A 230,686-nucleotide genomic window follows, 5' to 3' on the forward strand; every position below is an offset into this window, starting at 1 on the left:
GTTCGTCATCGATCGGGTCGAGTTCCGCGAGAACATCCGCGTCGAGCTCCTCAACTGTTCCAAGGAGGATCTGCTCGCCGACTTCGAGGACAGCCCCGAGGTGGTGAAGAGCGGTCTGTACAAGACCGTGTACTCCGCCGAGTTCGGCGTCTTCGGTGGCAAGCCGTTCGGCGCGATCATCTCCAGCTACGAGTTCGGCCCCAGCCCGCAAGACATCGCGCTGCTCCAGAAGTGCGCCTCGGTCGCGGCGATGTCGCATGCGCCCTTCTTCGCCGCCGCGGGTCCGCTGTTCTTCGGGCAGAAGAACCACCTGAACCTCCCTCATCTCGGGGAGATCAAGGCGATGTTCGAGGGCCCTCAGTACATCAAGTACAACTCGTTCCGCGAGAGCGAGGACGCGCGCTACGTGGGGCTGCTCTTGCCGCGGTTCCTGCTCCGGCTGCCCTATGGGCCGAGCACGATGCGCGTGCGCGCCTTCGCGTACGAAGAAGACGTGGTCGGCAACCACGAGGCGTTTCTCTGGGGCAACCCGGCCGCGGCGTTCGCCACGCGGCTCGCCGAGAGCTTCGCGCGCAACCGGTGGTGCCTCAACATCGTCGGGCCGAACTCCGGGGGCACGGTGGAAGGCCTGGTCTTGCATCAGTACGAGGCCATGGGGGCCATCCAGACCAAGATCCCGGTCGAGGTCTTGCTGACCGAGCGCCGCGAGTTCGAGCTGGCAGAAGAGGGCTTCATCGGGCTGGCGTTCCGCAAGGACACCACGAACGCCTGCTTCTTCTCGGCCAACTCGGTGCAGAAGCCGAAGTACTACGGGATCAGCGAGGAGGGTCGCACGGCCGAGATGAACTTCCGGCTGGGCACCCAGCTCCCTTACATGTTCCTCATCAGCAGGCTGGCGCACTACATCAAGGTGCTGCAGCGAGAGAACATCGGGAGCTGGAAGGAGCGGCAGGATCTGGAGCAGGAGATCAACTCCTGGCTGAACCAGTACGTCTCCGACATGGACGTGGTGTCGCCTGCGGTGCGCTCCAAGCGCCCCCTCCGCAGGGCCCGCGTGCGTGTCACCGATGTGGCGGGCAACGCCGGCTGGTACCGGGTGGATCTCGAGGTTCGACCTCACCTCAAGTACATGGGCGCGATGTTCAACCTGAACATCGTCGGCAAGCTGGAAAAGGAGTGACCCCTCGTGGGGTGGAGCCTCCTCCAGGGGGGGCTCCGGGGGGCTCCGGGTCGGGCCTGGCGAGAGGCGGGACGACCCCTGCCGGAATGTGACCCTCCACGGCGACGGGCGGAATAAACACGCCCGTCCGGTTGTCCCGAGGGCACCAAGCCTGTAGAGCAGAGCCCTCCCATGCATGACGTCCGTGCCCTGAACGAGCTGGTGGCCAAGGAGAGCGCCTTCGTCGACAACCTCATCAACGAGGTCGGCAAGGTCATCGTCGGCCAGACTTACATGATCGAGCGGATCCTGATCGGGCTGCTCACGGGTGGCCACGTGCTGCTCGAAGGTGTCCCCGGTCTGGCCAAGACCCTCACGGTCAGGACCCTCTGTGACGCCATCGAGGCGAAGTTCTCGCGCATCCAGTTCACCCCCGACCTGCTCCCGGCGGACCTCGTCGGCACCGTCATCTACAACCACCAGAAGGGCGACTTCACGTCGAAGCTGGGCCCGATCTTCGCGAACCTCGTGCTCGCGGACGAGATCAACCGCGCCCCCGCCAAGGTGCAGAGCGCCCTGCTGGAGGCCATGCAGGAGCGGCAGGTCACCATCGGGGACACGACCTATCCTCTGCCCAAGCCCTTCGTGGTCATGGCCACCCAGAACCCCATCGAGCAGGAGGGGACCTACCGTCTCCCCGAAGCGCAGGTGGACCGCTTCATGATCATGGTGAAGGTGGGGTATCCCGCCCGCGCCGAGGAGCGGCAGATCATCGACCGCACCACGGCCCCGGTCGAGTCCAAGGCCAGCAAGGTCACCACCCCGGAGGAGCTCAGCCGGGCGGCGAGCGTGGTCCGGGACGTCTACATGGACGATCGGGTGAAGGACTACATCGTCGATGTGGTCTTCGCGACCCGGGAGCCCGCGCAGAAGGGCATGCGCGATCTCAGCAGCCTCATCGAGTACGGCGCCAGCCCGCGCGCCTCGATCGCGCTGGCCCTCGCCGCCAGAGCCCACGCCTTCCTCCGTCACCGCGGCTACGTCACCCCCGAAGACGTGAAGGCCATCGGGCCCGACGTGCTCCGGCACCGCATGGTGCTCACCTACGAAGCGGAGGCCGAGGAGGTCACGGCCGAGCAGATCGTTCGGCGCGTCTTCGAGGTGGTCGAGGTGCCGTGACCCGCCCCGCCGACGCGCGCAAAGCGGAAGAACCCCAGGAGAAGCGCTCGTCCAAGCCGCTTCCGACCGAGCTCCTCCGGCAGCTCCGGCGGATCTCGATCCGCACCCAGCGGCTGGCGACGCAGGAACTCTCGGGGTCTTACCACTCGGTCTTCAAGGGGCAGGGCCTCTCGTTCCGTGAGGTGCGCGCCTACGCGCCCGGCGACGATGTCCGCTGGATCGACTGGAACGTCTCCGCCCGCATGAGCGAGGCCTTCGTCAAGGTCTTCGTCGAAGAGCGCGAGATGACGGTCATGCTCGTCGTCGACGCCTCGCAGAGCGAGCAGTTCGGGACGCGCCGCGCGTCGAAGGCACAGATCGCTGCGGAGATCTGCGCCCTGTGTGCCTTCAGCGCGATCAAGAACAACGACCGGGTGGGGCTCGTGCTCGCCACCGAGGCCATCGAGCGGCTGGTCCCGCCGCTGAAGGGCGACAAGCACGTGCTGCGGGTGGTGCGCGAGATCCTCGGGCATGAACCCCAGTACACGGGCACGAACCTCAAGCTCGCGCTGGAGACCCTGGTCAAGGTGGCCAAGCGGCGCAGCGTGGCCTTCGTGGTCAGCGACTTCTTCGCCACCGGCTTCGAGCGCGCGCTCGCGCTGGCCGCCGCGAAGCACGACGTCATCCCGGTCATGATCGTCGACCCGCGTGACGAGGAGCTGCCCGACGTCGGGCTGGCCACCTTCGAGGACCTGGAGACGGGGGAAGAGGTGGTCGTCGACACCAGCGATCGCGCCGTCCGCGATCACTACAAGAAGGCCATGAGAAAGCTGCGCACCGATCGCGATCGCCTCTTCAAGAAGCTGGCGCTCGACGCGGTGATCGTGAAGGTGGGCGAGAACTACGTGAACCCGCTCCGCGATCTGTTCGCGCGGCGCGCCCGGAGGCTCCGGCGGTGAACCCGGTGCGCTGGACTCTCCGACGCGCCTGTCTCACGGCCACGTCGCTGCTCGTCGCCGTCGCGGTCCCCGCGCTCGTGTACGCGCAGCCCGACGTCCCCGCCGACGAGCCGGAGCCGCCTCCTCCTGCAATCAGCGACGACGCGCCCGCGCCTCCTCCCCCTCCAGGGAGCGCAGGCGCGAGCGATCCCGGCGCCCCACCCGCTCCAGCCGCGCCGTCACCCGCTGGCGCTGCCGCGGAGCGGACCTGGGTCTCCTGCACCGAGCACGTGCCCTCTGGCGCCACCCGGCCGGTCATCCAGGAGACGTTCCCGGCGACGGGCTTCAGCGGCTACGCGGCTCCACTCACCATCGTCGTCACGCACGGCAAGGGCGAGACGGTGTTGCCCGAGGGCTTCAAGCTCCAGCGGGCGAGCGATGCTGCCCGAGGGCTCACCGAGGCGGGCTTCGTCATCCCCGAGGCCGACGCCGGCGCAGGGCCGACCATCGCGCGGCCTGCACCAGGCAGCCCGGAGGAGCGGGTCACCACCACGGTGATCGTCCCCTTCGTGGCGCTGCCCCCGAAGCCAGGCCGCAACCTGATGGAGCTACCGCCAGTCCCCGTCGCCATCGCACGCGCGAGCGGGGAGGTCGTGACGGTGTGCACCCGGCCGCACCGCATCCTCATCGAGGATCCGATCGCCAACGAGGTGGATCCCAAGGTCAAGCCGAACCCCGAGCCTCGCCCTCAGCGCGAAGACTGGGCGTTCGCCAGGCACGCGGCGCTGGCTGCGCTGGCGGGAGCGGTCCTCGCCCTCCTCCTCGCCTGGCTCATCCGGCGCTGGCGTCAGCGGCCCAAGGTGGTGCACGTGCCGCCGCCCAAGCTCCCCTGGATCGCCGCCATGGAAGAGCTCTCCGCGCTGCGGCGCTCCAGCTTGCTCGCGGAAGGCCACACCGACGAGTTCTTCGATCGCGTCAGCGACTGCGTCCGGCGCTACCTGGGCGCGCGCTACGGCTTCGACGGCCTGGAGACCACCAGCGACGAGATGCGCTCCCTCCTGCGCCGTGTCCGTCCTCCCGTCCTGGTGCTGCCGGAGATCGGGGAGTTCCTTTCGGACTGCGACCTGGTGAAGTTCGCGCGCGTCCAGCCCACGGAGCAAGACTGCCGTGACGCCCTCGAGCGGGGCGAGCAGATCATCCGACGCACCATCCCGCAGCAGGCAGCGCCGAGCGCTGGCAACGCTGCCCCGCCCGCTGGTGCCTCTGGAGGCTCCTCCACCAGCGACGAGGTGTCCTCGTGAGCACCGCGAAGCGCGCGATCCTGGCCGTCCTCGCGACCGTGATCATCGCCGCGCTGGCCTTGATCTACCCGTGGCTCGTCCGGCGTGAAGCGTGGAGCGGAGCCACCTGGCAGCAGCCCTGGTTCTTGCTCGGCCTCATCCTGGTCCCCATCGTCTGGTACTGGGGCATCTTCCCTCAGGATGCGCGCAAGCCCAGGCTCCGCGTCGGGACGGTCAGCCCGCTGCTCACGGGCCCTCGTGGCATCCGCAGCTACCTGAGAGACCTTCCGGGCGTCCTGCGGGCGGTCTCGGTGGCCTTGCTGATCCTGGCCATGGGACGGCCGGTGAGCGTGCTGCGCGACCAGCGCTCCGACGACAAGGGGATCGACATCGTCGTGGCCCTCGATCTGTCGGGTTCGATGCGCGCGGTGCTCGACGCGAAGCCGGAGGATCTCCCGGGCAGCCCCCGGCTGGCCAAGAACAAGCGCCTCACCCGCCTCGACGTCGCCAAGCTCGTCCTCCAGGACTTCATCGGCCGGCGCAGGACCGACCGGATCGGCGTCATCGTCTTCGGCAAAGCAGCGTACGTACTCTCGCCGCCGACGATGGACTACCCGCTGCTGTCGCAGCTCGTCTCCAAGATGACGCTCAACGTCATCGATGGCAGCGGCACGGCGATCGGTGACGCCCTCGGCACGGCGTCGGCGCGGCTGCGGCGCAGCGACGCCCTCTCCAAGGTGATCATCCTCATCACCGACGGGGACTCGAACGCAGGTTCGATCTCGCCGGAGTACGCAGCCCAGCTCGCGGCTGGCCTCGGCGCCAAGATCCACACCATCCAGATTGGATCCGCCGACGAGGTGGATGTCGAGGATGGCGTCGATCTCTTCGGCCAGCCCCGCTACGCGCGGCACCGCTTCCCGGTCAACCCGGAGCTGCTCCGGGAGATTGCGCAGAAGACCGGCGGAGAGGCGTACGTGGCCACGGACGCCAAGGCCCTGAGCGCGAGCATGCACGACGTGCTCGACAAGCTCGAGAAGACACGCTTCGAGGCGTCGATCGCGTCCTACGAAGATCTGTTCCCCCTCCTTCTCCTGCCCGGCGTCGTGCTGGTGGCCCTCGATGCCCTGCTGCGCGCCTGGCTGCTCCGGAGGTTCCCGTGATCTTCGCGACGCCTTACTGGCTCATCGGCATCGCGCTCGCGCCGCTGGTCGGGCTCTTGCTCGTCCTGGGTGGGCTCGGCACGGAGCGTGCGGTGAAGCGCTTCGGGGATCCAGAGCGCGTGCGTGCGCTCACGACGAGCGATCCCGCCAAATTCCGGGCGTGGAAGGGGATCCTGCTCGTCCTCGCGATCATGACCGCCTTCTTCGCGGCAGCGCGACCGCAGTACGGCAAGGGCACCCGCCTCGTCCCGGCCACCAACGTCGATGTGGTGGTGGTCCTCGATTACTCGAAGAGCATGTACGCGCGTGACGTCGAGCCGTCGCGCACCTTCCGGGCGAAGGTGGAGGTGTCTCGGCTCATCAAGGACCTGGAAGGCGCCCGCTTCGCCGCCGTTGCCTTCGCCGGCGAGCCCATGAGCTTCCCGCTCACCGCCGATGGCGCCGCCATCGCCCAGTTCTTGCGTCAGCTCGATCCCAACGACATGCCCGTCGGCGGGACCGCCATCGCGCGCGCGCTCGAGTCGGCGCGCGAGCTTCTCAAGAACGACCCCAAGGCGAAGGATCACAAGCGCATCATCCTGCTCATCACGGACGGTGAAGACCTCGAAGGGACGCCGGGGGCCGTCGCGCAGTCGATCGGTGCGGAGGGAACCACCATCCACGTCGTCCAGATCGGCGGACGCACGCCCGAGCCCATCCCCGAGATCAGCGAAGATGGGCGCATCGTGGGGTGGCGCAAGGATCGTCGCGGGGAGCCGCTGACCACGGCGCTCACCGTCGAGGGGGAAGCGCAGCTCGCCTCGATCGCTCAGGCGACGCCGGGTGGGAAGCTCGTGCGTGCCGAGAAGGGCTCGACCGGCATCGAGGAGATCGCCGCCGAGCTGCGGCGGCAGATGGTCAGTGAGTACGCCGAGCGCGTGGAGACCGTGTACGCCGATGTCTATTTCTACCCGCTGGGCCTCACGATCGTGTTCCTGCTCGCCGAGCTTTACGTGACCGACGGGCCGCGGCGGCGCTTCACACCGAGGCGTCCTCCTCCGGCGAGACGCAAGCGAGACGCGCTCTTCGGTGACAAGCCCACCAAGGAGCGGCCTGTGGAGGTGGACCATGCCTCGGCGTGATCTCGCCAAGCGTGTCCTGCTCGCGGGGTTCGCGCTCGCGTGCCTCACTGGAGCGGCTTTCTCCGCCACGGTCGGCTGTAGCGGCTGGGATCCTTCGTCCCCGTTCGAGCGCAACGCGCCCGCCGTCGACCAGGCCATCCAGGATCTCGACGCGGGCCGCCTCGAATCCGCAGAGGATGCGCTCACCCGGTACCTGGGCACCGGCCAGTGCTCCGACGCCGGGATCGGGCTGCCGGACGCCGTGCGCCAGAAGCCGAACGGCTCGTTCGATCTCGGCCTCACGCTCTTCTACATGGCGGAGCGCTACGGCCGCCGTTTTGGCGACGAGGAGCAGACCGGCGGCGCCCAGGAGGGGGAGGACGATCCGCAAGCCGCACAGCGGAACGTGGAGATCGACTGCGCGCTGATCATCGTGCAGGCCATCGCGGCCGATCCCACCGTCCCTGCCGACCTGCGGGCGCGGGCGCGTTACCTGGTCGGCAACCTCGAGTTCTTGCGGCGCCGCTACAAGGAGGCCGTCGCATCTTACGACCAGGCGCTCGCCATCATCCCCGGGCTCTTCGAGGAGGCGGGAGGCGATGGCATCGGCCGGGACGCGGCCTGGAATCGCGCCATCGCGCTGCGCCGCATCGAGGATCAGGAGCGTGACGCCGCCCCGGACTCCCCGCCGGACGCCCCGCCCGATCCGCCCCCCGATGGCGGCGAGGATGGGGGTGACGATGGCGGCGACGACGCTGGCAACGACGGCGGTGACGACGGCGGCGACGACGCTGGCAACGACGGCGGGGGTGAGGACGCTGGTGACGACGGTGGCCAGCAGGATCAGCAGCCCGACGCCGGCGACACGGCCGATGGAGGTCCTCAGGACGACAAGCCGGATGCCGGGGGTCAACCGCCTCCGCAGCAGCCGCCTCCGCAGCAGCCGCAGGAGGCGCGACAGGACGAGCGTGTGCTCGATCAGTTCGAAGAAGCGCCGACGTACCAGGAAGAAGAGGCGAAGAACCGAGGGCTCCGGCGCGGCCGGGTCATGGAGGACAAGTAGCGATGCCCTGCGAGCACGGTAGCCACGGCGGCGCTGCTCCGTGGGGCCGCGACGCCAGCGTCGCCACGACAGCCCGGCCCACGCCCTGGCGTCGCCTCGCGGGCGCCGTCGCGCTGGTCGGCGTGTTCCTTCCGAGGACTGCGCTCGCCCAGCTCGACCTCACCGCGCGCGCCAGCGCCCGGCAAGTCGAGGTCGGCGAGCCCTTCACCGTCGAGATCAGCACCACGGTGGATCAGAGCACCTCGATGCCCGGCAGCCCCGATCTGCGACCCCCGGCGGGCATCGAGATCGTGGGTGGCCCGAGCATCTCCACCGGGACCTCGGCGCACTTCCGCTCCGGAGGCGCCATCGTCCGGCGCACCTTCGGCGCCACCTGGCAGCTCATCGCGGGCAAGCAGGGGAGCTTCACCATCCCGGCCCCCACCGTGCTCTGGGAAGGTCGTCGCGTCAGCGCCACCCCCATCCCCATCAAGGTCACCGCGTCCACTGGACGCCGGAGGCCCCAGCAGCCCGGGTTCCCACCTCTCCTCCCCGGCGGCCCTTCGTCGCAGTTCCCCTGGCCCTTCCGCGGGTTCGATCCCTTCGGCTCCCAGCAGGAAGAACAGGCCGAAGAGGATCCCGGCTCGACGGAGCTCAGCATGCGCTCTGCTCCGGACCCCACGGTGTTCTTGCGCGCCATCGCGGACAAGACGCGCGCCGTCGTGGGCGAGCAGATCACCGTCTCTTTCTACCTGTACTACCGCGAGAGCCTCGAGATGACGGAGCGGCACGACGCTCCCATGCCCGATTTCATGCGTGTGCCGCTGCTCAAGAACCCGGGCACCGACACGCCAACGCACACCCTCGTCGGTGGACGTCGCTACGAGGTCCGACTCCTGGACAAGCTCGCGCTCTTCCCGCTCAAGGCGGGCGACCTGCGCACCGGCGTCACGAGCGCGCGCATCACGGGCCGCCGCATCGGCTCTCGTGTGCTCCGGCAGTCGAACGACATCGCCATCCAGATCACCGAGCCTCCCCAGGAGGATCGCCCGCCGGGCTACCGTCTCGGTGACGTCGGCAAGTTCACGCTGAGCGCCACGGTGCAGCCGCGCAAGACCACCCAGGGCGGCTCCGTCTCGGCGACCGTCAAGATCACCGGCACCGGCAACTTCCCGCAGAACCTGCGGGTGCCCGCGCGCACCGGCATCGACTGGCTGGACCCGGAGAAGCGCGAATCCATCGAGCCTCGCGGCGGCGTCATCGGCGGCTACCGCACCTTCGGGTATGTCGTCCGCATCGAGGAGAGCGGGTCCGTCGACCTGGGCACCCTCGAGCTGCCGTACTGGGATCCGGAGCAGCGCCGTTACGTCGTCGAGCGAGCCCAGCTCGGCGTCGTGGAGGTCACCCCGACGATGCCGGCGACCCCAGCGGCTTCCGGCTCGGGCTCCGCGGCGATCGCGCCTCCCTCCCCCGCCAACCGCGATCCTTTCGCGGCGCTCCCTGGGCCTCGCGCCACGCTCAGCGCCTTCACGCCAGCCCCCCCGCCTCGCCTCGAGGGCCCGACCCTCTGGGGACTGCTCGCCACCCCACCCCTCCTGGCAGGGCTCCTCGGCGTGGGTGAGCGCCTGGCCCGTCGCGCCCGGGCACGACGCGCCGCCGGGGATCCCCCGGAGAAGCTCGCAGCGGACGCCATCCGCGAGGCCGCCGAGGCTGCCGAACGCGGGGACGCCAAGGAGACCGCAGCGGCCGCCGAGCGCGCCATTCATCGAGCCATCGAGGCCGCCACCGGCCTGCTCTCGCGTGGCGTCCTGCTCGACGCGCTCGTCGACGAGCTCACCCGCAAGGGCCTGGAGCGCGGCATCGCGGCGCGCGCCCGTGACGTGCTGGCCGACTGCGACGCCATTCGCTTCGATCCGAGCGCCACCGCCGCCGCTGCCACCGAGCTGGTGGAGCGTGCCCGCGCCGTCACCACGGAGCTTGCGCGATGGAAGCGCGCCTGAGCCTCCCCCCGCCGCACGGGATGCCTCTCGCGAAGCGCCGCTGGGTCGCCGGCGCAGCGCTCTTCCTCGCGCTGATCCTCCCGGTGACCACGCTGGCTCAGACGGCTACCCCGCCCACCGCTGCGCCCTCGGCAGACGCCTCCTCGCCGACGCCGCCTTCCTCTGCGACTGCTCCCGCTCAGGCCCCCGAGGCCCTGTTCGCCGAAGGGGCGAACGCCCTCGCGAGCGGAGATTACGCGGCCGCCATCGACCTCTTCGAGGCGCTCGCCGACCGCGGCTTCGTCCACCCCGACGCGAGCTACGACCGCGGGCTCGCCTACGCTCTCCGCGCCCGCGCCAAGGCCGATCGCCCTGGTGATCTGGGCCGCGCCGCCGCCGCCTTCGAGGAGACCCTCCACCTTCGCCCCGGCGACATCGAAGCCGAACGCGCGCTCGACACCGTCCGCGCCGAGATCACCCGACGCCGCTCTCGCCGTGCCAAGGACGCCGTCGATGTGCGCCCGACCCTCGACCGCGTCGTCGTCGGCCTCGCCTCCGAGCAGACCTGGGGACTCGCCGCTCTCCTCGCCTCGGTCTTCCTTGCCGTCGGCATCCGCTTGCGTCGCCAACCCACGGGTCACGCCCACGTCGCTGGCAGTGTGCTCACCCCCGCCGCCCTCGTCGCGCTCCTCATCCTCACGCCGCTCGCGCTGTTCGCACGTCACCTCCGCCTCGACACGCGACCTGGCGTGATCGTCGTGCAGGAGGCCTACCTCACCGACGCGAGCGGACGCACCCTCGGCCGCGATCCCGTCCCTGAAGGAGCCTCCGTCGAGGTCGGCCGTCGTGAAGGCAGCCTCATCGAGGTGCGCTGGGGCGCGAGCGAAGGCTGGATCCCTGCGTCGAGCGTGCGCATCATCTCTCCGTGAACGCATCCTCTGCGTTCACCGACCACAGAGTTGGCTACCCGCCGCCAGCCGTGTGCTAGCTTGGGCTGCGTGTGGGTCCGTCGTGCCGCCATTCGTCCCGTCCCCTCCTATGCCCTCGTCCCCACGCGGGTCCTGGAGCAGATCGAGGAGCAACTCGCGGAGGACGACGACGACTCCCGCCAGCAGCTCGATGACGCGTTCACCCGCTTCGAGCGCACCCAGCCAGCCCTCGCCGAGCGCATCTCCGCTGTCTTGTCGCGCCCCCTGGACGAGACGGCGCTCGCCCTCGGCTACTTCCTGACCCTCGCCATCTGGCTCGCCTTCGACGAGACCTTCGACAAGGACCTCCAGGAGGTCAACGAGACCGGCCTGACCAGCGTCGAAGAGGCGCTCGCCCTCGACGAGCAGATCCGCCTCGCGGACCCGGCCGAAGCCGTCGACTCCGACGACGTCATCGCCATGGAGCAGCCCGATGTCCTCGCCTTCGTGCAGGAGCACCTCGACGCGGCGCTCGAGGCCAATGCCAACGACGTGAACGTCGACGACGTCCACGAGATCTACCGCGTGGTCCTCATCGAGGTCCTGGCCCTGAGCTATGCCGTGCGGCCTCCCTCCAACTGGGCCGCGCTCCCCAGCGAATTCACCGCGTAAAGTCTCGCGTTCATCGTGCGGCGCCTCGACGCCCCCGGCTCGCTCCAGCCGGCGGGCATCGCGCGGCGCGTCCTGCGGTGTGCGTCAGGAGGCCTTCCTCTGTAGCTCCTCTGGCGCCTCCGGCTCCTGGTCCTCGTCACCCGCCCCTGGCTCCCGCACCTCTTCGAGCGGCTCGAAGGCCGGCCCTTGCAGCACCTCGCCGGTCGGCGAGAACCGTGACCCGTGGCACGGACAATCCCAGCTCTTCTCCTCGCTGTTCCAGTGCACCACGCCCCCGAGGTGAGAGCACACCGCCGACACCTCGTGGAGCGACCCCTCCTCGTCCCGGTACACCGCGACCTTGTGGATCCCCCGCTGCACGACGGAGCCACCACCGCGCGGGATGTCGTCGGGCGTCGAGAGCGGCGCCCGCCCCAGCCATTCGGCGTAGTGACGCGCCACCTTCAGGTTCTCGCGCGCGTACTCTCCCACCGCCCGCAGCGTCCTGCGCCGTGGGTTGTAGAGGGACGTCCAGGGGTTCTCGCGCCCCGAGATCAAGTCGCTCAGCAGCATCCCGGCGATCGTCCCGTGGGTCATCCCCTGCCCCGAGTCGCCCGTCGCGATGTACACGTTCTTGCTGTGTCCCGGGTCGGCGCCGATGAACCCGAGCCCGTCCACCGGCTCCATCACCTGCCCCGACCACCGCGCGATCATCTCCCCGCTCACCGGGAACCGCGCCCTCGCCCACGCCTCCAGCCGCGCATAGCGCTCCTCGGCGTCATCGGCTTCCCCGGTCTTGTGATCCTCGCCGCCCACGATCACCATCTCGGTGAACCCCCCGTCCTCCCGCTGCACCCGGTGCAGACGCGCGTAGTGGTACGGATCCTCGGTGTCCCAGTAGAGACCCCGCGGCACGCCCAGCTCCGGCACGGGCAGCGCCACCGCGTACGAGCGGTAAGGCGCCTGCTTCGTGTGGATCGCGAACCTGTCGTTGATCGGCGTGTTCGTCGCCACGATCACGGCCTTCGCACGCACGTGCAGCCCGTCCCGCGTCCACACGGTGGGGGACTCGCCTCCGTCGACGTGGGTCACCGGCGTCCCCTCGAACACCCGCCCTCCATCGCGCAGCACCGCCGCCACGAGCCCCGCCAGGTAGCGGAGCGGGTGAAACATCCCCTGCTGGGGGAACCGCAGGCAAGGTCCCGTATCGAATGCCGCGAGCGGCGCCCGCTCCAGCCGCTCCACCCCGGGGAACCCCAGCCGCGTCGCCGCCTCCAGCTCCCGATCGAGCAGGTCCGGCGCCTGCCCTGCGCCCAGGAAGAGGTAGCCGTCCACCCGCGCGAACTCGCACTCGATCCCTTCACCTCGGGTGATCGCCTCGATCGTATCGATCGCCGACGCGTGGCTCTCGTAGGCGAGCTGAGCCCCCTCGTGGCCGAACAGCCGGATGAGCTGCTCGAACCCCTCGTCCATCGCGCTCGCCAGGTGCGCGGTCGTCTGCGCCGTCTCCCCGCCACCGATCGGCCCTCGATCCAGCACCACCACGCTCACGCCGCTGCGCTGGAGCAGATAGGCTGCGGTGAGTCCCGCGATCCCGGCCCCCACGATGCATACGTCCGCTGTCGTACTCTCTTCCAGAGAGGGTGCCGTGATGGGCATCACTTCTTCTTTCCAGACTGACACCGTTCGCTCTGACGCCTCCATAGCGGGGACTCCTCTCTCCAGCCTGTCTGCCGGTCGCACACCCGACCGACCTCTCCAGCGCAAGAAGCAGGATCAGGGCCTCCCCCGATGCACCGTGGACATGGCAGGTCGTGCACGCCTCGTGCATGCCCCGCTCGGTTCGAGCGTGCTCATCGCGCGCGCTCGACCGTCGTCCAGCCCCTGAGCACGCCGCTCTCCTCCCCGGGGGATGCCGGCGCCCCGCCTTGACCACCCTTTGTGCCTCGACGACACTCGGCCCCCATGCGCGACCGGACGCCCTCTCTCGTCGACGCGTCCTCGCTGCTCTCGATCCTGGAGGTCTCCCGTCGCCTCGCGGTCCAGCACGAGCTCGACGACGTCCTCGAGCTCATCCTTCACACGGGGCGCGAGGTCCTCGGCGCCGAGCGCGGCACGGTGTTCCTCTACGACACGGCCCGACGGGAGCTTTACGCGCGCGTCGCCACGGGGGGCACCGCGATCCGCTTCCCCGCCGATCGCGGCATCGCCGGCGAATGTGTGCGTTCTCGCAAGACCGTCGTCGTCAATGACTGCTACGCCGATCCGCGCTTCAACCCGGAAGTCGACCGGCAGACCGGCTTCCGCACCCGCTGCCTCATCGCCGTGCCGCTCGTCGGCATCGATCAGGAGCTGGTCGGCGTTCTCCAGATGCTGAACACGAGCGGCGACCAGTTCACCTGGGACGACCAGACGGTCGCCGAACTCCTCGCGGCCCAGGCCGCGGTGGCCATCCAGCGCACGCTCCTTCTCGAGGAGCGCCTGATCAAGCTGAAGCTGCAGCACGACATGGCCATCGCGCGCGACATCCAGCAGAACGTCCTCGTCCGCCGCCTGCCCCCCTGCCCTGGCTACACCCTCTCGGCCTACAACCAGCCTGCCGACGCCACGGGCGGCGACATCTACGACATCATCCCGCTGGATCAGCACGCCGAGGCCTCCCCCCTGCTGCTCCTCGTGGCCGACGCCACCGGCCACGGGATCGGCCCGGCGCTGAACATCACCCAGCTCCGCGCCATGCTCCGGCTCGGGCTCCGCCTCTCCGCCGACCTCCCCTTGCTGCTCAACCACATCAACCAGCAGCTCGTGCAGGACCTCCCGGGCGACCGCTTCATCACCGCTTTCCTCGGCGTCCTCGACCCGATCCAGCACCAGGTCCGGTTCCACGCCGCCGGCCAGGGCCCCGTCCTCCACTACCGGGCCACCACGGGCGAGATCGTCTGGCGAGAGACCTCCACCACGCCCCTCGGCATGTTCCCCGAGATCGACGTCGAGCCGCCGCCGCCCATCCACATGGACCCCGGCGACCTGCTCGTCCTGCTCACCGACGGCTTCTACGAGTACCAGAACGCGGCCGGCGAAGAGCTGGGCCCCGAGCGCGTCGGCGAGCTCATCGCCCGCATCCACGAGAACCCCGTCGACCAGATCCTCGCCACCCTGCTCTCGATGCTGCGCGAGTTCGCCGGCTCCTCCCGTCAGAACGACGACCTCACCGCCCTCCTCGTCAAGCGCGAGGTCTGAGGTGACGTCGACGCGTATTTCGACGCCGCGCAGCCTCTCTCCGACCGACCTCGGCGTCACCGCCTCATGCGGGCGTGTGCACGGCGACCCCCCACCTCCGCGGATCTGATACCGTCGCCCTCGTGTCCGGGCAGCGCTCAGCCGAGCGAATCGTGGGTCGTTACGCGCTCCACGGCGCCATCGCCTCCGGCGGCATGGCCACCGTCCATTTCGGGCGCCTCGTCAGCGAAGCGGGCTTCTCTCGCACCGTCGCCATCAAGCGGCTCCACCCGCAGCACGCCCAGGACCCCGAGTTCACCGCGATGTTCCTCGACGAAGCGAGGGTCGCGGCCCGTATCCAGCACCCCAACGTGGTGCCCACCCTGGATGTCGTCGCGCTCGACGCCGAGCTGCTCCTCGTCATGGAGTACGTGCAGGGAGAGAGCCTCGCCCGCCTCATCCGCGCCCACCGCGAGCGCGACGCCGGCGCCCCACCGACCATCGCCGCCAGCATCGTCGGCGGCGCCTTGCACGGCCTCCACGCCGCCCACATCGCCACGAACGAGCAGGGGGAACCCCTCGGCATCGTCCACCGAGACGTCTCTCCCGAGAACATCCTCGTGGGCATCGACGGCGTCCCCCGCGTGCTCGACTTCGGCGTCGCCAAGGCCCGCGGTCGCCTCCACACCACCCGTGAGGGCCAGATCAAAGGCAAGATCGCCTACATGGCGCCTGAACAGCTCCGCGCCCAGCCCGTCGATCCGAGGACGGACGTCTACGGCGCCGCCATCGTCCTCTGGGAGCTGCTCACCGGGCGCAGGCTCTTCACCGGCGACAACGAGGGCGCGATCATCGTGAAGATCCTCGGCGGCAACATCACGCCGCCTTCCCAGCTCGTCCCGGACCTGCCCCCTGCGCTCGACGACATCGTCATGCGCGGCCTCGCCCAGGACCCAGAGGACCGCTTCACCTCGGCCTGGGACATGGCTGTCGCCCTCGAGGACGCCACCGGCATCGCGTCTCCCCGCCAGATCGGTGCCTGGGTCGAGCAGCTCGCCAGCGCCGCCATCTCCCGTCGCGCCCGACAGATCCAGGACATCGAGAGCGTCTCCCGCCCGATCGCCTTCCCCCTCGTCCCTTCCTCGGCCCCCCCTTCGTCGACGTCTCCTGCGGAGGTCTCCTCGTCGACGGCGCCTGCGGCGGGCCCCTCGTCGGCATCGCCAGCAGCGCCCTCCTCGTCGGCATTTCCCGCGGTGATCCCTGCGCTGCCCATCCCGACCCATCCCTCTCAGGGGCCCCAGTCCACCACCGCGCCCTCCGCCACCGCGCCTTCCACCACCGTCCCCTCGGGTCCCCCCACGCCGCCCCCGAGCTGGAGCGCCACCCGCGTCTCCGCGGCGCCACCACCTCCTCAGCCTCAGCCTCAGCCCTCGCCTTCGGGTCCGACGGCCATCCCCTCGTCGCCTGCCGGTCCCCTCCGCCCGGCCTTGCTCGTGGTCGTCGCAGCCGCCCTCGGGGGACTCGCCGCGACCCTCACCCTCACCCTCGGCGGCGCCCCGCAACCTGCATCCACCACGGACCTCGCCAGCGCCTCGGCCGCCCCCCGCGCGAGTTCCCCCAGCACCGCCGTCGACGCCGAGACCCCGGCGCCTGCCCTTGCTGCGTCGCTCGCCTCTGCCCCTTCGGCGCCCACCGTCGCTCCCGCCGCACCCCCTCCCGATCCCACCGCCGCGGCCCTCACCGCCCCGACCCCCGCTGCCGCCCCCTCTGGCACCACAGCCCCGACCCCCCACGGCGCCACCCCACGGAGCACCACCGGCACCACGAAGCCACCGCGCACCTCCTGCAACCCCCCCTATACTGTCGACGCTCGCGGTATCCGCCGCATCAAGCCGGAGTGCATGTGACCCACGCGAAGCCGAAGCCTCCCCCCCTCGCGCTCGCGGTCGCGCTCACCCCCCTTCTCCTCGCTGCCGCGCCGCTCGAAGCGAGCGCCGCCCCCACCAAGCGCCAGTGCGCTGCGGCCTACGAAGACGCCCAGTCCTTGCGCCAGGAGAGCAAGCTCCAGGCGGCCCGCGAGAAGGCCCTCCTCTGCGCCTCCGACGCCTGCCCCGCCGTCGTCCGCGGCGACTGCGCCCGCTGGCACCAGGAGATCGAAGCCAGCCAGCCCACCGTCGTCTTCCATGTCAAGGACACCGCTGGGAAAGAGACCGCCAGCGTCCGCCTCCACATCGACGGCCAGCTCGTCCGCGAGCGCCTCGAAGGCACGGCCATCCCGGTCGATCCGGGCGAACACCTGCTCCGCTTCGAGATCGACGGCGCCGACCCCATCGAGCAGCGCCAGGTCATCCGTGAAGGCGAGAAGCTTCGCGCGATCAGCGTCTCCTTCGCGCCCGAACCCACGGCGTCCCCTCCTTCTCCGAGCGCCTCCGAGTCCCCGCCGCCCGATCACCGCGGCCCGCCCGCACTCGCCTGGATCCTCGGTGGCGTCGGCGTCGCCGGCCTCGGCGTCGGTGCCACCTTCGGCCTGCTCGGCCTGAGCCAGAAGGGCGACCTCGAAGACACCTGCGCCCCCCGCTGCTCCAGCAGCGACATCGGCGCAGTCCGCAGCAAGCTCATCGTCTCCGACATCGGCTTCGGCGTCGGCATCGTCTCGCTCGGCGTCGCCACCATCCTCTTTCTCACCTCTGGCTCCAGCAGCGAGCCCTCCGCCGACGCCCGACGCCCCCCCAGCCTCGACATCGCCTTCACCCCGCTCACGGGTGGCGGCTTCGCGGGCCTCTCGGGTACCTTCTGAGCGCTCACCGCCGCTCGCACCAACCGCTCACCGTCGCTCGCATCGACCGCTCACCGTCGCTCACGCGCCGCTGCGACGAGCGCCGGAATGAACCGCGCAGCGAACTCCCCGTCCGACGCTGGCTGCTGCGCCGTATAGAGCTCCCGGTCGACGACGACGTGACTCTGCCAGGCCTCGCCCACCACCACGTCTGCCCCGGCGCCGCGCAGCGCAGCTTCCGGATAGAACCGCACCCGCCCCCCGAGCATCGCCGCGGGCCCTCCCTCCTCCACGGCCGCCTCTTCGGCCGTGCTGAAGACCGTGAGCTGGTAGCCCGCGTAGGGCCATCCTGACGGCACCTCCGCTGGCGGCGCCCCCTCGCGGCTCACCAGCGCATTCACGAACCCGTTCGCATCCTCCAGCGCCGCGAGCAGCGCGATCGGCCCATGGCAAAGGAGCCCGGTGGGACGACCCGCTTCGTGGAAAAACCGCAGCGTACGCCCCACATCCTGGTCGACGAGCAGATCCCCCATCGGTGCGTGCCCGCCGGGAAAGAACACCCCCGCGTACCTGTCGAGCCCCTCGGACACCACCTCCGCGAGGCGCCGGGGCTGCCGCAGCCCATCGAGGCTGTCCCGCAGGGCGAGCGCCTTTCCGAGTTCCTCCTCGTCGTTCCCGAAGTAGGCCGCGCTGACCGAGTGGGGATCCACGACGGCAGGATTCCCGGCCGGGTTGGCGAACACCGGCTCCAGGCCTGCGTCGATCATCGCGCGCACCGGCACGATCAGCTCGTTGAGGTAGTAACCGGTCGCGAACACCCGCCCATCGCGCAGCTCCAGCTCGTTCCGGCTCGAGAGCACCACCAGCACGGCGGGCTTCTCCTCCGGCGCAGCAGAGTCACCGCGACCTCCTGGCGTCGTCTCCGCGCCTCCGCAACCGACCGACGACACCACGGCCCCGAGCGAGCCCGCGAGCAGCAGGGAGAGGAGCGCGCGCCGGGAGCGGTGCGCCGACGGCGCCTCGGGGTCACGGCTGGAGAGGACGGCACAGGTGGTGGAATGACGCATGGGAATGCCTTTCGTTGGCTCCTTGCTGGAGCGTTCGGTGGCCTCAGATTGCTTCGCGCATCGCCCCCTGGGTACGCTCTGTGGGAACGAAAGAGTTGTTCTGTGAATGAACGAACGAGGCCTGCCTTCCCCGAGATCTCCCTCCCGCTCCTCGTCGCGTTCTGTCGGACCTTCGAGGAGGGCTCGTTCACCCGTGCCGCGCGGCTGCTGCACCTCCGACCGGCAGCGGTCAGCCGCGCCATCGCCAAGCTCGAAGCCTCCCTGGGCGTGGTGCTGTTCCGGCGCACGACACGCCAGCTTCGCGCCACACCGGCCGCGGCCCGGTACTACGAGGAGGTTCGACCGGCGCTGGAGAAGCTCGCCTCGGCCGAGCAGCTCGTCCACGAGCGAGGCGTCGTCCGAGGCCGGGTGCGCATCAGCATCCCGACCACCTGGGGCCTCCACCGCCTGGTCCCTCACCTCGAAGGCTTCACCGACGTACACCCCGCCGTCGAGCTGGATCTCCAGGTGAGCAACATGGTCGTGGATTTCGTGCGAGAAGGCTGCGACCTCGCGGTGCGGCTCGGCCGCATCGAGGACGAGAGCCTCGTCTCCAGGAAGCTCGGCGAGGCGACCCTGGGCCTCTTCGCGAGCCCCCGCTACCTCGAACGACGTGGCACCCCGCGCTCTGTCGAAGAGCTCGCAGAGCACACACTCCTCCCCTTCGTCCTCCCTCGCGCCGGCCGGACCTTGCCGTGGATCTTCACGAACCCGGACGAAGAGCTCCTCCCCTCCGGCTCGATTCGCTCCTTCGACGACCCCCACGCCGCAATCTTCCTGGCCCGAGGCGGCGTGGGGATCTGCCAGATCTACCACTTCATGGTGGAATCGGAGTGCAAGGCAGGTGACCTCGTCGAGGTGCTCCCCTCTCGCAATGGTCGCAAGCGGACCTTCTCGCTCGTCTACCCGAAGCAAGCACTCAATCCCGCAGTGCGCGCCGTGATCGAGTTCATCCTCTCCCGGAGCAAGCGCCTCACCGACAGGTAGCCCCGCACCGGCGCAGCTCAGCCTTCGGTCACCCTCGTCCTCTGGCCGCATCACCTCCCAGCAGGTACCCTGCCCCGCATGTCGAGCGCCGCACCTGGCCCGAACCTCGCCACGGCCATCGATCTCCTCGCCCTGCCTGCGGACGAGCGCTTTCACGAGATCATCGACGGCGCCCTCGTCCCCAAGGCGCTGCCCAGCCTTCGGCACGGTGCTGCCCAGGCCGAGCTCACGGCCGAGATCACGGGTGCCTACGGTCCTCGCGCTGGCGGCAGAGGCCCGGGTGGCTGGCTCATCGCCACCGAGGTGGAGATCGCCTTCGAGCGGCACCAGATCCTCCGACCGGACATCGTCGGCTGGCGGCGCGAGCGCCTACCTCGCTTGCCTGAAGAGACGCCCGTCTCGCTTCGGCCCGACTGGGCCTGCGAGATCCTGTCCCCCTCCAGCAAGCAGAACGATCTCTTCAGGAAACTGCGCGTCTATGCCCGCAACCGGGTCCCGCACTACTGGATCCTCGATCCCGACATCGCGGTCCTCTGGGTCTACCGATGGACCCACGACGGCTACCTGCTCGCGCTGACCGCCGAGAACCACGAGCGCATCCGCGCCGAGCCCTTCGACGCCTTCGAGTTCTCCGTCCACAGCCTCCTCGCACGCGACGACATCCCGCCATCTCCTTCGACGCCCCCTGCCTCCACGACCTGAGCCCCCAGATCCCTCCGACCCCCACGCCAGGACCCGCTACCCTCCTCTGGCCCCGTGACGCCTCCCTGCCACCCGCGAAACCTCGTCCTCGCAGCCCTCGTGCTGCTCGGCGGCGCCTCGCTCCTCGTGCTGCTCGGCGGCGCCTCGCTCCTCGTGCTGCTCGGCGGCGCCTCGCTCACGGCCTGCAAGCCCTCCACGCCGTCCCCTCCCCCGCCCGAGGCCAGTGACGCCTCCGCGTCGCCCCTCACGCCCGCACCGCCACCCCCTGCACAGCCGCTCCAGCCTCCCTCGGCCTTCTCCACGATCACCGACCCTGCCGCCCGCTCCATCGCCCTCTTCACGGAAGCCGGCCGCGTCCTCACCCATCCCCGGTGCACCAACTGCCACCCTGCCGACGGTGTCCCCCGGCAAGGCATGCATCACCAGCCGCACACCCCTGCCGTCATTGGCGGCCCTGACGGCCACGGTCCCCCTGGCCTCCCGTGCGCCTCGTGCCACCAGGCCACCAACATCGCCCTTCAGGGTGCCACCCTCCGCAGCATCCCTGGCGACCCCCACTGGGCGCTCGCCCCTGCTGCGATGGCCTGGCTCGACCGATCCCTCACCCAGATCTGCGAGCAGCTCAAAGACCCCCAGCGCAACGGCGGCAAGACCCTCACCGCGCTTCACCACCACATGGCCGAAGACACCCTCGTCGGCTGGGCCTGGGCCCCTGGACCGGATCGCGAACCGGCCCCGGGAACGCAGCGAGCCTTCGGTGAGCTGATCGCCGCCTGGATCGAGACGGGCGCCCATTGCCCATCCCCTGCTCCCGAGCGTCGCGACACCACCACCCCATGAGCGTCGACGACGGCGCCGACACCGCCCCCCCCGGTGTTCACTTCACCGAGAACGCCTTCTCGATCAGGTAGTGACCCGGCTCGCCGCTGTTGCCCTCGGTGAAGCCCATCTCTTCGAGCAGCGTGCTCGTCTCGGTCAGCATCTCGGGGCTCCCGCAGAGCATCACCCGATCGCGCTCGGGGTGCATCGGAGGCAGATCGAGATCGTGGAAGATCTTCCCCGTCTTGAGCAGGTGCGTGATCCGCCCCGGTGTCTTGAAGTTCTCGCGCGTCACCGTCGGGTAGTAGACGAGCTTCTTCTTCACCATCTCGCCGAAGAACTCGTTCTGCGGCAGCTCCTCACGGATGAACTTCGCGTACGCGAGATCCGCCACGTTGCGGCACGTGTGCGTCAGGATCACCCGGTCGAACTTCTCGTAGACCTCGTAGTCCTTGATGATGCTGAGGAACGGCGCGAGTCCCGTGCCCGTCGCCAGGAGCCACAGGTGCTTGCCGGGGACCAGGTTGCCGGTGACCAGCGTGCCGGTCGGCTTCGTCCCCACCAGCAGCGAATCGCCGACCTTGATGTGCTGCAGCCTCGACGTCAGCGGCCCGTTCGGGACCTTGATCGAGTAGAACTCCAGCGTCTCCTCGTAGCTCGCGCTCGCCATCGAGTACGCCCGCAACAGCGGCCTGCCTTCGACGCTCATGCCGAGCATCACGAACTGTCCGTTCACGAAGCGGAACCCGGCGCTGCGGGTGGCCTTGATGGTGAACAGACTGTCGGTCCAGTGGTGGACGTCGAGCACCTTCTCCTCGGTGAACTTCAGCATACGCGCCGCGTATTTAGCATTCTCTGCTGCGCAGCGTCAGTTCGAATGTAATGTCCGGGACGCGCAATTCCTGCGGACCCGTCACTGCGTGATCTCGTGCGCGCCTCGACCAGACTCAACCGTGATGTCCCTGACCGCGCCGTGACACGCGCATGAACTCCGGCTGACGCCATCTGCAGCGGAAGGCGCCCCACGCCACGCCAATCCACGGCGTTTCCAGGGGTCCCCTGAATTGCCATGGCTGACCCACCATGATGTGCTCGCCATCATGCAGGAGTCTCCGCGACGACCCTCGCCCTTGCCCTGGCGAGCCTCGCACCTGCTGTGGCCAGCCCTCACCACGGGCATCGCCTGCGCCGCGCTCGGCGCCCACGCCCAGGCTCTGCCACCTCCGCGCGCGCTCGACACCTCCCGCCCGGCGGCCTCGGCCCCGCCGACCGACCCGCGTGCCCTCCCAGGCTCCTGCCTCCACAAGAAGTGCTTCGACGACGCCGAGGAGCACACCGAGCCTCCCCTCGCGAAGGCCCCCTCCTCGCCGCACGAGGCCATCGTCGCGCTCGCCAACGCCCGCGGCCTTGCCTGTACCGGCACCCTCATCGCCCCCTCGGTGGTCCTCACCGCGCGCCATTGCCTCCCGCTCATCCATGCCCGTCTCGGCCGTGACGCCACCGCCCCCGCCGAGGTCATCCCCGTCGTGGCCTCGCGCGTCCCTCCCTTGCGCCTCGTCGACCTCGCCCTGCTCAAGCTCAGCCGCCCGACCACCGTCTCACCGCTCCCCCTCCGCACGGCCACCGACACCATGGCCCCGACCGATCCCCTCCGCCTCATCGGGTACGGCGCCATCGACCCCTCCGGCGAGCGCTCCCTCGGCCGCCGCCACTTCGCGGACGTCCATCCCCGCGGCTGGGGCTGCGACGCCCAGACCAGCGCCACCAGCGGCTGCATCCCCGACCTCGAGATGCTGATCGGCCGCGGCGCGCGCAACGACACCTGCTCCGGCGACAGCGGCGGACCCGTCCTCGAAACCACGGACCAGGGCCTGCGCATCGTGGCCGTCACCTCCCGCGCGGTCCGCGACGCCCTCCTCCGGTGCGGCGACGGCGGCATCTACACCCGCACCGACCGCCTCTCGACCTGGATCCACACCACGGCCCGACAGCTGGAGACCCCCCCGTGAAGCCCCTTCTCCTCGGTGCAGCGTGCCTCCTCGCCACCGCCTGCACGCCCACGCTCGGCGCCCCCCTGGGCTCCACCCCGGCGGGCTCCGGCACCACCGCCACCGAGACCCCCGAAGCCCAGCGACCGCCCCAGCAGCGAAGCGTCGCCATCACCCCTGCCCCAGCCGCCCGGTTCGACACCGGCGCGCCCTACCGCCTCAACCGCAGGGTCTACCAGGTCAAGGCCACCCGCGTTCCCCTCGCCCGCACCCGCTGCTCCATCTCCCACAAAGCCGGCACGGCACAGGGCGCACAGGCCGACATCGCCCTCGTCGAGTGGGACCCGTCGGTCAACCTCTCCCCGGTCCGCCGCATCTCCCTCCACGCCTTGCCGGGCGCCTCGCTCACCCAGCCCCAGGACCTCCGGGATCTCGACGTCCTCTGCAGCGCCGAGGTCGCCACCTACAGCCACGAGAAAGACACCGCCCACAACCTCACCTACCTCTTCGGCACCACCGCCACCGACCGCACCGTCACCGTCACCGGCAAGCCCGTCGACCTCGAACAGCTCGCCTCCACGGACGCCCTTCCCGCCTCCCGTGGCGACCTCACCATCGAACTCACCGAGATCCTCGGCGGCGACCCCGACTTCCTCACCACCTCGTTCTCGCGCAGCCGCTCCCTCGACCCCCTCACCCCCTTCGCCGAAGACCTCCTCCGCGTCCTCGCCGAGGTCGCCTTCGAGCGCGCGAAGTCGAACGCCGAGCGCCTCACCAAGAACCTCGTCCGCGACACGGTCTGCGAGCTCCAGTACGCCCAGGAGATCACCGGCGGCCAGCCCCTCTTCGCCAACATCGGCAAGGCCTCCGACAAGACCGGCGGCGCCCGCGTCTTCGACAAGACCTGCCAGGTCGTCGAGGCCCTCCCCATCGAGTCCCTCGCCTCGGGCTCCACCCTCCTCACCCGCGCCCTCGCCAGCGACCTCGCCCGCCTCGCCTACCGCGCCCTCGAACGCACCGGCCTCCCCGAGGACGTGCTCCCCATCCTCCGCAACGTCGAGCGCCTCACCGAGGGCCTCACCAGCGGCCAGTCCCTCGGCACCGAGCGCGACGTCCAGGCCTTGCTCCTCGACCTCGGCGCCCTCCCCATGCCTGCCACGACCCCGCCGTCAGCCTCCGGCCAGGCCAGCCTCAAGCAACGCCAGGTCGACCCCCCCACCGAGCTGCGCGACGCCCAGTGGCGCTGCGCCATCGGCGCCGGCATCGCCGTCGTCCGCGAGTGCCTCCGCAAGGGCGAGTGCGCCGCCGAGCAGCTCAAGGCCGAGCTGGACCTCGAATTCGAGAACCCCAGCCCCGTTTGCAAGACCGCCCTCCAGAGCATCGACAAAGCCTGGCCCGAGCTGCGCCCCATGCTCGCCCGCGCCATCGACGTCTTCCGCCCCGCGCCCGGCACCACCGTCCGCCAGACCGCGAAGGCCTCCGCCAACATCCTGCTCGACGTCATCGAGAAGTACCCCGCCGAGCGCGCCCAGGCCCTCCAGCAGTTCGTGCCGCCCTCGCGCGCCCTCATCAACTCCGTGCTGAACCGCGACGTCTCCGAGGGCGCCGCCGCCGCCACCGGCCTCGTCACCGTGCTCTACCAGCAGCAGTGCGAAGGCCAGCGCGTGTGCCCCGTCTCCGTCAGCGAAGACCAGCTCACCAAGGGCATGGCCCTCCTCAGCAGCTTCGCCGCCTACGCCGCCACCTACAGCGCAACCTCCCGCGAAGGCGAACCCGAGCGCACCGAGGCCGAACTCGAAGCCCTCCGCCACGAGGAGCGCAAGAAGGCCATCCAGTCCCTCATCGACGTCGGCACCGACCGCGCCAACCGCGGCGGCACCACCGTCCTCTCCCTCGGTGCTTCCGTCGGCTTCGCCGGCGCCCAGCGCTGGCAGCGCACCCCGACAGGCCCCGTCGGCTCCGACACCCTCTTCGCCCCCCAGCTCTCCCTCCCCGTGGGCTTCGCGCTCCAGGTGCTCCCCCGCCACGTCATCGGCGCGCACCTCCAGCTCTCGCTCCTCGACCTCGGCCAGTACATCACCGTCAGCGGCAAGGACGGCTCCCTCGCCAAGCCCAACGCCGCCTCCGCCTTCGTCTTCGGCGCCCAGGCCGGTGTCCTCCTCGGCAGCTCGAAGTATTCCGTGCTCCTCGCCGTCACGGGCGGCTACGCCCCTGGCCTCGAATTCGAGCAAGGCGGCGTCGGCGGCGCCTACCTCGGCGGCTTCGCTGGCACGTACGTCCCCTTCTTCGACTTCAACTGAGCCACGCAGCGCAATGCCAGGAGCACCAGCACGCTCTTGCCACGACCCCGCAGAGACGGCCGGAGTCGCGCCCACCTACCGGAACCGCGCTCCCCTCAGCGCCCCGGGTTCTTCCACGCCGCCCGCTGCTTCTTCCGCGCCTTCTCGTCGGGCTCAGCGTCCATCAGCGCCCCGGCGTGCTTCTCGATTTCCCCCGCGTCGCCCACGGCATCCGCCAGGAAGCGCAAGCTCTTGATCACATCCGTGCGCACCAGCGACGCGTTCTTCTCCCCCTCGCCCCCGCGGAACCGCGCCGAGAGCGCCGCCAGCACCAGCGCCACCTGCGCAGGCCCCCCCAGCCCCACGCGCCAGATCGACTGCATCGTGTGTCGCGCCACGACGAAGCTCTCGTCCTGCATCACCGCCGCCACCGCCGGGAAGTCCTTCAGCATCCGCCCCTCGGGGTCGCTCTGCGAGAGCCGTGACAGCATCTGCGCCGAGAATGACCGCTTGTGCATGTCCGCGTGACTCAGGTCGTCGACCAGCGTCCCCCAGACCTCGTAGGCCCAGTCCACCGGCTGCTCCGCGAGCGCGAAGAGCTTCACCAGCGCCTCGTACGACGACTCCTTGTCCCCGCTGTCCCGAGCCGCGAACAGGTCCTTCACGCTCTGATCCATCACCCTCTCCTCACGGCGACCCTCTTGCGCCGCGGCGCGCCCGCTGCCCTCTCCACGCCTGACGCAACCGCCGCCCCCTTCGCGCCTGGCGCGCTCACCGCCCCCTTCGCGCCTGACCCCACCCCGAACCGCAGCCCGTCCACCAGCAACCCGATCACCCCCCGCGCCCCCTCCTCCCACCCTGGCTGCCCGCGCGCCGTGCACAGCCCGCCCAGCGCCATCAGCACCGTCTCCGGCTTCACGTCGGCCCGGATCTGCCCCGCAGCGGCGGCGGCATCCATCAGCAGCGCCACCGCCTCCAGCAGCTTCTGGTTCCCGTGCGCGAACGCTGGCGAAGCGGACGCCATCACCGCCGCGAGCGCTGCGGCCAGCCCCAGGTGCTTCACCACGTGGTCCACCAGCCGCTCCAGGAACGCCGTCAGCGCCTCGTCCGGGGGCAACGCCTCCAGCAGCGCGGCCGCCGACCCGCACAGCAGCTCGATCTCCTGCCGGTAGACCGCCTCGATCATCGCCTCCCGCGTCTCGAAGTGCCGGTACAGCGTCCCGACCCCCACCCCGGCGCGCCGCGCGATCTCCTCGATCCGCACATCCAGCTCGCCCGCCGCGAACGCCTCGCGCGCCGTGGCCAGCAGCGCGTCACGGTTGCGCCGCGCGTCCGCTCTCAAAGGTCGGTCGGAGGGAGGGGCGCTGGACTTCACGAGGGCATGCACCTTGACAAATGGAATACGATTCCGCTTAATCAAACGGAAGCTCATTCCGTTTACCGCACACCCGACCACGCTCAGCCGTGGAGGCACCGGCGGCGAGAAGGATAACACCATGAAGGCAGTCACGATCCGCGACTTCGGCGGCCCGGAGAAGCTCGTCCTGCAGGACGTACCCGCGCCCACGCCCACCGCTGGCAAGGCCCTCGTCACCATCGACGCTGCGGGCGTCGGGCTGGCCGACGTCCTGCTCCGCTCCGGCGCGTACCGCGGCGCGTTCGGCGCCCCCAGCGAAGGCGGCTTCGTCCCTGGCCTGGAGATCGCTGGCACCGTCACCGCGCTGGGCGAAGGCACCGACCCCACCTGGCTGGGCCGCCGCGTGTTCGCGCTCGTGCAGCTGGGCGGCTACGCCGAGCAAGCCGTCGTCGCCCCCGAGGCCTTGATCGCCTTGCCCGACGACATCACCGCCGTCGACGCCGTGGCCCTCGGCGTGAACGCGATGGTCGCCAAGATCGCCCTCGACCGCGCCCACCTCGGCCCTGGCGAGCGCGTCCTCGTCCGCGGTGCCGCCGGCGGCATCGGCACCCTGGCGACCCAGCTCGCCGCCCACGCGGGCGCCACCGTGGCCGTCACGACCTCCACCCCCGAGCGCGGCGACCGCTTGAAGCCCCTGGGCGCCGTGGAGCTGCTCGACCGCGCCGCCACGAACACCGAGGCCTTCGACGTCATCATCGACAACGTGGCCGGCCCCGACTTCGCCACCTTCATCGGCAAGCTCCGAGACAACGGGCGCCTCGTGGTGTGCGGCGCTGCTGGCGGCTTCCCTCCCCCTGATTTCGGGACCGGCCTGCTGGCGGGATTCCAGCGGTCGTTGACCGTCTCGACCCTCAGCCTCAACTCCATCGACGTCGCCGCCCTCGCCACGGCCCTCCACGAGATCTTCGACCTGGTGCGCACCGGCCGACTGAAGCCCGTGATCGAGGCGACCCTGCCCCTCGGCGAGGCATCCACCGCGCACGCACGGCTGGAGGCTGGCCAGGTGTTCGGAAAGCTGGTGCTGGTCCCGCGATAGCGCCGCCCGGCAGCACGGAGCGACGACGCTCGGCCCCGCATGGGCAGCGTGCAGCAGCGTGGATCGACAAAGCAAAAGGCCGGCGAGGCTCTCCCTCGCCGACCTTTGCACTGGCCACAGGGCCATTCATCCGGCATTCAGCCGGTCAATGACGACCGAATGAGCGTGAATTCAGCGCGCGACCGCCGGCCCGGGGACCGGTTCAGCCTTCGCCATCAGCCCACCTCCCCACACGGCTCGGCCTCCAGCGCCTCGTCCAGCAGCTCCGCATCCGGGTCTGCTTCGAGTGCCCTGGCCTCCGCCTCCTGCTCCTGGGCATTCCGCTGCCGCGTCTTCGCAGCCTTCTTGCCCGCAGCCGAGCGATAAGCGCGGGTCTTCTGGTATCTCGCCAGAAGCTCCGGCATCTCCTTGCCGCGGCGCTCCACGGACGCCCCGATGTTCAGGACGATGTGCTGACGTCGGTCTTCGAGGACGTAGCGCGTCTCGCTGAGCATCTCGGCGAACTTCTGCACCGGCGCCAGGTACTCATCGAGCCGTGCAATGCGCTGGTTCAGGAGCGCGAGATGGGTCATGTCGGCAGCAGTGACGCCCGCCTTCTCTGCCCACTCGACCTCGTTCCCGACGATCTCGCCGAGAACCCTCGCGAAGCCCCGTTGCGCCGTCTTCAGACCCATCAACGCGCTCGGTTCGAGGTCGATCAGGTAGTCGAACTCCGCGCCATTGAATTCACGCTCGCCCACGATGGGGTTTAACGGTCCAGCCATGGTCTCCTCCTGGCTCTCACCTCGGCAGCAGTCGTCGCGAGCGAATCCCGCTCGGACCCTGCCAGGCAGTGCCGGTTCGATTGCGCAATGCAACGCAATCGTGGCAAGGATGTTAATGGCGGAGAATCAACCGTCAAGGGCGGGTCTGACGATTTTGATTCATTCCAATTTCACGGAAACCAGGTCCAGGCTTCGTGACGGCGCGACTGGCGGGTGCGAGCGAATCGCACAGAGACCTCATTCAATGGTTTCAGAGAGATAGGGCGACGTGAGGGGCTGGGTTCCTTCTGGAGAGGCACTGCGAGCACCTTCAGGCAGGAAGGTCGACACCTTCCTCCAGGAGCTTCGACACCTTCCTCCAGGAACCTCGACACCCTCCTTCAGGAACCTCGACACCCTCCTCCAGGAGGGTCGAGACCTTCCTCCTGGAACCTCGACACCCTCCTTCAGGAACCTCGACACCTTCCTCCTGGAGCCTCGACACCCTCCTTCAGGAACCTCGACACCTTCCTCCTGGAGCCTCGACACCCTCCTCCAGGAGGGTCGAGACCTTCCTCCAGGAACCTCGACACCCTCCTTCAGGAAGGTCGACACCTTCCTCCTGGAGCTTCGACCCCTTCCTCCAGGAACCTCGACACCCTCCTCCAGGAACCTCGACACCCTCCTCCAGGAACCTCGACACCCTCCTCCAGGAACCTCGTCACCCTCCTCCAGGAGGGTCGACAAGCGGTTGGTCACTTTCACCACTCTGGCGGGAACTGTAGCCACGAGGGGGTGTCCGTCCTTCAGTCACCGTTCAGCAGGGTTGTGGGGTCGGCTTTCCGGGGTCACTCAAAGACGAAGAGGAGGCGGAGATGTCCAAGTATCTGCTCAGCGTCGTGGTCGCCATCTCACTCCTCGGCACCGCCAGCCCAGTCGCTGCGAAGCCGAAGTTCCTCAAGAAGGCGCTTTCCGCCCTGACCGCTCCCGTCACGGTCCCCATCAAAACGACGAAAACCGTTATCGGAACCATCAAGGGCGAACAGTCTCCGGGGAAGGCCATCAGCGCAATCGTCGTTCAGCCCATCCAGCCGTACACAGCGGTGACGTCGGAGGGTGCCCGCGTCATCAACAAGGTCAACCACAAGGTATCGAACCTGCTCGTATCTGGCGCGGGGACCATCAGCGGCAAAACGGGCGGGTTCATCGCGGAGATGGCGCTTGCTCCCCTGCGATTCACGACAGAGCAGTCCGCGACTGCCACGACCCTTATCGATGATGTGGTCCATGGAGATGCATCTCTCGTCGATGTCTTGGCCACACCGCTGGCGACAGCCATCAACTCGGCCAAGCATCAGTACGCAGAGCAAGCAAATCCACTACCTGACCATGTGAAGCTCATGCTGAAAGAGCATTTCCCCTCCGAGTTGCTGGACTCCGCACGCTTTCTCATTGGCCAAGCGACCATCTCGCTGCCCGCAGCCATCAACGGCAGCAAGAAGCTCTTCGGGACTGCAAACCACGCCGTGACCATCGACAACATCATTGTCTTTTCGAGCGACCCTGGGGCCGACTATGCGTGGTGGACCCACGAGCTTCACCACGTCGCTCAGTACCGCGCGTGGGGTGTGTCCAAATTCGCTCGGCGATACATGTTTCACTGGAAGGATGTTGAAGCCGATGCGGAAATGAAAACGGCTGCTATCCGTCGGACTCTGGCCTGGCCTGAGTGAGGCTGCCGCCCGCGCTACGGATGACACCGAATGGGGGTTGTCGAGATGTCTTGCGACAATCGAGCGCTGAGAGCACGACCAGGCGCCGGTCTCAGGATTCCGCCCCTTCGCATGACTCTCGACCGAAGGAGAGATCCCGTCAGGGAACCAGCTCCCGCACCCGCGCCTCGGTGCTCGTCATGCCCGCGGCGCGACCGAGCTCCAGCGCGCGCTCCTTCTCCATCCCCTTGCGTGAAGCCATCAAGGCCACCAGCGCGCCGGACCGGTTGCTGGAAGCGCAGTGCAGCAGCACCTTCCCGCTCGCCGCATCCAGCCAGGACTGCACCAGCGCCGCGTTCTCGAAGGTGATGTCCCGGGCCCCGGCGATCGGGAGCGGGTGGTAGCGCAGGCCCGCGGCGGCGACCTCCGCAGCCACGTCGCGGCCTGGCAGCTCGTCGGTGGGACGCAGGTTGATCACCGTGGTCACGCCGCGGTCCCGGAGCGACGCCCACTGCGCGGCGGAGGGCTGGCCCGAGGTCAGCAGGTCGGGCAGCGGCGCGTGCAGGTCGAGGCCCTCGATGCTGATTGCCGTGGAGGGTGCCCCGGTTGGCTCCGGTGCAGGCGCCTCGGCCTTGCAGGCAGCCAGCAGGAGCGGCAACGCGATGATGCAGAGGAGGGAGGAGGCGTCGACTTTCGCGCGCATCCGGGGAAGTAAAGTCGACTCGCTCGTCGGCGCAAGAACCTGCGGCTGCCGGCAGGTGGACGCAGCACACGCCACCGCGCCGCGCAGGTCGCCAAGCCTCGAAATCCTTGGGTTTCTGGGCGTCCCCCCGTAGCCTGCGCGCATGATGGCTCCGTCCCTTCGTCTGCAGATCGCAGGCGCCCTTCTCCTCGCCTGTGCCGGCTGCGAAAAGCCGAGTGTCTGCGGTCCTTATGCAACCATGAACCTGCCCGGCGTGACCCAGGTCGACCGCTGCGACGCCGACCCGAGCAGCGACTACGGCATCAGCGGCGAGACGACGGCGGACGGGAGCGCGCTCGTGAAGGCGATCGCACAGAGCGGCTTCGAGCTCGGCCGCGACGGGAAAACCCCCTTCGAGCATGCCGCCAAGCGGCAGCACATGCGCAAAGACGGCACCACGTACGCGATGTTCACCGACCTGGGCAAGCGCCCGAGCGGCGCCAATTATTTCTCGATCCAGCAGGACAAGGTGAGGTCCTGGGTTCCCGAGGAGAGCTGGCAGAAGGTGCAGACGAGCGACGCGGCGCGACAGACGCTCATCGACAAGCTGCGGGGCACCAGCGCACTGCTCGATGCGACGCCGAGCGCTCCGGAGAAGTGCGCTGGGTCGCTCGATGCGCTCGACCCGACGCTCGCCAGTGAGCCCAGGAAGCTGCTCGTCAACCTCGACGCCCGCGACTTCCGCGAGGCGGGTGCGCACGGGCCGAGCATCTTCCTGGCGCGCGTCGAAAAGGAACGGCGATCCTACGAGCAGCTCGACCAACTGGTCGCGGAGCGAGAGGAGATCGATCGGCTGGCCGCGCGGCGCGTGGTCGCCATCGTGAAGGCGACGGAGTACCAGCCGGTGAAGGACTCGTCGAAGAGCACACTCCCGTCGTCCAGAGATCAGGTCCGGTTCGTCACCGGAGGCGACGCGAAGTTCGTCGTGGCCGTGGTCGACCTGAAGGAGAACCGGATCCTCTGTCGCTCGAAGGGCGAGGCCAGCGTCGTGGACCGGTCGAAGACCGCGAAGAACGCGCCGGTCATCACGCAGCCCGATGGAAAGCAGGTCGCTTTCAACGTGCAGGATGTCACGAACGTCAACCTCGACACGAAGATCGCAGAGGCGGCCCGCGCCGAGCTGGCCAGGATGAGTCCCGCCTTCGCACGCTGATCCCTCCCCCCTCTGCAACGCGCGACGCGTCACCGAGCAGGACGTCCATCGGGCGCTCGCGCCCCGGCTCGCCTTTGGCCCTCACGATGGCTTCAACCTCGACGCACTCTGGGACCAGTTGTCGACGGACGTGGAGCGGCCCGTGCGAATCGTCTGGCTCCACGCGGAGGCGTCCAGGAGACATCTCGGGGAGGGATTCGACCGGCTCGTCGCCATCCTGCGAAAGGCCGAGGAGCAGGATGTCAGGTTTGGCTGGCGCGATCGGCTCACGTTCGAGCTGAGGTGACCGCTGCTCGGCGCACAGGCGCAACGGAGGGGAACGCGATGGTCAAAACCCAACTTGCAGCAATCCGGAGGCTATGCGCGGACCTCGGACTTCCAGAAGGGGGCCCTTACACCCAGGACTGGGCCTATGAGCTGCCGGAGGAGTTCCGGAGCGAGGCCCACTTCTACAGGTACGTCGACGCCTACCAGAATGCCGCGTACGGGGATCTGGAGCGACAGGTCCTCGTGGAGCTGACGCTGGACGTGGTCAATGACCTGATGCAACGCGACGGCGGCACGGGCGAAGCCGCATGGAGCACTCTGGCGACGGTCATCCGTCGGCATCCGGGTCTCCACCGAGATCAAGTCGAATACTGGGCGTCATTCGACGCAGATCTGGAGGATGCCTTCACATTGACCCCTCTCGTGCGTGAACTCTGGAATGAACTCTATGGCGCATGAGACATTCGCCACCGGCTCCACATCGCTCATCAGGGCGCGCGGAGCTCGACGGGTGAGCCCATCGCAGCGCAGAGCGCCATGCTCATTGGCCACAGCCACCGGAGCGTCCGGTCCTCGTGGGGCTCGCGCGTGCCAGCTCCCTCGACCCGTGATGGCGCCTCGGCGACGCGCTACTTCCCCTTCCGCATGGAGCAGCTCGAGCCAGGGCAATCGCCCACGCGCTGGGGTGCAATGGAGTCAGAGTCCTTCGGCCCGTTCTTCTTGCTGTTGCAGCCCTTGTGCGCCGGGGCCAGGTTGCTCGCATCCTGCAGCACGGCGCGAACGTCTTTCGTCAAGGTGACGCTCCAGTGGGTGCCATTGCAGCACACGTCGACCGTGCGGATCTCGGTCTTCAAGCGGGCCCAGGGGACCTTGTGCTCGATGGAGGGTCCGTCAGCGCCCGCGGCGCCTTTGACGATGGGCTTCTTGCAGAGGTAGCACGTCCATGGTTTCGGCTGACGGTCCCACCACTGGCTCGCAAAGGTGTTCTCGAATCCTCGCCATGAGCCCGAATAGATGTTCTCGCCATTGACGCTCTTGGGAGCAATCTTCTTCTTGCTGGCCTCCAGCAGCTTCTGAACCGCTCCTGGCTGTTTCTCCTCCAGCCCCTTCAGCGTCTCGGCGACCTTGGCGCCTCCCCGCGTCCGGCCACGCTTGTCGACGCCCTTGAGAGCTTGCTCGGTATGGCGCTGAACCTGTCGCTCCTCACGCGAAGGTCTGGGCATTACGCTGTGCTCCTTTCTTCATCGCAGCTCGCGTCCATGGCCGTCGGATCGAGATGGAGAAGGCCATCGCCCATCAGGGCCCACCACGGATGTTCTCGATCAGCTTCTCGATGCTTTTGACATCCTTGACGATCTCCCTGACCACGGAGAGCATCTCGCCAGGGTGCTTCAGGCTGGCCATTTTCTGGGTGAAGGTCGCGTCGTCCACCTTCACGCCGGCCTCGGTGAGCAGCATGGCCATGTCGTCGGCGAATCTCTCGCAGTTCTGGTAGACGTCATTCGCCGCCCTCCCTCTGCGCTTCACGACCATCAGCTTGGCGCCGATCTGGACGCCCTCTTTGAGGCTCCCGGCCTTCTTCACCTTGGTCTCCAGCGCAGCGATGTTCGTGAACATGCTGTCGACCGACTGGCGAATGCTGGTGACCTCATTGCGGTATTTCTTCCGGGCCTTCTCGGCGGCATCGGCTTTCGATTTCACCTTGCCGTAGATCGTCTTGGCGAAGCGCGTGACGTTCTGCTTGGCGGTCCTGTCCGCCTTTTCTTCCCCGATCACCTGCCGCTGCTTGTCGGTGAAGTAAGCGCCCATCTTCTTCAGCAGCGCGGCGCGGAGCTGCTCCTCGCCCTTGGAGGCTTCGTAGATGGTATTGACGAGGCTGTAGATCTTCTTGACCAGCTTGATCCAGGCGAGGATGTCGGTGCCGCCAGTCGCGATGAGGTCGAATACCTTGTTGGCAATGCCGACGGCTTTGAATGCCGTCCTCACGACCGTCGCGGCGCGGGCTTCGAGCAGGTTCCTGTCGCCCTGGGCTTCCTTGCGGAGGCGCTCCTGCACCGCCGTATTGACCCGGCCTTGTAATGCCTTGATGGCGTTCTGCACGCTCGCCGACGTAGCGGAGGCCATCTTCTGGGCGCCTTCGCTGTCGTTCTTCTTGGCGAGCTCGCGCACCTTGCCTTCCAGGACCTTGATCTCCTGCGAGATCGTCTGCGCGCAGCGGGTGACTTCCTGGTTCCCGGCGGCGACGCAGCGGTCCACCTTGCTGGAAGGTAAGGGGCTCTTGCTGTCGATGGTCACGGTGACGGTGACCTTGGTGTCACCGAGGTCGAGAACCTTCGGGTCGGGCTTGCTGGGGCAGAGATCGGCGGTGATCGTCTTGGTCACGGTCGGCATGGGGGCGGACTCCTTCCGGCGGTAACGGGATCGTCGGTCGCACGAGGTGGCTCATGACCCGGGCTTGGCGGCGGAGCCGGCGCTGCTCACGTCGGCGAGGCGGCTGAGGACGCGGTCGAGGAGGAACAGGCGGTCGGGGGTGGGGAGCGAGGCGGCCAGGTAGACGGTGAGCGAGCGGGTCTCCGCGCACTGGACGAGGGCGTGCCAGACTTGGCGGAGCCAGTCCATCCAGACGGGAGACCGGGGAGGGAGGCCGCCGGCCATGGCGGCGGTGGTGACGCCCTCGGCGAGCTTCTCCTCGAAGCGCTCCAGGCGCTCCTCGGCTTCCACGACGATCTGGCGCATCACCGCCTCGGCGCGCTCCAGGGCCTCGGTGGCGGCGGCGTTCTGGGCGCGGCGCAGGACGGCGCGGGTGCGGTCCTCGCCGCCAGGGAGGGCGTCCGACACGCGGAGGATGCGGCTGCGGAGGGCGGACATCTCCGAGCCCTGCGGGAGGCGCAGCTCGGACATCACCTTCTCGCCGGTGGTCAGCCAGGCGAGGGAGTCGGTGATGAAGCGCGGGTCGCCGCGCTGGTAGTTGTCCATCAGCGCCTTCAAGGTCGAGAGGTGCGCGCCGAGGCGCTCGATCCGCATGAAGAGGAACACGCGTCACTCCTGCGTGAGCTTCCAGACCCGGGAGCCGTCGCGCTGCTCCTCGCCCACCCACTCCAGGCCTTCTTCGAGGAGGGTGAGGTGGAGCTGCGTGACCGTGGCCGGACCTCCGCCCGCGTTCTTGATGGTGTCGGTGTCCACGAGGACGTCGAGGTCCGGCAGCGCGGTGGGGCGCACGACGGCGGCGCGCTGGGCGGCCTCGGCGACCTGCTGCAGGAGCGTGGTGGTGGGCTTGATCGCGAGCACGGCCTCGGCACGCTGACGGGCGTCCTCCGGGTCGAAGCTGCGCCCCGCGGTGGGGTCCAGCAGCTGCGCTTGCATGAGCGTGCGGCGGAGGAGGCGCCGGAGCACCTTGGTGCTGGTCTCGCGGGCCGCTTCCCGGAAGAGGGAGTCGGAGATGGCCACGCCGCCGCTCCTCTGGTGCAGGTCGAGCAGCTCGTCGGCGAGCTCGCGCCCGAGGTCGGCCTGGTAGGTGGCGAGGAAGCCCTGGACGAGGGAGACGGCATCGAGGAGCCGCTTGCTGGCGTCGGCGGTGGCGCGGGTCTCCTCGTCGTCGAGGCCCTGAAGCGCGGAGGAGCCTGCGCTGGCGCTCTTCGCCGCGAGCTGGTCGACCGGGGCGAGCGCGTCGAGGGCCGCGCCGAGCGCCTTCGTGGTCGCCTCGGCGACGCTCCCGGGCACGGCGGCCTCGGCCTGCACGGCAGGGACGACGCCGGTGATCATGATCGGGAGGGTGACCGCGATGCGGCTGAAGCGGAGCCTCGGGACGGGCAGCCCGCGGAGCATCTCGTTCTGGCGGTAGCGGTCGGCGATGCGGAGGGCCTCGACGTCGGCCACGTTGCGGGCCGAGGCGATGCTGGAGACGAGGGCGCCGAGCACGTCGGAGAGCTTGAGCTTGGGTTTCTGGGGGTCCATGCGCGCGGGAGGGGAGATGGAGCCGCCGGGCGCTCCCAGGTCCGGCGGCTCCGAGGGTCAGCCTCGACTGAGGAGGAGCTTGTTGTGCGCGGGGTCGAGCCCCACGATCGTGTAGTTGATCCCGCCGACCGAGAGACGGGCGCCGGTGGTGAACTTGGAGATGTCGCCGTCGATCACCATCTCCGTGACGACGGTGGTGGCGGCCGTCCGGGGATCCGGCATGGCGGGCACGGACGGCTGCGGCCCGGGAGGCAGCGGGGCAGGAGCGCGCCTGGTCCCCATCGAGGCCACCTTGGGGGGGTTCTTGACCGTGACCGGAGTGCCTACCTTGACCACGTTGGCGAGCGCAGGCGCGAATGTCAGCTCGCTGGTCGACGTGTCGATCGAGCTGACGGTGCGAGGAGCGCCGTCGAGCATGAACGTGCCACCCTGGACCACGGCGGCGAGATTGCCAGCAACCTCGATCTTGGTGTCGGTGGCGGTGGTATCCGTCGTGACGGTCAGCGAGATCGTTCCTCCGGTGACCTGCTTCTCCTCGATGACGTTCTCGAGGAGGGTCAGCAGGCGCTCGGTGCCGGAGGGCATGTCCTGGTTCCTGACCTGCACCATCACGTGCATGTCGAAGGTCCGCTCCTCCTTGTCGGAGTTCGAGCTCTTCTTCTGGTAGGAGGTCTTCGACTGGACCGAGGCGTTCACGAACCACGCCCGGGTCGAGGCCGACGCATCGACCACCTGCTCGAAGTTCTGCTCCGAGTGCGACTCGGTGATCGAGGTGATCTTGGCGTTGAACTCGATGGTCCCGCTCTCCACCGTGACGTATGGGATCGGGAGCATCGTGATGAAGGGGACCGTCAGGGTGAAGTCCTGATCCTGCCCCTGGTCATCCTTGCGGGTGTAGCTGAAGTCGACGTTGATGACCTTGCCATCCTGGTCGAAGCCCACCTCGCGGATGAAGTTGGCGGTGGTGATGGCCGACCTGGCCTGCGCCTCGACGATGGCGTTGAGCGGGCCGCCGATCAGGTTGCCGAAGTCCAGTGTGGCTAATTCTCGTCCTGAAACAGGCATGGATGTCTCCTTGGTTCTACCGCAGGCAGGCGGCCCGCCCCGTGGCAGCGACGAGCGTAGCATGACCGGCTGACCGGGTGGTAAGGGCGACCACGCGGGGGTGTACGGAAGGAAGACCCCTGTCTTCGTCGGATCCGGCTGGATTCATGCATCCCCTCCGCGCAGAGCGCTGCCCTACCAGCCCCTCGGGCATCGCGCCGGACTGACCGATCGCCGGCGCCGAGCTTCGTCGTGTGACGCGTCTGCCGCGACTCCGTTCTTCACGGCCATGTCGTTGGTGGTCGGACGAAGGGGCAGCAGTCCACGATTCCCGAACAGATCATGCCAGCTGCAGCCAGCGAGATACGGCGCCCACGCCAGATGGCTGCGCGACGGGGTCCGCGCATTCCACGGTCGAAAACGGAGAGAGTGAGCAAGCCCGACAGATGATTTCGAGCAAACAATCGCACCTTGGGACGACGCTGCTCCAGAATCCCCTCGAATGAGTCACGTCGGAGCGCCGTTCCTCGATGCTCTCGTCAGCTGAATACGGCGACTCGCCATCCAGCGGCGGAGGGATTGGCCCGCCGAAGAGGCGCGGCCACGCACCAGCACGCGCTTTCTTCCCGCGTCGGCGCGGGGGTCGGACCCTGCCAGACAGTCGAATGACATCGACATCATCGGTTCCAGCCATTGCGGTGCTGGCGTGGAAGATCCTGCCCTCAGGTCTCACCTCACGAGTCGTGTATAGGCCCTCACGGTTACGGGTTGACCAGGGGCGAAAACATAAGACAGACTGCATCCCGTCGCGCGGCTCCGCTCGTCGGTGAACGCGTTCGATCCAGGGTATTCGTCCATCGTCTCCCTTCGCGCCGTCCCTCATTGCAAGGATGGCTCGCGCGGGCCTGCCGACAGCAGCCCCGTGCCATTCATCGCCCTGCGCACGCGATTCTAGCCAATCGAATGCGCACGTCATCTTGCCGGCGCTCCTCATGGCCGGTTCGGTCCACGGGTGCGCCCGCAGCTCGTGAACCATCCATGCGACCTCCCGAGCCCACTCCCCAGGAAGGCCCCTCATGAACAGCGAATTCAATGACGAGACATTCATTCTCCACGCGCGCGTGATCGATGTCCGTGATTCGACAGGTATCAGCGGCCTCACGGTGGAGGGCTGGAGCCGGAGGTCGCAAGGCCACGAACTTCTGGCCGTGGCCACCACGGAGCAAGGCGGCTATTTCGTCTTCGAGATCGATCGGGCGACGCTCGTGTCGCTCGTGGGCGTGAAGCCAGTCATGCTCTCGTTCCGGATCTTCGATGACAGTCTGCTGCTGCTCGACACGGGCACGACACTTCAATGGCGCGTGGGGGATCCAGAAACCTCGCTGACCATCGAGGTCAACCCGGCCGCCACGCCGAGCATCGGCGCGCGCTCGAACTGGAGCGTGCGAGGGAAACTGGCCGATTCAGACGGCAATCCGCTGCAGGGCAAACGTGTCACCGCGGTGGATCGCAACGTCGGTCTTCCGGACAAGTCACTCGGCGAGAGCACGACCGACATCCGGGGGCGCTTCAGGATCACGTACGACGGGACGGACCTCGGCCGGCCACACAAAGCGCGTGCCGATCTCGCCGTGCGCGCGCTGGAAGCGGTCACGTCAGAGGAGCTGGCGAAAGCGTTCGTCTGTCGGGCGCCGCCGAACGCCGTCGTCGATTTGACCGCAACCGAGCCCCCCCAGAAAACCTCGGAGTTCGAGCGGCTCGCTGCCGCGGTGACGCCCGTCATCGGGTCCGTCGAGCCCCACGAACTGGGCGACGGCGATGTGGATCTGGCGGCCTGCAGCGCCGAGGTCGATCGAGACCACCTCCATCTTTTTGTGCTCGCTCATCGAATGGCCGAGGGGACCACGATCGACCCGGAGGTCTTCTATGGGCTGCTTCGCTGGGGCTTGCCGACGGAGCGTCCACAGCTCGTCCTGGCGGGGCGCACCGTCCATGAGGAAGCGCTTCGCTGGGCCGTGGACGAGAACATCATCCCTGCCATGACGGAGGGCGACATCAATGACGCCCTCGAGGAGCTCACCAATCTTGCCGCGACGGTGGCCCTGGAAGAGGAGCGGACCCCGGGGGCCGGGATGCTCAGCGACCTGCTGGCCACCGCGCTGCCCGATCCGAATCGGCAGGTCAATCTCTTGAAGCGCTACGTGGACCACGACGGGCCAGCTTCGGCGTTCTGGGAGGAGCTGCGGAACGATCCCGGGTACACAGGCTCCGAGGTCGACAAGGTGCAGCTCGCCCTTCAGCTCGGCGTGCTCGTACGTTATCACTTGCCGCTCTTCCATCATCTGGAGGATGGCTTCGCGACGAGCACGTTCCAGTCCTTGCGAGAGCTGGCAATGCTGCAAGAGGACGACTGGATCGATCTACTCAAGGACGATACCAATGGTCCCATCATTGGCGCACCTGCGGATATTCCGGGGGATACGACCGACGAGCGCATCCATCATTATGCTTCCGTACTCACGCAGAGCCTCGAGGCCGCATTCCCAGGGGCAGCTCTGGCAGGGCGCTTGCCGGCAGCCCCCGCGGTCCTGACGGACGCGCTCGAAGTCCTGAGCCGGGTCAAGGATTTCGAGCTGGGCCAGGTACGCATCGACGATTTCCTCGCGGCAAATCCGGACACGCTCTCGGGCGTCAGCCAGCCCGCCGTCACGAAGGCGCAGCTCAAAGGGATCGACCGGCTCTACCGGCTGACCACATCGACTGCGGAGATCTCCGCGCTGATGGAGACAGGGCTCGACTCGGCCCAGAGCGTGGTCCGGCTGGGGCGCGCGCGCATGGGCCAGCTCCTCGAAAACAAGCTCACGGTGGGACGCATCGACGCGATCTTCAGCGCGGCACGACAGGTGACCGCCTCGTCGCACACACTCGCGACCCGTTATCACGCGGCGTTCAACGGGCTCTCGGCGCACGTCCTGCCCACCCCTTCGGCGCCGGACATGTCCGAGATCGCGAGCTGGCCCGCCCTCTTCGGCTCCCTCGATTTCTGCGTCTGCGGCCATTGCCGCTCCGTCTATGGGCCGGCGGCGTACCTGGTCGATCTGCTCCAGTTCCTCCACCGCCAGCTCGCAGGTCAGGGCTCGGCAACATGGTCCCATTACAGCATCTTCACGCAGCAGACGGTGCAGTTCACGTCGAACGACTCGGCGCGTGACATTCTCCTCGCCCGGCGGCCCGACATCGCCAGCATCGAACTCACCTGCAAGAACACCGACACGCAGCTCCCCTACGTCGATCTGGTGAACGAGATCCTCGAGTACGCCGTCGCGAACACCGAGCTGTCGCCGACGGTCGCGTTCCCCGAGCACATCGCCACGGTGGGCACCCCCGCGCAGCTCGCGGCGCTGCCTCAGCCGCCGCCAAGCGACAAGGAGGAGGTGCAGGAGATGGCCTATCAGCTCCTCGCCGAGGCACCCTATCCCTGGGGGCTGCCCTTCAACATCGGCCTGGAGGAGAGCCGCATCCACCTCGACCACCTGGGCGTCTCGCGCGCTCGGCTGATGGAGGTGCTCGACCGCAGCGAGGAGTCCCGCCCCCATGCTCCGCCATCGGAGGCGCTGACGCTCGAACGGCTCCGGCTGTCGCCCGCCGGGTGGCAGCTCCTCCTGGGCACATTCACAGAGAGACCCTGGAAACTGTACGGGCTCCTCGAGACAGGCAACTCGCTCCAGGATCCCACGGGCACAAGCACGAGCCCCATCCAGGGCACCTGGGTCGGTGTCCTCCGGCACGTCTCCATCCTCCTGAATCGGACGGGGCTGACCTACGAGGCGCTGCGAGAGGTGCTCGCTACGGACTTCGTCGATCCCGAACCGAAGTCGCTCGCCATCGAAGCGGCCTCGGGGGCGGATCCGCTCACCTGCAAGATCGCGGAGCTGCGCGTCCCGGCGCTCGATGCCGCCGCGCTGGACCGAATTCATCGCTTCACCCGCCTGCAGCGGGCGCTCGGCTGGACGGTCGCCGAGGTCGACCAGGCGCTCAGCACGTTCGGCGGCGAACTCGATGAAGACATGCTCGTTCACCTCGCCGATGTCGTCATGCTCCAGTCCGAGGTGAAGATCCCCATCCTGGAGATGCTCACCTGGTGGGGGAACATCCAGACGCGTACCCCGCTTTCCGAGACGCCTTCGCTCTACGAAAAGCTGTTCCTCAACCAGGCCGTCACCAATCCAGTCGATGCCGCGCTGCAGCTGAACAGCAACGGGACCGACCTCGCGACGCCGCTCGATCTCGCCACCCACCATGCCGCGCTTCTCTCTGCCCTGCGATGTTCTCAAGCGGAGCTAGATCTCCTCACGAACATTGACGCAGCCAACGCGGAGCAGACCTTCCTCCTCGCAGATGGCTGGCTCGGACTCACTGAACTATCACGCATCTTCCGCGCCATCTCCATGGCACGAGCGCTGTCGTTGCCGGTGCGCGAACTGCTGATTCTGAGCGACATATCCGACATCCACATTCTGAAGACGCCCATCCCCTGGGATACGCGCCAATTCGTCCAAATAGCAAAGGAGGTCGTGGCGTCACGCTGGGGGATCACCGCGCTGCGTGGTCTCCTCCGCCATCTCCCATCATTGGTGCCAGCGCCCACCCCTGAACCTGTGGAGGTGTTCCTCGATGATCTCAAAGCGCGTCGCCACCAACTCGTGGCGAACTTCGTATCTTCCGAGGCTCAGGAATCACCTGCACCACTCGTGCGCGCGATGGTCCTCAGCCGACTCGGCGAGGTGGTCAGGCTCGACGCTGCGATCATCGAGGAGCTGACGACACGGATCCTGCATTCTCCGGATGACGACTCTCGCTCTGCACTCTCCGTCTTTCTCGATTGGCAAGACGAGGAATCCGGAGCACTGATTCCTACTCGGACTGACGCTCGTGTCACATTTCTTCGCCTGGAGAAGGTGGCAGGGCTGCTCAATCGACTCAAGATCACGCGGGACGAGCTGCGCTGGATGGTCGCGCCCGAGGAGGGAGAACCAGTGATTCAGCTCGATGCGATTCCCGTCCTTCCGGGAGTACCGAATCTAGCGCTCCTCAATGGGTGGCTGACCCTGGTTCGACTGACCCGCTTGCGGGATTCGCTCCCGACGGGCAAAGAGGCCCTGGCCGAACTCTTCCGGGTATACTGGCAGCACCCGGATGGTCCCTCGATAGACCCCCTTCCATCAGAAACCTTCCTGGCCGCGCTGGCTCACCACACAAAATGGTTGTATCCCGACGTGGAAACGCTGGCCACGCGTTTCAAAAATCTCCATCCGGGAACGCGCCTCCTGCGGATGGCGACAGCGCTCTCCTCGCTCCGTCGGCTGGGCATCAACGCCGCCAAGGGTATCGCCTGGGCCGACGCAGCCACCACCCCCTCGGCGGCCAGGGCGACGGCGCTCGACATCCGCAACACCGTCAAGGCGAAGTACGACGAGGCCCAGTGGAACACCGTCGCGAAGCCGCTGCGCGACGTCCTGCGCGAGCGTCAACGTGACGCGCTCGTGGGGTATCTCCTCTGGCAGGGTGACCACGCGGACAAGAACCGCCTCTATGCCGAGCTGCTCGTGGACGTCGAGATGAGCGCCTGCCAGCTCACCTCCCGCATCGCTCAGGCGATCAGCTCCGTCCAGCTCTTCGTGCAGCGATGCTTCCTCCACCTGGAGGCGGGCGTGAAGCTCGACGAGGAGGCGGCACGCGAATGGAAATGGATGCGCAACTACCGGGTGTGGGAGGCCAATCGCAAGGTCTTCCTCTATCCGGAGAACTGGATCGAGCCTGACCTCCGCGATAACAAGACGCCTTTCTTCAAGGACTTCGAGAATGAACTCCTCCAGAGCGATCTCGACAAGTCCAGCGCCGAGAAAGCGTACTCCACGTACCTGGTGAAGCTCGATCAGGTGGCGCGGCTCGAGGTGATGGGCATGGTCCGCCAGAAGGAGGGGAGCGGCAAGAATGCGCTGAGCGTGCTCCACGTGTTCGCGCGGACCCGCGACACGCCGCACAGCCATTTTTATCGCCGCCGCGAGGGGGACGATACGTGGTCGCCGTGGGAGAAGCTCGACATCGACATCCAGAGCGATCACCTCATCCCCGTCGTCTTCGAGCGCCGTCTGCTCCTCTTCTGGGCGATCTTCGAGACGAAGCCGTCAGCGGATCAGAGCGCGAGCATGGGGACTGCGACGGACCCCGGAAAGCCGCCGACGCAGGAGCGACACATCAAGCTCGCGTGGTCCGAATATCAGAATGGGAAATGGACGTCACAGCGAAGCGTGAATGCGCCCGCAATCGTCCAGCCGCTCACTGAGTACGAGGACTTTTACCCGATCACCGACTTCTACTTCCGTGCGTTCAACCGCTATCCCCTGTTCGGCACCAACAATGCTCCTGCGCTCGTCGTGGAGGCTCTGCTTGGCCGTGGTCAACACGCCTCCGAGCCTACCAGGGCCAAGAGCAGGCGGCTGGGAGAGTTCGTCCTCTCGGATTGCCGAGGAAGGTGGACATCCGAGGACGTCACGGCAACCGCGCTCTCGTTCAACATTCGGCAGCCTGGCCGAGCCCGCCGGAACCGGATGGCCCTTCTCCAGAGCGCCTCATCGTCCGACCAGCGACTTCATGTACTCAGCGGGACGCTCGCATCAGGATCGTCGAAGAACCTTTCCAGCACGGGTGAGCAGCTGGTCGTCCTGAAGGCCACGCCCGGCGAGTTCAGGATTCTCTTTCCGAACAGCTACGAGGACTTCCTGTCTCAGGATGCCTTCTTCTACGAAGACACGACCCGCAGCTTCATCGTCACGCCCCGAAAAGACCCCGTCAATCGGTGGGTCGTCAAAGAGGACATTCGCTTCGACGCAGTGCCGATCGTCTGGAACGACGACACACTCAAGCTCGAACTCCCCGATGACCTCTCCCCCTTCAACCTGCAGCAGGAGAGCGGGTTCGTCGCGCTCGAGGGAGGCTCGCGCAAAGACGAACTGCTCGAGCGATGGTCGAAGTCCACGCCAGAGGTGATCAACATCCCGCTGACCACGCTGAAGCAGCGGTATCTGTTCGAGCCATTTCACCATCCGTACGTCTGTCGCTTCATCAAGGAGGTCAATCGGTACGGGCTCGACGGCCTGCTCGAGTGGTCGCGGCATTCCACGCCACTCCAGCTCTTGCGGCAGGACAACTTCGCTTCACGCTATCTCCCCACCCAGGTCGTCGCGCTGCCCTACCCGGTCGAGGACGTGGACTTCTCTCCGCGCGGTGCCATGAGCACCTACAACTGGGAGCTGTTCTTCCACGCGCCCTTGCTCATTGCGGATCGGCTGAGCAAGAACCTGCGCTTCGAGGAGGCGCAGCGGTGGTTCCACGCCATCTTCGACCCGACCACGGGCTCCACGGCGCCGATCCCCCAGCGCTTCTGGAAGGTCCGGCCCTTCTTCGAGAACGCGGATCTGACGGCCATCGACGAGCTGCTCGCCGGCCAGGTGGAGTCGCTGTCGCTCCAGATCGAGGCGTGGCGACGGGATCCCTTCAATCCCCACCACATCGCGCGATTGCGGCCTCTTGCCTACCAGAAGACGGTGGTCATGAAGTACATCGACAACCTGATCCGGTGGGCCGATCACCTGTTCCGGCAGGACACCGTCGAGTCGACGACGCAAGCGACGCAGCTCTACGTGCTGGCCGCGGAGATCCTGGGGCCACGCCCCCGGTCGATGCCGAAGCGGGGCGACACGGGAGCGAAGACGTACCGAGAGCTGGAGCCGCTGCTCGACGACATGTCGAACGCGCTCGTCGAGATCGAGTCATGGACTCCCTCGGGGACGGGCGGCACCAACATCGGAAGCGACGCGCTCGCCGAGCCGCTGGTCATGCCCAGCATGCTCTACTTCTGCGTTCCGCCGAACGACATCCTGCTCGGCTACTGGGACACGGTGGCGGATCGGCTGTTCAAGCTCCGCCACTGCATGAGCATCGACGGTGTCGTGCGGCAGCTCCCCCTCTTCGAGCCGCCCATCGATCCGGCGCTGCTCGTCCGGGCAGCGGCGGCAGGGGTCGACCTGTCGACGGTGCTCCAGGATCTCAGCGCGCCCGCGCCGCACCAGCGGTTCCCGCTGCTGCTCCAGAAGGCGAACGAGATGGTCGCGGAGGTCAAGTCGCTGGGTCAGGCGTTCCTGTCGGCGCGCGAGAAGCGTGATGCCGAGGAGCTGTCGCTCCTTCGGTCGAACCACGAGCTTCGGCTGCTCGACGCGATCCGGCAGATCAAGCAACAGCAGGTACACGAGTCGCGAGAGTCCCTGGCAGCGCTGCGCAAGACGTATGAGGCGACGTCGATCCGTAACCAGTTCTACCGCGACGTCGCGCGCTTCAGCGCTTGGGAGGTGGCGCACCTGACCATGCACGGTACAGCCTCCATCGCTCAGGCGATCATTCAGGGAATGATGTCGGCAGCCGCAGTGTCCCATTCGCTCCCGAGCTTCACCACGGGCGGCGCCGGTGCCATGGGATCTCCCGTCGCGGTCTCGACAGTCATGGACGGCACCAAGACCGGAAACTCCATGTCTTCTGGAGCCTCGGCGGCCAACATCGCCGTCAGCCTGCTGCGCGACGGTGCCACGGCAAGCGCCACCGTCGGCGGCTACGAGCGGCGCTGGGACGACTGGAAGCTCCAGGAGCGCGTCACGGCCCGGGAGCTTCAGCAGATCGAGAAGCAGATCGTGGCGGCGGAGATCCGGCTGGCGATCGTGGAGAAGGAACTCAGCAACCACGAGCTGCAGATGGAGCAGGCCCGTGAGGTCGCCGAGTACCTCCGCGACAAGTTCTCCAGCCAGGCGCTCTACGACTGGATGTCGTCCCAGCTCGCGACGCTGTACTTCCAGTCCTTCCAGCTCGCTTACGATCTCGCGAAGCGGGCCGAGCTGGGTTTCCGCTTCGAACGGGGACTCACGACATCGTCCTTCATTCGCTTCGGCCACTGGAACAGCCTGCGCAAGGGCCTCCTCGCGGGTGAGGCGCTCAGCCTGGATCTCAAGCGGCTCGAGCTCGCCTACCTGGAGCACGACAAGCGTGAGCTGGAGCTGACCAAGCAGATCTCGCTGCTCCAGCACGCGCCCGGTGCGCTCCTGGCGCTCAAGACGACGGGATCCTGCACCATCGATCTGCCAGAGCAGCTCTTCGACAGGGACTTCCCTGGGCATTACCTGCGCCGCTTGAAGAACGTCAGCCTGACGTTGCCCTGCGTCGTTGGGCCTTATGACGGGATCAACTGCACGCTCACCTTGACCGAGAGCAAGGTGCGACACAGCAACGTCTCGGCCGATGCGACCGATTACTTGAACGAGACGGAGATGCGGGTGGCCCATACCCCCGTCAGCTCGATCTCCACAAGCCATGCGCAGAACGACAGTGGGCTCTTCGAGGTCAACTTCCGGGACGAGCGCTATCTGCCCTTCGAGGGAGCGGGAGCGATTTCCTCCTGGAAGCTGGACCTACCGCATGAGTGCCAGGCATTCGATGTCGGATCGCTCTCCGACGTCATCCTCCACGTGCGCTACACGGCGCGTGATGGCGGGGAGATACTCCGACAGCACGCGAGCGCGGCACTCGCGACCTGGCTTGCCGACGACGAGGGCCCTCTCCCGCCGCTCGCCAAGCTGGTCAGCCTGCGGCACGACTTTCCGGTCGCCTGGCAGGCCTTGCTCGACCCGTCGGGCACCCAGGAGCTCACGTTCGCGCTCGAGCACGAGCTGTTCCCGGTGCCGCTTCGAGGCAAGAAGCTGACGATCCTTCGGGTCGATCTGGTCCGGGTTCTCACCCCCGGGAAGACGGCCTCGTTCAGCCTGTCGCTGCCTCTGGCGGGCGCCCCCGGCGGCACCCCGCTGGTCCTTCCCGACGAGGAAACAGGGACCACATCGGACTTCAAGACGTGCGAGTTCGATGCTCCCGCTTCGTTGACGCTCTCGGCGATCCTCACGCCTCCCAGCACCGCGACAGCGCTCGCTGAGGAGCTGCAGGACATCCTCGTCATCGCCCACTACACGGCCAGCACGGTCAGCTGAGAGGTAGCCACCATGAATCCTCGTCGCACCAGGGATGACGTGCAGGACCAGGCTGCGCCCAGTGCAGCGGCCAGCAGTGGAAGCAAGGAGGGGGGCGAGCGCGCCGAGGCGTCGCCGCCGCGCGGGCTGACGCCCGTCGCAGCGCCGTCCCCTTCCCTTCCCAAGGGCGGCGGGGCCATTCGCGGGATCGGTGAGAAGTTCTCGGTCAGCCCGGCGACGGGCACTGGTTCGCTCACCGTTCCCATCGCGGTCAGCCCGGGTCGGGCGGGCGCACAGCCAGACCTCGGGCTGTCGTACGATTCGAGCACGGGGAACGGGCTGTTCGGCGCAGGCTGGCAGCTGTCGGCGCCGCGGATCACGCGCAAGACCGACAAGGGATTGCCACGCTACGAAGATGCGCTGGAGTCCGACACCTTCGTGCTGTCGGGCGCGGAAGACCTCGTCCCCGTGCCGGACGAGCATGGCGCGCTGACGCCCGAGATCGACGGGGAGGAGTCGGTGCTGCGCTACCGGCCTCGGACCGAGGGGCTGTTCGCGCGCATCGAGCGGCGGACGAATACCACCACGGGTCGCACGTACTGGACGGTGACGACGCGCGACAATATAACCAGCCTCTATGGCAAGGCGGACGAGGGCCGCATTGCAGACCCGAAGAATGCCCGGCGGGTCTTCGCGTGGCTCCTGGAGGAGACGCGCGACGACCGGGGCCATGTGACGACCTATGAGTACAAGGCCGAAGACCTGGCGGGAGCGTCGCAGGCAGCGACGTACGAGGCGCACCGTCATGCGGGGCTCTCGCCGGAGGCCAACCGGCACCTGAAGCGCATTCGCTACGGGAATGTGACGCCAGGGGATGACGAGACGATGCTGTTCGAGGTCGTCTTCGATTATGGCGAGCACGACGAGGCGGTGCCGACGCCGGAGGAGGTCCAGCCGTGGTCGCGGCGGCAGGATCCCTTCTCGACGTACCGCGCCGGGTTCGAGGTGCGCACCGCGCGGCTGTGCCGGCGGGTGCTGGTGTTCCACCACATGGCGGAGCTGGACCCCGAGGCCACCTCCAGCGCCCCGGGGGACTTTGCGCCCACGCTCGTGCGCTCGACGGACTTCGTTTACGACGACAATCCGGTCCTCACCAAGCTCACGGCGGTGACGCACTCGGGTTATGTCCGGGAGTCGAACGGCAGCGGCTACCAGAAGAAATCGTTCCCGCCGGTGGAGTTCGGGTATTCGGAGCCGGAGCTCGATACCACCGTTCGCTTCCTCGACAAGGAGAGCGTGCGCGACCTCGCGGGTGCTCTTCAGGGGTCGACGCAGTGGGTCGATCTGGATGGCGAGGGGCTCCCGGGGTTGCTGGTGCGGCAAGGGAGCGCACTGCTGTACAAGCGAAACCTGGGCGCGGGACAGCTCGGGCCGGCGCGCGCCTTGCCGTCGAGGCCTTCGCTCGCCGCGAGCGGCTTGCAGGTGCTGGATCTCGACGCCGATGGACAGAAGGAGATGGTCTTCTTCGAGCGGCCCGTGGCGGGGTATTTCGATCGGACCGAGGAGGAGGCGTGGGCGCCGTTTCGAGCGTTTCCGGCGCAGCCCGTCATCGACTGGTCGGACCCGAACCTTCAATTCGTCGACCTGAATGGCGATGGGTCGGATGACGTGCTCATTGCACGGGGGACGACGCTGGTCTGGTATCCGTCGCGGGCCAAGGGCGGTTTCGAGCCGCCGGTGACGCTGGCAGCACCACGTGATGGGGAGCGAGGGGCGGCGCTCTTGTTCACCGACGGGCACCACACGGTGTTCCTGGCCGACATGAGCGGGGATGGGCTCAGCGATCTGGTCCGGGTCACGAATGGCAATGTTTGCTACTGGCCGAACCTGGGGCACGGGCGCTTCGGCGCGAAGGTGATCTTGCACGGCGCGCCGTGGTTCGATCATGCGGACAAGTTCGATCCTCGGCGGGTGCGGCTGGCGGACGTGGACGGGTCGGGGACGACCGATGTGCTGTACGTGCGCGGGGACGGGATCTGGTGGTACCCGAACCAGGCGGGGAATGGCTTGGGCACGGGGGTGAAGTTCCCGAGCATGCCGGACCATAGCCTTCACTCGACCCTTGCCGTGCTCGACCTGCTCGGCACGGGGACGGGGTGCCTCGTCTGGTCGAGTCCTCTGCCCGGGTTTGCTGCAGCGCCGCTGCGCTACATGGATCTGCTGGCGGGCAAGAAGCCGCACCTGATGACGTCGGTGAAGAACAACCTGGGGCTGGAAACGAGGCTCCAGTATGCGCCGTCGACGAAGTTCTTCTTGCAGGATCGCGCGGCGGGGACGCCGTGGGTGACGAAGCTGCCGTTCCCCGTGCACGTGGTCGAGCGGGTGGAGAGCTACGATCACGTGAGCCGGGTGCGGTTCGCGTCGGAGTACCGCTATCACCACGGCTATTTCGACGGGGAGGAGCGAGAGTTTCGCGGGTTCGGGCTCGTGGAGCAGGTGGACACCGAGGCATTCTCGGCGGCGCGCGGGGTTGGGTTGTTTCCGGAGGTGACGCCGGTCAATGGCGAGCTGCCGCAGCCGCCGGTGCTGACGAAGACGTGGCTGCACACGGGAGCCTGGCGGAAAGGGGCGGAGATCAGCCAGCAGTACGAGAAAGAGTACTATCAGGGCGAGAGTGGTGGCGGCGGTGGGGGGCTTGTGGAGGAGCCACGCCTACCGGATACGATCTTGCCGGCCGGATTGACGCCGGACGAGATGCGGCAGGCCTGTCGGGCGCTGCGAGGGCAGACGCTGCGGCAGGAGGTGTACGCGCTGGATGGGTCGGAGGCGGAGACGCGGCCCTATTCGGTGGTGGAGAGCAGCCACGCGGTGCGGCGGGAGCAAGCGATGCGCGGAGAGACGCCGGGGGTCTTCCTGGTGTCGCCGCGGGAAGCGATCTCGCTGTACTACGAGCGGCACGAGGATGCAGAGGGGAGGCTCGATCCCCGGGTGACGCACGCTTTCACGCTCGAGGTCGATGCGTTCGGCGTCGCGCGGGCGAGTGTCGCGGTGGCGTACCCGCGGCGCCATGGACCGAGCACGGTGGCAGCGCAGAACGAGCTGCATGTGACGCTGACGGAGATGGAGGTGGTGCATCTGGCGAATGCGTCGGATGGCTATCGCCTGGGCATCCCGATCGCCACGCGCACCTACGAGCTGCACGGCCTCACCACGCCCACCGGGGTGTACGCCTTCGAGGACGTCGTCACGGCGGTCGCCGAGGCACGTGGGAAAGCTGCACGCGCTTACGAAGACTGGCCTCCGTCTGGTGGCTCGCCGATGCCTTCGCTGCCCGAGCGGCGGCTCATCGAGGACATGCGCGTGCGCTATCAGGACAGCGACAACCTGCCGGCGCCCCTCGCATTGGGCGTGGTGGACGTGCACGCGCTCCCCTACGAGAGTTATCAGCTCGCGCTCACCCAGGGGCAGATCGACACGACCTACAATGACGGCTCGACGCGGGTCACTTCGGGGATCCTGCTCGAAGGTGGCTATGTGCAGCTCCCCGATGAAGCGGGATGGTGGATCCCCTCCGGGCGGCAGATCTTCGATGCGGCGAAGTTCTTCCTGCCGACCTCGGTGCTCAATCCCTGGGGGACTGTCAGCACGGTCGAGTACGACGATTACCACCTGCTCGTGGAGCGCACCGAAGACGCGCTCGGCAATGAAGTGGTCGTCACCAACGATTACCGCGTCCTGTCACCCGTGATGATCACGGAACCCAATGGCAACCGTGGCGCCGTGCAGCTCGACGCCCTTGGGATGGTCGTCGCCACGGCGGTGATGGGCAAGCTCGGGAGCCTCGACGGCGACACGCTCGACGATCCCACCACCACGCTGGAGATCGACCTGTTCCGGTACATGAACACCGGCAAACCCAGCGTCATCCACGCGCGCGCCCGCGAGACCCACGGAGACCCGAACACCCGCTGGCAGGAGATCTACACGTACTCCGACGGGTCGGGCCGCGAGATCATGCGCAAACTGCAGGCCGCCCCGGGCCTGGCGCCTTTGCTCGACGAGCATGGTCACCCCGTGCTCGGCCTCGACGGCAAGCCCGAGATGGCGACGGCGGATCCACGGTGGGTCGGCAACGGCCGCACCGTCGTCGACAACAAGGGCAACCCCATCAAGCAGTACGAGCCCTACTTCAGCAGCACCTTCGAGTTCGAGGACGACGAGGTGCTCATGCACTGGGGGGTGACGCCGGTCCTTCGCTACGACCCTCTGGGGCGGCTCGTGCGGACCGACTTCCCCGACGGCACCTGCGCGCGGGTGGAGTTCTCGCCCTGGTCGCAGACGTCGTGGGACGCCAACGACACCGTGCTCGACCCGGGCAATCTCTGGTTTGCTGCCCGCCAGCCCGGCGCCACCCCGACGCCAAGCGCCGCCGACCAGCGCGCCGCCACCCTGGCCGCGGCGCATGCCGGCACGCCCGCCGTGGTGCATGTCGACCCGCTCGGGCGCGCCGTGGTGGGCGTTGCCGACCTGGGAGGCGGCACCAAGCTCCTCACCACCACCACGCTCGACCTCGAGGGCAACCCGCGCATCATCACCGATGCCCGCGGCAACGACTGCATGGTCTACACCTTCGACGTGGCCGGTCGCAAGGTCCACCAGCACAGCATCGACGCTGGCACCCGCTGGATGCTCTCGGATGTGCTCGGGAGCCCCCTGCGCGGATGGGATAGCCGCGGCCACACCCTCCGGACCACCTACGACGTGCTCCGCCGGCCCACCGGCCTGTGGGTGCAGCAGGGCATCGACCCCGAGGTGCTCGCCGAGCGCACCGTCTATGGCGAAGGCGTCCCCAGCGCGGCCACCCTCAACCTGCGCGGAAAGGTCTACCAGCAGTACGACGGCGCCGGCCTCGTCACCAGCGACGGCTTCGACTTCAAGGGAAACCTGCTCGGTAGTACCCGCACCCTGGCCGTCGACTACCAGAACCAGCTCGACTGGGACGCGACTCCGGCCCCCGCACTGGAGGTCGAGACCTTCACCAGCACCACCGCTTACGACGCCCTCAACCGGCCCGTCAGCACCACCACGCCCGACCAGAGCGAGACTCGGCCGACGTACAACGAAGCCGGCCAGCTCGAAGCCGTCGACGTCCGGCTGCGTGACGCCCCCACCCCGACCTCCTTCGTCGACGACATCGCCTACAGCGCCAAGGGCCAGCGCGAGCGCATCACCTACGGCAACGGGATCATCACCGAGTACACCCACGATCCCCTCACCTTCCGCCTCACCCGCCTCAAGTCCACACGCGTCGCTGACAGCGTGGTCCTGCAGGACTTGCACTACACCCACGATCCTGTCGGCAACATCATCCTTATCGACGACAAGGCGCAGCAGAGCCTCTACCACAACAGCCAGCTCGTCGAGCCTGTCTCCAGATACGAATACGACGCCCTCTATCGCCTCATCCACGCCGAGGGCCGCGAGCACGCCGGTCAGAACGCGAACATCCAGCAGGACGCCGAAGGCTTCCCACTCGTCCAGTCCGCACATCCCAACGACCCCCAAGCACTCCGCGCCTACACGGAATCGTACGACTACGACGAGGTTGGCAACCTCCTCACCATGGCGCACCAGGCCGTCGGCGGCGGGTGGTCCCGCCATTACGAGATCGACGACGACAGCAACCGGCTGCTCTCCACCAGCCTCCCGGGTGACCTGTCTTCAGGCCCTTACTCGGCCCATTATTCGTACGACCCCCACGGCAACATGACTTCGATGCCGCACCTGGTGAGCATCGTCTGGGACTTCGAGAACCAGCAGCGCGAGGTCGACCTCGGCGGCGGCGGGATCGCGTACTATGTATACGACGCAACCGGGAAGCGCGTCCGCAAAGCCTGGGAACACAACGGCATCATCGAGGAGAGGATCTACCTCGGTGGATACGAACTCTACCGCCGGAGAGAAGGCGTGAATGCGAACCTTGTCCTTGAGCGAGAGACGCTTCACGTGAGGGACGACGACCGCCGTATCGCCATGGTGGAGACGGAGACGGTAGAGGCTTCAGCTGCAGTACCATTGCCACAGAGTCGCATACGCTGTCAGCTCGAGAACCATCTTGGCTCCGCAGCGTTGGAACTCGATGAGACAGGAATGGTCATCTCTTACGAGGAGTACCATCCGTATGGGACGACGGCGTATTGGTCGGCACCTAGCGGGATAGAGGTAAGTCTCAAAAGGTATCGCTACACGAGGAAGGAGCGCGACAAGGAGACTGGGCTTTACTATCACGGCGCGAGGTTCTACGCCTGCTGGCTCGGAAGGTGGATATCAACGGATCCAGCAGGTGTGGAGTATGGTCCGAATCTATATGAGTATGTAAAGGCGAATCCCGTCAGGTTTCATGATCCGAGTGGAATGTCGCCGGAGGACGATGTACCTGATTACGGGCTCGAGTTCATGCAGCGTCTGGTCGTCGCGCAAGCAGTGGAGTCGGGGATCAAGCCTCCAACAGCCGAGGAGCAAAAGGCGCAGCAGGCAGCCCAGAGTCAAGCGCGTGCACAGAAAGCGGTGACGTCACGCACCACGGCGCCCGTGGGGCTCCGTGCGCTCCAGCAGATGGCACCAAGCACCCAGAACAGCGTTTTCGTTCAGGGATCGCACCTGTCGGGCGCCCTCAACGCAGGCACTGCAGTAGGGCTTGCTGGGGCGGTGGCTGGTGCTACCGGGGCTGGCGCGGTGGTGGCATTCGGTCCGAGTACGGTCACTGCAATCGGCCTTGGTGTAGCGCGGGTCAGTCCTATCGTAGGGCGGGTCGGTGCTGGCATCATGCGGGCCAGAAGTGCGGTGGCGCAGGGCGGCACCAAGGTAGGTCAGCTAGGTGCGAGGTACCGGCAGCAGATTGAGCAGGCTCTTGATGGGATGTTGGAAGCAGCTCAGCAAGGCGCGGGCCCGCTGGAAGCGCTAGCCGGAGCAGGCATCGGGGGGGGCGCAGGGGTCGTGGGCGGGGGGCTGAAGGGACAGGGGGGCCGCCTTCTGGACGAGATCGGGGACGTGCTGTCCCTGATGGTCGGACGAGGATCTGGTGGCACTTCAAAACCTGCTGCTATCGGAGCATCAGCAAGAACGGTCATTGATGATGTCATCGAGGAGACAATGCGTGGTAAAGGCAATATCACAAGTCGCTACACGCTGACTGTGAATGAGGCCCTCGAAGCTGGCGAACGCTGGGTCGGTAAGGGTTATAAAGAGATCGGAGTCCCTGGCAGCGGTGTCTTCCGCAGCGCTGACGGGACCCGCCAGTTCCGAATAGACCCAACCTCGGTGGCTGGCACTCATGACCCATGGGTCAAGCACATTCATCTCGAGGTCCTTGACAAAAACGGTCGAAAAGCAGCTACTAACAACCACATAGAGTTCAAGGAGTAGATTTGTGCGGCGATTCTCAATAGTCCCAAACGCCTCTACCGATGTTCGTAGAGTTATTCTCTATCAGTCGGATTACGGCGTGTACCTGTTCCTTTCCAGGAGCGAAAAGGACGAAGGAACGTTCGCTGATGAATGGTATGAGTACGTGAGCGATGCCGAAGCAGAGGCCGAGGAACGCTTCGGTATCACCAAAGACATGTGGATCGAGGTTCCAGAACCGCAAGCTGGCTGCCAGCCTGACTGGATCGAGCCGGTGCGGGTTCGCGGCCGCAAGTACGGAGAACCGGAGTATGGTGTCTTGGAGAGACTAGTAAACGGCGAATGGGTAGTCATCCCGCAGAAGCGACCAAAATGAACTCCAGAGTTTAAAATTGGCCTACGACTCCTCGGCCTCGGTCGCCATCACAAATTCCCAGGACACCACGAGCGCATGTCCTCACCCGGCCCCGTCCTGACAAGGCGTTCAAGGCCGAAGCCGCGTGCACCTCTTCTGGGCACTGTTCACAGCAAAACCGCTCGAAGGACAGCCTCTTTCGGACTCGAACAAAGGTCCTAAGGTCCTCTGGGAGGTCAGGCTCGCATGGAGTAAGCGCCGCGAGGGCAAATGGCTTCCCAAGCAAGTCTCCACATCTGCTTGGCGGGCGGGCAGCGCACACAAGCAGCCACTCAGCAAGGCTCGACCCCGTTGGAAGCGGTAGCCGGAGGAGCCATCGGGTGGGCCGCGGGAGCCGCGGGCGGGGCGCTGAAGGGAAAGGGGGGCGGCCTTGTGAACGACATCTGGGACACGCTGTCCCTAACGGTCGGACGAGGATCCGGTGGTGCTTCAGGACCCGCTTCTAAGGGAACATCAGCAAGTGCGGTTATTGGTGATGTCGCATAGGAGATATACCCTGCGATCGAAGCAAAGCCCGTGGCAGCACGTGTGCTTCTGAAGGAGGCGAACGAACTCTCTCGCGCTGCTGGAGAGCCAGTCGAAGCGGTCCAGCGGTGAGATGCTGCCGAGTGTGGCCATCTTGGTCCTGCGCGCCAGGTTTCTGGCGTCGCGTTCCCGCTGCTCGAGGTCGACGAGCGCTTCGAGTAGCTGGGCTGGAGACAGCTTGCTCTTCTGAGCATGGGTGAGCAGCGGCTCGATGGCTTCGCGGCCTGCACGGATACCGAGTCGCTCGAGGGCGGCGAAGAGCTCAGTCATCGTAGCCTCCGAGATCGTGGGGGATGACGTCGCACTCGCGCACGTGCGGAGCGAAGGGCACGGCAATGGGGACAGGGCGCTGGCAGCGCTGCCGCTCTTGCTCGCACAGCATGGCGAGGGCGCCTGGGTCGTGAGAGCCGCGCTCGAGCATCTGCGCGACCGCGACACGCACGATGGCGGGCCCGTACAGGTCCAGCAACTTCAGGGTCCCAGCGACCATGCTGCCGAGGTTGCGTCCGTGCTCGGCCCAGCGCTCGATGAGCTTGTCGGTGCCTGGCAGCTCGGCTTCGAGCCGCTCACGGCCTTTGAGGTCCCGAGCGGCGCGCTTGAGAGCGAGCAGCTCGGCGCGGTGCTCGGGCAGCTCGAGCCACTGGTCTTTACCCCAGCATCGCTCGTGCCGGGCCACCTCGCGCGTCCCGTCGAGAAGGCGCAGCTCGGTGACGCTGGCGACGAGCGTCAGCGAGCTGCGCGCGTGCGCCGAAGGGACTGAGTACCGGTTGGTCCCGACACGGATGAAGGCCGTTTTGTCGACGGCGACGGGGGTCACCAGGTCGGTCTCCGGGAGCGGCTCTGGCAAGGGCAAAAGGTGCGTACGCTCCTCCTCGAACAGGTCGACTACCGAGCGCTCTGGGTAGCGTGGGTGAGGTCGCTGGTGCGCGACGGAATGGACGAAGTCGAGCAGCAGTGCGTTGCCGTGAGCGACCGAGTGAAGGGTGCGACCGGCGAAGAAGCGGTCCTTGAAGAAGCGGATGGCGCGCTCGACACGCCCTTTTTCATGTGGCTTTCGCGGAGCGCACAGCCGGGGCTGGACATGCATGCGCGCGGCCAGGTCGAGGAGCTGGGAGTGGAAGCGGATGGCGTCACCGTGGCGCTCGACCACCACGGTCTTGGCATTGTCGAACAGCCATTGCCGCGGCAATCCTCCGAAGAACGAGGCGGCGCGTACCAGCGAGCGGCGCAACGAATGAATGTCCATCTCCAGCACCAGCTCGACGAAGCTGGCACGGGAGTGGGCGAGCACCATCACGAAGGCCCACAGCGGCCGTTGTCCACCTGGAACACAGAGCTGACCGACGTGCGCCCAATCGACCTGAGACTGCTCTCCGGGCAAGGTCTCGACACTCAGGAAGGCTTCCTTTTTCGGCGTCGGCCGCGCCGTGCGCACGTACCTGCGCAGGATGCACAAGCTGCCCTCGTAGCCTCGCTCGCGGAGCATGTCGTAGATGCGCGTGGCGCACAGGCGGGGGTAACGCTCGAGCGTCTCGTCGATGAAGCCATGGTAAGGCTCCAGGCGACGTGCCTTGGGTCTCGGTGAGCCTGGCTTGGGACCAAGCCGGCCCAGCACCCGCTCGACGACGTCCGCGTGGACTCCGAGCTGGGCGCAGATGGTCCCGCGCTTCCAGTGCTCGGCGAAGAACAAGCGCCGGATCTCGGCTTCGACCTCGGCCGAGATGGTCATCGGAGCACCTCCGTCACGCCGAGCTGGCGAAGGTCGCGGAAGTCACCGAGGCCGCGCAAGAGGGCATGACGACGTGACAGGCGGGGATGAAAGGCAATCCCCACCTCGTAATGAAGCGTGCGCTCGCCGTACCCGAGCGCGTCGGTCAGCGCGAGCGCGGAAGGTGGCTGCTGCTCGTCCACACACAGCACAACGGAGAGGGGCCGCTGATGCCAGAGCGCGAGTCCCTCCAGCAGCGTCGCTGCTGCGCGTGGGTGGCACCGTCGCGCCGGCCCCAGAACCGCTTTGAGCAGGTCCTTGCCTTCGCTCGTGACCAGCATCCGGACGCGCTCCGGCTCGGGCGCGAGCATGACCTGTATTCGATCCATCGATGTGGCTCTCCCTCGGCACCTGCGACCGCTTCACCTCGAAGCAGGGCACGGCACCGGCGAGCCGCACCGTGCACCACGGGGCCAACTCCCTGGCAGGCTGCTCCATCACGCGGCGTCGCCACGATCGCCTCGTGCGGTAGGCGCGCTGTCTGTCCCGGTGATCCAGCCGGCCCTCCTCGCTGCAACGATGACGCGCGTTGGAGAGGCGATTCGATTCTTGCCTGGCAAAACGACGACAATCGTCGGTGCAGTAGAGCCGTCCCCGGTCGCACCGCGCGCAGACCCAGAACAGGTGCTTGCACCTGCCGCACCGCATGAATCGCAGCCCGTCCACGTACCCGCCTGGAGGGCGTCACTTTGTTGGCCCTCGTCACCCAGGTGCGCGAGGGTCCACGCCGTCGCGTACCCGCGCGTCACTGAAGGTCAGGAGGTCGTGCTCCTGGCCTTCTCTCTTTTGTCCGCTTCTCAGCGCCGTCCTACCGGCTCATCGCCGACCGGCGAACTTCTCCGCGAACTCGATCGCCGATTCTTCGGATCGAAGCGTGTGGTCACAGCCTGGAGGCATCTGCGCAACAGAGCAGGAGATTTACTCTGGAGGTGGGCATCCACCTGACTGATGATTTCGAGCGTGCGCTGGTCGGATACGGAAGAGGCGGGGTCATCGTCAGAACAGAGGTGCCGACTTCATTTGCAAACTCAGTCCATCGAAAACATCCAATCACCAGGCAACCTAAATTTTTATCAACACCCCAGAAGGCATCGAAGTACTCAACCAGAATATCCGCATCAGGCATACATGGAATGCGTTGAATCGTGGAATCAAGGCAAATTTTAGGAGACACCCATGCCCTCATCTCCAATGGCCTCTCAATCATTCATTGGTCGAGATATTTTTGCACGCATCTGGTCTCTTGTGCTTCTGAGCGCTGCGGCAGCGGAGATCGATAATTTGCAAATCCCATTTGATCCTCAGCTCCGACAGTTCACCGCAAAGCACGATGAGGATCTGACCATGCTGTGGAAATCGATACAGCAGTGCACATGCCTCAGAGACGACCTCATGGCTAGCGCCATTGAAGACTCGATCTGGGCTGGGACCAGAACTCTCTATGCAGATCCTGACATGCTGAAAGCCGAGCTGGCACTAGCAAGCCTGAATCCTGAAGAATTCAAGAGGCTAGGGTTTGAGGGCACCACATTCGATGGCGAGAGCATTCGTCAAGCTTGTAGCGATCTTCTCGCCAAGCTTTTCGGCTCCCTCCTCGCCGCCCAGTTTGGATACTGTTACAATGCTCGAACGGACACCGAGACGTTGACGGATGCCACTCGGGCTCTTCAGGACGTCTTCTCGAAACTGTCCTCGATCGTCGAGAGCGTTCAACTGCCCTTGAACTCGCTCTCACTCTTCGAGTTCGCCTTTTCAAACTGGCTGCCCGTCTGGAGCTGGACGTGCGCCCATCAAAGCCCCTCCGAGGACTTTCAAAACCACGTGGACAGCTGGATCGAGTACATGCGCACATCCAGTCCATGAGTACCGCTCGTCGGCCCGTCGCAGCAGTCGTCGACGCCGGGCCGAGCTCAGGTCGTGGGTTCCTGCCTTCCCCCGAAGCTCCAGCAGGGGATTCTCCCCGCACGAACACCATGCGATGGTGAGAGGTGACCAGCGCGGCACAAGAAAGGTCGGCCGCGGAGGTCGTGAAGGCCGGAGAAGTCGCGGGCGCGGCGGAGGAGGGCTCGGCTGGAGACGAGGAGGCCACGCAGGTCGCCGAGGGGGGCCCGGACGCTGGCGCGCATCCAGGCGGGCTTCGAGGAGGGGGACCGGCCTCCTTCGAGCATGCCCGGGTGCTGGACGTGGCCGGGGAGGAAGCGATGGCGATCCCCGCGCTGGAGCTGTGGTCATATCGAGATAAGCAGCGAGCTGAAATTCAAGACCTGGAATCTCCTCGTCGACATTGCCTCTTCGAGCGCAGCAAAACCTCTACCACCATAGCCAGATCGTCGAGCCCATCCCCCGGTACGACGACTACGCCCTCTATCGCCTCATCCATGCCGAAGGCCGCGAGCATGCGGGCTAGAACGCCGACATCCAGCAGGACGCCGAGGGTTCCCCCTCGTCCAGGCCGCCCATCCCAATGATCCTCAGGCGCTCCGCAGCTACACGGAAACGTATGACTACGACGAGCGCAAGGGAGCTGCGAAGTCGGCGACCAAGGCCAGGAGACGGATCGTCGGAGAGCTCGCCGAGGAGGGCGCGAAGGGCGTCGCGGAGAGTGCTGGCGCCGCCAAGGCGGGGAGCAGAAGATCGCTCGCGAAGCCAAAGCTCGAAGGAGATCCGTGGAGTCCAGCCGAGGTCGCAAAGCGGCAGGGGACCGTGGTGGAACCAGCGGGACCGCTGGTGGCCCGAGCGCTGAGATACACCCGGAGGATCCCTCCCCACAAGGGCCCCATCAAGACCCACGGCAGGCGGCATATCGCAATGGGAAGAACTACATCACCAAGGATGTCGATTCACATGACGGCGGCATCTGGAGGATTCTTGACAGAAGATGGCAGCGGGAGAGAACATTCGACACTCACCTCAATCAGATCAAAGACGAGCGATGGCGTTTTTCGACATCTACTTCCTGGACGATTTTTACGTTGCCGGCATGGAAGGCAGTTACTTCGGCGAAATTTGCATTGGATCATTTCGTGAGAAGTTTGCTCTGGACAGTCTCTTCTGGTCCAGAGATCGGTATGAACAACAATGGATCGAGGCCGCGCGGCGGATCATGACCCACGACCGTGCCGTCATGATGGCTTCGATCTCCGACCCGGCGACTGCGAATTTTTTCCGGTGGTGGGCTCTTTATCGTGATCGTGATTTGATCGCCGTGCAGGAGCACTACTGCCCCCTCGCAGAACTCGACCGACCGTTCTCGCTGGATAGGCCTGAAGAGTCGATGCAGCCCAGATCGACGAGGTCGGAAGACGGCGTTTTCATCTCGGAGTGGTTCACCACCGTCAGGGCAATGCAAGCATTTCTGGAGCGAAGGACTGCTTAGACTAAATTCACCATGACGAGGCAAATCAAAAGATGATTCTGACCACCGAACACTTCCTACCAGGGACAGCTTCCAATCTACACATTTTCAGAGAAACACTGAATAGCAACGCCGTCGAGGATCGCCTTCGCCAAATATGTTCAGAAATCAACTACGATCTCATCGTGTTCCGTGGCGAACATTTTCGCAATGAACACGAGGCTATACTGGAGCTCGCGACAGCACTAGAGATGCCAAAAAACTACGGCCTGGACTATCGAAACGCGAGCTGGAACAGCATCGATCATTTCGTCACGGAATTGCAAGTTCAGCCGGACACATGGCGCACCAGAAAATCTGCATCGGGATACCTTTTGCTATACCGCGACCCTCAGCATCTCATCAAATCAGACGCGCTTGTATTCGCCACACTGCTGAACATTCTTGGAACGTCTTCTCTCAAAACAGCAAATGGTGTCTTGCCTATTCATCTCATCGTAGGGCCCATGATATTCAGGCATGAGTACTTTTCAGGCTTGCTCAGAGTGTCAGACCAATTCTGCGAAGATTGCCAGAATGTCGACTGAGCAGCTCGATCAATAATGGTTCGTCGGGGTGGATGGGCCTTCAGTGCACAGACATCCCCTCCTTCCTATACGCTTCGATCGCTTTATCACCAAGATCCCCTCGGTCGATGTACGACGCCTGCACTTCAGCACCCCAGCGCGCGATATCGTGAATAGCTCGGCTGCTGTCAGGTGCTCGAGCTTGTTCACGATGACGATCGCAATGCCACAGGCACAACGCAGGGTATCGAGATCGACCTCGATGTGGCGCTTGTCGCCGTCGATGCGTTGCTCTCGAGAGCATTAGGACATGTCCGCGTCGGTGAGCATTTCCGAGACGAGGGCGACGCCATACGGGAGTTTGCGACAGTACTGGAGTTGCCGAAAGATTACGGACCAGACTACCAGAACGCCAGCTGGCATAGCATCGACTTCTATGTCGGCGAACTGCAGGTTCGCCCAGAAACATGGCGTACTAGAAAATCTGCATCAGGATATATTTTGCTCTATCGGGAGCCTGGTCATCTCATCAGCTCCGATGCGCCTGGGTTCGCAAATCTGCTAACCGCTCTTGGAAGCGGCTGTGAGAGGATGGCGCCAGACAGCCTCCCGACTCATCTCGTCGTAGGACCAATGACAAGCCGGCACGAATTCTTTGCGGGCCTGCTCAGAGTGGCAAAGCAATTTTGCGCAGAATGTCTGTGTGTCAACTGAGCTCAGGGTTCAGGTTGGATTCCTCGCGAAGGACATTCACTCGGCAGGCATACAACACGAATACAGCTGTACAGCGGCTTGTATCAAGAACTGCCAGTTGGGTATCTTCCTCGCTCATGCCCCTCAGCACATGGTCATACCTTCATCGATCACGCTCCCCATCTGCCGTGTCGTAACTCACGAGGGTGGCCGACACGAGCGCGCCGGATTTCCTACGGATTCGACCGTCGCGACCAGACCCAACTGACCTGCGGGGTACTCGAACAAGCGCTGGACACCAGGGTAGAAAGGACGCCGCGTTCAGCCAGTTACTTTGGTCCGTGTGTCTCCGTTCGAGACCTTTTGGCGTAGGCTCGACGACGTCATCGTCCCCCCACCGTGAGCTTCTGGCCCTCTGACTCGTCCTCCACGCAAGGTCAAGTCGCACAACGGCCACGCCGTACCTGATCGCCCGCCTATCCGGCGAGAATGGTAGCCTCGAGGGGTAGACTCGGCGCTCTGCTCTCCTGGGCGACGCCAGCGTTCGACGAGGGGACGACGGAAGGAGCGATGGTGAGATGAGCCCGAAAAAGGTGGTCTATGTCGGGCCGGGTTTTTCGGGTCGCCGCACGTCGGTCGTGTCGGTCGTGCGCGCGACAGGCCTTCGAATCAACCCGGGCGTGATGAATCCCGACGACGTGTACCTCGTCGAGGTCGGGGCCGGAGAGCGCCTTCACCTACGCATTTCATTCGCAAGATCCGTCAGGCACTACAACGATGCCGCCTCTCTTCCTGCGGACCACCCAGTGCAACAGGAGCTGGATTGGATATGCGAGGCCGATGGCCTCGTCTTCATCATCGACGCTCAGCGAGAGCGGGAGGGGGCGAACCTCGAGCAGTTCGAGCACCTGACGCGAGACCTCCGGCATCGGGGGCTCGACCTGAACGACAAGCCAGTCGTCTTTCAGGTCAACAAGCGAGACCTCGACAGCACCTCGCCCCTCGATGAATTTCGCAGCGTGTTTGGCACGCGACGATGTGCGTTCGTCGAGAGCGTCGCATCAGCCGGCGTGGGGACGAGAGAGGCCATCCTCACCCTCGCCGCGTTGATGCATGCCGGATGACGCCTCTCACCCGCGCGGCCGACCCACGGCAGACAGAGAGACCCCCTGCCGACGGACAACGCAGGACGAGACGTGGGTGCTCATCGCCGCTCCCCGCCCTGAAGCCGAACCACACCGAGGTCACTGCGGCAGGAGGTGTAGATGCTGGAAGCTGGATGGGTCGGAGGCGGAGACGCTGCCCTCTCCTCTCGGTGGTGAGAACAGCCATGACGCATTTCAGTGAAGCGTCATGCTTCCTCTGGACCGAGACGTGACCTGCTGAAATACTGACCTGGACACGTACCGACAATTCCAGGGAGCAGCTCATGGTGCTGATGAGTGGGAAATCGAAATGCCGCATCTGCGGCGAGCTGCTCGGTTCGGAGGCCAAGGCTGGCCTTCAACATTTCGTACGGAACAAGAAAGATCCTCTCTTCTTGATCTCCGGGGTGCCCCTCCATCGGAGATGTCTTTATGAGTGGCCACTTCGAGAGAAAGCCTTTGCACGATTCGAAGAGAGAAAGCAGCGAATCAGAGACAAGATCTGTGTCGTATGTGGAGAACGAATTACACACGACTGGTACACGACAGACTTTCTCACCGACGATCCGAGTCACCCTCTCTACGAATTCAACTATCTTCATTTCCATCGTTCACATCTCATTCAGTGGGCTCACTTCAGCCGGTTCAAGAAGCTCGTCGAAGAGTTCATCACCTCAGGCGAATACGAAGGGATGCCTATCTTGCCAGACGATCTGGGTACCTGACGTCGGTCTCATCTGAGAGAGCCGGACGCGAGGCGCACCATCAGCTTGGGCTGGAGTCGTCGAGCACTGAATGGCGGTTTCACCGGGGCATAAGTACGCGCGGTGCGTGACCTGCGGATCGACCGTTCGCGAAACCTTCGAGGGCGCTGATGAACGGTACATTGCTCGTACAGGCCTACCTGCTGGCGACCCTGCGCGTGTCCGATCTCGTGGAGGCGTCGTGTCGGCGGCTGACCTCGATTCGTTCACGCTGGAGGAATACAAATCCGAGGCAGTCAGGCGGAGCTTCGACCAGCCCGGTCACCCCATGAGCAACGACATCGACCTTCTGGGAGAGCCGCTGTCTCGGGAGCACGTGGAGGATAAGGATCGCTACCGTCGATGCAGGTTCACCTACGCGCTGCCGCTGTGGCCCGAACTCGTCCTCGTCGTTCACGGCTCGAAGGAAGGCCAATCGGCTGGAGTCGACTTTGCAGGGCGCCACTCGTCAAAGTTTCCCCCGACAGTATCCGTGGTCCATCCCTGGCACCTCGTGGACGAACAGGTGGTCGATTGGCCTGGCTTGCACGTCGTCGACGAGTGGTATCCGATGAAGGAGGATGAGGTGCTCATCCAGGTCGATGATGGCTCATGCGCGCGTCACGTTCTTCAGTTCGACGATGGCCTCCTCCAGGAAGTGAGTCGCGGATGAGGGACACCTTCTCGACCCTGAGCCCAGGAGCAGCAAGTCTCGAAAGCACGAATCAACACCACACGACAACCTGATCGCAGCGACAAGATGATGCGTTTTTCTTCAACAGATCGAGAGAAAATCGATCGCCTCGACCACGACCCCTCCTCCAGACCGATGTATGAACATCTAAGAAACTGTCTGGTATGGCCAGATGAAGAGCCTCCGCTTATTTCAAAAGATGGCTTCCTGTTGCTCGGTCTGTTGTGGGGCATTCGCGGATTCATTCATCGTGGCATCTCGCCAGACAACTGGAACCCTAAACCAGTGGCGTACCAAAAAGTCTGGCAGGACGCACTCAACGATGTTCCTCGATGGCCTGGCTTTAAGAGGTTGGAAATCTCTGATGTCGATCGAGAGTTCATGCGGCAAGCTGAACTCAATGACTTCTAGGACGAGGATCGCGAGCAGGTGCTGTGACCGTCACGGCTCGGCGACAACATCAACGATTCCCGCCAACCAACAATAGATGCCTGAAAAGATTCGCGCTGACCTGATTGTGCCAAAGGAACAAGACCTGCTGGTCCTGTTGTTCGAAGTGCTGTCTGTCGAACTTACGGAGTGTGGTGGCACCTGGGAGGGGGCGGCGTTCGGCGGCACCACGTTTACGGTCATCCCGGATCTGAAAATCGACGGTCATTACGAGATGATTGTCTCGACGGATCGCTCTCATCCATATTTCAGCGAACAACAGAGGTCATTTGTACCCGTCGAGAGGCTCCCCGATTGGCTAGGCAGTATTTTCGCAGCAGAGGGTGTGGACTGCAAATGGGGCTCCTCAGAAGAGGAGGCCGTGGACTGATCCCAAGATCCTGCTCTGACTCAGACGACTGGCAAACTTCGCCTGGCGGCGAGGTGACATGACGAGGGACAGGATGCACCGCGGCAGCCTCTGGCAGCAGGTGGGACATCCGTGAAGAGCGTGAGCCATCTGCGCCAGGTGCTGGAACAGACGACTGTGGGTCGCTCGCCACCGGATATCCCCATGTTCAGGAAACCATGAGTATGACCACGCTGAGCATCAATGAACTGTCTGTAGCTATCCCCGAAGACGTTCAGGTGGTCGCAGCAACCACCGTGGACTGGATACCCGTGTATCGTCTCGATGGCTCATCCATCAGCATGATTGGCGCAACAATCAGGAATGACGCCGTGAGCATCGGGTATGTTGCGACGGAAAATTACTCAGCTGTCTGTGTGCTCAAACGAGGAGAGCGAACCATCATCCTCAATTACAATAGTCCGACCCAGCTCAGCATCGTCTTTGAAGACGGAGAAGCGCTTCCCCGTGCACAGTTCGCCTCGCAGAGCATCCGTCTGGCAAGCCTTGAACTCACACTACCTGCCGGCGTGGAGATCCGCGCAGGGCGGGAACGCCGAGGTCCTGGCCCCGACTGGGTGAAAGCCATCTGGTATCTCTACGGGGTCAAAGCCGTCGAAATTGCCACGCACATCCATCATGAGCTCAACAAGAAAGGGCTCACATCCAAGGCCGTCTGGCCACCCGGCAAAGGAGACGTGCCGCCGCACTGGAAGGTCGAAGGTGAGCGAGGCGAACTGTTCGTGCAAGCCCACCTGACCGAACACGAGAGTCACACGGAGCTGGAAGTGGATGTGCTCGGGGCTCTCAAATCTGCTGAATTCTGCTCCTGAAGCTCGGCTGCCACCGTGCCCAGAACCACCTCCGGTCACACGAGCTCTCGCCCAGCGCAGCCGCCCGCAATGGCCCGTTTCGCTGGTGATTCCACGTCGTCTGGCTCGACCCTGCCTCGGCAATCCCATCGCGCAGTGCCAGCCGGCGCCGCAGCCGGCATTCACGAGGGTTCCGGGCATCGAACGACGCCTCTCCACCATCAGCATGTCCCCCGAGCAGGGGCGCGGTTCCCAGCAACTCCTGCTGGACTGAGGAGCGACCTCGCCGCAACTCCTGTCCGGTCCAAACCAAGATCAAGCTAGCGAGGAACTCGACATGAACTCGTCTGTGGAGCTGGCCATTGAAGCTGTTCGTTGGTGGTGTGGTGAGTGGGAGGAAAAGCGAGGACTCGAACTCTTCGCTGTCGACATGGTTCATGACTCGGGCGTCTTGCTGGAAGATCGAGAATCATTCCTGAAGAGCGCGCAGTGTCGGTTGCCCTGGCCCAGTTACGAGATTGTGCATACATCAATCGACAACCTCACCGTCGCCATCGCCTTCGAAGGCGTGGATCCGATCATCAATTTGAAATCCCGTTTCATCTGGCTGGTCTCTGTCAAAGATGGATCAATCACGAAGATTCTGAGCAATCACGCGAACGTGACGCACTCACGCGACGCAACGCACACGTGACGTGCCACGGAGCCCCATGAAACTGGCTCGTCATCATCGTCTCGACTGGCGCATACACATTCGCCCTCGGTTCGAGAAGGAGTGACCTCGTCGCATACCCTGTCCAGACCGAAGGCAATTCGAGGAACTCATGATGGATTCTCCTGTGACTCTGGCCATTGAAGCTGTTCGTTGGTGGTGTGGTGAGCGGGACGAACAGCGAGGACGCGAACTCTTCGCCGTCGAGATGGTTCATGACTCCGGCAATTTGATGGAAGACAGAGAGTCGTTCCTGAAGAGTGTGCAGCGTCGATTGCCTTGGCCCAGTTACGAGATCTTGCATACGTCAGTCGACAACCTCACCGTCGTCATCGCTTTCGAAGGCGTGGATCCGATGAAAGACAACATGAAGTCCCGTTTCATGTGGCTGGTCTCTGTCAAAGACGGAGCAATCACGAAGGTCTCGAGCACGCTGACCTACTTGTGGCGAACACGCACGTGACGCGCGTCATGGGGACACGCCTGCTGGGGTGGGACGAAACGGTTGCTCAGATCGGCAAATGAGGTTGCGCCCTGCTCATCGTTCTATGGATCGTTCGTGGCTATATTCACCAAAGCTTGCCACCTGAGCGATGGAAACGCCTCGGTGCTGAGAACAGCCATGACGCATTTCAGCGGAGCCTCATGCCTCCTCTGGACCGAGACGTCTTCTGCTGAAATACTGACCCGAATCCGTACCGACAATTCCTGGGAGCAGCGCATGGTGCTGATGAGTGAAAGATCGAAATGCCGCATCTGCGGCGAGCTGCTTGGTTATGAGGCCAAGTCTGGCTTTCGACATTTCGTACGGAACAAGAGAGATCCTCTCTTCTTGATCTCCGGGGTGGCCCTCCATCGGAGATGTTTTCATGCGTGGCCACTTCGAGAGAAAGCCTTGGCTCGATTCGAAGAGCGAAAGTTGCGACTCAGAGACGCGTTCTGTGTCATATGTGGAGATATGTGGAGAAGAGATTACACAGGACTGGTACACGACAGATTTTCTCACTGACGATCCGAGTCACCCTCTCTACGAATTCAATTACCGTATCCGTCCGGTCACCGCCATCGTGATCAGCCGAGTGCGGGCGGGTAACTCCAGAGGCCATCGAAGGCACTGGAGGTTGAGATGGCGACGCGAGCGGAGTGGAGCGAGAGGGTAGAGCGGTGGAAGCAGAGCGGCTTGAGCGCGAAGGCGTTTGCCGGGTTGGAGGGCTTGAAGGTCCAGTCGTTGTACTGGTGGACGTCGAGACTCCGTACGTCCTCTGGAGCGGCGCTTCAGAGTACTCCGCCGAGGTTTCTTCCGGTCCGAGTCGTCAAGTCCCCGCAGGCTCATCCGGCGCGCGTAGGGGTGGCGCCGTCGCCTGCCATCGCAGCCGGCATCGAGCTGGCGCTCCCCAATGGGTGCATCGTGCGGGTGCAGGAGGACTTCGATGCGACGACGCTTGCGCGGCTGCTCCGCGTGGCTGGAGGGACTGGCGCATGCTGATGCTGCCGCCGTCGGTGCGAGTCTACGTCGCGGCGGAGCCTACGGATCTTCGCAAAGGCTTTGATGGCCTGTCGGCGCAGGTGATGCAGCGATTCGGCACCGACCCCCTGAGTGGCCATCTGTTCGTCTTCCTCAACCGCAGGGCGGACCAGGTGCGCATCCTGTTCTGGGATCGCACCGGCTACTGCATCGTGTCCAAGCGGCTCGCTCAAGGGCGATTCCACCTCACCCACGCCGTGAGCGCAGGGCGGACGCATGTCGAGATGGATGCCGCCGAGCTTGCGCTGATGCTCGAAGGCCTCGACCTGTCGGGTGCGACGAGGAAAAAGCGCTGGAGGTTGCCTTCGCCCGGCAAACTCGCGGCGTAAATTGAATGCCTTGTGCTGTGGCGCGCGGTGAATACACCGCTCGATACGTGGCCCGCTCTTCTTCTGCTGTCGTCAAGGCTCCCGTCGACCTCGTGCAGGTTCGGCGCCAGCTGACCCAGCTCGCGGACCGAGGATGCGTCACGGAGCTCATCGAGCACGTGCTCGGATGGCTCACGCAGCTGACCGACGCACACCATGCTCTCACGCTGCGCCTCCAGACCGCACTGCGAGCCTTGTACGGTCGCAAGAGCCAGAAGGTCAGCTCGCAGCAGCTCTCGCTCTGGCTGACCACGCTGCTCGACGCCGACGAGGCCCCTGCTTCTCAGCTCCCTGAAGCTCCGCCCGATGATGCTCCGCCCGAGAAGGGGGAGCAGGCAGCTCCCCCTGCCGACCCACCGAAGCCACCGAAGCGTGCAGAGCGTGCGCCGCTGCCAGCGCATCTCGAGCGCCATCGGGAGCGCTTGACGGTGCCCGCCTCGGAGCGCGTCTGCGGTCAATGCGGTCGAGACAAGGCCTGCATTGGCTACCGGACCAGCGAGGTGCTCGACTTCATTCCTGCGCGTTTCATCGTCGTCGAGCAGCAACGAGAGAAGCTCGCTTGCCCACGCTGTCCCGAGCAGGGCGTCTCCACCGCTCCGCCCGACAAGGTCATGGACCGCGGTCGTCCCGGTCCTGGCCTGCTCGCCAAGCTCGTCGTCGACAAGTTCGAGGACTCGATGCCCCTGTATCGGCAGGCCCAGGCGTGTGCGCGCTCGGGCGTCGTCCTGTCGTCCTCCACGCTCGGAGACTGGACCGCGTTCACCCTCGACCTGCTCGCGCCCATCGCGGCGCGCATCACCGAGCGGGTCCTCGCCGAGCCTTATCTGCGCACCGACGATACCGGCATTCCCGTCCAGGACCGCAAGCATCCTCGGCGCCTCAAACGCGGTCACCTGTGGGTCTTCGTCGGCGACCACCTCGCTTCCTTTCTCTATGCGCCCGACTGGAAGGCCAAGCACCCAGCGGCCCTGCTTCAGCCCTTTCAGGGCTTTCTTCAGGGCGATGGCTACGCTGGCTACAATGCCATGCTGCGCCAATCCACTCACTCCGCGCCGAGTCTGTCCGAGGAGCGTCGGCTCGGATGCGGCATGCACATCCGCGCCAAATTCGAGAAGGCTGCCAAGCTCGGCGATCTCAGCGCCGCCATCGCTCTCGGCTACTTCAAGGGCATCTATCTTGTCGAGGCCGAGTGCAAGGCGCGCGGTTTCTCTCCAGAGCAGCGGCACGCTTATCGACAAGCCCACGCGATGCCCCTGGTCGATGCACTCTTTCAGTGGGTGCGCGAGACCCACAAGACGCTCGTGCCGAAGACGCCTCTGTATGAGGCGACCTTCTATGCGAAAGGTCAGGAGGCCGCCTGGCGACGGTGCTTCTCCGACGGGCGCTTCGAAATCGACAATGGCGAGGCGGAGCGGCAGCTGCGCAAGATCGCTGTCGGTCGCAAGAACTTCCTTTTCGCCGGCTCCGACAAGGGCGCTGAACGTCTCGCCATCGGCTTCACGCTTTTCCGCTCGTGCAGCCTGCAAGGGGTCAACCCTCTCCTCTGGGCCACCGATGTCATCACCAAGCTGCAACGCGGCTGGCCACGCTCGAGGCTCGACGAGCTACTCCCCGACGCTTGGTCCAAGGCGCACACCAGCGACGCAACGGCTGTAGGCGTCGCCGCCTCGTAGCCGCATCCGCATTCCTGCTCGACGTCGGATGAAGGCTCCCGAGGTTGGCTTGCGGGCGTTCCACGCTCCCGTCTGCCTTGCGCCAGCATGCGCCCAGGAGAGCTTGCACCTCGCTCTTCCCACGCCTCAACCCTCTTCTGGGCATGCCCTGGGCCGGACGCTTACCAATTACCTTCATTTTCATCGTTCGCATCTCATTCAGTGGGCGCACTTCAACCGGTTCAAGAAGCTCGTCGAAGACTTCATCACCTCAGGCGAATACGAAGGGATGCCTATCTTGCCAGACGATCTGGGCACCTGACGTCGGTCTCACCTGAGGGAGCCGGACGCGAGGCGCTCCATCCGCTTGGACTGGAGTCGTCGAGCATGGAATGGCAGTTTCACCGGGGCATGGGTACACGCAGCGCGTAGATCTGCGGATCGACCGTTCGTGAAACATTCGAGGGCGCTGATGAACGGTACATTGCTCGTACAGGCCTACCTGCTGGCGACCCTGCGCGCGTCCGACCTCGTGGAGGCGGCATGTAGGCGGCTGGGGCTCGATTCGTTCACGCTGAAGGAATACAAGGCCGAGGCAGCCAGGCGGGGCTTCGACCAGCCCGGTCACCCCATGAGCAACTACATCGACCTTCTGGGAGAGCCGCTGTCTCGGGAGCACGTGGAGGATAAGGATCGCTACCGTCGATGCAGGTTCACCTATGCGCTGCCGCTGTGGCCCGAGCTCGTCCTCGTCGTTTACGGCTCGAAGGAAGGCCAATCGGCTGGAGTCGACTTCGCAGGGCGTCGCTCGGTCAAAGTTCCCCCGACGATCTCCATGGTCCATCCCTGGCACCTCGTGGACGAACAGATGGTCGATTGGCCTGGCTTGCGCGTCGTCGACGAGTGGTATCCGATGAAGGATTATGAGGTGCTCATCCAGGTCGACGATGGCTCATGGGCACGGCACTTTCTTCTCTTCGACCATGGCCTCCTTCAAGAAGTGAGTCGCGGATGAGGGAGACCTGCTCGGCCCTGGGCCCAGGAGCAGCAAGTCTCGAAGGCAACGAACCAACACCACCCGACAATCTAGCCGCAGCAACAAGATGATGCGTTTTTCTTCAACAGATCGAGAGAAAATCAATCGCCTCGAGCACGACCCCTCCTCCACACCATTGTATGAACATCTAAGAGACTGCCTGGTATGGCCAGATGAAGAACCTCCGTTTATTTCAAAAGATGGCTTCCTGTTGCTCGGGTCTTTGTGGGCCATTCGCGGGTTCATTCATCGTGGCCTCTCGCCAGACAATTGGGACCACAAACCATTGGTGTATCAAAAGATCTGGCAGGACGCGCTAGACGATGTTCCTCAATGGCCGGGCTTCAAGAGATTGGAAATCTCTGATGTCGATCGAGAGTTCATGCGGCAAGCTGAAATCGATGAGTTTTAGGATGGTACTTCAAGCAGATGCAACCATTACAGAGCAGCAATGACCTCATCGATTCTCGCATCTACCTTTCTCCCTTCTCGCAAAGCCTTCTCTGCGCACCGGCGATCAGGGCTCACGTTCCGAACCCGCCATCATCTTCGGCGCCCTCGGTCCCCCCATCACGACGGCGCTGGCCTCGTCACCCCTGCAGCCCCGAAAGACTCAATCAGAGTATCCGCGCCCGGCAGTGCGTGAGAACGTCGAGGCCGAGGATGAAAGGTACTTTCAGGGACTGACTCATGGTTTCGCAGTCGTTCATTGGTCGAGACATTTTTGCAGAGATCTGGGGCCTGGTGGTCCTGAGCGCTGCGGCGGCGGAGATCGAGGATCTACGAATCCCCTACGGCTGGATCGAGCACATGCGCACATCCAGTCCATGAGCGCCGCGCGTCTGCCCGTCGCAGCAGCCGTCGACGCTGGGCCGCGTGATGAGCGTTGAGAATGCCTGACGGACCCCATGGCGCGCTGGCGGAGCGGGGCTGCGGTTGGGGCCATGGGCAAGCAATGGGTGCCTGACGATCGCTGGCAACGAATTGCGCCTCTCATCCCGCCCGGGCCTTCCAGGACTCGTGGCGGGCCCTCTCGTGTGCCAGCTCAGAGCGAAGAGCGCACTCGCCGGAGCCGTCTTCATGTTGACGACGAACACTCTGAGGGACAATGATCATCCGTGATCAGTGAAAAGAAGAAGAAACTGATTCTTGATTACCTCACTGGAAGGGTCGAACTCGATCAGTTTTTTCATGACTATCCTCTCGAGCCCGAGAATGCCAGCACGCTTGCGCGAGAGATGTTCGTGAGGGCCATCGAAGAGCGCGATTCCGATGCTGTGGAGTACGGCTTTTACCTGGACAGCCAGTTTGGACCCCCATCAGATTACCTGGAGATACTGCTCGTGCTGGTGGAAGCAGACTGGCATCAGTCTCACGAGGCCGCCGTCGACACGCTCGTGAGCATGAAGTCACCACGGAGCGTGGACGTCCTCTTTCGTGCCGCCACGAAGCCCTATGAGTACCGCGACTATGACGATATCCCCGTCATTGGTGCAAAGTGCGTTCGTGGAATGGGACAGATTCGCACCTTGGAAGCCGTGAAGAGAATCGGCGAGCTGCTGAACTGTGGGGATGGGTACCTGGAGCGCCTGGCCGTGTCGGAGCTCGGCAGAGTCATTGCCTCGGATGTCCCGGAATCCCTTCGCACGGCGGCGCTGGACATCCTGAACGAGTATCAGCCCTCCTGATCGAGGTCTCGACACGGAGAGTTTTTCCCTCACGACCATCGGGGTCATCCGGAAGGCACGTCAGCGTCCGGAAGACTGCCCCAGAAAAGGGTCATCGCTACTCGTGTCAGGCCCGCAGAAGGATGCCACGACGCTCGGCTCCCGCAACGTGGCCAGCCTCGTCGCTCCACCCATCGGGGCGCCGTCGTTCGCTGCAGAGCACAAGCCCGGTAGCCTGAGCTGGCGGAGGCGCTGGTCCCTCCTCCGCCTGGACCCCTCCGCTCCGCGCGCATCAATCGCTCCCCGCGCACCAGTCCCCTCCCCCCACTGCGACCCCACCGCTCCCCGCGCATCAGTCCCTTCCCCCCACTGCGACCCCACCGCTCCCCGCGCATCAGTCCCCTCCCCCCACTGCGACCCCACCGCTCCCCGCGCACCAGTCCCCTCCCCCCACTGCGACCCCACCGCTCCCCGCGCCTCAGCCTCCTCCCCCTGCTCGGACCCCGCTGCTTCCACCGCTTCCTGGCGCCTCCTCCCCTGTCAGCACCTTGCTCACGTACAGCCACCCACCTCACCCCTGACAGTGGGCTGCCAGTTCACTCAAAACCTCCAGCCCTTACGGATTTCTCTGGTTTCAGCCTGAGCGGCGGTTCACGTTTGCGAAGGAACCCACTTCGCCTCGCAGGGGGACAGAGGCACCAGCCCAACCGATCCGGGAGGAGCAGCCGATGAGCGGTCTGTCGAGATTAAGCCGGCCGGAGATGCGGACCATTGCGCGGCAGCTCCTCGAAGGGCTGCAAGAGCGCGCCGCGTCGGGACCGCCGGAGCCTTCGCTGGATGCGTTCATTCCGCAGCTCGCGGTGGTGAACGCCAGGTTGAGCGGCCATCTCGCGGGGGGCGCGGTCGCGGATGCCAGGCGGCGCACGCAGCTCGTGCGGCTCGACGAGGCGGATGACGACGTGGATACGTGGCTCCGGCATGTCGCGAGCTTCCTGGAGGTGGAGGCGCGCCGCCGGACGGGCAACCTGCAAGAGGCGGTGAAGGCGCTGCGAGCGCAGGCGTTCCCCGCGGGGCTCTCGCCGATCCGGGCGTATGTGTCGGAGGAGAATCGCTACTGCCGCACGGCGATCGCGGTGCTCCAGAGTGCGGCGCATGCGCCGACGGTAGCGGCGATCCGGCTGCCTCTGGACTGGGTGACGGCGTGGGCTGCGGCCATCGAGGCGAGCGAGGCGGCCTTCATCGAGGCGTCGAAGGCACGGCAGGCGCAGTCGCACCACGTGAGCCACGGGATGGATGCGAAGGGCGAGTTCGTCGAGGTGGCGCGGCGGCTGCGGCACTATGTGCAGAGCCGGGCGTCACGGCGCGACAAGAGCCGGGTCGACGAGGGGGAGCGGTTGCTGGCGCCGCTGACGCTGCCGCTGAAGAAGCTGCGGATGGAGGACAAGGCGCGGGCGACGCGGCGCGGGAAGGCTGCGGTGGAGGGGTCGGCCGCGCAGGAGGCGCAAGCTGGTGAGGTCGCGAGCGCGGCACAGGTCACGAGCGCGGCACAGGTCACGAGCGCGGCGCAGGTCACGAGCGCGGCACAGGTCGCGAGTGCGGCACAGGTCGCGAGCGCGGCACAGGTCGCGAGTGCGGCACAGGTCGCGAAGGATGGGTCGGCGGCGCAGGAGAGGAAGGCTGGAGAGGCTGCCAGCGCGGTGCAGGAGACCTCGGCTGCGGGGGTCGCGAACGCTGGCGAGGTTGCCAGCGCGGCGCAGGAAGTCTCGGCCGCGGGGGTCGCGAACGCTGGCGAGGTTGCCAGCGCGGCGCAGGAAGTCTCGGCCGCGGGGGTCGCGAACGCTGGCGAGGTTGCCAGCGCGGTGCAGGAAGTCTCGGCCGCGGGGGTCGCGAAGGCTGGTGAGGTCACGGGTGCCGCGGAGGAGGGCTCGGCTGGAGACGAGGAGGCCGCGCAGCGCGCCAAGGCTGGCTCGGGCGAGCAGGAGGCGAGGCCGGCTGCCGGGGAAAGCGACGCCAGAGATGCCCGTGGAGGCGGTGATGCTGGGAAGCGGTCTGATGGCGGAGAAGAAGCTGGCGCGCGTCCAGGTGGGCTTCGAGGAGGGGGCGCGATCTCCTTCGAGTATGCCCGGGTGCTGGACGTGGCGGGGGAGGAAGCGATGGCGATCCCCGCGCTGGAGATCATCACGAGTGGCGGGGAGTCGGTCACTCTCGTCCTCTCGCAACATCCGGAGTGCCGCGCCGTGCTCGAAGCGCTCCCCCACCTCGGGCGGCATCGCCACACGGGCTGGATCGCGCCCGAGGTGGTCCGAGTTTAGCCAGATCAACGAATGGTCAGAACGACACGTGGAGAATCCTCGATGAGCCATTCGACGGATGATCGAGAGTTCTTTTCCTGCTCAATCCTCCTGGACAGAAGCGTTCGCTTTCTTCTGTGATTCTGTGGAGAGAAGGAGGCCTTCTGGGCCGACGGGGGCGAGTCTTCAGCTGGTCATCCGACGCGGATGTTCGCAGGTACGCCGAGACGCAAGGGATTCCGATACCTGGTGGGCATCGCGTGGAATTTCGCGGACCAGCAGCGCCAGGTCGACCTCGGTGGTGGTGGCACTGCGCACTATGTTTACGATACGGCCGGAGAGCGCGGCAGAGGATTTCGCCGACGACGTTGAAGAGAGCCGAAAGGCGATGGAAAGATATTACGGGCGGGAGAATAGGAAATGACGAGGAAGAAAAGTCGCATGGACGATGATATAGCCATAGCTTTTGCAGCTGAGGAGTTTGAGAGACTTCATCCCCGTGAAACGTGGCCCAAATGGTTCAGAAAGAGCACATGTATCTCAACCAGCAGCGACAACCAAAGGAGGTGGATTGTCTCATTCTCTGTCGCATACAAAGAACCCCTTCTCGAAGGTGAGCAATGGGAGCAACTGGCCAATAGATGGCGTATTGTAAAAACCGATCCAAAAACTATGGAAAAAATGGTTGTGTATAAAACACCCCGACGTACAGAGAGGTTTTTTGAGGTTGCGATTGATCCTGAGACGGCGGTGGTATCGGTCCTAGTCGATAAGGATCTCTCCGGCTTTGACGGTGACGATCTGGAAGGTGAACCGGGGCCATCGGACTAGTATTGCAGCTCTACACACGAAGGCCGAGCTGCTCGGCGGAGATAACAACTCCAGGGGATCTCCTCCGTTGATCTAGGGCGTGTCCTTGAATTCGTAGCCAGCAGAGAACGCAGGCCAGCGTTCCTATCGTAGCGTAGTTGCGAACCGTATTGGGTGCGGATCTCAAACTGAGCGGCAGGCAAAGCAGAGTCAGTGGTCGTAAGGGGCGACGCGGTGACACGTTTTCGATAGCCGGGGAGAAACTGTCACGGCTGGCCGGAATTATTATCGGTATGAGAATCCGGCTGCCTGCCAACGACGTGACGCCCGCTCACCGGACTGAGATTCCCTCGGAAGCGAAGGCACTCTTCGAGCAGCTGCTCGTCGAGCAGAGCCGGTGTGGTGCGCCATTCGACAACTTCGGTGAGTTCGAACGACAGCTTCACGCTCGGATGGCCGAGATCGAACGGAAGCTCCTCGCCGAGGAACTCCAGCAGCAGGACGTCGACGTGACGGTGGTGCAGATCGAAGGGGTGCCGTACCGGCGCGTGCTGCGCTGCACCGAGACGTACATGTCGACACGCCGCAGGAGAGTGCGCAGCTCTGCGCGAAGCTGGGGCGCATGCAACCCAGCAAGAGCAGCTTGGATCGACTGCCGAAGCGGCTGAGCGAACGATGGGAAGAGCAACGGCAGGACTTCGAGTCGCAGCTTCGTGACCAGGCCATCGTGCCTGAGGAAGCGGTGGCCGTAGCGGTCTCGCTGGATGGCATTCTCGTGCCGATGCGCGATGGCGAAGGGGTGACCAAGCGGGCGCGTACACGAGAGCAAGGGAGACAGACCAATGACTATCGCCGCTGATAAGGCGTCAGTTCCAGAGCTGCACCCAACGTTGATGCCACGATGTTCGCAGATCTGGAGGCAGGAGTTTATGGCCGCTGGTCTGGACATACGCCCCCTCCGGGTTACAGAATCGAGCCAAGTGCCGTCGATCGAGCCTTGTTGCTTCCGGGACAAACTCAAAGCGCGGTATGGGGGGATCCGGCGCTACCTCGGATTCTTACTGGAACACCTGGAGAAGATGCGATCCTTGAGGTTGAAAGAAGACGAAGGGCGTCGGCGAGACTTTACGGAGAGTAGTCCAAGAAACGATGAGCAAAAAAAGTCGCATGGATCTTGAAATCGCTTCGGCTTTTGCAGCTGAGGAGTTCGAGAGACTTCATCCCCGCGGAACATGGCCTAAATGGATTGGGAAAAGCACCACTATTTCAGGCTGCAGAGACAAGCAGAAGGGGTGGATTGTCTCGTTCTCCGTTGCATATAAAGAGCCTCTTCTCGAAGGAGAGCAGTGGGAGCAAATTAACGGCAATTGGCAGGTTGTAACAACCGATCCCAAAACTCTGAAAAAAATGGTTGTGTTTAGATCACCCCGGCGCACAGAGGTATATTTTAAGGTTTTGGTTCATCATGAGACGGGGGCGGTAACAGTCATAGTCGATAGGGATCTCTCCGATTTTGACGGTGACGATCTGGAAGGTGAACGAGGGCCATCAGGATAGTATTACAGCTCTACCCACGAAGGCCGAGCTGCTCCTTGGCGACCCATAGTATCGACGGAGAATCGCTCGATGCAGGCGGCCCCACCACGAGCATCACAGGACGACGTGTGGTTCTGATCAGAGCGGCGGCGTAAACCGTCTGGTACAGCGCCGCGCCGCGACACGCATTCCCGAGGCGCGACGGGAGGCTCTTCGCGGTGCGCCTGCGAGCTTGACCGCCGCGTTATATAGTTCCCGTCCCGAAACGTAGGAAGCCGCGATCCCTCGGCTGGAGTGGACTCTCACGCCAGACCTGTCGCCCATAGCGGATGACTTCGTGCGATTGAGAAGATCTAGACACTGATCGCAAGGCGACCGTGGCGCGGGGGCCTCCTCCAAGACGCAGAGGCAAGAAGAGAAAAGCGGCGAGCTATCCGCAATTTTGTTTGTCGGAGGGATCGCGTTCACGGCGGTCCTCTGCACGGTCAGGAAGGACGGCGCTCCGTTGCGGCTCGCCGGTGCCCAAAGTTGCACTTGGGTGTTTCAAGACGAGTTAGAGCGGCGGCCCAGATGGTTTGGTACGAGGATAGGCGTACGCCGCGCGATGCCCGAACCATCCAGCCGCATCCGTTGAAGAGATGCTGCCCAGCGCTTGGCCGAGGGCCTCGTAGACATCAGCCGTCGTACGAGGACCTTCCGCTCGGATGAAGTGTTTGATCTTAGAGCCTGCCTCCTCGACGGGACTGAGATCCGGTGAGTAGGGCGGCAAGATCCAGTAGTGAGCGCCGCAGTCATGAACGGCTTGGCGCACGCTGCGCATTCGGTGGGAACCAAGACCATCGGCGATGACGACATCGCCTGGGTGCAGTTGCGGAGCGAGCTGGGTACGAACGTACGTTTCGAAGGTCACGCCGTTCGTCGCACCTTCAAAGGCCAAGGGAGCCACGATGCCTTGCAGCGACAATCCGATGGTCAGCGTGATGTTGGGATCGGTTTTGGCCGGAGCATGTCCGCAAGCCCGTTGCCCCTGCTGCGCTCGACCATAGCGTCGTGTTTGCCCTAGGTTCAGCCCAAACTCGTCGATGAAAATCAGTTTGGTGGGGCCATGCCGACGCGCACGGCGCCGAAACGCTTGCCTCGCTCGTTGCATCCTCCGGCCAGAAGCATCACCCGTACCAGGCCATCCGGGATGCCGCTCTAAAGAGGAATGTATGATTGAAGAGGTTCGCGCTCGACTGGTTGTACCAAATGGACAGGACCTGCTGGTCCTACTGTTTGAAATACTGTCTGTCGAGCTCACGGAGTGCGGTGGCACTTGGACGGGGGCGGCATTCGGTGGCACCTCGTTTACGGTCATCCCGGATCCAAAAACCGACGGTCATTACGAGTTGATTGTCTCGACGGATCGCTCTCATCCAAAGTTCGGCGAACAGCAGAAGATATTTGTGCGCATCGAGAGGCTCCCCGATTGGCTGAGCCGTATGCTCGCAAGAGAAGGTGTGGACTGCAAATGGGGCTCCTCAAAAGAAGAAGCCATAGGCTAATCCCATGATATCTCTCTGACTCAGACGGTCGGTAATTTCGCCCGGCAGCGAGGTGCCACATCCGCACCGTTCGCATCGACGTACCCCAACGGATATCCTGTTCAGTATCCGTCCGGCCCCTGCCATCGTGACCAGCCGAGCGTGGAAGGGGAACTCCAGAAGCCATCAAAGGCACTGGAGGTTGGGATGGCGACGCGAGCGGAGTGGAGCGAACGGGTAGAGTGCTGAACGCAGAGCGGCTTGCTGGCCATCATCGGTCGCAGAGATTCGTCGCTCCTGAGCGTCGAGGAGCAGCTTAGCGGCGATCGGCCTGGGCGGCGCGTCCGGGGACGGCGAGGGCCGAAAGCTTCGGGTGGCCTTCTCCCATGCCGCCCTGGAGGGGTTGCTCCCAGAGGAGGGCGCCGTCTTCGAGGGCACAGGCGAAGAGGCGGTCGCCGTGGGTGAGCAGCACCTGGCCGCCTTCGACGAGGAGCGTGGCGCTGTAGACGTTGATGTTCTCGTGGGTGGTGACGTCGCGGGTCCAGAGGAGTCGTCCGGTCAGGTAGTCGAGGCAGTTGATCTCGGACGCGGCGTTCGGGGATTTCCACTTCGTATGGGGGAGCTTGCAGCTCACGCTGACCACGCGGGGGCCTTCGACGATGCACAGGGTCGGTGAGGTGTGGGCGCTCGTGCGGGTGGCCTCGAAGCGCCAGGCGGGTCGGCCGGTCATGCGGTCGTGGGCGACGAGGACGCCGTTGAGGGCGGTGATGACCAGGGGGGATTGCGCAGGAGGCTCGCGGTACATGCGGGCCATCCTAGGGCGTCACGAGGGGTCACACCCGGCGAAGGAGGGCCGGAGACGCGCCGCAGACGCGAGGCGGGGACGGGCGCTTCGTTTGATGGTTGAATCAGGCAAGGCCTCGGTCGGAAGATCAGGGGGATGGCACAGGCACGTGATCCCCTGCTCCGGTGCAGTCTCCCGCTCTCCTGGTTCCATGGGTCTCGTCCGATGGCGCCCCATGCGTTGCCGCCGATCGAGCTGCTTCGCCCGGTGCAGGAGGAGTTGCTGGAGGTGGCGCGGTCGGTGGTCGAGGGGGATGAAGAGGTGAGTCCGTCGCTCCTGTCGAGCCTGGCAGGAGAGCACGCGGAGGCCGGGGTGTACCTGCGCAGGGGAAGTCGCGAAGGTGCAGTCATCTATGTGCGGTGGTCGGACCTCACGCCGGAGGAGGTCGAGATCAAGGTGGCCCCGCTCAGCCACGCGCAGGTGGTGTTGACGTGGGTAGCGCTGGGGGGGTCGCTGGCGCTCGGGTTGGTGGTGGCGAGTCAGCTTTCGGTCGAAGATGGTCGGCTCGCGCTGGTGGTTGGGCTGGTGATCGGGGTGACGCTCGGCGTTGGACTCATCCTGGCCCTCGCGAAGAGCGGGGTCGGTAGCTCTGCAGCGTCCAGGAGCATGGCCGCGCGGCTGAGCCGGGGGGTCGAGGCGTGGCGCGTGAGGCGGATGGAGGGGCTTCCGGCTGGGAAGAAGGAGCGGAGAGCGCGCGCGAGGTCAGCGGCCGCAGGGTCGTGATGAGGTGCCGAGAGGCGCAGGTGGCGACAGGCCAGGTCGCGATGGAAGCACGGGGGGCGGCGGGTCAGGTCGCGGCGGGGTGGGTCGGGTCGAAGGTCACGGCGGTGAGGCGTTCGGAGATGCGCCAGAGGTGCTCGGCGGCGGCGCGGTCTCGGGCCTGGGGGGCGAGGCGCGCTTCACCGACGGGACCTTTCAGCTCCAGGAGGCCAGCGGGGCCGTAGTAGGCGGCGCCGCGGGCTTCGGGGGCGGTGGCGGCGAAGAGGGTGGGCAAGGTGCCGGCGGCTGCGCTGTGGCCGAGGACGAGGTTGAGGTAGGCGCTGAGTTTGACGAGGGGCTGGAGCCAGCCTTCGCTGCCAGGGCCGTTGGTGAGGAGGTCGGTGTGGGCGTAGCCAGGGTGGGCTGCGCTGGCGTGGAGGCCCCAGCCGTGGGCGTCGCTGCGGCGCTGGAGTTCGAAGGTGAAGAGGAGCAGGGCGAGCTTGGACTGGCCGTAGGCGCGCCAGGCGTCGTAGGGGCGCTCGGACTGGAGGTCGTGGAAGTGGATCGCGCCTCGGTGGTGGGCGAGGCTGCTGAGGTTGACGACGCGCGGGCCAGGGGCGCGGCGCAAGAGGGGGAGGAGGCGCGCGGTCAGGGCGAAGTGGGCGAGGTAGTTGGTGCCGAACTGGAGCTCGAAGCCGTCGGCGGTGGTGCGGCGGCGCGGGGGGGTCATGACGCCGGCGTTGTTGATCAGGATGTCGATGGCCTCGAACTCCCGGGTGATGCGCTCGGCGAAGGTGGCGACGGAGGCGAGGCTTCCGCAGTCGAGGGGGTGGAAGTGGACCTGGGCGGTGGGGTGGGCGGTGTGGATGCGGTCGATGGCGGCGCGCGCCTTGGCTTCGTTGCGGCCGGCGAGGAGGACGCAGGCGCCGGCTGCGGCGAGGGCGAGGGCGGTCTCGTAGCCGAGGCCGCCGGTGGCGCCGGTGACGATGGTGGTCTTGCCGGTCTGGGAGGGGATGTGGTGGGTGGTCCAGGGGGTCATCGCCGGGCTCGCGCTTCATCCGGTCGCAGGTGGATGGCCATCAGCGTTCGCATCGTCTCGGCGTTCGCCTCGGTGATGGCGAAGTCTCTGCGGCCACGGCAGAGGTAGTCGATGAACGCGGCGAGCGTGCTGGCCGCACGCGGCGCGACGTGGGGGCCGATGGTGCAGCGCCAGAACGATTCCAGGCCGAGGCAGGTGAGGAGGTGGGCGCGGGGGATCAGATCCACGAAAATGCCCAGCGTGCGTTGGTCTTGGGCGCCCTGGAGGAAGGACAGGAGAAAGGGGCCCAGGTAGGCCGCTGCCGCCTCGGGACGCAAATCGAGCAGCGGTGTGCAGCCCTGGAAGGCGTTCGAGGTCGTTTTGACGTCGATGGGAGCGACCCCCGCGAAGGCCTCCAGGAGGCCAGGGTGCGCCCACGCGATCTGCTGGAGGTGGTCCGGGTGAGGTGTCGGGAAGTCGCTCCAGGCATCACGGATGCGTGCGTGGAGGATCTCTTCTTCGCTGGGGTCGGTCATCAGGGTCATTCTCGGCTCCTGGTCGGCTGATGTGTATGCGGATTTGCGGGCCGATGGGCGCGGGAGATGGGCGGGCCGATGGGGGCGCGTCCGTCGCGAGGACCTCTCGGGGAGCCATCGATGATGCACGTGTCTTCTACGGTCACGTCGACGCGCCATGGCTGGACGTCTGCAATCGATGCTCAAGGGGCAGGCTTTTCTCGCGAGGCAGCGAGGGCGCGGAGGCGCTCGGGGGTGAGGGGGAGGTCGCGGGCGCGAAGGCCCGTCGCGTCGAAGAGGGCGTTGGCGAGGGCTGCAGCGGTAGGACCCTGAGCGGCTTCGCCGGCGCCGAGGAAGGGCTCTCCGGGGCGGTCGAGGAGGGCGACGGTGATGGGAGGGACCTCGGAGAAGGTGAGGATGGGGTAGCTGTTCCAGTCGCGGGAGAGGATGCGCTGGGTGTCGTGGCGGACGGCTTCTTTGAGAGTCCAGCTCAAGGACTGGATCAGGCCGCCTTCGATCTGGTTGGTGAGGCCGTCGGGGTTGACGATCTCGCCGGCATCGACGGCGGTGACGGCGCGGAGGACGCGCAGGGTGTGGGTGGTCGGGTCGAGCTGGACGTCGAGGCAGACGGCGCAGTGGCTGCCGACGTTCTTGTACTGGGCGAAGGCGATGCCGCGGCCGCGGCCAGGGGTGCGGGTGAAGGTCTTCCAGCCGAAGGCCGCGGCGGCCTTGTCGAGGACGGCGCGGGCACGCTCGTTCTTCAGGTGGCGGAGGCGGAAGTCGAGGGGGTCGAGGTCGGCGGCGTGGGCCAGCTCGTCCATGAAGGATTCGAGGGCGAAGACGTTGGCGTAGGCGCCAAGGCTGCGGTGCGCGGAGGCGCGGAGGGGCATGGCCTTGACGAAGTGGGTGGTGATCTTCTGGCCAGGGAACGCATAGAGGGGAATGGCGTTGCGGTCGGCGGAGAAGTTGGGGGGGCGGCTCGTGCGCGGGGTGGGCTGGGGGAAGGGGGTGGCGAGGGTGCGGGCGGGGAGGAGGTTGCCCGGGTGGCCGCCAGGGCGGGTGTTGTGGGGGGTGGACCAGAGGTCGTAGGTCCAGTCGAGGACATTGCCCTGAGGGTCGAGGGTGGCACGGACCCGGGCGAGCATGGCGGAGCCGTAGGGCTCGTGGGTGTGCTCGTCTTCGCGGGACCACTGGACGCGGATGGCGCGGCCAGGGAGGGCGCGGGCGAGGAGGGCGGCGTCGGCGGCGGCGTCGTCTGCGCCGTTGTGGCCGTAGCAGCCGGCGCCCTGCATGTGGCGGCCCCAGACCTTGGCCCTGGGGAGGCCGAGGACCTTGGCGATGGCTTCGGCGGTGGCGAAGACGCTCTGGCTGTGGGTGTGGACGGTCATGACGTCGCCGTCCCACGCGGCAACGGCGCAGGAGGGGCCGATGGAGGCGTGCATCTGGTACGGCCTGCGGTAGGTGGCCTCCAGGGTGCGGCTGGGGGTGGGGCCGGCGTTGCGCTCGAGGTGCTGGATGACGGTCTCGTCGGCGGGTTGAGCGAGGAGCCAGGCGTAGGGGTCGATGGGGAGCACGGCGGTCTCGCGCCACCGGGCGGAGCGCGCGAGGGCCGCCGCGGCCTTGATGGCTTGCCACTCCTTCGCGGCGATCACGCCGAGGAAGTCGCCGTCTCGGTGAACCTTCAGGACGCCGGGCAGGCTGGCGACGAGGGCTTCGTCGGCGCCGAGGAGGGTCGCTCCGTGGGAGGGGGCGCGGACGATGCGGCCATGCGCCAGGGTGTCGGGGCGCAGGTCGTGGAGGAAGATGGGCTCGCCGGTGATCTTGGCGGGGAGGTCACGACGGTGGACGGGGCGGCCGATGTAGCGGCGGGCTGCGATCGGCTTGAACGAGGCGCCCTGGGTGGCTTCGCGGTCGAGCGCGTGCTCCTGCACGAGGCGCCCGTACGTCACCGATTTGCCGCTCCGTGGGTCGGTGATGGTGCCGTCCTCGACGCGGAGGCGCGCTGCTGGAGCGCCGAGGCGTTCGGCGGCCCTGGCGAGCAGGAGGGCGCGCGCCTCGGCCGCGACGTGGCGCACGGTGGTGCCGCCCTCGGACATGGACTGGCTGCCGGTGGTGGTGCCCTGGTCGGGGCAAGCGCGGGTGTCGCCGGAGAGGATGGCGAGGCGCGCGAGGTCGATGTCCAGCTCGTCGGCGCAGATCTGGCCCAGCGCGGTCAGTGCGCCCTGCCCCAGCTCCACCTTGCCCACCTGGAGCGTCACGCTGCCGTCTGCCGCGATCCGCAGCCAGGCGTCGAGGCGTGGGTTCCTGGCGAGATCGCCCAGCGTTCTCCGGGGCGAGGAGGGCGCCGGTTTCTGCGCGCGGGTGTCGATGCCGGTCAGCGAGAAGCCGAGGACCAGGGCCCCACGGAGCAAGGCACGTCGCGTGGGTCGGAGGGTCACGGGAGCCTCCCCTGGGCGCCCGGCGACGGACCCGGCGATGCGCCCGGCGAGCCCTGGGCGCCCGGCGAGGTGGGTGACCCCGTGGTTCCCTGGAGACCGGAGGAGCCAGGGAGGCGCTGTGCCGCCCGTTCGATGGCCTGGACGATGCGGTTGTGGGAGCCGCACCGGCACAGGTTGGCGTCCAGCGCGGTGCGAATCTCTGCGGAGGTGGGGCGCGGCTTCGCATTCAGCAGGGCCGCGGCGGCCATGATCATGCCGGGGATGCAGTAGCCACACTGGCCGGCTTGCACCTCCAGGAAGGCCTCCTGGAGTGGATGCAGCTTGCCATCGGGGGCCCGCAGTCCCTCCAGGGAGGTGATCGACCGCGCCGTCAGCGCCGCGGCGGGCACGAAGCACGAGCGCAGCGGCACGCCGTCGCTCAGCACGGTGCAGGCGCCGCACTGCCCGACACCGCAGCCGTACTTGGCGCCGTTCAGGTGGAGCTCGTCGCGGAGTACGTACAGGAGCGGGGTGTCCTCATCGACGTCGATGAGGTGGGGTTTGCCGTTGATCTGCAGCGTAAGAGGCACGGTCCCACCTTCCCGGGAAGCCATCGCGTCAGGGCGCTGAGAAAGAGGTTACCCCGCAGGCAGGCCAGAGGTTACCCCGCAGATAAGTTGGAGGTTACCCCGCAGGGGGGCTGTCCGAAAGTGGGAGGCCCGGTGGTGACGTCGTGGGCACGACCGCTGATGCGCGACATGACCACGGCGCCCGCGCGTGGGCGCAGGGGGAAAGATTCACCGGGGAGCCAGCAGCACCATTACGCCTGCACGGGAGGTCGAAAATCACCTCGACGACCCGAGGAGTGCGCAATGGTCACCGGGAGGGTGAGGCGTCGGGAGCGCTTCGGCGGCGCGGGGTGCGACCGGCTTCCGACAGGCTCGAGGGTGGGTACGATTTGTGGGGGTCGCTGCTCGGTGAGCCACTCGCAGCGCGGAGGCCAGCGCTCCCTCCCCACCGAGGGAAGCGGGGCGACGCTCGCATGACACGGAGCGCCTTGCTTGGGGGGCGTGGACGCTTGCCTCCGGCGGGGAGCCGCTCACCTACCGTAATAATTCCTGTCGATGCTCGGCGGCACGACGTTCGTGCTGGGAGATCATCGGGGAGACGTCGAGGCATGGCCATGTCGCGCCTCGTAATAAATCCAGCGCGCCGACCGGCGCTTCGTCGAGCACCCGTCGGCGGGGAATGGACGTGGGACGGTATTTCTGAGCCACGTGAATGCCTCCATCAGGGCAATGAAGCCGGTGTTCCGATCTGGAGCACGTCCCCAGCAAACGGCGCCGGCGGTTTCGATGTTGTATGGTTAGACACTGCCAGAGGACGGGCAAGGGCAGGCACCTCAAATAAATGGAGTGCAGCAGCTAACTCCTCGGAATGACGGGACTATAAAATGTGTCGCTGGACGTCGCAGGTGTGCTCTTGGCCCACCGGGGCGCGCCGGGGGAGTGGCACTTCGATGAGACTGCAATGCCCTCCTGGTTGGTTCGCGGGAAATGAACACGATTCATCGGTCGGCGGCGTGACCATGGCTCAGCGCGTCACGAACGACGGCGTGCGAAAGGGATGTCGCACCGCGAGCCGCCCTGTGTCAGACGCTGGCGCTGCCTTTACGCACCTCGCGCGATGAACGCGGGCAGCCTCGCTCGCGGAGCAGCCTCGCTCGCGGAGAGGGTTCATGCCCCATTGCCACGCCAGCGGTGGTGAGAGTCGTCCATTTCGTGCAGCAGCTCACCCCGGTGCGCTGCCGCGAGGTGCAGAAGCCGCGCAGAATGCAAAGTTGCGCGATCGAACGCTGTAGTTATCCCAGCCGAGCGAAATGAAGGACGATCGTTCACAGCTCAAACAAGTATCGATATGGTGGCGAGACTCGGAGCAATGTGCGCGAGTCGAGTCACGAGCTGTTCGTGAAGGAGATTGCAACTATGCGGATGCTGCGCTCGGTGCTGGCGGTGGCGACGCTGGCGGTAGCAGGTGGCCTGGCGGTGGGGTGTGCGCTGGGCAGCCCCGAGGAGGACGCCGGGGACGAGCCGATCTTCGGTGAGGTCCACCAGGATCCGGGCCTCCGGCTGGAGAGGACGCCGGAGAAGGTGTCCGGCGCGATCGTGGATGAGGGTGTGGACATCCGCTTCTCCAGCGTCGAGCACGAGGATGGTGCGCTCGAGGTGCGGGTGGAGCTGAACGGGATGGTGCTCAGCGCACGCTACGACGAGTCGGGCACGGTGCTCGACGGGGTGAACGCGGGTGACGGGTCGCCCACGGCGTTCTCGGAGGTGGATCGGGCGGCAGTGCGGCGGCTCCTGGCGGCCCTGGAGGCGGAGTTCTTCCCTTCGATCGAGCACGTGACGACCAAGGAGGAGTACGACGCAGCGCGCCGGCTGACGGCCGCGGAGGAGCGGCTGTTCCGCGCCGTGGACGTGCAATGGTCGCAGTGGCCGACGGCAATGCCGCTGCGGCGAGAGATCCTCGGCGAGGCGGCCCGCGCCTGGACGAGCTGGCGGCGCTATGCAGCCACGAACACGACGGTGACGGGGTGTCACGATTGCAACAAGTGCTCGTTCTCGGGTGATTGCTGCGATACGGGGAAGAAGCTCGGTGAGAACTTCAGCGGGGCCAATTACGGCAACTGCGGGACGAGCAGCAATGGGTCGCAGTTCACGAAGGACTGCACGAACCACGATCAGTGCGTGCGGACGAGCAAGCACGGTGGTCACGCGATGGCGAGCCCGTACTGCAATGACCAGTTCGCGGCCTGCGTGGACGACGAGGCGAAGGCGCCGTCGTGCAAGTACGACTGGCGCGGGACGAGCAGGAAGGGCAACTGCCCGGCGTCCTACAAGGGCGACGGGGCGTGCGATTGTTTCTGCCAGTTCCAGGACACGGACTGCTGAGGTCGATGCGCGCACACGCCGGGGCCGCGCTGGTGGCGCTCGCGCTCGCGGGTGCCACCGGCTGCGGTGAAGAGGACGCCCGGCCAGCGCCGGGGTCCGGTGGGGGGGGGTCGGGCGCTGGAGGCGCTGGAGCCGGAACCTGCGCGCAGGAGGTCGATGAGGGGGCGCTCGAGGATCACGCCGGCGGGCGGGTCGGGGGGCTCGGGGAAGCGGCGCAGGGGATCCTCGGTGGGGTGCTCGCAGGTGGAGATCCGGCGGTGGTGGCGATCAACACGCTGGATGTGGACTGCCAGCGCGCTGGCGTTCCTGCCTGCACGGGGTCACTGATCGGGCCGGATCGGGTGCTGACGGCAGCGCACTGCGTGGGGAAGCTGCCCGCGGCGTCGTTCGTGGTGCTGTTCGGTGACGTGTCGGACCCGGGGCGAGGAGAGCTGGGCGCCGGTCTCGAGGGGCTCCTGTTCCGGGTGCGCGAGATCCGGGTGCACCCCGAGTTCAATGCGCTGACGCTGGCGCACGATGCCGCGGTGCTGCGGCTGGAGGGCGTTGCCCCTGTGGCGCCGGTGGTGCTGGGGGACCAGCTGGATGCGGCGCCCGAGAGAGGGATGGCCGCTCGGGTGGTGGGCTTCGGGCGCGCGGAGGCGCCGCCACCTTTCGCCAAGCGGGAGGGGACCGTGGCAGTGACGGAGGTGTCCGCCGTCGAGCTGGTCTACGAGAGCGCTCCAGCGATGACGTGCGATGGCGACTCCGGGGGGCCTGTATTCATGACGGTGGGGGACGAAGAGCGGCTCTGGGGGGTGACGAGCCGCGGAGATGCGGACTGCGCGAAGCACGGGGTGGCGGTCCGGGTGGATGCGCTGCCGGCGTCGCTGTTGACGGAGGCGTGGTGAACAGGATGATGAAGGATCGAGCGAGGTGCTGGGCTGCTGGATTGCTGGCGGTGAGCCTGGGCGTCTCGGGATGTCGCGGTGACGGGGGCGCGAGGGGTGGGTCCGGGCCAGGGGCGAGCAGCGCAGCCGCCGAGGCGACGGCAGCGCCGGGTGCCGCTGGATCATCGGGGACCACGGGGCAGCCTGGAGGAGAAGCCCGCCAGAGGATCGCGGCGTCGATGATCACGATCACCCATGTGAACGTGCATCAGCAAGGCGGTGCATCGTTCGATCTGCGCGAGCACGAGGGGGCGCTCGGGGGGCTCGCTGCCGAGAAGCCCGCGGGGGAAGCTGCCGGAAAGCGCGAGGACCACGCGCACGGGGATCACGCACACGGAGATCACGCGCACGGAGATCACGCGCACGGGGATCACGCCCACGGAGATCACGCCCGAGCGGTGGCGAAGCCGAGCGCGGAGCCTTCGCAGGGAAAGGCGCGGGCAGGTTCGGAGGCCACGGGTCCCGGGAACGCCGCGCAGGGGACGAACGTTCCAGGCCAGCGTGCCGGCGCCACGGCGGGTGGACCGCTGAAATCCACGCGCTCCGAGGCGGAAGCGATGACGCTGGCACAGAGCCTGGTGGCCGAGCTGCGCAAGGACCCGGGGCGGTTCGCGGAGCTGGCGCGGGCGCGTTCGGAAGATCCGATGGCTGCCTCCGGAGGGGATCTGGGGACGTGGACACCGGGACAGCAGAAAGAGCTGGACGAGGCAATCCTGGGGCTCACGGTGGGCGCGATCTCGGAGCCTTTCGCGACGGATTTCGGGATCCGGATCTACCGGCGGGAGGCGCCGGTCGTCGATACGCGGGTGGCAGCGCGACAGCTGGTGGTGGCGTGGTCGGGCGCCACGCGCGCGCCGACCTCGCTCACGCGGACGCGCGCGGAAGCGCTGGCGCGTGCCGAGGCGCTGACGACGGCGGCGCAGCGGGATCCGGCCGGGTTCGAGGCGCAGATCCGGAAGGAGTCCGACGGCTACGATCGGGAAAAAGGGGGCTACCTCGGCGCGTGGACGACCAACACCGGCCGGTATCCGCCAGGCTACGATCGGGCCGTGAGTGCGTTGCCTGAGGGGGGGATCTCCGCGCCCGTGGCGTCGGACTTCGGTTACCTCGTCTTCCAGCGCGTGGCCGCGCCACCCGCGCAGGTGCTGCTCGCGGGCGCCCATGTGCTGGTCAGCTTTCAGGGGGCGCAGAAAGCGAAGGCGGGGGTGAAGCGCTCCGAGGCGGAGGCGCTGGCGGAGGCCACGCGCATCGTGGAAGAGGCGCGGCAGGATCCGGTCCGCTTCGGGCTCATCGCGGCAGAGCGCTCCGATGACGCGAGCGGGAAGCGCGGTGGGGAGCTGGGCGTCTTCCGGAAGGGGACGCTCCCCGCAGCGCTCGAAGAGGCGCTGGAGGGGCTGCGCATCGGCGAAGTCGGTGGCCCCGTGCGGACGCCGTATGGCTACCATGTCGTCGTCCGACGAGAGGCTCCGACCGACAGGGAATACGTGGCGCAATGAGCAACGGAACGGAGGAGACACGGCGGTGGGTGGTCCCGGCCATCGTGGCCGCAGCGCTGCTGGGGGGTGTGCTGGTCTGGCAGGCGACGCGACCTGCCGCAGCCCCTCTGGCGGAGGGCCATGCAGGAACGCCAGGAGGGAAGGGTGACGAGGAGCCCAGGAGGCCAGCGTCCGGGGCCACCGGGGCCGCCTCGGGGCGACAGCCGTCAGCGCCCGGGAAAAAGCCTCCGCCTCGCGAGGACGAGGGGCCGGCGCCCGCGGAGCCGATGATCGACATGCCTGCCGGAGAGCCACCGGAGGAAGGCGCTGGCGACGACTTCAAGGAGTCGGGGCTGCCTCGCGCGCTGTTCGACGCGAAGGTGGGGATGGAGGAGTACATGCCCTCGGCCATGCGCCTGGAGGGTGCCGAGGCGAAGCTGGGGCGGAAGCTGTCTCCGGAGAAGCGCGACGCGCTGAAGGCGGCGTTCGAGAAGGCCGACGAGGAAGCGGCGCAAGCGCTCGCAGCGTTCCGCTTGAAGGAGCTGAGCGAGGAGGAAGCGAGGCGCACGATCTTGGACGCCGAGGGGCGTTACCTGAAGGTCGTCGCGGAGGCGTTCGGGAGCCCGGTGGAGGCGGTGAAGCGCGCCTTCGAGACGTCGCTGGAGCGCTGAGCGACGCCCCGGTTGGGCGTCAGTCCGTGGCCGGCTTGCGCTTCCGCGTGCGGGCCGCGGGCTTCTGGCGCGCAGAGGGGGCGCCGGTGGACGAGGTCACGGGAGGCCAGGCATCGAGGGCTCTGCGTGCGACCTCCTCCAGCTCGGCGCGGGAGGCGCCATCCCGGGCCTGGATGGACATTCCCTGAATGATGGCCCCGTAGAACTTGGCGAGCGCGGCGGCGTCGGTCCCGGCGGGGAGCTCGCCCTCACGGATGCCGCGGACGATGCGCTCACGCAGCAGCTTCTCGTTGGCGATGCGTCGATCCCGCAGCGCAGCGACGATGTCGGCCGAGGCAGGGACGCAGTTGGTGGCGCCGAGGACGATGAAGCATCCGGTCGGGTGCGCGGGGTCGCTGAACACGGCCGCCATCTCCAAGAGCATGCGGCGGATGGTGGCGTGCGCGGTCGGTTCCTCGGTGAAGGCGCGGGCAGTGCTGGCGCCATGGGTGGAGGCATAGAGATCCACGGCTTCGAGGAAGAGGCCCTTCTTGCTGCCAAAGGCTGCGTAAAGGCTGGGTGGAGAGATCCCCATCGCGGCCGTGAGATCGGCCAGGGAGGTAGCGTCGTAGCCGTGCTGCCAGAACAGGTGGAGGGCCGCCTCCAGGGCCGCCTGGCGATCGAAGCCGCGCGGGCGGCCGCGGGGGCTGGGCTCAGGATCAGGAGGCTGGAGGTGCTTCATAGTGGTCACTACAGAATGGCGTTGACCGACCTCGCTGTCGACCATATGTATCGATCACTATGGAAATACGACGCGCATCTTGGAGCGCGGCTGGCGCCGCTTTGTTCGCTGTCCTGTTGCCGCTGCTCCAAGGGGGATGCGCTGCGGGAGCCGCGGGGGCCGCGGGGGCCGCGGGGGTTCAGGGAACGCAGCCCCCCGAGGCCGAGGCACCTCGGGTGGGGTCGCGACAACCAGGGAGGCATGGCGGCTCTCCACGCGCGCATGTGGCGGGAGGCTTCGAGGAGGCGCTGAAGCGTCGGCTGGATGCCGCGGTGGATGCGGCGCTCGCCGAGGAGCGCATCGTGGGTATGGTGGTCGTGGTGGCCCGAGAGGGGGCGGTGGTGTACCGACGCGCCGCAGGGTTCGCAGATCGGGAAGCTGGACAGCCCGTCCGGGAGGACACGCCCTTTCGCCTGGCCTCGATGACCAAGCCGGTGGTCTCGGCGGCGGCGCTGGCGCTGGTCGATCGAGGCTTGCTGAAGCTCGACGATCCGGTCACGACGTGGCTACCGAGCTTTCGGCCGCGGCTCGCCGACGGGCGCGCGCCGACCATCACGGTGAGGCAGCTGCTCACGCACACGTCGGGCCTCGGCTACGGGCTGGACGCGGTGGGACGTGAAGCGTTCCTGCGGCTGCGGGTGTCCGGTGGGCTCGATCAACCAGGGTTGTCTCTCGAGGAGAACTTGCGGCGCCTTCAGCAGGTGCCCTTGAGCTTCGAGCCCGGCACACGCTGGCAATACTCGCTGGCCACGGACGTGCTCGGAGCCGTGGTGGCCCGCGCTGGAGGGGGAACGCTCGGCGAGGTCGTGCAGCGCTGGATCACGGGGCCGCTCGGGATCGACCTGGCCTTCCCTTCGGGAGACCCACGCCGGGTCGCGATGCCGTATGTCGACGCCTCGCCCCGGCCCGCGCGCATGACGGAGCCGCAGGAGGTGCCGTTCATGCAGGGGGCGCTCGTCTTCTCGCCGTCCCGGGATTTCGACGGGCGCTCGTATCCGTCGGGTGGAGCGAGCATGGTCGGGACGGCGGACGCGTACGTGACGTTCCTCGAGGCGCTGCGCACCGGTGGAGGCAAGATCCTGCGCCCGGCCACGGCGGCGGCGATGACGTCGAACCAGATCGGCTCCCTGGAGGTGGAGCAAGAGGGCGGGCGCTGGGGGTTCGGCTACGGGTTCGCCGTGCTGAAGCAGGCAGAGGGGGGCGGGATGCCGTCCGGTGCGGGGACGGTCCAGTGGGGTGGGGTCTACGGAAACCACTTCTGGGTGGATCCAGCGGCCTCGCTCACGGTCGTGGTGCTGACGAACACGGCGCTGGCCGGGATGGCCGGGCCGTTCCCGGCGTCGATCCGGCACGCCGTGTACGAGGCCTTGCAGGCGGCGGAATGAGCTGATGCCCACCAGGTCGCGCCGCGAGACAGGTCGGGAGCGCGCCAAGACGGTTACCCGTGGGCAGCGTCTGGGGTAGTAGACGGCGACCTTGCTCCCTCGCCTCCCTGTCCAGGCCATCTGGCCTCACTGGCGCTCCGCGTGGATCCTTCACGAGGATGCCGATCTCCTCGTGGTGGCCAAGCCGGCCGGCATCTCGACGCACGCGCCCGAGCCGGACCGGACCGACGATGCCTGGAGCCGCCTGCGCGCCTACCTCACGGAGACCCGAGGTGAGACGGATCCGTATCTGGGGATCCACCAGCGGCTCGATCGGGACACGTCCGGCGTGTTGTCGTTCACACGGCGTCGCGAGGCGAACGCTTCGCTCGCGCGGCAGTTCGAGGGACGCGAGGTCGAGAAGACGTACATCGCTGCGGTGACGTGGGCGGAGGGGCGTCAGCTCCCCTCGGTGCTTCGCCACCTGCTCGTGCCGGGCGAGGACGGCGCCATGCGCGCGCTGCCGCTGGCCGGGGCGCACGACAAGGGCGGCGCGCGACGGGATCCGCGGGGGCAAGAGGCGGTGACGCGCTGCCGGGTGCTATCGCGTCGAGGAGACCGGGCGCTGCTCGAGCTGCGGCCGGAGACGGGGCGCACGCACCAGCTCCGGGTGCAGCTCGCGGCGGAAGGGCTGCCCATCGCAGGCGACAAACTCTACGGGGGAGCGGCGGCGCCACGCTTGCTGCTCCATGCGGCGGCGCTTTCGCTGCGCCATCCGGAGGGAGGCGCCCCGATCACCTTCCGTGCCCCCGCGCCGCCCGAACTCGCAGGCTGGCTGGAGCCCTCGCAGAGCGTGGCGCTCACGGACCCGGCGGTCGTCGCGCGCGCCCTCTCGGAGGCGTCCGATCGGCGGTACGGGCTCGCCCATGACGAGGGGTTGACGGCATTTCGCCTGGTGAACGGGGGTGGGGACGGGCTGCCCGGGGTGGCGGTGGACGTGTATGGCGAGCACCTCGTGGTGTCGCTGTCCTCGGAGGAAGCGGAGAGCGCGCGGGACGTGATCCTGGACGCGGTCTACCGCCTCGGGGTCGAGGAAGGGGACCTGCCGCGGGTGCGGGGGGTGTACGTGAAGAGCCGCCCGAAGCATGCGAGCGTGATCGTGGACACGCGGCGGGACGAGTTCGCGCCTCGGCAGGCAGTCCGCGGCGAGAGCGCGCCAGAAGCGTTCACGGTGCTCGAGGGCGGGCTGCCCTACGAGGTGCGCCTCGGCGACGGGCTGTCGACGGGGATCTTCCTCGATCAACGGGAGAACCGGCGGAGGGTGCAGGCGCTCTCGGGCGGCGCGCGGGTGCTGAATCTGTTCGCCTACACCGGGGCCTTCACGGTGGCAGCGGTGGCTGGCGGCGCACGCGAGAGCGTGACGGTGGATGTCTCGCGCGGAGCGATGGCGTGGGCGCGGCGGAACCTGGACGCGGCCGGCGCCGACCCCGGGGCGCACGTGGTGGTGGAAGCCGACGTCTTCCCCTGGTTGAAGGCCGCAGCGAAAGCTGGCGAGCACTATGACCTGGTGCTGCTCGATCCGCCGAGCTATGCGACGACGAAGAAGAGCCGTTTCAGCGCCGAGAGCGACTACGGAAAGCTCGCTGCGCTGGCCCTCTCGGTACTCTCGCCGGGTGGCAGGCTGCTCTCGTGCACGAACCACCGCGGGATCGCGCGAGGCACCTTCCGACGACGCCTGCGCAACGCCGCACACGAGGCAGGGTGCGCGCTGGAGCAGCTCAAGGATCTGCCCGATCCCAGCGATTTCCCGCCTGAACCCGGCGCGGAGCCTCACCTGAAGAGCGTGCTCGCGACCCTCGCTCGACGCCCCGCACGCGACGCCGCTCCCGCACGCGATGCCGCACCCGCGCGCGACGCTGCGCCCACACGCGACGCTGCCCCTGCGCGCTCGGCCCCGACGCCTGGAGGTCCTGCTCGCACCGAGAAGAGAGCGCCAGGGACGGCACCCGGAAGCCGACGTCCGCCTCGTCAGAAGCATCGAGATCAGAAGCATCGAGGTCGATCATGAAGCGCCTGCTCTTCACCATTCAAAGCTACACCTACCTCGTCCCCGCCTTCCTGGCGGCCGGTGATTTCGAGCCCGGCGACGTCGAACACAAGGTGTTCCCCGACGGCGAGCGGTATTTGCGTGTCGCCACCGACTGCTGGGGTCGCGACGTGACCTTGCTCGGCGGCACCCCCAACGATCTCGACTGGCTCGAGCTCTACGATCTCGGGTATGCCATCTCGCGGGCTGGAGCGCGGTCCCTGTCGATCATCATTCCGTACTTCGGGTACGCCACGATGGAGCGCGCCGTGAAGCCCGGAGAGGTCGTCACGGCGAAGACGCGAGCCCACCTCGTGTCCGCCATTCCATCCTGCGAGGGCGGCAACCGCGTCTTCCTGTTCGACCTGCACACGGACGGCATCGCGTATTATTTCGACGATAGCCACGTGACACGGCACGTTTATGGTGCGCCGCTCATCTGCGAGGCCGTGAAGGCGCTGATGGGCGACCGCCCGTACGTGCTCGCTGCCACCGATGCAGGACGCGCCAAGTGGGTGCAGAGCCTCGCGCGGGACCTGGGGGTCGAGCCTGCGTTCGTCTACAAGGAACGCCGGGAGGGCGGCCTGGGGGTCACGGGCGTGAACGCCGACGTGGCGGGACGCGAGGTGGTCATCTACGACGACATGATCCGCACCGGGGGTTCACTGGTGCAGGCCGCGCGGGCCTATCGCGCTGCTGGCGCGACGAAGGTGCACGCCGTGACGAGCCACCTGGTGCTGCCGGGGGAGTCCCTGGAGAAGATCAGGGCAAGCGGAGAGATCACGACATTGATCGGCACCGACTCCCACCCTGGCAGCCAGAAGCTCGCGTCCACACCGGGTGCCCTGTGCTCCGTCGCGCCCTTGCTGGCCCGTGCCCTGGAGCCTGCCTGAGAAATACCGAGCGCGTCTACGGGCAGGCGACCCGCCAGGCATCGAGATCGATACGCTTGATGATCGTGCTCAACCCGAGCGGCTGCGTCACCGCGCACACGGTCGCGGTCTCGCTCTCGTCGACATATTCGGCGTGGAGCACCGCTTTGCCCGCTGCAATGAAGTTTCCCTCGTAAGCATCGCATTCACTGTACGCAAAGCACTCCTCATTGAGGGCCCAGTCGAAATACGGCTCGAGCGCGTCGAGCTGGTCCACGTCATTCTTGAGCCCCACCGAGAGGCCACGGGCGTGGGCCTCCTCGGCAATGAAGCGGTTGTAGTCGAGCTGGTCCGTCGCCGTGAGTCCAAGACCATTGTCGTTCGTATAGCCGTCGACGTTGTCGGGCTCGACGGCATCACATCCGCGCTGGACAGCGAGATCGAGCCGAGCGCGCATGATCTGGCGGACCTCCGCGCTCCGGACATCCACCCAGAGTTCGTCCTGGAATGGGGGATCGAGTGGGCTCCCCTTCACGGAATCGGGAAAGTCGCTGGAGTCCGGACGGTAGCTCTCGTAGCTGCCCGCGCTGAAGTAACAGAGGATGCTGCGACCCGCGGCGCGGAGGGTCGCGAACTCCGCGTCCGTGGTGGTGACCAGGTCGACGTCATAGACAGGGACGTCGATCGACGTATCGAGGGGTAGGCCCGAGAGTTGCCACTGCCACGCGATCCCCGTGGCGAGCTGAAGCACGCCATCGCCGCCAGCGCCACCGCCGCCACCAGCGCCGCCCCCGCCCGTCGCGTCGTTGCCCCCTGCGCCATCGCCACCACCACCAGCGGCCCCGGCACCTCCCCCACCCGCACCGTCCGTGCTCCGACCGCCATCGTCATCCCCGCACGCAATGGGGGCGCTTGCAGCCATCAGAGCAGCGACGACGAGCGGAAAACGGCTCCGGAGCGTGGATTGCATGAGGCTCATCTTATGCACGCCAACCCACCGCAGAAGAAGCGCCACCTCACGAAAGGGGCGCGCCCTCGGTGGCCGACAGCGCAGATAATGCTATTGACAATGGGTGCCATTTCGTGCCTTGGCGCCGGATGTCGAGGGATACGCTGTCCAGACCGTAAGGTGCGCACTGTACGCAGTGCTCCTTCTGGTCACAGTCGGTTGTGCGAGGACGGTTCCCCCACGTTACGCCGAGGTGCTCTCCAGATCACCGGTTGAGCCACCAGGGAACGTCGAGGACAAGCTGGTGCCGCCGGTGGGCGCCTGCCGCAGCCGGGCGTGGGAATACCTCGCCAATCGCGGTGAGCTGCTTCCGGAGCTCTCGCCGTCGCTACGCGACGAGACGGCGGCGGTGCTGCGGGGTCTCCACCCCGTCGCGCGGCGTGTGCTCGATCGGGTCCATGGCGTCTGGTACGCGGAGAACCTGAGCGACGCCGCCGCCGTGTTTCTGACGTGTTCGGTCGACGAAGAGACTGCCACGGGAGGCTTCATCCTCCTCGACGCTGCGCAGTTTCCCTTCGATAGACCCTTGAAAGACGTCGAGGTCCCCGCGCTCTACTGGCGCGCCCTCGCGCTGGATCCTGGGGCCATCGTTGGTGACGACGATCCTCTCCGCCGCCCACGCGGCTCGGATCGCATCAGCGCGCTGCATCACGCGGCCCGCTACCTGCTCCTCCACGAGCTGGGCCACGCGCTGTCTCTGCTGGCTGGCGAGTTCATCCTCGATGGGGAGCGGCGCATGCAGATCCGGGGCGAGACCGGGTTCACAGGGTTCTCGTGGCGGCTGATGACCACCGACGCGACCACGCTGCCTGGCACGCGTGATGGCGCGACGGTGCGGGCCGTCGTGCCTCGCTACGGGCTGGATCCCATGACCTGGGGGACCTTGCTGGACACGATCGGCGCCGACCCCGACCCGCTGGTACCGGGGTATGCGCTGACACGGCCCAGACGCACGCCGGCGACGCTGGCACGCGACGTCTGTGCAGGTGGGCTCGCGCTGGTCGGAGCAGGCTTCGTGACCCCCACCGCGGCGCGCTATCCCACGGAGGACTTCGCCGAGATGTTCGCGCACGCGATCCTCGCCGACGAGGGCAAGCTCCTGCCCGAAGATCGCATCCTCGTGGATCTGCCCGGCTGCGGGCGCCGACGGCTCCCGTCCCCCTACCACGCGGCCTCGGTCGCACCCAAGCGAGCCTATCTGGAGCACGCGCTGGGCCTCGATGGTGGAAGGTGGCGGTCCGCGCGCCGTTGAGGGCGCTGCGCGTTTGACGCGAGGCGCGAGCACGGCGACCCTGGGCCCCATGAGGCTCTCTGGCTCCCTGCTCGTCCTGGCCCTGCTCGCCCTCACAGGTCTCTCGGCCTGCGTACGCCAGGCCGCGCCAGCGCAACGCCCCTCCGGCTGTAGCTGCAGCGCTCGGCCAGCGCGCTAGCAGCTCAGCCTCCAGCGCACGCTCTAGCGGCTCTTGCTCTTGGCCCGCCCCCGGCTGGGCGCCGTACCTGCCGGGCCCGCCGTGCTGCGACGACGACCCGACCCGCTCGATGCTGGCCGTCGCTCCTTGGTGGGCTTCGCGACGCTCGCCTCGACGACGTCCTCGACGCCTTGCTGTGCCTTGAGGTTCCGGAGCTGATCGCGCAAGCGCGCGGCCTTCTCGAACTCCAGGTTCTCGGCGGCCGTGAACATCTCCTGCCGCAGCGCCTCGATCTGGTCCGCAATGTCGAGCTTGTCGCGCGCAGCCTGCGGCGAAGCGGTGCGGGCCGGCCCCTTGGACACGGCGTAGTAGTCGCGCCCGCCGGAGGTGGGTGACAGGTCCAGGATGGCCTTCTTCACCGTGGCCGGGGTGATGTTGTGCTCGATGTTGTACGCCTCCTGGATGGCTCGGCGGCGGTCGGTCTCCCCGATCGCGTGCTTCATCGCGTCCGTGATGCGGTCGGCATACATCAACACATGGCCGCGCACGTTACGGGCAGCGCGGCCGATGGTCTGGATCAGCGAACGCGGGCTGCGCAGGAACCCCTCCTTGTCCGCGTCGAGGATGGCCACCAGCGAGACCTCGGGGAGATCGAGACCTTCACGCAAGAGGTTGATGCCCACCAGCACGTCGAACTCACCCCGGCGTAGATCGCGCAGGATCTCCACCCGCTCCAGGGTGTCGATGTCGGAATGGAGGTACCGCACCCGCACGCCCAGCTCGGTGTAGTACTCGGTCAGATCCTCGGCCATGCGCTTGGTCAAGGTGGTGACCAGCACACGTTCGCCAGCGCTCACCGTCTCGCGGACGCGCGCGAGCAGCTCGTCCACCTGACCCGCCACCGGGCGCACCGTGATCTGCGGATCGGTGAGCCCCGTGGGCCGGATGATCTGCTCGACGACGGTTCCCCCGACGCGCGTCAGCTCGTACTCGCCCGGCGTGGCGCTGACGAAGAGCACCTGGTTGTAGTGCTCCTCGAACTCCTCGAACTTGAGGGGGCGATTGTCCAGCGCGCTCGGCATGCGGAAGCCATGCTCGACGAGCGTCTCCTTGCGCGCCCGATCACCACGGTACATCGCCGCCACCTGGGGGATGGTCTGGTGGGACTCGTCGACGATGAGCAGGAAGTCCTTGGGGAAGTAGTCGATCAGGGTCGGCGGAGGCTCGCCGGGGTTCCGGCCCGAAAGGTGCCGGGAGTAGTTCTCGATGCCGTTGCAGAAGCCCATCTGCTCGAGCATCTCCAGGTCGTACATCGTCCTCTGCTCGATGCGCTGCTTCTCCAGGAACCGGCCCGCTTTGTCATAAAACTCGATCCGGGTCTGGAGCTCTTCGCGGATGGAGGCGATGGAGCGGCGGAGCTGCTGCTGCTCGGTGACGTAGTGGGACCCTGGATAGACCGCGTAGCGGTCGAGCTGACCGACGACCTTCCCGCGGACCGGGTCGACCTCCTTGATGGCCTCGATCTCGTCACCGAAGAACTCGACGCGGATGGCGAGCGACTCCTCGTAGGCCGGGAAGATCTCCACCACGTCACCGCGCACCCGGAACGTGCCGCGGTGAAAGTCGACGTCATTGCGCAAGTACTGGATGTCGACCAGCCGCCGCAGGAGCTCGTCTCGCCGGAACTCCTCGCCCTTCTCCAGCTTGATGAGGAGCCCGTGGTAGCTCTCCGCCGAGCCGATGCCGTAGATGCAGCTCACCGAAGCGACGATGATCACGTCCGGCCGCGAGAGGAGCGCGTGCGTGGCCGCGTGGCGCATCCGGTCGATCGCGTCGTTGATGATCGCGTCCTTCTCGATGTACGTGTCGCTGGCCGGGACGTAGGCCTCGGGCTGGTAGTAGTCGTAGTAGCTGACGAAATACTGAACCGCGTTGTTCGGGAAGAGCTCACGCATCTCCCCGTAGAGCTGCGCCGCCAGCGTCTTGTTCGGCGCCAGGATGAGGGTCGGCTTCTGGAGGTGCTCGATGACCTTGGCAGCCGTGAACGTCTTTCCGCTGCCGGTGACGCCGAGCAGCACCTGGGACTGTTCGCCTCGATCGAACGCTGAACTGATCTCTTGAAGGGCGCGCGGCTGATCACCGCAGGGCTTGAATTCCGAGACCAGCTCGAAGGAAGTGGGCATGAAGGGCGGGACCATATCGGGCGCCTGACCGCCCTGCAACCCCGCAGAATTCCGTCCTAAAGGCAGATTCATTGCATTGCTGTGCGGGTCTCCGTGTTCCAGCCTGCGCTCTCTGGACCCGCTCGCGCGGCCTCACGACTGCGGTGGATGTGCCGCGCAGCAGCTCACCGTGCTAGGTGCCGGGAGCCCAACATGGACAACCTCCCTCTCCTGCCCGACCATCCGTACGCCGCGTTCCTCGATCAGGTCGACAAACCCGCGCGCTACACGGGTGGCGAGGTCGGCTCGATCGTCAAGGACTGGTCGAGCGTCGAGGCGCGTGTGTGCCTGGCCTTCCCGGATGTCTACGACATCGGGATGAGCCATCTCGGCTTCAAGATCCTCTACAAGATCCTCAACGACGACCCCCGCACGCTCGCCGAGCGCTGCTACGCGCCGTGGGTGGACATGGAGGCGCAGCTCGTCCGGAGGGGTCTCCCGCTGGTCGCGCTGGAGTCGGCCAGACCCCTGCGTGACTTCGACGTGGTCGGCTTCTCGCTCCAGTTCGAGCTGACGTACTCGAACATCCTGACGATGCTGAAGCTCGGCGGCATCCCGCTGCGCGCCGCCGACCGCGAAGAGGACGATCCGCTGGTCATCGCGGGTGGCCCGGTCGCCACCCACCCGGAGCCCATCGCTCCCTTCCTCGATCTGCTGGTCATCGGCGACGGTGAGGAGAAGGCGACCGAGGTCTCGCTCACATGGGCCCGACTGAAGAAGGCCGGCGTCCCCAGGAAGGAGCGCCTCGTGGCGCTCGCGAAGCTGGGGGCGGTGTACGTCCCTTCGCTCTACGAGACGCGGCTCGACCCGGACACCGGCTTGCACGTGGTGGATCGCCCGGTGGTGCCTGACGCGCCACTCCCTGTCGGGCGCGCGCTGGTGGATCTGAACCAGTATCCCTTCCCTGACGACGCGCCGACGGGCGGCCCCGAGGCGATCTTCGACCGCATGTCGATCGAGATCGCGCGCGGCTGCACCGAGGGCTGCCGTTTCTGCCAGGCGGGGATGATCTACCGGCCCGTACGCGAGCGCGATCCCGAGCAGATCGTCGACACGGTGATGCGCGCCATCAAGCGCTCGGGCCAGGACGAGGTCTCCCTGACGGCGCTCTCCACGGCCGACGTGTCCTGCATCTCGCCGCTCATCAAGAAGATCGGCGAGCGCCTCGCGGCCGAGCGCGTCACCCTCGGCGTCTCCTCGCTGCGCGCGTACGGGCTCGAGCCGGAGCTGCTCGATGAGCTCAAGCGGGTCCGAGCGGCCGGGCTGACGTTCGCCCCCGAGGCGGGCTCGCAGCGGATGCGCGACGTCGTGAACAAGAACGTGACGGAGGAGCAGCTCCTCGAGACGGCCGAGCGGGTGTTCTCCCGCGGGTTCGGGAAGATGAAGCTGTACTTCATGATCGGCCTGCCCACCGAGACCGACGAGGATGTGCGGGGGATCGTCGAGACCGGGGCGCGGACGGCCGCGACCGGCCGAAGGGCGGCCGGGAAAGGCAAGCCGGCCGATGTGACGGTCAGCGTCTCGACACACGTCCCCAAGCCCCATACTCCCTTCCAGTGGGCCGCGATGGACAGCCTGTCCGAGGTGTCCCGCAAGCAACAGCTCCTCAGGTCGACCGTGCGCCCCTACCGCGCGGTGACCCTGCGCACCCACGAGGCTCACGCCAGCGTGCTGGAGGGCATCTTCGCGCGAGGCGATCGCCCCCTCGCCGATGTCCTCGAGCGCGCATTCCACAACGGCGCCCGGTTCGACTCCTGGGACGACCAGCTCAAGCTCGAGGTCTGGGAGGAGGCATTCACCCACTTCGGCATCGACCGGAGCCGCTACCTCGGCACCCTGCCCCTGACCGCGCGCCTCCCCTGGGACCACATCGATGTGGGGCTGGAGGAGGGGTTCCTCGCCAAGGAGTACCGCAAAGCGATCCAGAGCCGGCTCAGCCCGCCGTGCGGCAAGGTCGCCGGCATGTTCGTGCATCACACGAACCTGGAAGATGCCCGCGCCGACGAGCGGCGGCTGGTCTGTTACGACTGCGGCGTCGCCTGCGACCTGTCGCTGATGCGCGAAGAGCGGTTCAGCTTCCTGCAGAAGCTCGGCGCTGAACGGCGCGCTCTCCCGGTGATCCAGCCCGAGGCCCCGCCCCCCGCAGAAGGCGCCGTCGACGCGAGAGGGGCGACCCCCTCGGTCACGCAAGCTGCAGAAGCAGACCCCTCCGTCACGCAGGCGGCAGGAGCAGATCCCTCGGTCACGCAAGCTGCAGAAGCAGACCCCTCGGTCACGCAGGCGGCCGGAACCCAAGCGAACGGCGGGGCCACGGATGGGAGCCTCGATCCCACGCTCGGAGCTCTCCCTGCGGCGACCTCGCCAGCAACGACGGCCGCCTCACCGGCCAAGAAGCGCCCCCCTCAGCGCCAGGGACGCGGCGGCATCGCCTACCGGCTCCGCTACGAAAAGGTCGGCCCCATGGCGCTGCTCGGTCATCTCGACGTGGTGCGGGAACTCCCCCGCGTCCTGCGCCGCGTCGGCGTCCCGATGACGTACACCACCGGCTTCCACCCCAAGCCGGACATGACCTTCGGCCCAGCGCTCTCGCTCGGCGTCATCACCCTCGACGAGTACGTCGACGTGCGGCTCGAGCAGGAACTCGACCCGGAAGCCCTCGATGCACTCGTCCAGGCGATGTCCGCGTCGAGCCCGCGCGGCCTCGTCTTCCGTGCAGCCGCGCGGCTCGGCGCAGACGACCCGGCTCTCGGCAAGGTGATCAGCGGTGCACGCTACCTGCTGATCATGGCCCGAGCGGCCGCTGGCGGAGCGGACGCCGAGCGGATCCTGGAGGCCCGCTGCCGCGCCGCCATGGAAGCCACCACCCTGCCTCACCGGCGGGAGATCAGCGGCCTCGCGAAGATGATGGACGTCCGCACCTACCTGAAGCGCGCCGAGGTCGCGTCCCCTGAGTCGCTCCTCGCCCTGGAGCGCGCTGGACTGACCGGAGACGTGGTGGCCCTCGACGTCGAGGTCGACATCCTGGGCTCGGGCTCCGTCAAATCCTCGGAGGTCGCCGCGGCCATCGTCGGCGAGGGCGGCGTCGCGCCAGCCCACCGCGCCATCCGGCTGGAACTCATCGCGCGCAGCGAAGGAGGTCAGCAGGTCTCCCCCCTCGACCTCGCCGCGCTCCGACGTCCACGCCCTCCCGTGCGAGAGCGCCCGCCCGCCCCGCCGCCTGCGCTCACGGCCGACGCCGAATAGCTGGGCCTGCCTGTGCCACGCCCCAGACCCATGTCCGTCCTCCGTGGCGTCGGCTTCACTCCATGACACCGTTGTCAGGGGTCGCGTACGCGACCCCCCACCAAAACACGCTGAAACTGCGCTTTCCAGCCAACGAAAGCCGAGGAGTTCGAGGTCGGCACCACTCTTGCTCCTAGTGGGTGTCGTCGCGGACGGCGGTTGCCAACTCTCGCGAGCTTCTTCGCTTTCCTTGCACGCTGGCGCGCCGCCGGTGGCCTGATCCGCAAGACGGATTGTGCCACCGGCGGCGCGCCGCCTTCCTTCGCTTCTTCTTCGCTTGCTTCCCTTCCAGTATGCTCGGAAGGCATGTCCGACGCTGAAACCTCCGACCTGGAGTGGCGTGCGGCGCGTCTCGCAGCAGCCGGCGCCGTGGGCGCGAGTGTGGCGCATGAACTCCGCAACGCCCTCGCCATCGCGGAGTCATCGCTCTATCTCGCCCAGCGAGACCTCGACGATCGAGCCCGCGTTTCAGGTCACCTGACCAAGGTGGCCGCCGAGATCCGGAAAGCGCACCAGGTCATCGGCAGCGTGCTCGGGCTCGCACGCGGAGAGCCTTTGCGATGCGAGCCCGTCCCGCTGCTCCAGTTCCTCGAAGCTGCACGTCACGGCCTCGTGACCCCCGGGCACATACGCTTCGTCACCGCAGTGGAGCCCGCGGATCTCAGCGTCTGCTGCGATCCCATCCTGCTCGAGCGGGTGTTCTCCAATCTCTACCTCAATGCGGTCGACGCGCTGAGCGAGCGCCCCGAAGGGACCATCGCCACCCGCGCCTGGCGCACCGGCGACCAGACCTGGCTGGAAGTCGAGGACGACGGCGAGGGGCTGCACCCGACCATCCAGGAGCGCATCTTCGAGCCGCTCGCCACCACCAAGGCCGCCGGCACGGGGCTCGGACTGGTCCTGAGTCGCGTGATCGTCGAAGCGCACGGAGGCACGATCAGCGCCCTGACGAGCGAGCGAGGGGGCACCGTGTTCAGGTTGTGGTTGCCCGTGGTGAGCGACTCGGCCTGCTACGGGAGCGTGTAGGAGGTCCACGCCTCGAATCTCTGGCGCAATCACGAGGAGCGGATGTTCGCTCTCGCTGTGCATCACCTTCACTCGTCTGCGAAGCCCTGGTCATCCCGACTACCTGGTCCGCCCCATGCTTGACCTGGGGGGACGCCGCCCTGCTGGAGCGCCCGTCGCGCCCACGAGGACGGCGCCACGGGAGCCGGGCCATGAGATCTGCTTGGGTACGGAGAGGCGTCTGGACATTGTTCGCAGCAATGCTCTCGGGTTGTGCCGTCGACACCGCGAATGAAACGAGCGGGGTAATGCTCCATGAGCCCGTCCGAACACCAGCCCGAGCACCGATTGGAGCGCCTGGCGAAGAAGATCTGTGGAGCGGGACCTCCTGCCTTTTCAGCAGCGCGCTGGGAGGACCCGAGTTCGTTGGAGGGAATGGCAATCCGGGAGCCTCGCTCGCGCTCGATCATGCCGGGAATGCCTTCCTGGGGGGTGATTTCCAGGTTGAGATGAAGATCGGGGGTGAGGCCTTCTCGAGCGTCGAAGGGAGCGTCGACATCTTCGTGACGAAGGCACGTGAGACTGGCGGCATCGCCTGGAGCAGACACTTCGGCGACCGGGAGAAACAGCACCTCTCGGACGTGGCGGCAGCCCCCGATGGCGGCGTCGTCTTCACGGGCGTCTTCAGCGGAACCATCGACTTCGGTGGTGGCCCACTGACGGCGACCGTGCCCGCCATCTACCTGGTGAAGCTCGACGCAGAAGGACAGCATGTCTGGAGCCGCAGCTTCCACGACGAAGAGACGATGACCTGGGCCTACGCCGTCACCGTCGACCCTGCAGGCGACGTCGTTCTGTACGGGAACCTCGAAGGGTCTCTGGACTTCGGCGGGCTCGAACTCGAGACGGGGGGGCTCTTCCCGTTCCTCGTCAAGTTCGACGATCAGGGCCGCCCGCTCTGGGGCAAATCATTCAGAGGATCGACCGATCAGACACCGCTCGCGATCGCGACGGATCAGACGGGGAACATCTACGTCACGGAGGAGGCGAAATACGCCACGATCGACGGCAAGCACCTCATGGGCGACGCCTTCTCCAACGCGCTGACGGCCAGCTTTGCCCCCGACGGGACGCTCCGCTGGGCCCGCATCTTCAGGGAGCGCCAGGGCGCGACGTCCAGCGGCGCACCGGACACCATCCCGGTCTCGATGGCGGTCGATCCCTCCGGCAACGTTGCCCTGACGGGGGTCTTCGGCGGGACGATCGACTTCGGGAGCGGCGCGCTCACGGCGGCCGATCCCCATGGCTACGCATCCTACGTGGTGAAGCTGAACACGCACGGCGACGCCCTCTGGAGCGTCGCCCTCGACACGGACACGGTGAAGTCGGTCGGCTTCGATGGGGTGGGTGATGTGCTGGTCGGTGGCTCGTTCGCGGAGCGGCTCCTCCTCGGCGATACCCTCCACGTCACGGATGGCGACGCCGACATCTTCGCCGCGCGGCTGAACGGCACCAACGGGACACCCAGCTGGAGCCACAGCCTCGGCGACGGGGCCGACCAGCGGGCGACCCGCATCGCCATGGATCAGGGGGGGCGGCTGGTCCTCACGGGCGTCTTCGACGGCAGCCTGGATCTCGGCTGCGGCGCGCTGTCCAGCGGAAGCGGCAACGACCTCTTCCTCGCTGGCCTGTGCCCCTGAACCTCACTGCACGAGAGAAAGCTCCCCCGCCAGCACAGCGCCCCTCATTCACACGCCAGCGGCGCGCGCCCCCGCTGCCCCTCCGGCGGTGGGCATCATGCTTCTGCGGCCGTCGAGCCATCCCCCTCCTGCTCGACGACCACCTCTTGCCCGGCCGTGGACCAGTGCATCTGCACGAACACCCACGCCTCGTCCCGATGCTCTGCAACCGCCGTGACGCGGATGTTCCGATGATCGAGCACCTTCTCGCCGGCCCTGGCCTGGAAGCGCAGCGAGGGCGAGCCGACGCAAGCAGCTCGCCCTCCGGCCAGCTCCAGGACGACCAGCGTGTCGGGGTCGATGGACACGCGCAGCTCGGCGAGGGCATCGAACTGCCGCATGAATGCGGATTCGAGAGCGGGCCAGCCCCGGAGGTGCAGGTTGGCCTGCGTCCCGTAGAACAGCAGATCGGCGTCCCGCGCGAAGAGCGCGCGCAGACCCTCCATGTCGTAATCGGTGAGCGCTCCCGTGAAACGCGCCACGAGCTCACAAACGTCGGCGATCGCTGCCATGCTGCTGAGACCTCTCCTGTCGTGTCTGCCCCGTGTAACGGCTGACGAAGGCCGGAAGTCAGGGCGTCTCGTCGGCGTCCGATCCCGGCACCGCGGGACGAACGCGGACACTCTTGTACCGCGCGAGGGAGACGAGGCCGGCTGGCGCGCCGCGCGGCTTCGAGACGTCGGCCGCCCTGCACACGTGGACCTCCACCTTCGCTGCGGCGCGGGCTTTCGAGTACCAGGCCGCCGCTGCCGCTGCGATCTCGACGACCGCGCGAGGCACCTCACCCCGCTCGGGGTTGCGGACGACGACATGGCTCCCCGGGGTGCCTCCCGCCACGTGGAGCCAGAGATCCTGGGGCTCTGCCACGTCGAAGGTGAGATGATCGTTGTCCTCGTCGCCGCGGCCGATGAGGATCTCGAAGCCCTCCACGTTCACGGTGCGGTAAGGTCGTCCCTTGCTGCCCACCGCGGCAGCATGCGGCGCGACGAAAAGGAACACAAGCCGCTGTCGCCAGCTCGACCGGCGGCTCACTCGCCCCAGACCAGCACGGCACGCCCGCGTTGCGCCGCAGCTCACGGACGCAGGCCCCACCCCAGCGCGACCACCGCTAGGATACCGTCGTGCGCGCCTCCCCACCGGAACGTCTCTCTCTCGCCGCGGCCCGACGCATCGCCCTGCATGCCCAAGGCTTCGCCGACCCGCGCCCCACCGGCCGCGTCGATCGCCGCCACGTCCGCCGCGTCGTGGAGCGCCTGGGCGTCATCCAGCTCGACTCCGTCAACGTGCTGACGCGCTCTCACTTCCTGCCCTTCTTCTCTCGCCTCGGCCCGTACCCGAGCCACGCCATCGCCGAGCTCGCCGAGGACCGCCGCGAGCTCTTCGAGTACTGGGCCCACGAAGCGTCGCTGCTGCCGGTCGACCTGTACCCCTTGTTCCGCTGGCGCATGGAGCGCGCTGGCCAGGAAGCCTGGGGGCGAATGAAGACCCTCGGGCGCGAGCGCCCCGACTTCGTCCGCGCCGTGCTCGACGAGGTCACCACCCGCGGCCCCCTCCCCGCGAGCGAACTCTCCGACGCAGGCCACCGACCGAAGGCCGGCATGTGGAGCTGGAGCGACGGCAAGACCGCGCTCGAGTGGCTGTTCTGGAGCGGCCAGATCACCGCTGCCGGCCGCAGGCCGAGCTTCGAGCGGCTCTACGACCTCCCCGAACGCGTCCTGCCTCCTCTCGTGCTCACCACCCCGGTTCCCGACCCCCACGCGGCCCAGCGCAGCCTGCTCCTGCGCGCCGCGCGTGCCCTCGGCGTGGCGACCGCACGCGACCTCGCCGACTACTTTCGCATCCGACCGCCCGAGGCCCGCCCCCGCCTTGCCGAACTCGTCGAGCTGGGCTCCCTCCACGAGGTCGACGTCGAAGGCTTCGGCGAGACCGCATACCTTCACCCCGAGGCGCGCGCCCCACGGCGGGTCGAGGCCAGCGCGCTGCTCTCGCCCTTCGACTCGCTCGTCTGGGAGCGCAACCGCACCGAGCGCCTCTTCGGCATGCGCCTCCGCCTGGAGATCTACACGCCCGCCGAGAAGCGCGTCCACGGCTACTACGTCCTGCCGTTCCTGCTCGGTGAAACCCTGGTGGCGCGCGTCGATCTCAAAGCGGACCGCACCGCGTCGACCCTCCGCGTTCAGGGCGCGTTCGCCGAGGCTGGCCACGCACGCCCGGAGGTCGCCGCCGCCCTCGCCCGCGAGCTGCGCGCCATGGCCGACTGGCTGACGCTCGAACGGATCATCATCGCCTCGCGCGGAGATCTCGCCCGACTCCTCGCCCGCTCCGTACGCTCTGTCTGAACAACATCGCCACGGGCGTCCGCCCCCCTCTCCGCATGCATCCAGCCCCGCCTGATCCCGGCGTGAGGACCCGTCCAACCAGCTGCCAACCCCTCGCCCCCCCGGTATCCTCATCGCCGTGCCCGAGCGACCCGACCTCGTCGTCCCCTTCATCGCGCAAGACCTCGCGAGCCCGACGCTCGTGTCCCCCTGCGTGGTGAGTCCTGCGGACATCTTCGCCGCCATCGAGGTGGAAGCGCGCCGCTTCGCCGAAGAACGCCACGCAGCCCAGCGCTACGGCGAGCACCCGTACACCTTCCACCTCGAGAAGGTCCGCGCCGTTCTCACGGAGCTCGACTACCACGGCCACCTCGGCATCGCCGCCTGGCTGCACGACGTCGTCGAGGACACCACCACCACCTGCGATGAGATCGCCACGCGCTTCGGCGCCGAGGTCGCAGGCCTGGTCTGGGCCGTCACTGGCGTCGGTCCCACCAGGAAAGCCCGCAACGCCGCGATGTACGAGAAGATCCGGCGCACCCCCGACGCCGCCATCCTCAAGCTCGCCGACCGCATCGCCAACGTCGAGGCCTCCCGCACCCGCCCCGACAAGCGCCGCATGTACCGCGACGAGGCCCCCGACTTCGAGCGCGCGCTCGTGGGCCTGGGCGACCCGCGCCAGTGGACCCGCCTGCGGCTCGCCCTGGAGAGCCCCACCGTGCCCACCGAGGGGTGATATCGTCGCAAGCCGATGACGATCCCCTCCAAGGGAAAGCGCCCCCTCGCCCCGCTCGACGCAATCATCACCAAACTGGCCGAGAACGGCCACCTGGAGATCACCTTCGAAGACGCTCAGGCCTCCCCCGCCGAGTACGCCCTGCTCGTCGACCACATCGAGGACGCCGCCCCCCGCACCCTCACCGTCGTCTGTGACCCCACGAGCCCCGGGAGCGCCTTCAGCGACGCCTTCGCTGGACGCACCCTGCCCTCGGTCACCGCCTTCATCTTCGACACCGACTTCCAGACCCTCACCCGGCAAGGCCGAAACACCTGCGGCGACCTCGCAGACCTCCTCACCGCCTTCCCCAGCCTCGAGCGCGCCTTCGTCACCGGCCGCAACGCACTCCACGGCGTCCGTCACGAGCGCCTGCGCGCCCTCTACCTCCTCGGCGATCCCCTCCATCCCGAGACCATCGACGCGCTCGGCACCTGCACCTTCCCCGCCCTGGAAACCCTCGGCCTCTGCCTCTGCTCCGACCACGAACCAGGACCTTCCGACCTCACCGCCCGCGCCCTCCGCGCCCTCTCTGCCCCTGCCCTGCAGAGCGTCACCCTCAGCGGCCTCGACGAGACCACCCGCTTCCTCGACGCGCTCACGAGGACCCCCTTGCCCTCCTCCTGGTCGCACCTTCACCTCGACGGCACCGTCGACGACGAAGACACCCTGCTCGACCTGCTTCGAGCACGCGCGCCCCACCTGCGCTCGCTCACCCAGCTCAGTCTGCCCCTCGGCGACTACCTCTCCCTCGACGGCATCGACGAAGCGAAGCGCATCCTCCTCCCCCTGGAGGTGGACGACGAGAGCGACCACGGCGACACCTTCCTCCCGGCCACCTACAGCGCCTGGTGAAGCTGGCCCTCCTGGCTGGCCTCCTGCTGGCCCTCCTCCCCCGCCCTGCCCACGCCGACGCCCCCTCCTGCGCCGCCTCCGTGCACGGTTGGATCGCGCGCGCAGGCACCGAGATCGGCACCCCGGCCACCGCCGTCGCCTGCCACGGCGAACGCGTCCGCCTCCGCCTCACCCCCGAAGGCGCCCCGCCCCTCGACATCGATCTCGCCCCCCACGCTGCTCGCGCCTTCCGCACCGTCGGCCCCTGGGGCCTCTCCCCCCTCCTCGAAGTCAGCGACTTCAAGACCGTCCCCGAGCCCCAGCAGCGCGCCTTCGACGCCCTCTGCACCTGGATCGCCCAGCACCCCGACGACCTCTCCACCGGCGCCCAGGCCACCCCTGCCGTCCTCCGCACCACCCTCCCCCCGGCCAGCGCACGCCCCTGGCGCGCCCCCTGGGCCCTCCTCGCCGCCCTCCTGGCCCTCCTCGCCCTCGCCGCCTCCCCTCACCTCACCGCCCCGCCCCTCGCCTCACCGCGCCTCTCCCCGGCCCGCCCCGCCCCCACGCGCCCCTTGCTCGCCCTCTTCGCCCTGGCGCTCACCTTCCGCCTCGCCCTCGGCCTCTGGGGCCCCCTTCACGTCAACGGCCAGGGCGGCCTCTGGATCCTCGCCGCCACCCTCGACCCCACCGAGCTCGAACACTACGGCCCGGGCTACGCCGAACTCTTCTCCCTCATCCCGGCCTTCGGCCTCGCCGGCGACCGCGCCCTCTTCGCCCTCAACGCCACCCTCGGCGCCCTCGCCCCGCCCCTCCTCGCCCTCCTCGGCCTCCGCCTCGGCCTCACGCGCCCGCGAGCCCTCCTCGCTGGCGCCCTCCTCGCCATCGACCCCATCTCCACGCTCATCGGCGCCACCGAATCCTATTTCCCCCCCATCCTCACCGGCACCCTCCTCGGCGCTTGGGCCTGGCTCTCCACCGCGCACGCCCTCGAACGCCACCGCCACCGCGAAGCCTTCCTCCGCGCCCTCGTCGGCGCGGGCACCGCCATCACCCTCGTCCGCCTCCACCCTGGCGCCTGGCTCCCCGCGGCCCTGAGCATGCTCTGGCTCCTCCCGGGCCTCTCCTTCCAGCGCCCCGTGCGACGCCTCGCGCTCGCCGCCGCCCTCGCCACCACCGTCGCCCTGCTCATCGCCCTCACCAGCGGCCGCCTTCTTCTCGCCACCCTCGAAGCCATCCGCGCCGGCGAACTCGCCCGCGTGAACCTTCACCCCGCCACCCTCGTGCGCGCCCTTCCCGCGCCCGCGTGGCTCCTCTTGCCCCTCCTCCCCCTCCTGCTCCGACCGCGCGCCCTCGCCCCCTTCGTCGTCCTCTACGGCGCCGCCGACCTGCTCCTTCGCCCCATCTACACCCAGAGCGACCTCTGGCAGCGCAGCTTCGACCGCGTCTACCTCTGGCCCCTCGTCCTCGGCCTCTTCGCCCTGCGCCCCCTCCCCGTGCGCACCCTGCGCGCCTGGGCCCTCCCCGCGCTCCTCGCCACGGCCCTCGCCGCCGCCTGCACCCTGCACCTCCGCAGCGACCCCACCACCGACGCGCAGGAGTACCACTGGACCCGCGACGTCCTCGCCCGCACCCCACCCGACTGCCGCGTGCTCTACATCGGCTTCGCTGGCCGCCGAAACGCCTTCCTCCCCACCTTCGCCGCGCCGAACCGCGCCCCTGGAGCTGCCATCCGCCTCGACACCCGCAGACCCCAGTCCCTCCGCGACATCCTCGGTGAACCCCTCGGCTGCGTGCGCTACGTACGCGTCGCCATGTGCGGCAGCACCGAAGCCGCCCCGGGCTGCACCGCCATCGAACGCCAGCTCCAGCTACGACCGCTCGACCACAGCGACCACCGCGGCGTCGAGAGCTACCGCGGCTTCGACTTCGGCCCCCGTCCCCAAACCGCCCTCTTCGAGGTCACCGGCCTCCAGCCCTCCCTCGAAGACCAGCCCCCCGCAACCCCCCGCACAGACGCCCTTGCCGAGTGACCCTCCGTCCCGCTACGCCGCGTGCCCCCCCGTCCCCCCACCGTGTGACTCGATCTGCACCGCCTGACCTCCGTCGCGCTGCACCGTGGTCGACGTCCCACGAACGCCTCTGGACGAGCGCTCCCCCGACGCTCAGCGCGACCCGCTGGAAGGCAGCGCCTTCCGCAGCAGCTCGAACACGTCCTGCCGCATCTCCTGGCTGATCGAGTGGCCCACCCCTGGATAGCCCTTCAGCTCCACCTTGATCCCCCGGGCCGCGAGCGCCGCGACCGCCTCGCGCGTCGGCCCGATCGGCACCCGCGCGTCGTCCTCCCCGTGCAGCGCCACGATCGGCGGCACCCCCTTCGCATCGGCGCTCGCGGCGAGGATCGCGGGAGGCACCCACCCCCCGATCGGAAACGCCGCAGCCACCAGGTCCGGATGCCGCAGCGCCAGCGCGAACGACAGCGCTCCGCCTTGCGAGAACCCCGTCACCACCGGCTTCCCCACCGTCGGCCTCGTCGTCTCGAGGTGCCGCAGCGTGGACGCCAGCGCATCCGCGGCCTCCAGGATCCCTTGTGCCGTCTCGTCCGTCGCGAGCCCCGACTGCAGCGCGAACCACGAGAACCCATCGCCCAGTGGTGACAGCCCACGCGGCACGATGACGCGCGCAGGCCGATCGAAGCCCGCGAGCGCTCCCGCGAACGTCTCCGGCCGGTCACCTCGCCCGTGAATCGCCACCAGCATCGGCAACGGCGCGCTCGCCTCCGCGCCCCCGGTCACCACCTCCAGGTACTCGACCCTCCGGGGAGCCGCCGACGCCGCGGGCGCCGCTGACGCCCCTGCCGACGACGGCGCCGCTGCCGACGACCCCACCGACGCCACGCCCGAAGGCGCCTCCCGAGGAGCGCTCGCCCCCTCCTGCCGAGACCCGGCATCGCAACCGAGACCGACCAGCACCCCCACGATCACTGGAAGCAGGGAAGCCAGCCTCCCTCGCCCTCCAGCCCGACGCACCCTCGACACACCCTTCATCCGGGGAGGATGCCCTCCGCGTGCCCCCTCGGCCAGCCCTGTGCGCTCACCCCTCCGCGCCCACCTTGACCGACCGCCCCCGCTTTCGCTCCGCCGTGTGCCGCTTGTTGGAGAGCCTCGCCTCCACCGCACCCCGCGGAACACGCGCCTTCTTGCGCCGCACCGGCTCCACCATCGCCGCGCGCACCATCGCCCGCACCTTGTCGAAGGCGTCCTCCAGGTTGCGAGGCTGATCGCGCGTTTTCTGGCTCGTCACCTGCAGAAGCCCCTCGGCATCCAGCCGCCCCTCGGCCGCCACGCGCAGCCGCGCTCGTGCGCTTTCCGTGAGCCCCACGACGGCCTCCAGATCCACCCGCAGGTCGACCTTCGAGGACACCTTGTTGACGTTCTGGCCCCCGGGTCCCGACGCGCGCACTGCCGTCATGCGCCACGCAGTCGGAGGGATGAATACATGCTCGGAGATCTCGATGGGGCCAGTCATGGGATTCGCTCGACGGTTCTCGATGTGAAGGAAGAAAGTACCGCCGCAATGGTCCGATGACGGGCAAACGCGACGACACTCTTCTCTAGAGCATGGCGCTCGCGCCGTCGAGCCACGGAAAGCCACGGGCGCCCCGAGCGGAAGCCGTTCTCCCCCTCATCACCCCCTCTTTCCGTCATCACCCCTCAGTACGTTGCACCACGCCCCTTCGGCACGCTGGCTCACACCTGCCAGGCCTTCACGGAAGTCGTTGAAAAAGTGAAGGAATGAGGTCGATGACGGTCGGAGCGCGACCGCGCGTGTGCTCCGCCGTGCGCTGTTCACGACGTGCGCAGGGGGCGGATGTGTTCTGTCACCGCGAGAGACGACCTCATCTCCACGAAACCAGGCGAAATCCAGCGCGACCCCCTGTCTTCCCTTCTCGTGGGAATCCAGCCCCTCCAGATGGCCTCCCAGATCAGGCCGCAACGGATCGACCGTGCAGCCCAGGGCGTTCGCGTGTCGGCACGGCAATAGCAATACGAAGAAATCACTGCCGATTGACGCATCAATCACGATGCGATGGCAAAGAGGATAGCGACAATGAAGACCACGATGAAGACGGCCATGTTCGCGATGGGTGCAGCAGCCATGATGATGAGCGCCCCGGCGATGGCCGGCGGGAGCTCGGGCGGGAGCTCGGGAGGGAGTTCAGGTGGGAATTGCAGCGCATGTGATCGCGACGGCCTGATCTCGGCCCTCAACAACCTGGACGCGGAGATCTCCCAGCTCGACCTGCTCGAGAACATCAGCGACATCTACATCGTGGATACCGCCGACGTGCTCCGCGGCGGACTCCTCAACAACCTGATCTTCAACAACCTCCTGAACCTCAACATCCTGAAGATCAACCTGCTCCAGTCGGTCCTCAGCGATTTCACCCTGATCGATTTCGACGGGACCCTCATCGATGTCGGCGACATCCTGAGCAACAACGACGTGGATGTTTCCGATGTGGTGGCCGTCGACGTGCAAGACGACGATTCCGTCATCATCTGGCACAAGTGACGGTGACGCGGGACGATTGAACCCGCAATGAGCATGGCCCGGGCCCTCGCCTCCTCGGCGACGGGCCCGCACGCGTCCGGTATCGCCCGTGTCGCCAGCATCGGCACGTCGATGCCGTCGTCGAGGTCGACCCCCGTGGTCGCTGCGAGGGAAGGCTGCACGCGATCACGGTGCCCCGCGGGCACTTCTCAGCGGTGCGCACCTGTGGTGGGATCCGGGTCGCTCAGGGGGCCTGTTCCAGCACGATGAAGTACACGCCCCGCGACTACCAGAAGAGAGCCATCGAGATGGCGCGCCGGGCCATCCGGAGCGGCAAGAAGCGGCCCCTCATCGTGGCCCCGACGGGCGCCGGCAAGACGGTCATCGCGTGCGCGATCGTCGAGAGCGCCATGGAGAAAGGGAGCCGCACGCTGTTCATGGCGCACCGGCGCGAGCTCATCGAGCAGACGTCGCGCAAGCTCGACGAGATGGAGATCGATCACGGGGTCATCAAGGCCGGACACCCGCGCGTCCGGCCCGAGCTGCCCATCCAGGTGGGCTCGGTGCAGACGCTGGCGAGGCGGCTCGGCAAGGGCAAAGACCCGTTTCGTCTGGTGATCGTGGACGAGGCGCACCACGCGCCGGCGAAGTCCTACAAGGCGGTGCTGGAGGCATCCCCCGACGCGGTGGTGCTGGGGCTGACGGCGACGCCGTACCGCGCCGATGGCGTGGCGCTCGGAGACGTGTTCGATGCGCTCGTGGAGGTGACGACGATCGAGGCGCTCATCGACGCAGGGCACCTCGTCGAGCCTCGCGTGTTCGGACGGCGGGTGCCGGACCTGAGCCGGGTGCGGAAGGTGGGCCCTGATTACAACCTCGGCCAGCTCGCGGAGGTGATGGACCAGGGTGAGCTGGTCGAAGACATCGTCGGGACGTGGCGCGAGAAGGCGGAGGGGCGCACGACCGTGGTCTTCGCGGTGAACATCGCGCACAGCCAGCACATCGCACGCGCGTTCGCGAAGGCTGGTATCGCCGCGGGGCACGTGGATGGGGAGATGGGGGAGGACGAGCGGGCAGCGGTGCTGGGAAGGCTCGCGCGCGGCGAGATCCAGGTCCTCTCGAACTGCAACATCCTCACGGAAGGGTGGGACCTGCCGCAGTGCTCGTGCGTCGTGCTGGCGAGGCCGACGCGGTCACGATCGCTCTGGAAGCAGATGTGCGGACGGGCCCTGCGACCCGCGCCGGAGCTGAAGAAGGTCGACTGCTTGATCCTCGACCACGCCGGCTGCTGGAAGCGGTTCGGGTTCCTCACGGATCCCGAGAAGAACTCGCTGGAGGAAAAGGAGCGGGAGAGCGGTGGTGTGCATTTCGAGTGTCCCTTCTGTGGGGAAGGGCTGCTCGGGTGGCCGCGGCATTGTCCGGCTTGTGGGAGCGAGCTGCCTCGCCATGCCCCGCCGGGTGAACCCCGCGCGAAGTCGGCCGCGCGTGCCGAGGGGGTGATGGTCGAGCTGCGCTCGCTGGAGGAGCGCATCACCCTGTACGAGGGATGGGCGAAGCTGGCGCGGGCGCGCGGACGCGCACCTGGCTGGGTCGCCATCGAGTTCAAGAACTTCTTCGGCCGGTATCCGAAGCGCCTGGAGATGGGTGAGGACCGGTCGTTGTGGACGCGATACGACGAAGCGCTCAGGCGTGGGGTATGGGTGGAGGAATGAGGCGAGCGAGGGCGTAACGCTGGAAGGCTGTCCACGGCACTTCGTTCCTGCACCGTCTCAGGTGATGTCCAACGCGCCCCTGCGGACCGGGCGTTTCGGAGGGCGGCTGTCGTAGAGACAGGGGTTCGCCAGGACGAGGCGTCCTGCGGGTGAGTGGGGCGCTGGCAGAGCATCGTGCGCGAGCGTCGGGGTGGGCAGGGCGTCGTGCGCGCGCGCCGGGACGGTCTCGGGACGTCGTGGGGTCCGCGCGTTGGGCGGGCCGAGCGCCGCGCTGGCGAGCGGTAGGGAGAGCTGAAGCGTGACCTCGGCGAGGATGGCCCGAACGCCGAGGGGACGATGAGGACACGCAGTGCGTGCGGAGAGGACCTCGGTCGAGCCCGTTTCCTTCCGGGATGATCCTGTGCATTCGCGCGCCGCCTGCCCTCGACACCCGAGGCCGCCCGACGTCTTCCCACCGCCAGAATCGCCGTCCCGAGCGCGCAGGATTGCTTCGGGAACGCAACGGAAAGCCACCCCAGGCCCCGGTGTGCGCAGCGTGACTTGGTGATGTCACTCACCCGCACGTGCGCCGGACCAACGATGAACCCGCTTCCAGCCTGGCCATGCTTCTGACGGCTCTCGAAGCTCTCCAAAAATTCCAGAGGTCGAAACCATCAACCCACGACGCAATCACCAGTGCTCACGACGCAATCACCAGCGCTCGCGACGCAATACGGCGAGAACCTGGAGAGCAGCCTCACCTCGGCACGGCGCTCGCAAAAGCGATAGTCACACACCGCAGAGCGCATCACTGGAGATGCCGCGGTGATGAGAGGGAATCACCATGAACCTGTCGAAGAAGCTCGCCATTCTCGCGATTGCAGCCGCCCCGATGACGATGAGCGGCACCGCGGCGGCCCATGACCTCCACGGCTGCGGGATCCACAATCACGGCGCGGTGATCTCGGCGATTGCCGGCGTGGCCCTGGAGACGGCGGAGCTGATGGTCCTCGGCGACATCCAGGCCGACCAGATCTGCCTGGTGAACATCGCCGACTCGCTCAACGGGAGCCTCCTCGAGCTCATCGGGCTCCGTCAGGTCGTCGCGGGTCATAACGTGCAAATTGGCGCCTTGCAGTCGGTCCTCAGTGAGGTATTGATCATCGGCAGCGGCGGCAGCGCGGTCAGCGTCGCAGAGATTCTCAGCGAGAATCACATCTCGGTCCACGACGTGCTGTCCGTCAAGGTGGCGCCCCAGACCCTGGTCCTGTTCTACCTCCCGCAAGCGCAAGCCCAGGGGTGCGGTCTGTGAGCGACGAGAGCGCGACGCGGCCGGGACGGGGATTCGCCCTTCTTCCGGGACGCGCGAATGCCCGACCCGGCCGCGAAGCGGCGCGCCCACGAGAAGCAGGGCGCTGAGACGTGGACACGAGAGCGTGATGGTCTTCCTCGCCGCGTCCGGCGTGGAGACCGCGTGAGTCGAATGAAGGATGTGTGGACCTCCTCGTCGCGGTTGGCGCGGGGGTCGGTGAATGAAATCGTGATTGGTTGGCCTCCTCGTCGCGGTTGGCGCGGGGGTCAGTGAATGAAGTTTCAATCGGTGGCCCAGCGCCACCTCTCCACCTGGTGGCCCAGCGCCACCCCATGAAAGAGGGTACGACCATGAACAGCACCAAGAAGTTCTTCCTCGCCGCCGCCACCGCCATCGTCACCGCCGCCGTCCCCGCAGTCGCCAGCGCAGGTGCCCCCCTCCAGTCGTGCAACAGCAGCCCCTGCGACTCCGCCGGCCTGCTCTCCGCCATCGGCGGCCTCGCGACCGAGGTGACGAAGCTGAAGTTCGCGGGAGCGGTCGAGGACGTCCAGCTCGCGAGCGTGGACGACATGGTGGAGGCCAACGATGTGGACGCGCACGTCCTCGGCCACCTGATGCTCCTCAACTCGCTCAACGCGCTCGCCCTGCAGTCGGTGCTCAGTGACCTCATCGTGATCGCCAGCAACGAGGAGCTGTTGACGGTGGCCGAGCTGCTGAGCGAGAACGCGGTGGGCCTCAGCGACGTGCTGGCGGTGAAGCTCCTCGAGGACACGCTCATCGTGTTCTACCAGGGCGACGGGCCGAAGGGGCAGAGCCAGGGGCAGTGCCAGGTCCAGGGGCAGTGCCAGAGCCCTTGCCAGGCCCAGGGGCAGAACCAGGCGAACTGCATGGGAGGGGGGCAGTAATCGATGGGCATCCTGGCACGGCGTCTCCGGCCGAAGCGGCTGAGGCGCATGTCCTGGGACATCACCCGCGGATCCCCTCCTGGCCGAGCGAAGGACTTCCTTCGCCAGCAAGAACCAAGACCAGCGCAGCCTCACGAGGAGGCGCGATCGAGTCTCGAAGGTCTGTCACGGGCGCTCGCCCTCGCCAAAGCGACGGGGCCACCGCACTTGACAGAGCGGCAACGGCGGGTCGACGATGCAGCACCAGGTGGCGCATCGTCGAACCCTGACCTTATCCGCCGTACCTCCCGCACCGCCTGCGCCTCCTGCCTCCCTGTCCCCTGCACCGCTCCCCGAGGTCTCATGACCGAACCGGCGACTGCGACCCTTCGCTTCCGGGCAGCACGTGACTTCCTGCTGCACCACCGGACCGATCACGAGGCAGCCAGCGCCGGCTTCCAGAAACCCAGCCTGCAACAGTTCAACTGGGCGCTCGACTGGTTCGACGTCATCGCCCGAAGCAACGACCGGACCGCGCTCTGGATCGTCGAGGAAGACGGCTCCGAGCAGCGCTTCTCCTTCGAGGTGCTGTCGCGGCGGTCGAACCAGGTCGCGCGGTGGCTGAAGGAGCAAGGCGTCGCCCGTGGCGATCGCATCGTGCTCATGCTCGGCAACCGGGTGGAGCTGTGGGAGGTGCTGCTTGCGGCGATGAAGCTCGGCGCCGTGGTCATCCCCGCGACGACGTTGCTCTCTCCCACCGATCTGAAGGACCGCATCGAGCGGGGCGGCGCGAAGCACGTGGTGACGTCGCCCGAGGTGGCGTCGAAGCTCGACGGCGCGACGGGAGAGGCCACGCGCATCAGCGTGGGGGACGCGCCCGAGGGGTGGCGACGCTACGCGGACGCGGCGCGAAGCCCCGAGGCGTTCACGCCGGATGGGCCCACGAACGGGAACGACACGCTTCTGCTCTACTTCACCTCGGGCACGACGGCGAAGCCCAAGCTGGTCGAGCACACGCACCTCTCGTACCCCGTGGGGCACCTGTCGACGATGTACTGGATCGGGATCCAGCCCGGCGACGTGCACCTGAACATCTCCTCGCCAGGCTGGGCGAAGCACGCCTGGAGCAACGTGTTCGCGCCGTGGAACGCGGAGGCCACCGTGCTCGTGTACAACTACGCCCGGTTCGACGCGCGCGCCTTGCTCGCGCAGATGGTCCGCTGCGGGGTGACCACGTTCTGCGCCCCGCCGACGGTGTGGCGCATGCTGATCCAGTCGGAGCTCTCGGGGTCGCGCGGGGCACTGCGCGAGGTGGTCGGCGCGGGCGAGCCGCTGAACCCGGAGGTGATCGAGCAGGTGAAGCGGGCCTGGGGGCTGACGATCCGGGACGGCTACGGGCAGACGGAGACCACGGCGCAGATCGGCAACCCGCCCGGTCAGGTGGTGAAGCCCGGGTCGATGGGGCGACCACTGCCGGGCTACCGCGTGTCGCTGCTCGATCCGCTGACGAGCAAGCCAGGGAATGAGGGCGAGATCTGCCTCGATCTGGGCGAGCCACAGCTCGGGCTGATGGTGGGCTACCGCGATGACGAGGCGCTGAACGCCGAGGTGATGCGCGAGGGGCACTACCACACCGGCGATGTCGCGAGCCGGGACGACGAGGGGTACATCACCTACGTCGGCCGCTCGGACGATGTGTTCAAGGCGTCGGATTACCGCATCTCCCCCTTCGAGCTGGAGAGCGTGCTGATCGAGCACCCCGCCGTTGCAGAGGCTGCGGTGGTGCCTTCGCCCGATCCCTTGCGCCTCGCCGTGCCGAAAGCGTTCGTCACGCTGGCCAGCGGGTACGAGCCGACGGCGGAGACCGCACTCGCGCTCTTCACGTACGCACGGGACCACCTGTCGCCCTACAAGCGGATCCGGCGCCTCGCCTTCAGCGCGCTGCCGAAGACGATCTCCGGGAAGATCCGGCGCGTCGACCTGCGCAAGCAAGAGGCCGAGGCACGGGCAGAGGACCCGGAGGCGCGGCCGACAGGGGAGCATCGTTACGATGATTTCCCCGAGCTGAAGCAATGATGTTCACGATGCAGTGATTCTCGTGATGCAGTGATTCTCGTGATTCGATGACTCTGATGATGCAGTGATTCTCGTAATGCGATGACTCTGATGATGCAGTGATTCTCACGACGCAGTGACGCTGACGACGAGGGAACCGAGAAACGCAACCCGAACCGCTCCCGGTGACGACCTCCGGGGGCACTGAACCGAAGGGGGCATCATGGCGAGCAATCGTGGCGTGGTCTATCTGGGGCCGGGCAAGGTGGAGGTGCAGTCCATCGAATACCCGAAGTTCGTGGACCCGCGGGGGAAGGCCATCGAGCACGGGGTCATCCTGAAGGTGGTCTCCACGAACATCTGCGGATCGGATCAGCACATGGTCCGGGGACGGACGACGGCGCCGACAGGGCTCGTGCTGGGGCACGAGATCACGGGCGAGGTCGTGGAGATGGGCAAGGACGTGGAGTACCTGTCGAAGGGCGATCTGGTGACGGTGCCGTTCAACGTGGCCTGCGGCCGCTGTCGCACCTGCCGGGAACAGCAGACGGGCGTGTGCCTGAACGTGAACGACGCGCGCGCCGGCGGTGCGTACGGCTATGTCGACATGGGGGGCTGGGTCGGCGGACAGGCCGAGTACGTGATGGTCCCCTATGCCGACTTCAACCTGATCAAGTTCCCCGACAAGGCGCGGGCGATGGAGAAGATCCGGGACCTGACGATGCTGTCGGACATCCTGCCCACGGGCTTTCACGGGGCGGTGACGGCAGGGGTCGGCGTGGGGTCGACGGTGTACGTGGCCGGCGCGGGGCCGGTGGGGCTCGCGGCGGCGGCGTCGGCGCAGATCCTGGGGGCCGCGGTCGTGCTGGTCGGGGACATGAACCAGGAGCGGCTGAAGCACGCGAAGTCGGTGGGCTTCGAGCCGATCGACCTGACGAAGAGCGACAAGCTGGAGGAGCTGATCGAGGCCGTGCTCGGAGAGCCCGAGGTGGATGCATCGATCGATGCCGTGGGGTTCGAAGCGCGCGGGCACGGGTCCCAGGCGGGCACGGAGGCGCCAGCGACGGTGCTGAATGCGCTGATGACGGTGACGCGCGCGAGCGGTGGGATCGGGATCCCGGGGCTCTACGTGACGGAGGATCCGGGCTCGAAGGACGAGGCGGCGCAGCACGGAAACCTGCGCATGCGGCTGGGACTCGGCTGGGCGAAGTCGCACCGCTTCTACACGGGGCAGACGCCGGTGCTTCAGTACAACCGGCAGCTCATGCAGGCGATTCTCTATGACCGGCTGCCGATTGCAAAGGTGGTGAATGCAACGGTGATTCCGCTGTCGGAGGCAGCGAAGGGGTACAAGGACTTCGACGCGGGGGTGGCGAAGAAGTTCGTGCTCGACCCGCACGGGATGCTGACTGGATAGATGCCTGGATGGCCAGTAGACCAGCAGCCTGCGCATGCAGGTGACGGGAGCGCGTGTCCCAAAGCCTCCAGGGCGTCGCTCCAGGTTGTGCCAGGGCAGGCGCTGTCTGTGTCGAGGCAGACGTTGCTTGTGCCAAGGCAGACGCGGTTCACACCAAGGCAGACGTCGCTCACGCCAAGGCAGACGCGGTTCACACCAAGGCAGACGTCGCTCACGCCAAGGCAGACGCGGTTCACACCAAGGCAGACGTTGCTTGTGCCAAGGCAGACGTTGCTTGTGCCAAGGCAGACGTTGACTGTGCCAAGGCAGACGTTGACTGTGCCAAGGCAGACGTTGCTCACGCCAAGGCAAGCGCGGCTCATGCCAAGGCAGACGTCGTTCACGCCAGAAGTAGCGCGGTTCCCCGGAGGTAGACGTTGTGGTGGCCCGGACCTCCAAGGCTGACCGGAGGATGTCCGGGCAACATGATAACCTGAACCTCAGGATGCCCTCGCGAGAGCCGCCCGAGAAACGTCCCCTGGCCTCAGCACGCCCTCCGAGTGCTGCACCGCTCGCAGCCCCCGTACGCGACCGCGAGATGGAGACGGCGGCGGTGCTGGTGAAGTGGCTCGACCGGCGCTTTCTGGATCCGCTCATCGGGCTCGCGGTGCCCGCGGTCGGAGACATTCTCACCTCGGTCGCGGGGCTCTACCTGGTGGTGCTCGGCGTCCGGCGAAAGGTGCCGGCGGTCATCGTGGCGCGGATGCTGGTGAACCTGGGGCTCGATGCGCTGCTCGGAGCGGTGCCGGTGCTGGGGGACGTGTTCGATTTCGCGTTCCGCGCCAACGTGCGCAACCTGGCGCTGCTGGAGATGCACCACGAGGGGCGGCCGCCCCGCGCGAAGGACTGGCTGGTCGTCGGGGGGGCAGCGCTGTTCCTGCTGGTCGCACTGGCAGTGCCGATCGCGCTGGCGGGGTGGCTGATCGCGTGGCTCTTCGGGGGACACGGCGGCGGCTGAAGCGACGGGCGTCCTTGGAAGTCGCGGCTGCCCTGCGTCGAGTGCCCTGGAAGGAAATGGGGTGGGGTGTGCGACACAGCCGTCTGGCGAGGGGGCACGGTGGTCGCGTGGAGAGCCGGTGACGGAGGCGATTGTCACCGCGGTGGGGTTGCTCGTGCCGGGATCGTTCTTACGGTGGACCGCACTTCCAAGGAGCCATCCGATGAGCGAGCCTGCCCTGTTTCAGCCTCTCACCCTGCGCGGTCTCACGTTGAAGAACCGCGTGGTGGTGTCGCCCATGTGCCAGTACTCCGCGGTCGATGGCGTCGCCAACGACTGGCACTTCGTGCATCTCGGCCGGTTCGCCATCGGGGGCGCCGGGACGGTGTTCGTCGAGGCGACGGGGGTCGAGGCGCGCGGGCGCATCTCCCACGGGGACATGGGGCTCTACAACGACGAGCAGCAGGCGGCGCTGGCGCGCATCGCGGCGTTCGTGAAGTCGCAGGGTGCAGTGCCGGCCATCCAGCTCGCGCACGCAGGGCGCAAGGCGAGCACCCACCGGCCCTGGCAGGGGGGCGCGTCGATCACGCCGGAGAATGCGCTGCCGGGGGAGCCGCCGTGGACCACGGTCGCGCCGAGCGCGCTTCCCTTCGACGAGGGGTGGCACACGCCGCACGCGCTCACGCTGGAGGAGATCGCGGAGCTGAAGGAGGCGTGGGCGAGCTCGACGCGCCGAGCACTGGCGGCGGGGTTCGAGATCGTCGAGGTCCACGCGGCGCATGGCTACTTGCTGACGGAATTCCTGTCGCCGATCTCGAACCAGCGGACGGATGCGTACGGCGGGGATCTGGCGGGGCGGATGCGCTTGCTGCTGGAGGTGGTGGAGGTGGTGCGCGCCGTGTGGCCGGAGGACCGGCCGGTGTTCGTGCGGATCTCGGCGGTGGACGGGACGGAGGGGGGCTGGTCGCTGGAAGACAGCCTGGTGCTGGCGCGGGAGCTGAAGGCGCGCGGGGTGGATGTCGTCGATTGCTCGTCGGGTGGGCTCAGCCCGTCGATGGCGACGCTGAACCGGCCGGCGCCGGGGTATCAGGTGCCGTACGCCGAGGCGCTGCGGAAGGAGGTGAAGCTCGCGACGATGGCCGTGGGGTTGATCCTCGATGCAGCGCAGGCCGAGGCGATCTTGCAGTCGGGGCAGGCGGATCTGGTGGCGCTGGGGCGGGCGTTGCTGGTCGACCCGAACTGGACGCAGACCGCGAAGGCAGCGCTCGCGCCCGAGCAGGCGGGTGATGCGACGTGGCCGCCCGCGGTGGGCTACGCGGTGAAGCGGCTGTACGACCTGCGGAAGAGGGCGCAGGGGGAGAAGAAGTAGGGACCGGAGGCAACAGGGCGCGGCTTTCCGGCAAGCCCATCGGAGTGGGCGCCGCGTTGAGGACTCCGAGGGGCACCGCTCACGACACGCTCGGACCAGGAGGCGCTGCTCACTCGAGCTTGAAGCGGAACGAGAAGGTGTACCGCACGGTCACCGGCTCTCCGGCGAAGGTGCTGGGCTTGTAGCGGTGCGTGGCGATCGCGCGGAGGACGGCGTCTTCGAGGTGCGGCAAGCCCTTGAGGATGCGGCAGTTGCGGGCGGCGCCGTCGACGGTGACCACGCACTGCACGAGGACCATGCCCTCGACGCGGGCGGCGCGGGCTTCGCGGGTGTAGGTGGGGGGGACGCCGGAGAGCAGGACGGGGCGGGTCATTCCCTGGCCGAAGGGGCGCTCCTGGGTGGCCGGGGGTGGTGGCGGCGGGGGTGCAGGTCGCGCAGGAGGGGCGGTGCCGGTGCCGCCGATGACGCCGCCGATGTGGCCGCCGATGGTGCCGCCCGGGGTGCCACCCGGGATGCCGCCGGGCTGGCCACCGGGCTCGGGGTAGGTGTCGTCGTCCGCGCTGTCCGAGGGCGGTGGGGTCTCGGGAGGCGTGGGCTGGGGTCGCTCCGGAGGGAGGGTCACGCGGTCGGGACGAACGGCCGGGCGGGGTCGCTTCGTGGGCTGGGTCGTCTTCGCGATGCCGCCGGCTGGAGGCGGCGGAGGCGGCGGGGGTGGAGGCATGACCAGGGTGACCTGCGGGGCCTCGGGCGGCGCGGTGGTCTCGGCGTGGTGAGAGAGCAGGAAAACGAGGGCGAAGGCGGCACCGTGGGCAGCGAGGGCGATGAGGGTGCCCGTGCCGAGGCGACCTTGCGGGACGGCGGAGCGGTTCAGGACGGCATCGAACATGGGCGTGGCCTCTCCTTCACGGTCCGAGGGCGGACCGCGTCCTTGCCGCGCGCGATGGGCGCGCGGGGTCATGGGTGTGCGAGCGTGATCAGCGCGGCAGGGTGAGCCGCACGGTGAAGATCTGTTCGACGGCGATGGGGCGGCCGTTGCGGGTGGCGGGCGTGAAGCGCCAGGTGGCGAGGGTGTCGAGCACGGCCTGGTCCATGAAAGGGAGCGATTGCTGCACCACGCAGCCGGTCAAGGTGCCCTGCTCGGTGATGAGGCAGCTCACCACGACGAGGCCTTCGACGCGGGCGGCGCGGGCTTCCGGGGTGTACTCGGGGTCGCGGCCGGAGAGGAGCACGGGGGGCGCGTCCTGAGTGCGCGGCGCGACCGTGCTCGCGGTGCGGAGGTCGACTTCGACGGGCGCGGAGCGCGAGGTCATCGGGCGCAGGCCGGGGACGAGCAGCGCCATCATGGCCGCAGCGGCGAGGAGGACGGAGGTCACCTGGACGAGGCCGCGGGCGCGCGAGGGGCGCGGCTCGGCGTGGAGGACGCCGCTGAAGAGAGGGATGGCGGCGGGGGAGGCGGTGCTCCGGGGGGGCGGAAGCGCGGGGCGTGTCGTGGTCCCGGAGGCGTGCAAGGGCGAGCCGGGAAGCACGGGGCTTCGTGCGGGGCGATGCGCCGGGTCGGAGGGTGTCGGGTGCGCCGAGGTGGCCTGCTTCGAGGCGGCCTGCTCCGAGGCGGCCTGCTCCGAGAGGGTTCGCTCCGAGATGGCTTGCGCGGAGGTCGAAGAGGGGGCGACGTCGGCGAGGCCGAGGGCGGCGAGGGCGCGCGCGCGGGCGTCGGCAGGCGGCTGGTCGGCGCGGGCGGCGCGGAACAGCGCGGCTTCGAGCGAGGTGTCGTCTTGCTCGGACCAGCGTCGGGGCGCGCTCATGAGCGACCTCCAGGGGTGCGGGCAGCATGGCGAGCCGCGGCGCGCGCGAAGGCTTCGCGGGCCCGGCGGAGGCGGGAGGCGACGGTGCCCATGGGGACCTTGAGGACGACGGCGATCTCCTGGGTGGAGAGTTCTTCCAGCTCGAAGAGGACGAGCACGGTGCGGAGGTCGTCGGGGAGTGTGGCGAGGAGTTCGTCGAGGAGGGCGAGGTTGCGTTTCTGCTCGACGATCTCGTCGGGGCGAGGGGCGGGATCCATCTGGAGGGGGAGGTCGTGGTCCTCGCTCTCGGGGACCTCGCGGCGCCTGCGTCGGGCGCGGGCGGCGTGCGCAGCGATGTGGACGGCGGAGCGGAGGAGGAAGGCGCGTTCACTGCCCTCCTGGATGGTGTCGAGGCGGCGCGAGGCGACCAGGAAGACTTGCTGGGTGCAGTCGTCGAGATCGGTGGGTGGGGTGCCGAGGCGGCGGAGGGCGCGCCACACGGTGTCGAAGTGGGCGTCGACCATGGCGCGGAGTCGCGCGGCGGCGAGGGCCGGGGCAATCCAGGCGCCGTCGGTCTCGGGCGCCGGGTCGACGGCGGCGCAGACGCGCTCGTCGGGGTCATCCATGAGGGCGAGGGCGAACTCTGCCCTGGGGAGCGGGAGCACGCTCATGGGCTGGTGCTCCCGTCGTCGGGGGCCTCGGCGTCGGCCAGGACGTGACGCTGGCCCGGGCGGGGGACGCGCAAGGTCTGGCCGATGTCGAGGTCCACGAGGGGTAATTCCCGCTCGCGGGTCTCTTGATCACGAAAAGTGAACGGGCAGTCGAAGGGGACGCAAAGTTCACGGGGTCGCTCGCCAGGCCGTCGGTCGGTGTCAGCCCCTGGAGGGGCGGGAGAGCGCTCCGGTCGGCGCGCAGGTCAGCCGGGGAAGGCGCGGCAAGCGGCGTCGTACTCGGCCCAGAAGCCGCCCCTGAAGGGCTGCGCGCCGGTCTCGGGGGGAGGCGCGTCGCCGGCGTAGCGGAGGTAGTCGCGGAGCAAGGGGCGGAAGTAGGGATGGGCGCAGGACTCGATGATGTCCTCGGCGCGGCGGTAGGGGCTGCGTATCTCGGTGTTCCGGGCGTAGCCCTGCTCGGTCACGATGCACTTGATGTCGTGCTCGGTGTGGTCGACGTGGCGGACCATGGGGAGGATGGTGCTGACGGTGCGGCCGTCCCGGAGCTTCCGGACCGAGGGGGTGTGCAGGAGGCTGAGGTAGGCGTTGCGCAGGAAGTCGCCGCTGCCGCCGAGGCCGTTGACGACGCGGCCGCCGTCGAGGTGCGTGGAGTTGGCGTGGCCGTAGATGTCCACCTCGATGGGGGTGTTCATGGCGATGACGAAGAGGCGGGTGATCAGCTCGGCGGAGTTCGAGAGCCACATGGGGCGGAGCACGAGGCGCTCGCGGGTGCGCTGGAAGAGGCGCGCGAGATCTTTCTGGCCGGCGGTGGAGAGGGAGATGGCGGTGGAGGAGGCACACTCGAATTTCGCGTCGTCCTCCATGAAACGCATCATGCCGTCCTGGAAGACCTCGGTGAAGAAGCGGAGGCGCTCGAAGGGGGAGTCGTACAGTTCGCCGATGACGGCGTTGGCGATGTTGCCGACGCCGGACTGAAGGGGGGGGATGCGCTTGCCCCAGCCGAGTTCTTCGCGGCAGCGCGCGAGGTAAGCGACGACGTGGCGCGCGATCTGGCGCTCGGCCTCGGAGGTCTCTTTGAAGTCGACGGGGTAGTCGGGGACGTTGGACTCGACGACGGCGACCACCTTCGAGCGGTCGATGGGGATGTAGGGGGTGCCGACGCGATCACCGACGTTGGTGATGGGGACGGGCCAGCCGACGTGGGGTGGGACGGGGGGGAGGACGATGTCGTGGAAGCCGGTGTAGTCGGGGGCGCTGGTGTTCACCTCGAGGACGATGCGCTGGGCCTTGGCGAGGCCCTCGGCGGAGACGCCGACGGAAGAGGTGAGGACGACGCTGCCGTCGGGTCGGATGCGCGAGACCTCGACGACGGCGACGTCGACGCCGCCATAGAGGCCGACCATGAGGTTGCGCGCGAACTGCGAGAGGTGGATGTCGGCATAGTCCATCTTGCGCTCGTGGATGAGCTTCCGCGAGGCGCGCGAGGACATGTAGGGGCCGCGTTTGCGAAGAAAGGGAGCGAGGGGGGCTTCGACCTCTTCGGAGAGAGAGGCGCCGCTCAGGAGGGAGAGGTCGGCGCCGCGTCCTTCTGCAGCGAGGCGCGCGGCGAGCGCAGGCAGGAAGCGTTTGGGTTCGCCGGCCTTGGTGAACCCGCTGATGACGAGCGTGTTGCCCGGCTCGACGAAGCGCACGGCCTCCTCGACCGGCATGGCTTTGGCGAACAGCTCGGGACACTCGACACGATCGGCCAGGGATGACATGGGCGCGAGTATGGCACGGTTCGCCGTGTCGACTGCGTGAGGCGCAGGAGAGGCGAGCGAGCGTCAGAGGCGAGGGGTGTCAGGGGACGGCGAGGCGCAGGACGGCAGGGGAGCGCACGAGATGGGCGTGCACGGCCTCGGCAGCACGGCGTCCTTCGGCGATGGCCCACACGACGAGCGAGGCGCCGCGTGAGGCGTCGCCTGCGACGAAGACGCCGGGGACGCTGGTCGCGCCGTCGCGGGAGACGACATTGCCGCGCGGGTCGAGGGCGACGCCGAGGGTGTCGAGCAAGGGGGAGCGCTCGGGGCCGATGAAGCCCATCGCGAGGAGGACGAGCTCGCAGGGGATCTCGAAGGCGCTGCCGGGGATCTCCTCGATGCGGCCGCCTTCGAGGCGGATGCGCACGGCCTCGAGGGCGCGGACGTGGCCGTGGTCGTCGCCGAGGAGGCGCTTGGTGAGGACGGCGAAATCCCGCTCGCCGCCCTCTTCGTGCGAGGAGGAGGTGCGGAGGACGAGCGGCCACTCGGGCCAGGGGTTGTGAGGGAGCCGCTCGACGGGGGGACGGGGCATCAGCTCGATCTGGGTGACCTGCGCTGCGCCCTGGCGGTGGGAGGTGCCGAGGCAGTCGGCGCCGGTGTCGCCGCCCCCGAGGATGACGACGCGCTTGCCGGTCGCGACGATGGCACCGGTGTCGGGGAGGTCGTCGCCGGCGACACGGCGGTTCTGCTGGGTGAGGAACGCCATGGCGCGGTGGACGCCGCCGAGTTCGCGGCCCGGGACGGGGAGTTCACGGGGCTGGAGGGCGCCGATGCAGAGGACTGCGGCGTCGAAGTCGCGCTGGAGGGCGTCGGCAGGGAGGTCGGTGCCGACGTCCACGCCCGTGCGGAAGACGACGCCTTCGCGCCGGAGCTGGTCGGTGCGGCGATCGAGGAGATTCTTCTCCAGCTTGAAGTCGGGGATGCCGTAGCGGAGGAGGCCGCCGATGCGGTCGTCGCGCTCGAAGACGGTGACGTCGTAGCCCTTGCGCGCGAGCTGCTGGGCGGCGGCGAGGCCGGCGGGGCCGGAGCCGACGACGGCGACGCGGCGGCCGAGGCGCGCTGGCGCTGGCCGGGCGGCGAGGGGCAGCTCGGGGTCGAGGCGGGCAGCGATGGAGCGCTCGACCTCTTTGATGGTGACCGGGATGCCTTGCAGGTTGAGCACGCAGGAGGCCTCGCACGGGGCGGGGCAGACGCGGCCGGTGACCTCGGGGAAGTTGTTCGTGGCCTCCAGGGCGTGCACGGCGTCGTCCCAGCGGGCGCGGGTGACGTGGTCGTTCCACTCGGGGATGAGGTTCCCGAGGGGGCAGCCGCGGTGGCAGAAGGGGACGCCGCAGTCCATGCAGCGGGAGGCCTGGTCCCGCAGCGAAGCCTCGTCCGGCAAGGGGTCGAGTTCGCGGTAGTCGAGGAGGCGCTCGTCGACGGGGCGAAGCGCTGTCTTGGCCCGCTGGATCTTCAGGAAGCCATGCGGATCACCCATGGGCGGTCACCATTCCCTTGCTCCTCGACGAGATCGCTCCGGTGGGCCGGGAGACGAGGCTCGGCTCGGAGGCGTTGTGGCGCGCGAAGCGCTCGGCCAGCGAGTGGTCGCCGAAGGGGCCGGTGCCCTGGGCACGACGGACCTCGAGGGCGCGGCGGTACTCGCGCGGGACGAGCTTGACGAGGTGGGGGGCGTACTCGTCCCAGGCTTCGAGCATGCGCTTGGCCCGGGGGCTGCCAGTCCGCGCGACGTGCTCGCGGAGCACCCCGAGCACGAGCTCGGTGTCCTCGGTGGCGAGCGGCTCGATGGCGTCACGCGCTTCGGGGTGGCAGCGGGCGGGAAAGCTGCCGTCGCGGTCGAAGACCACGGCCACGCCGCCGCTCATGCCAGCGCCGAAGTTGCGGCCGGTGGTCCCGAGGATGACCACGACACCGCCGGTCATGTACTCGCAGCCATGGTCGCCGACGCCCTCGACGACGGCGAGCGCGCCGCTGTTGCGGACGCCGAAGCGCTCGCCGCCGCGGCCGTTGAAGAACGCGCTGCCGCTCGTGGCGCCGTAGAGCACGGTGTTGCCGACGATGACCTGGTCTTCGGGGACGAAGGTGCTGCCCGGCGGGGGCCGGACGGCGATGATGCCGCCGGAGAGGCCCTTGCCCACGTAGTCGTTGGCGTCGCCATCGAGAACGAGGGAGATGCCGCGCGCGAGGAAGGCGCCGAGGCTCTGGCCTGCGCTGCCATGGGCCGCGATGCCGATGGTGTCGTCGGGCAGGCCTTCGGCGCCGTGTCTGCGGGCGACGACGCCGCTGAGCATCGTGCCGAAGGCGCGGTCGCGGTTGCGGATGCGCCGGGTGATGCGGACCTCGGCGCCCTGGTCCAGGGCTGGCGCGGCCTCCTCGATGAGTCCGTGATCGAGGACGTCGCGGAGGTTGTGCTCCTGCGCGGCGACGCACCGGGTCGGCTCGACGCGGGTCTCTCTCGGCAGGTAAAGGACCTCGGAGAAGTCGAGGCTGCGCAGGCGGGGCGTGGGCAGATCGCGGCGCGGGGCGATGCAGTCGGCGCGACCGACCATCTCGTCGACGGTGCGGAAGCCGAGGCTGGCCATGAGCTGCCGGGCCTCCTCGGCGACGAAGAAGAGGTAGTTGATGACGTGTTCGGGGGCCCCGGTGAAGCGGCGGCGCAGCTCGGGATCCTGGGTGGCCACGCCCACGGGGCAGGTGTTGAGGTGGCACTTGCGCATCATCACGCAGCCGAGGGCGACGAGTGGGGCCGTGGCGAAACCGAACTCCTCGGCGCCGAGCAGCGCGGCGATGACCACGTCGCGGCCGGTCTTGAGCTGGCCGTCGGCCTGGAGGCGAACCCGGCCGCGCAGGCGGTTCATCACGAGCACCTGCTGCGCCTCGGCCAGACCCAGCTCCCAGGGCAGGCCCGCGTGGTGGATGGAGGTGAGCGGCGAGGCGCCCGTGCCGCCGTCGTGGCCGCTGATCAGGATCACGTCGGCGTAGGCCTTGGCGACGCCAGCGGCGACCGTGCCCACGCCCGCCTCGGCGACGAGCTTGACGCTGATCCGCGCGGCCGGGTTGATGTTCTTGAGGTCGAAGATGAGCTGGGCCAGGTCCTCGATGGAGTAGATGTCGTGGTGCGGCGGGGGCGAGACGAGCGTCACGCCGGGGGTCGAGTGGCGCACCCGCGCGATCACCTCGTCGACCTTGTGGCCCGGGAGCTGCCCGCCTTCGCCGGGCTTCGCGCCCTGAGCGATCTTGATCTGGATCTCGTCGGCGTTGATCAGGTAGTGCGCGGTGACCCCGAAGCGGCCCGAGGCGACCTGCTTGATCGCGCTGCGGCGCGAGTCGCCCCCCAGGTCGGGGTGGTAGCGCGCCGGATCCTCTCCGCCCTCGCCGGTGTTCGAGCGGCCGCCGATCCGGTTCATGGCGACGGCAAGCGTCTCGTGGGCCTCGCTGGAGATGCTCCCGAACGACATCGCGCCCGTGGCGAAGCGCTTGACGATCTGCCGCGCCGGCTCGACCTCGTCGAGGGGCACGGACGCTCCCGCGGGAACGAGATCCCACAGGCCACGCAGCGTGATCGGGCGCTCCCGCTGGTCGTTGATCAGGCGCGCATACTCCTCGTACGTCCTGGCGTCGGACAGGCGCGTGGCCTTCTGGAGGGCAGCGATGCTCTCCGGGCTCCAGAGGTGACGCTCGCCGCTGACGCGGTAGCCGTGGTGCCCCCCCTCCATGAGGCGACGAGCGCCCAGCGGGTCGAAGGCCATCACGTGCCGGGCGCGCGCATCCTCGGCGATCTCGCGGAGCCCGACGCCGCGGACGCGCGAGGCCGTTCCCGAGAAGTACTCGTCGATGACCACCTGATCGACGCCGATCGCCTCGAAGATCTGCGCCCCCTGGTAGCTCGCGAGGGTGCTGATGCCCATCTTGGACATCACCTTGAGCACGCCCTTCTTCAGCGCCTTGATGTAGCGCTTCATCGCATCCTGGGGGGTCACGCCGACGAGCGTGCCGTCGGCGGCCAGCTCGGCGATGGTGGAGAGCGCGAGGTACGGGTTCACCGCGCCGGCGCCGTAGCCGAGGAGCAAAGCCATGTGCGCGACCTCGCGCGCCTCGCCGGTCTCCAGGATGATGCCCGCGCGCGCCCGCAAGCCCTGCCGCATGAGGTGGTGATGCACGGCGCCGAGGCCGAGCAGCGCCGGGATGGGCGCGTGACGCTCGTCCAGCTCGCGGTCGCTGAGGATGATCACGCTCGCGCCCTCCGCGATGGCGCGCTCGGCCAGGATGCAGGCCTGCTTGAGCGCAGCGCGCATCGCCTGGTCCGGGTCTCCGTCCACCGGGAAGCTCAGCGGGATGGTCTCGGCGCGGAAGTCGGCGACAGGGTTCTGCTTGAGCTGCGCCAGCTCGTCGTTCGTCAGGAAGGGATGCGGTAGCTCCAGCTGCCGACAGTGCCGGGGCGTCTCCTCGAGGAGGTTCGCCTCGCACCCCAGACAGCTCACCAGCGACATCACGATCTCCTCCCGGATCGGATCGATCGGGGGGTTCGTCACCTGGGCGAAGTGCTGCTTGAAGTAGCGGTAGAGGAGCTGCGGCAGGTCGGAGAGCACGGCCAGCGGGATGTCGATCCCCATCGAGCCGATCGGCTCCTCGCCGGTGGCCGCCATCGGCGTGAGCATGCTCCGCACGTCCTCCTGGGTGTAGCCGAACGCGAGCCGCAGCCGCTCGGCGTCGGCGGCGCTCAGTACCGGAGGCTCGTCTGCGGGCGGGAGCTGATCGAGGTCGATCTTGTTTGCCTCGAGCCAGCGGCGGTAAGGGCGCTGCGCCGCGACGCTGTTCTTGATCTCCTCGTCAGAGACGATGCGCCCCTCCTCGACGTCGACGAGGAACATCTTGCCTGGCTTGATGCGCCCCTTCTCCTTCACGCGCGTGGGGTCGATGTCGAGCACCCCGAGCTCGCTGGCGAGGACGACCATGTCGTCGGTGACCACGTACTTGGCAGGGCGCAGGCCATTGCGGTCGAGCGTGGCGCCGATGAGACGTCCGTCGGTGAAGCCGATCGCCGCCGGGCCATCCCACGGCTCGACGAGGGCGCCGTGGTATTCGTAGAAGGCCTTCTTGAGGTCGCTCATCGCCGGGTCGTCCACCCACGCTTCGGGGATGAGCATCATCATCACGTGCGGAAGTGAGCGCCCCGAGGCGACGAGGAAGTCGGCCACGTTGTCGAGCGCCGCGGAGTCGGAGCCGCCCGAGCGGACGATGGGCCGGAAGTCGTCGAGGTGGTCGCGCCAGTACTGGCTGCGGAGGAGCCACTCTCTCGCGCTCATCCAGGTGCGGTTGCCACGCAGCGTGTTGATCTCGCCGTTGTGCGCGAGGAGCCGGAACGGATGGGCGCGATCCCAGGTCGGGAAGGTGTTGGTGGAGAAGCGGGAGTGGACGAGGGCGAGGCGCGAGACGGTGCGCGGGTCGGAGAGGTCGAGGTAGAAGTCCGCGATCTGCTCCGGGAGCATGAGGCCTTTGTAGACGACGGTGCGTGACGAGCAGGAGACGATGTAGAAGTCGTCGGCCCAGGCGATCTTCCCGGCACGCTTGCGGATGAGGTACAGCGTGCGCTCGAAGAGTTCGGGCGCGCAGGTGCGGCCGATGAAGAGCTGCCGGATGTGAGGGCACGTGTCGCGCGCGATCACGCCGAGCGCCTGGGACGCGATGGGAACGTCACGCCACCCCAGCACGCGCTGCCCATGGTGGACGACGGTCGCCTCGAGGATGGCCTCGTGCCGGCGTCTCCGGGCGGGATCCGTCGGAAAGAAGCACATGGCGACGGCATAGTCGCCAGGCTGCGGGAGCGTGCCTCCCTGCACCTGCACCGGGGGCGTCTCCGCGTAGAGCTGGTGCGGGATCTGCAAGAGGATGCCCGCCCCGTCCCCCGTACACGGGTCACACCCCGCGGCACCGCGGTGGGTGAGGTTACTCAGGATCTCGAGCCCCTGAGCGACCACCTCATGGCTCGCCGCGCGCCGAAGCGAGGCCACGAACCCAAGACCGCAGGCGTCATGCTCGAAATCGGGGTCGTACAGCCCCTGGCGGGCGGGAAGCGGCATGGTGTTTCTCTGCTGTGGCTCGACGTTGACAGGGACCAAGGCGTCTCCAAATGACGCTCTGGACGCACAAGCGAAAGTAAACGCAGTAACGCGGCGCGTCGAGTGGATCCGGGGGTCTCCCGCCGTGAGACCGGAAGAGGTTGCACAGGCCGTTCGGACCGACGCGATCCGACCGTCGACATCGAGACTCGGCCGGGCTCACACGATCCCTGCCCCGGAGCGACACGCTCCCGGCTCCAGGTCTGGCCCATGAAACGATGGTGTTCAAGAGTCGCGCCACTGGAACGCGGTGGGCTTCCTGACCAGGGCGTCGCCCATGCCCGTTTCCGTGCCTCACGTTCGGGGGCTCTCACCCTGGAGGTGTGAATCCCGGGAACTCACGGTGGCCCGCGCTATCCTCCCGCGCTCGCTCATGGAAGCTGCGCGCGTGATCCTGCACGTCGACATGGACGCCTTCTTCGCGTCGGTCGAGATGCGGGACGATCCACGCCTGCAGGGGCGGCCGGTGCTGGTGGGGGGAGCAGGGCGCCGGGGGGTGGTCGCGGCGGCCAGCTACGAGGCACGAAAATTCGGGTGCCGGTCCGCGCAGCCGATGGTCCATGCGCTGCGGCTGTGTCCGGAGGCGGTGGTGGTCGCGCCACGGCACGCGACGTACGTGGAGGTGTCACGCCAGGTCTTCGACATCTTCGAGCGGTTCTCACCGCTGGTGGAGGGTCTCTCGATCGACGAGGCGTTCCTCGATGTCTCGGGAAGCGAGCGGCTGCTGGGGACGCCGCGGCAGATCGCCGACGCGGTGCGCAAGGCGGTGCGTGAAGAGACCGCACTGACCTGCTCGGTGGGCATCGCGAGCGTGAAGTTCCTGGCGAAGATCGCCAGCGGGATGAACAAGCCCGACGGTGTGACGGAGATTCCCGCCGGGAAGGAGCTGGAGTTCCTGACGCCACTGCCCGTGGGGGCGCTGTGGGGCGCCGGTCCGAAGACCGAGGAGCGGCTGGCGCAGCGGGGGATCCGCACCGTTGGGGATCTGCGGCGGCTCGGCCCGTCGACGCTGACGTCGTGGTTCGGGGCCCAGGGGGCTCACCTGTACCGGCTGAGCGAGGGGATCGACGAGCGCGCGGTGATCCCCGACCGGGAGGCGAAGTCGATCAGCAACGAGGACACCTACGCGCACGACGTGGTCGGGGTGGAGGCGCTGAAGCGGTGCCTGCTCTCCCAGGCGACCCGGGTGGCCGACCGGCTGGTCGCCGAGGGGCTCCGGGCACGCTGTGTCCACCTGAAGATCCGCGATGGGCGCTTCGTGACGGAGACGCGCCAGTGCACGCTGCCCGAGGCGGTGGACGATCACCGCGCCATCTACGGGGCGGCGTGCCGGCTGCTGGAGTCGGTGGAGACCGAGGGGCGCAGCTTCCGGCTGACCGGCGTGGGGGTGGCCGCTCTGGAGGAGGCGTCCGCTCCCGTGCAGCTCGGGCTCTTCGATGCCGTGGGAAGCCGTGGTCGAGCCCCCGGCGGCGCGGCGGCGGCTCCCCTGCGGAAGGACTCCCTCCAGGCCGTGCTGTCGGCCGTGCGGGAACGGTTCGGGCATCAGGCGCTGTTTCCAGGCGCTGCGGGGAGCGAACGACGGGGAGGCGCGACGGGTGCGATCAGCCACACACGGGGAGCGCCCCCCGCCGAACAGGCCGAAAACCCGGGTCCGGATGGGCCCAGGAAGCCCGGAAGGCGGGGAGACGGCGGCGAAGGACACCGGTGAGCGGTAGGCTTGGCAGCATGGCTGGGTTGGTCATCGCCTGTACGGCGACATTCGGTGACGAGGCGGAGGGGCTGCTGACGGAGGGGGTCGCGCCGCACACGCTGTCGCTGTCGCGGCAAAGGTCCGCGAGCAACCTCTCGGCAGCCGAGCGCGACGAGGCCGTGCTGAAGGCCGAGGTGGTGTTCGGTCAACCGAACCCCGAGGACCTGCTGGCAGCGCCGCGCTTGCGCTGGGTCCACCTGAGCAGCGCCGGGTACACGCGCTACGAGACCCCGGAAGTGCGCGAGGCCTTCCAGAAGCGAGGCATCGCGCTGACCACCAGCAGCGGTGTCTACGACGAGCCCTGCGCGGAGCACGCCCTGGCCCTCGTCCTCGCGGCCTCGCGTCGTCTCCCCGAGTGCGTGCAGGAACAGCTCGGCGCGCGGGGATGGCCCTCCCGGGAGGTCCGGCGCCGGAGCGGCCTTCTCCGCGGCCGCAGCGTTCTGGTGCTCGGCTTCGGCGCCATCGGCCGCCGCCTCGCGGAGCTGCTGGCCCCCTTCGAGGTGGAGCTGACCATCTTCCGGGCCCATCCCCGCGGCGACGAGCCGGGGCGCGTCGTGGTGCGAGACGGCCTGGAGGAGGCATTCGCCGAGGCCGAGTTCGTGATCTCGACGTTGCCCGAGAACGAGACCACGCGGGCCCTGGTCTCGCGCCCGTTGATCGACCGGATGCAGCCTACCGCGTGGTTCATCAACGTCGGCCGAGGGACGACGGTGGATCAAGCCGCGCTGCATACTGCCCTCACGGCACGACGGCTGGGTGGGGCCTACCTCGACGTCACCGATCCCGAGCCTCTCCCGGCCGATCACCCGCTCTGGCAAGCACCTGGTTGCTGGATCACCCCCCACGCCGCAGGGGGTCAGCGTGAAGAGATGGTGGCGCTGGTGCAGCACTTCCTCGACAACCTGCGCCGCTTCGAGCGCGGAACCGCGCTCGTCGATCGGGTGATTTGAGTCTCCTGCGGGCGGGCCTCGCGATATCGCCGTGCTGCGGACTCACCGCAGCGCTGAACGCCGCGCGATGGTGCAATGCGTTATCGGCGATGCAGCGCGATAGCCTGCACCGGTGTGCGCTTGACATCGAACTTGGCGTTTGGTCATGTGCGCTGGAGGCTAGGTCCCCTGCGCTCGACGCATTCGTGCATTTCAGCGTGATGCGTGCAACACGATTAGAAGAATCCAGGAGACTGCGCCCGTCCCATTGCGAGGTCGATCGGGACGATTGCGACCAGTCTTCCTGAGTTCGAAGGAACGTCGCAGGGAAATGATTCGTCTCGTCCCCCCGTGAACGGGAGGGGCCAGCAGTCGTCGTCGCCGGGAGCGACGCAAGCGGAGCAAGGAGATCGTGAAGATGCGCGTCAAGTCCATCTCGAGTCGAGTACTGCCGAGGCACGTCATGCGCCTCGTGCTGATGATCGGAATCTTGCTGGTCGGCGGGAATGCCTTCGCCAATACGTTGACCCAGAACACCTCGTGGACGATCGATCGGAGCAACACGACCACGAAGTACCGGGTCGTTGCCTACGGCGACTCCATCTTCGCCGGCTACTACGGCAGCATCTCGCGCGCGGCGAAGCGCGCAGCCCCCATGGTGCAGGGTGAGTACCTCTCGAACTCGTGGGGCACCGACATCGAGGTGGTCCGCCGCTGCAAGTCGGGCGCGAAGGCCGACGACATCTACAACAACAAGATCGTCGCCGAGCGGTCCTACATGCAGGACCCGAGCACCCGCGTCGTCACCTTCGAGATGTGCGGCAACGACTTCCTCCAGGCGCGCACCGCCTTCGCCGACCAGAAGGGCACGTGTAACCTCGGCGTGATCGACAGCGCCCTGGCCGCGTGCACGACGTACCAGGAGCGCGCGATGCAGTACATCAACGCGAACGCGCACTCCGCGGTGAAGAAGAAGCAGATCATGAACATCTACTACCCCGGCTACGACGCCGACAACGGCCTGTCGCAGTGCACGGACGCGCAGACGGGGCAGAAGCTGAACAAGCAGGAGGTCTTCATCACCCGCCTCGCGCGGAGCAACTGGCGCGCGTGCAACTTCGCCCGGCAGTACGGCTTCGATTGTGTCGACTCGTTCGCCCATTACATGGGCGCCGACTACGACACGAACGGCGACGGCAAGGTCGACTCCGAGGCGCTCCGCTGGGTGGCCGGCGAGTCGGAGGCGGCCTACGTGACCCGGATCAGCCAGACGCTCCGTGGGACGGTCCGCGACGCGAACAACCACTACGCGAGCAGCGGCACGAGCTACGACTACATCCAGTCGGACAACACCCACCCGACCTACTACAGCAGCGCGACGATGTACCTCGGGCTCATCGGCGGCTCGGCCTCCGGTAGCGGCGCAGCAGAGTTCGCGCAGGGCTCGGGCGGCAAGAATGCGGTGTGGAATCAGTTCGGGCACGAGCGGGCCGGCTGGCTCCACGCGCTCCTGAACCCCGCATCGCCGTGATGCACGCTCGCCCCTCGCGCCGGGCGCCGTGCTCGCGCGCGAGGGGCTGATAGGCTGTCGAGGAATGAAGTCGAAGCGCTCTGCGAGCCAGCTCAGCGGTGCCCCCCGGCGCTCGGTCGACGAGGACGGGGTGGTGCGGATCGAGCTGTCGCAGGGCGCGCGACGTTTTCTCGGCCCCAGGGCGGCGCTCGTCGCGCTGGGAGCCGTGATCGTGCTGGGGGTAGGGCTCTGGTTCGGTGTGCGACCCAGGAGCGGGGTGGAGAATGGCGGTGGTCCGGGGGATGGAGCGCGCGAGGCGCGGCTCTCCTCACGAGGCCGGGCAGGCCATTCGACGCGCGGTGGGGTCGAGTCAGGGCGGTCGTCGCGAGGCGCTGACGCGCTGGCGAGGTGGGGGATGCCGTCGGGTCGGGGAAGCTCGGGGGACGCCGAGGAAGCTGCGCGAGGCGCTGGGCTGGCAGGCGAGCCGGGAGACGACGAAGGCGAAGGCGAAGCCGGGGAGGATGAGCTGGGGTTCGAGGCGCCCGACAAAGCGTCGGGAGAGCGGACCGGGCTCGCGGCCTTTCCGCCGCACGGGACCAAGAAGATCAAAGAGGGCCTCGTGGTGCCCGACGATTTTCCTCTGCCACCCGGCTACGTCCGCCACTACCAGGCGACGGACAAAGGGCAGATGCTCGAAGCCATTTTGATGTTCCATCCCGATTACCAACCCGTCGATGCGCAGGGGAATCCCATCGCGCTGCCAGCCGATCGGGTGGTGCCCCCGGACATGATGCCCGAGGGGCTGCCTGGCGAGCGGCTACAGGTCCCTGAGGACGCCTACGGCAGCCAGAACGAGCCGGAAGGTCCTCCGGGCGAGGGGGACACCGGGGATCACGAGGCGGACCCGACTCCATGAGTTCCCTGAAAGCGGGCGTGGAGCGCTGGCTACCACGCCACACGGCGCGAGGCCGCTGGGCGAGGTGCGTGGTGGGCGCCGCCGCGACGGCGTGCCTCCTCGCGGTCTGCGGTCGCATGGAGGCCCCCTGGTTCGCGCTGCTGTTCGTCGCGCTCGTGCCGTGGCTCTGGGCGCTCGACAGCGCAGACTCGACGGCCGAGGCGACGGCTGCAGGCGCGATGCTGAGCGTCGCCTTTGCTGGCCTGGTCTTCCCGTGGTTTCCCTCCACGGTCGAGCGCTACTCGGGCGCGGGTTCGCTTCCCGTGTGGCTGCTGTTCCTCGTGGCCGCACCGCTGCTGGAGCCGCAGTTCATCGCCTTCGCGCTGGTGCGGCATCTGGCGCGGAAGCGGGTCCCCTTCCTCGGCGCGAGCGCGGCCGCGGCGATGGTGTACGTGGGGACCGAGCTGGTGCTCCCGAAGCTGTTCTTCGACACGCTCGGTCTCGGGCTGTACCCCTCCGTGTACCTGCGCCAGGGCGCAGATCTGCTCGGTGTTCACGGTCTCACGCTGCTGGTGCTCGCCACCAACGAGCTCGTCCGCACCTCCCTGCGTCGAGCCGCCGACGCCCCGGGTGCCGCGCCGAGCGCAGGGCGAGCCCCCACGCCCATGTCCACACGCACGGTCCGCGCGCTGGTCTGCGCGCTCGGCCTCGTCGCCCTCGCCACCGGCTACGGCGCGCTGCGGGTCGCTCAGCTTCGAGAAAGCACTGACGGGAGCGGGCACGTCGTCGGGATCGTCCAGGCGAACATCACCAGCTACGACAAGCTCCGGGCCGAGAAGGGCGCCTTCGAGACGGTGCGCCTGATCCTGGAGACGCACATGGCGCTGTCCGAGCAGATCCGTGAGCGCAGCCAGCCCGACCTCATCGTGTGGCCAGAGACGGTCTACCCGACGACCTTCGGTAACCCGAAGAGCGAGGCGGGTGCCGCCTTCGACGACGAGATCCGAGGCCTGGTGGGGGAGACGGGGATCCCGCTCGTCTTCGGGGCTTACGACGCCGAAGCCGGGCGCGAGTTCAACGCTGCCTTCTTCCTCGGCGCACCCGGGCGTGAGCGCCCTCCGACGAGCTACCGCAAGCGCATGCTGTTCCCGCTCACGGAGTGGGTCCCCGCCGCGATCGACTCCGACTGGCTGCGCCGTGAGCTGCCCTGGTTGGGGCACTGGGAGCGAGGCCCGGGGGCTCGGGTGGTGGAGCTTCCGCTCCGCGGCGACAGGTCGCTCTCGGTGGTGCCGCTCATCTGCTACGATGTCCTGTTCCCGGGCTTCGTGGCGGAGGCGGCGCGAGGTGGCGCGGATCTGATCGTCACGCTCTCCAACGACTCGTGGTTCCCGGACGAGCGCGCGCCGCGATTGCACCTGATCTCGGCGGCTTTCCGGAGCGTGGAGACGCGGCTGCCCCAGGTGCGGGCCACGAACTCCGGAATCTCGGCGATGATCGCCCCCACGGGCGAGCTGCTCGCGACGACGGCGTGGGATCGGCGTGAGACCCTGGTCGGCCGCCTCGGGAGCACAGGACGCAGCGTGACCCTGGCCATGGTGCTCGGACCCTGGCTGGGTCCGCTGCTGCTGGGCGGCGCGCTCGTGCTGCTCTTCGCCTTGCGGCGTCGGCCGGGCTTGCGGGAGCCAGGGGAACCGCTGCCTCAGAGCAAGAGGCGGAAGAGGACGAAGCCAGGCACCAGGACGAAGTAGGCCACGAAGCAGATCCCCTCGACTCCGCGGCGAATCCCGCTCGCCCAGCGCGGGACGGCGACGGTGATGGGGAGCGCGAGCGCCTCCGTGAGGACACGCCAGACGCTGGCGTAGACGAGGAGGCCTCCAGCGGTGCCCATCCAGAAGTCCGCAAATGTCTTCAGGTACGAGGCCAGCCCGAACAGGCGGTACTGTCCGAACGGCGACCCGAAGACGATCATCTGGTGCAGCCGGAAGGTGATCACCGTCAGCACGAGCGGGGCGAGCCCGTGTTTGATCCCCAGGAAGACCCACCCGCGACGACCGAGCTGTGACCGCGCGGTGACGTAAGCGAGGGCCCCCGAGCGCGGCGGCGCAGCCTCCACCGGAAGTACCGACGTCAGCGCCGCGAGCAGCGCGCTCGGCTTCGACGCTTCGAGATGATGGCGAAAGGTGCGCCCCGAGCTCATCCGGAGGCTGACGCCACCTCCGGGGAAAGGAAGCCGCCAGGGTTGCACCGTCTTGATCGACGTCAGCGGGATCTCGAAGCGGGTCCCTCCGCGCACCAGCGCCAGGGTCTCGGGCAAGACCTCCAGGGTGGCACGCCCGAGGTGGCGGAGAGCGCCGACCAGCAGCAACGGCACGCCCGAGAACAGGGTGAGACCGAGCGCCACCGTGCGGGGTGGCGCCGTCTCCGTTCCCTCGAGGATGTCGTAGACGAGGTGAGCCGCGACATAGAGGACGTTGAGCACCGCGATGGCTTGCAGCACCACCGCGCCGACGCGAGCAGGGGTCGACCAGGCGCGGAGCGCGAGCGGCGCGGGGGAAGGCGTGCTCTCCACAGGCTCAGGATCCTGCCGCCGCCTCGGCCTCGGGGGAGGCGGTCACCGGCGCCGCACCCTGCCGCCGCGAGGCAGGATCGTCCTGGAAGAAGACCATCGTGAACAGGACGAACACCGCCCACAGCGCGCCGAGGTGGTAGAGCATCATCTCCCCGCCATAGCGCTTGAAGATGATCCCCACGATCGGCGGCCCCATCAGCATGCCGCTCGCGTAGAACACGTTGTAGATCGAGTTGGCGCGGCTGTAGTCGCGCGGGTGCGTGACCACCCCGGTCAGCGCGAGGGCCACAGGCGACATCGAAGCCAAGGTCGCGCCGGCGCCGACGACGATTCCGCACATCAGCCAGTACGAGTCGAGGAACACGAAGCCCAGCGTGCAAAGCATCCCGCCGAAGGAGAGCAGCCGCACGATGCGCAGGTGGCCGACCCGGTCGGCGACGCGGCCAGCGAGGTTCGAGAAGGTCAGCATGCCCAGGCAGAAGAGGCCGGGCAGGATGATCGTGTCCTCGCGGGGGATTCCCTTCGACTCGATCAGGAACAGCGGCAGGAACAGCACCAGCGAGGCCTGGAAGTACCCGTAAGCGTAGGCGCCGAAGCAGGAGGTCTTGATGCGCCAGAGGAGCGTGAGGCTGCTGGGCCGCTCGCTCTCCGACACCTCGCCCAGCGTCTTCTCGCCCTCCTCGATGTCGTCGCTGCCGTGGACGGCACCGGGGAGCGGCGCGTCCTTGGGCAGGCGCAGCCCGAGGTAGAGGGTGGACGCGAGGGCGAAGGCGCCCGCGATGAGGAACGCCGACTGGACGGAGAGGACCTGGGTGATGCCCTTGGCGAGGATCGGCCCGATGACGTAACCGCTGGAGAGCCAGATCGCATACAGCGACGTCAGGTGGGCCTTGTGCTTCTTGTCGGTGCGGAAGAGGAGCAGGGTCTCGGAGCTGACCCAGACGCCGACCGAGAAGAGACCATCGAAGAAGCGCAGGGCCGCGATGGAGCCGTAGCTCGGCATGAACGGGAACGCGGCGACGCACAGGGCGTAGCCGAGCATCACCGTGGTGAGCGTGCGCTTGCCGGTGAACTTCCGGATGAAGAACCCGACGGGGATGGCGAAGAGGACGAGCCCCGAGGCGAAGAAGATCGCCAGCGTCCCGATGTCCTGCTTCGAGTAGCCCTGCGCGTCGAGGTGGAGAGAGGTCAGCGCGATCGAGATGCCGCAGGCCAGTCCAAAGAGGAAAGTGCCTCGAAAAAGGCGACTCAGGTGAAGGTCGGGACGCACCGGCGCATCCTACACGAGCGGCCAGGTCGGCCGAGAGTTCCCGGCGAAACGCCCCCGGGGGGAACATTGCCGGCCCCGAGGTGTCGGGATACGGTCCCTCGTGGCGCGTAGCGCGCGTGGCACATCGAGCGCCGTGGCTCGTCGCTCCGCGCCTCGGGCTGGCGATCCCCCGTACCTCCATGACCCAGCCACCCGCCGCAACACGGCCCATCCCCGATCTCCTCTCCCCGCGGGCCTCGATCCGGCTCGATCTCGTCGAGCTGCGCCAGGACCTGGTGTTCGCGTTCGCCACCCGGGGCGAGCAAGACACCTTCGAGCGGGTGCTCGGAGACACCAAGCTGCCAGCCTCGCGCTGGGACCGTGCTTGCTTCGGACGTGACCTCTTCCTCGAAGAGCTCGTCCAGCGGGCGCTGCCCGTGCGCATCGACGGACGCACCTACGCCCCCAACCTGACCTACCTGCTGCGGGTGATCACCTCGCCCCCGGAGGACCTCGAGGTCGTGGGCTTCCGCCGCGCCATCTTCGAGGAGCTGGTCGAACGCGAGCCCCTGCGACGCGAGCTGGAGCAGACCTACCTCGCCATCACCAAGCTGCGGCAGATGCTCTGCGCCGGCCGCCTGGCCACGGCGCGGGGTCGCCGGCTGGAGATCCTCCGCGCAGCGCACGGCGCGTTCACCACCCTGGCCAACGCCTTCGAGGGAGCCAGCTCCGGCCTCGCGCGCCTGCGCGCCTTCGGGGAGGCCGTGCGCGCCTCCCCTGTTTTCGAGCGCCTGGACGCCCTGCTCGACCACGAGCAGCACCTCGGTACCCTGGACGTGCGGGTACGCGTCGGCGCGGATGGTGAGCTGCGCAGCTTCCACATCGTCGCGATCCGCGAGAACCGCGACAACCCCTTCTACACATCGCCCATCGCGCGCTTCTTCAGCCGCCTCCGGCTGTTCTTCCGCGGCTTCCGGCTCAATGGCGACGAGGTCGCCGAGGGACTGCTCGACGATGTGTTCACCGGCCTGGAAGAGCCGCTGGCACTCCTTTTCCAGGTACACGGGGACATCGAGTTCTACCTGGCTGGCCTCGGCCTCCGGGATCTCGCCCGCAGCAAGAACCTCGACGTGTGCTTGCCGGAGCTCGTGCCCTCTGGCGAGGGTGGCATGGACATCGAGGGGCTCTTCAACCCCCTGCTCCTCCGAGGCCGCTCGAGTCCAGTGCCGTGCACGCTGCGCACGGTCGCCTTCGGCTCGGTGGTCATCGTCACGGGCCCGAACTCGGGCGGCAAGACGAGGCTGCTCCAGGCCATCGCCCTCACGCAGCTCCTCGGGCAAGCCGGCATGTTCGTGCCCGCACGGCGAGCACGGCTCCCGCTCGTTTCGGGGCTCTTCGTCTCCCTCATCGAGGAAGCGCGCGCCGACCAGCCAGAGGGCCAGCTCGGGATGGAGCTGCTCAGGATCCGGCGCATGTTCGAGGAGATCTCCATGGGCGCCCTCGTCCTGCTCGACGAGCTGTGCTCCGGGACCAACCCTTCCGAAGGCGAGGAGATCGCACGCCTCGTGATCTCCCTCCTGCCGGAAGTCGAAGCGCAGACGTTCATCACCACCCACCTCCTCCAGCTCGCCGAGCACCTGGCCGCCGAGCGACCCATCGCGCAGATGGAGTTCTTGCAGGTGGAACTCGACGCGCGCGAGCAGCCCACCTACGGCTTCGTCCCTGGCGTCGCCCGCAGCTCCCTCGCCCACAAGACGGCAGCTCGGCTCGGCGTCACGCGCGACGAGCTGCTCGCGCTGATCGCCACCAAGCGGTATACCGGCACACACCGTGTCGACGTCCCCGTCCCCCACGAGCCCCGCTGATCTCGTCGTCGTGGGCGCCGGTGCAGCGGGCGCCGTCATCGCCTCACGGGTGACCGAGCGCGCGGACCGTGAGGTCCTGCTCCTCGAAGCCGGCCCCGACTACATCGATACCGGCGAGCCAGGACGGCTTCCCCCGGATCTCGTCGATGGCGGTCGGAACTCGTGGCGCCAGCACGACTGGGGCTACCGCCACCGGCCCACGCCGAGCCAGATACTGTTCGTCTTCCCCCGCGGCCGGGTGGTCGGCGGCAGCTCGGCGGTCAACACCTGCATCGCCCTCCGACCCAAGCCCTACGACCTCGACGAGTGGGCGGCGCTCGGTCTCTCCGACTGGAGCTGGGAACGCTGCCTCCCGTACTTCCGTCGCCTGGAGGACGATCGCGATTTCGACACGCCCTGGCATGGCCGCGGAGGCCCGGTCCCCATCCGCCGCCACCCGCCGGAGGAGCTGGTGACCTTCCAGGCCGCCTTCGTGGAGGCCGCCCGCGCCCTCGGCTACCCCGCCCTCACCGACACCAACGACCCGGCCCTCGACGGCGGCGTGGGCCCGCACGCGATGAACAAGATCGACGGCGTCCGCATGAGCGCCGCGCGCTGCTACCTGACCCCCGCCGTGCGCGAGCGCCCTGGCCTGCACCTCTCGGCCCGCACCGTGGTGCGGCGCGTGGTCTTCCACAACCAGCGCGTCGAGGCCGTGGAGATCGAGCGCGACGGCCGCATCGAGCGCATCGCCACCCGGAAGGTCGTCCTCTCGGCGGGCGCGATCGCGACACCAGGCATCCTGCTCCGCAGCGGCGTGGGGCCGCGCGACGAGGTGGCGCGCCTCGGCGTCGAGCTGGTGGCGGACGTACCGGCGGTGGGTGCGAAGCTCCTCGACCACCCGGGTGCCGCGCTCTTCCTGCTCCCCCGCGGTCGATTCTGCCGGACCACCGACCCTTTGATCCAGACGGTCCTTCGCTACACCTCGATGGACAGCCCCCACCCGCTCGACATGCTGGTGCAGCCCGGCTCGTACGTCCCGATCCACCCTCGCCTCAACCTGCCGCTCTTCAGCATCATGTGCTGCGTCGGCAAGCCGCGAGGCCACGGCACGCTGCGCTTCCTCAGCGCCGACGCCAAGGCTGGCCCCCACATCGACTCGAAGCTGCTCGTGAACCGCGACGACCACGCGAAGGCCGTCGAGGCGATGATGCTCGCCCGCGAACTCGCCGGCACCGCCCCCATCCGCCGCCTCGCGCGCCCCCTCTGGCCTGGCGCACGCACGCTCGCCGATCGCGCCCGCATTGGTGCCTGGATCCACCGGAGCTGCGACTCCGGCTACCACCCTTGCGGAACCGTCCCGATGGGCCCTGAAGGCGATCTCGCAGCGGCCGTCGACGGCCGAGGGCGGGTCCGCGGCGTCGACGGCCTGATCGTGGCCGACGCCAGCTTGATGCCCACCATCCCCAGCGTGAACACCCACCTCACCACGCTGATGATCGGCGAGCGCTTCGGCGAGTGGCTGCGCGACGGAGCGCTTTAGCCTCGTCGCGCGCTCCTCTTGCAGCCCCGGTGGGCGCTCCCGCCACGCCGCCGCGCAGCGCCCACCGCGCGCGGCGACCGTGCCTCGGCCTCGTCAGCCGGCGCAGCCCTCGAGCGCGGCGACCATGACCCAGAAGGCCCGCGCCTTGTTCTCGCAGCTCTCCTGCGTCGTGTGCGAGTACTCGTAGCCGTTCGAGCCGTCGTCGACGACGTACCGCGGGTGCTCCATCGGGATCTCCACCCCGCCCACCGTCCTCGTGCTGTGATCATCGCCGTACCAGGCGTCGAGATCCTCGAAGTCGTAGAGGATCTTGCCGTACGTCTGCGCGTACTCGCGGATCTGCTGGTTACGCTGAGTCCGGTTCACCCCCTCGTACTCCTCCTCCGCCGTGCCGGTCATGTAGACGAACGTCACGTCCGGGAATTCCTCTTCGAGCTGCGACATGACCGTGAGGTACTGGTCGACGGTCTGCTCCGTCTGCGCCGAGATCTCGTAGGACCATGCCCACATCGAGTACTTGATCGACGGGTTCTCGCTCAGGATGGCGCGCACCCCCTCGATGCCCGCCGGGGTGGACCAGTAGCCCTCGTCCCGGTTCGAGTCCTCGTAGGTCCTCATGCCGTCCCATACCTTGAGCACGTCGGTCTCGTCGGGGATGCCCAGGACCTCGGCCTCGAAGCCGTAAAGTGGGTTCTTCGCCTCCAGGCTCTCGGCGCCCGAGGTGATCTGACCGCCGTGCGAACGGTGCACGTAGTGGAACACGAAGTCCGACGACTTGATCTGGTTGATGCAGCTCTCGGGGATCTGCTCCAGGCCAGTGAGCGTGTGATCGAACGTGCGGGCGTCCGCGGGGTTGCCTGTCGGGGTGTAGGTGGTGGTGCTGGTGGAGCTGGTGGTCCCGCCGCTCGTCGACTCACCGTCGTCGCCCCCGCAGGCAACGGTCGTGAGAGGAAGAATCAAGCCGAAGACCAGGGGGCTGAGAGAACGCTGAAGTCGGATCATGGTGCCTCACCGTCGCTGATAGCATCGATCCTGCCAGCGTCGAACCGCGCGCGCAGGCCGAGACCCCCGCGGCCTCACCGTGATCAGGGTGTCACGGGGGAGGCGAACTTTGCGGGACGGTCGACAGCCACGGGCCTGCCGCAGCGCACTGCCGCGTGGCGCTCTACTTGCGTCGCTTGACCCGGGGTCGGAGGGCGACCACCTGCGCCGCTCTGCCGTCCGGGCCGCCTGGCGAAGGAGGCGCCGGGGGCAACGAAAGCACCAGCCGCTCGATGCGCGGCAGGGCGTGGAGCGTGGCCGCCTCGGCGTGCAGCTCCGAGAAGGGACCGTCGAACGCGATCACGAGAAGGTAGATGTTCGCGAACGCTCGCGTGAGCAGGCCGAACCCGTCCTCGTGCACCGACTCCCGCAGGTGCGCCGGGTGGGACGACTCGGCCACCAGCCGACGCGCCACCGTCATCGACCGCGCCACCAGCACGTAGCGACGCCAGCCCGCCGCCGTGCGCACCGTCTGACCCGCGCGGCGCCGGATCGCCCGGATCTCGCGCCCGAACTCCGCGGCCATGCCCTCGCTGATCGGCGCCTTCGCCAGTGCTGGGCCCAGCGACCCCTCCCCGGCAACGAGCAGCGCCGCCAGATCCAGCCCGGCCGCGCGCGCCCGCTCCTCGACCACCGCGGCCTTCAGCGCAGCCGCCACGTCCTCTTCCGGATCACGGCTCGCGTCGGAGCTACCCCAGAGCACCGGCGACGTCATGTCGATGACCACCGCGTCTCCGCCGCCCGCGCGGGCCGCCAGGTCGGCGAGCGACGCCGCGAGCGCCTGCGCCACCGGGATACGTCCGCTCGGCTGATCCACGTGCGCGACTCCGGTCGCCAGACCGGCGAACGACTCGACCAGCGTCTCCAGCCGAGCGCGATGTTCCTCCACATCGGACGGAGGGCCATCGAAGAGCGCGACGATGCGCCAGCCGCTCCCCAGCTCGCGCCAGAGCACATCGGGAGCATCGGGTGGATCGCCCCCGATCTCGATGCGGGCGTTCTTGGCGCCGAGCTCGCGCCGCACGAGCTCCACAAGGCGAATCAGCGGGCCTTCAGGCACAGGGTGAGCCTAGTCTCGGCCGCCCCCAATCGCAACGAGCCGCCCCCCCTTCCCCAGCCGACCCGAGGCCTGATCCGTACCCGTCGCGGACAGCAGGCCCCGCGCCCTGCCCACACGCCGTGGAGGCCTGCCCCACCTGGGGCGACTTGGGGCAGCGCCTCGACCTCGGTAGGCTCGCGCGCATGCAGACCGAAGCGATCGTGATCAACCGTCACGGCGGCCCCGAGGTGCTGGAGAGGCAGACGATCGAGCTGCCCGAGCCCGGCCCGCGTGAGGTCCGCGTCCGGGTCCACGCGGTGTCCATCAACCACCTCGACCTGTGGACCCGACGCGGAGGCCCCGCCTTCAAGCTCCAGTTCCCGCACCGCCTCGGCTCCGACATCGCCGGGGTCGTGGATGCCCTCGGCCCCGGGGCGCGGGGCGCGACCGTCGGCCAGCGGGTCATGGTCTCTCCAGGCCTCTCCTGCGGCGTCTGCCGCGCTTGCACCGCCGGCCGCGACAACCTCTGCCGCAGCTACCGCATCCTCGGCGAGAACACCCAGGGGGGCTACGCCCGCCACGTCAACGTCCCCGACCAGAACCTCCTCCCCATCGGCGACACCCTCGGCTTCCCCGAGGCCGCCGCGGCGCCGCTCGTCACCCTGACCGCCTGGCAGATGGCCTTCCACAAGGCCCAGCTACGGCCCGGGCAGACCGTGGTGGTCCATGCCGCCGGCAGCGGCGTCTCCACCATCCTCATCCAGCTCGCCAAGCTCATCGGCGCCCGGGTCATCGCCACCACCGGCTCACCCGAGAAGGTCGAGCGCGCGCGGGCCCTCGGCGCCGACGAGGTCATCGACACGTCGAAGAGCGCTTACGTCCCCGAGATCAAGCGCCTCACGGGCAAGGCGGGCGCCGACGTCATCTTCGACCACCTCGGCGGCACCTTCCTGGAGCAGGCCGTCGCCGCCGCCGCCTGGGGGGGACGCATCGTCACCTGCGGCGCCACCGCGGGCTTCGACGTGAAGCTCGACATGCGGCAGATCTTCTTCCGCCAGGTCGAGATCCTCGGATCGACCATGGGCAGCAAGGGCGACCTCGCCGAGGCCCTCCCACTCCTCCTCTCGGGCCGCCTCCGCGCCCCCGTCGACCGCGTCGTCCCCCTCTGGGAAGCCCGCGCCGCCCACGAGGCGCTGGAAGCCCGCCAGGTGTTCGGGAAGGTCATCCTCGCCGTGGACTGACCCTCGGCGCGCCATGCGCTCGGCAGCAGCCACGGCTCACACCGCGACCGCCGCACGCGCCGACTCACGCCTTCCGGCCGCCCCGGATCAGCTCCGCCACCGCGTCGCCGAGCCCCTCCAGCGTCATCGCGAACATCGGGAACACCGTCCGGATCGCGTCCACCGTCGGGTGCGCGATCGGCCCCACTCCATCCGGATTCAGCCACACCGCCCGGTCGAAGTGCTCGCGCAGCATCCCCAGCCAGGCGATCCCCGGCATCCGCCCCTCGTCGCCCCAGCCCGAGCTGCCGAGCAGCTCGTAAGGCGCCATCGACGCGTCCCCCACCAGCACCAGCTTGTAGTGCGGTCCGCACTCGCGCAGCAGGTCGCGCACCGAGACGGGGTCGAGCATCCCCTCCGTCCGGTAGACCTTTCCGTAGATGCAGTTGTGGAAGTAGTAGGTGCGCAGCTCCTTCCAGTGCGTCGCCCGTTTCGCCGCGCTGAAGACCTGCGACATCAGCGCCGCGTACGGATCCATCGACCCGCCCACGTCCATCATCAGGATCACCCGCGTGTTCGGGCGCCGCGGCGGCCGGGTCACCACCTCCAGCTCGCCTGCGTTGCGCGCCGTCGCGTCGATGGTGCCCTCGATGTCCAGCTCGTGTTCGCCGCCTTCGCGCACGAACGCCCGCAGCTTGCGCAGCGCCACCTCGATCTGCCGCACGTCGAGCACCAGATCGCTCCGGTAAGGCCGGTATTTCCGCGCGTCCGCGGTGCGCATCGCGCCACCCCGGCCGCCCTTGCCCTGACCGCCCACCGAGATCCCATCCGGGTGGTAGCCGTTGTTGCCGAACGGCGACGTCCCGCCCGTCCCGATCCAGCGGTTGCCTCCGTCGTGCCGCTCCTTCTGCTCGCGCAGCCGCTCCTCGAAGCGGCGCAGCACCTCTTCCAGATCGAGCCGCTCGATGTTCGCCTTCTCCTCCTCGGACAGCTCCCGCATCGTGTACGGGTTCTTCAGCCAGGAGAGCAGCTCCTCGGTGAGCTGCTTGGCCTCCACCGCCACCCCCTTGAAGGTCTTGGCGAAGGCCAGATCGAAGTCGTCCAGGTGCGCCTCCGAGTGCACCAGCATCGCCCTGGCCACGTGGTAGAAGCCGTCGAGCGACGACTCGTGCACCCCCGCCACGAGCGCCCGCGCCAGCGCCACCGCCTCCTGCGCTCCCACGGGCACCTTGCGGGCCCGCAGCTCGTAGAGCAGCTCGACGAACATGGCTTACGACCGGTAGCGCCGCCCGCCGGCGAGCTGATCGGCGAGTGCCACGAGGTCCTGCTCCTTCTTCAGCAGCGCCCCCAGGAACGGCATCGACTTGTCGAGCTTCACCTCGGCGATCCCTGCCTTTCGCAGCACCGAGATCCAGTCGATCAGCTCGCTCGTCGACGGTCGCTTGCGCAGCTTCGTGTTCGCCCGCAGCTCGTAGAACGCCCGCATCGCCTGGTCCGCAAGCGATGCCTCCAGATCCGGGTGATGGACCCGCACGATCTGCCGCATGAACTCCGGCTCCGGGAAGTCGATGAAGTGGAACACGCACCGCCGCAGGAAGGCGTCCGGCAGCTCCTTCTCGTTGTTGCTGGTGATCACCACCACCGGCCGCTGCTGCGCGACGACCTCCTCCCCCGTCTCCACCACCCGGAACCGCATCCGATCCAGCTCGTGGAGCAGATCGTTCGGGAACTCCAGGTCGGCCTTGTCCACCTCGTCGATGAGCAGCACCACCCGCTTCGGCGAGGCGAACGCGCGCCCCAGCGGCCCGAGCTTGATGTACCGCTTGATGTCGCGCACATCCCCGTCGCCGAAGCGCGAGTCGTAGAGGCGCTGCACCGTGTCGTACACGTAGAGCCCGTCCTGCGCCCGCGTGGTGCTCTTCACGTGCCAGGGCAGAAGCTCCAGCCCCAGCCCTTCGGCGATGGACTCGGCGAGCAACGTCTTGCCCGTGCCGGGCTCCCCCTTGACCAGCAGCGGACGCTCGAGGACGAGCGCACAGTTGACGGCAGCCTCGAGCGATTCGTTGGTGAGATAGCGTTCGGTGCCGCGGAAGCGGCGGAAGTCCGTCATGAGGGCGGACTTTAGCACCTCATAGCCACTCTCGCGCCAGGTAGGCCGTCCAGGAGGCCGCTCGCTCCAGCAACGATCGCTTCCGCCACTGCTTCTCGGTGATCTCCTCGCACGACCCCAGATCCTCGAGGAACATGCGCTCCACCGCCGCCGCGAAGCGCTCGTCCTCCACGATGGCGTTCACCTCGAGGTTCTTGCGGAGCGACTGCGCATCGAGGTTCGACGACCCCACCGTGGACCAGCGCCCATCGATGACCGCCGTCTTCGCGTGCAGCACCCGCCCCCGCCACTCGTAGAGCTTCACCCCCGCCTTCAGCATGCGCCCGTAGATCCCCCGCGACGCGAACAGCACCGCGGGCACGTCGGTGGTCCCCGCGACCATCACCCGCACGTCCACCCCCCGGCGGGCCGCCTCGTTGATCGCGTGGATCATCCTGAGCGGCGGCAGAAAGTACGCGTTGGTGATCCACAGCCGGCGCGTCGACCGATCGATCGCGTGCCGGTACTCGTCGCGCACCCACCGCCTCCGTCGCGGCAGCCCCGTCCCCACGATCCGCACCTGGGGATCCGCCCGGCGCCCCTCGACGCCGTACCGCCGATCATCGAGCGGCGGCCCTCCGGATCGGCGCCATGTCCGCAGGAACAGGTACTGAAGCTCCGCCGCCGCTGGCCCCTCCAGGAGGAGCTGTGTGTCCCGCCACCCGGCGCCCCCATCCTCCGGCGAAGCGTAATCGTCGGCGATGTTCATCCCGCCGGTGACGCCCACGTAGCTGTCCACCACCAGGATCTTGCGGTGGTTCCGCCGGGCGAACTTCTCGAACGGCGTGTTCACCGCGAAGGGCCGGAACGCCACCGTCCGCACCCCGGCAGCCCGCAGATCCGCGATGTACGCCGCGGACACCGACGAGCCCCACGCATCGTAGAGCAGGTTCACCTCGACCCCGGCAGCTGCCCGCTCCGCCAGCGCCTCGGCAAAGCGTTCCCCCGTGCGATCGCTCCGCAGGATGTACGTCTCCAGGCAGACCGTGCGCTCCGCGCGTGCGATCGCGCGCAGCATCGCCGGAAACGCCTGTTCCCCATCGCGGAGCAGCGCCAGACGATGTGCGCCGACCTGGAGATCGGCGAACGGTGCGGAGATCGGAGTGGTGGACGTGAGATTCCTATAGCGCGGCCCGTCCTGCCGACCGGTGAAAAAGTGCAGCCCGGAACGAAGCGGCGCCTCCGTCATTTTCTCCGGAACTTCCCCTGAGCCCGGGCCTCCCTCCCCTCGCGACCGCGTGAAGGGCGCAGCACGCCCCTGGCTCCGGACGATCTTCGTCCGGCCCTCACGCGTGCGAGGAGGCAACGATGGGTGGCGTCGACGTGGGCGGCAGCTCCGAGAAGCGGCCGACGAATACAGACATCAACATGATCCCCTTCATCGACCTCTTGATGGTGACCATCACCTTCCTGCTCCTCACCGCCGTGTGGGTCACCAACTCCCGCATGGAGGTCAACGCGCAGGTCCCGGCACTGGAAGGGTGCGGCGAGAGCTGCCCCAAGGAGAACCCTGCCACGCTCCACGTCCACCTCGACGACGACACCTTCACCCTCGCGTGGAAGGAAGGCGCCGTCCTGGTGAGCGAGAACAAGCTTCCGAAGCAATCCATCCAGGTCGGCAAGGACGGCATGACCGCCATCCGCTATCCCGGGCTGGCCGACGCCATCCGGAGCGAGTGGCAGCGCGCTGGCGCGCACCGCGACGCCACCGACCGCAAGCTCGATCAAGCCGTCCTCCACACCGCCAACGGCACCCCGTTCAGCGAGGTCGTCGCAGCGCTCGACGCCATCAATGCCGCCCGCCGCGAGATGGCTCTCGCCGACGGCAGCCGCATCGAGGTCGCGGCGTTCAGCACCACCTTCGCAGCGCGTTGACCGTCGCTCAAGCGCTCAGTGCCGGGGTGAGCGGCTCACCGAGGCGCTCGGGGCAGGAGTAGATGCGAAGCGAGCCGTCGCGGCCCAGCGTGACGAGCGTGACGCGCAAGGCGACGGCGAGACCCACGGTGAGGGCACTGCCGGGCGAGTCGCTCACGATCACCGGGATGCGCGCGGCGGCCGTCTTCTGGACCAGCTCGAAGCTCGGCGACCCGTTCACCGCCAGCACCGCGGGGCGCTCGCTGTCGGACAGGGCGCGGGCGCCGCTGCCGAGGCGGCGCTGACGCAGCAGCTCACCGATCACTTTGTCGGCGGCATTGGGGCGGCCGATGTCGGCGTGCGCCGAGAGGAACTCGCCGTCGACGCTGAAGGCGGCCACGACCTCGAGGCCCCGGAACCGCGGCTCGCCCGTGAAGATGTGGCCGAAGCGGACGGCGCACCCGGCGATCGTCGCGGTCGACAGCGTGGGCCCCTGGACGAGCGCACCGGTCGGGATCGCCCGCGGGCTGGGAGGATGTCGGCCACAGACCGCGTGCAGGACCGTGAAGCGCCGGCTGTCGAGGGCACGCTCGATGTCGAGATCGACGTTGGGCGCCGAGGTGACGTCGATCATGTCCCGCTCGCCGTCCGGACCGGCAACGCGGCCCGGCGTGGTGCCCATCACGTCGTCGAGCGAGCGGATGACCCCCTCGCAGCAGAGAAACCCGAGCGCCAGCTCCTCGTCGGCTCCTGGCGTCCGCAGCGTCAAGGCGACCGGCTCGCCATCCACGCGGATCTCGAGCGGCTCCTCCCGGGTCGGGACATCACGCTGGGCGTGCGACGGCTCCTGCACCCGCTCTCTCAGAAACACGTCCGAGCGCTCCAGGGTGTTGCTCGTGTTTTCCCGCGACACCATCTGTCCCATCTTCCCTCCACTCCAGCGCGTGCAGCCTCGCAGCCGTCTGCAACCTCGTGGCCAGCCCGTGATCCGCGGTGCGGACGGACCTCCTGGAGGCAACGCCCGACAGCGCGTGCAGCGCTCTCCCGCGCGCCGCCCCACAAACGAAGCCCCGGTGTACAAGGGATTCGCATTCATCACGTAGGACCACACGTCGCACGAGCACGCACCACCCGCGGATGCCGGAGGCGTCAGGGCGAGCGCACTGGGCACAAAGGGAACGCCTCCCCTGCAGGCGACACGGGCCAGGTGGTCAGATCGGACAGAGGCCCACCGAGCAGTTCGGGCACGCTGGAGAGGCGGAGGAGGGCCGCCGCGACATGGGACTGCACCCTGGGCCGCACCCTCGGATCCGGGTCGGGCCGCTCCGTGAGCGTGCGCAGGAGCTGACGGGCCTCCGCCTCCGCGGCGTTCTCCTCTCGGCTCTCCACCTCGCGCAGCGGCCGCGCGGCGAGCAGCAGCGCCCCCGCGGCGAGCACCACCCGGTAGCCCGCGGACTGGAGCATGTCCTCGGCCAGGTCGAGCGCCCGCCCGAGATCGCCGAGCGTTTCGGCGGGAAGCTCCCCCGTGAGCTCGACGGCGAACTCGACGCAGATCCCTGCCGCCAGACCATCGTGGACACCCGCCTCCACGGGCGCGCGCCCCCCTGCCGCCTCGCACAGCGCGGCGAGGAACGCCCGCACCGACTCGAACCGCCGCTCGGGCGACTTCTCCAGACAGCGCAGCACCACCGCGTCGACGGCAGACGATACCCGCACCCGAGCGCTCGGCCGCGGCGGCGGCGTCTCCACGTGACGCCACGCGAGCTCGACCTGATCGTCGGACCAGAAAGGGTGCTGCCCGGTGAGCATCTGGAACAGCAAGAGCCCCACGGCATACACATCGGTGCGCGCATCGACCCGGCCCCCCAGAATCTGCTCCGGCGCCATCGCCGACAGCGTGCCCACGTGGCGACCGAGGGTGGTGAAGCCCGAGCCACCGTCCGGCCCCTGGGAGAGCTTGGCGATCCCGAAGTCGATCAGCTTCACCCGCTGATCCGGCCCCACCAGCACGTTGCTGGCCTTCACGTCCCGGTGGACGATCCCCGCATCGTGCGCGGCGGCGAGCGCGGCGCAGACCGGCTGGAGCAGCGAGAGCGTCTCGTCCAGCGGCAAACGCCCTCGCGCGCGCAGGAGCGCCGAGAGTGGCTTTCCGGGCAGATGCTCCATCACATAATAGGGACGGCCGTCGGAGAGCTGACCCAGGTCATAGATGTCGACGATGCCCGGGTGGTGAATCAGGCGGACCACGCTGACCTCGCGCACGAACCGCTCGACCGCCTTGCGCGACGACGAGAGAAACGCGTGCATCACCTTGATCGCGGCCGTCCCCTGCCCGTCCAGGCGGCGCGCCGCATACACCACACCGCAGCCGCCCTGGCCGATGACGTGCTCGATGCGGTAATCCCCCAGCGCATACCCCGCCGGCAGCTCGGCACCGAAATCGCTGACCGAATGGACCGGGTGGCTGTCGAACACCGAGCCCGTGGGGGCCGTCGCCCCGAGCAACGTGCAGTCGTCTTCCGCAGACATCGATCGCATCCCGCAGCGTAAGTGAAAACCCTCACCGCCGCCGCCCCGCTCGACGTGCCCCTGTGGCGAAGTGCCCATTCCGCCTTGGCCGACAGCATGGCCCAGCTGCCATCCAGCGGCGTCCGCCGTGCATCACGACCGAGCACGGGGGCGCCCGTGAACGAGCACGACATACGCACGAGCACCGCAATGAATCCGCCGCGAGACGAGCGCCGACAGATGCTGTAAGAAGATCACCCGAGGTCGAGGCACTGCAACGGAGCACGAGGGATCACGGGGGGATCCGTCCGCGCCCATGGATGAACGAACGCTCTGCCCCAGCGAGGGACCAGCCCGCGCCTTCTTCTCGGTCGTGAGGTGGTTCAATCCGCGCCGATCCTCCGTGTCGACGCGCTGCTTTCGGGGGGATGAACTTGTCGACGAACACATGGACACTGGGCACCTGCGCGGCGGTCGCCGCCGCCCTCTCTGCTGGCTGTGCCACGCCTCTCGTCGAAGAAGGCGATGCCGATCCAGCGGAAGAGATCGCGACCGACGAGAGCGCACTCCTCAGCGAGAATGCGCTCAACTGGAATGCCATCAACTGGAACGCCCTCAACTGGAACGCCCTCAACTGGAACGCCCTCAACTGGAATGGCCTGACGATCGAGGCCAGGAATCGCCTCCTGGACTCCGGCAACGTCGGCGACCTCGCCCGGCAGGCGCTGCGCTATGTCGTGAGCTGCGCGTTGCCCGCGTCGTCCTCGTTCGACTTTTCCTGGAGGGACGACCAGGGGGGCGTCCACGCCGAGTCGTACCCGGGGCTCATGGCGCTCGCACCGCAATGGCAAAGCTCTCCCATCACCGATGACGAAGCCCGGTGGGTCTCCGCCTGCCTGCTGTCCCGGGTCAATTACTATGGCGCCTCGGTGCTCCTCTCGTCGCGTTCGTGGCACCAGCAGTTCTGGGTGCTCGGCGGCGACGAACTCGCCACCTTCACCCACGAAGAAGGAGCTTTCTGGGGGAACCTGTTCACCGATCCGCCGTCGGCGTATGCCTGCTACAACACCAATCACGTCGATTATGCGCGTCAGAAGCAGCGCGCCTGCGCCGCTGGACACGTCAATGCCCAGGGCGGGGTGGAGTCGTGCGGCATGATCAAGATCGTCGGCGCCTGCTCCGACTACTGCGTTCCGGCGCAGACGCCGTCGAATTTCTGGATGGGATGCACGCCCTTCTATTCCAGGCCAAGCTTCAACTTCAACGTGATCACGGTGTTCCTCGACTGAATCAGCAAAACGAACCGGTATGATGGGCACGAGCAGGACGAGCGAGAGGCCGACGGAGGCCTCCGGGGGAGGGCGCTGTCCGCAATGCGGAAAGCGCATCGTCAGGGTGTCCGGCTGCTTCGAGCACGGGCTCCCCGCCACCACCCACCGGGAGCCACGACCCCCTCCCGCGGGGCGCAGCGGCAGGCCCACCTTCCCGGGCTTCCGCGTCACGCGGGTGCTCGGCTGGGGCGGCTTCGGCGTCGTCTACGCCGTCGAGCGCCTCACGGACGGCGCGCGCCTCGCGCTCAAGCTCGCCCGGGCCGACATCCCGGGTGCCGCCTGCAGGCTGCGCCGCGAGGCCGACGTACTCCGCGCCGTCGGCTCCCCGCACGTACCCACGGTGCATGGAGAGGGCGTCAACGAGAGCGGCGCCCCCTACATCCTCATGGATCGCATCGAGGCGCCCACGCTCGCGGAGCTGGGCGGCGTCTCGTCCTGGTCCATTCCTTTGCGCACCGTCGTCACCCTGGCCAACGCCACGCTCTTGCCCCTCGAGGTCGTCCACGCCCGCGGCCGCGCCCACGGCGACCTCAAGCCGGAGAACATCCTGGTCCACGGCGGCCTGCGGGCCACCTTGCTCGACTTCGGCTCCGCCACGGCCGAGGGAGGCGATCCCTGGAGCGGTGTCCCCGTCGGCACCCCGGAGTACATGACCCCGGAGCAGTGCGATGGCAGCGCCCGGCTCGACGCGCGCACCGACATCTACGCGATGGGCGTGATCCTCTACGAGCTGCTCACCGGCAAGACCCCGTTCTGGGGCCCCGCCGCGGCCGTGCGCGAGGCCCACCGCACCCGCAGGCCCCCGCCCCCTTCGCTGCTCACCCCCGTGCCCGACGACCTCGAAGAGGTCGTCCTGCGCTGCCTCGCCAAGCGCCCCGAGCACCGCTACCCGCACGCCCGCGCACTCCGCGCCGCGCTCCACGAAGCGAGCCTGTCCGTCGAAGAGGCCCGCCCCCCGAGCAGCGCTTTCCGCGCGCTCGAATCCTCGCCACCGCCCCCCTCCTCGCTCGTCGGCCGCCGTCGCGTCGGCCTCGTCTACCTGGAGGCCGCGGTCAGCCCCCTGGCCCTCCAGCGCCGCCTCCACCAGCTCGGCGGCGAACTCGCGCACATCGCCGGCCGGCGCGCCGTGGCCCTCTACAGCCATGAAGTCGGCGAGAACCCCGCCCGCAGAGCGCTCCGCGCCGCGCAGACCCTCGTCCAGGAAGGCCTGTGCGACCGCGCCCGCGTCGACCTCGCCCCCGTCCACGTCCAGCGCCGCCGCGACGGCACCCCGCGCTACCTCAGCGCCGTCTTCCAGCAGAGCGCCCGCTACCCCGGCCCCAAGGATCCCGCCGGCGTCCAGCTCGGCCCCGCCGCCGCGGCCGTGCTCTCCGAGCATGCCGAGCCCGCCACCTTACCCCCGCAAGGCTGGATGGCGCCCGGCCCCCGCCTGCCGGACGCCGCGCTCTCCGCCACCACCGAGGTCTCGGTCCTCCCCCTCATCGGCCGACGCCCCCTCCTCCAGACCTTGCTCCGCAGCGCGCGCGACGCCCTCGACGGCGGCCCGCCCACGCTCACCACCCTCATCGGCGACGTCGGCACCGGCAAGACCCGCCTCTACCAGGCGCTCAAGGCGCAGCTCGCCCTCGTCCTCCCGGGCGTCATCGTGCTCGGCATCGAGCCACGCGACCATGGCGACGGCGGCGGCGCCCTCGCCGACCTCCTCCGCCTCGCCCTCGACCTCCCGCGCTTCGCCCCGAAGGACGCTGGCGAAGAGTTGCTCACCTCCCGCCTCGGCGGCGCGCTCCCCCCGGCGACCCTCTGGCCCGCCGTCGCCCTGGCCCTCGGCTGGCTCGCCTCCGACGCCCCTGCCCTCGCCGCCCTCTCCGCCGCCCCGGGTGCCCTCCGCGCCATGCCCATCGTCGTCGCTGGCGAGGCCCTGCGCGCCCGCGCCGCACGCGGCGGCTGCGCCGTGGTGATCGACGACGCCCACCTCTGCGACGAGGCCGCCATGGCCGCCCTCGAACACGCAGCCCGCGAAGGCACCGTCACCCGCCTCTGGGTCTGCGCCCTCGGAAGGCCTGCCCTCGCCACCGTGCACCCCGGCTGGGGCGAGCGCGCCGCCCACCGCGAAAAGCACCACCTCGACCCCCTCGACGCCGAGAGCGCCGAAGCCCTCTGCCGCCAGCTCCTCTTGCCCGTGCTCGACGTCCCCGCCGCCGCCGTGCGCCGCCTCGTCGAGCGCTCCTGCGCCGTCCCGCTCCTCCTCACCGAGCTGATCCGCGGCCTCAAGCGCGAGGGCCTCGTCCGCCGCGACCCGCGCAACGGCACCCTGCGCCTCGCGAGCGAAGAGCTGGAGCGCCTTCCCGACCTCCCCATCCTCGAGTGGCTCGCCGAGCGCGAACTCGACGCCCTCCCCCCTGCCCTGCAAGCCCACGCCCGCCTCGTCGCGCTCCTCGGGGACGACATCGAGATCGTCGACGTCAGCGCCGTCCTCCGCGCCATGGAGCGCCAGGGCGGCGCCGACCAGCTCCCCCTCGACGCCCTCGCCGGCACCGAGCGCCTGGTCGACGTCGGCCTGCTCGTCCGCAGCGCCGACGAGCGCCGCGTCGCCTTCCGCCACCCCTTGCTCAAGGACGCCATCGCCCGCGGCGCCCCCTCCGACCTCAAGCACCACACCCACCTCGCCGCCGTCGATCACTACCGCCGCGCCGACAGCCAGCAGGCCAGGGCCCGCCTCGCCATGCACGCCGCCGCCGCCGGCCTCGACGAAGAGGCGGCGACCGCCTACCTCGCCCTCGGCGAAGAAGCCTGCGTCCGCCACGCCTACCTCGACGCCGAGATCGCCTTCAGCCGCGCCATCGAGCGCGGCGCCCCCCTCGCCCAGGCCGCGCGCGGTCGCGGCCAGATGCGCTCCCGCCTCGGCCGCCACGCCGAGGCCCTCGAGGACCTGCGCACCGCCCGCGCCCAGGCCACCGCCGCGGGCGACGTCTTCGCCGAGGTCGAGATCCTCCTCGAAGAGGCCACGGTGCTCGACTGGATCGGCAAGTACCAGAGCGCCCGCGAGCGCGTCCGTGCCGCCCAGGCCCTCCACGCCGCCCGCCCCCTCCGCGGCAGCGCGCTCGACGCCCCGCCCACCTCGCGCACCACGGCGACCCACGCCCGCGTCGAAGCGCAGCTCCTGCTCGGCGAGGGCCGCTCCCTCCACCGCGACGACCTCGAAAAAGAAGCCGCCGCCACCCTGGAGCGCGCCGCCACCGCCGCCGGCGCCCTGGGTGCCCTCGGCCACGAGACCCAGATGGTCGCCTTGCTGCTCCTGAGCTTCATCCTCCCGAACCTCGGCCGCCTCGAAGAAGGCGCCCGCGCCCTCGACGAGGTGGTCCGGCGCTGCGAAGAGCGCGGCGACTGGATGCACCTCGGCCCGGCCATGAGCAACCGCGGCCTCCTGCGCAGCTACCGCGGCGATCGCGCCGGCCTCGTCTCCGACTTCGAGCGCACCATCGCCATCGGCTGGGACCTCGGCCAGCCCATGCTGGAGCTGGGCGGCCACTTCAACCTCGCCGAGGTCCTCTACCAGATGGACGACCTCCGCGCGGCCGAGCCCCACCTCCGCGCCGCCGCCCTCACCGCCGAGCGCCACTGCGGCGGCGCCCGCCCCGCCGTGATCCCGCTCCTGGAGGCGCGCATGCGTCTCTACCAGGGCGACGAAGCGGGCGCCGCCACCGTCGCCACCGACGTCCGCGCCCGGAGCGAAGAGTCCCGCCGCCGCGGCGCCGTCGACGCCGCCCTCACCCCTTCCGAGGACGTCCTCTGCACCATGATCGCCCTCGCCGGCAGCGACGCCGAAGACGCCGCCTGGGATGCCCTCGAGACCCGCTCCCAGACCGCATCGGTCGGGCAAGAGCGGCTGGAGGTCCTCGAAGTCCGCGCCCTCGCCGCACTGCGCCGTGGCCGACGCGACGACGCCGCGCGCCACCTCCTCCGCGCGCTGACGCTGGCCGAACGCATCCCCAACGCCATGCGTGCGCGCCTCGAGCGACGACTGGCGGAGGCACGGGCAACGGGGTAGTCATCGACCGGTGCGCGTTCTCGCCATCGGCGACATCCACGGTTGCAGCCTGGCCCTCGACACCCTCCTGGAGGCCGTCGACCTCAGGCCCGACGACCGCCTGGTCACCCTGGGCGACTACGTGGACCGCGGCCCCGACTCCCGGGGCGTCATCGACCGCCTCATCGCGCTCTCCGACGCTGGACTCCTCATCCCCCTGCGCGGCAACCACGAGCAAATGATGCTCCGCGCCCGGTCGAGCACCGACCTCGCCGCCCTCTGGCTCCGCGCCGGCGGCCACCAGACCCTCACCTCCTACGCTCCCTCGGACCGGGACGGCACCTTCGACGACGTCCCTGGAGCCCACTGGGACTTCTTCGAGCACACCTGCGCCATCTTCCACGAGACCGACACCCATTTCTTCGTCCACGCCGGCGCCGCCCCCGACGAGCCCCTCGCCCGCCAGCGCCCCGCGGTGCTGCTCTGGGAGCCCTTCCACAACGCCTTGCCCCACTGCTCGGGCAAGATCATGGTCTGTGGCCACACCGCCCAGCGCGACGGCCGCCCCATGAACATCGGCCACGCCATCTGCATCGACACCTGGGCCTGCGGCGGCGCCTGGCTCACCTGCCTCGACGTGACCAGCGGCCGCCTCTGGCAAGCCAGCCAGCGAGGCAAGGTGCAGCAAGGCTGGCTCGCCCCACCGCGCAGACCCCGCTGACGACCAGCGCCCTGGTGCGACGAGCGCGCCGTTGCGACGGGCGCCCCGTCGTGACGAGCGTCTCGTTGCGACGAGCCCCCCCGGTGCGATGAGCATCTCATTGCGACGAGCGCCCCGTCGTGACGAGCCCCCACCCCCGCGACGAAAATCATTCGTCCGTCGACGCGCGCGGGAGCCACCCCTCCTGCAACGCGTGCAATCCCTCCTTCATCGCATGCCGGTTCGGTCCTTTCTGGGGGACCTACGAGGGTGCATCACCCGATGCATTGGTGACGTCGTCCTCCCGATGCATTCGAGTGAACTCATGTCCGCTGACGGATTCGAGCTGAAACTCGGACGCCCGCGAACTCTGATCGTCGATGAAGCGCAGACGACCTGCGCGTCATTCAATGCGACGGTCCAGTTCGACGACGCAGAGGCAGAGTGCCTCTCGGTCCCCCGATCCAGGAATGCGTGTCGAACCGATTTCACCCCTCCGGATGAGTGCGAGCGGGTCCGGATGACGGAGACCCATGCGCCCTCTCGCTCAGGAGGCGCGCAGCCCCAGCGGCCCAAGCCGTTGAACTGGCGACGTCTTCCAATGCATTCGCGATGTCGTCTCACCGATGCATTTTGCGACACCGCCCCTGTCTCATGAGTGCGTCATTGCTCGCACCCCGTGGCGCGCCATCCCTCGTGTGGCCCATCGCGTGACGTCATCGCCGAGTCTCTCCGCCAATGCGGCAACCACCCCCTGCTCCGCAGGCGCTCCCACACCACAGCGCCAAACTGGGGAAATTACCGCCTCATGGCAGCACACGCGACGCTCGCCCTGCAGCGCTTCGAATCCCGTGTCGAAGCTACACACTGTCATCCCGATGCAGAAAAGATGAATGCCGCGGTAACGACCCACGGTGCGCATCGAGCCGCGTCGTGCGATACGCAACTGCCGCGATCCATCCGGTGCTGCGCAATACCACGAGGCCCGGCATCCACGCCTCTGCCCCCCTGCACTTCAGCGGTTACACGCCAGCGCGTCACCGCATGTCAGCGCGTCACCGCACGTCAGCGCGTCACCGCACGTCAGCGCGTCACCGCACGTCAGCACGCTCCACTGCTTGCAAACGCCCACCTTTGCGGTCCTCTACCAGCCGCTTCCAGCGTGTAAAAGAATGCACGCCCCACAGCGCCCGTACGCAGCAGCACAAGGCATTGCGCCCTCTGCATCGCGTTTCCCCGTCCGCATCGCGTCTACATCGCGTCTACATCGCGTCCGCATCGCGTTTCCGCGCACGTACGCGACGCGCATCGAAAGTGCGACCTGGTCACCTACCGGCCGTCATGTCTCTTCATGTACGGCCGGGCAATTCACCGGACGACATAACGCCATAACACTGGACATACCAATACACGACAACGTGTCGCCGTAATCTTCCCTCTTGACATTGGAATCGCTTTCAGGCTCATTAACATCGGCATTTCTATCAGGCCCGCCCCATTTTGGCGCAGACGCGGATCATGATCTTCATGTACCGCTCGCTCTGGAGGGGGTCCGGAGTCATACCAACTCATTTCTCCGGAGGACCCGCAATGAAAACCGCGAAGCACTACGCCACCCTCTGCGCCGCTGCCGCCCTGTCCATTCCTGCGTGTATGAGCGCGTCGGAACCCGACGACGCCATCCACGATGCCGTCGCCGAGGCCGAGCAAGCCCTGTCCTCCGAGGGCTCCGTCTGCATCACCCGGCCTGCATCGCAGGATGCCGTCATTCGCGCGGACGCCGCGGCGTTCAACGACGGCGCGACCGAACAGCTCAGCACCGGCATCTCCTCGTCGAGCGGCCGACGGCGCACCCTGCTCCAGTTCGACCTCTCCAGCGTCCCCGCTGGCGCCACGGTGGTCAATTCGACCATGGGCATCTACCAGGTGTACCGGGACGGCGCGGCCGCCACGGTCAACGTCCACCAGGTGACGGCGGCCTGGGCCGAGAACTCGGTCACCTGGAACAGCCTGGGCAGCAGCTTCGATCCCGCCGCCTCGGCGTCGTTCACCGCATCGAGCGCCATCGATTACCGCCGCTTCGCCGTCGACGAGCTGGTGCAGGGGTGGGTCGACGGAACCCCGAACCACGGCGTCCTGCTCGACGAGCCGGGCTCCACCCACACCAACTACCGCAGCCGCGAGAACGTGAAGGTCGATCAGCGCCCGTACCTCGAGGTCTGCTACGTCACCTGTGGCGACGGCATCCAGAACGGCGACGAGACCGGCGTCGACTGCGGCGGCAGCTGCGCCACGGCGTGCGCCTCGTGCAACGACGGCATCCAGAACGGCAGCGAGACCGGCGTCGACTGCGGCGGCAGCTGCGCTCCCTGCGCCACCTGCAACGACGGCATCCGCAATGGCAGCGAGACCGGCGTCGACTGCGGCGGTAGCTGCGCCCCCTGCGCCACCTGCAACGACGGCATCAAGAACGGCGGCGAGACCGGCGTCGACTGCGGCGGCCCCATCTGCGGCGCTTGCGCTACCTGCAACGATGGCATCCACAACGGCAACGAGACCGGCATCGACTGCGGCGGCAGCTGCGCCCCCTGCGCCACGTGCAACGACGGCATCCGCAACGGCGGCGAGACTGGCGTCGACTGCGGCGGCCCCATCTGCGGCGCTTGCGCCACCTGCAACGACGGCATCCGCAACGGCAACGAGACCGGCGTCGACTGCGGCGGCAGCTGCGGCCCCTGCGCCCCCACCTCCGTCTGCGGCAACGGCGTGCGCGAGCCCGGCGAGGAGTGCGACGGCCGCGACATGGGTGACGGCGTCTGCGGCGTCCTCCACATCCTCCCGCTCTGCAACGCGCAGTGCAAATACACCTTCCCCTGGCTGTGCCACACGCTGTGACCCTCACGGCGTGACCGCAGCGTCGACCGCGCGACCCCTCCCCTGAAGAGCCCGCGGGAGACGCCCCCTCCCGCGCCGGAGCCGCCCTCCCCTCCGGCGCGGGAAACCCTCTCCCTCGCACGCCCCCCATGCCAGTTTCGGCGCGAGACCGCTGGTGACGCGACGCCGCCCACCCGAGTCTCCGGCCTCGGACCGCCTCCCTCCACCGCTGCTCGCCGGGGTTTCACCGCGCGCACCACGTGCGTGCCGCCAGCGCACCGGGTTCGCCCGAGAAACCCGGAGCGTCGCGCCGCCGCCCTCCCTCTTCCGTCGTTCACTGCGTGCATCGGCGGCCGACGCACCCAGTTTCGCGCGAAACTCCCACCGGAAGGCACCGCCGACGCACCCAGTTTCGCGGCGGAACTGCGGACGTCGGCCGCCGACGCACCCAGTTTCGCAGCGGAAGCCCCACCCTCACCGCCGACGTACCCAGTTTCGCGGCGAAACTCCCCCCGCGCCGCCGACGCACCCAGTTTCACGCGAACACCGCCCCTGGAGGTGCGCCGACACACCCAGTTCACGCGCCCAGATCCCCTCTTCGAGCCCACGCCTCCGGGACGAGCGGCGCACCCCATGGCGAGCCATCGAGGATCGCTGGGCGGCGCTGGGCGGCGCAGCGCCAGCCGGCGGGTTTCCGAGGACGACGGATCTCGCGCTTTCCAGCAGCCGCGGCCCGGATCCTTCGTGAAGACCCTCACATTGACAGAGGGGAATCCATCCGCCTTGCTATGTGCATGACGATCAAACTGATGCGGACACTGGGGGTGCTGGGTTTCCTCAGCGTCACCTGCCTGGCTGCAATCGCCTGTGACGACGGTGATGACGGCGGAACAGGAGCCTCCACGGGAAGCGCGGGCGGTGGTGCGACCACCGGCTCGGGCGGAAGCGGCGGCGAAGGTCCAGGCAGTGGCGGCAACGGCCCAGGGTCCGGCGGTGACACCGCCGCGGGCGGCGCGGGTGGCGACGGCGGCGGCGCGATGGCCTGCGCGGACGATGAGTACGAGGACAACGACGTGGCCATGACGGCGACGCAGGTCCCCGTGCCGCCACCGCCCGACGACGAGGAGTACTGGATCGTTTACGGCCAGCTCTCCGCGTACAAGTGCAGCGGCGACGACGACTGGTATTTCATCAAGACGTCGTTCAGCAACATGATCAACGACCCTCCGGAGTACCGTTACTGGACGCTGGTGCTCCGCGCGGCGGGCGCGGGATCGTGCGGCGCGAGCTGTGAGGACTACGTGCCCCCTGCGGGGCCCGAGCACACGGTCACCGTCGAGGCGTTCGACGCGACGACGATGGCACCGCTCGCCATGCGCACGTCGACCGAGGGCCTGATCCGGATGGCCGGCTACGGCGAGGAGTTCGCCAATGACGTGCTGATCCGGGTCTCGGGCCCGCCGGAAGCGGTCTACCCGTACACCTTCCTCACCACCGTCCGGAGCGACGCCTTCGAGGACGAGTGCGAGTGTTGAGCCTCCCCCTCGGGTGACGCAGGCGCTGCACTTCCTTGCCGGAGGAGACGGGCGCCGTCCCTCCGGCGCAGGGGAGGCAGGCGCCGATCTCCCGCTGCGCGTCCCAGCGTCCCACGGCCTGCCGGTCGTTCCAGCGTCACGCTGCGCGCCCCCGTGGCTCCCTGGCGCCCGCCCGCAGACCTCGGCACCGCCGCTGCCTCGACGAGAGCCGCTGCCAGCAGAGAAGGGTTCGCCGGACGCCTCAATCCTTGGATCCTGCACGCCCTCTCGCGTTGACAGGGGACGCGTGACTGGCATCGCATGAAGGCATGACAATCAACCTGATGCGAACGCTGGGCGTGGTGGCTTTCCTGAGCACCTCCTGCCTGGTCGCAATCGCCTGTGATGATGGTGACGATGGGGGTGGCGCCGGTGGGAGCGGTGCGACGGGAGGCGTCGGAGCGGCAGGCGGGACCAGCGGCGAAGGGGGTGGAACCGGCGGCGCTGGAGGCGGGGCGGGCGGTGCTGGAGGCGGGGCGGGCGGCGCGACGGCCTGCGTGGACGACGAGTACGAGGACAATGACGTGGCCATGACGGCGACGCAGGTCCCGATGGAGCTGCCGGTCGAGGGCGATCCGGACTGGTACGGCGAGGATCTCTGGTACGTGTGGAACGAGATCTCGGCGTACAAGTGCAGCGGTGACGACGACTGGTACTTCATCAAGACGTCGTTCGACACGCCAGCCGACGATCCGCCGGAGACCCGCTACTGGTCGCTGGTGCTCCGGGTTGCCGGGGCGGGATCGTGTGGCGCGAGCTGCGAGGACTACGTGCCTCCCGCCGGGCCCGAGCACACGGTCACCGTCGACGTGTTCAATGCGACGACGATGGCACCACTCACCACGAGGACCTCGGACGAGGGCCTGATCCGCCTGTGGGGCTACGGCGCGGACTTCGCGAACGACGTGCTGATCCGGGTCTCGGGTCCGCCGGAGGCAGTCTACCCCTACGACTTCACGACCACCGCCCGGAGCGATGCCTTCGAGGACGAGTGCGAGTGCTGAGCTGAGCGCCGGGCTGGAGGCGGCGCGCGTCGGGCTTCACTTCGGGGCGAGGCAGGTGCCCAGCCACCGCTTCGCGTTCTCTTCGAGGATGGGGCGGAGCACGTCGGGAGGGAGGGTGAGGCCGCGGTACTGACCCGGGACGAGCGCTTTCGAGGGGGGCTCCTTGCGCCAGAACTCGAAGCGCTCTTCGCGCAGCACGCCGAGGTTGGCGCGCAGGTGGAAGTCCCACTCGGTGGACCACTCGGGGCCGCTCTGGGTGGGGACGAGGTCGGAGCCGAAGAGGAAGCGGTGAGGGGCGCGGGCGATGAGGCTGCGGATGCGGTCGCGCTCGCGCTCGAAGTGCGCGTAGCCGTCGGCGGCGAAGGATGCCGAGCCGTTGCTGGTGTCGAAGAGCAGCGCGGGGTGGGCGTTCATGATCGATTCGAGGCGGTCGAGGTCGGTGCGGGCGCCGCAGAAGTGGGCGCAGGTGACGTTGAGGCCCGGGTGCGCGCGGAGGACGGCGTCGAGCTCGGCGCGGTAGCGGACGGTGTTCACGTGCAAGAGGACGGGGACGCGGCGCGCGGCCATGGCCTTCCAGAGGGGTTCGTGGGCCGGGTCGTCGAGGGGGCGCTCGTGCAGCTCGTGGTTGCCCTGGTAGAGCTTCACGCCGCAAGCGCCGCGGCGAAGGAGGGCGTCGAGGTCCTCGGGGCGCTGGGCGGCGAGGTCGAGGGCGATGAAGGGGATGAGGCGTCCGGGGTGCTCGGCGGCGACCTCCAGGACGAGATCGTTGGCAGGGCCCAGCTCGGCGAAGGGGCCCTGGGTGCGGGCGGAGGGGCGGAGGGGGGAGCTGGAGAGGATGACGGCGCGGGCGATGCCGTGCTGCTGCAAGCGTTCCAGGAGGGCGGGGACGACGGCGCGCGAGGGCAGGTGGACGTGGAGGTCGAGGATGCCCCCAGCCGGGGCCGGCGACGAGGAGGGCGTCGCATCGCCGGGCGCGGCCGTGGCGCCGCCGGACGACGTCACACTGCTGGGCGCCGTCACCGACCCCGCCGGAGCGTCAGCAGAAGGCGCCGTGGCGGCCGGCGCTGGTGCGTCCCGACAGGCAGCAGCGAAGAGCGGCAACACCCCCAGCAGACCGCGGGCGCGCCAGATCCAGGAGGGCGCCAGGCGCATTACGGGAGCGCGGTTTTCCTTACCGTTCTGCATCGTCGCGGAGTCTACTTTCCTCCAGGGCGCTTGGCTCGGCACCTGGCACGATCCCTTCGCCGCGGCGTGCAGGGCTCCGGCGCACGTTCCTCCAGCGTCGCCGTTCGATCCACCCCTCGCCCTTGCCGCGCCGAGGGCGCATCCTGAGAGCACGCCGCGTCCTCCCCGCAGCGTCCGCCCACCATGCCCCAACCGCAGCGCGCCGCCGGACACCAGGCCCACTTCCTCACGCGCCTCGATCGCCTCTCGTTACCGCAGGTCGAGCTGGCCTTACAGCTCTACCGCGACCCCGAGGTCGTGCGCGCGCTCCTCGATCACCTCACGCTCCCCGACGCCATCCGCGTCGCCCTCTCCCTCGACGATCCGACCGCGGGTCCCTTCTTGCTCGTCACCCGCGACGGCCGCTTCGTCACCTGCCTCGCCCAGGGCATGCACCCCGGAAGATGCCCGGTCGTCACGCGGGTCCAGCTCGACGCCGCCATCGCCCGCCACGGCATCCTGCAGCAGCGCCTCGACGAGTACCGCCGCCTCGAAGGCGGCACGCTCCGACGCATCCTCCACCGCATCTTCGAGGGCGGCAGCGCCGTCTCGCGCGAGGACATCGCCGCGGTCTCCAGCCTCGCCCCCCTCTGCGTGAGCACCCTGGTCCAGCTCCAGCTCGACGCGACCGGTGACCTCATCGACACCTTGCCGACGCTGGTGTCGCTCTTCAGCCGCACCGACCGGCCCCGGCCCACCACCCACGAGCTGCTGCGCAGCTACTGGAGCACCGCCTGGATGTCCGCTCACCTCGCCGTCCTGCTCGGCGTCAGCGCGCGCCCCTTCCTCGAGCGCATCCCGCCCGAGGAGCTGCTCCGCTTCGGTACGGCGTTCTCGTCCGGCCCCTTTCTCACCACGACCATGGCCAGCACCACGCGCGGCGTCTGGTCCGTCGCGCGCATCGGCAAGGTGCTGCTGCCCAGCTACAAGCGCGCGCACCACGCGAGCGACACCACCACCGGCTACCTGGAGACGACCGTCGCCCTCGCCCTGCTCGGCTTCCGCCACGCGCGGCTGCACAACGAGACCCGGAAGGCCATCCACGCCTTACCCCCGTTCTACGCGCAGTTCCCTCCCGGGGCACCGCAGCGGCGCTGGGCCCAGGGCATCATCAACGCCTGCGCCCTGCTCGACGAGAACCCCGACGGCTCGAGCGAACGCCACCTGAAGTTCGGTCGCGAGCACGCCGTCCGGATCACCTCTCACCTGCCCCCCGGCTCCCCCCACCGCTTCGAGCGGCCCGAGGACGTCCCCGCCGACATCGCCCTCGCGGTCATCACGAACACCGGCAACGATCTCCTGCAGGAGCACGCGGCGATGGTGGTGTTCTTCGCGCTCCTGCCCTGGCTGTCGCGCGCCACCGCCACCGATCTCTACCTCCCCCGCGCCTTCCTCGACGCCATCGTCGATCCGTGGACGCCAGCACAGACGCTGCACCTCCTTTTGCCTCACCTGAAAGCGCGCCGCGAACAGGCGAAGATCGACGCCGCGCGACCTTCGCGCAGCGGCCCGTGCCCCTGCGGGAGCGGCAAGAAGCACAAGCGCTGCTGCCTCATCGAGGCGTGACTCCGCGGCCCCTGGAGGCCTCACGCGCCAGGTCGGCAGGATTTACAGGACGAGAGCGTGCGTGCGAGCCTCCCTCCACGAGGGGGTGTTCGGTGCGCGCATTCGTGACCGTCCGGAGATACCTGGATTCCACCGAGGCGGAGCTGGCCCGCGCGCACCTGGAGGTGCACGGGATCGAGGCGCGGGTCTCCGAGCCGACGCCATTCAACCCGCTGCTCGCGCTGCCAGCGGGAGGCGTGCGGCTGGACGTGCCGTCGCTTCAGGTCGAGCAGGCCGAGCGGCTGCTGCAGGAGCTGAGGAGCGCGCACATCGACCTCGACGAGGCAGAGGCCGACGACGCCGACACAGCGAACGGGGCGAGTGCGGCGCCGACCGTGCGCTGCCCTCGCTGCGAGCTGGAGTATTGCTTCTTCGAGCGGGGGCTTCCCCGGCGGCTCGGGTTCGCCGCGGCACCGATCGGGGCGCTCCTCGCCCTGCCCTTCTTGCTGTTCGGTCCGAAGCGGTGGGTCTGTCACAAGTGCGAGCACGTGTGGAGCGATCCGGCCGAGGGGCCGAAGAAGCCGACGCGCCTGGAACCCGGGGACCCCGAGCCGGTGTTCCGACTCCATCGTGCGCCGACGATGCGCGGGCTGCTGCTCGGGTTCGTGGCGGGGTTCCTGCTCTGGGTCGGGGTCGCGCACGAGTACTCGGGGCTCCTGCCCATGCTCTTCCCGATCGCGGGGTACGGGATCGGCAAGGCGCTCGGCGCCGACGTCTGCTCGGGGCCGAAATGCCGCGAGCCGTTGCCGCCAGGGATGGAGACGTGCAGCGCGTGCAAGGGAGCGGTGGTCGGGCGGGTCGCGTCGGCAGCCGAGCACTACGCCGCTGCCGCCGATGTTCGCCGCGAGCTCTCGGCATGCCGCGCGGAGGAGCCGGTCGAGACGCCGAGGAAACCGAAACGACGCGCAAAGGCCATGGCGGCGTAGCGGCGTAGTCGAGGCGCGCGCGTCTTCCGGCGGTCCGGCGGTCCGGATCCGGGCGATGCGTCCGTCGCTCGTGGACGGCCGACGGCCTCTCCATGGGGCGGCTTCCCGCGGCAGGCGCCATGCGCTAGCACGAGGGCGCGATGAGCACCGACGCCGACGCCGTGGTCCCGTCCCCTGCCCCGTTTCCCGGTGATCCTGCGGTGGATCTCGCGCAAGCGCGGGCGCACAAACTGAGCGAAGAGGAGTGGTCGCGGGCGTGCGAGCGCCTCGGGCGAGCGCCGCGGTTCGCAGAGCTGGGCGTCCTCAGCGTGATGTGGAGCGAGCACTGCTCGTACAAGAGCTCGCGCGTGCACCTGGCGCGACTGCCGACGACGGGGCCGCGGGTCATCCAGGGCCCTGGCGAGAACGCGGGTGTGGTGGACATCGGCGACGGGTTCGCGGCGGTGTTCAAGATGGAGTCGCACAACCACCCGTCGTTCATCGAGCCGTACCAGGGCGCGGCGACCGGCGTCGGCGGCATCCTGCGTGACGTGTTCACCATGGGGGCGCGTCCGATCGCGAACCTGGACTCGCTGCGGTTCGGGCGGCCGGACCATCCGCGGACGGCGGCGCTGCTGCGCGGCGTGGTGGCCGGGGTGGGCGGCTACGGGAACTGCATCGGGGTGCCGACGGTCGGCGGGGAGCTGTTCTTCGACAAGGCCTACGACGGGAACATCCTGGTGAACGCGTTCACCTGCGGCGTGGTGCGCGCAGACCGGATCTTCTACGGGCGCGCGAGCGGCGTCGGGAACCCGGTGATCTACGTGGGCGCGCGGACGGGGCGCGACGGGATCCACGGGGCGACGATGGCGTCGGACGAGTTCTCGGCAGGGGGGCCGAGCAAGCGGCCGACGGTGCAGGTGGGCGACCCGTTCATGGAGAAGCTGCTCCTGGAGGCGTGCCTGGAGATCTTCGCCGAGGATCTGCTGGTGGGGATCCAGGACATGGGGGCGGCGGGGCTCACGTCGTCGTCGGTGGAGATGGCCGGCCGCTCGGGGAGCGGGCTGGAGCTGGACCTGGATCAGGTGCCGCGGCGGGCGAAGGGGCTGACGCCGTACGAGATGCTGCTGAGCGAGTCGCAGGAGCGGATGCTGCTCGTGGCAAAGCCGGGGTGCGAGGCGCGGGTCGCAGCGATCTGCGAGAAGTGGGAGCTGGAGGCGGCGATCATCGGGCGGGTGACGGACACGGGGCGCTGGGTGATCAAGGCGACGCCGGGCTACGATCCGCTGGCGGAGGCGCCGATCGCACGGGCGCCGGTGACGGTGTGCGATCTGCCGGTGGACTTCCTGACGGACGCTGCGCCGAAGTACGATCGGCCGCAGCGGGACGACGCGACGTTGCCAGCGCGCCGGGCGTTCGACTGCGGGCTGATCGCGCTCCCGGTCTCGTGGAGCGACGAGCTCCTGGCGATGGTGGGGTCGCCGAACCTGGGCTCACGGCAGTGGGTGTGGCGGCAGTACGATCACCTGGTGCGGGGCGGGACGGAGGTGCGGCCCGGAAGCGACGCCGCCGTGGTGCGGGTGCCCTGCGAGCGGGACGGGGAGCGGGTGGAGAAGATCCTGGCGTTCGCGCTCGACTGCAACGGGCGGCTCTGCGAGCTGGATGCGTTCCACGGCGCGGCGATGGCGGTGGCCGAGGTGTGCCGGAACGTGGTGTGCGGCGGTGGGGAGCCGGTGGGGCTCACCGACTGCCTGAACTTCGGCAACCCCGAGCGGCCGGAGATCATGCGGCAGTTCGCGCTGGCGATCGACGGGATGGCGGCGGCCTGCAGGGCGCTGGGCGTGCCGATCGTGAGCGGGAACGTGTCGCTGTACAACGAGACGGACGGGCGGGCGATCCTGCCGACGCCGACGATGGGCGCCGTGGGGCTGGTGCACGACGCGGGGGACGTGACGCGGGCGCGGTTCGAGGAGGCGGGGCTCTCCGTGCTGCTCCTCGGTGGGACGCGCGGCGGTCCGCTGGGCGGGTCGGAGTACGTGGTGCGTCACTCGGGCGCGGTGCAAGGGGCGCCCCCCGGAATCGATCTGGACCTGGAGCGGCGGCTGCAAGGGTTTCTGCTGTCGCTCTTGCGGCGGCGTCCGCGGCACGTGCTGAGCGCGCACGATGTGTCGGAGGGCGGGCTCGCCGTGGCGCTCGCGGAGTGCTGCACCGCGGCGGACGAGGCGCGGCACATGGTCGGCGCGACGATCGCACTGCCCGAGGCGGGTGAGGACCTGGCAGCGGCGCTGTTCGGGGAGGCGCCGAGCCGGGTGGTGGTGACGGTGCGGCCCGGAGACGAGGCAGAGGTGGTGCGCGCCGCCGGCGCCGCCGGCGTCGGGGTGACGATGCTGGGCGTGACCGGGGGCTCGCGGCTCTCGATCGCGCGGGGCGGGGAGCTGCTGCTCGACGTGGGGCTGGACGCGCTCCGAGCGGCGCGAGAGCGGTGCCTGGAGGGGATCGTGGGGGCGTGAGGCCTTCTCCGCGCTGTCATGCGGGCGACGCGCGTCGAGGGCTGCGCCCCGCTGTCCCCGAGGGCAGCAGCGCAGTCGCCTTCCGAGGAGCTGGAGGGTCGATGGTTGGACTGGGGCCAGGAGCCGAGCGGCGGCTCGGGGTGGTGCTGGGCGCGATGCTCGGGGAGCCAGAACCGATCGCGCGGGACGTGGCGGCGTTCTTCCGGGACTACCTGGCGAGGGCGCCGCTGCTCGCCGCGGTGGGGCTGCGGTTCATGGTGTGGGCGCTCCTGTGGCTGCCCATCGTGTTCGTGGGGCGGCCGGTGCCTGCGAGCGCGCTGTCCCCCGCGCTGCGGGCCCGGTACCTCGAGCGGTGGGCGGGCGCGCGGAGCTACCTGGTGCGCGAGGGGTTCTTCCTGGTGAAGACGGTGGCGCTGTTCGGGTGGGGGGCGCATCCGGTGGTGCGGGCGCGGTTCGGGATGCCCGATGTGGCGGTGTCGCATGGGCCCGAGGGAGCCGTGTCGCGGGGGCTCGAAGGGAGCGAGGGCGCGTGAAGACGGCCGACGGGGTGTGCGATTTCGTGGTCGTGGGGAGCGGGGCCGGTGGGGCGACGGCTGCGCTCGTGCTCGCCGAGGCGGGGCGCGAGGTGGTGCTGCTCGAAGAGGGGCCCGAGGTGCGGGACGAGGACCGGGGGCTCGGAACGAACGAGGCGTTCTTCCGGATGTTCCGCGCCAAGGGGACGCAGGTGGCGACGGGGCGGAGCGTGATCCCGGTGCTGCAAGGGCGGTGCGTGGGCGGGACGACGGTGGTGAACGGGGCGATCATCTGGCGGATGCCGGACGACGTGCACGCACGCTGCTTCGGGCCGATCGGGGCGGAGGAGGCGATCCCGCTGCGGGAGCTTTCGCGGTGCTTCGACCGCATCGAGCGGGACCACGCGGTGGGGGTGACGCCGGAGGCGCTGCTCGGGAACAACGGGCGGCTGATGCGGACGGCGGCAGAGAAGCTGGGGCTCGAAGGGCACGTGATCCAGCGGAACGTGCGTGGCTGTCAGGGATCGAGCCGCTGCCTGGAGGGGTGCCCGACGCGGCGGAAGCAGAGCGTGGAGCAGACGTACATCCCGGCGGCCGTGGCGCGAGGGGCGCGGCTCTTCGCAGGGCACGAGGTGCGCGAGGTGGAGGTGTGCGGGGGGCGGGCGACGGCGGTGCGAGGGCGGGACGCAGCGGGGCGGGCGTTCCGGCTGGCGGCGCGGCGGGGGGTGATCCTGGCCGCGAGCGCGGTGCAGTCGGCGCTGATCCTGCGGCGTTCGGGGGTGGGGCCGAAGGAGCACGTGGGGAACCATTTCCGGGCACACCCGGCAGCGGCGGTGTCGGGGGTATACCGGGATCCGGTGCGGCTCTGGCAGGGCGGGACGCAGACCTACGAGGTGGACCACTTCCGGAAGGAGGGGTTCAAGATGGAGACGGCATCGCTGCCGCTGGAGTTGGCCGGGGTGCGGATGGCCGGGTTCGGGGCGGCGTTCCAGGAGAAGATCGGCGATTACGATCGGACGGCGGTGTGGGGGGTGCAGGTGCGGGGAGAGGCGGAAGGGCGGGTGCGCTCGGGGCTCCTGGGGCCCGCCATCCGCTACACGCCGGCGCCAGAGGACATGGAGCGCATCCGTCGGGGGGCGCGAATCCTGTGCGAGATGCACCTCGAGGCCGGGGCGGAGCGGGTGTACCCGGGGGTGCACGGGGGGCCAGAGGTGGTGACGTCGGCGCGCGAGCTGGTGAAGCTCGACGACTTGCCGGTGGATCCGCGGGCGTGGAGCTTGATCATCAGCCACGTCTTCGGGACGTGCCGCATGAGCCGGGACGAGCGCGGTGGGGTGGTGGGACACGATTTCGGGGTGCACGGGCTGAAGGGGCTGTGGGTGGTGGATGCGTCGATCTTCCCGACGACGCCGGGGGTGAACCCGCAGCACTCGATCATGGCGCTGGCCATGCTGGCGGCAGAGCGCATTGCAGAGACACGGGCGGCCTAGCGGGCGCGGGGCGCGCGTGTCGGGGCGCCGCGCGCACGTCGAATGAAGCGTGGAATGGCTTCATGGTGATTGAGGAGTCGCATGGACACGGGAGTGATTGATTTTCTGGCGAATCATGCCCACCTCGTCGAGCCGCTGGCGCAGCTCCATCACGCGGAATGGTCGGGGATGCTGCCGTGGTTCACGCACGACGACGCGCTCGCCGAGTTCCGCGACCATGCGCAGTCGCGGTCGTTCCCGACGACCTTCGTGGCGGTCGCGGGGACGCAGCTTCTGGGCTCGGCGAGCTTGATCGCGCGGGATCTGCCGGAGGAGGACCTGCCGGGGTTCGGCGCGGTGACGCCCTGGCTGGCGAGTGTGCTGGTGCTGCCGGGATGGCGTGGTCAGGGGATCGGGGGCGCGCTGGTGGAGGCGGTGGTGGCGCACGCGCGAGGGCTCGGCGTGCCGCGGCTCCACCTCTTCACGGAGGGTCAGGAGGCGTTCTATCTCCGTTCGGGGTGGTCCGAACTCCACCGCTTCACGCTGCGAGGTGCGCCGGCGACGGTGATGGTACGGGAGCTTCTGCCGGTGTCGGAGGCGTCCTGAAGGTCGGGAGGCGTACCGAGCGTCCTGGAGCAGGAGCGGGCACGACGCCCGGATCCCTGTAGACGCCCTGGCGGATGGAGTAATCTCGGGAGATGCTGTCGTGTCGCCGTTCGGCGACCGCAGCCCGGCTTGCAACGCTTCCCTTCCTCGTTCTCCGTTCGCCGACAGGAGTCGACCCATGGACCGCACGCTTCGCTTCCGTCAGCTGCTCACGTCCCGCCTCTTTCAGGTCGCGGGGGCTGCGGCCTTCGCCACGCCGGCCGGCGTGGCCTTGAGCTGCGGGGGGAACGTGGTGGTCGATCCGGTGGACGGGGCTGGAGGCGCCGGCAGCGTCACGTCGACCACATCGCTCACGACGGCGATCACGACGGGCGTGACGACCTCGGTGGGTCCGACGGTCAGCGTGACGACGACGACGACGAGTTCGGGAGGAGACCCCACGTACGCATGCTTCCCGTGGCTCGGTGACGCGGAGTGCCCCTCGGGCGGCAACGCCCTGTCCTACGTCTCGCAGTTCGATTGCGCAGCGCCTCACTACGCCTTCACGACTGCCGTCCTCGATGGGCCTTTCCCCGAGCTGGACCAGTGCTGCTACGTGGTGCAGCAGGACATCTGCGGGGTCGGGAGGCCGTTCCTCGTGAACGGCGCACCGATGGCCGCGACGGCGCGAGGTCGCGCCGAAGGAGGAGGAGCGGGGAGCTGGAGCGCCGGGGGCCTGTCGCCAGAGGTGGAAGGGCTCGACGCCGAGGAACGCGAGATCCTGGCGCGAGCGTGGGCGCAGGACGGGCTCCTGGAGCACGCATCGGTGGCAGCGTTCGCGCGCTTCGCGCTGGAGCTGCTCGCGGCAGGAGCGCCAGCAGCCCTCGTGGAGGCGGCGCACCGCGCGGCGCTGGACGAGGTGCGGCACGCTCGCCTGTGTCTGTCGATGGCAGCGACGTACCGGGGAGGCCCGGTGGAGCCAGGGCCGCTGCCGTGTGGTGGGTCGGTGTCGATCGGTCCAGACCTGGCCGCGTTCGCAGCCGACACGGCGCGAGAAGGGTGCGTGGGGGAGACGGTCGCCGCCATCCTGGCCGCCGAGCAGCTCTCGCGCGCGACCGATCCGGCGGTGCGCAAGGCGCTGTTCGGGATCGCAGAGGATGAAGCGCGGCACGCGGAGCTGGCATTCAGGGCCGTGGCCTGGGCCCTGCGGGTGGGTGGAGACGACGTCCGCGCCGCGGTGGCCGAGGTGTTCGACCAGGCGGCTCGGGACGGCGTCAAGGCGGGCGGCGTGAACGAAGACCCTCGTGGGGTGCTCGAATCCCACGGGCGTCTCACCGTCGGCGCGGCACGAGAGGCCGCAGCGCGGGCGCTGCACGAGGTGGTGCTTCCCTCGGCGCGCGCCTTGCTCGCCTGACCGATCGCTCGAACGTGTGCTGGCGCTCGGAGCAGCTCCGCTGACAGAGAGAGAGCGTGGCTGCTACACCTGAGGTGTGAAGGCGATCGACACCCGTGAAGCACGCCTCCGCCTCGACACGTACATCGAGGAGCTTGCGCGCCGGCCTCATCCCGTACGGATCGTGCGCAAAGGTGGATGCTGGCATCAGCGCTGCGCCGCGGCGGGACTCAAGCTGGTCACATTCGGAGGGCAGCGGACGTACCTCACGCACTACGTGACCACGCTCGGACGCACCATTTACGTACCCGACGACTTCGACACGTGGTCGCCGACCAGGGCGTGGCAGATCCTGCGGCACGAGCTGGTTCACGTGGCACAATTCGAGCGGTACGGGTGGGGGTTGATGATCCTGCTCTACGGGGTGCTGCCACTGCCCCTGGGGCTCTCCTGGTTTCGCGCACGCTTCGAGATGGAGGCCTACGCGGAGACGCTGCGCGCCGTCGCAGAAAGCGAGGGGATGGATGTCGCGAGGAGCATCGAGCTGCGAGAGGAAATCGTGCGCCGCTTCACCGGGCCGGATTACGCGTGGATGTGGCCCTTTCCCGGGATGGTGCGGCGCTGGATTGCAGAAGCGCTCGCACGTATCGAGCGAGAAGGCGTGGCCGTGAAGGCGGAACCCTCCGCGTGACGTGGCTCCGCGTCAGCGTGGAAGACTCACCAAGCTGGCGCAGGTAACGCATGGGACAGGGTATATCGGCAGAGGATCCGGGGGATGTGCCGGGCGTGATAAGGTCCGAGGCACGAATGCATCGATCCGACGCGCGACGCCCCTCGACGGACGACGCTCCGGCGAGGCTCGGGCCGTACCGGCTGATCGCGCCGCTCGGTCGCGGAGGCATGGGCGTCGTCTATCGCGCGGAGCACGAGGAGACGAAAGAGCAGGTCGCGCTGAAGACGGTCGGCGTCACCGATCCGAACCTGCTGTCGAGCATCCGGCGCGAGATCCACGCGCTGCGGCGGGTGGATCATCCCGGCGTGGTGCGCGTCGTGGGCGAAGGCGTGGAGGCAGGGCTGCCGTGGTACGCGATGGAGCTGCTCGAGGGGCGCACGCTGCGCGATCACAACCTCGAGCGCTGGCGCAACCACACGACCATCGAAGCGCTCCCCTCGGGCGCGCTGCGCAGGTTCCCCGACGAGGAGACGCAGGTCGCGCTGACGGGGGAGGCGGCGCCCGAGGGAGGACCTCCCGTGGAGGGTCAGCCCGCGCACGTGGACAGCGGAGGACACGATGAGGGGCGCCCCGTCGAGGGAGGGCGGCGCCTCGATGACGGTGGGCTCGACGACGCGACACGGACGGGGCCGATGCTCGGGCCGACGCGCGGCAACCTGCCAGCGCCACGAGGGATCCCGCTCCCGCGGGTGCCCTCGGAGAGGGTGGAACGATCGCCAGGGCCGACGCCCCCCACGCGGGTGCTCCCGGCGGCGCCCTCCACCGCAGCGTCCGGCGGGGTGCGGCCCGAGACCACGGGTGGCGGTGAAGGGATGCCTCCGCGGACGTTCCGGTACGCCGGTGGCGGCGAGCTGCCCCGCGCGCTTTCGCTGTTCCGGGCCATGTGCCGACCCCTGGCGTACATCCACGGGCTCGGGCTGGTACACCGTGACCTGAAGCCGGAGAACGTGTTCATTCGCGGCGACGGTACGCCGGTGCTGGTGGACTTCGGGCTGGCGGTGAAGCTCGAAGGGAGCAAAGGCCGCGGGGAGCTGGAGCTCCAGTTCGGGGGCAAGCCGATGGGGAGCCCCTCCTACATGGCGCCCGAGCAGATCCGCGGCGACCTGGTGGACGCGCGCGCCGATCTCTACGCCGTGGGGTGCATGCTCTACGAGGCGGTGACGGGGACCGTCCCGTTCACCGCGGCGAACAGCGCGCTCGTCCTGTCGATGCACCTCTACGCCGCGCCGCTCGCGGCTTCGAGCCTGGTGGAGGGTGTGCCTCCAGCACTCGACGCGCTGCTCCAGCGCTTGCTGCAGAAGCGGGCCGAAGACCGGATCGGGTACGCCGACGATCTGGCGATGGCGCTGGCCGAGCTCGGCGCCGTCGACATGAGCCCCGCCGTGTGCCCGGCGTGGTATCGCGCGCCGAAGCCTCAGCCCTACCTCTATCGCCCAGGGCTCGCTGGTCGTGGAGACGCGCTGCGCCAGCTCTATACCCGGCTCGCGCGGCTGCAGGAGGGCCAGGGAGGGCTCGTCTTCCTGGCCGGAGAGAGCGGGATCGGCAAGACGCGCCTGGCCATGGAGACCGCGACGGAGGCGGCGCGTCTCGGGGTCAGCGTGGTGACCGGGGAATGCATGGCGGTGTCGGCGGGCGAGGGTGGAGAGCGTGGGGTGAAGGCCGCGCCGCTGCATCCGCTCCGTCATCTGCTGCTCGCGGTGGCCGATCGGTGCAGGGCAGCTGGGTTCGAGGCAACGAGCAACGGCGCGGTCGCGGAGCGGGACCAGGCGAAGGCGGACGCGACGTACGACGCGCTGCTGGGTCCGCGCGGGAGGTTGCTCGCATCCTACGAGCCCGCGCTGGCCCAGCTCGAAGGGCACGAGCGGTATCCAGAGCCGCCCCCCTTGCCCGCAGACGCGGCGAGCTTCCGTCTCCGGAGCGCGGTCGCAGAGACCCTCGCCGCGCTCGCCGCGGAGGGGCCGCTGCTCCTGATCCTGGACGATCTGCAGTGGGCCGACGACAGCTCGCTCGGCGTGCTGGAGCTGCTCGACGCCGCCTTCTTCGCGGAGCACCGCGTGCTGATCCTTTGCACGTACCGCTCCGAGGAAGCCTCCGCCGCGGTGGAGGCGCTGAGCCGCGTCCCCTGGGCGCTGACCTTGTCCATCGGCCGGCTCGATGCACGGGCCGTGTCGCGGATGGTGAGCGACATGCTCGCCATGGACCGCCCTCCGGAGCGGTTCGTGAACTTCTTGCTGCAGCAGTCCGAGGGGAACCCCTTCTTCACCGCCGAGTACCTGCACGCTGCGGTGGAGGAAGGGATGCTGTACCGCGACGGGCTGGGGACGTGGAGGATCCGCAGCGCGAGCACGACGGCGGCGAACACCGGGGCGGAGGCTCCGGGGTCGGGGCGGCTGGGCCGAGGGGACTGGGGGGCGCTCACCCTCCCCGGATCGCTGCGGGCCCTGGTGGCGCGGCGGCTCTCGGGGCTGAGCCCAGGTGCGCTGGCACTCCTGCGGATGGCCAGCGTGCTGGGACGGGAGCTGGAGGAGCTGGTGCTCATCGCCTCCTCCGGCGCCGACGACGTGGAGGCGATGGAGGGGCTGGCGGAGCTGTCCCGGCGGCACGTGCTGGAGACGGCCGAGCCAGGACACCTGCGCTTCGTTCACGACAAGCTGCGCGAGATCGCCTACGCGGAGATCCCGGACCGGGAGCGGTTGAAGCTGCACACCGCCGCGGCCATCGCGCTGGAGGCGCGCTACGCGGCGTCGCCCGATCTCCCGCTCGCGTACCCGCAGCTCGCCCATCATTTCGCGATGGCCGGCGCCGTGGAGAAGGCGCTCGAGTACCTGGAGCGCGCAGGCGATCAGGCGCTCGCCACGGGGGCCTCCGCAGAAGCGCGGGAGCTGTACCGACGGGCCATCGCGCTCGACGATGGTCGCCACGCCAGCGGGCGCGCGGAGAAGCTCCGGAGGGCACGCTGGGAGCGGCGCCTGGGGCAAGCCAACTACAACCTCGGCGATCTCCGGGACGCGGAGCGCCACTGCGTGCAGGCGCTGTCGCTGCTCGAGCGCCCCGTGGCGCGGGTGTTCGAGGCGCAGCAGGCCCCCGGGGACAGCGCGCGGAAGCTCGGTGAGCCCTATGCGTCGAGCGCCGAGACAGTCGCCATCTCGGCGCTGCAGCTCGGGCGGCAGCTCTTGCATCTCGGCGGCGTCCCGATCCACCTGGCCCAGGAAGAGACGGAGCGGGAGCGGCTCGCCGAGGCGGCACTGGCCGCGGAGCTGCTCTCCGAGACGTACCTGTTCCAGAACAAGGCCACGCTGGCGTTCGTGGCCGCGCTGGAGGCGACCAACGCGGCAGCCGGGCTGGGCCCCTCTCCGGCCCTGGCGCGCGGCTATGCGACGCTGAGCGTGGCCTTCGGCTACGTGCCCTGGACCTCGGTGGTGAATGCCTACGCGCAGCGCGCAGAGCAGACCGCGGCGGCGTCACGCGATGGCCAGGCGGGCGCGTTCGTCGCCTTCATGCGCGGCCTCACCGCGCTCGGAGACGGGCGCTGCCAGGAAGCACGCGTGCTCCTGGAGCGCGCCGAGCAAGGCGCCGAGCGAGTCGGCAACCGGCGCCGGCAGGAGGAATGCCTTGCCTTGCTGGGCACGGCAGCCCATTTCGAGGGGGCATGGGCCGAGGCGCTGGCCCGCTTCGCGACGCTCCAGGCGTCGGCCCGACGGAGCAACAATGCTCAGGGACTGGTCTGGGCGAACAGCGGCCGGTCGCAGACGCTCATCGTGCTCGGCGACGGCGAAGAGGCCGCCGAGCTGCTGGAGGAGCTGCTCCTCAGCGCCGAGCAGAGCGGAGACCGCGCCCAGCAGATCACGCTGGGGCAGCTCGCGCTGGCGCACGCGCTCCGGGGGGATCGCGCCGCGGCATTGCAGACGGCCGAGAGGACGCTCGGCCTGATCGAGGTCCAGGGGAAACCGGCTGCATTCCATTGCATCCATGGCTATGCGGCGACCTGCGAAGTCCTCCTTTCGGCATGGGAGCAAGCCAGCTCGCCAGAAGAACGGGCGCGACTCGGGCTCAAAGCGCGGCGAGCCTGCGCCGCTCTACGACAGTATGCGCAGATCTTCCCGGTTGGACGGCCAGATGCGCTCCGGCTCACAGGCGTCTTCGATTGGCTGATGGGGCATCCTCGAAGAGCGCGTCGCGGCTGGCAGCGCTCCGCCGAGGAGGCGACGCGACTGGGACTGCCGATGCACGAGGGGTTCGCGCGGTTCGAAATGCGCCGCCTCCCGGCCGCCGACGCCGAGCGACGCTGGAATCTGGTGCTCGCGGAAGGAATCTTCGAGCGTCTCGGTATCAATCACTGGCGCAGCCAGGTAGAGGCTGCACGCTCTGGATGACGCCTCACACCGCATTTCACGCCTCGGTCCCCTTATTTAGACCTTGAAGCAGAAACCCCGCCCCGATTAGGCTGGTGTAGCTTGGCCACATTGGGCGTGAGCGGTGCTCAGCCGCTCGGTCGCAACATTCGTGGAAGGCGTCACGGCGGGGGATAAAGTTCATTCTCTCGAGGCAATTCGCCTGGTGGGCCATTGCGTGTTCCAGCCATGTGGGTCGTGAACGGTGATTGGAACGGTCGAGAGGGGGATTTTCCATGAGCCCAGCAGGCAGCAGCAGGCTCACGCTCGTGGTTCGTGCCCAGGGCTGGGTGTGTGCGATTCCCGTACGAGCCGTCATTGAGACCATGCGCCCCCTCCCCATCGAGCCCGTACGAGAAGCACCAGCATTCGTGCGGGGGGTCACGGTAATCCGTGGCGAGTCGCTGCCCGTCGTGGACCTCGCCGTCCTGCTCGGCGGTCAATCGACCCAGCAGGGAAACCGATTCGTGACGCTCCGCGTCGGCCCTCGACGGCTCGCGCTCCTCGTCGACGAGGTGATTGGCATCTCCGAGCGGGACGCAGGCGGAGCACAGCCCGCACCGCTCCTCTCCTCGGCACTCGCCGAGCATGTCGAGCGTCTCGGAGCGCTCGACGGTCAGGCTTTCGCAGTGCTCGGCACGGCCCGGCTTCTCTCGGACGTGCCAGGAACCCTCGTCTGATCGGCACGAGGGCGCGCCATGGCGGAAGAAGAGATGCTGGAGCAGATCCGGGAGCTGATCGAGGCGCGCTTCGGGCTCGCGTGCACCGATTGGCAGCAAGCGCTGCTCACGCGCGCGGTCGAACGCTGGCAAAAGGCGGGCGTCACGCCGGGGGCGACACCGCATTCCAGCGCGTCGTCGGAGCAGGTGCAGGCGCTCGTCGCCGAGCTGCTCGTCCGGGAGACCTACTTTTTTCGCGACAAGGCGCAAATCGACGCATTGATCGAGGTGGCGCTGCCGGCCTGCGCGCGGCTCGGCACGCCGGGGCGCCCCTTGCGTCTCCTCTCGGCCGGGTGCGCCTCTGGCGAGGAGCCGTATTCGCTTGCGCTGGCCATTGGCGAGCGGGCAGGACACCTCGCCGATCGTACCTGGATTCATGGATTCGACCTGAGCCGGGTGGCCGTCGAGCACGCGCGCGAGGGGCTCTACGATAGCTGGGCTCTCCGGGCGACGCCGGAGGGGGTGCGCGCGCGGGCGTTTCGCGCCGAAGGGAATGGCTTTCGCTTGAAGGACGAGCACCGGGCGCGGGTCACCTTCGAGCAGCGCAACCTCCTCGATCCGGATCCCGAGTTCTGGCGCCCCGGCTCGTTCGACGTGATCTTCTGCCGGAACGTCACCTTGTACTTCTCCGAGCGGGCCATCCGTGCGGCCCTCGCGCGCTTCGCTGCCGCGCTGGTCCCCGGCGGCTTTCTGTTCCTGGGCGCGAGCGAGACACTCCGGGGACTCTCCGACGATTTCGAGCTCTCGTTCTGGGGCGACACCGCCATCCACCGGCGTCGCGAGCAACCCGAGGGGGACGCCTTCGCCACGTCCCTCCACGCGCCGAGCTGCTGGATGGAGCAGATCCACAGCTCCACAGCGCGGATCGTGGCCCTCACGGCGCGGGATGCGCTGGAAGAAGAGGGGGAGCCGCCGTGTCCCCCGCCGTCGGCGCGATCGCTCCGGCGGCTGGTCGAAACCGAACGCTTCGGTGAGGGGCTCGCGCTGATCCGGCGGGCCGCGGCGTCCCACGGAAGGCGCTCCGAACTTCAGCTGTTCGAGGCGATCATGCTGAGCGGTCTGGGCCGCATCGAAGAGCTGGAGCGCGTCTGCGCGAAGCTGAACGCCACGCAAGGTGCCCACGCGGGCTCGTACTACCTGCTCGGACTCTGCCGCGAGCATGCGAACGATCGCTCCGGCGCCATCGGCTTCTACCGCGAGGCGCTGCGCGCCGATCCGAGCTTCGCCATGGCGCACCTGCGGCTCGGGCTCCTGTGGCGGACGGTCGGTGACCTGAGAGGGGCGCGCACGGCCCTGCGCGAGGCGCTCGCCGGCTTGAGCCGGGGGCCGGAGGAGCACGTCGTGCTCTTCGGCGGTGGGTTCACGCGCGCGACCCTGGAGACGCTGTGCCGTGAACAGCTCGTTGCCGCGGAGATCTACCGATGAGTGCGCGGAGCATGGCCGTGGTCCAGGCGCGGCTGCGCGAGCTGCGGCAGACCTTCGACGAGGGGTTCGCGCGCGCCGAGGCGGAGCAGGACGCCGAGCCGATCCTCTTGCTCGGTCTCCACGTCGGGATGAGCCGGTTCGCCGTCCCGATCGCCGATCTGGCGGGCGTCCATCCCTGCAGCAAGATTGCGCCGCTACCCACCGGGCCGGAGGGTCTGCTCGGGCTCGCCGGCGTGCGTGGGCGTCTGTATGCGGTCTACGCGCTGGGGGCGCTGCTGGGCGTCGACGCTTCGGCGGAAGCGCCACGATGGTTGCTCCTCGCCAAGGGCGCGGAGTCGGTCGCCTTCGCGGTCAGTGATGTGGACGCTCATCTGCGCGCGAAGGGAACCGAGCTGCGCCCCTTCGATGGGGCGCGAGGCGGATATGTGGGCTGGTTGCTCGAGCAAGGCGCGCGGCGCCTCGGGGTGCTCGACGTCCGCTCGCTTCTTTCGACGATCGAACAGCGTACGCCGGTGGGCCGGCGGGCGAGGTAGGACTTCTGATGGGACGATCTTGGACGATAGGGCAGCAGCTGACCTTGGGGTTCTCGCTCCCCGTGCTCTTGATCATCGGGCTTGGCCTCTTCTCCTACAGGACCAGCGTGCAGCAGGTGGAGACGGCACGGCGGGTCGCCCAGACGCACAAGGCGATCAGCGACGTGATCGATCTCCTCTCCCTCATCAAGGACGCGGAGACGGGTCAGCGAGGCTACGTGATCTCCGGCATGCCGGAGTTCCTCGACCCCTACAACGGCGCGGTCGAGCGGCTGAGCAGAGAGGTCGAGGAGCTCCGCTCGATCAACCGCGACAGCCCCGAGCACCAGAAACGCATCGACACCCTGGGGCAGCTCGTCCGTGATCAGCTCGACAAGCTCAAGCCCCCCATCGACGCTCGTCAGCGCGACGGTCTCGAGGTGGCGGCGAAGCTCGTCAGCGAGGGAGAAGGGAAGCGGCGGATGGAGGAGATCCGTCAGCTCACCGGCGACATGATCGCGGAGGAGAGGGCCCGCCTGAAGGAGCGCGCCACGGAGGCCGAAGAGGCGACGGAGTGGCACCGAAACGTCGTCTTCGGGGGCACCCTCGGGGCCCTCGTGGTGGTGCTGGTCGCGGCCACGCTGGTCATGAGGACCCTCGACCGCCAGATCGGGTCCTCGGTGCAGAGCCTGCAGAGCGCCTCGTCGGAGCTCCAGGCGGCCGCCACGCAGCAAGCGAAGGGGGCCAAGGGGCAGGTGGCCGCGTCCGCAGAGGCCTCCTCGACGATGCGAGAGCTGGTCGCCACGGCCCGCCAGATCGCGGAGAGCGCTCAGCGGGTGACCATCATCGCGAACGACACGACCCTGGCGGCGCGTGGCGGAGAGCAGACGGTCGTGGCAGCGCGGGCGACGATCGAGACTGTGAAGCTCCAGGTCGATCGCATCGTCCAGCACATGCTGGAACTCGGCAAGCGCTCCCAGGACATCGGCGCGATCGTCGATCTCATCAACGAGCTGTCCGAGCAGACGAACATCCTCGCCATCAATGCGACGATCGAGGCCGCGGGCGCCGGAGAATCCGGGCGCCGCTTCGCGGTCATCGCCGACGAGATCCGCCGCCTCGCCGACCGGGTCGGCGGGTCGACGAAGGACATCCGGTCGCTGATCGAGGAGGTGCGCGCCGCTGCCAACACGTCGGTGATGGCCACGGAGGACGGCGCCAAGGCGGCCGAGGCGTGCGCGCGCCAGTTCGTCGAGATGAACGCGAGCTTCGGGCGAATCGCCGCGTCGGTGGCGAGCACGGCCGATGCCTCGCGCGAGATCGAGCTGAGCACCCGCCAGCAGAGCACCGCCGTGGAGCAGGCGAGCGCCGCGATCGTGGAGGTCGCCCAGACGGCACGAGAGACGGACGCCAGCGCGGGACAGATGCTGGAGACGGCCGTCCAGCTCGCGTCGCTGGCCAGGCAGCTCGTCGGGCTGATCCGCCACGAGACACCGGGCTAGCATGGCCCTGACTTCCCAGCTGGAGCGCGCATTCCGGAGCGAAGCGCTGGAACTCCTGGAGGGCCTCGCGCAGGGGGTGCTCGAGCTGGAGCGCGACCCCGAACGCATCGAGATCGTCCATCGGTGCTTGCGGCAAGCGCACACGCTGAAGGGAGCGGCTCGCATCGCGCAGCGCCCTCGCGTCGCCGAGCTGGCGCACGCGATCGAGGACGCCTTCACTCCCTACCGCGCCGGAGAAAAGGCACCCGAGCAGGCCCTCATGAGCGATCTGCTCGCGCTCGTCGGCGCCCTGCGGCGCGAGGTGACGGGTCAGACCCAGACCAATCCATCGACCGCCCCCGGGCCCCTCGCGGAGGAGCGCCTGGAGACGGTGCGGGTGGACATCATGGCGCTGGACGCGACGCTGGAGGCCGCCACGGAGACCTCGGTGCAGCTCGGCACGGCGCGAAGGGCGGCCGAGACCGTCCGGGGGGCGCAGCGAAGCTTGAGCCTGCTGCGGCGGGACATGCGGGCCCTGCGCGCGCTGGGCGAGGCGCCCGGGAGCCGGGAAGCAGGCGCCCTCCGGCTGCAGAGCATGTCGGCAAAGCTCGAAGAGCTGCAGCGCGTGCTCGGCACCGCCATGGAGGATCTGGGCAGCGGCCTGCAACGCATGGATCAGGAACTCGGGGAGGTACAGCGTCGCCTCGGCATCCTGCGCCTCGTCCCGGCGCGCACGATCATGCCCTCGCTGGAGCTGGGCGTGAGGGATGCGGCAGGAGCACGCGGCATGCAGGTGAGCTTCGTGGCTTCGGGCGAAGAGGTGCGCCTGGAGGGGCACATCCTCGCCGCGGTCCGCGATGCGTTGCTGCACCTGGTCCGGAACGCCGTGGCGCACGGGCTCGAGTCACCGGAGGAGCGAGTTCGGCTCAAGAAGCCCGCCGGGGGGCGGGTGCGGCTCAGCGTCGAACGGCGCGGGCGGCGGGCCGTCTTCAGCTGCTCGGACGACGGGCGGGGCATGGACGCCGACGCGATCCGGGCCGCAGCGGTCGCCGGAGGGGCGATCTCCGAAGAGGACGCGCTCGCGCTCGGCCACGACGATGCGCTCCGCCTCGCCATCCGCGCCGGGATCAGCACGAGCCAAGGGGTCACCGAACTCTCGGGTCGCGGCGTCGGCCTGGATGTCGCGGCCGAGACCGCGGCCCGCTTCGACGGCGAGCTACGCATCGCCAGCGAGCCCGACGTGGGGACCACCATCGAGCTGGAGGTCGCGCTGTCGCTCTCGTCGCTCACGGCGCTGGTGGTGCTCGCCGACGACCGACAGACGCTGATCCCGCTCGCCGGTGTGACGGGCGTCGTACGCCTCGCGGACGCGGATGTCGTCCGCGATGGTGCAGGGGAGCACATCCTCCACGAGGGCCGCGCCATCCCGTTCATGCCCCTCGCCAGGATGCTGGACGCCTCCGCCGTCACGCCACGAGAGCGCTGGTCGTCCGTCATCTTGCAGGCGAGCGGCAGTCTGGTGGCAGTCGGCGTGGATCGGCTGCTGGGCAGCCTGGATGTGATCGTCAAGCCGTTGCCCGTCGCAGCTGGAGAGCACGCCTTGGTCGCCGGGGCTGCGCTCGACGCGCAAGGCAACCCCGTGCTCGTGCTGGACACACGCGGCCTGGCGCAAGCCGTGGAGAACCGCCCTGCCACCCTCACGCCGCGTGTCGTCAAGCCTCGCCCCCCGGTCCTGATCATCGACGACTCCTTGACCACGCGCATGCTCGAGCAGGGCATTCTGCAAGGGGCGGGGTTCGAGGTCGATCTCGCGGGCTCCGGGGAAGAGGGGCTGAAGAAGGCGAAGGAGCGCCGTTACGGCCTGTTCCTCGTCGACATCGAGATGCCGGGGATGAGCGGCCTCGATTTTCTTCGCATCACCCGGAACGACACGGCGCTTCGTGACATCCCCGTGATCATCGTGACCTCCCTGGCCTCGGTCGAAGATCGTCAGCGCGGGCTGGATGCAGGCGCTGCGGCCTACATCGTCAAAGGAGAATTCGACCAGCGGCGCTTCGTCACCACCGTCCGAGAACTGATGGAGAAGCAGGCTTGAGGTCGGTCCTGAATTTCTGGAAGAGTGATCTCTCCATCGAAGGGGGTGTCGATGCCACAGAGCACTCTCCGACCCAGCCAGCGGACGCTCCGCTCACCATGGCCGTGCGCCCTCGTCTCATCGCCATCGGCGCCTCGACAGGCGGGCCCCGCGCCGTCGCCGCCGTCCTCGGAGACCGCCTGCACCCCATCTCCATCCCGGTTCTCCTCGTCCTTCATGTCTCTCAGCCGCTCGGTTCCACGGTGATCGCCTGGCTCGACAGCGTGATCCCGGCGACCGTGACCGAGGCAAGGCACGGTGAACCGCTGCCAGGTCCCAGAGAGGCCAGGGTCATCATGGCGCCGGCCGATCGTCACCTCATCGTCCGCGGCGGCCGCCTCTGGTTGACCGACGACCCCCACGCGCACGACTGTCGCCCCTCGGTGGACGTCCTGCTTCACTCGGTCGCCGAAGCCTACGGAGCGCGGGCCGTCGGCTGCCTGCTGACCGGCATGGGACGCGATGGCGCAGAGGGGCTCTTGGCAATGCAGCGGGCTGGCGCCATGACGCTCGCGCAGGACGAAGCGAGTTCAACGGTCTTCGGGATGCCACGGGAGGCGATCCGCATCGGAGCGGCCCGGAAGGTCCTCCCCCTGTCCGACATCGCACCGACGATTTCTGCGCTCTCTGGGCGGTGAGCGCGCGGGAGAACGACCATGTACCCGGATATCTTGATCATCGACGATAGCTTGACGGTCCGCACCGATCTCCAGTCCGCACTCACGGCGGCCGGGTATCGCGTCACCGCGTGCTCCACCATGAGCTCCGGGCAGGAGGAGCTGCAACGCCAGCCCTTCGCCCTGCTCATCCTCGACGTCATCCTCCCCGACGGAGACGGGCTGGATCTGCTGCGCGTCCTCAAGGCCGATCCCGATCGAGCGGCAACGCGGGTCATCGTCCTGTCGACGGAATCCGAGGTGAAGAGCCGCGTCCGTGGCCTGGTGACCGGCGCGGACGAGTACGTCGGCAAGCCCTACGATCCCTCGTACATCCTCCGCTGTGTGCGTCGCTTTCTCGGTCCGGGTCCAGCAGGCTACCCGACACCCGACCGCGGCCTGAGCGAGCGGAAGATACTCGCCATCGGCGCCCGCTCCACCTACCTCACCGTGCTGGCCGAGCGCCTCCGGATCGACCGGCACGACGTGACGCTCACCCACTCCCTGGAGGAGGCCGCCCAGCTCCTCTCGATCACCAGCGTGGACTGCATCGTGGTGGACGCCGCCGCGCCCGGCATCGACGCCGACGAGGTGTGTCGACGCCTGAAGCGCACGGCGACCTGGGCCTCCATCCCCGTCCTCCTGCTGGTCGACACACCGCCTCAGATCCGAGCGAACGGCCCCCTCTCACCCAACCTCGACGTGGTGACGGCCCGCTCGACGAACCTCACCTCCGTCCGCGCGCGGCTGAGAGAGCTGCTGCGGCAGCACAGCGCGGAATCGAGACAGAAGGGCCCACCGCCTTCCTCGAAGGAAGGCGTGAGCTCTCTCTTCAACCGCCTCGTCGCCGCGAGCGGGCTCCCGGCCGGCTCGGCCCGGATCACCCTGGAGCAGATCCTCCTGCGCGCCGGGATCGACGCGCACACCCTCACGGCGGAGCAGCTCCAGGCCGCGCTGCCGACCCTCGAGGATGGCCTCCTCGTCTTCATGCCTGCCGACGAGGTGCGCTCCCGCCTCCGGGCGATTGCAGCGCTCGCACGTCTCGCCGCCTCCACGCGCGCTTGATGCGGAACCGAGCCGCCCTGCGTAGAGTACGCGCCTCGATATCCCAGGAGGGAAGGATCCCATGAGCGACATCAACCGCGTTCTCCGTCTCGCCGCGCGCCCCAAGGGCATGGTCCAGGACAGCGACTTCGACCTCCGGGAAGAGCCGCGACCGGAGCTCACGAAAGAAGGACAGGTCCTGGTTCGCAACCTCTACCTGTCCGTGGATCCCACGCAGCGCGGCTGGATCGAGCGCGACTCGTACCTGCCCGCCGTGGCCATCGGCGAGGTCATGCGCTCCTTCGGCGCCGGCCGGGTGGTCGCCTCGAACGACCCCGACTTCGCACCGGGAGACCTGGTGAGCGGCATGGTCGGCTGGCAGGACCACGTCGTGCTGCCCACGAAGGGTGGCGGGCGCCCCACGAAGCTACCCCCCGGTGTCCCCCTCACCAACGCGCTGAGCATCCTCGGCTTGACCGGGCTGACGGCGTACTTCGGGCTGCTCGACATCGGCCGCCCGAAAGAAGGGGAGACCGTGGTCGTCTCCGGCGCCGCGGGCGCCACCGGCATGGCGGTCGGACAGATCGCGAAGCTGAAGGGTTGTCGCGTCGTCGGCATCGCCGGGGGCAAGGACAAGTGCGACTGGATCACGGGCGAACTCGGCTTCGACGCCGCCATCGACTACAAGGCGGAGGACGTCGCGAAGCGGCTCGAAGAGACCTGCCCCAAGCGGATCGACATCTACTTCGACAACGTGGGGGGCGACATCCTCGACGCCGCGCTGCTCCACCTCGCCATGCGCGGACGGGTGGTCCTGTGCGGGGCCATCTCCGGGTACAACGACGCCAGCGCGTTGAAGGGCCCCAAGAACTACCTCAGCCTCCTGGTCCAGCGCGGCCGCATGGAGGGCTTCATCATCCTCGATTACTTCGATCGCGTCGGGGAAGCCTTCCAGGAACTCGGCGCCTGGTTCCAGGCCGGGAAGCTCAAGGATCGGGTGGACGTGGTCGACGGGTTGGAGAACGCTCCGGCCGCGCTTCGTCGTCTGTTCACGGGAAAGAACACCGGCAAGCAGCTCCTCAAAATCGCCGAGGGCTGAATCGAACCGATGGCCGTCGGCTGAATCGATGAGGGCCCCCCCCGGGTCTCCTGGGCCCTCATTGACAACCCACCTCCGCAGCGCTCCCATCCGCCGCCCATGGGCCTGGTCCTCCTGGTCTTCGCGGCGACGTACATCCTGATCACGGCGCGTCACCTGCGCTTCTTGCCCATTGGCCGTCCCGCGGGCGCGCTGCTGGGCGCCTGCGCGATGGTCGCGATCGGAGAGATGTCGCCGCCCTGGGGGCTGCACCCGGCCGAGGCATTCGGCGCGGTCGAACCCAACACCATCGGCCTCTTGCTCGGCATGATGTTGCTCGCCGCAGCGCTCGACGAAGGCGGCTTCTTCGAGCAGCTCGCCGCGATGGTCACGCGCCGTCGGCTCTCACCGCGCGCACTGCTCCACGTGATCACCCTCGGTTCGGGCCTGCTCGCCGCCTTGCTGGTGAACGACTCGGTCTGCGTGATGGCCACCCCGGTCGTCGCGCGCATCGTCCGGCACATGGGCTTGCCACGCGTCCCCTACCTGCTCGCCCTGGCCATGGGCGCGAACGCGGGCAGCGCGCTCACCGTGGCGGGCAACCCGCAGAACATGCTGGTCGCGCAGCTCTCGGGGATCTCCTACAGCGAGTACCTGCTCAAGGCAGGCCCAGCGGCCTTGCTCGGGCTCCTGGCCACGTCGGGCATGCTCGACCTGCTCCTCTCCAGCAAGCTCCACGCGACCACCTCGCCCTCTTCGCCCACCGACGCTGCCGCGATCCCAGCCACCTTCACGGAGCCCAGCCGGCCCGGCCGGGACGCGCGCATGGCGCTCCTCTGCCTCGCCGGCGTCTCGGTCGCCTTCATCGCCGGCGCGAACCTGGCCTGGTCCGCGCTCGGCGCGGCCGCCGTGGTCATCCTGCTGCGACGCCGCGACGCCTCCCCCCTGTTCGCGCGCGTCGAGTGGACGGTGCTGGTGTTCTTCGGCGCCCTGTTCGTCGTCGTCGCCGGCCTGCAGAAGACCGGGCTACCCGAGTACTACCTGCGAGAGATCGGCGCCCACATGCCGACGACACCGGCGCTGGGCCTCCTCAGCCTCTCCGGCGTCCTCGCCGTCGCCTCCCAGATCGTCTCCAACGTGCCGATCATCCTGCTCGCCGAGCCCTGGATCCGCACCCTCCCCGACCCTCACGCCGCCTGGCTCGCGACCGCGCTGGCGACGACCCTCGCCGGCAACCTCACCCTCCTCGGCTCGGTCGCCAACATCATCGTCATCGAGACCGCGGGAGCGCAGTCCGAGATCGGCTTCCGGGGTTACGCGAAGGTCGGCGTCCCCGTCACCCTGGTCTCCATGGCGGTGGCCCTCGGGTGGATCCTGCTCACCCACTACTGACACCGAGCGCCAGCCCCACCCGCGCCAGCGCGCGCCGCAGCAGCGACGGGCGTGACGTGGACGGCGGCGCATCGAGTCCGGCCCAGGGCGAAGGTCGCTCTCCCGAAGCGGGCGGCGGCGTCTCCCCCATCGAGGTCGAGCCTGGCGCCGGCGTGTAGCCGGTCGACTCGCCCATCGCGTCGACCAGCGCCGTCGCGGGGACAGGGGTCTCTGCGCTGCTCGGCGGTGCGATGGCCTCGATCACCGCGGGCGGGCCGAAATCCAGCGCCCTGAGCGCCCGCTGCCGGGACCTCCGCGCCGCCAGGATCTCCTCGCTGAAATTCTCCCGCAGCCACTCCCCGAAGCGGAGCGGGCTCCCCATCAGGTTCGCGGAGATCGCGTAGCGCGTCAGGTCCGCCAGCATCTCGCTGGCGCTCCCGTACCGATCCTCCCGCCGTGGCTCCAGCGCCCGCATGGTGATCGCATGCAGCACCGCCTCGTCGGGCAGCATCCGCTCGGGCGGCAACGGGATGTCCGCACGCCGCGCCATCGCGAGCAGATCATCGAACCCCCCTGTGGCCCGGTACAGCTTGCGGCCCGAGAGCAGCTCCCAGAGCAGGATCCCCGCCGCGAACACGTCCGCGCGCTCGTCGAGGGCCTCCCCGCGCGCGTGCTCCGGGCTCATGTACCCCGCCTTGCCTTGCAGCGCGTCCTCCAGCGATCCCTTCAGGGCCGCGTCCTGCGCCCCCAGCCCCTCCGGCGCCTCCAGCGCGTCCCCTTCGGCCGCGAGCGCTGCCGCCTGGTGCGCCCGTGCGATACCGAAGTCACAGAGCTTCACCTCGCCCTCGAAGCTGAGCAGCACGTTCGACGGCGAGACGTCCCGGTGCAGCACCCCCATGCGGTGGGCGTAGGACAGCGCCATCAGCGTCTCGACCACCACGAACAGCGAGAACTCCACCGGCACCGGGACCCGCTGCCGCGCCGAACGGCGGAGCAGCTCCCGCAGATCGAGCCCCTCCACGTACTCCATCGCGATGTACAGCGTGTCGTCGTCCCGGCCCAGGTCCTCCACCTGGACCACGCTCCCGTGCCGCAGCCGTGCCGCCAGCTTCGCCTCCGCGATGAGCATCTCGGCGAACCGCGTCTTGCCAGCCAGCTTCGGCGTGACCTCCTTGACCACCAGGAGCCGCGTCGCCCCCAGGGTGGTGCACTCTCGGGCCAGGTAGATGTCAGCCATCCCGCCGCGGCCGATCCGGTCGAAGAGGGTGTAGCGGCCCAGGCGGGAGGGGAGGCGGCGACTCATCGCGTAGGCTCTCCCTCCTGCCAGAGGCCTTCCCAGTGGGCCAACAAAGTGGCGTCGCGGTCCCCCCACCCCCTTTGGCGTCAGCGAGCGCTCACCTCCGCCGCCGCTCGGCAAGGCCCCTGCCTTCGCGCTCTCAGCGAGGACTCACCCCCCGCCGTCGCTCGGCGAGTCCCCTGCCTTCGCGCTCCTGGGCCGGATCCGACGGATCACCACCTCTGCCCCCTGAGCCCGCGCCACGTGCAGCCCGTCCAGACTCACGGCGACCGGCCCTTCGTTGCTCGCAGCGCTCTGCCGCCGGATGGCACGCGCCACCCCGCCGTCCAGGGGCTGCCGGACGAGACGTCGCCCCGTCCCATCCTCTCCCCCGACCTCCCACAGCACGCTCTCACCCGACGGGTGGATGAGCATCGCTCCCAGCGCGCCTCCTGCCCTCGACCCCCTCACCGTGAGCGGGAACCTCTCCACGTGGCCGGACTCCAGCGCCACGACGAACGTCGTCCCGACCCCCTGCTCCGCCCACGCGACCACCACCCGATCCCGCACGAACTCCAGCGTCACGTGCCCACCCGCCGTCGGCTCCACCCCGAGCGCGATGCGCCTCGTCGCTTCCCCGCCCAGCAGGTCCCGCAGCTCCAACGCCCCGGCGCGCACCAGCGCGAGGTGAGCCCCCGTCGCATCGCCCGAAAGCGCGAGCACCGGCGGTACTTCTCGTGCGGAGGGGCGCTCGACCACCCGCACCGTCGGCCGCGGCCCCAGCCGCCAGGCCGAGATGCCTCCGTCGAACGAGGCCGCGACCACCCCGGCCCCCCCGGCCACCCAACCGTAGGCACTGACGCCGAGCGCCCTCCCCTCCCCCTCTGCATCCCGCGGTCCCAGCCCGAGCGCGAGCCCACCACGAGAGCGGTCGAAGATCTGCAGGTTCACATCGATGACGTCGCCCTGGTTCGGGTTCGCGTGCTGCACCGCGAACCACCTCCCGTCGGGCGAGAAGGAACACGACAGCGTGGCGAAGAAGCCGAAGTAATCGGCCTCGTCGTCCTCCATGTCCGCCTGGAAATACGCGCCGTCGTAGGTGTGACCCAGCCGGTACGAGGTGCGCCGCTCCCCGCCGGGCAGCTCGAACACCAGCACCCGGGGCGCATGCTCCGAGAGCCCCACCGCCAGAAACTCACCGGATGGGTCGAAGGCGAGGCACCCGACGCGAGGCCCCACCTCGCTGATGCTGGGACCGAGACGCCCTCGGCCCTTCCGTGCGGCTTTGGCCAGCGCATCCAGCGCTGCCGTCAGGTCGATGCGCATCCGGGGCGTACATCACGACCGCGCGCGGGGAGCAAGCCGGCGCAGCCCGAGCAGCGTGATGTCGTCGGCGGGCGGCGCCGCGGCGACGTGGTCTCGCAGCGCCCCTTCGACGCCAGCCAGCACCTGGCCGAGCGGGTCCCCTGCCCGTCCCACCAGGCCGAGGAACCGCGCCTCACCGAAGGGCTCTTCCGCCTCGCTCAGCGCATCGACCACGCCGTCCGTGAAGGCGATCAGCGCGTCTCCCGGTGCGACGGACACCTGACGCCGAGCGAACTCCATGTCCCGCTCCGCCCCCAGCACCGGACCCGTCTCGCCGAGGCGAACGAGCTCCCCCCCCGCCCGCACCAGGATCGGCGCCTCGTGCCCGCAGTTCACGTAGCTCAGCTCCCCGGTCGCCGGATCGAGGATGCCCACGAACGCCGTCGTGAACATCGCCGACCGACCGTGATGCTCGGCGACGAACTCGTTCACGGGGCCCACGATGGCGAGCACATCGCCCCCTGCGCGCGCCGCATGGGTCCGGATCAGCCCCCGCACCAGCGCCATCAAGAGCGCCGCAGCGACCCCCTTGTCGCAGACGTCGGCCACGACGAGCACCACCCGTTCGCCGGGCAAGGCGAACACGTCGTAGAAATCCCCGGAGAGGTGCCGCGCTGGCAGAAACCGGACCCCCAGCTCCCAGCCCGGCAGGTCCGGCAGCTCGTGCGGCAGGAACTCGGCCTGGATGAGCTGCCCCACCTGCATCTCTCGCTCGATCGCCTGGAGCCCTTGCAGCGCCTGATCCCGTGCCACGGCCAGCTCCGCCTGCACCGCCTCCAGCTCCTTCACCCGCGCCTTCAGCGCCTCGTCGGTCTGGCCGAAGAGCATGGCGTTGTGGATGGCGATCGCGGCCTGGGCGGCGAAGGCTTCCAGCAGCTCCTGGTCGTCGCCCGTGAACTGCCCCGTGACCCCCGGGTTGTCGACGTAGAGCACCCCGATCACCCGCCCCCGGATGGAGAGCGGCGCCGCCATGATGCTCGTCAGCCGATGCATGGTGACGCTGTTCTGGTTGGCGAAGCGCAGGTCCTCGCGGGCGTCGCTGGTCACGATGCTCCGTTGCGACCGGATCACCTCCGAGATCACCGACGTGCTGAACGCGAAGTCCCGCCCTTCGAGCGTCCGCTGATCCAGGTTCCGGGCGAGCCGCACGCCGAGCCCCCCTTGCTCGTCCAGCAGCACCAGGTAGCCGCGCGTCGCCTCCGTCAATCGGATCACCTGGTCGAGCACCTGCTGGAGCACCGTCTGCAAGTCGAGCGAGGCGGTGATCGAGCGGCTCACCTCGAACAGGGCACGACCCCGTGTATCGCGCGCCGTGGCGCTGGAGAGCACCTGGTGGTGCTCCGACGCGAAGCGGTGGAAATCGCCGAGGCTGCGCGCCACCTCTTCGAGCTGCCCCAGCACCTCCACGGGCAGCTTCACGCCGCGAGCGCGCACCGAGCCGAGCAAGCTGGCCATCCGGTAGCGCAACACGCTCACCTGGCCCACGAGCCTCTCCATCAACGTGAGGCCGTCGTCGCCGCGTCGCACGCTCTCCATGCCGATCCCCCCGAGCGCGCCACCGAGGCGCAGCAAGGGCGAAGCCTAGCAGCCCCAGGCTCCGCCCACGCTCACCCCTTCACGGGCAGCGACTTCCCCCCGCCAGCGCCGGGCCCCGTCAGGGCGGCGAAGAAGTCGTTCCCCTTGTCGTCGACCACGATGAAGGCCGGGAAGTCCACCACCTCGATCCGCCAGACGGCCTCCATCCCGAGCTCGGGGTACTCCAGCACCTCGACCTTCTTGATGCAGTCCTTCGCCAGACGCGCAGCCGGCCCGCCGATCGAGCCGAGATAGAACCCCCCGTACTGCTTGCACGCCGCCGTCACCGCCGGCGAGCGGTTGCCCTTGGCCAGCATCACGTGGCTCCCGCCCGCCGCCATGAGCAGGTCCACGTAGGCGTCCATGCGGCCCGCCGTCGTCGGCCCGAAGCTCCCCGACGCATATCCCTCGGGCGTCTTCGCTGGCCCCGCGTAGTACACGCAGTGATCCTGGAGGTACTTCGGCATCCCCTCGCCGCGCTCCAGCCGCTCCTTGATCTTCGCGTGGGCGATGTCGCGCGCCACCACCATCGGCCCCGTGAGCGACAGCCGCGTCTTGATCGGATACCGCGACAGGAGCGCACGGATCTCGCTCATCGGCTGGCTGAGATCGACCTTCACCACCTCACCGGGCAGGTCGGTGTCGTCGGTCTCGGGCAGGTACTTCGCCGGGTCGGCCTCGAGCTGCTCCAGGAACACGCCATCCTTCGTGATCTTGCCGAGCGCTTGCCGATCCGCAGAGCAGGAGACGGCGATCCCCACCGGACAGCTCGCCCCGTGCCGCGGCAGGCGGATCACCCGCACGTCGTGGCAGAAGTACTTGCCCCCGAACTGCGCCCCGATGCCCATGCGCCGCGTCAGCTCCAGGACCTGCTGCTCCACCTCCAGATCCCGGAAGCCGTGCCCCGTCGCCGCGTCCCCCGTCGTGGGCAGCGCGTCCAGGTAACGGGCCGAAGCGAGCTTCGCCGTCTTCAGCGTGTGCTCGGCCGACGTGCCGCCGATGACGACGGCCAGGTGGTACGGCGGGCAAGCCGCGGTGCCCAGCGCGCGCAGGTTCTTCTCCAGGAACGCCGTCAGGCCACTCGGGTTGAGGAGCGCCTTGGTCTCCTGGAACAGGTAGGTCTTGTTGGCCGAGCCCCCGCCCTTGGCCATGAACAGGAACTTGTAGGCGTCGCCATCGGTCGCGAAGATCTCGATCTGGGCCGGCAGGTTGTTGCCCGTGTTCTTCTCGGTGAACATGTCGACCGGCGCGAGCTGCGAGTACCGGAGATTCGCCGTCCGGTACGTGTCGTACACGCCGCGCGCGATGGCCGCCTCGTCCCCGCCGCCCGTGAAGACGAGCTGCCCCTTCTTGCCCATCACGATGGCCGTGCCCGTGTCCTGGCACATCGGCAGCACGCCGCCTGCGGCGATGTTCGCGTTCTTGAGCAGGTCGAGCGCGACGAAGCGATCGTTCGCCGACGCCTCCGGATCGTCGAGGATCTTCCGGAGCTGAGCGAGGTGCCCGGGCCGCAGCAGGTGCGCGATGTCCCGCATCGCCTCGCGCGTGAGCACCGTGAGCGCCTCCGGCTCCACCCGCAGGAAGGTCTGGCCAGCCGCCTCGAAGGTGGAGACGTGATCCTTCGTGAGCAGCCGGTAGGGCGTCGTGTCCTTACCGATGGGCAGCAGGTCTTCGTAGCGGAATTCGTTCATGAAAAGCTCCTCGTCACCGACGCCTAAGATTCCAGAGGACGGCCCGTTTCGCCACCTTTCGCAGCGAACCACGCCCGCTGGCTCGATGGCTCATCCGGAAGGCCCTCGGTAGCATCTCGGCTCATGCAAGCCGCCCCGACCCCTCCGTACGGCCCGCCCATGCAACCGCCAGCGCCACTTCCCCCCACCCCACCGAAGAAATTCCCGACCTGGCTCCTGATCCTGCTCTGCCTCATCCCCGTGGGGATCGGCGCGCTCGGCGTCATGGCCACCCTCGCCGTCTACGGCGTCCGTCGCTACATGGTCGCGGCGAAGACCGCGGAGGCCCGACACAACATCAAGGCGATCACCCGCGCCACCGCCGCCGCCTTCGAGAGCTCGGCCCAGGTGCCTGGCGAGGCGGGCAGGCTCTGTGACTCGGCGCGGCCCGTCCCCGTCGAGATCCCTGCGGGGGGAAAGTACGTCCCGGGTTACGTCGACTGGGAGACCGGGAGCGAGACGGAGGGGTGGACGTGCCTGCGCTTCTTCATCATCACACCGACCCATTACCAGTACCACTACAACCACGGTTCGGGTTACCTGGCGACGACCTCGAACGCCGCCCCCGGTGCGCTCGACTTCGAAGCAGCCGCTCGCGGAGACCTGGACGCCGACGGAACGACCAGCCTCTTCGCCATGACGGGGAAGGTCGACGAGGGCAACCTCACCCTTTCACCGCAGGTCATCGTCGAGAACGAGACGGAGTGAGTTTCCAGATGCATGTGATCAGCCTTCACGACGACCGCGCCCGCAAGCACGTCTGGCCCGAGCCCCCGCAGCGCATCGTCTCGCTGGTCCCCAGCGACACCTATTCCCTCCTGCGCCTCGGCGCCGGCGAGCGGGTCGTGGCCCGGACGCGCTACTGCTTCGAGCCAGCCGACGAGGTCGCCTCCATCGAGACGGTGGGCGGCACCAAGGACGCCGACGTCGACCGCATCGTCGCCCTGGAGCCCGACGTGGTCGTCGCCAACCAGGAAGAGAACAACCGCCGCGACATCGAGCGGCTCGAGAGCGCGGGCGTGCGGGTCTTCGTCTCGTTCCCCCGTCGGGTCAGCGAAGGCGTCGCCCACCTCGCGCGCCTCGCGCGCCTGCTCGGTGTGGACGCCCGCAGCACCGGGCCAGGCCGCGCCTTCATCGCCGAGGCCTACCGCGTCCAGCGCGAAGCCGAGGCCAGCCGCAGCCAGCTCCCGCCCCTCCGCGCCTTCGTGCCCATCTGGATGGACCCGCTGATGACCGCCAACGGCGAGACCTTCCTCTCCGACGCGCTCGATCTGGCCGGCGCACAGAACGTGTTCGCCGACCGCCCGCGGCGCTACCCGCTCGCCGCGGACACCGGGACCGGCAAACCCCTCTCCCCCGACCGGGTGGGCGACCGTGACACCCGTTACCCACGGATCACCCTGGACGAGCTCGTCGAGCGCGCCCCGGAGATCATCCTCCTGCCCGACGAGCCCCACCCCTTCACCACCGTCGACGCCGAGGTCTTCCGGAAGCTTCCCATCCCGGCGGCCAGAAACGGACAGATCGTCCACTGCGACGGCAAGGATCTCATGTGGTACGGCGCGCGCGCCCTGGAGGGCATCGCGCGGTTGCGTGCGCTCGTCGACGCCGCCCGCGCTGCAACCACCGCCGAAAAAGCGTAGCCCGCTACGCACGGTCCTTCCTCTCCTCGCCTCGCCCGAGTTGCGCTAGAGGCGCCCCATGACGTGGACGAGGGACAACGTGAGGGCCGAGCTCATCGAGGTGCTCAAAGGCCATGCCCCCGGTGACGTGGAAGTCACGGACGGCAGCCATCTCGTGGGTGACCTGAGCATCGACTCGCTCGGGGTGATGGAGGTCCTCGCCGACCTCGAGGACAAGTTCAAACTCACCATCCCCGACGACGCGCTGCGCGAGGTCGAGACGGTGGGTGACGTGGCGAAGGCGATCGAGACACGCCTCCAGAGCGACGGAAGGCTCGCAGGATGACGGCCGACTGGAAACCGCGCACCGTCGCCCAGGCCATCGAGGACGCCGCCGTCAGCACCAAGACCGGCTTCCGCTTCCTCGAAGAGTCGTCCGACGCCGAGCCCTTCTTCACCCACGCCGGCATCGAGCGCGCCAGCGCCCGCTTCGGCGGCGCACTCCAGGCACTGGGGCTCGTGAAGGGTGACCGGGTCGCCCTGATCCTCCCCGACAACGCCGACTTCGTCTTCGCGTTCCTCGGCGCCATCCGCGCCGGCATCATCCCCGTCCCCATCTACCCGCCCACGGGCCTCGGCAAGCTCGCCGGCTACCTGGAGAACACCCTCCACATCGTCGAGAAGAGCGGCGCGAAGGTGCTCCTCACGAACACCGAGATCAAGCGCATGCTGGGCACCATCCAGTCCCAGGCCACCGCGCTCGAACAGGTCGTCGCCGTCGAGCCCCTGCGCAGCGCGCGCGAGGACCTCCGCCCGGCCAAGATCGAGCTGTCCGACCCCTGCTTCCTCCAGTTCACGAGCGGCTCCACGTCCCGCCCGAAGGGCGTGATCCTCACCCACGACAACCTCGCCGCGAACGTGCGCGCCATCATGCAGCTCGGCCTCGGCGTCACGAACAGCGTCGACAGCGGCGTCTCGTGGCTGCCGCTCTACCACGACATGGGCCTCATCGGCTTCGTGATGGCGCCGCTCTACCACGTCAACACCATCACCTTCCTGCCGCCGCTCCTGTTCCTGAAGCGCCCCGCGCGCTGGCTGGAGGCCCTGAGCCGTTACAAAGGCAGCATCTCCTTCGGCCCGAACTTCGCCTACGCCCTCTGCGTCAAGCGTGTCCGCGAGCAGGAGATGGAGGGCCTCGACCTCTCGAACTGGCGCGTCGCCGGCTGCGGCGCCGAGCCCATCCGCGCCGAGAACCTGCGCGCCTTCGCCGACAAGTTCGCGCGCGTCGGCTTCAGCGAGAAGGCGTTCGTCTGCTGCTACGGCATGGCCGAGAGCACGCTCGCCATCTCGTTCAGCCAGGTCCACACCGGCGTCATCACCGACAACGTGCGCGGCGAGGCGCTGTGGGCCGAGGGCAAGGCCATCCCCACCCCTGGCGACGAAGGCGACGAGGGTGCCATGCCCATCGTGCAGTGTGGCAAGGCGTTCGAGGGACACGAGATCGGCGTCTTCGCCGCCGACGACGAGGAAAGCGCGCGCCCCCTCGGCGACCGCGAGGTCGGCGAGCTGCGCCTGCGCGGGCCCAGCGTGACCCCCGGCTACTACAACGAGCCCGAGCTCACCCGGAAGGCCTTCGCCGGCGGCTGGCTCAAGACCGGCGACCTCGGCTACCTCGCCGACGGCTACGTCCACATCTGCGGACGCTCGAAGGAAGTGATCATCGTCAACGGCCGCAACTACTACCCGCAGGATCTGGAGTGGGAAGCGGGCGCGGTGCAGGGCGTGCGCAAGGGCAACGTCATCGCCTTCGGCACGATGAAGCCGACCAACGACCGGGAACGGGTGGTCATCGCCTTCGAGACCAGCGTGACCGCGCCGGCCGAGAAGCAGGCCCTCCAGAGCGAGGTCCGCAAGGCCGTGCAGCAAGGCCTCGGCCTCACGGTCGACGACGTGATCGCGCTCGCCCCTGGCGTCCTGCCCAAGACCTCGAGCGGCAAGCTCCAGCGCGCCAAGACGCGCGAGCTGTACGAGACCGGCGAGCTGCTCGGCCGGACGTCCGCCCGCGAGGTCGACAAGCTCGATCTCGCCAAGGAGCTGGCCAAGAGCCAGCTCGGCTTCCTCCGTCACGCGATCTTCGGCCCCAAGGACCGCTGATCCCACCCGGCGGCGAGGTCCACGGGCCTCGCCACCTCCTCCCAGCGCTCACGCACCATCGCCTGACAGCCGCGCGCCACCGGCCGACGGTCACACGCCATCGACCGACAGCCTCGCGACATGCGCCAGCGGCTACTCGATGTAGATCGGGTTCGACAGCAGCCAGAGGTAGGTCTTCACGTAGTTCGCCGGCGCAGGGCCCAGGTAGTGCGCCAGGTGGTGCGGCACGATGCGCACCTCGACCCGGTGCGGCCCGGGTGACGCGGAGGCGACGTCGATCGTCGCGCCCTCTCCGACCACCTCGGTCCCGGTGGGCGTCACCCGGAGCAGCCGCATGGTGATCTCGGGCGCCTTCACCGCGGGGTCCGGATCGAGCACCGTGGGCGCCTGGACGTGGATCGAGGCGCCGGCAGGCAGCGCGCCGCCCATCTCCACCGTCTCGCTCCCCGACTTCGCGTGGAAGTCGAACCCCGAAGGGATGCCCAGGATGTCGAACGCGACGTAGCTGCGCCCCTCGCGCAGCGCTTCCTTGAGCGCCCAGACATCCGGCTCCGCGCTCCCCACCGGCAAGAGCATGTTGTTGGAGAACCAGCGCATCAGCCGGCGGTAGCTGTCGCCACGCTCGTTGTCCCGCATCGAGGACGCGAAGGAGTTCTGGTGGACGTCGGTCCCGGCCGTGCCCGGCATCCGCCGCACGCGCAGCATCTCGTCCCACAGCTCGAAGTAGCGCGGCAGCTCCTGGAAGAACCCGAGGAACGCCAGGTCCGGCTCCGGCTCGTCGTCCCCTCTCTTGCTGAAGGGAAGGATCTCCGCAATGGCGCCGAACGAGTCCAGCCCGAGCCATTCCTCGCGGATGTCGGGATCGATCGAGGCGTGCAAGTTGAAAATCTCGATGGCGTCCACCGGCGCCTCCGCAAGCTGCTGCGAGGTGTGCGACTCGGTGTGGGGCATGATCACCAGGCCCCCCGCCGCGCGCATCGCATCGGCCGAAGCCGCGTCGCTCCCCCGGTAGAGGGTCCTGCGCTCCTCGGGATCGTCCGCCACATGCCGCTCGAGGCCCACGGACATCAGCGCGTTCTCGTGGCCCACCGTGATCAGCACCCGGCGACCGTCGTCACACGCGAGGCGGTTCCCGGCAAGAGCGCCGGCGGGTGACCGCACCGCCTCGTCCTTCTCTCGCAGGAAGAACAGATCCTCGAAGGGAGCCTCCTCCATGAACGACGGATGATCCGTGAGGAACACGAAGTCCACCCCCGCCTCGCAGACCCCACGCCGGAGATCCGCGGCGCACGCCGCGTTGATCGCGCCATTCTCGTCGATGCCCTCGTCGTCGCAGGCGTCGTGCGAGTACGGCGAGTGGCTGTGGATGATGCCGCGGAAGGGCCGGAACCCTCGCGCTTCGGGCAGCGCCGCGCTGGATGCCCCGAGCCGCTCCCAGGCGCGTGGCGTGGCGGGCGGGGTGGGCGCCTCGGCGTCGTTGCTGGCGCAGCCGAGGAGGAGGACCGCGGCGAGCAGAGGGAATGAGCGCATGAGCGGAGTATAGGATCCCGGCCGTCGATTGCGGCCCCCAACGTCACGGTTCCCTCGCGCGTCGTTCCGGTCTACTCCGCTCCCTGCGGTGGAGAAGGGGCCCGCCGGACGCGCCGGCCCTCGGCTTCGCGACACCGCAAAACGAGTCCGTTGCAAGGAGGGTATCGATGAAGGTCTACAGCCACCCTGGGAGCACCTGCGGCCGCAAGGTCATGACCGTTCTCGCCGAGAAGGGGCACGAGGTCGAGTTCGAGCTCGTGGACATCATGAAGGGCGCGCAGAAGAAGCCCGAGTTCCTCGCCCTGCAGCCCTTCGGCGTCGTCCCCGTCCTCGACGACGACGGCTTCGTCCTCTACGAGTCGCGCGCCATCATCCGCTACCTGGACCAGAAGCTCCCCGGCGTCGCGCTCACGCCCTCGGATGCGAAGGACCGGGCGCGGATGGAGCAGTGGTTCAGCGTCGAGCAGTCCTACGTCTCGCCCGCGGCCATGAAGATCATCATGCAGGCCCTCTTCGCCCCCATGCAGGGCCGCGAGCCCGACCAGAGCCTCATCGAGGCCGGCAAGGCCGACCTGACCCGCGGCCTCGACGTGCTGGAGAAGGCGCTGAACGGGCAGGAGTACCTCGTCGCGAGCGGCTTCTCCCTCGCCGACATCACCTACATGCCCTACTTCGCGTACCTGTTCGCGGCGAACGCTGGCGACCTCATCACCGCGCGCCCGAACGTGAGCGCCTGGTGGTCGCGGATCAGCGCTCGCCCGTCGTGGAAGAAGGTCGCTGGCTGAGCTGCTGCATCGCCTCGATGCGCGACAGGAGCCGGTCGAAATTCACCGGCTTCCCCTCCCACCCATCCACCCCCGCCCGAGCGCACCGGCGCTCGGCCTCGGGCGTCACGTGCGCCGTCAGCGCGATGACCGGGATGCCCCGCGTCTCCGGCGCCGCCTTGAGGCGCTCGGTCGCCGCCACGCCGTCCAGGACCGGCAGGTTCAGATCCATGATCACCAGGTCCGGGCGGAGCGCGCCGGCCATCGCCACCCCCTCGGCCCCGTCACGCGCCCAGGCGACCTGGTAGCCGCGCCGCCGCAAACGACGGACGAGCATGTCGCCGCTCATCTCGTGGTCCTCCACGAGCAGGACGCTGTAGCGCCGCCTCCCTGTGGCCTCCGGGGCGGGCACCCGACTCACCCGACCGCCCGCAGCTCGAGCACGACCCGCACCGCGGCCACCACCTCGTCGAGCGGCGACGACTTCGCGATGTACCCCTGCACCTTCAGGCGCTCGGCGAGCTTCTGGAGGTCCACGGTGTCCATGCTGCTGCACAGCACGACCCGGAGCCGCCGCAGCGACTCGGTGTCGCGGATGAGGTGGACCAGCATGCGCCCGTCCAGCGCTGGCATGAGCACGTCGAGCAGGAGCGCGTCGTAAGCCCCTCGCTTCAGCTCGTCGAGGGTGCCGAGGGGCCCATCGCGCATCGTCACCGCGAAGCCGGCCCGCTCCAGCTTTCGCTTCATGATCTCCCCGAACGAAGGGTCGTCATCGACGATGAGGATGCGCTCCATGCAAGCTCCGGGTGCCTAGCCGCTCGGCGCGACCAGGGGTTGAGGGACGGCTTCATCGGCGCCTCCCGTGGAGTTCTCGACGCCACCGCGCACCAGGGGCTCGGCCGAGGGAAAGGCGAGCACGATCGTGGCCCCGGCTTGCACCTGGAAGCTGCCGCCCAGGAGCTCGCACAACCGGCGAGCGAGCAAGAGCCCCACCTGGGCCCCCGCGTGCAGCCGCGCCCCGGACCAGCTCGGGTGACTCTGCTGCTGGGCGCGCGCCGACGGTGGACCGACATCCTCGGACCGGAGCGCCGCGCCATGCGCCTTCGCCGCGGACGCGACGCTCCCCGGCGCATCCAGGATCATCTGGATCGCCACCCGCACCTGCGGCGACGTCGCCGGGGTCGTGACGTCGATGCTCACCGTCCCCGGCCCGCTCAGCTCCGCGATGCTCTGGACGGCGCAGGACAGGCACTGGCGCAACCGCGCCGGATCCGCCACCACCTGCCCCACGTCGCCCGCGCAGTCGAACAGCACGTACTGCCCACGCGCCTCGAACTCCGGCGTCACCGCGGAGACCACCTCGGCGAGGGCCGCCGAGAGGACCTGAGGTTCCGGCGCGAACTCCACCCGCCCCACCTCCACCTTGGCCAGATCGACGAGGCGGTTGATCAGATCCAGGAGCTGCCGACCGCTCATCCGGATCTGCTCCAGGTCGTCGACCCAGTCCTCCTGGTTGGCGTCGCGCAGCTCTTCCTGGAGCAGCTCGCTGTACCCGATGATGGAGTTGAGGGGTGTGCGCAGGTCGTGCCCGAGCGTCGAGAGCAACGCGACGACGGGCGCCGCGCCAGCGACACCAGTGCGAGACGGCGCAGCGGCAGCTGGTGAGGTCGTGCTGGGAGTGGGTTCTGGATGCTGGGTGCGCACGTTCCTCGGTCACGGAGCGCGCCGTGGCGATGGGTGCCCAGCACGACGCCGAGAGCACCGATGATGCAATGCCGGAAGGCAGCTCGCCAGCGAGCACCACGCACGCCGTCGTCAGCATGCTGGCGTCTGGACGGCGCGCGCATGTCCCGCTCGCAATCGTCTCGTGCGGCTGCGCGCGTGTGCGCCGCTCAGGCGACGAGCGACCTTCGTTGCACCACATGGCCCCCTGCCACGGAGCAACCCATCACCGCGTCTACTTCCGCCTTCGCCGACAGGACGGGTCACGCCCTGCACGGCGACGCGGAGGGCAGGCCCTCCATGCCGCGGAGACGACGCCTCCATGAGGCGTCACCCCCACCGTGTGCAGCTCACACCGCGGGGAGCGCGAGCCCTGCGGCCGACACGGCGGCAGCGACGGAGACGGGGATCGTGAAGTTGTCGTCGAGCCGCGTGGAGACCAGCTCGGCCACCGCGCCTGCCACGGCCCCCGCGACGGCCAGCAGCATCATCGACGGGAAGGGGAGCGGGTGGAAGATCGCGAGCGTCGCCATCGCGACCAGCGCGCCCGCCACCACGAAGCCCATCGTCCCTTCCAGCGAACGGCCCGTGCGCAAGCGCGTGCGCCCGAAGCGCCGCCCGATGAAGCCTGCCGCAGGATCGGCGAACGCCAGCACCACCACACCCAGCTCCGCCGCACGCAGCGGCGCGATGAGGGCGAGGCCCACGAGCGCGGTGAGATACCAGGTCGACGAGTTCACCTGGTGACGCTCGTGCGGGTGCGCGACCTGCGAGAAGACCCGCATCAGCGCCCGGTTCACCGCGGGGCTGCGCCGGCGCAGAAACTCCATCGTCCACGCCCACGTCATGAGCCCGCCGCTCACCCCCACGAGCCAGGTCCGGTCGGGCAGGAGCCGGAGCATCGCCAGCGCCACCATCCCGGAGGCGACGTGGAACAGGCTGCGCGTCATGTTCTCGGCGCGCACGGGGCGGGGCGTGGCGGGGGCGACCTCGTCGCTCAGCGCGGAGAGGTCGTAAGCGGAGTTCGACGACACGGGCGCGCAACCTAGCGCCGAGGTGGCAGGAGAGGTTCAGTTTTTGGTCATTTTGATGGCGGCCACGCTGCCGCGGCGCGTCAGCCGTACCGCATCGGCGGGCCTGATCGGCTTGTCCTCGCCCACGCGAACGAGCACCCTGGCCGCCGCCTCATGACCTTGACGCTGCACGATCTGGCCTGTGTCGACGATCGCCGCCCCAGCCCCTTCTGCTGGCGAATCAAGTTCGCACTCGCGCACAAGCGGCTCCCCTTCGACGCCCGCCCGGTGGGGTTCACCGGCATCCGGGGGCTCTGCGGAGGCGAAGGCCTGTTTTCGATCACACGCTCCCCGAGGACCGGGACGACTTCCGCGCGAGCCGGGAGAAGCGCTTCGGGACCACGCTGGAGGCGCTTCACGAAAGGCGCGAAGCGCAGCGCGGGGCGGCGCGGGAGCGCTTCGCCCCGCTCCGGCTGACGCTCACCGTGCTGAAGCAGCCGTTCCTCTCGGGTCACGAGGCCGGGTACGCCGACTTCATGGTCGCCGGGGCGCTGCTCTGGGCGGCGTCGGTCGCCACGATGCCTCTGCTCGAAGCGAACGATCCGGTCGTCGGCTGGTTCGAGCGGGTGCGCGACCTGTGCGGAGGAGCGGGCCGGACCAGCCCGACCCACGACATCGTGCAGCGAGAGTGAACCGGCGTACCTGTCGCGTGCCAGCGGATGCGGCAAATTCCCGCAGCTTCATCGCGTCACGGACGCGGCTTTACCGCGTCACGAGAGCGGCTCTACCGCGTCATCGGAACGGCGCTGCCGTGCTGACGGACGCAAAGCTCTGGAACGATCGCGGCACAGCTTCGTGATAGCTTCCCAGGTCATGCAGTCGTCGAAGTTGCAGGCCGTCAGGAAGCTCGACATCCAGGAAGCACGCCCGAGCGACCGGGAGGCGCTGCACGAGGCGCTGCTGCGAGAGATCGCGGACGACGCGCGCATCGCGCCGGAGCGCTACCTCCAGGACAGCATCGTCCCCGAAGGCGGCGAGTAGCAGCGCGCGGTCGATGCCCCGCCTCCTCGGACTGGAGACGGAGCTGGCCATCCGGTTCACGCCGACGGGCGAGCCCGCGAGCGCGCGCCCGGGCAACAACGTCATCTATCAAGCCCTCGCAGACTCCGTGGCAGCGCTGGTGCAGACCCAGCCTGGCGAGAGCCATGGCGTCGAAGAGTCTCGCCTCTTCACGGAGAGCGGCGCCTCGATCGCCTACGAGGTGTTCCCTTACGCGCCCAGCGCCGGGCTCGTCGAGGTGGCGACGCCCGAGTGCGACGAGGCCGGGCAGCTCGTCTGTCATCAGCGCGCGATCGAGGCGCTCTTGCTCCAGGCCATCCCGGACGCCTCGCGACGGCTCTCGGCCCTGGGCTTCGAGGGCGAGTTCACGCTCCTGAAGAACTGCCGTGACGCCGAGGGGCACATCTATGGCGCTCAGGAGAACTACGAGGTCGAGATCGCGCGGGGCGCCTGGCTGTGGGTCTACCGGGTCGGCCTCGTCCTGCTCGCGCCGCTGGTGCTCGTGGAGGCCATCCTGTTCTGGGCCTTCGTCGTCGTGCTGGTCACCGCGATGCTCCTGGCGATGCTCGGGCTCCTGATCGCCGCGCGCGTGATCCCGCGCTGGCGCGAGCGAAACCTGGTGGACGAGCTGCTCGCCGAAGAGAACCCGGCCCGGGACCGGAAGCTCCGGGAAGCGGTGCGGGTGCTCGACAAGGTGCTGATCAATCCCGGGATCCTCCTCTCGGCGTGGCTGATCCGCGTCGCTGGGTTCCGGCGCGAGCGGCGTTCGGCCCTGGGATTCCTGGTTTCGCGCCCCATCCTCACCGGCGCAGGCTCGCTGGAGGCGAACGGCGACTTCGGCCTGAGCGAGAAGGGTCCAGCGATCCGGGCGGTGATGCGGTCGAAGGCGGGCCCGGACAACCGACCGCTCATCGACACGGGGAACCTCATCAAGGACGCGACGGGGCCCCTCCGTGCGCGCCTGCGGCCGTACGTGAAGCTCTTCCGGGCCCGCCAGCGGATGCAGCTCGGGCTGTCGGACGCGAACGTGGCCCAGGTCGCGGAGTTCTTGAAGGTGGGGGTCACCTCGCTGGTGCTGGACATGGTGGAAGCCGGAGCGCTCTCGGACGCGCCTCGTCCTGCGGATCCGATCGCGGCACTGCACGCCATCTGCGCCGACCCGACGCTCAAGGTGCGGGTGGCGATCGTGGGGGGCGAGCCGATGAGCGCCCTGGAGATCCAGCGGGCGTACCTCGCGAAGGCGCGCGCGTTCGTGCGCACGTCGCCCACCACCTCGCTCGGCGCGCACCAGCTCCTGCGCCTGTGGGGGGACGCGCTCGACGCGCTGGAGGAGGATCCGGCGCAGCTCGTGGGGGCGCTCGACTGGGTGACGAAGCGCACGCTGCTCGAAGGCTGCGCGCCGGACGCGGCGTTCGCGGTGCAGAAGAAGATCGACCTGCGCTACCACGAGCTGGGGAGCGGCTACTTCGCGCGCATCGAGCGCGCAGGGCTCGCCCGGCGCGTGGTGAGCGACGAGGAGATCACCACCGCCATCCGCACGCCGCCGGCCTCGACGCCAGCGCGGCTGCGCGGTCAGCTCGTCCGCGAGCTCGCGGGCGAGCGGCTGCCGGTGCGGGTGTCCTGGGACTCGGTGCGCATCGGCGGTCGGCTCGGCGGGAAGGTGATCCCGCTGCGAGGACCGCGCGCGCGGCCACGTCGCTGACCCGCAGCGTGCCGTGAGGGTGTACACTCGCGCATCATGAGTGGGTCGGGAACAGGTGGGGGCGTCGCGCGACGGCAACCGGGAGAGCCGCCGCTCCTCATCGTGGGTGCGATGAATTTCGGGGGACGGACCACCTCCGCCGAGGCCGAGCGCATCGTGAGCCGCGCGCTCGAGCGAGGGCTCATCGCGTTCGACACGGCGAACTCCTACAACGACGGCGAGAGCGAGCGGATCCTCGGACGCGCCCTGCGCGGGCGCCGCCACGAGGTGCACCTCGCCACCAAGGTGGGCCTGCGAAGGACGCGAGGGCGCGCCGAAGGGCTGAGCCGCGAGCGGGTGCTCCAGGCGATCGACGAGAGCCTGACGCGCCTCGGCGTCGACCACGTGGACCTCTACTACCTGCACGCGCCCGATCCGGCGACGCCCGTCGAGGAGACGCTCGACGCGATCAACACGATCCTCGACCAGGGCAAGATCGGCAGCTTCGGGGTGAGCAACTTCGCGTCGTGGCAAGTCCTGGAGATGATCCAGCGTCAGGACGCGGGAGGGCGCGCCCGCGCCGCGGCCTCCCAGGTGCTCTACAACCTGCTCATCCGGCAGCTCGACGTCGAGTACGCCGCCTTCGCGCGGCGCTACCCGGTGCCCACCGCCGTCTACAACCCGCTGGCTGGCGGCCTGCTCGCCGGTCGCTACGAAGGGCAGCCCGTGCCGCCCTCCGGCTCCCGGCTGGATGGCAACCGCCTGTACCAGCGCCGCTACTGGACGGAGCGGATGCTGGAGCTGGTCGCGGCCTACCGGGCCGTCGCCGCCGAGGCGGGGATGAGCTTGCTGGAGCTGTCGTACGCCTGGCTCGCGCGGCGCGAGGTGGTCGACGCCATCCTGCTCGGGCCGGCCACCGTGGAGCACCTGGACGCGGCCATCGACGCCTGCCAGCGCCCCCTCCCCGCCGACGTGGAGCGGCGCATCGAGGGCATCCACGCGGAGCACATCGGGACCGACGCCACGTATGCGCGGTGACGACTGGCTCGTCGACGAGCCCGCACGCGACGTGGAAGGAGCGATCGCCCACTTCGCGGAGCGCGGGTACGCGCGGCTCGGGCGGGCGCTCTCGGACGAGGGCCTCGCCGCCCTGCGCGCCCGCTGCGAGGACCTGATGCTCGGCCGCGTCGTGTGGCCAGGGATGTTCTTCCAGCACGAGTCGGCGAGCGGCAAGTACGAGGACCTGCCGTACGGCAAGGGCTACGAGGGCCCGAGCCTCGACTACCGCAAGCTGGAGAAGCTCGAGAAGGATCCGCTGTTCTTCGCCTGGATCCAGAACCCCTTGTTCGAGCGGGTGGCGCGCGCCGTCATCGACGGTGACGTGGTGATCTACCGGGCCACGCTGTTCAACAAGCCGGCCTGGGGCGGGTCACCGCTGCCCTGGCACCAGGACGGCGGCAGCTTCTGGGGGCTGGACCGTGAGCCGGTGCTGCAGATCTGGACGGCGCTGGACGACGCGCCCCTCACGGGCGGCTGCCTGGAGGTGGTGGAGGGGAGCCACGCCGCCGGGCTGGCGACGCCGCTCGGAGGCGTCATCCCGGCCGAGCACGTGCGGGGGAAGGACGCCGAGGCGCGCGCGGTCCCCGTCCCTGCCCGCGCCGGCGAGGTGCTGCTGATCCACAACCACCTGTGGCACCGCTCGCGGCCGAGCCAGACCGGCCTGCCACGACGCGCCTTCACCATCTGCTACATGAGCGCGGCCACGCGCTGCCTGCGCAAGCGGCGTGCCCCGCGCGAGTTCACGCGGGTGTTCTAGGCGCGGTGGCCGCTCGATCCGGAGTCTCGGCGCGGCTCGGGCCCCGGACCTCGTTCGTGGGACGAGAGGCCGAGCTGGCGGACCTCCGCGCCCGCTTCGCCGCAGGAGATCGGCAGATCACGCTGCTCGGCCCCCCCGGAGCTGGCAAGACACGCCTGGCGGAACGCTTCGCGGCCAGCGAGGAACGCGTGGTGCGCTGCGCACTGGCCGGCGCACGCGCGCCCGACGATCTGCTCCGCGCCCTCGCGGGAGCGCTCGACGTGCCGCTCGGTGCGGAGGAGCGAGGTGTGACGCGCCTGGGTCGCGCGCTCGACGCGCTGGGCGCGGCGCTGGTGGTGCTCGATGGTCTGGAGGACCTGTCGAAGGCGTCCATCGCCACCGTCGACGCCTTGCTCGACGCGGCACCGGACGCGCGATGGCTCTGCACCTCCCGGCATCGCCTCGGCCTGGAAGGGGAGTCCTGTGCGCTCGTCGGAGGCCTGCCGCCGCCGGATGCGCAGGCGCTGTTCCTCGCGCGGGCCAGGCTCGCGGGCCGGACACGCGCCCTGGACCCGGGCGAGGTGCCCCTGCTCGAGACCCTCCTTCAGCGCCTGGATCATCTCCCGCTCGCCGTGGAGCTGGTCGCTGCGCGCGCCGGAACGCTGTCGCTGCGACAGCTCCTCGACGCCTTCGACCGGCGCGTCGATCTGCTCGCTGGCCCTGCGACGGCGTCCGGCGCGAGGCCCCAGAACCTGCGGAGAGCCATCGAGGCCTCGTGGGAGCAGCTCTCGGTCGACCAGCGCCGCACCTTGAGGTGGGCAGCGGTCTTCGAGGGCCCCTTCTCGCTGGGCGCAGCGGCGGCCGTCCTGGGACCGAGCGAGGAGGCCGCGCTCCAGGCGCTCGACGCCCTCCGTGAACGCTCGCTCGTCCGCGCCGAGGAAGCCGAGACAGGCGGGGGCGAGATCCACTTCTCGCTCTACGCGGTGATCCGGGCTCACGCCGCCGAGAAGCTGGAGGAGAGCGGCGAGCGGGAGGACGCCGAACTCGCCCACGCGCACCACTACGTCACCGAGGGGACCCGGCTCGCCACAGCGCTCACCGGGCGCAGGCCGCGCGAGGCGCGCGACGCCCTCGCCCGGATCCTGGAGCAGGTGCTCTCGGCCCACCGCCGCATGCGCGCCATCCAGCCCGTCCTCGCGGTCGAGGCCGCCCTCGCCGCCGAGGCGCTGCTCGCATCGAGGGGCCCGGAAGAGACCTGGCGTTCCACCCTCGACGGCGCCCTGGACCTCGCCACCGCGCTCGACGAGCCCAGGCTCCTCTCGCGCGTGCTCTTCGCGCGCACCAGGGCGTTCGGCATGCGCGGTCTCTACGCGGAGGCGCGGCGCGACGCCGAGGGCGCCCGGATCGCGGCGCAGCGCGCGGGCGACGCCGGCGCGGAGGCGCGCGCCGTCTACGGGGTGAGCTTCACCCTGCGAGAGTCCGGCGAGGACCCGAGGCGCGCGCTCTCGCTGGCCGAAGAGGGGCTCGCCCTCGCCCGGCGCGCAGGGGACACGGAGGCGGAGGCGTGGTGCCTCGGCAGCGTCGCCGCCGCCGCGGCAGCGTGCCACGAGGGCGACCTCGCGCTCGTGCGCCACGAGGAGGCGCTCGTGCTCCTGCGGCGCCTCGGTCATGTGCGTGCCCTCTCCATCGGCCACGGCAACCTCGCCCTCGCCCTCGAAGCGCAGGGCCGCTTCGAGGAGGCCCGCGCCCACCACCTGGAGGCCCTGGAGCTGGCCGAGCAGTGCGGCGACGAGACCTTGCACGGCAAGATCCTCGGGGCCCTCGCGCGCCAGGAACACGCCGCGGGCCGCCTCGCGGAGGCCGAGGCGCACCTCGCGCTCCTGGAGACCTCGGTCCGACGCACCGGCGACCGAGAAGGCATGGCCCTGACGCAGATCGAGCGCGCCCGCTGGGCGTTCCTCGGTGGGGATCGCGAGGCGGGCTTGCGCGCGCTCACCCGGGCGCACGCCATCACCCTGACCCTCGACGCCCCGCGCCTGCACCGGGAGGTCGAGGAGGCCCGCGCCCTCGGCCACGCCGGCCTCTCTCCCCTGCGCGTCCATCCCGGAGGCGACTGGTTCGAGCGCGCGGGCGTCGGTCGCGTGGACCTCTCCCGTCGTCGCTCCCTGCGCCTCCTGCTCGCCGCCCTCATCGACGCCCACCCCCGAGGCCACGCCCTCTCCGCAGAGGTCCTGCTCCAGGCCGGGTGGCCCGGAGAGTCCGTCCACCCCGAGGCCGGCGCCCAGCGCGTCTGGACCGCCATCCGCACCCTCCGCAAGCTCGGCCTCGCCAGCGTGCTCGTCCAGCGGGACGGCGGCTACGCCCTCGATCCTGCCATCCGCCTGACGCTGGGTTGAGCGCGCGACACCTTCAGGATCTTTCAGGCCGGCTCCGTGGGCGCGCCCGCGCAGCGCCGATACCGCCTGGGGGATGCTGTCCCGATCCTCGACCTGCGCCCTCCTGACCTGCACCCTCGCCTTCCTCCCCGCCTGTGCGGGTGACCCGGAGCGGCTCGAAGCGCCGCTCGACGCCCCCACCCCCACGCCGCAGCCCGGCCCCGAACCGCCGGCTCCCCTCCAGCTCACCTGGAGCCCCTGCGATCTCTTCAGCGGTGGCGCGGGTGACGGCACCGCAACCTGCACCGAACTCGAGGTCCCGCTGACGTGGGACGACCCTGCTGGCCGGACCCTCACCCTGTTCGTGAAGCGCCTGCAAGCCACGGCGCCTCGTCGGGGTGCGCTGCTCCTGCTCGACGGGGGTCCTGGGGGCGGCAGCGTCGGGCCTGAAGGCGTCGCGCACGACCTCGCTCAGCGCGACCCGGGTCTCGACGTCTACCTCCCTCATCACCGCGGCACCGGCCTCTCCACCAGGCTCTCCTGCGCTGGCGATGCCCCTGGCTCCGAGAGCGGCGTCCTGATCACCGACGCCGAGTGGCCCGCCTGCATCGACGAACTCCAGCAGCAATGGGGTGCTGGCCTCTCCGCCTTCAACACCACCGAGGCGGCCCGCGACCTCGGGGCCCTCGTCGCCGCCATCCAGGCGGAGCACCCGGAGGAGCAGACCTTCGTCCTCGGCAGCTCCTACGGCACCTACCTCGCGAACCGCTACCTGACCCTGCACCCCGATCAGCCCACCGCCGTGATCTACGACTCCATCTGCCCGCCCGACGCCTGCCACCTCGACGAGTTCGACGTCCTCTACGACCAGGTCGCCACGGAGTTTCTCGCGCTGTGCGGTGCCGACGCGACCTGCTCGTCCCACCTCGGCCCCGACCCGCGCGCGCGCCTCGCCACCTTGTACGACGCCCTCGACGCGGGCCACTGCCCCGCGCTGGGCGACCGCGGCGTCGATCGTTCCCTGCTGCGGAAGGTGCTCGGCATCCTGCTCAACGACTGGAACCTCCGCCTCGCCATCCCTGCCGTCATCCGCCGCGTCGAGCGCTGCTCGAACGACGACCTCACCGCGCTCGACCACCTGCTCGACCTGCTCTCCAGCGATCCTCAGACGCCGTCCCCCTTCCTGACCGCGTGGTCCTTCCCCTTGCAGAACAACATCCTCTTCTCCGAACTCTGGAGCGCACCGCCGCCACCCGTGGCCGACATCCTCGCCGCCGCCGAGGCGACGCTGATCTCTCAGGGCACGACCCTCCAGGAAGCGGACCTCTTCACCGTCTGGCCACGCTACGAGCGCGACGCTCATTTCGGCCAGTGGGCCAGCACCACCGTTCCCCTGCTGATGATGAACGGCGACCTGGACCCGGCCACCCCCATCACCCTCGCCGAGCGCGTCGCCGATCACCACACCGCCCCGGGTCAGACCTTCGTCCGCCTCCCCCGCTCCCCTCACGGCGTGCTGACCGGCAGCCCGATCCACCCGAACGGAGAGACCTGCGGCACCGCCCTCCTCCTCGCCTTCCTCGCCGACCCTCACGCTCCGCTCGATACCTCCTGCAAAGATCAGGTCCTCCCCCTGAACTTCGCCGGCGCTCCCTGGCTTGCTCAGGCCCTCTTCGGCACGAGCGACTTCTACGGACTCCCTTGAGCCTTGCCGCGAGAAGGGGACATCGCGGCATCCCCCTCCCCTCTCGATGACGTCGACCGGGGTCACCCCCTCGTCCTCCCGGGACATGCCGTCGTCATCGCATGGCACGCCCTCGTGACCCGGCGACGCGACCGCGACGTCCCGGAAGTCGAACGCGACATCCCGGAAGTCGAACGCGACGTCCCCGAAATCGAACGCGACACCTCCCAGGTCGAACGCGATCACCCCGAAGCCGACCACGACCTCCAGGACCTCGACGCCGTCCTCCCCTCTCCCGTCCTCGTCCTCGCGGACATCGACACCGACGGCCAGGGTCACGGGTGCGCCTTCCTCGGACACGCTGTCGACGTGCTCCGAGCCGTGGTCGTGATGCCCCCATCACGACCACGTGATGCCCCCTCACGATCGCGGATTCCTCAGGGAGGCCATCGGCCTGCCGTCGAGCCGAGCACGTCGAGGGTCGAAAAATGCGCGTGGGTGCCTTGACGGGCCTCGGTCTCGTGATCACCTCGTAAGGGTGCGCCGGTCGCCCGGTCGGCGCGCGCGATGACCTACCCGACCCCCACCTCCGGGGGTCCACCCCTTTCCGCGAGGTGTCCGTGGCGATCCGTCCTGCCGTCCCCTATGGCGGCCCCTTATCCATCGACCTCCAGCGGTTCGAGGGGGTGCTCGTCGACCACAACCAGGGCGCGCTCCGAGGGATGCGCCGGGAGCAAGAGGGCTTCGCCGACGTCGAGACCGAGCTCGAGCGCGTCGTGCCCTTGCTCGGGGATGCGCTCGGCGTCGCGGCGCCCGTCCACCTCCGCATCGCGACGAGGACGGCGCTGCTCAAGGAGCTGCGCGAGGTGAAGCACCACGTGGACAAGCTCGCCGAGGTGCTGGCCGAGACCGAGGCGTCGCTGGAGAACGAGCGGGAGACGGACATCGGGCTCATCGCGTCGATGGCGCGGCTCGTGGCGCGCCGGAAGGACCCGTCCGTCCTCGCGCTGTTCCAGCACACCATCCGCTACAACAGCCAGATCTCGCTGCGTGGCGCGAAGACGCGGCGCAAACGAGCCGCAGAGGCCGCCGCCGCAGCGCTGGCGAGGGAGGAGGCGCGCCAGGTCGAGGCGGACGGTTCGGCGCTCGGCGAGAGGCCGCAAGCAGGTGATGAGGAGATCCGCGCCGAGGTGTCGAGGATCGCGCGGCTCCAGGGGGAGAAGATCAAGGCGGAGAAGATCAAAGCCGAGGTGACCGAGGCGAAGGTGGAAGCCGAAGCGAGCGAAGCGACGCCGATCGAAGCCCGCGTTGGCGACGCAGCGAAGATCGAGTCCGAGGTGAACGAGGCGAAGCAGGCCGAAGCCCGCGCGGGCGATGCGGTGTCGGTCGAAGCCGAAGCAAGCCGTGCGCAGGCGGTCACCCGAGGAGAGAGCGACGCCGAGCGCTCCAGCACCGAAACGATCCGCAGGGCATCTGCGAGCTCTGGCGGAGACCTCCCAGCCTCGGGCAAGCGGCGCCTCGGACTCCCTTCGAGTTCCCGCGGGCAGATTCTCGCAGCGCTACGGACTTTGCCTCCCGAAGCGCTGATCGAGCTGGCCGTCCGGGCGAATCTGAACACGGCGCACGAGCCACGGACTGGGCGCGAGCTGGGCAATCGACCTCCAGGCCCTGCGGTGCCGCCGGATTGACCTCGGGTCGCGCTCGGTGCGCCATCGGCGCCCTCCTGCGCGCCGTCGTCTCAGCTCAGCTCAGGACGACGACCCCGACGCCGACATCGACCAGCCGGCGCTCGAGATCGACGCGCGCCCTCGGAAGCTCCGACCGAGCGCCTTCGCCACGCCAGGCAGGGTCCGCATGAGCAGCCGCGGGCGCCGCCGCAACAGCTCCCACGCGGCGTGCTCCCAGCCCGCCTTCAGCGCGCTCGTCGTCCCGGGGGCCTCGATCTCCAGGGCCACCGGCAGCGGGCCGCGCCCTCGGCCAGCCTGGCGGGATGCACCGCGCACCACCGACCATGCGATCCCCAGCTCGCGCACGTGCGCAGCGAGCGTCGCGCTCTCCTCGTCGCTCAGGTCACGGCGCACCGTGAACAGGCCCATCGCGGCGACGCCGAGCGCGCGCAGCACACCAGCAGCGCGTCGGTTCCGTGCGGCGATCACCGGGTCGAGCAGCATCTCCAGGCCGTCGGCCTCGCCCAGATCGAAGGTGAGGATCACCGCGGCCAGCCCGGCGTCGCGCAGCGAGAGGATGAGGTGAGGCAGCTCCGCGATCTGCTCCGGAGACGCCTGGGCAGCCCAGTATTTCTGGACGTCACGGCGCAGCATCGCCTCCGAGAGCTGCGCCAGACGCAGCGGATCGACGAACAGGTCTTCGTCCAGGAACACCACGAAGTTCTCGGGGATGATCTCCAGCCGATCGCAGATGGTCTCGGCGCTCATCCGCTGCACGGTCCGTCGCCCGCGCGAGGTGCGCATGGCGGCTGCGGGCTGCGCCACGGCGAAGAAGTACTGCGAGCGCTCCGCGGTGAGGAGGTGTCGCGCAGGCGGCGGGAGCGTGTCCAGGGACACGGACGGGCGCACGGCGGTCTCTCGCATCACGCCGTCCTCGCCACGGAAGCGGAGACCGGCGATCGCGTTCAAACGGGTGCGGGCGCCGCCGCTGCCGAGGTGCGCGAGAAGCTCGCGCAGCGCGCCTTCGGGATCGACGGTCAGCGCGACGTCGGTGGTCGGCTCCTCGCTGGAGAGCACCTCGCCCTCGGGCGCCACGAGCACCGTCGTGCATCCACCGCCGAGCAGGCCCTTCGCCACACGCAACACCGCCGATGCCTCGGCATGCTCACCCGGGGCCGGCGCCACGAGCACGAGATCGGGGCGAAACAGACGGACCACGGGACCCAGGGAGGATCCGCCGCTGATGCGCAGATCGAGGATGCGCACCTCGTGTGGAGTCGCCACGGCGGCGAGCGACGTGAGCGCCACGGGCTCACACAACCACGCCAGCCGGCTGGGGTCCGGGCGACCGGACCAGGAGAGCGCCGCCTGAACGAGGAGGATCTTCAATGGCTTCATCCCTTCACCCCCGCACATCGATTCAATGGGTAGCGATCCCTCCCCGCCCGGGCGGCCGACTCCCGTGTGCACGACTCGCCACTTCGAAATGCCAGAATCCAAGCATTTCTGCTGCGCACCGGGCCCACCCCCGGACACGGCCATCAGCGCGCTCCGGGACGGGGAAGGGAGCTATCCATAAAGTGAAAGAGGCATCCCCGTCAACGATTGCCGAGGCATCGATCCCCGCAATCGGGCATCTCGTGGACGAAGAATGTCACCCCTGCAGATGACCGGAAATCGCCATTGAGATGGTGCCATGTCGTCGCTGTCACCAGGGGTGTCCAAGTCGTAATGGTCTGCGCGTCGCCGAGGGCAACGGGGCCCCTCTCTTTGCGCGACGGAGGATCGCCCAGCGCCGCAACGAAGCGCGCTCAGCGCTGCAACGAAGCGCGCTCATCGCCGCAACGACGTGCGCTCGGGTTCGCGACGAGGAACGCTCAGCGACGCAACAGAGCGACGCCACAAAAGGAGAACGGGACGAGCGGAGCGCCTTCTCCTACCCCTGAATGACGGCATCCAGGGGTAGGATGCGCGCCATGTGCCTTGCACCGACGGCGTCGAAACGGCTCGGACGTGCAGGGCAACCCTCTCTGGAGCCGATATGCCGATCCAACGCACGCAGCATGATTCCGTCGCCGTCCTCGCGCTCGAACTGGGACGCAGCAACGCCATCAACCAGGGGTTCATCGACGCGCTGAACGGCGCCCTCGACACGCTGGACCAGGATCCAGCGGTCCGGGGCCTGGTGATCACCGGGCAGGGGCGCGCGTTCTGCGTGGGGCTGGACCTCATGGAGGCCACCGCGCTGGACCAGCCCGCGCTGGAGCGGTTCGTCGATGCGTTCGATGCGCTCTTCGAGCGGGTCGCCAGGTTTCCATGGCCCGTGGTCGCGGCGGTCAACGGGCACGCCATCGCGGGCGGATGCCTGCTGGCGATGGCCGCAGACTACCGGGTGATGGCCCAGGGGCCGTACCAGATCGGGGTGAACGAGGTGGCGCTGGGGATCCCGCTGCCGTCGGCGTCGTTCGAGGTGGCGCGGCGTGGCATCCCGGCGGCGGCGTGGCCGGAGGCGCTGTTCCAGGGGCGGCTCTACCGGACGGAGGAGGCCCTCGCGGCAGGGCTCGTCCAGAAGGTCGCCGAGCAGGATGTACTCGCGGAGGCGATCGCCGTCGCAGCGCGGCTGGCGGGCGGCGCGCCCGAGGCGCTGAAGACGATGAAGGCCGATGTCATCGCGCCGATGGTGGCGTCGGTGGCGGCGCACCGGGAGGCGCGGCGCGAGCGCTTCATCGCCTGCTGGAACACCCCCGAGGCGCGAGCGCGCATCGGGCGGGTGCGCGATCAGCTCGCGCGCAAGGCCAGTGGACCGAAGGAGGGGGCCACGGGCTGAGACGCGCGTATCGGGGGAGCAGCGCTCGCACCGCTCGGGGGCAGCGTTCGCATCGCTCGGGGGCAGCGCTCGCATCGCTCGACGGCTGCCCCCCATCGCTCGACGGCACGCTCTGCGCTAGGGTCCTGAGTCCGACGGACCCATGGAAGATCTGCCCAGCAGCCTGCGCGACGGACGGTACGCCGTGGTTCGCCTCCTCGGTGAGGGGGGCCAGGCGTCCACGTTCGAGGCGGTGGACAAGAAGGACGGTCAGCTCGTCGCGCTGAAGCGCTTCCGGGTGCGGGGCGCGAAGAGCTGGAAAGAGGTCGAGCTGGCCGAGCGGGAGGCGCGGGTGCTCGCTTCGCTCTCGCACGGTGGGCTGCCTCGGTACATCGAGCACTTCGAGGAGGGCGGCGAGCTTTTCCTCGTGACGGAGCGGATCGCGGGCGAGAGCGTCGCCGCGGTACGGAAGCGAGGGCCGATCGGCGAAGAGGAGGTGATCCGCTTCCTGCACGATGTGTCGTCGGTGCTCGACTACCTGCACGGTCAGCACCCGCCGGTGGTGCACCGGGACATCAAGCCGAGCAATGTGCTCCGGCGGCCGGAGGGGTCGTTCGTGGTGATCGACTTCGGGTCGGTGCGCGACAAGATGAAGCCGGAAGGGGGGAGCACGGTGGTGGGGACCTTCGGCTACATGGCGCCGGAGCAGTTCCAGGGGCGGGCGATGCCGGCGTCGGATGTGTACGGGGTGGGGGCGACGGCGCTGGCGATGCTGACGGGGCAAGAGCCGGAGGCGCTGCCGCACCGGGGGCTGGGGATCGACGTGGGAGCGGCGCTCGGGCCGCGGGTGAACCCTGCGCTGGCGCGGGCGCTCGCCTCGATGCTGGAGCCGGATCCGGATCGGCGCGCGGACCGGGTGGCACCGCTGCTCGCGGGGCTGCCTTTGAAAGCCGCGGGGAGGAGCGAGGGGCGCGCGCGCACGGGCTGGGAGAGTCCGGCGTGGTCGCCGCACGGGGAGCGCGAGGGGAGCGCTGGGAGCGCTGGGAGCGCTGGAAGCGCTGGGAGCGCTGGGAACGCGGGGCGGGACTGGCGGGAGGCTGGCGCGGCGGGGGCGAAAGGGGCTCCGCGAGCGGGCGATGGCTGGGGGGAGCTGGAGGAGAGCTTCAACGCGCTGGGGGATGCGTTCTCACGGGTGGGTCGCGAGATCGCGGGGCAGGTCCACGAGCATGCGCGCCGCGTGCAGGAGCAGGTGCGGGAGCAGCACCGGGTGCAGGGGGGAGGCCGCGAGGGGTCACCTCAGCGCGTCGAGGAGGAGCGGCGGCGCGCGGAGGACGAGCGGCGGCGCGCAGACGAGGAGCGCAAGCGGGCAGAGACGGAGCGGCATGCGGCGAAGCAAGAGCGCAGGCGGTCGGAGAAGCGCGAGGAGCACGGCCGCGCGCGCGAGGCGGGGTGGCAACACGCATCCGGGCACCCGCGCCAGACGCGCTCGCCCGGGGGGGATCCTCACTTGCCCGGCTTCGTGCGGGTGGTGGCGATCGTGGGGCTCCTGGTGGCGCAGTTCGCGGTGGTGGTGACGGTGCAGCTGATGGTCCCGCTCGTGCTGGTGCTGATGTCGCTGGTCTTCGGGAAGGCGTTGCGGGAGGCGGCGGCGACGACGTCGAGGGCCGGCAAGCAGGCCCGAGAGTCGCTCGAGGCGACGCGGAAGGCGCTCTCGCGAGGGGGACGGCAGGCGCGGTTCGCGTCGGAGGGCGCGGCGGGTTCGTGGGCGCATGGGCCGCGGGACCGCGTCGACGAGGGCGACCAGGCTGCGGCAGAGGCCGAGCAGGCGGCCGAGGAAGAGGCCGCCATGGAGGAGCGGGCACGGCGAGGGCGGCACGAGCAAGGGCGCTCCTGAGCACAGGTTCCGGGCGAGGAGGGTGATGGGCAATGGCAGCATTTCGCCCGCTTGCGATCGGGTGGTCGGATCACCAGAGACCAGGCATGAGCACCTGGGAGGTTCGATCGGTACAGCATCGGGATCGACGCGCCATGACGGCCGACACGCCGTGCGTGATGAAGCCCATCACGATGGACTCGACGGGGCAGCCGGCGAGTCAGCTCGGGCGGGTGGGAGACCGACGGCTGTGGTTGCAGTTCCCCGTGAACGGAGGCGGCGTGGCGACGACACGGGCGTTGCTCACACCCCTGGGAGAGCGGTTTCCAGGGGACGAGGTGCTGATCGCGACCGGGCAGGTCGATGCGGAGGGGCGCTCCCTCTGGGAGCTGTTCGAGGTGGCGTTCCCGATGGAGGAGCTGCGCGTAGCGTCATGAGCACGTTGACTCCGCGCTGCTGCGCTCATCGATAGCGACCGCCCCGGAAGGGGGGGAAGGGCGCAGGCGGAGGGAGCGGAGGAAGATCGGGCGAGGCGTCGGATTCGACGTCGGCGTCCGGTGGAGAGGCAAAGGCGCAGGTGCAGCCGTTCTCGCCGGTGCCACCACAGGCCAGGCGCTCGGCAGAACACGCGCCGATCCGGCACTGTCCCGAGACGCAGACGACGCTCGCCACGCCGAGGCCCGGGGCGCAGGAGCGGCCGCAGGCGCCGCAGTTGGCGGGGTCGCTGGCGAGGTCGGTCTCGCAGCCGTTGTCGACCTGGAGATCACAGTCGGCGCGGCCAGGCATGCATTTGCCGACGCGGCAGGTTGCGGCCTTGCAGAAGGCGTCGACCACGCCAGGGCCCGGGGTGCAGGCGTTGCCGCAGGCGCCGCAGTGCTCCTTGCTCTCTCGAAGGTCGGTCTCGCAGCCGTTGGCGAAGTAGCCGTCGCAGTCGTCGTGCCCCGGCGCGCAGCGGGTGACCTTGCAAGCGCTCGCCTCGCAGACGGCGGCGGTGACCCCCGGGCTCTTCGCGCAGGACTGGCCGCAGGCGCCGCAGTTGGCGCCGTCGGTGCGGGTGTCGGTCTCGCAGCCGTTCGCGGGCTTTCCGTCACAGTCCGCCCAGCCAGCGGCGCAGCGCTTCGGGATGCACTGGGCGCCTTTGCAGGCGTGCTCGTCGGCGTGATCGAGCCGGCATGCAGGCCGGCAGCGGCCGCAGCCGAAGGTCGGGTCGTGGATCCACTTGCAGTCGCCGTTGCACTCGAACTTGCCGTCTTCGCAGCGGGACGAGTGCGTGATGGGGGCGAGCGGCTCCTGCTCGGGAGGGGGATGGGAGGTGAGGGTCTGCTCGGGGGGTGACCACTCGGTGGGCGGGCTCGGCGCGCCAGAGTCGCTGGGGGTTCGCAAGAAACGCGCGCCGAGGGCGCCACCGACGAGGAGGGAGAGCGCGCCGAGGATGAGGGGCGTGCGTCCGAAGCGCGGGGGCGGCGGGAGCGTCGGCGGGAGAGCCGGGAGCGGGAGCTCCGTGGGCGAGAGATCCGGGGGCGGCGGGAGCGTGGGAGGCAGGGGGGCCGAGAAGTCGGGGCTCGCGTCCTGAAGGATCTGCGTCGAGCCCGGGCGGGCGTAGGGCGATGGGGGCTCCGGGGTGGCCGCTGGGTCCCGGGCGAGGAGGGGCGCGGACGCGCGGTGGTGCGCTGGGAACTCGGGGGCGGAGTGGCGCTGGTGGGGCGTGGGGTCGGGCGCCGAGTGGCGCTGAGGCACCGGGGTCTCGTGCAGCGCGTGGCGCTGAGGCACCGGGGTCTCGTGCGCGAGGGCGTGGTTCGATCGGGCCGCGACGGGCGCGCTCGGCGTGGGCTGCGAGATGCGGTGGTGCGCGTCACGCGCGAGCGCGGTGGAGGGGGGTGGTGGCGTGAACGCGAGGCTCTGGAGGTCGAGGGACTCGCAGAGGCGCTCGGCGAGGACGGCGACGGTCGGCGGGCGCTCGGTGGGATCGAGGTGGAGGCAGGCGCCGAGGGTGACTGCCCAGGGCTCGGGCATGCCGCGCTCCAGGAGCAGTTCGGTGGCGTGGTCGTACGGGTCGGCGTCGGCGTCGGCGAGGTCGGAGAAGGAGCGGCGGACGAGGCGCCGCGAGGCGTCGAGCGGGGCGCCGTGGCCAGGGTGGCCGGTGGCGAGGCCGTAGACGAGCATGCCCCAGGCGTAGGCGTCGGTGCAGGGCCCGACTTCGTGGAGGCGGCTCGCGGAGAGCAGCTCGGGCGGCGCGTAGCCCGGGGTGTGGGGCATGAGGGTCGCAGCGCGGAGGCGCTGGCCTTCGGTGCGGGCGGCGCCGAAGTCGATGAGCACGGCGCCGCGGCCAGGGCTGACGAGCACGTTCTCGGGCTTGAGGTCGCAGTGATAGACGCCGTGCGCGTGGGCGGCGTCGAGGGCGCCGAGGACCTGGAGGGCGATGCGGCGGACGCGGGCCCAGCGCGCCGCGTCGAGGGGGAGCGCCGCGGCGGCGAGCACGTCGTCTTCGAGGGTGCGGCCCGGGACGAGTTCCATGGCGACGTAGGCGGTGCCGCGCTCTTCCCAGGCGCCGTCGACGCCGACGACGTGCGGGTGGCGGACGTCGAGCAGGAGTGTGGCCTCGCGCATGACGCGCTCGATGAGGTGCGCGTGGAGCTCTTCGCGGTCGGGGTGCGGGAGAACGGCCCAGGTGGAGGTGTCGCGGTAGCAGGCGTCGGAGCAAGCGTGCTCCTTGATGACGACCTCGGTGCCGCCATCGCGCAGGTCACGGGCATGGTAGGTGATGGAGAAGTTGCTCCGCGCGAGCACGCTGGTGAGGCGGTAGCGACCGTGCGCGAGGAGCGTTCCCTCGGGCAGCGCAGCGATGGCCATCCGTCTCCTCCCTCACCCGTCCGTGGGCGGTGGCCACTGTGCCATGGTCGGGCGCGCAGCGTCCATTCGGTGGCGCCCGGAGCGCTCAGGTCGGGGCCGAAGGGATGCGGGCGATGGGGCCGAGGCGGCGCGCATCCTGGAAGCAGACGGCCATGACCGACGGCATTTCCGCGATCGTCGGAATCGCCAGGGTCGCGTTGCGGAGCGCTTCGTGGGCCGGGTCGTCGAGCGCCCAGGCGATGTGGTAGACGCCCCGATCGGAGCGCCCCACCTGCAGATGCTCCACGGGAGCACCGAGCAGGCGCGCACAGAAGGCGATGACCACGCCGGCGGCTCCCAGGGCCAGCGGGCCGCCCCGGTACGAGAGGGAGAGGTGGTGCTGGTGGGCCTCGTGCGGGCGTGAGCAGGTGTAGGCGAGGATGAGCTGCGCAGAGCTGACGAAGCTGTGGCGCTCGGGGTCGGGCTCGGCGAGGTCGGGTGGCGCGGAGAAGACCGCCTCTTTCAGCCTCGCGAGGCCGCCGCCCAGCTCGAGGAGGTGCTCGGGAGCCAGGAGGCGTCGGTATTTCCTCGCGCCGCGCAGCACCACGATGGCGATGAGCGCGACGAGGATCAATGCGGCGATGGCCCAGCTCACGATCGCTCTCCTGGTTCCTGCGTCGAGACGAGCGCCTGGACCGCGTATCGCACGTCGACGTGGATCGCCAGCTTCCTCGCACCAGCGGAAAGCTTTCAGACTGCTGCTCTCCGAGGAGGCCGAGCGCGCCGGGTGACTGCTACGGGTTGCAGCGCCGATCGACATCCCGTACCGTCTTCACAAGCCCATGCTGGGGAGGACGCTGGCCGGGAAATACCGCATCGTGCGGCTGCTCGGCAGAGGCGGGATGGGCTCTGTGTACGAGGCCGTCGACGGGGCGACGGGGCATCGCGTCGCGCTGAAGCTGGTGACCGCCGACGTCGCGCAAGACGCGATCCTGGCGGGCCGGTTCGCGCGCGAGGGGAAGGCTGCGATGGCGCTGGAGACGCCCCACGTGGCCCGGGTGCTCGACGCGGCCTGCGACGAGCAGCAGATGCCGTTTCTGGTGATGGAGTACCTCGAAGGGGAGGACCTGCGCGATGTGCTGCGACGCACTGGCGCGCTGCCCCCCGATGTGGCGCTGCGGGTGGTGGCCCAGGCGGCGGCAGGGCTCGTCGTCGCGCACGGGCGGCGGATCGTGCACCGCGACATCAAGCCCGCGAACCTGTTCGTGGCCGCTGGACCCGGCGACGAGCGGACGATGAAGATCCTCGACTTCGGCATCGCCAAGCTGCAGCCGGATCCTGATGGGACGGCCTCGGAGATCAGCAACCTGACGCGCACGGGCAGCATGCTGGGGTCGCCGATGTACATGTCGCCGGAGCAGGCGCGCGGGCATCGGGACATCGATGAGCGGGCCGATCTGTGGTCGCTGGGGGTGGTGCTGTTCCAGACGCTCTCCGGGCGCACGCCGCACGCGAACGACACGCCACTCGGGGAGCTGATCGTGGCGATCTGCACGGAGGCGCCGCCGCCGCTGCAGTCGGTGGCGCCGTGGGTGAGCGCGGAGGTGGCGGCGATCGTGCACCGTGCGCTGCAGCTCGATCCCTCGGCGAGGTTCCAGAGCGCGGCAGAGATGCAGGCGGCGCTGCTGCATCTCCTGCCGGGAGGGGCGGGGCTCCGCGCGGACATGCTGCGGTCGCTCTCGGCCGCGGAGCAGGCGCGCGTGGCGCCAGCGCTGAACACGCCGTACCCGGCTCCCAGGATGCCTCATCCGAGCTGGCCGTATCCGCACGCGAGCGGAGTCACGCCGATGCCCGGCCATGCCGGGATGGGCAGTTACCCTGGACACGCGGGATGGGCGTCGCAGTCCAGCCACCCCTCGTGGCCGATGCACGCGGTCCATCCGCCGCACGGGATGCCGGATCAGGCGACCTCGCTGGCCGGGCTGGGGACGGCGGCGACGCCCGCGAACAGCTCGCGGCGCACGGCGGTGCTGGCGCTGGGGGTGGTGCTGGCGATGGGTGTCGGTGGGGGTGGTGCTTATCTGGTGGGGCGCGGGAGAGAGCCCGAGCCAGCAGCGCAAGCGTCGACACCACCGGCGTCGGCAGGCGCGGAGACGAGGACGGTGCGGATCCAGGTGCTGCCGCGCACCGCAGAGGTCGCGATCGACGACGTGCCGGTGGAGGCAGTGGAGGGTGTGGTGAAGGTGAGCGGGACGCTCGGTTCACTCCACCGGGTGCGCGTCCGCGCCAACGGGGCAGAGGTCACCCGTGAGGTGGTGATCACGGAGCAAGGGGCGCTGCCGCCTGCGGTGGAGCTCGTGCCGGCCGTACCAGGCGCGCCGTCCGTGGTCGGGGCAGGGAGCGCCGAGGTCCCCGCGCAGGCGAGTGCTCCCTCGGCAGCGCCCTGGGGCGCCCGCCCCGCCGGAGGAAACGCGCCGGGAAGCACGACGGCGACGACCCCGGCGCCACGACCTTCAGGGACGCTCTGGCTGCAGCGATGAGGAGGCTGCGAGGCAGGGGGGCCAGGTGCCGGGCGATGGGCTCGGTGCTGCTGGCCGTGGGTGCGCTGGCGGTGGGGCCGAGCGAGGTCCGAGCGGATGGCGTCGCGGACGAGTCGGAGCTGCATTTCCAGCTCGGCGCCACGCGCTACCAGCAAGGAGACTACCTGGGCGCGCTCGAGCATTTCATGGTGTCGAACCGCCTCGTCCCGAACCGGCGGGTGGTGTTCAACATCGCGCTCACGTTCGAGGAGCTGCGGCGCTACGCAGAGGCGCACCGGTACTACGTGGACGCGCTCGCCGGGGAGGAGAAGGCGGACGTCCGGAAGACCGTCGAGGAGGCGATCGCGCGCGTGGCGCCGCGGGTCGCGGTGCTGGACGTGACGACGACGCCGCCAGGCGCGACGATCTACCTCGAGCGCGTGGACCTCGGCTCGTGGGGGCGGGCGCCGCGACCGATGGCGGTGCCACCGGGGCGCTACCGGGTGATCACGCGGCTGGAGGGATACGAGGACGCCGTCTCCGAGGAGGTCGAAGCGAAGATCGGTCAGGAAGCCGAGGTGGCGCTGTCGCTGAAGCGGATCGTCGGGACGGTAAAGGTCGAGGTGACGGGGCTGCCCAAGGGGAGAGGGGCGATGGTCCGGGTGGACGACGAGCAAGGGCCAGTGGCGTGCTCGGCGCCCTGCTCGCTGGAACTCGCCCCCGGGGTGCATCAGCTCCACTTCGTGCGCGAGGGCTACGTGGGGTCGCCGCGTCAGGTGACGGTGGTCGCGAAGCAGACGACGAAGGTGACGGCCCCGATGACGCCGCTCTCGGGCGCGGTGCTGGTGCGGACCGACGAGCCCGGGGCGCTGGTGTCGATCGAGGGGCGCCCGCTGGGGTTCACGCCCGCGGTGCTGCGCGAGGTGCCTGCAGGGCGGCAGCGACTCCGGGTGGCGCTGCGCGGGCACGTGCCTGTGGACGTGGAGGTGGAGGTGCGGCCCGGCGAGCAGGTG

At 68.6% G+C, this 230,686-nt stretch carries 184 protein-coding genes and 2 pseudogenes (2 of these 186 only partly in view); 128 read left to right on the plus strand and 58 right to left on the minus strand.

What is annotated here, in order from left to right; all coding sequences use genetic code 11:
• The 10 genes from tssC to CMC5_RS38060 form a co-directional block, all read left to right on the plus strand.
• Positions 1–1,180: the 3' portion of a type VI secretion system contractile sheath large subunit gene (gene tssC, locus CMC5_RS38015; protein ID WP_050434984.1), read on the plus strand. The gene continues 290 nt to the left of window position 1, outside the view; the window shows 1,180 of its 1,470 coding nt (coding positions 291–1,470); its start codon lies beyond the left edge, outside the window; it ends in the stop codon at positions 1,178–1,180.
• A gap of 171 nt (positions 1,181–1,351) precedes the next feature.
• Complete coding sequence (locus tag CMC5_RS38020) at positions 1,352–2,338, plus strand: AAA family ATPase (RefSeq protein WP_050434985.1); 987 nt, start codon at positions 1,352–1,354, stop codon at positions 2,336–2,338.
• Positions 2,335–3,276: a DUF58 domain-containing protein gene (locus CMC5_RS38025; protein ID WP_082363180.1), complete on the plus strand. Its 942-nt coding sequence runs from the start codon at positions 2,335–2,337 to the stop codon at positions 3,274–3,276. Before CMC5_RS38020 ends, CMC5_RS38025 begins: the two co-directional genes overlap by 4 nt.
• Positions 3,273–4,556, plus strand: coding sequence for a hypothetical protein (locus CMC5_RS38030; protein ID WP_050434986.1), 1,284 nt, complete (start codon positions 3,273–3,275; stop codon positions 4,554–4,556). Before CMC5_RS38025 ends, CMC5_RS38030 begins: the two co-directional genes overlap by 4 nt.
• Positions 4,553–5,698 carry a vWA domain-containing protein gene (locus CMC5_RS38035; protein WP_050434987.1) on the plus strand — a complete coding sequence of 382 codons (1,146 nt, stop codon included), beginning with the start codon at positions 4,553–4,555 and terminating at the stop codon, positions 5,696–5,698. Before CMC5_RS38030 ends, CMC5_RS38035 begins: the two co-directional genes overlap by 4 nt.
• Positions 5,695–6,819: a vWA domain-containing protein gene (locus CMC5_RS38040; RefSeq protein WP_050434988.1), complete on the plus strand. Its 1,125-nt coding sequence runs from the start codon at positions 5,695–5,697 to the stop codon at positions 6,817–6,819. The genes CMC5_RS38035 and CMC5_RS38040 overlap by 4 nt, the downstream gene beginning before the upstream one ends.
• On the plus strand, positions 6,806–7,861 hold the full coding sequence (locus tag CMC5_RS38045) for a hypothetical protein (protein ID WP_050434989.1): 1,056 nt from the start codon (positions 6,806–6,808) through the stop codon (positions 7,859–7,861). Before CMC5_RS38040 ends, CMC5_RS38045 begins: the two co-directional genes overlap by 14 nt.
• A 2-nt stretch (positions 7,862–7,863) precedes the next feature.
• On the plus strand, positions 7,864–9,840 hold the full coding sequence (locus CMC5_RS38050) for a BatD family protein (protein WP_050434990.1): 1,977 nt from the start codon (positions 7,864–7,866) through the stop codon (positions 9,838–9,840).
• A complete protein-coding gene (locus CMC5_RS38055) occupies positions 9,825–10,748 on the plus strand; it encodes an outer membrane protein assembly factor BamD (protein ID WP_063796424.1) in 924 nt (307 codons plus the stop codon). Before CMC5_RS38050 ends, CMC5_RS38055 begins: the two co-directional genes overlap by 16 nt.
• Before the next feature lie 69 nt (positions 10,749–10,817).
• Entirely contained in the window at positions 10,818–11,399 is a 582-nt protein-coding gene (locus tag CMC5_RS38060; RefSeq protein WP_050434991.1) for a hypothetical protein, read from the plus strand.
• An 84-nt stretch (positions 11,400–11,483) separates the two neighbouring features.
• Here CMC5_RS38060 and CMC5_RS38065 read toward each other — a convergent pair whose 3' ends face one another.
• Positions 11,484–13,037 carry an FAD-dependent oxidoreductase gene (locus CMC5_RS38065; protein WP_218920169.1) on the minus strand — a complete coding sequence of 518 codons (1,554 nt, stop codon included), beginning with the start codon at positions 13,035–13,037 and terminating at the stop codon, positions 11,484–11,486.
• 306 nt (positions 13,038–13,343) lie between these two features.
• On the opposite strand from CMC5_RS38065, the gene CMC5_RS38070 reads away from it, so the two are divergent.
• The 3 genes from CMC5_RS38070 to CMC5_RS38080 all read left to right on the plus strand — a co-directional run bounded on the left by CMC5_RS38070 (position 13,344) and on the right by CMC5_RS38080 (position 17,394).
• The gene (locus CMC5_RS38070) at positions 13,344–14,618 is read left to right on the plus strand and encodes a PP2C family protein-serine/threonine phosphatase (protein WP_050434992.1); all 1,275 of its coding nucleotides are present in this window, start codon (positions 13,344–13,346) and stop codon (positions 14,616–14,618) included.
• A gap of 152 nt (positions 14,619–14,770) precedes the next feature.
• Entirely contained in the window at positions 14,771–16,504 is a 1,734-nt protein-coding gene (locus CMC5_RS38075) for a serine/threonine-protein kinase (protein WP_245678104.1), read from the plus strand.
• On the plus strand, positions 16,501–17,394 hold the full coding sequence (locus tag CMC5_RS38080) for a hypothetical protein (RefSeq protein ID WP_050434994.1): 894 nt from the start codon (positions 16,501–16,503) through the stop codon (positions 17,392–17,394). Before CMC5_RS38075 ends, CMC5_RS38080 begins: the two co-directional genes overlap by 4 nt.
• A gap of 50 nt (positions 17,395–17,444) precedes the next feature.
• On the opposite strand, the gene CMC5_RS38085 is transcribed toward CMC5_RS38080, so the two are convergent.
• Positions 17,445–18,440 carry a type 1 glutamine amidotransferase domain-containing protein gene (locus CMC5_RS38085; protein WP_179955501.1) on the minus strand — a complete coding sequence of 332 codons (996 nt, stop codon included), beginning with the start codon at positions 18,438–18,440 and terminating at the stop codon, positions 17,445–17,447.
• A 102-nt stretch (positions 18,441–18,542) separates the two neighbouring features.
• Here CMC5_RS38085 and CMC5_RS38090 point away from each other — a divergent pair, with 102 nt between their 5' ends.
• The 3 genes from CMC5_RS38090 (at position 18,543) to CMC5_RS38100 (ending at position 21,008) form a co-directional block, all read left to right on the plus strand.
• Positions 18,543–19,466 (plus strand): LysR family transcriptional regulator, encoded by a 924-nt coding sequence (locus CMC5_RS38090; RefSeq protein ID WP_050434995.1) that lies wholly within the window; start codon positions 18,543–18,545, stop codon positions 19,464–19,466.
• 78 nt (positions 19,467–19,544) lie between these two features.
• Positions 19,545–20,168 (plus strand): Uma2 family endonuclease, encoded by a 624-nt coding sequence (locus tag CMC5_RS38095; RefSeq protein WP_050434996.1) that lies wholly within the window; start codon positions 19,545–19,547, stop codon positions 20,166–20,168.
• A 126-nt stretch (positions 20,169–20,294) separates the two neighbouring features.
• A complete protein-coding gene (locus CMC5_RS38100) occupies positions 20,295–21,008 on the plus strand; it encodes an Isoquinoline 1-oxidoreductase subunit (RefSeq protein WP_425394844.1) in 714 nt (237 codons plus the stop codon).
• A gap of 37 nt (positions 21,009–21,045) precedes the next feature.
• Here the strand turns inward: CMC5_RS38100 and CMC5_RS38105 are convergent, their stop codons facing one another.
• Positions 21,046–21,819 carry a ferredoxin--NADP reductase gene (locus CMC5_RS38105; protein WP_050434997.1) on the minus strand — a complete coding sequence of 258 codons (774 nt, stop codon included), beginning with the start codon at positions 21,817–21,819 and terminating at the stop codon, positions 21,046–21,048.
• Positions 21,820–22,117: 298 nt separating this feature from the next.
• On the opposite strand from CMC5_RS38105, the gene CMC5_RS38110 reads away from it, so the two are divergent.
• Both CMC5_RS38110 and CMC5_RS38115 read left to right on the plus strand, forming a co-directional pair.
• Positions 22,118–22,996: a S1 family peptidase gene (locus tag CMC5_RS38110; protein ID WP_218920171.1), complete on the plus strand. Its 879-nt coding sequence runs from the start codon at positions 22,118–22,120 to the stop codon at positions 22,994–22,996.
• The gene (locus CMC5_RS38115; RefSeq protein WP_050434999.1) at positions 22,993–25,275 is read left to right on the plus strand and encodes a hypothetical protein; all 2,283 of its coding nucleotides are present in this window, start codon (positions 22,993–22,995) and stop codon (positions 25,273–25,275) included. The genes CMC5_RS38110 and CMC5_RS38115 overlap by 4 nt, the downstream gene beginning before the upstream one ends.
• A gap of 95 nt (positions 25,276–25,370) precedes the next feature.
• On the opposite strand, the gene CMC5_RS38120 is transcribed toward CMC5_RS38115, so the two are convergent.
• On the minus strand, positions 25,371–25,931 hold the full coding sequence (locus CMC5_RS38120; RefSeq protein ID WP_050435000.1) for a hypothetical protein: 561 nt from the start codon (positions 25,929–25,931) through the stop codon (positions 25,371–25,373).
• Positions 25,931–26,629, minus strand: a complete 699-nt coding sequence (locus CMC5_RS48200) for a TetR/AcrR family transcriptional regulator (RefSeq protein ID WP_245678108.1) — start codon at positions 26,627–26,629, stop codon at positions 25,931–25,933. Before CMC5_RS48200 ends, CMC5_RS38120 begins: the two co-directional genes overlap by 1 nt.
• A 121-nt stretch (positions 26,630–26,750) precedes the next feature.
• On the opposite strand from CMC5_RS48200, the gene CMC5_RS38130 reads away from it, so the two are divergent.
• Positions 26,751–27,707 carry a quinone oxidoreductase family protein gene (locus CMC5_RS38130; protein WP_050435001.1) on the plus strand — a complete coding sequence of 319 codons (957 nt, stop codon included), beginning with the start codon at positions 26,751–26,753 and terminating at the stop codon, positions 27,705–27,707.
• 215 nt (positions 27,708–27,922) lie between these two features.
• On the opposite strand, the gene CMC5_RS38135 is transcribed toward CMC5_RS38130, so the two are convergent.
• Together CMC5_RS38135 and CMC5_RS45410 are read right to left on the minus strand one after the other, a co-directional pair.
• On the minus strand, positions 27,923–28,471 hold the full coding sequence (locus CMC5_RS38135; protein ID WP_156339164.1) for a hypothetical protein: 549 nt from the start codon (positions 28,469–28,471) through the stop codon (positions 27,923–27,925).
• Positions 28,472–28,708: 237 nt separating this feature from the next.
• A complete protein-coding gene (locus CMC5_RS45410) occupies positions 28,709–29,239 on the minus strand; it encodes a hypothetical protein (protein WP_156339165.1) in 531 nt (176 codons plus the stop codon).
• A gap of 86 nt (positions 29,240–29,325) precedes the next feature.
• On the opposite strand from CMC5_RS45410, the gene CMC5_RS38140 reads away from it, so the two are divergent.
• Positions 29,326–30,183, plus strand: a complete 858-nt coding sequence (locus CMC5_RS38140) for an eCIS core domain-containing protein (RefSeq protein ID WP_050435003.1) — start codon at positions 29,326–29,328, stop codon at positions 30,181–30,183.
• Between the two features lie 139 nt (positions 30,184–30,322).
• Here the strand turns inward: CMC5_RS38140 and CMC5_RS38145 are convergent, their stop codons facing one another.
• The gene (locus CMC5_RS38145; RefSeq protein WP_050435004.1) at positions 30,323–30,865 is read right to left on the minus strand and encodes a protein tyrosine phosphatase family protein; all 543 of its coding nucleotides are present in this window, start codon (positions 30,863–30,865) and stop codon (positions 30,323–30,325) included.
• Between the two features lie 142 nt (positions 30,866–31,007).
• Between CMC5_RS38145 and CMC5_RS38150 the strand changes: the two genes are divergently transcribed.
• From CMC5_RS38150 to CMC5_RS38160, 3 genes and pseudogenes are all read left to right on the plus strand, one after another.
• Positions 31,008–32,057 carry a hypothetical protein gene (locus CMC5_RS38150; RefSeq protein WP_156339166.1) on the plus strand — a complete coding sequence of 350 codons (1,050 nt, stop codon included), beginning with the start codon at positions 31,008–31,010 and terminating at the stop codon, positions 32,055–32,057.
• Between the two features lie 40 nt (positions 32,058–32,097).
• Positions 32,098–32,343 (plus strand): annotated as a pseudogene (locus tag CMC5_RS38155) (barstar family protein); the annotation flags it as partial.
• Between the two features lie 38 nt (positions 32,344–32,381).
• Positions 32,382–32,783 carry a hypothetical protein gene (locus tag CMC5_RS38160; RefSeq protein WP_050435006.1) on the plus strand — a complete coding sequence of 134 codons (402 nt, stop codon included), beginning with the start codon at positions 32,382–32,384 and terminating at the stop codon, positions 32,781–32,783.
• 170 nt (positions 32,784–32,953) lie between these two features.
• Here CMC5_RS38160 and CMC5_RS38165 read toward each other — a convergent pair whose 3' ends face one another.
• From CMC5_RS38165 to CMC5_RS38185, 5 genes are all read right to left on the minus strand, one after another.
• Entirely contained in the window at positions 32,954–33,547 is a 594-nt protein-coding gene (locus CMC5_RS38165; protein WP_050435008.1) for a hypothetical protein, read from the minus strand.
• 73 nt (positions 33,548–33,620) lie between these two features.
• Positions 33,621–34,715, minus strand: coding sequence for a hypothetical protein (locus CMC5_RS38170; RefSeq protein ID WP_050435009.1), 1,095 nt, complete (start codon positions 34,713–34,715; stop codon positions 33,621–33,623).
• Positions 34,716–34,766: 51 nt separating this feature from the next.
• On the minus strand, positions 34,767–35,360 hold the full coding sequence (locus CMC5_RS45415; protein ID WP_050435010.1) for a hypothetical protein: 594 nt from the start codon (positions 35,358–35,360) through the stop codon (positions 34,767–34,769).
• Positions 35,361–35,363: 3 nt separating this feature from the next.
• On the minus strand, positions 35,364–36,278 hold the full coding sequence (locus CMC5_RS38180) for a hypothetical protein (protein ID WP_050435011.1): 915 nt from the start codon (positions 36,276–36,278) through the stop codon (positions 35,364–35,366).
• Between the two features lie 57 nt (positions 36,279–36,335).
• Positions 36,336–37,343: a DUF2589 domain-containing protein gene (locus CMC5_RS38185; RefSeq protein WP_050435012.1), complete on the minus strand. Its 1,008-nt coding sequence runs from the start codon at positions 37,341–37,343 to the stop codon at positions 36,336–36,338.
• A gap of 1,055 nt (positions 37,344–38,398) precedes the next feature.
• Between CMC5_RS38185 and CMC5_RS38190 the strand changes: the two genes are divergently transcribed.
• The 4 genes from CMC5_RS38190 to CMC5_RS49315 all read left to right on the plus strand — a co-directional run bounded on the left by CMC5_RS38190 (position 38,399) and on the right by CMC5_RS49315 (position 55,509).
• Positions 38,399–47,407, plus strand: coding sequence for a Tc toxin subunit A-related protein (locus tag CMC5_RS38190; RefSeq protein ID WP_050435013.1), 9,009 nt, complete (start codon positions 38,399–38,401; stop codon positions 47,405–47,407).
• Between the two features lie 12 nt (positions 47,408–47,419).
• Positions 47,420–54,811, plus strand: a complete 7,392-nt coding sequence (locus CMC5_RS38195; RefSeq protein ID WP_063796427.1) for a SpvB/TcaC N-terminal domain-containing protein — start codon at positions 47,420–47,422, stop codon at positions 54,809–54,811.
• A 79-nt stretch (positions 54,812–54,890) separates the two neighbouring features.
• Entirely contained in the window at positions 54,891–55,166 is a 276-nt protein-coding gene (locus CMC5_RS45420) for a hypothetical protein (RefSeq protein ID WP_156339167.1), read from the plus strand.
• Positions 55,167–55,290: 124 nt separating this feature from the next.
• Complete coding sequence (locus CMC5_RS49315) at positions 55,291–55,509, plus strand: neuraminidase-like domain-containing protein (protein ID WP_169796782.1); 219 nt, start codon at positions 55,291–55,293, stop codon at positions 55,507–55,509.
• Positions 55,510–55,658: 149 nt separating this feature from the next.
• Here the strand turns inward: CMC5_RS49315 and CMC5_RS38200 are convergent, their stop codons facing one another.
• From CMC5_RS38200 to CMC5_RS38210, 3 genes are read right to left on the minus strand one after another with little or no spacing between them, the layout of a single operon-like run.
• Positions 55,659–56,000: an ATP-binding protein gene (locus tag CMC5_RS38200; protein WP_050435015.1), complete on the minus strand. Its 342-nt coding sequence runs from the start codon at positions 55,998–56,000 to the stop codon at positions 55,659–55,661.
• Positions 55,993–57,459, minus strand: a complete 1,467-nt coding sequence (gene istA, locus CMC5_RS38205; protein ID WP_050435016.1) for an IS21 family transposase — start codon at positions 57,457–57,459, stop codon at positions 55,993–55,995. Before istA ends, CMC5_RS38200 begins: the two co-directional genes overlap by 8 nt.
• Positions 57,456–57,827 carry a hypothetical protein gene (locus CMC5_RS38210; protein WP_156339168.1) on the minus strand — a complete coding sequence of 124 codons (372 nt, stop codon included), beginning with the start codon at positions 57,825–57,827 and terminating at the stop codon, positions 57,456–57,458. The genes istA and CMC5_RS38210 overlap by 4 nt, the downstream gene beginning before the upstream one ends.
• Positions 57,828–57,829: 2 nt before the next feature.
• Between CMC5_RS38210 and CMC5_RS45425 the strand changes: the two genes are divergently transcribed.
• From CMC5_RS45425 to CMC5_RS45470, 25 genes and pseudogenes are all read left to right on the plus strand, one after another.
• A complete protein-coding gene (locus CMC5_RS45425) occupies positions 57,830–57,970 on the plus strand; it encodes a hypothetical protein (RefSeq protein ID WP_156339169.1) in 141 nt (46 codons plus the stop codon).
• 704 nt (positions 57,971–58,674) lie between these two features.
• Complete coding sequence (locus CMC5_RS38215) at positions 58,675–59,361, plus strand: hypothetical protein (protein WP_156339170.1); 687 nt, start codon at positions 58,675–58,677, stop codon at positions 59,359–59,361.
• Positions 59,362–60,164: 803 nt separating this feature from the next.
• A pseudogene (locus tag CMC5_RS49320) lies at positions 60,165–60,362 on the plus strand (toxin C-terminal domain-containing protein); the annotation flags it as partial.
• A gap of 14 nt (positions 60,363–60,376) precedes the next feature.
• Positions 60,377–60,874: a hypothetical protein gene (locus tag CMC5_RS46295; protein WP_245678111.1), complete on the plus strand. Its 498-nt coding sequence runs from the start codon at positions 60,377–60,379 to the stop codon at positions 60,872–60,874.
• 32 nt (positions 60,875–60,906) lie between these two features.
• Entirely contained in the window at positions 60,907–61,440 is a 534-nt protein-coding gene (locus CMC5_RS45435) for a hypothetical protein (protein WP_156339171.1), read from the plus strand.
• Positions 61,441–61,611: 171 nt separating this feature from the next.
• Positions 61,612–62,133, plus strand: coding sequence for a hypothetical protein (locus CMC5_RS45440; protein ID WP_156339172.1), 522 nt, complete (start codon positions 61,612–61,614; stop codon positions 62,131–62,133).
• 557 nt (positions 62,134–62,690) lie between these two features.
• Positions 62,691–63,236, plus strand: a complete 546-nt coding sequence (locus CMC5_RS38230; protein ID WP_050435021.1) for a P-loop NTPase family protein — start codon at positions 62,691–62,693, stop codon at positions 63,234–63,236.
• 305 nt (positions 63,237–63,541) lie between these two features.
• Positions 63,542–63,982, plus strand: coding sequence for a protein-tyrosine phosphatase family protein (locus CMC5_RS38235; protein ID WP_050435022.1), 441 nt, complete (start codon positions 63,542–63,544; stop codon positions 63,980–63,982).
• A 70-nt stretch (positions 63,983–64,052) separates the two neighbouring features.
• Complete coding sequence (locus CMC5_RS38240; RefSeq protein ID WP_218920173.1) at positions 64,053–64,673, plus strand: hypothetical protein; 621 nt, start codon at positions 64,053–64,055, stop codon at positions 64,671–64,673.
• 87 nt (positions 64,674–64,760) lie between these two features.
• On the plus strand, positions 64,761–65,105 hold the full coding sequence (locus tag CMC5_RS45445) for a hypothetical protein (protein WP_156339174.1): 345 nt from the start codon (positions 64,761–64,763) through the stop codon (positions 65,103–65,105).
• Between the two features lie 76 nt (positions 65,106–65,181).
• Complete coding sequence (locus CMC5_RS38245) at positions 65,182–65,514, plus strand: hypothetical protein (protein ID WP_050435024.1); 333 nt, start codon at positions 65,182–65,184, stop codon at positions 65,512–65,514.
• Positions 65,515–65,717: 203 nt separating this feature from the next.
• Positions 65,718–66,365, plus strand: coding sequence for a hypothetical protein (locus tag CMC5_RS45450; protein WP_156339175.1), 648 nt, complete (start codon positions 65,718–65,720; stop codon positions 66,363–66,365).
• Between the two features lie 316 nt (positions 66,366–66,681).
• The gene (locus CMC5_RS38255) at positions 66,682–67,038 is read left to right on the plus strand and encodes a hypothetical protein (RefSeq protein ID WP_050435026.1); all 357 of its coding nucleotides are present in this window, start codon (positions 66,682–66,684) and stop codon (positions 67,036–67,038) included.
• A gap of 130 nt (positions 67,039–67,168) precedes the next feature.
• Positions 67,169–67,519 (plus strand): hypothetical protein, encoded by a 351-nt coding sequence (locus CMC5_RS38260; protein ID WP_156339176.1) that lies wholly within the window; start codon positions 67,169–67,171, stop codon positions 67,517–67,519.
• 663 nt (positions 67,520–68,182) lie between these two features.
• A complete protein-coding gene (gene tnpA, locus CMC5_RS49325; RefSeq protein WP_050430262.1) occupies positions 68,183–68,542 on the plus strand; it encodes an IS66 family insertion sequence element accessory protein TnpA in 360 nt (119 codons plus the stop codon).
• Entirely contained in the window at positions 68,536–68,910 is a 375-nt protein-coding gene (tnpB, locus tag CMC5_RS38270; RefSeq protein WP_050430263.1) for an IS66 family insertion sequence element accessory protein TnpB, read from the plus strand. Before tnpA ends, tnpB begins: the two co-directional genes overlap by 7 nt.
• 5 nt (positions 68,911–68,915) lie before the next feature.
• On the plus strand, positions 68,916–70,622 hold the full coding sequence (tnpC, locus tag CMC5_RS38275) for an IS66 family transposase (RefSeq protein ID WP_425394821.1): 1,707 nt from the start codon (positions 68,916–68,918) through the stop codon (positions 70,620–70,622).
• 430 nt (positions 70,623–71,052) lie between these two features.
• Positions 71,053–71,616 carry a hypothetical protein gene (locus tag CMC5_RS38280; protein WP_156339177.1) on the plus strand — a complete coding sequence of 188 codons (564 nt, stop codon included), beginning with the start codon at positions 71,053–71,055 and terminating at the stop codon, positions 71,614–71,616.
• A gap of 88 nt (positions 71,617–71,704) precedes the next feature.
• Positions 71,705–72,049 (plus strand): hypothetical protein, encoded by a 345-nt coding sequence (locus CMC5_RS45455; protein WP_156339178.1) that lies wholly within the window; start codon positions 71,705–71,707, stop codon positions 72,047–72,049.
• Between the two features lie 706 nt (positions 72,050–72,755).
• Complete coding sequence (locus tag CMC5_RS38285; RefSeq protein WP_050435029.1) at positions 72,756–73,325, plus strand: hypothetical protein; 570 nt, start codon at positions 72,756–72,758, stop codon at positions 73,323–73,325.
• A gap of 707 nt (positions 73,326–74,032) precedes the next feature.
• Positions 74,033–75,616 carry a hypothetical protein gene (locus tag CMC5_RS38290; protein ID WP_156339180.1) on the plus strand — a complete coding sequence of 528 codons (1,584 nt, stop codon included), beginning with the start codon at positions 74,033–74,035 and terminating at the stop codon, positions 75,614–75,616.
• A 420-nt stretch (positions 75,617–76,036) separates the two neighbouring features.
• On the plus strand, positions 76,037–76,426 hold the full coding sequence (locus tag CMC5_RS45465) for a hypothetical protein (protein ID WP_156339181.1): 390 nt from the start codon (positions 76,037–76,039) through the stop codon (positions 76,424–76,426).
• Positions 76,427–76,698: 272 nt separating this feature from the next.
• Positions 76,699–77,073 carry a hypothetical protein gene (locus tag CMC5_RS38295; RefSeq protein WP_050435032.1) on the plus strand — a complete coding sequence of 125 codons (375 nt, stop codon included), beginning with the start codon at positions 76,699–76,701 and terminating at the stop codon, positions 77,071–77,073.
• Positions 77,049–77,264, plus strand: a complete 216-nt coding sequence (locus CMC5_RS38300; RefSeq protein WP_050435033.1) for a hypothetical protein — start codon at positions 77,049–77,051, stop codon at positions 77,262–77,264. Before CMC5_RS38295 ends, CMC5_RS38300 begins: the two co-directional genes overlap by 25 nt.
• A 308-nt stretch (positions 77,265–77,572) precedes the next feature.
• A complete protein-coding gene (locus tag CMC5_RS45470; protein WP_156339182.1) occupies positions 77,573–77,962 on the plus strand; it encodes a hypothetical protein in 390 nt (129 codons plus the stop codon).
• Positions 77,963–78,494: 532 nt separating this feature from the next.
• Here CMC5_RS45470 and CMC5_RS43680 read toward each other — a convergent pair.
• On the minus strand, positions 78,495–79,091 hold the full coding sequence (locus CMC5_RS43680) for a transposase (RefSeq protein WP_169796783.1): 597 nt from the start codon (positions 79,089–79,091) through the stop codon (positions 78,495–78,497).
• Between the two features lie 61 nt (positions 79,092–79,152).
• Here CMC5_RS43680 and CMC5_RS46300 point away from each other — a divergent pair, with 61 nt between their 5' ends.
• Positions 79,153–79,485 (plus strand): hypothetical protein, encoded by a 333-nt coding sequence (locus tag CMC5_RS46300; protein ID WP_169796784.1) that lies wholly within the window; start codon positions 79,153–79,155, stop codon positions 79,483–79,485.
• Between the two features lie 295 nt (positions 79,486–79,780).
• On the opposite strand, the gene CMC5_RS38310 is transcribed toward CMC5_RS46300, so the two are convergent.
• The gene (locus tag CMC5_RS38310; protein WP_050435034.1) at positions 79,781–80,269 is read right to left on the minus strand and encodes an outer membrane protein assembly factor BamB family protein; all 489 of its coding nucleotides are present in this window, start codon (positions 80,267–80,269) and stop codon (positions 79,781–79,783) included.
• Between the two features lie 204 nt (positions 80,270–80,473).
• Here CMC5_RS38310 and CMC5_RS38315 point away from each other — a divergent pair, with 204 nt between their 5' ends.
• Entirely contained in the window at positions 80,474–81,031 is a 558-nt protein-coding gene (locus CMC5_RS38315; protein ID WP_156339183.1) for a hypothetical protein, read from the plus strand.
• Between the two features lie 64 nt (positions 81,032–81,095).
• On the opposite strand, the gene CMC5_RS38320 is transcribed toward CMC5_RS38315, so the two are convergent.
• The 4 genes from CMC5_RS38320 to CMC5_RS38335 form a co-directional block, all read right to left on the minus strand.
• On the minus strand, positions 81,096–82,046 hold the full coding sequence (locus CMC5_RS38320) for an SDR family oxidoreductase (RefSeq protein ID WP_050435036.1): 951 nt from the start codon (positions 82,044–82,046) through the stop codon (positions 81,096–81,098).
• Positions 82,043–82,561, minus strand: coding sequence for a hypothetical protein (locus CMC5_RS38325; protein WP_156339184.1), 519 nt, complete (start codon positions 82,559–82,561; stop codon positions 82,043–82,045). Before CMC5_RS38325 ends, CMC5_RS38320 begins: the two co-directional genes overlap by 4 nt.
• A gap of 182 nt (positions 82,562–82,743) precedes the next feature.
• Positions 82,744–84,978: a xanthine dehydrogenase family protein molybdopterin-binding subunit gene (locus CMC5_RS38330; protein WP_050435038.1), complete on the minus strand. Its 2,235-nt coding sequence runs from the start codon at positions 84,976–84,978 to the stop codon at positions 82,744–82,746.
• Positions 84,975–85,571 (minus strand): 2Fe-2S iron-sulfur cluster-binding protein, encoded by a 597-nt coding sequence (locus CMC5_RS38335; protein WP_082363190.1) that lies wholly within the window; start codon positions 85,569–85,571, stop codon positions 84,975–84,977. Before CMC5_RS38335 ends, CMC5_RS38330 begins: the two co-directional genes overlap by 4 nt.
• 1,371 nt (positions 85,572–86,942) lie before the next feature.
• On the opposite strand from CMC5_RS38335, the gene CMC5_RS38340 reads away from it, so the two are divergent.
• From CMC5_RS38340 to CMC5_RS38355, 4 genes are all read left to right on the plus strand, one after another.
• Positions 86,943–87,908 (plus strand): hypothetical protein, encoded by a 966-nt coding sequence (locus CMC5_RS38340; RefSeq protein WP_218920175.1) that lies wholly within the window; start codon positions 86,943–86,945, stop codon positions 87,906–87,908.
• A gap of 5 nt (positions 87,909–87,913) precedes the next feature.
• Positions 87,914–88,795, plus strand: coding sequence for a S1 family peptidase (locus tag CMC5_RS38345; protein WP_050435040.1), 882 nt, complete (start codon positions 87,914–87,916; stop codon positions 88,793–88,795).
• A gap of 218 nt (positions 88,796–89,013) precedes the next feature.
• The gene (locus CMC5_RS38350; RefSeq protein ID WP_050435041.1) at positions 89,014–90,330 is read left to right on the plus strand and encodes a peptidylprolyl isomerase; all 1,317 of its coding nucleotides are present in this window, start codon (positions 89,014–89,016) and stop codon (positions 90,328–90,330) included.
• On the plus strand, positions 90,327–90,980 hold the full coding sequence (locus CMC5_RS38355) for a hypothetical protein (RefSeq protein WP_050435042.1): 654 nt from the start codon (positions 90,327–90,329) through the stop codon (positions 90,978–90,980). The genes CMC5_RS38350 and CMC5_RS38355 overlap by 4 nt, the downstream gene beginning before the upstream one ends.
• Positions 90,981–90,999: 19 nt before the next feature.
• On the opposite strand, the gene CMC5_RS38360 is transcribed toward CMC5_RS38355, so the two are convergent.
• Positions 91,000–91,701 carry a TetR/AcrR family transcriptional regulator gene (locus CMC5_RS38360; RefSeq protein WP_063796428.1) on the minus strand — a complete coding sequence of 234 codons (702 nt, stop codon included), beginning with the start codon at positions 91,699–91,701 and terminating at the stop codon, positions 91,000–91,002.
• Between the two features lie 215 nt (positions 91,702–91,916).
• Here CMC5_RS38360 and CMC5_RS38365 point away from each other — a divergent pair, with 215 nt between their 5' ends.
• The 3 genes from CMC5_RS38365 to prs all read left to right on the plus strand — a co-directional run bounded on the left by CMC5_RS38365 (position 91,917) and on the right by prs (position 96,083).
• On the plus strand, positions 91,917–93,125 hold the full coding sequence (locus CMC5_RS38365) for a serine hydrolase domain-containing protein (protein WP_245678116.1): 1,209 nt from the start codon (positions 91,917–91,919) through the stop codon (positions 93,123–93,125).
• A 91-nt stretch (positions 93,126–93,216) separates the two neighbouring features.
• Positions 93,217–95,172 carry an RluA/RlmK domain-containing protein gene (locus CMC5_RS38370; RefSeq protein ID WP_063796429.1) on the plus strand — a complete coding sequence of 652 codons (1,956 nt, stop codon included), beginning with the start codon at positions 93,217–93,219 and terminating at the stop codon, positions 95,170–95,172.
• Entirely contained in the window at positions 95,169–96,083 is a 915-nt protein-coding gene (gene prs / locus CMC5_RS38375; RefSeq protein ID WP_050435044.1) for a ribose-phosphate diphosphokinase, read from the plus strand. Before CMC5_RS38370 ends, prs begins: the two co-directional genes overlap by 4 nt.
• Before the next feature lie 16 nt (positions 96,084–96,099).
• Here the strand turns inward: prs and CMC5_RS38380 are convergent, their stop codons facing one another.
• Positions 96,100–97,032, minus strand: coding sequence for an endo alpha-1,4 polygalactosaminidase (locus CMC5_RS38380; protein WP_050435046.1), 933 nt, complete (start codon positions 97,030–97,032; stop codon positions 96,100–96,102).
• Between the two features lie 232 nt (positions 97,033–97,264).
• Between CMC5_RS38380 and CMC5_RS38385 the strand changes: the two genes are divergently transcribed.
• Complete coding sequence (locus tag CMC5_RS38385) at positions 97,265–98,323, plus strand: hypothetical protein (RefSeq protein WP_156339188.1); 1,059 nt, start codon at positions 97,265–97,267, stop codon at positions 98,321–98,323.
• Between the two features lie 201 nt (positions 98,324–98,524).
• Here CMC5_RS38385 and uvrB read toward each other — a convergent pair whose 3' ends face one another.
• Positions 98,525–100,663: an excinuclease ABC subunit UvrB gene (gene uvrB / locus CMC5_RS38390; RefSeq protein WP_082363599.1), complete on the minus strand. Its 2,139-nt coding sequence runs from the start codon at positions 100,661–100,663 to the stop codon at positions 98,525–98,527.
• A 192-nt stretch (positions 100,664–100,855) separates the two neighbouring features.
• Between uvrB and CMC5_RS38395 the strand changes: the two genes are divergently transcribed.
• From CMC5_RS38395 to CMC5_RS38405, 3 genes are all read left to right on the plus strand, one after another.
• The gene (locus tag CMC5_RS38395; RefSeq protein ID WP_050435048.1) at positions 100,856–103,945 is read left to right on the plus strand and encodes a TIGR03960 family B12-binding radical SAM protein; all 3,090 of its coding nucleotides are present in this window, start codon (positions 100,856–100,858) and stop codon (positions 103,943–103,945) included.
• 345 nt (positions 103,946–104,290) lie between these two features.
• Positions 104,291–105,010, plus strand: coding sequence for a sensor histidine kinase (locus CMC5_RS38400; RefSeq protein WP_050435049.1), 720 nt, complete (start codon positions 104,291–104,293; stop codon positions 105,008–105,010).
• A gap of 488 nt (positions 105,011–105,498) precedes the next feature.
• Positions 105,499–106,689, plus strand: coding sequence for an NHL repeat-containing protein (locus tag CMC5_RS38405; RefSeq protein ID WP_156339189.1), 1,191 nt, complete (start codon positions 105,499–105,501; stop codon positions 106,687–106,689).
• Between the two features lie 95 nt (positions 106,690–106,784).
• Here CMC5_RS38405 and CMC5_RS38410 read toward each other — a convergent pair whose 3' ends face one another.
• Both CMC5_RS38410 and CMC5_RS38415 read right to left on the minus strand, forming a co-directional pair.
• The gene (locus CMC5_RS38410; RefSeq protein ID WP_050435051.1) at positions 106,785–107,240 is read right to left on the minus strand and encodes a nuclear transport factor 2 family protein; all 456 of its coding nucleotides are present in this window, start codon (positions 107,238–107,240) and stop codon (positions 106,785–106,787) included.
• A gap of 58 nt (positions 107,241–107,298) precedes the next feature.
• Positions 107,299–107,694 (minus strand): NFACT RNA binding domain-containing protein, encoded by a 396-nt coding sequence (locus tag CMC5_RS38415; protein ID WP_050436378.1) that lies wholly within the window; start codon positions 107,692–107,694, stop codon positions 107,299–107,301.
• A 155-nt stretch (positions 107,695–107,849) separates the two neighbouring features.
• Between CMC5_RS38415 and CMC5_RS38420 the strand changes: the two genes are divergently transcribed.
• The 4 genes from CMC5_RS38420 to CMC5_RS38435 all read left to right on the plus strand — a co-directional run bounded on the left by CMC5_RS38420 (position 107,850) and on the right by CMC5_RS38435 (position 112,685).
• Positions 107,850–109,067 (plus strand): winged helix-turn-helix domain-containing protein, encoded by a 1,218-nt coding sequence (locus tag CMC5_RS38420; RefSeq protein ID WP_050435052.1) that lies wholly within the window; start codon positions 107,850–107,852, stop codon positions 109,065–109,067.
• Between the two features lie 118 nt (positions 109,068–109,185).
• Positions 109,186–109,782, plus strand: coding sequence for an HD domain-containing protein (locus tag CMC5_RS38425; RefSeq protein WP_050435053.1), 597 nt, complete (start codon positions 109,186–109,188; stop codon positions 109,780–109,782).
• Positions 109,783–109,797: 15 nt separating this feature from the next.
• On the plus strand, positions 109,798–110,676 hold the full coding sequence (locus tag CMC5_RS38430; RefSeq protein ID WP_050435054.1) for a hypothetical protein: 879 nt from the start codon (positions 109,798–109,800) through the stop codon (positions 110,674–110,676).
• Complete coding sequence (locus tag CMC5_RS38435; RefSeq protein ID WP_050435055.1) at positions 110,673–112,685, plus strand: hypothetical protein; 2,013 nt, start codon at positions 110,673–110,675, stop codon at positions 112,683–112,685. Before CMC5_RS38430 ends, CMC5_RS38435 begins: the two co-directional genes overlap by 4 nt.
• 132 nt (positions 112,686–112,817) lie before the next feature.
• Here CMC5_RS38435 and CMC5_RS38440 read toward each other — a convergent pair whose 3' ends face one another.
• Positions 112,818–113,681 (minus strand): alpha/beta hydrolase, encoded by an 864-nt coding sequence (locus CMC5_RS38440; RefSeq protein ID WP_218920177.1) that lies wholly within the window; start codon positions 113,679–113,681, stop codon positions 112,818–112,820.
• A gap of 64 nt (positions 113,682–113,745) precedes the next feature.
• Positions 113,746–114,180, minus strand: coding sequence for an alternative ribosome rescue aminoacyl-tRNA hydrolase ArfB (arfB, locus tag CMC5_RS38445; RefSeq protein WP_050435057.1), 435 nt, complete (start codon positions 114,178–114,180; stop codon positions 113,746–113,748).
• Between the two features lie 582 nt (positions 114,181–114,762).
• Between arfB and CMC5_RS38450 the strand changes: the two genes are divergently transcribed.
• The 8 genes from CMC5_RS38450 to CMC5_RS38485 all read left to right on the plus strand — a co-directional run bounded on the left by CMC5_RS38450 (position 114,763) and on the right by CMC5_RS38485 (position 124,910).
• Entirely contained in the window at positions 114,763–115,227 is a 465-nt protein-coding gene (locus CMC5_RS38450) for a hypothetical protein (protein ID WP_050435058.1), read from the plus strand.
• 245 nt (positions 115,228–115,472) lie between these two features.
• Positions 115,473–116,918 carry a DEAD/DEAH box helicase gene (locus tag CMC5_RS38455; protein WP_050435059.1) on the plus strand — a complete coding sequence of 482 codons (1,446 nt, stop codon included), beginning with the start codon at positions 115,473–115,475 and terminating at the stop codon, positions 116,916–116,918.
• 823 nt (positions 116,919–117,741) lie between these two features.
• The gene (locus tag CMC5_RS38460) at positions 117,742–118,209 is read left to right on the plus strand and encodes a hypothetical protein (protein WP_050435060.1); all 468 of its coding nucleotides are present in this window, start codon (positions 117,742–117,744) and stop codon (positions 118,207–118,209) included.
• A gap of 350 nt (positions 118,210–118,559) precedes the next feature.
• On the plus strand, positions 118,560–119,114 hold the full coding sequence (locus CMC5_RS38465; RefSeq protein ID WP_050435061.1) for a hypothetical protein: 555 nt from the start codon (positions 118,560–118,562) through the stop codon (positions 119,112–119,114).
• Positions 119,115–119,456: 342 nt separating this feature from the next.
• Positions 119,457–121,169 (plus strand): AMP-binding protein, encoded by a 1,713-nt coding sequence (locus CMC5_RS38470; RefSeq protein ID WP_050435062.1) that lies wholly within the window; start codon positions 119,457–119,459, stop codon positions 121,167–121,169.
• A gap of 202 nt (positions 121,170–121,371) precedes the next feature.
• Complete coding sequence (fdhA, locus tag CMC5_RS38475; protein WP_050435063.1) at positions 121,372–122,565, plus strand: formaldehyde dehydrogenase, glutathione-independent; 1,194 nt, start codon at positions 121,372–121,374, stop codon at positions 122,563–122,565.
• A 577-nt stretch (positions 122,566–123,142) separates the two neighbouring features.
• Positions 123,143–123,562: a DUF4112 domain-containing protein gene (locus CMC5_RS38480; RefSeq protein ID WP_050435064.1), complete on the plus strand. Its 420-nt coding sequence runs from the start codon at positions 123,143–123,145 to the stop codon at positions 123,560–123,562.
• Between the two features lie 202 nt (positions 123,563–123,764).
• Positions 123,765–124,910: an NADH:flavin oxidoreductase/NADH oxidase gene (locus tag CMC5_RS38485; RefSeq protein WP_050435065.1), complete on the plus strand. Its 1,146-nt coding sequence runs from the start codon at positions 123,765–123,767 to the stop codon at positions 124,908–124,910.
• A 109-nt stretch (positions 124,911–125,019) separates the two neighbouring features.
• Here the strand turns inward: CMC5_RS38485 and CMC5_RS48810 are convergent, their stop codons facing one another.
• The 6 genes from CMC5_RS48810 to gltB all read right to left on the minus strand — a co-directional run bounded on the left by CMC5_RS48810 (position 125,020) and on the right by gltB (position 135,238).
• Entirely contained in the window at positions 125,020–125,796 is a 777-nt protein-coding gene (locus tag CMC5_RS48810) for an energy transducer TonB (protein WP_050435066.1), read from the minus strand.
• An 88-nt stretch (positions 125,797–125,884) separates the two neighbouring features.
• Positions 125,885–126,712 carry an energy transducer TonB gene (locus CMC5_RS38495; RefSeq protein WP_050435067.1) on the minus strand — a complete coding sequence of 276 codons (828 nt, stop codon included), beginning with the start codon at positions 126,710–126,712 and terminating at the stop codon, positions 125,885–125,887.
• Complete coding sequence (locus CMC5_RS38500; RefSeq protein WP_050435068.1) at positions 126,709–127,362, minus strand: RNA polymerase sigma factor; 654 nt, start codon at positions 127,360–127,362, stop codon at positions 126,709–126,711. The genes CMC5_RS38495 and CMC5_RS38500 overlap by 4 nt, the downstream gene beginning before the upstream one ends.
• A 245-nt stretch (positions 127,363–127,607) precedes the next feature.
• Positions 127,608–129,122, minus strand: coding sequence for an acetyl-CoA hydrolase/transferase C-terminal domain-containing protein (locus tag CMC5_RS38505; protein ID WP_050435069.1), 1,515 nt, complete (start codon positions 129,120–129,122; stop codon positions 127,608–127,610).
• 79 nt (positions 129,123–129,201) lie between these two features.
• Positions 129,202–130,638 (minus strand): glutamate synthase subunit beta, encoded by a 1,437-nt coding sequence (locus CMC5_RS38510; RefSeq protein ID WP_050435070.1) that lies wholly within the window; start codon positions 130,636–130,638, stop codon positions 129,202–129,204.
• Entirely contained in the window at positions 130,631–135,238 is a 4,608-nt protein-coding gene (gltB, locus tag CMC5_RS38515) for a glutamate synthase large subunit (RefSeq protein WP_082363200.1), read from the minus strand. Before gltB ends, CMC5_RS38510 begins: the two co-directional genes overlap by 8 nt.
• Before the next feature lie 412 nt (positions 135,239–135,650).
• On the opposite strand from gltB, the gene CMC5_RS38520 reads away from it, so the two are divergent.
• The 5 genes from CMC5_RS38520 to lnt all read left to right on the plus strand — a co-directional run bounded on the left by CMC5_RS38520 (position 135,651) and on the right by lnt (position 142,109).
• A complete protein-coding gene (locus CMC5_RS38520; protein WP_082363600.1) occupies positions 135,651–136,985 on the plus strand; it encodes a DNA polymerase IV in 1,335 nt (444 codons plus the stop codon).
• Between the two features lie 17 nt (positions 136,986–137,002).
• Positions 137,003–137,977, plus strand: coding sequence for a D-2-hydroxyacid dehydrogenase (locus CMC5_RS38525; protein ID WP_050435071.1), 975 nt, complete (start codon positions 137,003–137,005; stop codon positions 137,975–137,977).
• Positions 137,978–138,374: 397 nt separating this feature from the next.
• Positions 138,375–139,487 carry an SGNH/GDSL hydrolase family protein gene (locus tag CMC5_RS38530; protein ID WP_425394845.1) on the plus strand — a complete coding sequence of 371 codons (1,113 nt, stop codon included), beginning with the start codon at positions 138,375–138,377 and terminating at the stop codon, positions 139,485–139,487.
• Between the two features lie 64 nt (positions 139,488–139,551).
• Entirely contained in the window at positions 139,552–140,382 is an 831-nt protein-coding gene (locus tag CMC5_RS38535; protein ID WP_050435073.1) for a hypothetical protein, read from the plus strand.
• On the plus strand, positions 140,379–142,109 hold the full coding sequence (gene lnt / locus CMC5_RS38540; RefSeq protein ID WP_063796431.1) for an apolipoprotein N-acyltransferase: 1,731 nt from the start codon (positions 140,379–140,381) through the stop codon (positions 142,107–142,109). The genes CMC5_RS38535 and lnt overlap by 4 nt, the downstream gene beginning before the upstream one ends.
• Here lnt and CMC5_RS38545 read toward each other — a convergent pair.
• A complete protein-coding gene (locus CMC5_RS38545; protein WP_050435074.1) occupies positions 142,061–142,930 on the minus strand; it encodes a hypothetical protein in 870 nt (289 codons plus the stop codon). The genes lnt and CMC5_RS38545 overlap by 49 nt on opposite strands.
• Before the next feature lie 4 nt (positions 142,931–142,934).
• Complete coding sequence (locus tag CMC5_RS38550) at positions 142,935–144,200, minus strand: MFS transporter (protein ID WP_050435075.1); 1,266 nt, start codon at positions 144,198–144,200, stop codon at positions 142,935–142,937.
• 116 nt (positions 144,201–144,316) lie between these two features.
• Here CMC5_RS38550 and CMC5_RS38555 point away from each other — a divergent pair, with 116 nt between their 5' ends.
• Both CMC5_RS38555 and CMC5_RS38560 read left to right on the plus strand, forming a co-directional pair.
• Positions 144,317–146,044, plus strand: a complete 1,728-nt coding sequence (locus CMC5_RS38555; RefSeq protein WP_063796432.1) for a MutS-related protein — start codon at positions 144,317–144,319, stop codon at positions 146,042–146,044.
• A complete protein-coding gene (locus CMC5_RS38560) occupies positions 146,010–147,566 on the plus strand; it encodes a GMC family oxidoreductase (RefSeq protein ID WP_063796433.1) in 1,557 nt (518 codons plus the stop codon). Before CMC5_RS38555 ends, CMC5_RS38560 begins: the two co-directional genes overlap by 35 nt.
• 93 nt (positions 147,567–147,659) lie before the next feature.
• Here the strand turns inward: CMC5_RS38560 and CMC5_RS38565 are convergent, their stop codons facing one another.
• Both CMC5_RS38565 and CMC5_RS38570 read right to left on the minus strand, forming a co-directional pair.
• Positions 147,660–148,568, minus strand: a complete 909-nt coding sequence (locus tag CMC5_RS38565; RefSeq protein ID WP_050435077.1) for a hypothetical protein — start codon at positions 148,566–148,568, stop codon at positions 147,660–147,662.
• A 163-nt stretch (positions 148,569–148,731) separates the two neighbouring features.
• Positions 148,732–149,631: a hypothetical protein gene (locus CMC5_RS38570; RefSeq protein WP_156339190.1), complete on the minus strand. Its 900-nt coding sequence runs from the start codon at positions 149,629–149,631 to the stop codon at positions 148,732–148,734.
• A 218-nt stretch (positions 149,632–149,849) separates the two neighbouring features.
• Here CMC5_RS38570 and CMC5_RS38575 point away from each other — a divergent pair, with 218 nt between their 5' ends.
• On the plus strand, positions 149,850–150,887 hold the full coding sequence (locus CMC5_RS38575; protein ID WP_050436379.1) for a zinc-binding dehydrogenase: 1,038 nt from the start codon (positions 149,850–149,852) through the stop codon (positions 150,885–150,887).
• A gap of 64 nt (positions 150,888–150,951) precedes the next feature.
• On the opposite strand, the gene CMC5_RS38580 is transcribed toward CMC5_RS38575, so the two are convergent.
• The 3 genes from CMC5_RS38580 to CMC5_RS38590 are packed head-to-tail and all read right to left on the minus strand — an operon-like array spanning position 150,952 to position 154,033.
• Positions 150,952–152,133 (minus strand): vWA domain-containing protein, encoded by a 1,182-nt coding sequence (locus tag CMC5_RS38580; protein WP_050435079.1) that lies wholly within the window; start codon positions 152,131–152,133, stop codon positions 150,952–150,954.
• A 3-nt stretch (positions 152,134–152,136) separates the two neighbouring features.
• The gene (locus CMC5_RS38585; RefSeq protein WP_050435080.1) at positions 152,137–152,976 is read right to left on the minus strand and encodes an AAA family ATPase; all 840 of its coding nucleotides are present in this window, start codon (positions 152,974–152,976) and stop codon (positions 152,137–152,139) included.
• A 19-nt stretch (positions 152,977–152,995) separates the two neighbouring features.
• A complete protein-coding gene (locus CMC5_RS38590) occupies positions 152,996–154,033 on the minus strand; it encodes a phospholipase D-like domain-containing protein (protein WP_050436380.1) in 1,038 nt (345 codons plus the stop codon).
• Positions 154,034–154,323: 290 nt separating this feature from the next.
• On the opposite strand from CMC5_RS38590, the gene CMC5_RS38595 reads away from it, so the two are divergent.
• Positions 154,324–154,890 carry a biopolymer transporter ExbD gene (locus CMC5_RS38595; protein ID WP_050435081.1) on the plus strand — a complete coding sequence of 189 codons (567 nt, stop codon included), beginning with the start codon at positions 154,324–154,326 and terminating at the stop codon, positions 154,888–154,890.
• A 7-nt stretch (positions 154,891–154,897) separates the two neighbouring features.
• Here the strand turns inward: CMC5_RS38595 and CMC5_RS38600 are convergent, their stop codons facing one another.
• Positions 154,898–155,785 (minus strand): formate dehydrogenase accessory sulfurtransferase FdhD, encoded by an 888-nt coding sequence (locus CMC5_RS38600; RefSeq protein WP_169796786.1) that lies wholly within the window; start codon positions 155,783–155,785, stop codon positions 154,898–154,900.
• 233 nt (positions 155,786–156,018) lie between these two features.
• Positions 156,019–157,407, minus strand: coding sequence for a serine/threonine-protein kinase (locus CMC5_RS38605; protein WP_218920179.1), 1,389 nt, complete (start codon positions 157,405–157,407; stop codon positions 156,019–156,021).
• A gap of 404 nt (positions 157,408–157,811) precedes the next feature.
• On the opposite strand from CMC5_RS38605, the gene CMC5_RS38610 reads away from it, so the two are divergent.
• The 6 genes from CMC5_RS38610 to CMC5_RS43690 all read left to right on the plus strand — a co-directional run bounded on the left by CMC5_RS38610 (position 157,812) and on the right by CMC5_RS43690 (position 168,887).
• Positions 157,812–158,666: a hypothetical protein gene (locus tag CMC5_RS38610; protein ID WP_156339192.1), complete on the plus strand. Its 855-nt coding sequence runs from the start codon at positions 157,812–157,814 to the stop codon at positions 158,664–158,666.
• 19 nt (positions 158,667–158,685) lie between these two features.
• Positions 158,686–162,756 (plus strand): serine/threonine-protein kinase, encoded by a 4,071-nt coding sequence (locus CMC5_RS48815; protein WP_082363206.1) that lies wholly within the window; start codon positions 158,686–158,688, stop codon positions 162,754–162,756.
• A 10-nt stretch (positions 162,757–162,766) separates the two neighbouring features.
• Positions 162,767–163,456 carry a metallophosphoesterase family protein gene (locus tag CMC5_RS38620; RefSeq protein WP_050435085.1) on the plus strand — a complete coding sequence of 230 codons (690 nt, stop codon included), beginning with the start codon at positions 162,767–162,769 and terminating at the stop codon, positions 163,454–163,456.
• A gap of 1,569 nt (positions 163,457–165,025) precedes the next feature.
• Entirely contained in the window at positions 165,026–166,330 is a 1,305-nt protein-coding gene (locus CMC5_RS38625) for a DNRLRE domain-containing protein (protein WP_050435086.1), read from the plus strand.
• A 773-nt stretch (positions 166,331–167,103) separates the two neighbouring features.
• Positions 167,104–167,844, plus strand: a complete 741-nt coding sequence (locus CMC5_RS38630; RefSeq protein ID WP_156339194.1) for a hypothetical protein — start codon at positions 167,104–167,106, stop codon at positions 167,842–167,844.
• A gap of 323 nt (positions 167,845–168,167) precedes the next feature.
• Positions 168,168–168,887: a hypothetical protein gene (locus tag CMC5_RS43690; protein ID WP_179955502.1), complete on the plus strand. Its 720-nt coding sequence runs from the start codon at positions 168,168–168,170 to the stop codon at positions 168,885–168,887.
• A gap of 36 nt (positions 168,888–168,923) precedes the next feature.
• Here the strand turns inward: CMC5_RS43690 and CMC5_RS38640 are convergent, their stop codons facing one another.
• Positions 168,924–170,072 (minus strand): amidohydrolase family protein, encoded by a 1,149-nt coding sequence (locus tag CMC5_RS38640; RefSeq protein ID WP_082363211.1) that lies wholly within the window; start codon positions 170,070–170,072, stop codon positions 168,924–168,926.
• A 183-nt stretch (positions 170,073–170,255) separates the two neighbouring features.
• Here CMC5_RS38640 and CMC5_RS38645 point away from each other — a divergent pair, with 183 nt between their 5' ends.
• The 18 genes from CMC5_RS38645 (at position 170,256) to CMC5_RS38730 (ending at position 194,655) form a co-directional block, all read left to right on the plus strand.
• Positions 170,256–171,677 carry a YecA family protein gene (locus CMC5_RS38645; RefSeq protein ID WP_050435090.1) on the plus strand — a complete coding sequence of 474 codons (1,422 nt, stop codon included), beginning with the start codon at positions 170,256–170,258 and terminating at the stop codon, positions 171,675–171,677.
• 92 nt (positions 171,678–171,769) lie between these two features.
• Positions 171,770–172,642 carry a putative signal transducing protein gene (locus CMC5_RS38650; protein ID WP_050435091.1) on the plus strand — a complete coding sequence of 291 codons (873 nt, stop codon included), beginning with the start codon at positions 171,770–171,772 and terminating at the stop codon, positions 172,640–172,642.
• 140 nt (positions 172,643–172,782) lie between these two features.
• Complete coding sequence (gene purL, locus CMC5_RS38655; RefSeq protein WP_082363217.1) at positions 172,783–175,131, plus strand: phosphoribosylformylglycinamidine synthase subunit PurL; 2,349 nt, start codon at positions 172,783–172,785, stop codon at positions 175,129–175,131.
• Between the two features lie 101 nt (positions 175,132–175,232).
• Positions 175,233–175,664 (plus strand): hypothetical protein, encoded by a 432-nt coding sequence (locus CMC5_RS45480; protein ID WP_050435092.1) that lies wholly within the window; start codon positions 175,233–175,235, stop codon positions 175,662–175,664.
• Positions 175,661–177,133: a GMC family oxidoreductase N-terminal domain-containing protein gene (locus CMC5_RS38665; protein WP_050435093.1), complete on the plus strand. Its 1,473-nt coding sequence runs from the start codon at positions 175,661–175,663 to the stop codon at positions 177,131–177,133. Before CMC5_RS45480 ends, CMC5_RS38665 begins: the two co-directional genes overlap by 4 nt.
• 81 nt (positions 177,134–177,214) lie before the next feature.
• Entirely contained in the window at positions 177,215–177,718 is a 504-nt protein-coding gene (locus CMC5_RS38670; RefSeq protein ID WP_050435094.1) for a GNAT family N-acetyltransferase, read from the plus strand.
• Between the two features lie 178 nt (positions 177,719–177,896).
• Positions 177,897–179,111, plus strand: coding sequence for a ferritin-like domain-containing protein (locus tag CMC5_RS38675; RefSeq protein ID WP_050435095.1), 1,215 nt, complete (start codon positions 177,897–177,899; stop codon positions 179,109–179,111).
• Positions 179,112–179,187: 76 nt separating this feature from the next.
• Positions 179,188–179,781: a M48 family metalloprotease gene (locus CMC5_RS38680; protein ID WP_050435096.1), complete on the plus strand. Its 594-nt coding sequence runs from the start codon at positions 179,188–179,190 to the stop codon at positions 179,779–179,781.
• A gap of 116 nt (positions 179,782–179,897) precedes the next feature.
• Positions 179,898–184,196: a serine/threonine-protein kinase gene (locus tag CMC5_RS38685; protein WP_050435097.1), complete on the plus strand. Its 4,299-nt coding sequence runs from the start codon at positions 179,898–179,900 to the stop codon at positions 184,194–184,196.
• A 254-nt stretch (positions 184,197–184,450) separates the two neighbouring features.
• Entirely contained in the window at positions 184,451–184,894 is a 444-nt protein-coding gene (locus CMC5_RS38690; RefSeq protein ID WP_050435099.1) for a chemotaxis protein CheW, read from the plus strand.
• An 18-nt stretch (positions 184,895–184,912) separates the two neighbouring features.
• Positions 184,913–186,358, plus strand: a complete 1,446-nt coding sequence (locus CMC5_RS38695; RefSeq protein ID WP_050435100.1) for a CheR family methyltransferase — start codon at positions 184,913–184,915, stop codon at positions 186,356–186,358.
• Positions 186,355–186,891, plus strand: coding sequence for a chemotaxis protein CheW (locus CMC5_RS38700; protein WP_050435102.1), 537 nt, complete (start codon positions 186,355–186,357; stop codon positions 186,889–186,891). The genes CMC5_RS38695 and CMC5_RS38700 overlap by 4 nt, the downstream gene beginning before the upstream one ends.
• Positions 186,892–186,899: 8 nt before the next feature.
• Entirely contained in the window at positions 186,900–188,372 is a 1,473-nt protein-coding gene (locus CMC5_RS38705; protein ID WP_050435103.1) for a CHASE3 domain-containing protein, read from the plus strand.
• Between the two features lies 1 nt (position 188,373).
• Positions 188,374–190,446: a hybrid sensor histidine kinase/response regulator gene (locus tag CMC5_RS38710; protein ID WP_050435104.1), complete on the plus strand. Its 2,073-nt coding sequence runs from the start codon at positions 188,374–188,376 to the stop codon at positions 190,444–190,446.
• Entirely contained in the window at positions 190,443–191,123 is a 681-nt protein-coding gene (locus tag CMC5_RS38715) for a CheB methylesterase domain-containing protein (protein WP_050435105.1), read from the plus strand. Before CMC5_RS38710 ends, CMC5_RS38715 begins: the two co-directional genes overlap by 4 nt.
• Before the next feature lie 18 nt (positions 191,124–191,141).
• The gene (locus CMC5_RS38720; RefSeq protein WP_050435106.1) at positions 191,142–192,206 is read left to right on the plus strand and encodes a response regulator; all 1,065 of its coding nucleotides are present in this window, start codon (positions 191,142–191,144) and stop codon (positions 192,204–192,206) included.
• Positions 192,207–192,267: 61 nt separating this feature from the next.
• Positions 192,268–193,284 (plus strand): NADP-dependent oxidoreductase, encoded by a 1,017-nt coding sequence (locus tag CMC5_RS38725; protein ID WP_050435107.1) that lies wholly within the window; start codon positions 192,268–192,270, stop codon positions 193,282–193,284.
• Positions 193,285–193,383: 99 nt separating this feature from the next.
• Positions 193,384–194,655, plus strand: a complete 1,272-nt coding sequence (locus CMC5_RS38730; protein WP_050435108.1) for an ArsB/NhaD family transporter — start codon at positions 193,384–193,386, stop codon at positions 194,653–194,655.
• Here CMC5_RS38730 and CMC5_RS38735 read toward each other — a convergent pair.
• The 4 genes from CMC5_RS38735 to CMC5_RS38750 all read right to left on the minus strand — a co-directional run bounded on the left by CMC5_RS38735 (position 194,642) and on the right by CMC5_RS38750 (position 200,541).
• Positions 194,642–195,937, minus strand: coding sequence for a serine/threonine-protein kinase (locus CMC5_RS38735; protein ID WP_050435110.1), 1,296 nt, complete (start codon positions 195,935–195,937; stop codon positions 194,642–194,644). The genes CMC5_RS38730 and CMC5_RS38735 overlap by 14 nt on opposite strands.
• A 144-nt stretch (positions 195,938–196,081) precedes the next feature.
• Positions 196,082–197,236 carry a hypothetical protein gene (locus tag CMC5_RS38740; RefSeq protein WP_050435111.1) on the minus strand — a complete coding sequence of 385 codons (1,155 nt, stop codon included), beginning with the start codon at positions 197,234–197,236 and terminating at the stop codon, positions 196,082–196,084.
• Positions 197,237–197,248: 12 nt separating this feature from the next.
• On the minus strand, positions 197,249–198,847 hold the full coding sequence (locus CMC5_RS38745) for a PP2C family protein-serine/threonine phosphatase (protein ID WP_050435112.1): 1,599 nt from the start codon (positions 198,845–198,847) through the stop codon (positions 197,249–197,251).
• Between the two features lie 35 nt (positions 198,848–198,882).
• A complete protein-coding gene (locus CMC5_RS38750) occupies positions 198,883–200,541 on the minus strand; it encodes a fumarate hydratase (protein ID WP_050435113.1) in 1,659 nt (552 codons plus the stop codon).
• A 123-nt stretch (positions 200,542–200,664) separates the two neighbouring features.
• Here CMC5_RS38750 and CMC5_RS38755 point away from each other — a divergent pair, with 123 nt between their 5' ends.
• Genes CMC5_RS38755 through CMC5_RS38770 form a run of 4 tightly spaced genes read left to right on the plus strand, consistent with a single transcriptional unit; the run spans position 200,665 to position 204,356 of the window.
• Positions 200,665–201,288 (plus strand): hypothetical protein, encoded by a 624-nt coding sequence (locus CMC5_RS38755; protein ID WP_050435114.1) that lies wholly within the window; start codon positions 200,665–200,667, stop codon positions 201,286–201,288.
• Entirely contained in the window at positions 201,285–202,223 is a 939-nt protein-coding gene (locus CMC5_RS38760; RefSeq protein WP_245678118.1) for an ABC transporter substrate-binding protein, read from the plus strand. Before CMC5_RS38755 ends, CMC5_RS38760 begins: the two co-directional genes overlap by 4 nt.
• A gap of 58 nt (positions 202,224–202,281) precedes the next feature.
• The gene (locus CMC5_RS38765; RefSeq protein ID WP_050435116.1) at positions 202,282–202,548 is read left to right on the plus strand and encodes an acyl carrier protein; all 267 of its coding nucleotides are present in this window, start codon (positions 202,282–202,284) and stop codon (positions 202,546–202,548) included.
• Positions 202,545–204,356 carry a fatty acyl-AMP ligase gene (locus CMC5_RS38770; RefSeq protein WP_050435117.1) on the plus strand — a complete coding sequence of 604 codons (1,812 nt, stop codon included), beginning with the start codon at positions 202,545–202,547 and terminating at the stop codon, positions 204,354–204,356. Before CMC5_RS38765 ends, CMC5_RS38770 begins: the two co-directional genes overlap by 4 nt.
• A 132-nt stretch (positions 204,357–204,488) precedes the next feature.
• On the opposite strand, the gene CMC5_RS38775 is transcribed toward CMC5_RS38770, so the two are convergent.
• A complete protein-coding gene (locus CMC5_RS38775) occupies positions 204,489–205,886 on the minus strand; it encodes a CehA/McbA family metallohydrolase domain-containing protein (protein WP_050435119.1) in 1,398 nt (465 codons plus the stop codon).
• A gap of 167 nt (positions 205,887–206,053) precedes the next feature.
• Here CMC5_RS38775 and CMC5_RS38780 point away from each other — a divergent pair, with 167 nt between their 5' ends.
• A complete protein-coding gene (locus CMC5_RS38780) occupies positions 206,054–206,671 on the plus strand; it encodes a glutathione S-transferase family protein (RefSeq protein ID WP_050435120.1) in 618 nt (205 codons plus the stop codon).
• Here the strand turns inward: CMC5_RS38780 and CMC5_RS38785 are convergent.
• The 5 genes from CMC5_RS38785 to CMC5_RS45485 form a co-directional block, all read right to left on the minus strand.
• Positions 206,634–207,071 (minus strand): response regulator, encoded by a 438-nt coding sequence (locus tag CMC5_RS38785; RefSeq protein WP_245678119.1) that lies wholly within the window; start codon positions 207,069–207,071, stop codon positions 206,634–206,636. The genes CMC5_RS38780 and CMC5_RS38785 overlap by 38 nt on opposite strands.
• The gene (locus CMC5_RS38790) at positions 207,068–207,445 is read right to left on the minus strand and encodes a response regulator (RefSeq protein WP_050435121.1); all 378 of its coding nucleotides are present in this window, start codon (positions 207,443–207,445) and stop codon (positions 207,068–207,070) included. Before CMC5_RS38790 ends, CMC5_RS38785 begins: the two co-directional genes overlap by 4 nt.
• Before the next feature lie 15 nt (positions 207,446–207,460).
• Complete coding sequence (locus CMC5_RS38795) at positions 207,461–208,354, minus strand: sensor histidine kinase (protein ID WP_082363222.1); 894 nt, start codon at positions 208,352–208,354, stop codon at positions 207,461–207,463.
• A gap of 368 nt (positions 208,355–208,722) precedes the next feature.
• Complete coding sequence (locus CMC5_RS38800; protein ID WP_050435123.1) at positions 208,723–209,406, minus strand: diacylglycerol/polyprenol kinase family protein; 684 nt, start codon at positions 209,404–209,406, stop codon at positions 208,723–208,725.
• A gap of 36 nt (positions 209,407–209,442) precedes the next feature.
• Positions 209,443–209,646, minus strand: coding sequence for a hypothetical protein (locus CMC5_RS45485; protein ID WP_156339195.1), 204 nt, complete (start codon positions 209,644–209,646; stop codon positions 209,443–209,445).
• 53 nt (positions 209,647–209,699) lie between these two features.
• On the opposite strand from CMC5_RS45485, the gene CMC5_RS49330 reads away from it, so the two are divergent.
• The 8 genes from CMC5_RS49330 (at position 209,700) to CMC5_RS38845 (ending at position 219,667) form a co-directional block, all read left to right on the plus strand.
• Positions 209,700–210,077 (plus strand): glutathione binding-like protein, encoded by a 378-nt coding sequence (locus CMC5_RS49330; RefSeq protein WP_425394846.1) that lies wholly within the window; start codon positions 209,700–209,702, stop codon positions 210,075–210,077.
• Between the two features lie 181 nt (positions 210,078–210,258).
• Positions 210,259–210,426 carry a hypothetical protein gene (locus tag CMC5_RS45495; RefSeq protein WP_156339197.1) on the plus strand — a complete coding sequence of 56 codons (168 nt, stop codon included), beginning with the start codon at positions 210,259–210,261 and terminating at the stop codon, positions 210,424–210,426.
• A gap of 13 nt (positions 210,427–210,439) precedes the next feature.
• The gene (locus CMC5_RS38815) at positions 210,440–212,146 is read left to right on the plus strand and encodes a proteasome accessory factor PafA2 family protein (protein ID WP_050435126.1); all 1,707 of its coding nucleotides are present in this window, start codon (positions 210,440–210,442) and stop codon (positions 212,144–212,146) included.
• A gap of 36 nt (positions 212,147–212,182) precedes the next feature.
• On the plus strand, positions 212,183–213,163 hold the full coding sequence (locus CMC5_RS38820; RefSeq protein ID WP_050435127.1) for an aldo/keto reductase: 981 nt from the start codon (positions 212,183–212,185) through the stop codon (positions 213,161–213,163).
• Positions 213,153–213,941: a phytanoyl-CoA dioxygenase family protein gene (locus tag CMC5_RS38825; protein WP_082363224.1), complete on the plus strand. Its 789-nt coding sequence runs from the start codon at positions 213,153–213,155 to the stop codon at positions 213,939–213,941. The genes CMC5_RS38820 and CMC5_RS38825 overlap by 11 nt, the downstream gene beginning before the upstream one ends.
• Positions 213,942–213,946: 5 nt before the next feature.
• Positions 213,947–216,316: an ATP-binding protein gene (locus CMC5_RS38830; protein ID WP_050435128.1), complete on the plus strand. Its 2,370-nt coding sequence runs from the start codon at positions 213,947–213,949 to the stop codon at positions 216,314–216,316.
• Positions 216,317–216,389: 73 nt separating this feature from the next.
• Positions 216,390–218,000, plus strand: coding sequence for an alpha/beta fold hydrolase (locus tag CMC5_RS38835; protein ID WP_050435129.1), 1,611 nt, complete (start codon positions 216,390–216,392; stop codon positions 217,998–218,000).
• A 599-nt stretch (positions 218,001–218,599) separates the two neighbouring features.
• The gene (locus tag CMC5_RS38845) at positions 218,600–219,667 is read left to right on the plus strand and encodes a hypothetical protein (protein WP_050435131.1); all 1,068 of its coding nucleotides are present in this window, start codon (positions 218,600–218,602) and stop codon (positions 219,665–219,667) included.
• Between the two features lie 60 nt (positions 219,668–219,727).
• Here the strand turns inward: CMC5_RS38845 and CMC5_RS38850 are convergent, their stop codons facing one another.
• A complete protein-coding gene (locus CMC5_RS38850; protein ID WP_050435132.1) occupies positions 219,728–221,044 on the minus strand; it encodes a radical SAM protein in 1,317 nt (438 codons plus the stop codon).
• 643 nt (positions 221,045–221,687) lie between these two features.
• On the opposite strand from CMC5_RS38850, the gene CMC5_RS38855 reads away from it, so the two are divergent.
• From CMC5_RS38855 to CMC5_RS38865, 3 genes are all read left to right on the plus strand, one after another.
• Positions 221,688–222,473: an enoyl-CoA hydratase/isomerase family protein gene (locus CMC5_RS38855; RefSeq protein ID WP_050435133.1), complete on the plus strand. Its 786-nt coding sequence runs from the start codon at positions 221,688–221,690 to the stop codon at positions 222,471–222,473.
• Positions 222,474–222,615: 142 nt separating this feature from the next.
• A complete protein-coding gene (locus CMC5_RS48230; protein WP_179955503.1) occupies positions 222,616–224,346 on the plus strand; it encodes a serine/threonine-protein kinase in 1,731 nt (576 codons plus the stop codon).
• Between the two features lie 86 nt (positions 224,347–224,432).
• Positions 224,433–224,762 (plus strand): hypothetical protein, encoded by a 330-nt coding sequence (locus CMC5_RS38865; protein WP_218920182.1) that lies wholly within the window; start codon positions 224,433–224,435, stop codon positions 224,760–224,762.
• Positions 224,763–224,787: 25 nt separating this feature from the next.
• Here the strand turns inward: CMC5_RS38865 and CMC5_RS38870 are convergent, their stop codons facing one another.
• Both CMC5_RS38870 and CMC5_RS38875 read right to left on the minus strand, forming a co-directional pair.
• Complete coding sequence (locus CMC5_RS38870) at positions 224,788–227,175, minus strand: protein kinase domain-containing protein (RefSeq protein ID WP_050435135.1); 2,388 nt, start codon at positions 227,173–227,175, stop codon at positions 224,788–224,790.
• An 85-nt stretch (positions 227,176–227,260) separates the two neighbouring features.
• Positions 227,261–227,809 carry a hypothetical protein gene (locus tag CMC5_RS38875; protein ID WP_050435136.1) on the minus strand — a complete coding sequence of 183 codons (549 nt, stop codon included), beginning with the start codon at positions 227,807–227,809 and terminating at the stop codon, positions 227,261–227,263.
• Positions 227,810–227,996: 187 nt separating this feature from the next.
• On the opposite strand from CMC5_RS38875, the gene CMC5_RS38880 reads away from it, so the two are divergent.
• Positions 227,997–229,694, plus strand: a complete 1,698-nt coding sequence (locus tag CMC5_RS38880; RefSeq protein ID WP_050435137.1) for a serine/threonine-protein kinase — start codon at positions 227,997–227,999, stop codon at positions 229,692–229,694.
• Between the two features lie 35 nt (positions 229,695–229,729).
• A protein-coding gene (locus CMC5_RS38885; RefSeq protein ID WP_245678120.1) for a TonB-dependent receptor domain-containing protein crosses the window boundary here: on the plus strand, positions 229,730–230,686 show its 5' end (the start). The gene runs 1,947 nt beyond the window's last position; 957 of the gene's 2,904 nt are visible here — the first part of the coding sequence; it begins with the start codon at positions 229,730–229,732; its stop codon lies off the right edge, out of view.

The organism is Chondromyces crocatus (assembly GCF_001189295.1).
GTDB lineage: Bacteria > Myxococcota_A > Polyangia > Polyangiales > Polyangiaceae > Chondromyces > Chondromyces crocatus.

Bases quoted from the DNA above. Each gene is read 5' to 3' on its own strand.
- CMC5_RS38750 (WP_050435113.1), bottom strand. From the start codon at position 200,541: ATGAACGAATTCCGCTACGAAGACCTGCTGCCCATCGGTAAGGACACG.
- CMC5_RS45445 (WP_156339174.1), top strand. From the start codon at position 64,761: ATGATGCGTTTTTCTTCAACAGATCGAGAGAAAATCGATCGCCTCGAC.
- uvrB (WP_082363599.1), bottom strand. From the start codon at position 100,663: ATGCCCACTTCCTTCGAGCTGGTCTCGGAATTCAAGCCCTGCGGTGAT.
- CMC5_RS38195 (WP_063796427.1), top strand. From the start codon at position 47,420: ATGAATCCTCGTCGCACCAGGGATGACGTGCAGGACCAGGCTGCGCCC.
- CMC5_RS38600 (WP_169796786.1), bottom strand. From the start codon at position 155,785: ATGGTGTCGCGGGAAAACACGAGCAACACCCTGGAGCGCTCGGACGTG.
- CMC5_RS38455 (WP_050435059.1), top strand. From the start codon at position 115,473: ATGAAGTACACGCCCCGCGACTACCAGAAGAGAGCCATCGAGATGGCG.
- tnpA (WP_050430262.1), top strand. From the start codon at position 68,183: ATGGCGACGCGAGCGGAGTGGAGCGAGAGGGTAGAGCGGTGGAAGCAG.
- CMC5_RS38605 (WP_218920179.1), bottom strand. From the start codon at position 157,407: ATGCGATCGATGTCTGCGGAAGACGACTGCACGTTGCTCGGGGCGACG.
- CMC5_RS45480 (WP_050435092.1), top strand. From the start codon at position 175,233: ATGGTTGGACTGGGGCCAGGAGCCGAGCGGCGGCTCGGGGTGGTGCTG.
- CMC5_RS38645 (WP_050435090.1), top strand. From the start codon at position 170,256: ATGCCCCAACCGCAGCGCGCCGCCGGACACCAGGCCCACTTCCTCACG.
- CMC5_RS48815 (WP_082363206.1), top strand. From the start codon at position 158,686: ATGATGGGCACGAGCAGGACGAGCGAGAGGCCGACGGAGGCCTCCGGG.
- istA (WP_050435016.1), bottom strand. From the start codon at position 57,459: ATGACCATCTCGGCCGAGGTCGAAGCCGAGATCCGGCGCTTGTTCTTC.
- CMC5_RS38825 (WP_082363224.1), top strand. From the start codon at position 213,153: ATGCGCGGTGACGACTGGCTCGTCGACGAGCCCGCACGCGACGTGGAA.
- CMC5_RS38315 (WP_156339183.1), top strand. From the start codon at position 80,474: ATGGCGCCCCATGCGTTGCCGCCGATCGAGCTGCTTCGCCCGGTGCAG.
- CMC5_RS38200 (WP_050435015.1), bottom strand. From the start codon at position 56,000: ATGACTGAGCTCTTCGCCGCCCTCGAGCGACTCGGTATCCGTGCAGGC.
- CMC5_RS48810 (WP_050435066.1), bottom strand. From the start codon at position 125,796: ATGTTCGATGCCGTCCTGAACCGCTCCGCCGTCCCGCAAGGTCGCCTC.
- CMC5_RS38335 (WP_082363190.1), bottom strand. From the start codon at position 85,571: ATGGCTTCCCGGGAAGGTGGGACCGTGCCTCTTACGCTGCAGATCAAC.
- CMC5_RS38495 (WP_050435067.1), bottom strand. From the start codon at position 126,712: ATGAGCGCGCCCCGACGCTGGTCCGAGCAAGACGACACCTCGCTCGAA.
- CMC5_RS38190 (WP_050435013.1), top strand. From the start codon at position 38,399: ATGAACAGCGAATTCAATGACGAGACATTCATTCTCCACGCGCGCGTG.
- CMC5_RS38735 (WP_050435110.1), bottom strand. From the start codon at position 195,937: ATGAGTCGCCGCCTCCCCTCCCGCCTGGGCCGCTACACCCTCTTCGAC.
- gltB (WP_082363200.1), bottom strand. From the start codon at position 135,238: ATGCCGCTTCCCGCCCGCCAGGGGCTGTACGACCCCGATTTCGAGCAT.
- CMC5_RS38160 (WP_050435006.1), top strand. From the start codon at position 32,382: ATGGTCAAAACCCAACTTGCAGCAATCCGGAGGCTATGCGCGGACCTC.
- CMC5_RS38700 (WP_050435102.1), top strand. From the start codon at position 186,355: ATGAGTGCGCGGAGCATGGCCGTGGTCCAGGCGCGGCTGCGCGAGCTG.
- CMC5_RS38260 (WP_156339176.1), top strand. From the start codon at position 67,169: ATGATGGATTCTCCTGTGACTCTGGCCATTGAAGCTGTTCGTTGGTGG.
- CMC5_RS38120 (WP_050435000.1), bottom strand. From the start codon at position 25,931: ATGGATCAGAGCGTGAAGGACCTGTTCGCGGCTCGGGACAGCGGGGAC.
- CMC5_RS45455 (WP_156339178.1), top strand. From the start codon at position 71,705: ATGATGCGTTTTTCTTCAACAGATCGAGAGAAAATCAATCGCCTCGAG.
- CMC5_RS38790 (WP_050435121.1), bottom strand. From the start codon at position 207,445: ATGGAGCGCATCCTCATCGTCGATGACGACCCTTCGTTCGGGGAGATC.
- CMC5_RS38135 (WP_156339164.1), bottom strand. From the start codon at position 28,471: ATGGCTGGACCGTTAAACCCCATCGTGGGCGAGCGTGAATTCAATGGC.
- CMC5_RS38245 (WP_050435024.1), top strand. From the start codon at position 65,182: ATGCCTGAAAAGATTCGCGCTGACCTGATTGTGCCAAAGGAACAAGAC.
- CMC5_RS38585 (WP_050435080.1), bottom strand. From the start codon at position 152,976: ATGACGGACTTCCGCCGCTTCCGCGGCACCGAACGCTATCTCACCAAC.
- CMC5_RS38395 (WP_050435048.1), top strand. From the start codon at position 100,856: ATGGACAACCTCCCTCTCCTGCCCGACCATCCGTACGCCGCGTTCCTC.
- CMC5_RS38145 (WP_050435004.1), bottom strand. From the start codon at position 30,865: ATGCGCGCGAAAGTCGACGCCTCCTCCCTCCTCTGCATCATCGCGTTG.
- CMC5_RS38670 (WP_050435094.1), top strand. From the start codon at position 177,215: ATGGACACGGGAGTGATTGATTTTCTGGCGAATCATGCCCACCTCGTC.
- CMC5_RS38020 (WP_050434985.1), top strand. From the start codon at position 1,352: ATGCATGACGTCCGTGCCCTGAACGAGCTGGTGGCCAAGGAGAGCGCC.
- CMC5_RS38740 (WP_050435111.1), bottom strand. From the start codon at position 197,236: ATGCGCATCGACCTGACGGCAGCGCTGGATGCGCTGGCCAAAGCCGCA.
- CMC5_RS38690 (WP_050435099.1), top strand. From the start codon at position 184,451: ATGAGCCCAGCAGGCAGCAGCAGGCTCACGCTCGTGGTTCGTGCCCAG.
- CMC5_RS38575 (WP_050436379.1), top strand. From the start codon at position 149,850: ATGCAGACCGAAGCGATCGTGATCAACCGTCACGGCGGCCCCGAGGTG.
- CMC5_RS46300 (WP_169796784.1), top strand. From the start codon at position 79,153: ATGATTGAAGAGGTTCGCGCTCGACTGGTTGTACCAAATGGACAGGAC.
- CMC5_RS38210 (WP_156339168.1), bottom strand. From the start codon at position 57,827: ATGGATCGAATACAGGTCATGCTCGCGCCCGAGCCGGAGCGCGTCCGG.
- CMC5_RS38485 (WP_050435065.1), top strand. From the start codon at position 123,765: ATGAGCGAGCCTGCCCTGTTTCAGCCTCTCACCCTGCGCGGTCTCACG.
- CMC5_RS38590 (WP_050436380.1), bottom strand. From the start codon at position 154,033: ATGCTGCGCGCGATCGCACGCGCGGAGCGCACGGTCTGCCTGGAGACG.
- CMC5_RS45425 (WP_156339169.1), top strand. From the start codon at position 57,830: ATGTGGCTCTCCCTCGGCACCTGCGACCGCTTCACCTCGAAGCAGGGC.
- CMC5_RS38520 (WP_082363600.1), top strand. From the start codon at position 135,651: ATGGAAGCTGCGCGCGTGATCCTGCACGTCGACATGGACGCCTTCTTC.
- CMC5_RS38085 (WP_179955501.1), bottom strand. From the start codon at position 18,440: ATGCGTCATTCCACCACCTGTGCCGTCCTCTCCAGCCGTGACCCCGAG.
- CMC5_RS38755 (WP_050435114.1), top strand. From the start codon at position 200,665: ATGCAAGCCGCCCCGACCCCTCCGTACGGCCCGCCCATGCAACCGCCA.
- CMC5_RS38775 (WP_050435119.1), bottom strand. From the start codon at position 205,886: ATGCGCTCATTCCCTCTGCTCGCCGCGGTCCTCCTCCTCGGCTGCGCC.
- CMC5_RS38105 (WP_050434997.1), bottom strand. From the start codon at position 21,819: ATGCTGAAGTTCACCGAGGAGAAGGTGCTCGACGTCCACCACTGGACC.
- CMC5_RS38855 (WP_050435133.1), top strand. From the start codon at position 221,688: ATGCCGATCCAACGCACGCAGCATGATTCCGTCGCCGTCCTCGCGCTC.
- CMC5_RS45470 (WP_156339182.1), top strand. From the start codon at position 77,573: ATGGATCTTGAAATCGCTTCGGCTTTTGCAGCTGAGGAGTTCGAGAGA.
- lnt (WP_063796431.1), top strand. From the start codon at position 140,379: ATGAGTTCCCTGAAAGCGGGCGTGGAGCGCTGGCTACCACGCCACACG.
- CMC5_RS38450 (WP_050435058.1), top strand. From the start codon at position 114,763: ATGAAGACCACGATGAAGACGGCCATGTTCGCGATGGGTGCAGCAGCC.
- CMC5_RS38835 (WP_050435129.1), top strand. From the start codon at position 216,390: ATGCTGTCCCGATCCTCGACCTGCGCCCTCCTGACCTGCACCCTCGCC.
- CMC5_RS38730 (WP_050435108.1), top strand. From the start codon at position 193,384: ATGGGCCTGGTCCTCCTGGTCTTCGCGGCGACGTACATCCTGATCACG.
- CMC5_RS38500 (WP_050435068.1), bottom strand. From the start codon at position 127,362: ATGAGCGTGCTCCCGCTCCCCAGGGCAGAGTTCGCCCTCGCCCTCATG.
- CMC5_RS38065 (WP_218920169.1), bottom strand. From the start codon at position 13,037: ATGCCCATCACGGCACCCTCTCTGGAAGAGAGTACGACAGCGGACGTA.
- CMC5_RS38850 (WP_050435132.1), bottom strand. From the start codon at position 221,044: ATGAAGCCATTGAAGATCCTCCTCGTTCAGGCGGCGCTCTCCTGGTCC.
- CMC5_RS38350 (WP_050435041.1), top strand. From the start codon at position 89,014: ATGATCACGATCACCCATGTGAACGTGCATCAGCAAGGCGGTGCATCG.
- CMC5_RS38820 (WP_050435127.1), top strand. From the start codon at position 212,183: ATGAGTGGGTCGGGAACAGGTGGGGGCGTCGCGCGACGGCAACCGGGA.
- CMC5_RS38290 (WP_156339180.1), top strand. From the start codon at position 74,033: ATGAGCGGTCTGTCGAGATTAAGCCGGCCGGAGATGCGGACCATTGCG.
- tnpB (WP_050430263.1), top strand. From the start codon at position 68,536: ATGCTGATGCTGCCGCCGTCGGTGCGAGTCTACGTCGCGGCGGAGCCT.
- CMC5_RS38355 (WP_050435042.1), top strand. From the start codon at position 90,327: ATGAGCAACGGAACGGAGGAGACACGGCGGTGGGTGGTCCCGGCCATC.
- CMC5_RS38130 (WP_050435001.1), top strand. From the start codon at position 26,751: ATGAAGGCAGTCACGATCCGCGACTTCGGCGGCCCGGAGAAGCTCGTC.
- CMC5_RS38180 (WP_050435011.1), bottom strand. From the start codon at position 36,278: ATGGACCCCCAGAAACCCAAGCTCAAGCTCTCCGACGTGCTCGGCGCC.
- CMC5_RS38780 (WP_050435120.1), top strand. From the start codon at position 206,054: ATGAAGGTCTACAGCCACCCTGGGAGCACCTGCGGCCGCAAGGTCATG.
- CMC5_RS38525 (WP_050435071.1), top strand. From the start codon at position 137,003: ATGGCTGGGTTGGTCATCGCCTGTACGGCGACATTCGGTGACGAGGCG.
- CMC5_RS38295 (WP_050435032.1), top strand. From the start codon at position 76,699: ATGAGAATCCGGCTGCCTGCCAACGACGTGACGCCCGCTCACCGGACT.
- CMC5_RS45465 (WP_156339181.1), top strand. From the start codon at position 76,037: ATGGACGATGATATAGCCATAGCTTTTGCAGCTGAGGAGTTTGAGAGA.
- tnpC (WP_425394821.1), top strand. From the start codon at position 68,916: ATGCCTTGTGCTGTGGCGCGCGGTGAATACACCGCTCGATACGTGGCC.
- CMC5_RS38070 (WP_050434992.1), top strand. From the start codon at position 13,344: ATGCGCGACCGGACGCCCTCTCTCGTCGACGCGTCCTCGCTGCTCTCG.
- CMC5_RS43680 (WP_169796783.1), bottom strand. From the start codon at position 79,091: ATGCAACGAGCGAGGCAAGCGTTTCGGCGCCGTGCGCGTCGGCATGGC.
- CMC5_RS45435 (WP_156339171.1), top strand. From the start codon at position 60,907: ATGATTCTGACCACCGAACACTTCCTACCAGGGACAGCTTCCAATCTA.
- CMC5_RS38640 (WP_082363211.1), bottom strand. From the start codon at position 170,072: ATGCAGAACGGTAAGGAAAACCGCGCTCCCGTAATGCGCCTGGCGCCC.
- CMC5_RS38380 (WP_050435046.1), bottom strand. From the start codon at position 97,032: ATGCAATCCACGCTCCGGAGCCGTTTTCCGCTCGTCGTCGCTGCTCTG.
- CMC5_RS38215 (WP_156339170.1), top strand. From the start codon at position 58,675: ATGCCCTCATCTCCAATGGCCTCTCAATCATTCATTGGTCGAGATATT.
- CMC5_RS38720 (WP_050435106.1), top strand. From the start codon at position 191,142: ATGTACCCGGATATCTTGATCATCGACGATAGCTTGACGGTCCGCACC.
- CMC5_RS38630 (WP_156339194.1), top strand. From the start codon at position 167,104: ATGACGATCAAACTGATGCGGACACTGGGGGTGCTGGGTTTCCTCAGC.
- CMC5_RS38465 (WP_050435061.1), top strand. From the start codon at position 118,560: ATGAACAGCACCAAGAAGTTCTTCCTCGCCGCCGCCACCGCCATCGTC.
- CMC5_RS38320 (WP_050435036.1), bottom strand. From the start codon at position 82,046: ATGACCCCCTGGACCACCCACCACATCCCCTCCCAGACCGGCAAGACC.
- CMC5_RS45450 (WP_156339175.1), top strand. From the start codon at position 65,718: ATGACCACGCTGAGCATCAATGAACTGTCTGTAGCTATCCCCGAAGAC.
- CMC5_RS38310 (WP_050435034.1), bottom strand. From the start codon at position 80,269: ATGTACCGCGAGCCTCCTGCGCAATCCCCCCTGGTCATCACCGCCCTC.
- CMC5_RS38695 (WP_050435100.1), top strand. From the start codon at position 184,913: ATGGCGGAAGAAGAGATGCTGGAGCAGATCCGGGAGCTGATCGAGGCG.
- CMC5_RS38360 (WP_063796428.1), bottom strand. From the start codon at position 91,701: ATGAAGCACCTCCAGCCTCCTGATCCTGAGCCCAGCCCCCGCGGCCGC.
- CMC5_RS38235 (WP_050435022.1), top strand. From the start codon at position 63,542: ATGGTGCTGATGAGTGGGAAATCGAAATGCCGCATCTGCGGCGAGCTG.
- CMC5_RS38165 (WP_050435008.1), bottom strand. From the start codon at position 33,547: ATGCCCAGACCTTCGCGTGAGGAGCGACAGGTTCAGCGCCATACCGAG.
- CMC5_RS38725 (WP_050435107.1), top strand. From the start codon at position 192,268: ATGAGCGACATCAACCGCGTTCTCCGTCTCGCCGCGCGCCCCAAGGGC.
- CMC5_RS38460 (WP_050435060.1), top strand. From the start codon at position 117,742: ATGAACCTGTCGAAGAAGCTCGCCATTCTCGCGATTGCAGCCGCCCCG.
- CMC5_RS38055 (WP_063796424.1), top strand. From the start codon at position 9,825: ATGGAAGCGCGCCTGAGCCTCCCCCCGCCGCACGGGATGCCTCTCGCG.
- CMC5_RS38880 (WP_050435137.1), top strand. From the start codon at position 227,997: ATGCTGGGGAGGACGCTGGCCGGGAAATACCGCATCGTGCGGCTGCTC.
- CMC5_RS38430 (WP_050435054.1), top strand. From the start codon at position 109,798: ATGACGATCCCCTCCAAGGGAAAGCGCCCCCTCGCCCCGCTCGACGCA.
- CMC5_RS38505 (WP_050435069.1), bottom strand. From the start codon at position 129,122: ATGTCATCCCTGGCCGATCGTGTCGAGTGTCCCGAGCTGTTCGCCAAA.
- CMC5_RS38230 (WP_050435021.1), top strand. From the start codon at position 62,691: ATGAGCCCGAAAAAGGTGGTCTATGTCGGGCCGGGTTTTTCGGGTCGC.
- CMC5_RS38150 (WP_156339166.1), top strand. From the start codon at position 31,008: ATGATGGCTCCGTCCCTTCGTCTGCAGATCGCAGGCGCCCTTCTCCTC.
- CMC5_RS38185 (WP_050435012.1), bottom strand. From the start codon at position 37,343: ATGCCTGTTTCAGGACGAGAATTAGCCACACTGGACTTCGGCAACCTG.
- CMC5_RS38705 (WP_050435103.1), top strand. From the start codon at position 186,900: ATGGGACGATCTTGGACGATAGGGCAGCAGCTGACCTTGGGGTTCTCG.
- CMC5_RS38675 (WP_050435095.1), top strand. From the start codon at position 177,897: ATGGACCGCACGCTTCGCTTCCGTCAGCTGCTCACGTCCCGCCTCTTT.
- CMC5_RS38770 (WP_050435117.1), top strand. From the start codon at position 202,545: ATGACGGCCGACTGGAAACCGCGCACCGTCGCCCAGGCCATCGAGGAC.
- CMC5_RS38170 (WP_050435009.1), bottom strand. From the start codon at position 34,715: ATGCCGACCGTGACCAAGACGATCACCGCCGATCTCTGCCCCAGCAAG.
- CMC5_RS38255 (WP_050435026.1), top strand. From the start codon at position 66,682: ATGAACTCGTCTGTGGAGCTGGCCATTGAAGCTGTTCGTTGGTGGTGT.
- CMC5_RS48230 (WP_179955503.1), top strand. From the start codon at position 222,616: ATGGAAGATCTGCCCAGCAGCCTGCGCGACGGACGGTACGCCGTGGTT.
- CMC5_RS38045 (WP_050434989.1), top strand. From the start codon at position 6,806: ATGCCTCGGCGTGATCTCGCCAAGCGTGTCCTGCTCGCGGGGTTCGCG.
- CMC5_RS38580 (WP_050435079.1), bottom strand. From the start codon at position 152,133: ATGTTCGTCGAGCTGCTCTACGAGCTGCGGGCCCGCAAGGTGCCCGTG.
- CMC5_RS38325 (WP_156339184.1), bottom strand. From the start codon at position 82,561: ATGACCGACCCCAGCGAAGAAGAGATCCTCCACGCACGCATCCGTGAT.
- CMC5_RS38400 (WP_050435049.1), top strand. From the start codon at position 104,291: ATGTCCGACGCTGAAACCTCCGACCTGGAGTGGCGTGCGGCGCGTCTC.
- CMC5_RS38480 (WP_050435064.1), top strand. From the start codon at position 123,143: ATGGAGACGGCGGCGGTGCTGGTGAAGTGGCTCGACCGGCGCTTTCTG.
- CMC5_RS38625 (WP_050435086.1), top strand. From the start codon at position 165,026: ATGAAAACCGCGAAGCACTACGCCACCCTCTGCGCCGCTGCCGCCCTG.
- CMC5_RS38595 (WP_050435081.1), top strand. From the start codon at position 154,324: ATGGGTGGCGTCGACGTGGGCGGCAGCTCCGAGAAGCGGCCGACGAAT.
- CMC5_RS38710 (WP_050435104.1), top strand. From the start codon at position 188,374: ATGGCCCTGACTTCCCAGCTGGAGCGCGCATTCCGGAGCGAAGCGCTG.
- purL (WP_082363217.1), top strand. From the start codon at position 172,783: ATGAGCACCGACGCCGACGCCGTGGTCCCGTCCCCTGCCCCGTTTCCC.
- CMC5_RS38865 (WP_218920182.1), top strand. From the start codon at position 224,433: ATGAGCACCTGGGAGGTTCGATCGGTACAGCATCGGGATCGACGCGCC.
- CMC5_RS38565 (WP_050435077.1), bottom strand. From the start codon at position 148,568: ATGATCCGACTTCAGCGTTCTCTCAGCCCCCTGGTCTTCGGCTTGATT.
- CMC5_RS38345 (WP_050435040.1), top strand. From the start codon at position 87,914: ATGCGCGCACACGCCGGGGCCGCGCTGGTGGCGCTCGCGCTCGCGGGT.
- CMC5_RS38050 (WP_050434990.1), top strand. From the start codon at position 7,864: ATGCCCTGCGAGCACGGTAGCCACGGCGGCGCTGCTCCGTGGGGCCGC.
- CMC5_RS43690 (WP_179955502.1), top strand. From the start codon at position 168,168: ATGCGAACGCTGGGCGTGGTGGCTTTCCTGAGCACCTCCTGCCTGGTC.
- prs (WP_050435044.1), top strand. From the start codon at position 95,169: ATGAAGCGCCTGCTCTTCACCATTCAAAGCTACACCTACCTCGTCCCC.
- CMC5_RS38815 (WP_050435126.1), top strand. From the start codon at position 210,440: ATGCCCCGCCTCCTCGGACTGGAGACGGAGCTGGCCATCCGGTTCACG.
- CMC5_RS38095 (WP_050434996.1), top strand. From the start codon at position 19,545: ATGTCGAGCGCCGCACCTGGCCCGAACCTCGCCACGGCCATCGATCTC.
- CMC5_RS38870 (WP_050435135.1), bottom strand. From the start codon at position 227,175: ATGGCCATCGCTGCGCTGCCCGAGGGAACGCTCCTCGCGCACGGTCGC.
- CMC5_RS38340 (WP_218920175.1), top strand. From the start codon at position 86,943: ATGCGGATGCTGCGCTCGGTGCTGGCGGTGGCGACGCTGGCGGTAGCA.
- CMC5_RS38765 (WP_050435116.1), top strand. From the start codon at position 202,282: ATGACGTGGACGAGGGACAACGTGAGGGCCGAGCTCATCGAGGTGCTC.
- CMC5_RS38535 (WP_050435073.1), top strand. From the start codon at position 139,552: ATGAAGTCGAAGCGCTCTGCGAGCCAGCTCAGCGGTGCCCCCCGGCGC.
- CMC5_RS38530 (WP_425394845.1), top strand. From the start codon at position 138,375: ATGCGCGTCAAGTCCATCTCGAGTCGAGTACTGCCGAGGCACGTCATG.
- CMC5_RS46295 (WP_245678111.1), top strand. From the start codon at position 60,377: ATGGCAGCGGGAGAGAACATTCGACACTCACCTCAATCAGATCAAAGA.
- CMC5_RS38685 (WP_050435097.1), top strand. From the start codon at position 179,898: ATGCATCGATCCGACGCGCGACGCCCCTCGACGGACGACGCTCCGGCG.
- CMC5_RS38140 (WP_050435003.1), top strand. From the start codon at position 29,326: ATGTCCAAGTATCTGCTCAGCGTCGTGGTCGCCATCTCACTCCTCGGC.
- CMC5_RS38470 (WP_050435062.1), top strand. From the start codon at position 119,457: ATGACCGAACCGGCGACTGCGACCCTTCGCTTCCGGGCAGCACGTGAC.
- CMC5_RS38240 (WP_218920173.1), top strand. From the start codon at position 64,053: ATGGCGGTTTCACCGGGGCATAAGTACGCGCGGTGCGTGACCTGCGGA.
- CMC5_RS38410 (WP_050435051.1), bottom strand. From the start codon at position 107,240: ATGGCAGCGATCGCCGACGTTTGTGAGCTCGTGGCGCGTTTCACGGGA.
- fdhA (WP_050435063.1), top strand. From the start codon at position 121,372: ATGGCGAGCAATCGTGGCGTGGTCTATCTGGGGCCGGGCAAGGTGGAG.
- CMC5_RS38405 (WP_156339189.1), top strand. From the start codon at position 105,499: ATGAAGATCGGGGGTGAGGCCTTCTCGAGCGTCGAAGGGAGCGTCGAC.
- CMC5_RS38510 (WP_050435070.1), bottom strand. From the start codon at position 130,638: ATGGGTGATCCGCATGGCTTCCTGAAGATCCAGCGGGCCAAGACAGCG.
- CMC5_RS45495 (WP_156339197.1), top strand. From the start codon at position 210,259: ATGCAGTCGTCGAAGTTGCAGGCCGTCAGGAAGCTCGACATCCAGGAA.
- arfB (WP_050435057.1), bottom strand. From the start codon at position 114,180: ATGACTGGCCCCATCGAGATCTCCGAGCATGTATTCATCCCTCCGACT.